Below are 228792 nucleotides of genomic sequence, written 5' to 3'. Positions count from 1 at the left end.
GATCCCGCCGCGAGTGCCGCGGTGAGGGCGATGAGCGAACGTTGACGCACGATCCAGTCCTTTCCCCTGACGGCCGCTCCCTGATGGAAATGGCCGAGTCGAGCGCTGGGCCGACGTGACAATCGGGCTGGCGCGGTGACTGGCGGTGACTCTAAGCGGGTGGGGGGAACGTGGAGGAGGGTCTGGCCAAGGCTGTGACTCTCTTGTTATGACACGACGTATTGCAGAGCGGTACTGACTGGGGGGAACGGCGGAATTCTCGCCGTTTTGCCCTGTCCGGATGGTGAGAAACCGCAGGACCCGGCGCGGTGTGTTCAGGTGTATCGAGGGTTTTGGTAATTACCCGAAGTCGTTGCCGCAGACGCCTTGTGGGGCCCTGGGGGAGGGGTGGTGCGCCCCGTGTCCCGCGGGGTCGGGGCGGGTGGCCGCATTGCGCGCGTATTACACAGAGTTACGTCCGGGAAAGGGGGTCCGGCGTTTCCGGCGCTTTCTCTCATTCCGTCGCGGAGGGGGTGACGGAAAGCCCCGAGTGAGGTAAGGGGGGCGGGAGGGGAATTCCATGTAATGGCCACCTAAAGCTGGGATTCCGCACCGGACCGGACGTTGAATCCGAAGTTCCGGATTGTCCCTCCAAGGGCGTTGGCCTGCGGGTTCATCAACCGCCGGGGGGAATGGGGCTCATTGCCACGGTCCGCCCGTCGGTTTGCCGCCGCGGTACCGGTCGACGCACCCCTCGCGCACCTTACGGTCCATCAACTCACGTGCGGCTTCGGCGCCTTGACGTTTCTCGGTGGCACGGGCGGCGGCCACGGCCGCGCGCAGGATGTCGTACTGTCCGTCGGACAGTCCCATGGACTGGTAGTCGCCGTAGGTGTCGCCTTCGAGGGCCTTGCGGGACCAGTACCCGACGAGCTTCGCGCACAGCTCCTCGTCGGAGGTGGCGCGCGGTGACGGCGGGGCGGAGCCGGTCCGCCTGTCGGACGCGGTGTCCGTCCGCCCGCCGGACGCGTGGCCGGAACCGGACGCGCCGCAGCCGGTCACCACGAGGCCCGCCACGAGCGCCGCCAGGAGATGCGTCCGAGTGGTGCCTCCCCGTCCCATGCCCGCACCGTAGGGCGGCCGCCGCCCCACGGCAACGGGGATGCGGAGCGGACGCCCTCCGCATCCCCGACGGCCGTCAGCCCGCCGCCTGTTCCCCGTCGCCGGGCCGGACGTCCCGCAGCAGGCAGGTCAGCCGCGCGGTGCACACCCGCTTGTCCGCCTCGTCGGTGATGACGATCTCGTACGTCGCCGTGGACCGCCCCCGGTGCACCGGAGTGGCGACCCCGGTGACCAGGCCGGAGCGGACGCCGCGGTGATGCGTGCAGTTGAGGTCGACGCCGACGGCGATCTTGGAGCTGCCGCCGTGCAGCATCGACCCCACCGACCCCAGCGTCTCGGCCAGTACGGCGGAGGCACCGCCGTGCAGCAGCCCGTACGGCTGGGTGTTGCCCTCCACCGGCATCGTCCCGACGACCCGCTCCGCCGACGCCTCCAGGATCTGCACGCCCATGCGCGTGCCCAGGTGACCCGCCGAGAACAGCGCCGGCAGGTCCACACCGAGCGCGGCGTACTCGTCGATGACCTCCTGCGGGAACTTCACCTGCTGCTGCTCTCCCATGGGCCCGGCTCCTTCGTCGTGCGTCGGTACGGCTGTCTGCTGAGCGAACGCTCAGTCGGTCGCCGATTGTTCCAGACGCACCACGACCGACTTGCTGGCCGGGGTGTTGCTGGTGTCCGCGGTGGCGTCCAGCGGCACCAGGACGTTGGTCTCCGGGTAGTACGCCGCCGCACACCCCCGCGCCGTCGGGTAGTGCACGACGCGGAACCCGGGCGCCCTGCGCTCCACGCCGTCCTTCCACTCGCCGACCAGGTCGACGTAATCGCCGTCCACCAGCCGCAGCTCCCGCGCGTCCTCCGGGTTGACCAGCACCACACGGCGGCCGTTCCTGATCCCCCGGTAGCGGTCGTCGAGGCCGTAGATCGTGGTGTTGTACTGGTCGTGCGAGCGCAGCGTCTGCAGCAGCAGCCGGCCCTCGGGCAGCTCGGGGAACTCCACCGGCGCGGCGGTGAAGTTGGCCTTGCCGGTGGCGGTGGGGAAGCGGCGCTCGTCGCGCGGGGCGTGCGGGAGCGCGAAGCCCCCGGGGCGTGCCACGCGCGCGTTGAAGTCCTCGAAGCCGGGGACCACCCGCGCGATGCGGTCGCGGATCGTCGCGTAGTCCTTCTCGAACTCCTCCCACGGCACCGTGTCGTCCTCGCCGAGGACGCGGCGGGCCAGCCGGCACACGATGGCCGGCTCCGACAGGAGCCGGCCGCTCGCCGGTTCCAGGCGCCCGCGCGAGGCGTGCACCATGCCCATGGAGTCCTCGACCGTCACGAACTGCTCGCCGCCGCCCTGGACATCGCGCTCGGTGCGGCCGAGCGTCGGCAGGATCAGGGCACGCGCGCCCGTGACGGTGTGCGAGCGGTTCAGCTTGGTCGACACGTGCACCGTCAGCCGCGCCCGGCGCATCGCGGCCTCGGTGACCTCCGTGTCGGGGGAGGCGGAGACGAAGTTGCCGCCCATGGCGAAGAAGACCTTCGCCTTCCCGTCGCGCAGCGCCCGGATGGCCCGTACGACGTCGAAGCCGTGCTCGCGCGGCGGCGCGAAGCCGAACTCCTTCTCCAGGGCGTCCAGGAACGCCGGCGCGGGCCGCTCGAAGATGCCCATGGTGCGGTCGCCCTGCACGTTGGAGTGACCGCGCACCGGGCACACGCCCGCACCGGGGCGGCCGATGTTGCCGCGCAGCAGGAGGAAGTTGACGACCTCGCGGATGATCGGCACCGAGTGCTTGTGCTGGGTGAGCCCCATCGCCCAGCACACGATGACGCGCTTCGATTCGAGGACCATCCGCAGACACCGCTCGATGTCCCCGCGCGTGAGACCGGTCGCGGTGAGCGTTTCGTCCCAGTCGGCGGCGCGCGCGGCCTCGGCGAACTCCTCGTAGCCGTGCGTGTGTTCGCGCACGAACTCCTCGTCGACCGCGCCGGGCGTGTCCAGGATCAGCTTGTTGAGGAGACGGAACAGGGCCTGGTCGCCGCCGATGCGGATCTGCAGGAACAGGTCGGTCAGGGCGGCGCCGGTGGTGAGCCCCTTGGGGGTCTGCGGGTTCTTGAAGCGCTCCAGGCCCGCCTCGGGCAGCGGATTGACGCTGACGATCCGCGCGCCGTTCGCCTTGGCCTTCTCCAGGGCGGACAGCATGCGCGGATGGTTGGTGCCGGGGTTCTGGCCGGCGACGATGATCAGGTCGGCCTTGTGGAGGTCCTCCAGCAGGACGCTGCCCTTGCCGACGCCGATCGTCTCCGACAGGGCCGAGCCGGACGACTCGTGGCACATGTTGGAGCAGTCCGGCAGGTTGTTGGTGCCGAGCCGGCGGGCGAAGAGCTGGTAGAGGAAGGCGGCCTCGTTGCTGGTGCGCCCGGAGGTGTAGAAGACGGCCTCGTCCGGGGAGGAGAGGGCGGAGATCTCCTCGGCGACGATGTCGAAGGCCCGCTCCCAGGTGACCGGCTCGTAGTGCTCACCGCCCTCGGGCAGGTACATGGGGTGCGTCAGCCGCCCCTGCTGCCCCAGCCAGTAACCGCTGCGGCCGGCCAGGTCGGCGACGGGGTGCGCGGCGAAGAACTCCGGGGTGACCCGGCGCAGGGTGGCCTCCTCGGCCACCGCCTTCGCCCCGTTCTCACAGAACTCCGCCTTGTGCCGGTGCTCCGGCTCCGGCCAGGCGCACCCCGGGCAGTCGAAGCCGTCCTTCTGATTCACGCTGAGCAACGTCAGCGCCGTCCGCTTCACACCCATCTGCCGCTGGGCCATCCGCAGGGTGTGCCCGATCGCCGGCAGCCCCGCGGCAGCATGCTTCGGCCCGTCGACCTGCGGCGCGTCCTGAACCGGATCCCCCTTGGGCGGCTTCGCTGCCATCGCGCACTCCTGTTCCACATACACGTATGAGGTGGACCTCCGATCCTGCCACGCCTTTCCGGCCCGTCCGGCGTCTGAGGACGAGGCCCGTTCAGGGCCGAAGGGGGTCTGGGGGCGCGGCCCCCGGGGACGATGGGGGCACCTCCCGATCGAGCGAGGTCGAGAGTGGGGGAGGGAAGGGGCGGAGGAGGCGAATCGACCCCACGGCACACGGCCCGCCCCCCACTGTCAGTGCCACGTGGCAGGATCGGACACGTGGCAGACACAGCATCGAAGAAGACCGACCAGCCCCCCACCGGCCCCCGCCCCCGCCTGATGCTCATGGACGGGCACTCCCTCGCGTACCGCGCGTACTTCGCGCTGCCCGCGGAAAACTTCACCACCGCGACGGGCCAGCCGACCAACGCGATCTACGGCTTCGCGTCGATGCTGGCCAACACCCTCCGTGACGAGTCCCCCACCCATTTCGCCGTGGCCTTCGACGTCTCCCGCAAGACCTGGCGCTCGGAGGAGTTCACCGAGTACAAGGCGAACCGCTCCAAGACCCCGGACGAGTTCAAGGGCCAGGTCGAACTCATCGGCGAGCTCCTCGACGCGATGCACGCCGACCGCTTCGCCGTCGAGGGCTTCGAGGCGGACGACATCATCGCCACCCTCGCCACCCAGGCCGAGGCCGAGGGCTTCGAGGTGCTGATCGTCACCGGTGACCGTGACTCCTTCCAGCTCGTCTCCGAGCACACCACGGTGCTGTACCCGACGAAGGGCGTCTCCGAGCTGACCCGGTTCACCCCGGAGAAGGTCGTCGAGAAGTACGGCCTGACCCCCGCCCAGTACCCCGACTTCGCGGCGCTGCGCGGCGACCCGTCGGACAACCTGCCCGGCATCCCCGGCGTCGGCGAGAAGACGGCCGCGAAGTGGATCAACCAGTTCGGTTCCTTCGCCGAGCTGGTCGAGCGCGCCGAGGAGGTCAAGGGCAAGGCCGGGCAGAACCTGCGCGACCACCTGGAGGCGGTCAAGCTCAACCGCCGCCTCACCGAGCTGGAGCGCGCCGTCGAGCTGCCCAAGGGCGTCCTCGACCTGGCGCGGACCGCTTATGACCGCAAGGCCGTGGCGATGATCCTGGACACCCTGGAGATCAGGAACCCGTCGCTGCGCGAGCGGCTGTTCGCCGTCGACCCGGGCGCGGAGGAGGCCGAGGCCACCCCGGTCGTCGCGGAGGGCGTGGAGCTGGACGGCACGGTGCTGGGCACCGGCGAGCTGACCGCCTGGCTCACCGAGCACGGCACCGGCCCGCTCGGTGTCGCCACGGTCGACACCTGGGCCCTCGGCACCGGCTCGGTCGCCGAGGTCGCGCTGGCCACGGCCGCCGGACCGGCCGCCTGGTTCGACCCGTCCGAGCTGGACGAGGCCGACGAGCGGGCCCTCGCGGCCTGGCTCGCCGACCCGGCCCGCCCCAAGGTGTTCCACAACGCCAAGGGCGCGATGCGGGTCTTCGCCGAGCACGGCTGGACCATCGAGGGCGTCACCATGGACACCGCGCTCGCCGCGTACCTGGTGAAGCCGGGCCGCCGCTCCTTCGACCTGGACGCGCTGTCCCTGGAGTACCTGCACCGCGAGCTGGCGCCCGCCGCCGCGCCCGACGGCCAGCTCGCCTTCGGCGCGGACGACGGAGCGGAGGCCGAGGCGCTGATGGTGCAGGCCCGCGCCATCCTCGACCTGGGCGGGGCCTTCGAGGGCCGCCTCGAGGAAGTGGGCGCGGCGGACCTGCTCCGCGACATGGAGCTGCCCACGTCCGCGCTGCTCGCCCGCATGGAGCGGCACGGCATCGCGGCCGACCGGGACCACCTCCAGGCGATGGAGCAGATGTTCGCGGGCGCCGTGCAGCAGGCGGTGAAGGAGGCGCACGCGGCGGCGGGGCACGAGTTCAACCTGGGCTCGCCCAAGCAGCTCCAGGAGGTCCTCTTCGGCGAGCTGGCCCTGCCGAAGACGAAGAAGACGAAGACCGGCTACACCACGGACGCCGACGCCCTGGCCTGGCTCGCCACGCAGACCGACAACGAACTGCCGGTGATCATGCTCCGCCACCGTGAGCAGGCGAAGCTGCGCGTCACCGTCGAGGGCCTGATCAAGACGATCGCCGCGGACGGCCGCATCCACACCACGTTCAACCAGACGGTCGCCGCGACGGGCCGGCTGTCCTCGACGGACCCCAACCTCCAGAACATCCCGGTCCGCACGGACGAGGGCCGAGCGATCCGCCGCGGCTTCGTCGTCGGCGAGGGCTTCGAGTCGCTCCTCACCGCCGACTACAGCCAGATCGAGCTGCGCGTGATGGCCCACCTCTCCGAGGACGCCGGCCTGATCGAGGCGTTCACCTCGGGCGAGGACCTGCACACCACGGCGGCGGCCCAGGTGTTCTCGGTCGAGCGGTCCGCGGTGGACGCGGAGATGCGCCGCAAGATCAAGGCGATGTCGTACGGGCTGGCGTACGGACTGTCGGCCTTCGGCCTCTCCCAGCAGCTCAACATCGAGGCGGCGGAGGCACGCGCCCTGATGGACGCGTACTTCGAGCGCTTCGGCGGCGTACGGGACTATCTGCGCCGGGTCGTCGACGAGGCGAGGGCGACCGGCTACACGGCGACGCTCTTCGGCCGCCGCCGCTACCTGCCCGACCTCAACAGCGACAACCGCCAGCGCCGCGAGGCCGCGGAGCGCATGGCGCTGAACGCGCCGATCCAGGGCACGGCGGCGGACATCGTCAAGATCGCCATGCTGAACGTGGACCGCGCCCTGCGCGAGGCGGACCTGCGCTCCCGCATGCTCCTCCAGGTCCACGACGAGATCGTCCTGGAACTGGCCCCCGGCGAGCGCGCCGCGGTGGAGGACCTGGTCCGCCGCGAAATGGCCTCCGCGGTCGAGCTCCGGGTCCCCCTGGGCGTCTCGGTGGGCGCGGGCCCGGACTGGGAGTCGGCGGCGCACTGACCCTTCCGGGGGCACCGCCCCCGTACCCCCGTTCCTCGAACACCGGGCGGGCTGCTCCCAGCCCGCCCGGGGGCACCCCCTCCGGGGGTGTTCGAGGACGAGGCTTGTGCTTCCGGCCCGTCCGGCGTTCGAGGACGAGGCCCGTTCAGGGCCGAACTCTCAGCCCGTCCGGCGACCGAGGACAAGGCCCGTCCAGAGCCGGAGGGGGCTCGGGGGCGCAGCCCCAGGTCCAGGGAAACCTTCACCCGCGTGGCCCCTGCGGGAAAGCCCCCGCCCGCAGGGGCGGACACCATGCCATGCATGGGTATACGCATGCTTCACCGCACAGCGGCAGGCAACGCACCCCCGCGCCCCGGCGGACACACACTGTCTCCGCCGGTCCCGGTCTTCGCGGCCTCCGCAAGTACCGCCCGCACCCCCGCCACCCTCGCGACCGCGCTGCGCAGCGCCACGGCGGACCTCGGCCGCCGTATCGCCGACGGCCGCCGGCGGACCGCCCGCACCCCCACCGCCGGGGCCCCCGTGGGCGAGCAGCCGCCGTGGCGGCTGTGGGCCGAGCTGGCCCGCGCCTACCTCACCCTCGTGCTCACCCTGCTGCCCCGGCCCCGCCCGGTCCGCACCGTCACCGTGTTCGTCGCGGCGAGCGACACCCTCAGCGTGCGCCCGTACGGTCCGGCCGCCGCGTACCGGCGCTCGCAGGGACCCCCGTGGCCGGACGCCACACCCTGACGGCCACCGCGTACAGCGGCAGTGCGAGGACCAGCCCCGCGCCCACCCCGAAGCACACCGTCGGAATCAGTTCCCAGGGCTTCGCGGTCGAGCCCCAGTAGGCCCACCACCGCGAGGCCCGCTGCACCGCGGCCACCACCGCGCACCCGCCGAGCAGCGCGACGGCCCACCACCGGTCCCCGGCGGACAGCACGGGCACCCCCACCGCCTCGCTCCCCGGGGACGTCCGCCGCAGCGCCCGCGCCACGAACAGCGCGATGACGACCGCGGCCACCGCCGAACCGCCGTACTGCAGGTACCAGTACAGCGGCGACCCCGCCACCTTCTCGCCCAGCACGGGAAACACCCGCGTTCCCCACCGGTCGAGGTGCGTGAACGCGTCCCAGACCACATGCGTCGACGCCCCCACCACGGCCGAGACGTACCAGCGCGCCACCAGCGACGGCCGTGTCCGCGCACGCGGCGCCCCGCAGCGCAGCAGCGCCGCCGCCCGCCCCTGCCGGGCCCGTGGCAACAGCGCCACCAGCGGTTCGCGCACCAGCAGCCACAGCCCCACCAGCGCCCAGGCGATGAGCACGTCGACCGTGAACACACCCCAGAACGCATGGGTGACGTCACCGAACTCCATCGCCCCGGACAGGACACTCGCCGCGTAATAGGTCATGTCGGGCGCGAAGCTGCCCGCGACCAGTACGGCGGGAACCAGGGGGCCCCGCCCGCTCCCGTCCGTGCGCACGGCGGGCAGCACCGCCGCCGCATGGCTCAGCGTGAACGGCAACGCGGCTCCTCGTGGCAGTGGTTGACCGGGCCCGCGGACCCACATGATCGGCAGGCCCCAGTATGCGGGACGCCCCGCACCGGCCTCCGCCCACGGGAACGTGGTGAACCGGTGAATATCGGGCATGAACAGGTGTCCGGGCAAAGGAAGTTGTCGTAGGGTCGCGAGGGCCGTCGTGCCGGATGCCCACAGGAGGGCAACCAGCGGGGCGGTTGGATCGTCACAACAGGGCGAACACAACACAGGCTGACGGACGTCACGGCGTTCACGGGAGGGGCTCACTCTATGGCGGCGCAATTCGGCAGGAGGCTGCGCAAGGGAGTGACGACCACCGCCGTCGCCGCGGCGGCGGTGGCGGCCCTGGCCGCGTCCCAGGCCCCCGGCGCGACGACCGACGGCCAGGGAGGGCAGACCACCTCGGACGCCATGCCCTCGCCCGAGGAGGCCGCCGACGCCGGCGCGACCGGCAACTCGCCGTACTACACGGACCTGCCGCCGCTCAACAGCCCCAACCCCGCCCCGTCCGCGAGCACCGGAACGGACACGTCCGGCGTGACCGAGGCCGGCATACCGGCGACGGTCCTCGACGCCTACAAGCGGGCCGAGGCGACCCTGCGCGAGAAGAAGCCCGGCTGCAACCTGCCCTGGCAACTCCTCGCCGCCATCGGCAAGGTGGAGTCCGGTCAGGCCCGCGGCGGACGCGTCGACGCCGACGGCACCACCCTCTCGCCCATCCTCGGCCCCCAGCTCGACGGCAACGGCTTCGCCCTCATCAAGGACACCGACGACGGTGCCTACGACGGCAACAGCTCCTACGACCAGGCCGTCGGCCCCATGCAGTTCATCCCCTCCACCTGGGAGTGGGCGGGCCGCGACGGCAACGGCGACGGCCGTGAGGACCCCAACAACATCTACGACGCCGCCCTCGCCGCCGGCCACTACCTGTGCCGCTTCGGCTGGGACCTGTCCGACCAGCGGGACCTCGACCGGGCGATCCTCAGCTACAACCAGTCGACGGAGTACCTGAACACCGTCATGTCGTGGCTGGAGTACTACCGCAGGGGCACGCACGAGATCCCCGACGGCACCGGCACGCTGCCCAGGGACCGCAGCGACAGCACCGGCACGGTGCGTCCCTCCCCGACGGCGCCGAGCACGCCGCCGAGCGCGTCGCCGTCGCCGAAGCCCAGCCCGAAGCCGGAGAAGCCGGCCGACTCCGGCACCCCGAACACGCCGCCGCCCACCACCACCCCGCCGCCCACCACCCCGCCCACCCCCACCGACACGGTGGACCACCTGGAGAACGCCGGTACCGCGCAGTTCACCGCGATGGCGGGCGACGCGTTCACCGAGCGGATGAGCGCCCGCGCGGAGACGGACGCCGGCAAGGCCGTGGCCAAGGTGCGGATCCGCTTCACCGTCATCAGCGACACCGACACCACCTTCACCGGCGGCGAGAGCGTGGCCACCGTCCTCACCGACAGCTCGGGCGTCGCCGTGGCCCCCGCGCTCCGGGCGGGCGAGAAGACCGGTTCCGTCATCGTCCAGGCCACCGTGGTCGGCCGGACGGTCAAGGGCGTCACCTACCGGGCGACGGTCACCGAGCGCGCAGCCGACACCCTCGTCCGCACCGGTACGAAGGAGCTGACCTGCACGCCGGGCGGCGAGTTCGCGGACGCGGTCGAGCTGAAGGCCACGTACGAGGGTGCCGTCGCCGACAAGGTCGCCGCCACCGCGACGATCGTCAAGTCGGCCGAGGACCCGACCGAGAACGACAAGGGCCCCTACTTCAAGGACGCCGACGGCAAGGCCGTACGCACCCTGAGCGGTCTGACGACGGACGCGGACGGCCTGCTGAAGCTGCCTCAGCTCTACGCGGACGGCACCGAGGGCACGTTCCTGCTCCGCGTCACCACCGCGGGCGGGGCGACCGTCACGATCGAGCTGACCGTGGCGGCGGCGCCGGCCGAGACGGAGCCTCCGGCCGAGACGGAGACTCCGGACCCGTCGGGCAGCCCGTCGGCGAGCCCCACCGCCTGACGGAACCGGAACGGAACGAACGGATCACCGCCTGAGCCGCGCGTTGGTGTGCCGGGTCGGCTCGGCGGTGGCCGGATCCTCCGGCCAGGGGTGCTTGGGGTAGCGCCCGCGCAGTTCGGCCCGTACGCCCCTGTAGCCGTCCCGCCAGAACGAGGCGAGGTCGGCGGTCACGGCGGCGGGCCGCCCGGCCGGGGACAGCAGATGCACCAGCAGCGGCACCCCGGCCACCCGCGGCGACTCCTGGAGCCCGAACATCTCCTGCAGCTTCACGGCGAGCACCGGCCGCTCCGGGTCGGAGTAGTCGATCCGGATTCCGGACCCACTGGGCACGGTGATCCGTTCGGGGGCGAGCTCGTCGAGCCGTACGGCCTCGCCGGAGGCCCAGGGCAGCAGCCGCGCGAGCGCCTGCCCGGCGTCGATCCGCGCGAGATCGGCCCGTCGCCGGGCCCGGCCCAGTTCCGGTTCCAGCCACTCCGTCACGCGCGCGTGCAGCGCCTCGTCGGAGACATCGGGCCACGGCGCGCCGAGCCGGCCGTGCAGGAACGCCAGCCGCTGCCGCAGCACGACGGCCCCGGCCGGCCACCGCAGCAGCCCGAACCCCTCCCGCCGCAGCCCGTCCAGCAGCGCGTCCCGTACGAGCGAGGGGTCGGCGTCGGCATACGCCCGCACGGCCACCTCCACGGCCCCGAGCCGCTCGACCCGCCGCGCGACGACGTCCCCGTCGCCCCAGCCCACTTCCTCCCGGTGCTCCAGCAACGCCCCGGCCGCGACCCGCGCGACCGCTTCGTCGACGACACCCCCGAGCTGCACGCGCGCGTGCCCGCGCCCCACGGGCCGATCGGCCACGGCGACGGCGAGCCACTCGGCCCCCCGCAACCGCGACCCGGCCCCCACCTCGGCCCGCGTCCCACCCACCATCAGATACGAACCGCCCTCCGCGCGGGCCACCCGCTCGGGAAAGGCCAGCGCGACAACGAGTCCGACCCGCCCGTCCTCCCCGCCCCCGGCCACGGGCCGGAAGCCGGCTCCGTCCCCCCGCGAGGGCCGAGGGCCCTCAGCCGTCCGCGACACCGCCGTCCCACCGCCCGACCCCCGCGGAGCGTCCGGGACGGGCGTGCCCGCGCCGCCGTTCCCGTCGGCCGCCGGCCGTGGGGAACCCGGTGCGGGCGTGTCCGGTGCGCCGATGGCCCGAGTGTCGTCCCTGTCGGCCGTCTGCGCGGTGGGCGGTGCGCCGCCCCCTGCCGCCCGCCCCGGGGGCCGGACGGCGACGGCACGGGTGCCGGACCGGTCCGCCGGTGCCGGCGGGGAGGGCCGCGTGGGCTCGGACACGAGCCCGCGGAGGCGGCCGACCTCCTTGCGCCACCGCGCGGCGTACGCGTCGCCCCCGTGCTGGGCGGTCCGCAGCGCGGCGGTGAGGTCGTCGCCGTACTCGCGCGGCGGTTCCTCGCTGATCAGGGCGACCACCTCGGCCGCGAGGTCCGGGCCCACCACCGGTGCCGCGTCCAGCAGGGCGCGGCCCAGACGCGGGTGCAGGCCCAGGCGGGCCAGCCGTGCCCCGCGCTCGCCGGCCCGCCCGTCGGGGCCCACCGCGCCGATCGCCGTCAGGACGGAGCGGGCCGCCGCCATCGCCCCGCCCGGCGGGGGATCCAGCAGCGCCAGCCCCGAGGCGTCCGGATCGCCCCAGCAGGCCGCCTGGAGCGCGAACGCCGTCAGGTCGGCCACCTTGATCTCGGGGGAGGGGAACCGCGGCAGCCGCGCGTCCTCCGCCTCCGCCCAGCACCGGTACACCGCCCCCGGCGCCTCACGCCCGGCCCGCCCCGCCCGCTGGAGCCCCGCCGCGCGGGAGGCCCGTACCGTCGTCAGCGCGCTGAGCCCCCGCGCGTGGTCCACGCGCGGTTCGCGCGCCAGCCCGGAGTCCACCACCACCCGCACCCCGGGAACCGTCAGCGACGACTCCGCGACCGAGGTCGCCAGCACCACCCGGCGCCGCTCCCCGGCGGACAGCACCGCGTCCTGCACGGCGGCCGGCGCCCGCCCGTGCACCTGGAGCACGTCGACGTCCCCGAGGCCCCCGAGCTGCCCGGCCACCCGGGCGATCTCGCCGACCCCCGGCAGGAACACCAGCACGTCCCCGTCCCGCTCCGCCAGCGCCCGCCGCACCACCGACGCCACGTGCCTCAGCAGCGCCGGATCGACCCGCGTCCCGTGCGGCGGCCGTACCGCACGCGCGGGCGGCGCCCACACCACGTCCACCGGGAACGCGGCACCGCGCGCCTGGACCACCGGCGCGTCCCCCAGCAGCCGCGCCCAGCCCTCCGCGTCCGTCGTCGCCGACGCGGCCACCAGGCGCAGCTCCGGGCGCAGCGTCTCGCGCACGTCCCACAGGAACGCCGCCGCCGTGTCCGCGTCCAGATGCCGCTCGTGGCACTCGTCGAGCACCACCACGTCCACCCCGGACAGCTCCTGGTCGCGCTGGAGGCGCTGGAGGAGCACACCGGTCGTGACGACCTCCACGCGCGTGTGCCGCCCCACCGCCCGCTCCCCGCGCACGGTGAAACCGACCGATCCGCCGACCCGCTCACCCAGCAGCCACGCCATCCGCCGGGCCGCCGCGCGGGCCGCGATCCGCCGCGGCTCGGCGACCACCACCCGCCGCGCGGGCCCGTCCCCGAGCAGCCCCGCCAGCGCCGGCGGCACCAGCGTCGTCTTACCGGTGCCGGGCGGCGCCACCAGCACGGCGGTGCCGTGCGCGTCGAGCGCGTCGGTCAGCCCCGGCAGGGCCTCGCGTACGGGAAGGGCGTCCAGGGCGTCGTAACGGATCACGCGCTCAGTCCCGTACGCACACGAAGATCGCCGTCCCCGGGATCAGGTTCCCGCGCAGCGGCGACCAGCCGCCCCACTCCGAGGTGTTCCAGGCCGGCCACTCCGGCTCCACCAGGTCCACCAGCCGGAACCCCGAGGCGACGACGTCACGGACGCGGTCCCCGAGCGTCCTGTGGTGCTCCACGTACACCGCGCGGCCCCGCTCGTCCTGCTCGACGTAGGGCGTGCGGTCGAAGTACGACGCGGACACGCTCAGCCCCTCCGGTCCCGGCTCGTCCGGGAACGCCCAGCGGATCGGGTGCGTGACCGAGAAGACCAGCCGGCCGCCGGGCCGCAGCACCCGCCGCACCTCGCGCAGCACCAGCCGCGGATCGGCCACGAAGGGCAGTGCCCCGTACGCCGAGCAGGCCAGGTCGAAGGAGCCGTCCGCGAACGGCAGCGCCCCCGCGTCGGCGCACACCAGCGGGACCGGCCCGCCGATCCGCAGCGCGTGCTGCAACTGCCGGTGCGAGATGTCCAGCGCCACCGGCCGCGCCCCCTGCGCGGCCAGCCAGCGCGAGCACTGCGCCGCGCCGGCGCCCAGCTCCAGGACGTCCCGCCCCTTCAGCTCCTCCGGCGGGCCGAGCAGCTCCGCCTCCACCTCGTCCAGACCCTCGGGCCCCCACACGAAGCGGTCGTCGCCGAGGAACGTGCCGTGCTCGATCTGGTACTCGTCCGCGTTGCGGTCCCACCATCCCCGGTTGGCGCGGGAGCTCTCCGTGACACCGGCCTGCCGCCGGGTCGCCTCCGGTTCGGGCGCTTCGGGCTCTTGGATGATCGGCTCCCTCGTCGTACTCTTCCGTCCAACCAGCCGGTCCCCGGCGTGTCGCAGAAGGGGTCTCATCACCCCTGCGTGGCCTCGGGAGACCGTAATTGTGCCGGTTATGCGGCGATCCGCCCCGGGTGGGCGGCTTCGCGCATTGACCATGCCCGGCAGCCCCCGTATGCTACAAGTTGCGCTGCGAGCCTGCGCACCTCAGACGTAGCAGGCTGCGCTCGCATCTGTTGTATGTCCCCTCGGTTCTCGAGGTGTCATCACCGGTGGACGGTGATGCGCTTCCTTGGCTGTCCGGCTTCTGCAGAGCGAAACGGGCTCCGGCGTAGCAGTACCTACGACTTCAATGTCCGTACCGGAGCCCTTTCCCACATGACGAGCAGCACCGAGACCACCGCCACCACCCCGCAGGTTGCGGTCAACGACATCGGTAACGAGGAAGCGTTCCTCGCCGCGATCGACGAGACGATCAAGTACTTCAACGACGGCGACATCGTCGACGGCGTCATCGTGAAGGTCGACCGGGACGAGGTCCTGCTCGACATCGGTTACAAGACCGAAGGTGTCATCCCGAGCCGCGAGCTCTCGATCAAGCACGACGTCGACCCCAACGAGGTCGTCGCCGTCGGTGACGAGATCGAGGCCCTCGTCCTCCAGAAGGAGGACAAGGAAGGCCGCCTGATCCTCTCGAAGAAGCGCGCCCAGTACGAGCGTGCCTGGGGCACCATCGAGAAGATCAAGGAAGAGGACGGCATCGTCACCGGTACCGTCATCGAGGTCGTCAAGGGTGGTCTCATCCTCGACATCGGCCTCCGCGGCTTCCTCCCGGCCTCCCTGGTCGAGATGCGCCGCGTCCGCGACCTCCAGCCCTACGTGGGCAAGGAGCTCGAGGCGAAGATCATCGAGCTGGACAAGAACCGCAACAACGTGGTCCTGTCCCGCCGTGCCTGGCTGGAGCAGACCCAGTCCGAGGTCCGCCAGACGTTCCTCACCACCCTCCAGAAGGGTCAGGTCCGTTCCGGCGTCGTCTCCTCGATCGTCAACTTCGGTGCCTTCGTGGACCTGGGTGGCGTCGACGGTCTGGTCCACGTCTCCGAGCTGTCCTGGAAGCACATCGACCACCCCTCCGAGGTCGTCGAGGTCGGCCAGGAGGTCACGGTCGAGGTCCTCGACGTCGACATGGACCGCGAGCGCGTCTCCCTGTCGCTGAAGGCGACCCAGGAAGACCCGTGGCAGCAGTTCGCCCGCACCCACCAGATCGGCCAGGTCGTGCCCGGCAAGGTCACGAAGCTGGTTCCGTTCGGTGCGTTCGTCCGCGTGGACGAGGGCATCGAGGGTCTGGTCCACATCTCCGAGCTGGCCGAGCGCCACGTGGAGATCCCGGAGCAGGTCGTCCAGGTCAACGACGAGATCTTCGTCAAGGTCATCGACATCGACCTCGAGCGCCGTCGCATCAGCCTCTCGCTGAAGCAGGCCAACGAGGCCTTCGGTGCCGACCCGTCGGCGGTCGAGTTCGACCCGACCCTGTACGGCATGGCCGCGTCCTACGACGACCAGGGCAACTACATCTACCCCGAGGGCTTCGACCCCGAGACCAACGACTGGCTCGAGGGCTACGAGACCCAGCGCGAGGCGTGGGAGACCCAGTACGCCGAGGCGCAGCAGCGCTTCGAGCAGCACCAGGCGCAGGTCATCAAGTCCCGCGAGGCGGACGAGAAGGCCGCTGCCGAGGGTGGCGAGGCCGCCGCTCCGGTCGCGTCCGGTGGCGGTTCGTACTCCTCCGAGGGCGGCGACCAGTCCGGTGCGCTGGCTTCGGACGAGGCGCTTGCCGCGCTGCGGGAGAAGCTGGCGGGTGGGCAGAGCTGACGCTCTCTGCTGACGCTTAGCCGTTGACTGAGGGGCCGTACCTTTTGGGGTACGGCCCCTCAGTGCTGTGTTCCGGGCCGCGCCCCGTGGGGGTTCGCGCCCACGCGGCGGAGCCGCATGTCGGTACAGCCCCGCGCCCCTCGGGGAGTCGCCCGCGGTCTCGACGGGAAGATCCCCGCGTTTCTCGGGGAGTTGTTCTTGCCGGGGAATGTCAGTGGTGCGTGCCATGTTGTGGTGTACGGACATGAGGAGGAGCGGTCACTGTGCTTGATCCGCAGGGTTTGTACGCGTGGGAGCCGAAGGGGCTCGGTGTCGTCGACATGGCGCTGGCCCAGGAGTCGGCCGGACTTGTCATGCTCTACCACTTCGACGGATACATCGACGCGGGGGAGACCGGGGACCAGATCGTCGACCGGCTGCTCGACTCGCTGCCCCACCAGGTCGTCGCCCGGTTCGACCACGACCGGCTCGTCGACTACCGCGCCCGCCGCCCGCTGCTGACCTTCACCCGCGACCGGTGGAGCGACTACGAGGTGCCCGCCATCGAGGTGCGCCTCGTCCAGGACGCCACGGGAGCACCCTTCCTGCTGCTCTCCGGTCCGGAGCCGGACGTGGAGTGGGAGCGCTTCGCCGCCGCCGTCCAGCAGATCGTGGAGCGGCTCGGCGTGCGCCTGTCGGTGAACTTCCACGGCATCCCCATGGGCGTCCCGCACACCCGGCCCGTCGGCCTCACCCCGCACGGCAACCGCGCCGACCTCGTCCCGGTGGCCGGCAGCGTCTTCGACGAGGCACAGGTGCCGGGCAGCGCCGAGGCGCTCGTCGAGTACCGGCTCATGCAGGCCGGGCACGACGTCCTGGGCGTCGCCGCGCACGTGCCGCACTACATCGCCCGTTCCCCGTACCCGGACGCGGCACTGACCGCCCTGGAGGCGATCACGGCCGCGACGGGACTGGTCCTGCCGGGCGTCGCGCACGCGCTGCGCACCGACGCCCACCGCACCCAGACGGAGATCGAACGCCAGATCCGGGAGGGCGACGACGAGCTCACCGCCCTCGTCCAGGGCCTCGAGCACCAGTACGACGCGGCGGCGGGCGCGGAGAGCCGGGGCAACATGCTCGCCGAGCCGGTGGAGATCCCGTCGGCGGACGAGATCGGCCGCGAGTTCGAACGCTTCCTGGCGGAGCGCGAGGGCGACGGCTGACGCGCTCCCGGCACCCCCTAGGCTGCTCCCCATGCTGAAAGTGGGCCTGACCGGCGGGATCGGTGCCGGTAAGAGCGAGGTGTCGCGGCTGCTCGTCGAGTGCGGGGCCGTGCTGATCGACGCGGACCGGATCGCGCGCGAGGTCGTCGAACCGGGGACGCCCGGCCTCGCGGCGGTCGTGGACGCCTTCGGTACGGAGGTCCTCACCGAGGACGGCAGGCTCGACCGGCCCAAGCTGGGCTCTGTCGTCTTCGCCGACCCGGAGAGGCTGGCCGTCCTCAACTCGATCGTCCATCCCCTGGTGGGCGCCCGCTCCCGTGAGCTGGAGGAGGCCGCCGCCGAGGACGCCGTCGTGGTCCACGACGTCCCCCTCCTCACGGAGAACGGCCTGGCCCCCCTCTACGATCTCGTGATCGTCGTCGACGCGAGCCCGGAGACCCAGCTCGACCGGCTCGTCGGCCGGCGCGGCATGACGGCCGAGGACGCGCGCGCGCGGATGGCCGCCCAGGCGACCCGCGAGCAGCGCAGGGAGATCGCCGACATCGTCATCGACAACGACGTCCCCCTCGACGAACTGCACCGGCGCGTCAAGGACGTGTGGGCCGGCCTCGTCCGCCGGGCGCGGACCTCCCAGCCGGAATAGCGGGTGCCGGGCGGGGCGTTGAACCCGTTCAGCGAGGGAAGGATTCCGCCGTGCCCGAGACCAGCGGTTCGACCGGACGTACGCCGGAAACGCATGTCATCGACTTCCGTGCCGCCGAGCACCTGCTCGCCTCCCGGGACCCGAGGGGCGCGGTGAAGCTGCTCGACGGCGTCATAGACGTCCATCCGGAGAACACCGCCGCGCGGCTGCTGCGCGCCCGCGCCTTCTTCGCGGCGGCCCAGCTCCGCCCCGCCGAGCTGGAGTTCTCCCTCGTGCTGGAGCGCGAGCCGGACAACGCCTTCGCCCACTTCGCGCTCGCCCGCACCTATCAGCGGCAGGGCCGCCCGCACCCGGCCAAGCGCCACTTCCGGCTGGCGGCCGCGCTGGACCCGAACCCGGAGTACCTGAAGGCGGCCCGCTTCGACGAGTGAGCGACGGCCGGCGCTACGGGCGGCCCCTCGGCGGCTGGTACGGGGGCACGTCGCGCCCCGGCTGGTAATGCGGGCCCTGGCGGATGTGCCGCAGGACGACGACCAGGTCGACCGTGACGAGCAGCCACAGCAGCCCGCAGGCGAGCGCCCAGCCCGGATGCCCCGCGAGCGCGAACGCCACGGTCCCGGACACCGTCCAGACCACGCCCCACACGCTCAGCCAGAACCGCATCCGCAGAGCACTGCGGGCGGTCACCGGCTCACTGCCCGTACGCATCCCGATCACCACCCCGTCCGCCCCGTCCGTGCCGCTCCCGCGTGTTCCGGGTTCCCCGAACCGCCTCCCGGACCACGTGTCACTCGGTCGGGTGAACCGGCGAGGAGGGGGAACGGGCGTGCGGACGCCGGCCGTTTCACGGGCATGGAACTGAGAATGCGTGAGGGCCATGAGGGGACGGGTCCCGGGGCGATCACCCCGGACGGCTGCGCGGTGGAGCTGTACGCGCGGCTGCCCGTCGGGGACGAGCCGGACATCATCGCCGCCGCGGTGCCGGCGGGGGCACGGATCCTGGAGCTGGGCAGCGGCGTAGGGCGGATGACCCACGCGCTGCTGGAGCGCGGCTTCGAGGTCACGGCGGTGGACGAGTCCGCGGAGATGCTGGAGCGGGTGCGTGGGGCGCGGACGATATGCGGCCCCATAGAGCGGGTCGACCTCGGTGAGACGTTCGACGTGGTGCTGCTCGCGTCGTTCCTGGTGCACGCGGGGGACGTGGAGGTGCGGCGGGGCCTGCTGCGCACCTGTGCGCGGCATCTGGCGAAGGGCGGGTGCGTGCTGATCCAGCGGGAGGGCGAGGACTACCACACCAATGTGCCGCGCGAGCGGGTCGACCCGGCCGGCTTCACCGTGCGGATCGTGTCGGCGGAGCCGGTGGGCGACGGCGTCGACTCGGTCCACGCGGAGTACGTGTTCCCGGACGCGACCTGGACCCAGACATTCCGCGCCCGCCCCCTGACGAGGGAGCAGTTCGAGGAGGCACTGGCGGAGACGGGCCTGAAGGTGGACCGGTATCTGACGGAGGACAGGATCTGGGTGAGGGCGGTACCGATGACCGACACCTGATCACGCGTCCCGCGTTCACGGTCGTGCCGCGCCCCCGGCCCCTCTGCCACGGGTCTTGCGTCCACCGGCCGTCTCGCGTCCGGCGGATCCACCACGCCGCCTGTCGGTTCCGCCGGACGCCGCGCCCGGGTCACCGCTGTTGCCCGGTCCGCCCGGTCCCGCGTATCCGCCGAACGGGGCGGGGCCGCCCAGGCCGCGCAGTCGTTCCATCTCTCGGCGGTCGCGTTTGGTGGGACGGCCCGTGCCGCGGTCGCGGATGCCGGCGGGGGCGACGGCCTCGCGGGGCGGGGGCGGCGGGGAGTTGTCGACATAGCACTGGACGGCCACCGGGGCGCCGACCCGCTTGCGGATCAGCCGCTTGACGACGACGATCCGCTCCCGGGTCTCGGCCCGCAGCCGTACCTCGTCACCGACACGGAGGGAGTGGGAGGGCTTCACGCGTTCGCCGTTCACCCGGACGTGCCCGCCCTTGCAGGCGGCGGCGCCGAGGGACCGCGTCTTGACCAGCCGCACCGACCAGATCCAGCTGTCGATCCGTACGGACTCACCACTCGGCGGGCCGGCCGCCTCGGCGGCGGCCACGGCGGCGGCGACCTTGGGGTCCTCGGCACTCTCAGAAGCCATGGTCCCGACCTTAACCCGTGGTCCCGGCCGACGGTGCGGGGTTTTCGCCCGCCCCGAACACCTACGGTGGAGCCATGGACTCCCGTGGCCTCGACCGGCTCGACCAGCGCATCGCCGGCTGCCGTGCCTGCCCACGGCTGGTCGGCTGGCGGGAGGAGGTCGCCCGGACCAAGCGGGCCGCGTTCGCGGACTGGACGTACTGGGGGAGGCCGGTGCCCGGATTCGGGCCGGCGGACGCCCGGCTGCTGATCGTCGGCCTGGCGCCCGCCGCGCACGGCGGCAACCGCACCGGGCGGATGTTCACCGGGGACCGTTCCGGGGACGTGCTGTACCGGGCGCTGTACGACGTGGGGCTCGCCTCGCAGCCGGACTCCACCCACGCCGGGGACGGCCTGGAGCTGTACGGCGTGCGTGTCACCTCGCCCGTGCACTGCGCCCCGCCCGCCAACAAGCCCACCCCCGAGGAGCGGGACACCTGCCGGCCCTGGCTGGTGCGGGAGCTGCGCCTGCTGCGGCCGACGGTACGGGCCGCGCTCGTGCTGGGGGCCTTCGGCTGGCAGGCCGCGCTGCCCGCGTTCGCAGAGGCCGGCTGGACCGTGCCCCGGCCCCGGCCCGCCTTCGCGCACGGCGCCCACGTCACCCTGGACGCCCCCGGCGGCCCCGGCCTCCACCTCTTCGGCTGCTTCCACGTCAGCCAGCGCAACACCTTCACCGGCCGCCTCACCCCCGAGATGCTCCGCGACGTACTGCGCACGGCGGCCGGGGCGGCGGGACTGAGCGAGGGGGGAAGGGGATGAACGGTCCCGGCCGACGCCGGTACGGTGCCCCGACGAGCCGGTACCCGGAGACCGGCCCCGTACGACCACGGTCGACTACGACGAGCTGACTACGACGAGCCGGCGACGCCGCGCCGACCACGACGCGCCGGTGGCGGCGACGTACCGGTACGCCCGGTCCCGGGCCTGACGCCGCAGGGCCGTCACACGTACCGCGCGTCCGGCTTCCGCTCCTCGTTCCCGGAGCCGTCCGCTCCACGGCCGTGAAGCCGTGCCGCTCGTGGAAGCGGTGCGCGGGCGTGTGGACCCGGAAGGTCCACAGCGCGAGCCCTCCGGGGCCGCGCTCCCCGGCCGGGGTGACGGACCGGTCGTCGACTCCCGTGCCCGCGCCACTCGGGGGCGGGGAGCCGGTCCGGCTCCCCGCCCTCCGGCACCGGCACGCCGACCGCCTTCCGGCCCGCCGCCCGTACCGCCCCCGTGTCCGCATCGCTCCCGCGGCGCCGGGGCTACGGGCGCAGCACCACCTTCGTGTAGCCCTCGATGCGCTTGTCGAACTTGTCGTAGGCCGACGGCGCCTGGTCCAGGGGCAGTTCGTGGGAGACGACGAAGCTGGGCTTCGCCCTGCCCTCGATGATCATGTCGCGCAGTTGCCGGTTGTAGCGCTTCACGTTGCACTGCCCCGTGCCCAGCCGCAGGCCCTTCTCGAAGAGCTTGCCGACCGCGACGAGGAGCATGCCCTGCTTGGACTGCTCGTCCGGGGCTCCGGGGTCGGACGGGACGTAGAGCCCGGGAACGCCGAGCATTCCGGTGGCGCGCACCGTGCGGATGAGCGAGTTCAGGACGGTCGCCGGTTCCTCGCGGTCCGTGCCGCCCGCCGTGGCCTGGTAGCCGACCGCGTCGACGCCCTTGTCGGTGCCCACGCCCCCGGTCTGCTCGTGGATCTGCTCCACCGGGTCGCCCTCGGCGAAGTTGATCGGGACCGCGCCGATCTCCTCGGCCTTCTGCAGCCGCTCGGGGACCCGGTCCACGACGAAGACCTTCTTCGCGCCGCGCAGCAGTGCCGAGTAGGCGGCCATGAGACCGACCGGTCCGGCGCCGTACACGGTGACGCTCTCGCCGGGGCGGACCTGGGCGAGTTCACAGCCGTGGTAGCCGGTGGGGAAGATGTCGGCGAGCAGCACGAAGTCGTTCTCGTGCTCCTTTCCCGGCGGCAGTTTCAGGCAGTTGAAGTCGGCGTAGGGAACGCGCAGGTATTCCGCCTGGCCGCCCTTCCACGGTCCCATCGCGACATAGCCGTAAGCGCCGCCGGGAAACCCGGGGTTGACGGTCAGGCAGTATCCGGTGAACCCCTCGGCGCAGTTCCGGCAGAATCCGCAGGCGACGTTGAAGGGCATGACCACACGGTCGCCCTCCTTGAGCGAGGTGACCCCCGGGCCGACCTCCGTGATGATGCCCATGTTCTCGTGACCGAAGGTGATGCCGGGCTCGGCGGCGGTACGACCCTCGTACATGTGCAGGTCGGAACCGCAGATCGCGGTCGAGGTGACCTTGACGATCACGTCGTTCGGATGCTGGACGGCGGGGTCGTCGACTTCTTCGACGGCGACCTCGAAGGGTCCCTTGTACACGACGGCCTTCATGGCTACGACCTCCACTCGGTGGCGTACGGGTCCGGTGGCGCGCCTCTCCCGATGGTTCCGCGTGACCGATTTCTCATGGTTCTCCGGTCTGGCCGACGGGGCAAGCCGGTAATATCCGGACGCATATCGTCCGACGATCCGCGGACGACGCATGCCGTAACCGAGAACGGAAAGAGGCCGCCATGGCAGCGCAGCGGCTGGGGACCCTGCTCGTCGCGGTGCCCGGGCTGTCCGGCACCACCTACCCCCCGGGCACGACGGTGACGGTCCGTGGCCGTGGCGCCACGGTCGACGGGTTCGTGAACGGCGACTGGCTTCCGCTGTCGTGGTGGGAGTTCTCCGACGGCCTCCGCGAGGACATCGCCGACCGCTGACCGCGGCACCCGTCACCCACCGGCCGGTACGTCACTCACCGGCCGTTACGGCGCCCGGCCGGTGTCAGTCGTCGCTGACCTTGACCCAGTCCAGGGTCCGCTCCACCGCCCGCTTCCAGTCCTGGTAGCCCTCCTGGCGCCGTTCCTCGCTCCACTGCGGGGTCCAGCGCTTCGACTCCTGCCAGTGGGTGCGCAGCTCGTCGGTGTCGCGCCAGAAGCCCACGGCGAGCCCGGCGGCGTAGGCGGCGCCCAGCGCGGTGGTCTCGGCCACCACGGGACGGCTGACCGGCACGCCCAGCACATCGGCCTGGATCTGCATGCACAGGTCGTTCGCGGTGACGCCGCCGTCGACCTTGAGCACGTCCAAGCGCACACCGGAGTCCCGCTCCATGGCCTCGACCACGTCGCGGCTCTGGTAGCAGATGGCCTCCAGTGTGGCCCGGGCGATGTGGCCGCCGGTGTTGTACCGGGCCAGCCCCACCATGGCGCCGCGTGCGTCGGAACGCCAGTAGGGGGCGAACAGACCGGAGAAGGCGGGGACGAAGTACATCCCGCCGTTGTCCTCCACCGTACGCGCCAGCTGCTCGCTGTCCGGGGCACTCCCGATGATCTTCAACTGGTCGCGCAGCCACTGCACGGCCGCGCCGGTGACGGCGATGGAGCCCTCCAGGGCGTAGACCGCGGGGCTTCCCGCGAACCGGTACGCCACCGTCGTCAGCAGCCCGCTGTGCGAGCGCACCAGCTCCGTACCCGTGTTGAGCACGAGGAAGTTGCCGGTGCCGTAGGTGTTCTTGGCCTCGCCGGGGGAGAAGCAGACCTGGCCCACGGTCGCCGCGTGCTGGTCGCCGAGCACACCGGTGATCGGGACGGCGGCGCCCAGCGGCCGGGAGGTGCGGGCCTGGCCGAACGCCTCGGGGTCGGACGAGGAGTGGATGTCCGGCAGCATCGGGCGCGGAACGCCGAAGACGTCCAGCAGCTCGTCGTCCCAGTCCAGGGTCTCGAGGTTCATCAGCATGGTGCGGCTGGCGTTGGTCACGTCCGTGGCGTGCACACCGCCGTTGGGTCCGCCGGTGAGGTTCCACAGCACCCAGGCGTCGGTGTTCCCGAACAGGGCGTGGCCCGCCTCGGCGGCCTCGCGCAGCCCGTCCACGTTCTCCAGCAGCCACTTGATCTTGCCGCCGGAGAAGTAGGTGGCCGGCGGCAGACCGGCCTTGTGGCGGATGGTGTCGCCGTGACCGTCACGCTCGAGAGCGGCGGCGATGCGGTCGGTGCGGGTGTCCTGCCAGACGATGGCGTTGTAGTACGGGCGGCCGGTGCGCGGGTCCCAGACCACCGTCGTCTCGCGCTGGTTGGTGATGCCGACGGCCCGCAGGTCGGCGGCGGTCAGGCCGCCGTCGCGCAGGGCGTTCTGGATCACCGTGTTGGTGCGTTCCCAGATCTCCACCGGGTCGTGCTCGACCCAGCCGGACCGGGGCAGGATCTGCTGGTGTTCGAGCTGGTGCCTGGCCACCTCGTTCCCCGCGTGGTCGAAGATCATGAAGCGGGTGCTGGTGGTCCCCTGGTCCACCGCGCCGACGAATTCGGGCATCGCTGACACCTCCTGGTTGACGACGGGGTCCTGACGGCAGGGTCCGGGGACCTACGGTTCCTCGGTGGCCGGGCCTTTCTCCTGCTCCTCCAGCGCCCTCGTCCTGGCGGTGATCACCGGTTTGATGAGCAGGTCGTACACGCCGACACCGACGATCCCGCCGATCAGCGGGCCGACGATGGGGATCCACCAGTAGCCGCTGAACCATCCGAACGTGCCGGGCAGGGCGATGTCTCCCCAGCCCGCGAAGAAGGTGAACAGCCGGGGTCCGAAATCACGCGCGGGATTGATCGCGTACCCGGCGTTGGTGCCGAAGGTCAGGCCGATCACGACGACCACCAGGCCGATGATGAACGGGTGGAGATTCGCCGCCGGAGCCGTATTGCGGGTGTCGATGACGGCGCAGATCAGCAGCAGCAGAATCCCCGTTCCCACGATCTGGTCGAGCAGCGGGCCCCACCAGGAATCACCGAAGTATTCGGCGGGGAACGTCGCGAAGATGGAGTAGGTCGCCAGCGACTCGTCCCGCGGGATTCCGGCCTTGGCGTCGGCCGCGTCGATGGCCCACCGGTAGCACGCGTAGACGAGCGCGGCGGCGGCGAAGGCGCCCACCACCTGCGCCAGCCAGTACGGCAGGACCTTCCGCCAGGGGAGGCTCCCGCGCACGGCGAAGGCCAGCGTCACCGCGGGGTTGATGTGGGCGCCGCTGACACCGCCGGCCACGTAGACACCGAACACCACGGCGAGGCCCCAGCCCCACGCGATGATGAGCCAGTTGGCCGGGCCGAATTCCACGAATTGCCGTCCCGAGCCGGGCAGACCGACGACGGCGACGGCCACCGCCCCGGCGCCCAGCAGGAGCAGGACGAACGTCCCCAGGAATTCGGCGAGCATCTCGCCGCCGAGACCTTCTCTGTAACCTCGACGACGTGGGCTGCTCTCAGCCTTGACGCGTTCAGCCATCGGCTCTCCTCGGCAGGAATGGCACAGGCCTTCCCCTCCCTTTACCGGCAGCGTATGCGCATCGCCGTGAGAGGGCGCCCTGAGCAGGGCGTTTCCTTCCAATGGAGCAACACCCCGGGCGCCAGCCGTCGAGCACCGGCACCAGGAACGACTCGGTCTTCCCGGACCCGGTCCGCCCGGTCGGGAACGAGAGCGGTCCCCTCCGCCCCGAGGAGGGAAGGGGACCCCAAGAGGAGTCCCGACGGCCCTACACTGCCTTCTTCTCCGGGTTGACCGCGTCGAAGACGATCGACTTCCGCTTGAAGTCGGCGTAGAACGTGGCGGAGTAGCGTCCTTGCGTAACGGCGGTCACGAAGTCCTCACTCGTCTGCCACTGGACGCTTGCCGGTACACGTGGGCGGACGGTGCCGAGCACCACCGGCGTACCGGGCTCGTCCTGCCAGGCGTAGCCCTTGCTCAGCCTCGCCACGTCGGCGTCCGCGAGCCGGACGACCCCGGACACCCGGAAGTCCGAGGGACCGGGTACCGATGACCTGCCCTTGCCGAGGACTTCCCCCGCCCACTCCACGGCATCGAAGTCACCCAGCTCGGGGAAGTACTTCCGCACCAGGTCCTCGTCCTGCCGGATGCCGGGCTCACCGATCCCCCCGGACCGGGATTCCGGGGCCCCGGCGGCGTCCGCCGACCCGGTCCGATGACCGCACCCCGCCAGTACGAGCACGGCCACGGCCGCTGCTGCGAGGCGGGAAGCCCGGCGGATCCGCAGCCGTCCTTCGTCGTCCGCCGCACCCGCGTCGAAGCCGTACCGGTCCAGTGCGTGAAGCGTGGCGTTCATGCTCATCCCGTCGCCGTTCCGTTTGATCGTGGCGCTGCCCCGGATCGTGGTGCCTGCTCGTCGTCCCACAGCACCGGAGACCGCAGTTCAGCCGTTGTCGGCACCCTTCCGGGAATGGTCGAGAACGCCGCACGTCACGACACCCGTGACCAGGAAGGCGCCCATGGCCGACAGCAAGGCGACTTCCGCGTACGACGGTGGGGTGAGCCGGAGGGCCACGGTGGCGCCGGCGGTTCCCGCGAGGACCGCGCAGCCGGCGCGGGCCGTCAGGCCGGCCACCGCACGGGGCCGCCGGCCGGCACCGGCCGACGCCTCGCGGGCCGCGCGTACGCAGGCCACCGCGGCTGTCACGACGCCTGCCGCCAGGGCCGGTCGGGGTGTGCCGAACAGCAGGCCGTAGCGGATCGCCAGGGCCGGTACGAAGAACAGCAGCAGCCAGTGGCGCAGCGCGTGCACCACGAAGGACAGCGTCGGGCCGGACCGGTCGGACACCCGGGAAGCGGCCGCGCGCAGCACCACCAGGGCGGCCGACGCGGTCAGGGCGAGCGGCAGACGGTCGTCCAGGCGGCCCAGGCTGTACAGCAGCGCCGTGTCGTAGACGACCAGTACCAGAGCGCCCAGCGCCCCCAGCGAACCGATGAACACCAGCAGCCCCGGTACCGAGGCCGGCATCCGGGTCGTCGCCGTGTCGCGCGCGGCCGTCCGCGCGAGGAACAGGGGGGTCACGACAGCCGACACCGCGCGGATCAGCACGTCGTCGACCGTGTACGGGTTGCGCAGGTCCCACTCGACCAGGCAGAACACGGCCGTGTACGACACCGAGGCCGACGGCAGCAGGGCCGAGCGCGCGATCCGGCGGTACAGGTCGGCGTCCAGCCACCGCACCACCGTGGCGAAGGCCAGCAGGACGAAGGGAAGTTCCAGGAAGGCCTGCGCTCTCAGCAGGCTCGGTGCGAGGAGGCCCGGCGCCGGGAAGTGCTCGGCCATGGTGCGCAGGGCGGGGTTCGACGACGCCAGGTCGAACCAGCCGGCCGGGAGATACCGCGCGATGAACGACGGATCACCGTCGTGCACGCGCAGCACGTAGACCGTGAACAGCACCTGGTTGACGTAGACCAGACCGGTCACCAGCACCAGCCAGACGGCCGGCGAGAGGACGCGGCGGCCCGCCGCCCCGACCGGGGCGGGGCGGCGGGCCAGGACACGCGGGGTGATCGCGAGGGCCGAGACGACCGAGGCGACCACCACCGCATCCACGAGTGTCCGCACGCCGGTCATGTGTGCGGACACACCGTGCGTTCCGTGCCGGTCCGGTGGGCGACGACCCCCGCGTGGTCCCGGTCCCGCGGGTACCGCGGGTCCGCTTCGTCGCCGGCCCACCCGTGGTCCTCGTCGGAGACCTCGACACCGACGACGCCCCCCTCGACGGAGGAGGCCGGACGCGGCCCGCTGCCGGAGACGGAGTCCGGCACCTGGAGGCCGTGGTCACGGAACGCCCGGTCCGCGCTCACATCGGTGTGCGTGCCCGGAAAGGCGCCCGGGAAGTGCTTCTCCGGTTCCTCACCGCACGCGGCGACCGCCAGCAGTGGCAGCAGGCCCGGGAGCAGGCCCGCGGCCGTGCGCCGGATGGCACGGGTGCTCATCTCACCCTCTTCGGTCGAGTACGAGTAGGAGCCCCGGACGTCGAAGTCCTGGGCACAGCCGTCGGTGTGCAACCGTGCCGGATCGTTCCGGTGGCCGCTCATGGGCCGGAGACAGCCAGGGCGTGCCCCCCGAGCGCGGCGGCGACGATCAGGCAGGCGACGGTGACGCCGGCGGTGGCGCGCCGTCCCGGAAGAAACCGGCGCGGCAGGCAGAGCACCAGCACCGCACCCGTCCACGCGGCGGACACCAACCAGGGGAGCCATGTCTCCGCCCGGTCGTTGACCAGGTAACAGTGCTCGGCCCGCGGTCCGGTGTCACCGAAGTAGAAGAGGCAGTCGTTCCCGAAGTTCTCGGACAGCAGCGCGGTGAGTCCCCAGCACATGGTGGTGAGGACGGCCGCGGTCACCGCGACACCGAAGACCGAGCAGCCTTCAGGGCCACGCGGCGTGGCTGTGTTCACGCTCTGATCTCCCCGACGAGAACTGTTCCGCCGAGGGTGTCCCGGCGGAATTCGACACCTTCGGCACATGCCGACACGGGCCGGCGGTCAGTGGACCTCGCAGCCGCGGGCCCGGCTGTCAGCGGTAGTACTCGCGCCGTAGATCTGCCTCGAACCGCATACGGGGGCCCGCGTAGCTCGCGAACCGCTCCCAGAGCTCGGGAAATCCCAGCAGTTGATCCGTGACGCGGATGCTGACGAGTTCGATGACCTGGGGACGTCCAGACCCCAGGAGTGCCTCTATCAGGCGGGCGGAACGGACGAGGGTCTCCCTCGCCGATTCCTCCAGCGCGGGTCGGAACACCGGGTGCACGAATCCATAACTCAGCATGGAATACATGCCGGGATCTGAGCACTCGCCGTTCGTGGTTTCCCATTCCTCCTCTTCGATCTCAGTCACGAAGGGACGGGCCTCCGGGACGTGTTCCCAGATGCTGTGCCGCACGAACTCGCTGTCCGAAGTGTTCATCTCATTCATCCGCGATTGGTCGTTGATGGGGCGAAGGGGCGAGCCCAGGGGGTCTGAGCGGATCACGACCCCCTGGGCTCTGGACGTCACTCGGGTGCGGTTTCCTGCACCGAGGTCATGCGACGCTCGGTTGGTACTGGGGATCGGAGACCCCGAAGGGGTCCACTATGTCCTTGAACATCTCCCAGGCACCACGACCCCACCCGTACGTTCGGACATACGACGGAGCCTGGCCAACGGTGAGAACTCCCCCTGCCACGCCCAGGATACGCGGCATCTTCGGCTTGTTCGTCAGCCGGGGGGCCTTGAACCCGCGGGGGTCCTCATAGAACTGCCCACCTGTCACCGATGCCATGGACGCGGACTCGGCGGTGCGCTTCAGCGCTGACTGCACCGCCCTGCCGATTTCCGGGTTGTCGTTCATCAACTGCGCGATCTTGCCGGTCGAGTCAGGCGTGTCGAACGCGTCCCAGATTTCCTTGGCTTCGTTCAGGGCGATCTTCCGGTCGCTGTCGCTCAGCAGTTTGTTCTTGCTCTTACGGTCCTCTTCGAGCAGCTTCTGAAGCTGCCGGAGCGAACCGGCGGCGTCGGCCAGATGCCACAGGTTCTTGGTCGGCTGACCTGTCTTGAGCTCGTTGACGACGGCCTCGCTCACCTTTCCGGTTCCGACGGCGGGAACGCTGCCGGCCTTTATGTAGATTTCCGAGGTGAGCACCTTTTGCAGATCGGGGTTCTGCACCGTGGGAGCGACGGCTGCTACCGGGCACGGTCCGATGAAGCCCGGCGTCCCGCATCCACCGGTGGGGGGCGGAGTGCTGCTGCCACCGCCGTCGATCGGCGCGGGCATGTGGCCGTCGAGTTCCACGTAGCTGACCGGGTTGCCGCCGGTGAAGGCGTAGCGGTTGCCGGTGTACGGGTCGGTGCCGAGGCTCATGTCGGCGAGGGCGCCGTTGTACATGTCCCGGGTGGTGAAGCGGTTGAGGCCCGGGTCGTAGTCGCGGAAGCCCATGTCGTAGGTGCCGGACCGGGCGTCCCACCGCTTCGCGTTGTAGCGGTAGGGGTTGTAGGCCTCCTTGGTGGGATCGGTCGTGTCGGGCTTGTCGATGCCGGTGAACTCGGACTCGTCGTCGGAGCCGTAGGCCGTGTAGCCGTACGTCGCCTTCGTGTCGCCGGTGTCGTCCGTGAGCGTCTCGACGTCGGTGTGGCCGTTGTAGCCGTAGTAGCCGTCCTCGGTCGTGCCGTCCGCGTTGTGCTTGACCTGCGACAGGCGTTCGCCCCAGGGGCTGTACTGGTACGACTTGGTCAGCTCGCCGGCGACCTCCTCGTTCAGCACCTCACCGGACAGGCCGAGGTAGGTGAAGTCGGTGGTCTTGCCGTCCGCCGTCTTCGACGTGGTGCGGTCCAGCGGGTCGAAGGTGTACGTGGTGGACTTCATCGCGCCGGTGTCGTCCATCTTCTGGGACTCCACGACGTGGTCGAAGCCGTCGTACACGCTCCGGGAGATGACCTTGCCCTGGGCCGTCACCGATTCCTGGCGGCCGAACGGATCGTAGTTGTAGTCGGCCGTGACACCGGAGGTCGTCGCGGTCAGGAGGCGGTTGCGGTCGTAGCGGTAGGTGGTGCTGGTGCCCTTGACCGTCTGGCTGACGACGTTGGCGTTGTCGTCGTGGACGTAGGTCTCCGTGCCGGCGCCGTTGCCCGTCTTGACCGACTTGATGAGCCGGTTGGCCGGGTCGTAGGAGTAGTCGGTCGTGGAGTCGAGGTACGCCGCGTGGTTGTCGGCGTTCATCTTCTTCGCGACGTCCTGCGCCTTGTTGCCGTTGGCGTCGTAGGCGTAGGTGTGGGAGGCGACCAGCGTGGTGCCGTCCGCCTTCTTCTCGACCGTCGACTTCAGGGCACCGTCGAGGTAGTAGGTGTGGTCGACGGTGTTGTCGTTGGCCTTGGTCTCCCTCAGCTTCTGGCCCCGGTCGGTGTACGTGTACGACGTCACCTTCGGGTCGGTGTCCGTCGCCGTCCTGCCGACCGACACCGTCTTGACCAGCTCGCGCAGGTCGTAGGTGTACTTGGAGTACTGGCTGGGGTGGGTGACCGTCTCCGGCTGTCCGTTGGCGTCGTAGGTGTACGACGTCGCCTTCTTCTCCGCGCCGGACAGCGACTCCGTGACCTTCTGGACCTGGTTGAGGCCCGTGTACGCGACGGTGTACGCGTCGATCCGCGCCCCGGAGGAGGTGTCGTCGATCGACGTCAGGTTGCCGTTGACGTCGTAGGCGTAGGTGAAGGTCTTCTTCTCGTCGTCGGTGTCGGCCGAGTTGTCACGGACGAGCTTGACCGCGTCCGCGACCACGATGCCCGTGCCACTCTGCTCCAGCTTCAGCTCGGTGTCCTCGCCCCGCTTGAGGGCGTAGTCGCCGAGGCCGACCCAGGAGCCGGGGCCGGCCGTCTGGTCCTTGGTGACCGACGGTTCGGTGGTTGTGCCGTGGGTGAGCGTGTACGTGGCGGCCGTGGCGGCGCCGGTCACCTCCGGGTACTTCACGTACGCGGTGTACGTACCGTCCTCGGGGATGTTCAGCGTCCACGTGAAGGCGTCCGTGCCCGTGCCGGCGGCGTGGGTGCGGTGGTCGTAGCCCTGCTGGCCGGCGGTGTCTCCCTTCGTCCAGGTGCCGGTGGAGGTGGTGTGCTGGGTGTCGGAGTTGTCCACCAGGACCACCGACCTGCCCACCGGCACACCGTCGTCCGACTTGGACCTCAGCTTGCCGTCGGGGAAGTAGGACCACGTCATGGTGCGGTTGGAGGAACCGCCCGCCGACGTCAGGGTCCTGGCCGTCTGCTGGCCCAGGTCGTTGTAGTCGTACGTGGTGGCGATGGACCACGGGTCCGTGGACGACCGCACCCAGCCGTTGTCGAAGTACTCGTACGCCGTGTCGTTGCGGACCGTCTGTCCCTCGGAAGGCGGCAGCGAGGTCTTCGCCACCCGGCCGACCTCGTCGTACACGGTCTCCGTGTACACGTTCGGGTCGTTGTGGCGGGTGTCCGCCGGGTCGTAGGGCTGGTACTGCCTGACCGGCCGGTTCAGCGCGTCGTACTCGGTGCGGGCGGTGAACGCCGTGGTCGTGCCGGCCTCGACGGCCCGCGGGGTGATCACCTTGGTGGTGTTGCCGACCTCGTCGTACTCGTACCGGGTCGTGCGGTAGGTGATCGTCGTGGTGCCGCTGTGCGGGACCTTGACCTCGGTGGTCCTGCCGCGCTCGTCGTGGTCGATGAGCGTGGTGTTGTTCTCCGCGTCCGTGGTCGACGTGACCAGCGAGTCCTTGTCGTAGGTCCGCTCGGTGGTGTTGCCCGCGGCGTCCGTGACCGCGGTGATGCGGTGGTTCAGGTCGTAGACGGTCTTGGTGGTGTAGTCGGCCGTGTCGGCCGTCGCGTTCTTCTTCGGGTCGATGACCTGGGTGGCGTTGCCGACGTCGTCGTACTCGTAACTGATCCTGTCGCCGTCCGCGTTGACCACGGAGGTGAGCTGGTAGATCTCGTCGTAGTGGTTCGTCGTGACGTAGTCCGTCGCGTCCGACGTGGTCAGCGCGCCCTTCGGCTCGGTCGTCGCCCTGAGGTTGCCGACCTTGTCGTAGGCGTAGGTGCTCCTGCGCTCGTCCGACGTATCGGTGTCCTTCGGCGCGGTCGCCGAGGTGATCTGGTCCGCGTCGTCGTACACCGCCGTCGACACCGCCCCGTTGGGAGCCGTGGACACGACGATGTTGTCGTTGGCGTCGTACTCCGGAGCGGGCGTGGTGATCAGATCACCCTTGTCCTGCTCCTTGGGCACCGTGCCGACCAGCGGGCGGCCGAACGTGTCGTACGTCTGCGTGGTCACCTTCTCCTCGGCGTCGACGACCTTGGTCACCTGGCCGCGCTCGTCGTAGACGAACTTCGTGGAGTGGGCCAGCGCATTGGTGATCGTCGCCGGGTAGCCGGTCGGGCCGAACCCGCCGTACATCGTCGGGTTGCCGTTGGCGTCGGTCGTCCTGGTCGTCTGACCGTGGGAGTCGTACTCGTACGACGTCGTGTAGTCGTCCGCCGTCGCCGTCGCGACGCCCTTGGGGTCGGTGACCGTCTTCAGGTTGCCGAAGGCGTCATAGCCGAACTGCCACGTGCGGCCCTCCGGGGAGGTCTTGGTGGACAGGTCGGCCGCGTAGCCGTCGGCGCGGGTCTGGTAGCTGTACCGCTGTGAGTCGGCCGGGTAGGTGCCCGGAGCGCATTCCGAGGCGTCCGGGACACCGGACTTGTTGTTCTCGGCGTCGCGCGACCAGAGCGGGTAGCCGGTCTTCTGGTCGTAGCAGTAGGCCGTCTTGGCGCCGTTGGCTTCTTCCAGGTAGGTGACGTTGTTGTCCGCGTCCCACGCCATCTTCGTGGTCTGGGACTTGGCGTTCGTCGTCTGCACCGGGCGGCCGAAGTCGTCCGCCACGTAGGAGGTGGTGTGCGACTCCGCGTCCGTCACCTTGGCGTCGGTGAACTTCGGGTTCGACGCGTTCGCCGCGTACGTGAACCCGGTCGCCCCGTCCAGGCGGTCGGTGATGGTCTTCGTCCACCAGTGGTACTTCGGGTCGTCCCCGGCCGACGGCTCGTTGTACGCCAGCTTCGTGCCGTTGCCCCGCGGGTCATCGGCCTGGACCAGTTTGACGTTCTTGTTGCCCTGCGTGGCGTCGTAGGTGAAGGCGAACACCTTCGGCTGGGCCGAGCCCGCGCCGTCGGTCATCTTGGTCAGCAGGCCCTTGTCCGAGTACTCGAACGTGAGCTTGCGGCCCGAGATGTCGGTGACCGACTGGATGTGGTCCTCGATCTTCGGTGAGGTCGCCTCGGCCTTGTCGTAGTAGTCGACGGTGAGCGACTGCCGGCCGGCCGGGTCGGTGATGTACCGGAGGAACTTGGTCGGCTTGTTGTTGGACTTGCGCTCCTCGTACGTGAACGTCTGCGTGTTGCCGTTCTTGTCGACCGCGGACGTCAGGTAGCCGTCGCAGCCGAAGAGGAAGCGGGTGCCGTCGGGGCGGGTGAGCGTCCAGGCGTCCGGGACCGGGTCCTTGGCCGGGGTGCAGTCCAGGCCCGGCTTCATCGACACCTGGTAGTGGACGCCCGCCGGGGCCTTCCACGTGCCGTCGTCCTGCTTGCGGAAGACGTGCGTGGTGCCGTCGCCGTCCGGGAGGCGGATCTCGGTGGGGTGCGGGTTGGGGTGGAAGTCCAGTGGCGCGCCCAGCCGGACCGGGCCCGACGCCTGGAACGACCAGCCGTGTCCGGACACCGTGTCCGAGGTGTCCAGCGAGTTGTACGCCACCCGGAAGAACGTGCTCAGACCCCGGCCGGGGTTGGTGAACGCGTTGTACGACCACACGCTGTTCCCGGCCGCCAGGTTGTTCATCACCGTGGAGCCGGCGCCGGTGTTCTTGCCGGTGTAGGAGTAGAACTTCTCCAGGCCGAGCTGGTTGGAGGTCGGGTCCTCCACGGCCACGTGCTGGGTGAGGCCGGCGACCTCCGCCGCCGTACCGGCCGTGTCCTGGACCTCCCAGGTCAGCGTGTACTCGGTGCGCTTGTTGCCGGAGTCGGAGTTGATCGGCGTCTTGACCTGCGCGGGGACGGTGACGGAGGCACCGGGGGCGAGGTCGTGCGGCAGCGCGGTGCGGACCTGGTTGCCGCCGGTCGTGGCGTCCGTGCCGTCCGGCAGGGACCACCGGTAGGTCAGCTCGTGACCGGCCACCGTCCACTGCTGGTCGGTGGTGTTGGTGAGGGTGACGTCGACGGTGTAGGTGGAGTTGGGCGTCATCCGGGCCGGCGTGCCCGGCGCGTAGTACGTCGACTCCGGGGTCTCGTCCACGTAGGTGACGACGAGCTTGGGCCGCAGCCGCTGCTCGGGCGCCTCCGAGGACAGGAAGACCGAGCGCTCCTGCGCGGCGGTCTCGTCGGCCGTCCGGATGGCGACCCCGTGCCCGCCGGCCGGGTCGGTCACCCAGCCCTGGGCCAGGGAGGTGACGTCCCAGTCGTGGCGGGCCGGGTCGTTGCTCATCGCGCCGACGTCGGAGACCGCCGCGCCGACGTCACCGCCGGGCGTGGTCCAGGCGGTGGCGGAGGTGGCCTTGTTCCAGGTCGCGCTCTCGTCGAAGTCCCGGGTGAGCGGGCGCAGTTCGTAGACCGCTCCCTCGGCGCTCCGCGTCGACTGGGTGCCCCAGAGGCGGACCGTGGCCTGAAGGACGCGCGAGGACGCGGGGACACCGAGGTCGCCGAAGTCCAGCAGGGTACGGGTGTCGCCGTAGGTGGTGGAGTTGTTGCCGACCGTCAGCCACGGCTGCGGCCCGTACTCGTCGAACGAGTCGTGGGCGGCCGTCGGCTGCGCGGAGGACAGGGTGGTGTCCTGGCCGGCCGTGATCACCTTCGTGGTGCGGCCCGCCTTCGGCAGCCGCACGAGCTGGGTGGGCGAGCCGATGACCTGCCCGTCCTTCGTCTTCACCGCGACCATGTAGTAGTAGGCGCGGCCGAACGGGTCGGCGTTGTCCGCCGGGGTGGGCACCGCCGTGGTGTCGGTGAAGGTGTTCGCCGACCCGTCCACGGGGGCCACCAGCGTCGCCGCCGACGGCGTGAACGACTGGTAGACCGAGCGGTGGACCTGGTACTCGGCCAGGTCGTCGCCGGTGGAGCCGGCGTCCGGGTCCTGGTAGTCGGGCCAGTGCAGCTCCGCGCCCGTCGCGTGGATCACGGACGGGGAGTCGAGGGCCACGCCCTGCCGCCCGAAGGTCAGCACCAGGCGCGGGTAGTTGGCCGCCTCGCCGCCGTAGCCGAACTCGCTGCCCTCGTAGCGGGGGCCGCCCTTGGGGGCGTCGGCGCTCTCGTCCCCGGCCTTGACCACGAAGCCGTGGTTGTCGTGGGTGCCGTCGATCCACTGCTGGACGGTCTTCGTCACCGGGAACGAGTGCCAGGTGCTCACCTCGCCCGGCTTCTTGGTGACGGTCCCGCCCTTGGTGAAGCGCACGGCGTCCGCGACGACCGCGGTCGACGTCGAGGCCGGGGCGTCCCCCAGGACGACCTTGCCGACCGTGCCCGCCTTGAACGGGTGCGAGCCCAGCGACTTCCACACACCGCCGGTACCGGCGCTCTGGTCGACGGTGTACTGTTTCGACCCGCCCGAGTACGTCACCGTGTACGGCGCGTCGGTCGCCCGGTCGACGGCGGGCACGCTGTGCACGTCGACCTGGTAGGTGCCGTCCTCCGGCAGGCTCGGCTGCCAGGTGTACGTGTCACCCGCCACCGAGTCCTTGTTGTACAGGTAGTCCTGGTCGACCGCGTGCTGCGTGTACGTGGTGTTCCCCGAGGGAGGCCACGAACCCACCGCCGCGGTGCGGCCCGTCTCCCCGTCGTCGACGACGACGGACGTGCCGGACAGCTCACCGGTGATGCCCTGGGCGCTGTTCCAGGTGGCCGTCGCCTCGCTCCACTCCTGGGTGGCCCGGTGCGCCTCAAGACGCACCTCGTCACCGGAGGTGGTGTGCGTCTGGTCGTAGTACAGCTTCAGGTCCGCCGAGTCCACGCGCGTCCCGGCCGGTATCCCGGACAGCGGGAACCGCAGCAGGGCGCGTGAGGAGCCGGAGGTGGTGTTGCCGACCGACAGCCGCCAGTTGTCGTCGTAGTTCGACGCCGGACCGTCCGAGGAGATCATCACGTCCTGCGCCGTCGTCGGCGTCGGCGCGATCTCGATCGTCGGGTCGACCGTGACGGGGTACCGGCGTTCCTTCGCGGCCAGCCACTTCGCGTCCGGCGTGACGGTCAGCGTCCAGCCGTCCCCGGCCTTGGCGAGCCGCTGCTCCACCTCGGTGCTGTACGCGGTGCCGTACGGCGACGAGGCGTCCTTCTTCGAGTCCGTCATGAACCCGGCCGGGATCACCAGCACGGGGTCCGCGGACTCGCCGAAGAAGCGGATCGAACCGTCCTCGCCCTGCTTCGGCGTCAGCCCGTCCACGTCCAGCGTGAACGTGAACTTCACCGGCCCGGAGGGCCGTTCGTCCAGGACGATGTTCTCCTTGACGCGCCCGGCACCCACCTCGTAGGCGAGGTCCGCGCCGTCGACCGCGTCCTCGTACGTGACCGTGCTGCCCTCGGCCGTCGGCTTCAGCGCGTCCGCGCCGGCCAGGCCCATCGTCACCGACCGGCCCTCACCGGCCTCCACCCGCAGCAGCTTCCCGGCGTCCGAACCGAACCGGCTGTGCAGCGTGTTCGTCGTGTTCGCGAAGTCGAAGCCCTTCGTCCCCGACGCCTCGACCGACGTGTCGATCGGCTTCCACTCGGCCTTCCCGCCCGTACCGTCCCGGTAGGACGTCGGCACCGCCGACAGTTCCACCTCGGTACGGCCGTCGGACATCCGCCAGTACCGGGCGTTCGCCGTCCGCCGCCCGGTCAGCTCCTTGACCCGCTTCGCCTTCGGCGCGTTCTTTCCCTTGGGCAGTTTCTGCCGGTCCGCGATTCCACGCTCACCGTACGACGGGGGTTCGGGGTTCTTCTCGCCATCGTCCCCGAACCAGTCGGTGACGGTGTCGAAGAACCCCTTTTCATCGCCCTTTCCGGGCTCCGACGGCGAGGCCGCGTACGCGACCTGCGGCAAGAGCGTTCCCGCTATCGCCGCCGCCACCAGACAGGAGAGATATCTCCTGTACGGCACCTTCACGTCATGACCTTTCGACAACGGCGGCCCTTGTCCCGCCGTACGCGAAAAGGGCGCGCCGAACGAGCCGTCACGGAGAATTCCGAACGGCGGCCGGATTATTGACCAGTTGGCTGACGGCATGTCAAGCGATCGGACATTTGGGGTCATTGAAGCCCCTGGACGCGGTTGCTTCGCCCCCGTTTGTCTTCTCGGTGGCGCCGCATATTCCGCATGGTGTATAACCGCCCGGTTCCGTACCGGAAGCACGCGCGGAAATTGCGCCCGACGAAAGCCGGACCCATGTCGACGACCGAAAGCACGGCGGAAACAACGGAAAAGGACGCCCCGGCCGGAGAATCGACCGACAAGCGCCGGGGCGGCGACCGGGCGGGCTTCGTCGCCGCCGGCGCGATCCTCGTCGTCTGCCTGGGCTTCGTCCTGTACGGCGTCCTCGGCACCGGGAGCGACTCCCGCCCGGAGCGGCCGAGGACACCGACGGCCGCCGTGACGTACCGGATCACCGGCGAGGGCGACGTCGACGTCAGCTACCTCGCCCGCAGCGAGGAGGGCAAGGCGACCGTCGAGAAGGACATCGAACTGCCCTGGGAGAAGACCGTCCAGGTGCCGCTGGGCCAGCCGCCCACCATCAGCATCGTCCTCGACGGCGAGGGCGGACGGGCGCGCTGCGCCCTCGCCGTCCGCGGCGCCCACGTCCAGAGCGCCACCGCGTCGGGCACCTACGGCCGCGCCACCTGCGCGGGCGAACGGCTCGCGGCGCCGAAGGGGTCCTAGGCGGCCTGCGGCTTCGGGGTCCGGGTTCTCCGGACGGCCGTCACGGGGCGCACTGCGCCCATACGGTCTTGCCGGGGCCCGTGGGGCGGGGCAGTACGCCCCAGTCGTCGGCGAGGGCGTCCACCAGGAGCAGGCCCCGGCCCGACTCGCCGTCCGGGGCCGGCGTTCCGGGGGCCGGTCCTCGCTCCGTGCGGGTGTCCGACACCTCGATGCGCAGCGTGCCGTCCTCGGCCTCGGTGAGGCCGACGTGGAAGTCGCGGCCCGGTACGTGTCCGTGCCGGACCGCGTTCGCGGTGAGTTCGGCGGCGATCAGGGTGAGTGTCTCGTTCGCCGGTGAGGTGTAGACGTGGCCCCAGGCGTGCAGGCGGTGCGAGACCAGCCGGCGGGCCAGGCGGGCGCCTCGCGGGGTCGAGGTGAACTGCATCGCGAACGTGCGGGTCGCCTGGGGCGTACGCCTTTGCGGGGGAGTCGCTGACTTCATGGGGTAACGGTGGCGAACCGTGCGTAACGTTGAACAGGCGTGACGCACTGACCGGCGGTCGCTGTACGCCGATGTCGTGGGCCTTGTACACGGGGTGGACCGTGACGGGGCTTCACAGGGCGGGTTGGTTGCGTGCGCGACGACTGAGCGGGGTGTTCGGCGAGTACGTACGGGAGGTGCCGGGCGTGGAGGAACAGCGGCAGCAGGTGGACGGGCAGGAGCAGGAGGCCGGCGCGGGCATTCTGCACGTCTTCGGACGGCAGTTGAAGCTGTGCAGGGAGCGGGCGGGGCTGGATCGGGCGACCCTGGGGAGCAGGGTGGGGTACTCCGCGTCGACGATCGCGAGCTTCGAGCAGGGGAGGCGGATCCCGCCGCCCAAGTTCATCGACAACGCGGATGAACTGCTGGACGCGGGTGGGTTGCTGAAGGCGGGGAAGGAGGAGGTGGCGCGGGCTCAGTATCCGGCGTTCTTTCGGGATGCGGCCAGGTTGGAGGGTGAGGCGGTTGAAATCCACCTGTACGACACCCACCTGGTCAACGGCCTGCTTCAGACGGAGGAGTACGCCCGAGCGGTGTTCGCCATGTGGCAGCCGCTCTTGGACGAGGCGATCATCGAGGAGCGTGTTGCGGCGCGGCTGGCGCGGCAGGAGATCTTCACCAAGCGCCCCACTCCGCACCTCGGCTTCGTGATCGAGGAGAGTGTCCTGCTCCGCCCGATCGGCGGCAAGGCGGCCTGGCGGGGGCAGTTGGAGCACCTCATGCTGATCGCGGAGAAGCGCAACGTGGTGATTCAGGTGATGCCGCTCTCTCGCCAGGAACACGCGGGACTGGCTGGCCCGTTCACCTTGATGGAGACCAGGGATGAGCGGAGGATCGCCTACACGGAGGTCCAAGGTGACAGCCGTGTCCACACGGAGCGTCAGAAGGTACGAGGTCTTGAGCGCACGTACGGGATCCTTCGCGCGCAGGCCCTCACTCCGACAGACTCGCTTGCGTTGATCGAGAAGTTGCTGGGAGAGAGATGAGCGGGGACAAGGCCAGGCCCCACGTCGATGACTTGGCGTGGTTCAAGAGCAGTTACAGCGCTGGCGATGGTGGCCAGTGCGTTGAGGTGGCTACGGGAAGCGGCGCCCTGTACGTGCGCGACTCGAAGCACGAGGCCGGCCCCATGGTCGGCCTTACGCCGGAGGCGTGGGCGGAGTTCATCGGGTTCGCCGCCCGGCACACCGCGTAGGGCGAAGAGCGCCGCAGTGCCCCGTGGCCGCTGAACCGGGTCACGGGGCACTGGCGTGATCGCCCGGAAATGGTAGCCATGTACATAGTAGCCATGTACTGTATCTGCCATGAGCAAGGGTTCCCCGGGCCCCACCCCCGGCTTCCTGGTATGGCGCCTCGCCAACAAATGGCGCGTCGCGGTCGACCGCGCGGTCGCCCCCCTGGGCCTCACCCACGCCCAGTACTCCCTGGTCGCGTCGCTGTACGGCATGCACCGCACCGGCGACCGCCCCAGCCAGCGCCAACTGGCCGACCACACCGGCATGGAAGCGCTGTACGTCTCGAAGCTGGCCCGCACCCTGGAGGCGGCCGGCCTGATCGACCGTGCCCGCGACCCCCGCGACCCGCGCGCCGTACAGCTCGCCCTCACCGAACAGGGACAGGCCGTCACGCGACAGGCCATCGAGGTGGTCCAGAACCTGCTCCGGCAACTGCTGGAGCCCCTCGGCGGCCTGGACGCCCCACGGACCCGCGCGTTCACCGACGAACTGACGGCCCTGCTCGACGTACCTCTCGCACCATCCTCCGCACCGACCGACGAGAGAACCAAGGGGACACCACCATGACCACCACCGCACCCGTCGCCGACGCCCGCGCCCTCGGCCGGGCCCACTACGCCGCCCGCGGCGTCCTGGAGCACTTCCTCGCCCTGCACGGCCTCACGTTCCAGCAGCAGCTCACCCTGCGTGCCGCCCTCACCGCCGACGTCCCGCGGACCCCTGACGACCTGGTCGGCCAGGTCCGTGGCGACGTCAAGGCCGACCCTGCCGACATCCGCGCCGCCATCGACGTACTGCTGGACAGGCGACTGCTCGTCGCGGACGGCGCGCACCTGCGCCCCACGGAGGCGGGGCGCGAGCTGACCGCCGCCGTCGGCGCGCAGACCGCCCCCGTCACCGCCCGCATCTGGGGCGGGATACCCGCCGAGGACCTGGCTGCCGCGGGCCGCGTCCTCGCCCTGGTCACCGAGCGCGCCGACGCGGAACTGGCGGCACTGACCGAGTGACGGCCGCCTACGGCCGCCACACGTACCGCACGTCCGGCTCCCGCTCCTCGTTCCCGGAGCCGTCCGTCCACCGCACGGCCGCGAAGCCGTGCCGCTCGTAGAAGCGGTGCGCGGGCGCGTTGACCTGGAAGGTCCACAGCGCGAGCCCTCCGGGGCTGCGTTCCTTGGCCAGCGCGACGAACCGGTCACCGATCCCGTGCCCACGCCACTCGGGGGCGAGGTAGAGCTGGTCCAGTTCCTCGCCCTCCAGCACCATCACACCGACCACGTCCTCGCCCGCCGCCTCCGCCACCCACGTCTCCCGCACGGGTATGAGCACGTGCCGGAAGTAATCCCGCACCTCGTCGTCGGACCGGGGCCGGACCACGCCCGGCAGCGCGGCGGCGAAGGACCGCAGCCAGACACCGGCCGCGGCCTCGGCGTCGGAGGGCAGGGCCCGGCGCAGACGTACCGTCCGGTCGCTGTTCTTCACGAGCCGGCGCCGGTGTCCGGCACGACCGCCGTCGCTGTGATCTCCACGAGCTGCCCGGCATACCCGAGACAGGCCACACCGATCAGGGTCGACGAGTGGGGCCCCGCGCTCAGTCCGGACGCCTCCACCACGTCCCACACGGCGGAGAGCACCGCGGGCTCGCCGCTCACGACGTACACGTCCGTCGCGACGACGTGACCCAGGCCGGAGCCCACGGCCCGCAACTGCTCCTCGAGGTTGGCGATCACCTGCCGGGCCTGCCCCACCGGATCACCCTCACCGACCAGCTTCCCCTCGGCGTCCAGCGGAACCGACCCGGCGAGGAACGCCAGCCTGGTCCCCGCCTCGACGACGGAGGCGTGGGAGTAGGCGGGCGGCGGGAAGAGGGTGGGGACGGTGACGCGGCTGATCACGCGGACTCCATGTATCCAAGGAGGGACGGACGACCCTCGATCCTGCTCGACACGGCGAGCCACCGCATCCGTATTTCGTTCGCCCCCTCGGCCGTCGCCACGTACCCTGCCCGACGCCCCGCCCGCACACCGATCCCCACCAGGAGCCCCCGTGCCGTCCGCCCTCCCGGACCAAGCCTTCCTCGACCGCACGGCCGACCGCCTCGCGGGCCTCCCCGGCGTCCGGGCCGTCACCCTCGGCGGCTCACGCGCCCAGGGCACCGACCGGCCCGAGAGCGACTGGGACATGGCGCTCTACTACCGGGGCTCCTTCGACCCGGACGACCTGCGCGCGGTCGGCTGGGAGGGCGAGGTCTGCGGCATCGGCGACTGGGGCGGCGTCTTCAACGGCGGCGCCTGGCTGACCATCGACGGGCGCCGGGTCGACGTCCACTACCGCGACCTGGACAGCGCCGAACACGAACTGGCGGAGGCGCAAGCGGGCCGCTTCCGCGTCGAGCCGCTGATGTTCCACCTGGTCGGCATCCCGACGTACCTGATCGTCGCCGAACTCGCCATCAACCGGGTACTCCGGGGAGAAGTGCCCCGCCCGGACACCTACCCGCCGGCGCTCCGCGACAGCGCCCCGCCCCACTGGTCCGGCGTGGCCACCGCCACCCTGGCCTACGCGAAGGCCGGCCACGCTCCCAAGGGCGCCCTCACCCAGGTCGCGGGCGCCATCGCGGTGGCCGCGACCTGCACCGCACACGCGGTGACGGCGGCGCGCGGGGAGTGGGTCACCAACGAGAAGGGACTGCTCCACCGCGCGGGTCTCCGGCACGTGGACGACATCATCGCCGGGATGCGAGCCACCCCGGAGTCGCTCACCGCGGCCGTCACCGACACCGAGGCGCTGTGCGAAGCGGTACTGCGTTGACTCCCGTGTGAACAGCGGCACGTCCCGGCCGGGTGCCGTCAGTGCCGGGCGAACTGGACGCGCGTCGGCTGCACGGCGTCCGGGCGTACGGGGATGCCGTCGACGGTCAGCTCTTGGCCGTAGATGTCGGTGAGCCTCAGCTTGCCGCCGCAGCCGGTGCCGTCGGGGGAGAGGAAGTAGTTGTACTCGGTCCGGGTCAGCCGCTGCCATCCGGATCCGGTGGCGACCTCGAGGCGGGCCAGCGGATTGCGGTGGCCGATCGCCTGGATGCCGCACCAGTGGCTGCTGGAGCCGGTCTTGTAGCGGACCGAGACGGTGTCGGACGTGCCGGGGCTGAGGAGGCTCCAGGTGACCGGGATCTTCCCGGCGGACAGCCCGGCCAGCTCGGCGAAGGCCTCCCTGCTCAGGTCGAGCTGTCCCGGAGCGCAGGGCGCGGGGCACTCGTTGGTGATCCGGACCGTCACGGAGGCGCCACCGGCCGTGCGGACCAGAACGTACGCACCGCACGCCTTGGACGTCTCGTAGTCGGTGGTGTTCATCGCCGCGGTCATGCGGTCGGGGCTCGGACCGTACAGGCAGGCACCGTCGCCGTCCCCGGCGTCGTAGTGGGTGGCGACTCCGCTGTAGGCGGTCCCGGGCACGATCCGTCCCGCCAGGGGTGCCCCGCCGGAGGCCGGGCGCGGGGCGGTCGTGGGGGTGGCGCCGCGCGAGGGCCGGGCCGACGGGGTCGTCGGGGAGGGCTCAGGGGTCGGGGACACGGTGGACGGCTTCGTCTCCGGTGTCCCCTCGGCCGCCGTGGGCGAGGCGCTCGGCCGGGTGCCGGCGCCGGCACCGGTGGCGGACGTGCCCGTGGACCGTACGGTGTCGGACCCGCCGTCCCGGGCGAAGGCGACGACCAGCGATACGAGGAGCCCGACGACGGCCACGGCCACGGCCGGGACCAGGAGACCGCGCCGCTTGCCGCGCGGACGGCGGTGGGAGGGGGATGCCACGGAGGAGTCCTTTACGAGGTGCGGGGAGAACACACGTTTCCGACCCGGTGGTCGTCACAGCGGCCCGAAAGGTTGCCGGGCTTTCGGACACGGCCGGTCACGGTGTGCCCGGCACCCGTCCAGACCTGGGCGGAAGTCCGTCCGGCCGACGGCCCAGGGTCCGGAACCTCTTCCGGGACCTTTTCGGAGGCCGGTCCGGACACGGCAGCGGCGGGTCCGGGCGGCCGGAGGGGCGGTCGGCCGGCCGGTTCCGGCGGTGGACGGAGCCCCGCCCGTGACCGCCGACCGAGGCCACGGGGCGCCGGACCGCTCCCACCCGCATCGTCACATCACGGAAACACGGCCGTTCGCTCCCCTTCCACCACACCGATTACCGTGGAAGGCACGTCTCCTCCTGCCCGGTCACCGTCGCCCGCGAGCATGCCCCGCCCCCGACGCGACGACTGGAGCCCCGTGACCCGTGCCGTACCCCCGTGGCTGGCCCACGCCCTGCGCGCCCAGCGCGGACCGGTCCCGTGGAGCGCGGTCGCGCGGGGCGCGCTGGGCGGCGGCCCGCTGCTGCTCGCGGCCGTCCTCGCCGGACGGCCCACGCTCGGCGTCGTCGCCGCCATCGGCGCCATGTTCGCCGGGATCAACGACCGGCCGGGGAGCCGACGGGCCTCGGTCGGACGGATCGGCGGGCCCGCGCTCGCGGGAGCGGCCGGGCTGGTCGTCGGGACGTACGCGGGGGACCACGTCCCCGCCGTCCTGCTCACCCTGCTGCTGACCGGCCTCGGTCTCGTCGCCGGCGGGATCAGCGCCCTCGGGCCCGTCGGCTCCTCCGTCGGCACGCAACTCCTGGTCGGCGCCGCCGTCGGCGCCGGGATGCCGCTGCCCGAACCGGGCTGGCAGCGGGCCCTCGCCTTCCTCGCCGGCGCGGCCTGGCTGCTCCTGCTGCGGCTCGCGCTGCCCACACCGGGCTCGCTCGCCAAAGACTCCCGGTCCGGTTTCCGGTCCGACTCCCGGCTCAGCTCCCGGCTCGCCTTCCGGTTCGACGGGGAACGGGACGCCGTCGCCGGGGTGTACGACGCCGTCGCCGCGCTGCTCGACGCCGCCGGAACGGAGTCGGCCCTCGCCCGGCGCGCCGCCCTCACCGCCGCCCTCGACCACGCACAGGACGCGCTCGCCGGACCCCGGCTGCGGCGCTACGCCTCCTCCGCCGCCGAACGCCGGCTGCACGCCCAGTACGCCGCCGCCCTCCCGCTCGCCGAGGCCGCCACCGCGCTCGCCTGGGCCGGGGACCCCGTACCGGCCCGCGCCGCCGAAGGACCCCGGCGCCTCGCCACCGCCGTACGCGGCGACACCCCCACCGGCCAGTTGCCCGCCCCCTCCCGGACCGTCCCCGCCCTGCGCGCCCTCGACGACGCCCTCCTGCGCGCCGCCGAGGCCTTCGACCGGGGCGACGGCGACGACCTGCACAGCCGCGTCCGCTCCCGGACCGCCGCACTGCGGACCGTCCTCGGCGCCCGCGGCCGGGAGTACGGAACGCGGGTCGCCCTCTGCTTCGGGGTGAGCGCCGCCCTCGCCCAGGCCCTGCACCACACCCGCTGGTACGGGCAGCACGAACACTGGTACTGGCTGCCCGCCACCGCCGTCTTCCTCGTCAAACCCGACCTCGGACCCCTCGCCTCCCGCGTCCTGTCCCGGGCCGCCGGAACCGTCCTCGGGGCGCTCCTGTTCGCCGGGTTCGCCGCCGTGCTGCCCCGCCCGGAAGGACTCGTCGCGCTGGTCGCGGTCAGCGGCGCGCTGATCCCCGTCGCCGCCCGGCACTTCGCCGCGCAGACCGCCGTCGTCACCGTGCTCGTCCTCGCCCTGGTGATGGCCGGCGGCGAACCCCAGGCCTCCGTCGGCCGCATCGGCGAAACCCTGCTGGCCTGCGCCGTCGTGCTCGTCGCAGGCCACCTCCCGCTGCCGGGACAGCGCGGCGGCGCCGCCATCCGCGCCCGGCTCGCGGAGGCGGCCGGTGCCGCCCAGGCCTACCTCGACCACGTACTCGGCGCCCCCGACGACCGCGCCACCCGCTGGGCCCTGCGCCGCGAGGCCTACCGCACCCTCGCCGAAGCCCGTACGGCCATCGCCCTCGCCTCCGCCGAACTCCCCCCGCTCGCCCGCCACGCGCACGGCACCGACGAGACCGCCGCCACCCTCGAACTCCTCGTCGACACCATCACCGCCTGCGCCGTCCACCTCGACGACACCGGCCACCTCGACCCCCACCACATCCGGCATCTGACCGAACTCACGGCCCGCGTACGGGCGCGAGGGGACGCCGTGGTCCGGCTCACGCCGGGCCACGCCCGCGCCGTGCGGTGACGGGTGAGAGACGACCGACCGCGTGGTTCCGGAGCTCGGGTCCGGAAGGAGTCCGGCGGGCCGGTGCCGGACGGAGCCGAAAACCGCGGGCCCCGCGCGCGTGGCCCGGTCATGATGGCCCGGTGGACCATGTGCTGCGCGGGCTCGCCGCGAACCCGAACCTGCCGCCCGGCCTCGTCGACCGGCTGATCGAGATCGCGGACGACGACCTCGCCGCGGAACTCGCCGCACGCGCCGACCTCAGCAGGACGCAGACGACCGCGCTGGTGGCGCGCGGTGACGAGATCGCCGCGCGACTCGCGTACGAGGGGCGGCTGACGGCCTGCGACGTCGATCCCCTCGTACAGCCGCGCGCCGCGCTCGCCCTCCTCGACCAGGGCGCCGGCAGGCCCGAGTGGGCGCGTCTGCTCGCGTCGGACCCGGACCCGGAACGCCGGGAGAAGCTGGCCGCCTGTCCGGACCTGCCGCCGGACGTGGTGGCGACGCTCGGCGCCGATCCGGAGATACGGGTCGTGGCGGAGCTCGCCCTGTGGACGACGGCGCCGGACACGGCCGCCCGGTTCGCGGAGCATCCGCACGCCGAGGTCCGATGCGCGGTGGCCGCCAACGAGAAGACCCCACCGGCCGTGCTGGCCGTGCTGGCCGGGCCGGCCGACGGCACGGGACCGCCCCCGGCGCGCCGGTGCCTGGTCTGCGACCGGGAGCGGACGCCGTTCGTCCACGATCCGTCCTGCCCGCGGACCGACTGCGACCTGCCTCCGGGCGCCTCCTGCGACGGCTCCCACGAGTCCACCGTGCGGGACATGCGGCAGCGGGCGGTGTGCAATCCGGCCACACCGGTCGACGCGGTCCTCCGCTTCGCCGAGCACCCCTCGATGGTGGTGCGCGGCGCGCTGGCCGCCCGTCCCGACCTGCCGGCGCACGTCCTCCGGCGTCTCGCCGAGGACCCCGTCCCCGGTGTCCGGGCCGCCCTCGCCGAGAATCCGGCGATCGACGAGACACTGATGCGCGTGCTGGCCACCGACAACGGTCACGACGTGCGGCGCCGGCTGGCGCACAACCCGGACGTCCCGCTCGACGTGCTCACGCACCTGGCCGGTGCCACGAGGATCGGCCCGGTCCTGCTGCCCCGGATCGCCGGCGCCTCACCGGCGGAGATCGCGAGCCTGGCGGCGTCGCCGGTTCCCGGGGCGCGGATGCTCGTGGCGGCGCGACGCGATCTGCCGCCCGGGATCCGCGACGCGCTGGCCGCCGACCCCGACGCGAAGGTGGTCGCCTCCGTCGCGCCCCACCCGGGCCTGTCCGAAGCGTGCCTGCGCGCCATGGCCGACCGGCACGGCGGCCGGGTCGTCGTCGGCGTGGCGGCCAATCCGGACGCCCCGTCCGCGCTGCTGGAGGACCTGGCCCGCCCGCAACGAGCGGTACGGAGGGCCTTGCGTGACATCGCCCGGCACCGGAACGCGACGGCTCGGGCCCTGCTGCCCTGTCTCGCGGACGCACGGGCCAGGCGCGTGGCCGCCGGCCATCCCGCTCTGCCGGAGCGGACGATCGTCGAGCTGCTGGACGACGACTGGCAGGTCGCGGGGGCGGCGGCCGCCAACCCCTCGCTGCCGGGTGCGGTGATGTCCCGACTGGTGCTCCGGGCGACGGCCGGAGCCTCGTGAGGGAACGCCGGGTTCGGTCCTGCCGGTTCTGCCGGTTCTGCCGGTCCTGCCGGGGAGCCGCCGCCGTCGTCACGCGGGAGTGGGGGTGAGCTGCTCCTTCATTCCCTCGAAGTCCCAGTTGAACCAGGACTCCGCGATCTTCCCGTCGCGGAAGCGGAGGGTGGTGTGGCCGGTGGATTCGAAGGTCCGGCCGGTCGGGGGGATGCCCTGGAACTCGCCGGTGTGCCGTCCCCGTACCGTGAACCTGATGCCCACCAGGTCTCCCTCGGCCACCATGCTCTCCACCGAGTGCCGGAGCCCGAACGCCTCGGCCACCGCCCGGTACGTCTCCCGGGCCCCGGCCAGGTCCACCGTCTCGCGGGGCATCGCCGGATCGTGCTCGACGTAGTCCGGGGTGCACAGTTCGCCGTACTCGGCGACGCGGTCCCCCTGCCGGTCCTCCTCGATGAAGCGGCGGGCCGCTTCCTTGTGGCCGGTGAGCCGGTCGGACGTCATGTCGCCTCCCGGGTGCGGTGGGGCGTGTGTTGTCGGACAGTGCCAGGCTAGTCAGCCCTTCGGGGTGTGTCCTGCGCACCCGGTTCGTCGTACGTTGACGGGATGACGCCCGCTGCCACGGAGAGCCCGGCCGACCTCGTCGTCACCGGCTGCGCCGTCCTCACCCACGACGACCGGGAACGGATCGGGTTCGCGCAGGACGCGGCGATCGTCGTACGGGGCGGGGCGGTGGAGGAGGTGACCAGTGCCGGGGCGGTCGCGGGGCGGGCGGCCCGCGAGTGGATCGACGCCCGGGGGCAGGTCGCGCTGCCCGGTCTGATCAACTGCCACACGCACGCCCCGATGGTCGCCCTGCGCGGCCTCGCCGAGGACCTGCCGACCGAGGAGTGGTTCAACGACGTCGTCTGGCCGGTCGAGTCCAACCTCACCGCGCGGGACGTCGAACTGGGCGCGCTGCTCGCCTGCGCCGAGATGATCAGGGGCGGGGTCACCTGCTTCGCCGACCACTACTTCGCCATGGACGCGGTCGCCGCCGTCGTCGACGGGTGCGGGATGCGGGCGCTGCTGGGGGAGGCGTTCTTCTCCTCGCAGGGGGCCGAGGGGCGGGAGCGGTCGCTGGCGTTCGCGCTGCGGCACCGGGGCGCCGCCGACGGCCGTATCACCACCGCCCTCGCCCCGCACGCCCCCTACACCGTCGACGACACCGACCTCGCCGCCACCGCGCGGCTGGCGCACGAGCACGGGCTGCCCGTGCATCTGCACGCCGCCGAGAACCGCGACCAGACCGAGGCCAGCCTCGCCCGGCACGGCGTCACCCCCGTCGAGGTCCTGCACCGCACCGGCATCCTCGACACCGACGTGCTCATCGCCCACGGCACCGGCGTCGTCGAGAGCGACCTGCCGCTGCTGGAGCGGGCAAGCGGCCGCACGGCCGTGGCCACCGCGCCCCGCGGCTACCTCAAGTTCGCCTGGCCCCACACCACACCCGTACGGGCCCTGCGCGACATCGGCGTCCCGGTCGGACTCGCCACCGACGGGGCCGCCTCCAACAACTCCCTCGACGTGTGGGAGTCGATGGCGCTCACCTCCCTGATCCAGAAGTCCACCGAGGGCGACCCCCGCTGGCTGACCTCCCGGCAGGCCCTGCACCACGCCACCCTGCAGAGCGCCCGCGCGGTCGGCCTCGGCGGCGGTGCCGGCGGTATCGGGAGTATCGCGCCGGGCCGCCGCGCCGACCTCGTCCTCGTCGACCTCACCGGGCCGCACACCCAGCCCGTGCACGACCTCGCCGCGACCCTGGTGCACAGCGCCCGCGCCGCCGACGTCCGTACGACGATCGTGGACGGCCGGATCCTCATGCGGGACCGGGAACTGCTCACGATCGACGTGCCCGAGGTGGTGCGGGAGCTGGGGGAGCGGCTGCCCGCGCTGGTCGACCGGAGCCATGGGCGGCGGATCCAGGAGTACGGCACCTGACGGCACGATCGGTGCGGCGGCCGGTACGGAGGGTGACCTTTTGGTGCGATCGGCCGAGAGTCCGATCACACTTGGCGGTGAACGGGTGTCAACTACGTCTCAGTACCGTCACTGAGCGAGGCGTTCACCCCATGGTTGGCGTTTAACTCTACGAGTACAACGCAGCATGGAGGTGGCAGGGTGAACGGGCGAACGGTGCTCGAACGCTTTCCCGCAGGTGGACCGCGTGGCTCATGGCCGGCGGAGGAGTTCGCCCACGCGCGCCGCCTGGAGGGTCTGCCCGCCGAGGTTGTCATGGACCTCGCGACCGACATGTTCCTGGTGATCGTCCGGGGGGACGGCGGGGGTGGCGACGCCACGGCGTGACCGGGCTGGGGTGCCCGGTTACGCGGTGACGGGGCGTGACCAGGCGGGGGGCGTTCCCGTCAGACGGCACAGGGCGAGATAGAGCGGAATCGGCGGCGTATAGGGGAGCGTGCCGTCGGGGCGGTGGATCAGGCCGGGGAGGTCCGGGGCGCCGGAGGCGTCCGAGGTGCCGGGGAGGACCGCGCCGGCGGCGTAGTGGGCGGGGGCCGGCCACTCCATGGCGTAGTCGGAATCGGACGGGACCAGCCACCACCAGTACGCGTCATCGGCGTACACGCAGCCCACGCGGGGCAGCCGGGGCATCACCAGCGGGCCGAAGCGGGCGGGTACCGCCACCGCGTCGCAGCCCATGGGCGCGGTCATGCCGTCGGGGACGGGGAGCCGCCGGGGGGTGCGGGCGTCGGGGGCGTCGGGAGCTTGCCGTTCGCGCCGGATCCGCACCAGTGAGTCCAGGCTCAGCACGCGGGTGCCGGGTGCGCCGCCCGTCACGCCCGGCCCCGGGAGTGGGGGGTGCGCTGGTGCGGAGGGAGTGACGGGGGGTGGGCCGGCTCGTTGGCGGTGTCGTCGTCCGGGGTGCCGGGCGGGCCCGGCTTCGGGCGGGCGCCCCAACCCAGGTCGTCGGTGGGCTCCACGGGACCGTGCCCGGTGTCACCGCTGTCCGCCGTACGGGGGAGGTCGGCCCAGACCAGCAGGCCGGGACCGTTCTCGTGCGCGCCCCACGAATGACACAGGGCGTCGACGAGGAGCAGTCCCCTCCCGTGCTCGTCCTCCGGCTGCTGCCGGGTGTTCGCCCGCGGCTGGCCCGGCGCGCACCCCTCGTCGCGCACGGCTATGCGCACCAGCTCGCCACCGTCGTGCAGCTCGCAGACTATGTGGCTGCTCGCCGTGTGCACGATGGCGTTGGTGACCAGTTCGGAGACGACGAGAGCCGCTGTGTCACAGGTGTCCTCGCACACCGACCAGCCGGTCAGCCGTGCCCTCGTCAGGCGTCTGGCCTGAGCCGGGGAACCCGGATGAGCGGCCAGTTCGAAACGGAACCGGCGCTCGGCGACGGACCCCGAGGGGTCGGACACCGAGGCGGCGCCGAGGCCGATGGACCCTGCGGCGGCGTCTGTTCCTAAGGGCGCGGACGGAATCACGCTTGCCACTATCGCCCCGCCGTGAACACTTGGCAAGTGTCACTCTGAAAAATGCAGAGTGCGGTGTGACGTTCTGGACGGGCGTGGCACACTGCTCGCAACAGCACCTCGCGCGGCGCCAGTTGGGATCGCCGAAGATTCGTTCGAATGTGAGTTCGGACGAGATGGATCTTCGAGCGGATCTCCGAGTGGCGCCGCCGAGCTGTCGGCTTTTGTTCGAGGGAGGTGGAGTGTGAGCGAACCCCGGTCCGCGCCGACGGTGGGACAGGTCGTCCTCGGCCGGCGCCTGCTGGACCTGCGGGAACGCGCGGGACTCAAGCGTGAGGAAGCGGCCCGCATCCTCCGTGTCGCACCCGCCACCGTCCGCCGCATGGAGATGGCCGAGGTCGCGCTCAAGATCCCGTACCTCCAGATGCTGCTGAAGGAGTACGGCGTCTCCGACGAGGAGGCCGACGCCTTCGTGCAACTGGCGGAGGACGCCAACCGGCCCGGTTGGTGGCAGCGCTTCCACGACATCCTGCCCGGCTGGTTCTCGATGTACGTCAGCCTGGAGGGTGCGGCCTCCCTCATGCGCAGCTACGAACCCCACTTCGTCCCCGGACTGCTCCAGACCGAGGACTACGCACGCGGCGTGCTGCGCTCCGGGGCCGTCGGGCAGACCCAGCCCGAGGACATAGAGCGCCACGTCGACCTGCGCATGCGACGGCAGGAACTGCTCACTCGTAAGGACGCGCCCCGGATGTGGGCCGTGATGGACGAGACCGTGCTCCGCCGCCAGGTCGGCGGCCCGGAGGTGATGCGTGCGCAGATCGACAAGTTGCTCGAGGCCACGAAGCTGCCCAACGTGACGCTGCAGATCGCCCCGTTCGCCGGCGGGCCCCATCCCGGCACGTACGGGCCGTTCGTGCTGTTCCGATTCGCCATGCCCGAACTGCCGGACATGGTCTACAGCGAGTACCTGACCGGCGCCGTCTACCTGGACGCGCGTGAAGAGGTGGCGACCCACCTCGAGGTCATGGACCGCATGGCGGCGCAGGCCGCTACGGCACATCGCACGAAGGAGATCCTCCGGGATCTCCGCAAGGAGCTGTGAATGGAACTCATGAAGCCCCTGAGCCCCCTGGACCCTCTGAAGTCCCCGCCCCGCCCGCGGGCGCGCACCGGAAGGATCTACAACGGCATGCCCGCGCGGGAGCTGGGCAGCGAGGGCTGGCACAAGCCGTGGAGCGGCGGCAACGGAGGGAACTGCCTGGAGGCGATGAAGCTCGAGGACGGCCGGATCGCCGTACGCCAGTCCACCGACCCGGACGGGCCGGCACTCATCTACACCTCCGCGGAGATGACGGCCTTCATCGAGGGAGCGAAGGCGGGAGAGGCGGATTTCCTGCTGTCCTGAACCTTGTTGCCCGCACTACCTTTGCTCCCCTCTTCCGGCCCTTCCGGCCCTTCCGGCCCTTCCGGCCCTTCCGGCCCTTCCGGCTTGGCACTGACTTGATCACTAATAGTTGCAATTGCAGGCGCAGAGACTTATGGAGTCCTTCATGACCGGGCAGCACCCCGTGGAGATCGACACGAGCAGGCCGCACCCCGCGCGGATGTACGACTGGTACCTCGGAGGCAAGGACAACTACCCGGTCGACGAGGCCATGGGGAAGCAGATGCTCGCCCTCGACCCGCGGGTGCCGGTGATGGCGCGGGTGAACCGCGCGTTCATGCAGCGGGCCACGCGCTGGCTGGCCGGGCAGGGCGTACGGCAGTTCCTCGACGTCGGCACCGGCATCCCCACCGAGCCCAACCTGCACCAGGTGGCACAGGGCATCACGCCCGACGCCCGCATCGTGTACTGCGACAACGACCCCATCGTGCTGGCCCACGCGGCGGCCCTGCTGCGCGGTACGGACGAGGGGGTGACCGAGTACCTCCAGGCCGATGTGCGCGATCCGGACGTCATCCTGGAGGGCGCGCGGAAGATCCTCGACTTCGACGAGCCGATCGCGCTGTCGCTCATCGCGCTGCTGCACTTCGTCTCCGACGAGGACGGGGCGCACGAGCTGGTCGGGCGGCTGCTGGACGCGCTGCCCTCGGGCAGCTACCTGGTCGTCACCCACGCGACGTCCGACTTCACCCCGGAGGAGTCGAAGGCGGCCACGGAGAAGCTCAAGGCGGCGGGCGTCACCCTGGCGCTCCGCTCCCGCGAGGAGTTCACCCGCTTCTTCGACGGCCTGACCCTCGTGGAACCGGGCGTCCAGGTCCCCCACCACTGGCACCCCGAACTGGGTGACCCGATCCCGGGCCAGGACGACGACGTCATCCCCGGCTACGGCGCGGTGGCCCACAAGCCGTAACCCCGGAGACGACTGCCCGCGTTCCCGCGGGCAGTCGTGCCTCCCCCAGTGCCTCAAAGGCCTGGGAGGTACCCCCAGGGCGGCACGGGTGGGCGGTGGGGGCACCTCCCGCTCATGGGGGTCCCTCCCGCTCGAGCGAAGCCGAGAGTGGGGGAGGCACCCCGCGGGCGCCGGGCCGCGTGAACACCCCCCGGCCCGCACCGACGCCGGCTCACACCGCCATCGGACGGTCATAGGGACCGATCGGCGCCGGCAGCCGGCTCACCGCACCCGTCAGACGGCGATCGACCGCCGCAGCCACCGCCCGCCCCTCGGCGATCGCCCACACGATCAGCGACTGCCCCCGCGCCGCGTCCCCCGCCGCGAAAACCCCCGGCACATTCGTACCGAACCCCGCATCCCGCGCGACCGTGCCACGAGGCGACAGCTCCACCCCCAGCTGGGCGAGGAGCCCGTCCCCCCGCTCCGGCCCGGAGAACCCCAGCGCGAGCAGCACAAGATCCACCGGCAGCACCCGCTCGCTCCCCGGCACGGGCCGACGCCCGGCGTCCACCCCCACCAGGTGCAGCGCACACACCCGCCCGTCCCCGTCCCCGGCGAAGCGCAGCGTGGACGCCGCGAACAGCCGCGCGTCCGCGTCCACCACCGGCGCCGTCCGCAACACCCCGGCCTCCTCATGCGCCGCGGACAACCGGTACAGCCTCGGATACGTCGGCCACGGCTCTGCCTCCTCATCGCGCTCGTCCCCCGGCCGGCCGTAGATGTCGAGCTGGGTGACCGACGCGGCCCCCTCCCGCACCGCCGTACCCAGACAGTCCGCCCCCGTGTCACCACCACCGACGATGACGACACGCCGGCCCGCGGCCGACAGCGGCGACGACTCCAGATCCCCCTCGCACACCCGGTTCGCGAGCGGCAGGTACTCCATCGCCTGGTGAATCCCCGCCAGTTCACGCCCCGGCACGGCAAGTTCCCGCCACGCCGTCGCCCCCGTCGCGATCACCACCGCGTCATACCGCGCCCGCAACTCCGCCGCGTCCACATCCCGCCCGACCGTCGTGGACGTACGGAACTTCGTCCCCTCGGCCCGCATCTGCTCCACCCGCCGTTCCAGATGCCGCTTCTCCATCTTGAACTCGGGGATGCCGTACCGCATCAGCCCGCCGACCCGGTCGTCCCGCTCGTACACGGCGACCGTGTGCCCCGCCCGGGTGAGCTGCTGGGCCGCGGCCAGCCCGGTCGGGCCCGAACCGATGACCGCGACCGTCCGGCCGGAGAGCCGCTCCGGCGGCGCCGGCGGGGCGAAACCCTCCTCCCAGGCCCGGTCGGCGATGGCACACTCGACGTTCTTGATGGTGACCGCCGGCTGGTTGATGGCGAGCACACACCCCGCCTCGCAGGGCGCCGGACACAACCGGCCGGTGAACTCCGGGAAGTTGTTGGTGGCGTGCAACCGCTCCGCCGCCGCCCGCCAGTCCTCCCGCGAGACCAGCTCGTTCCACTCGGGGACGAGGTTGCCGAGCGGACAGGCCTGATGGCAGAACGGCACACCGCAGTCCATGCAACGGTCGGCCTGCGCACTGACGAGGGGCAGCAGCGCCCCCGGCACGTACACCTCGTTCCAGTCGCGGACCCGTTCCTCGACGGGCCGGCGCGGCCACTCCTCGCGGGGCGTGGTCAGGAAACCCTTGGGATCGGCCATGGCCGTGTTCCTTGCGTGCGCGGGTGACAGGCCGTGCGTCGTCGGGCGGCACTCCTTGGGCCACGATACGTCCGCTCACCCGCCCCCGCAGAGCGCCGGGACAGCGCTTTCCCGGGGGCCCGCCGCCGGGTCCCTCAGACGAGGGCCAGGAGGTACGCCACCGCCGCCCCGGCCGAGGCGAGCGCGCGGACGTGGTTCCACATCGTCCACTCGCGCACATGGACCGGCCAGTACGCGGCCGCCTCCGGGCCGCCCGGTTCGAGCCGGGCCAGCGCCTCGTTGCGCGGTATGTTCGCGACCACGGTCAGCCCGAACGAGCCGACCAGGTACAGGACACCGCCCACCAGCAGCTCGACCGTCCCCGCGTCCGGCCACAGCACGAACGTCACCACCGTGACCACCGCGCACAGCATCGCCGTACCGAGGAACAGCAGCATGAAGGCCGGACGCACCGCCGCCACGTTGACCGCCTGCATCGCGGCCACCCCCTGAGCCGGCGGCAGCGCCGCGAGCCCTCTCATCACGAACGTCGAGAAGGCGCAGAAGACCCCGGCCGTCAGCCCGGTCCCGAGCACACTCAGCACCGTCAGCACGAAGTACGGCCCGTCGATCATGTCGTCACCCCCGTTCCCGGCCGGGACCCTTCCCGGCCACCACCGTCACCACCGTCATCACCAGTGAAAGCGACCCTTGGCACCCCCGGCCATGGCCCAGGAGCGCGGGCGCATGCGCGAACGTCCAGGGACGTCGAACACCCCGGGCGTCACCCGCCCCCTCCGGGCACCGGACACCGGGCGTCGAACCCCTACCGCCGGGAGACCTCTACCGCCGGGAGACCCCTACCGCTGGGAGACCCCTACGGCCGGGAGACCCGTGCCACCGGGAGATCCGCACGGCCGGACGGGCCGCAGGCGCATGATGGCCGTGTGCGACTTGAAGCGATCACCTGGGACCGGCTCGGCGACCTCCTCGCCGAGCGCCTGCTGGAGCTGAAGACGGCCGACGGCGGACCCTGGCCGCGGGTCGCCCTCGACGGCGCCCCCGCCGCACGTCCGGGAGACCTCGCCGAGCGGGTCGCCGAGGCGCTGCGGATACGTGGTCGGCCCTCCCTGGTCGTCGGCACCGAGGGCTTCCTGCGACCCGCATCCGTCCGGCTCGAATACGGCCACCGGGACCTGGAGTCCTACTACGGAGGCTGGTACGACACCGGCGCCCTCTGGCGCGAGGTGTTCGGCCCCCTCGAACCCGGCGGGAGCGGACGCGTCCTGCCCGACCTGTGGGACCCCGTCACCGACCGCGCCACCCGCAGCCCTTATGTCCGGCTCCCTCCCGGCGGCGTGCTGTTGCTGCACGGCCCCCTCCTCCTGCGCCACTGGTTCCCCTTCGACCTGAGCGTCCACGTCCTCCTCTCCCCGGGCGCCCTGCGCCGCCGTACCGCCGAGGCCGAGCACTGGACCCTCCCCGCCTTCGAGCGCTACGAGCAGGAGACCGACCCCGCCGGCACGGCCGACGTACTGGTACGGGCCGACGACCCCCGCCATCCGGCCTGGCGCGGCTGACCCCTCCTTCCTTCCCGCCCGGCGGTGGAGAGCAGCGGGCCTCAGAGCCAGCGGCTGCGCCGGAACGCCCGGTACAGCAGCAGACACGCCACGGATATCACCCCGATGACCATGCCGTAGCCGTACCGCCAGTGCAGCTCCGGCATGTGGTCGAAGTTCATGCCGTACATCCCGCAGACCATCGTCGGCACCGCCACGATCGCCGCCCAAGCGGTGATCTTGCGCATGTCCTCGTTCTGCGCGACCGTGACCTGCGCCAGATGCGCCTGGAGAATGGAGTTCAGCAGCTCGTCGAAGGCCGCTATCTGCTCCTTCGCCCGCAGCAGATGGTCGGAGACGTCACGGAAGTACGCCTGTATCTCCGGGGCGACCACCCGGATCGGCCGGGTGGCGAGTTCCTCCAGCGGCCGGCTCAGCGGCACCACCGCCCGCTTCAGTTCCAGGAGTTCGCGCTTGAGCTGGTAGATGCGGCCCGGATCGACCCGCGCGCCGTGCTCCGCGAACACATCCGTCTCGACCTGGTCGATGTCCTCCTGGACCGAGTCGATGACGGTCAGATAGTCGTCGACCACATGGTCCGCGATCGCGTGCAGCACCGTGGACGGGCCCTGGGCGAGCTGCCCGGGATCGGCCTCCAGCCCCTCGCGCAGCGGTCCCAGCGAACCGTGCCGGCCGTGCCGCACCGTGACCACGAAGTCCTTGCCGAGGAACACCATGATCTCGCCGGTGTCCACCACCTCGCTGTTCGCGGTGAGTTCCTCGTGCTCGACGTAGCAGACCGTCTTGAAGACGGCGAACAGCGTCTCCCCGTACCGCTCCAGCTTGGGCCGCTGGTGGGCCTCGACCGCGTCCTCCACCGCCAGCGGGTGCAGGTCGAACAGCTCCGCGATGCCGGCGAACTCCCGGGTGGTCGGCTCGTGCAGTCCCAGCCAGACGAAACCCTCGCCGCTCTTGCGCACCTGCCTCACCGCGTCCACCAGGTCCCCGCGCGCGCCGGTGCGGTGACCGTCCCGGTACGTCACGCAGTTGACCACCGAGGAGCCCAGCGGGGAGCGGGCCGGATGGCTCAGGTCCACACGGGGCCGCCGCCGCGCCAGCCGCGCCACCCGGCGCAGCCCGCCGACCCTGCCGAGGTTCGTGACCTTCCGCAGATTCCCTGCCATGGACATCCGGTTCTCCTTGCGTGGTTCCCCCGCGCCGTCCTGCTTCCCGCGCTCCGGATCGTCAGTCTGCCAGTGCCGGACGAGTCGTGTGCGAGCCTGTGGGAAGAGAGGGTTCCGCTTTGTTCCCGCCTGTGGACAAAGGGAGTTCGCCCGTCGCGGCGCCCGTTCGTCAGGCGGGTGCCGGAGGTCGGCCCCCTATGTGTTCCACCGCCTGCGCGCCCGCCCGGCAGCCCTCCCGCGCCGCCTGCTCCGGGTCGGCTCCCGCGAGCAGGGCCGCGAGGAACGCGCCCGTGAACGCGTCACCGGCACCCGTGGTGTCCCGGGGCACCGCGGGTACGGCCGGGACGCGGGCGTACACCTTCCCGGACCGTGCGAGCAGCGCGCCCTCGGCACCCTGCTTGGCCACCACCAGCGGAACGTGCCGGCTCAGCCGCGCCGCGGCGTCCGCGGCCTCGGACGCCCCCGCGAGCAGGCACGCCTCGTCACGGCTGGGCAGCAGGACGTCCACGCCCTCGACCAGCGACAGGAACCGGTCGGCGCCCAGCCGCACGAGGAACCCCGCCGACGCCGGATCCAGACTCACCGGCACCCCGCGGGCCCGCGCCGCCTTCGACGCCACCGCGACGAACGCACGGCTCGGTTCGGCGAACAGCAGATAGCCCGACAGGTGCAGCCGCGCCACCCCGTCCAGCAACGCGTCCGACCAGTCGCCGGGGTCCAGCCGCAGCGACGCGCCACTGTCGGTGAGGAACGTCCGCTCGGCCCCCGCGCCCTCGTCGACCAGGCAGATCACCGTCCCCGTCGGCGCCCGTCCGTCCACGACCAGCAGCGGACGGACCCCGCAGGCGGCCAGCTCCCGCTCGTGCCAGGCCGCCGCGTCCTCGCCCACCCGCCCGAGGAGCCGCACCTCCGTACCGTCCCGACGCGCCGCCCAGCAGGCCACGTTGGCGCCCGCGCCGCCCGGCACCGTCCGGATCGCCGCCGCCGTGTCCGTACCCGGCGCGAGCGGCCCCCGGTGCCGGACGACCACATCCGTGATCACATCGCCGACGACCAGCAGCGCCCCGCCCCGCACGGCGCCCGTCACTCCCCGGCGGCCCAGGACGCCGCGACCCGCGCGGCCAGCCGTACGTTGCCCCGGACCGCCGCCAGGTTCGCGGCGAGGGAGGCGCCGTCGGTGTGCCGGACCAGGTGGTCGAGCAGGAACGGCGTGACGGCCTGGCCGGTGACACCCTCCGCCTCGCACGCGCGCAGTGCCTCGTCGAGCACCCGCGCGTGCAGCCCGGGATCCAACTGCTCCTCCTCGGGGACCGGGTTGGCCACGATCAGCGCCGACTCGGGTCCGCCCAGCGCGTCCTGCGCCCGCATGACCTTTGCGACCTGCGCCGGAGAGTCCAGCCGCCAGTCCACGGGGTGCCCGGAGTCGGACAGGTAGAAGCCGGGGAATCGGTCCGTGCCGTATCCGGCGACCGCCACCCCCAGCGTCTCCAGCCGCTGCAGGGTCGCGGGCACGTCCAGGATCGACTTCACGCCCGCGCACACCACGGTGATCCGGGTCCGCGCCAGCAGGCCGAGGTCGGCCGACTCGTCCTGGGTCACCGTCCACTGCCGGTGCACGCCACCGAGCCCTCCGGTGGCGAACACCCGTATGCCCGCGAGCGCCGCCAGCAGGGCCGTGGCCGACACCGTGGTCGCCCCGCTCGCCCCGGCGGCCACCGCGAGCGGGAGGTCACGATGGCCCAGCTTGCGGATGCCGTCCTCGCCCGCGACCCGCTCCAACTGGCCCTTGTCCAGGCCGACCCGGGGCCGCCCGTCCAGCACGGCGATCGTCGCCGGTACCGCGCCCTCCCGCCGTACGGCCGCCTCCAGCTCCAGCGCCACCTGGAGATTGCGCGGCCGGGGCAGTCCGTGGGCGATGATCGTGGACTCCAGGGCCACCACCGGGCGGGCCGCGGCGATCGCCTCCCGTACCTCTTCGGACACCATGAGCACCACGTCTCTGTCTCCTGTCTGCCGGTTCTCCCTCATCTCTGGCGGGCCGGGCGCCGGGCCAAACCCCCTTGCGCGCGGTCATGGGTGTCGCGGAGGCTTGGAGCCATGACGGACAACACGACTCGCCTCGACCACATCGTCCTGTGGGTGAGCGATCCCATCGCCGCCGCCGGTTTCTACGAGAAGGCCGTGGGCCTGGAGCCCGTCAGGCTCACCGACTACTCCGTCGGTGAGGCGCCGTTTCCCTCGGTGCGGGTCAATGAGGAGACGATCCTCGATCTCATGCCGCGGGCCAAGGCGGAACGTATGCGGATGCTGCCCGGTGCCGCGGAGAGTTCGGGGCATCCCGTGAACCATGTCTGCCTGTCGCTGACGGCCTCGGACTTCGACGCTTTGCGCAGTCGGCTGGAGGAGGGGTCCGTGCCGGTGTCGGATGTCTCGCGTGACTCCTTCGGGGCGCGGGGGCTGGCGCGGCGCAGCTTCTACTTCCGTGATCCGGACGGCAACGTGTTCGAGGCGCGGCACTACGACTGACCGCGGGCGGTTGCGCGGCCCGGCGCTTGCGGGGTGCCTCCCCCACTCTCGGCTTCTCCCCCACTCTCGGCTTCGCTCGAGCGGGAGGGACCCCCATGAGCGGGAGGTGCCCCCACCGCCCACCCGTGCCGCCCTGCGGCACGATTGCCCGCGGAGGGCGGGGGAAGGTCGCGCCCACCCGTGCTGCCCCGGCGGCACGGCTGTCCGTGGGAACGCGGCGTGTGGCTGCCCGCGGTCGCGCGGGGCGGCGGCGTGTGGCTGCCCGCGGAGGGACGGGTCAGAACAGGGGTTCGGGGAGGATGCCTTCCAAGGCCAGGAGGCGGCGTTTTGTTTTCAGGCCGCCGCCGAAGCCGCCTATGCCGCCGCCGCTCTCCACGACCCGGTGGCACGGTACGACCACCGGCAGCGGGTTCGCGCCCATCGCCGTGCCCACGGCCTGGGCCGCGCCGGGCCGGCCGACCCGGCGGGCCAGATCGCCGTACCCGACGACCGAGCCGAACGGCACCCCGGCGGCCAGCTCCCGCAGCACCTCGCGGTTGAAGCCCGAGATCAGCGACCAGTCCAGCGGCAGCTCGAAGTCCCGCCGCTCGCCCGCGAAGTACGCCTCGACCTGCCGTATCGCCTCGGCCAGCAACGGGGAACCGGGCTCCTCGACGGGCTCGGTGCCGAGCCGCGACGCCAGCCGCTCCAGCGCACCGCCGCGCACCTCGTCGGTGGCGTGGAACACGACGTTGACCAGACCCTCACGGGTCGCGGCCAGCAGCAGCGGGCCGATGCCGGTGCCGACGACGGCCCACACCACCCGCTGCTCGTACCGCCCATGGCTGTCCATGCGCACCACCGTACGGCCCGCCACTGACAACGCCCCGGGCGGACGTCTCAGCCGCGCACCGCGTCCCGCACCACGTCGGGCGTGTTGGTGATGATCCCGTCGACCCCGAACCCGGCGACCCGCCGGGCGGCGGCCGCGTCGTTCACGGTCCAGGTGCACACCTCCAGCGGCTTGCCGCGCGCCCCCTTGAAGGAGTGCACGGCGGCTACGTAAGCGGCGGAGAGGGAACCGTGCGAGGGATTGATCTGGTCGGTGAAGGCCGCGTACGCGGGCAGGTCCGACACGGGCGGCGTCCCGAGGAAGCCCGTCTTCACCGCGGGCCGCAGATCGTGGACCGTCCGTACGCTGTCCGCGCTGAAGCTCTGCACGATCAGCCGGTTCCGCACATGCCGGCGGTCCAGCCAGCCCTCGTTGCCCAGCACCTTGACGATCTGCCGCTCTATGCCGGGATACAGCTGAGGGTTCTTGATCTCCAGCAGCAGCTTCTGCCGGTGCCGCTCGACGCGGTGCACGAACTGCTCCAGCGTCGGCACGCGCGCGCCCGCGTACGCGGAGCCGAACCAGCTTCCCGCGTCCAGCCGGGCGATCTCCGCGGCGGTGAAGTCCTTCACCTTCCACGGAGCCCGGTCGGGGAAGACCTCCTCGACGTCGGTGGTGCGCCGCAGGCTGTCGTCGTGCAGGACGACGAGTTCACCGTCCCTGGTGCGCTGGACGTCGTTCTCCACCCAGTCGACGCCGAGCGCGGCGGCCTTGTCGACGGCCTCCAGGGTGTTCTCGGGCGCGTACGCGGACGCGCCCCGGTGGGCTATCACCAGGGGCCGCGCGGAGCTCTCCGCGGCCCGCGCGGGGGAGAGCGGGAGCAGGAGGGCGGCGGTACCCAGGAGCGCGGTGGTCGAGGCGGCGACAGCGCGTGCGTGCATGCGTACTCCTCGCGTCGGACGGTCACGGTCAGCTCAACTCTGACAGCAGAGGGTCGACGCGAGACGAGTACGGGGTGGCCACGGATTGAACGGTGTTGTCCAGACTCCGCACACTGGTGCCACACACCTGGGGCAAGGACGTGTTTCTTTGCCGGAAAGTCGTTCGACCATTCCGGTGGGGTCATACTCTCTGCGTCATCCCTGGCCGCCGTCACGGCGCCAGGAGGGGGGTATATCAGGACGTTGCGGGCCATACGGGTCGGGAGGGCAGCCGCGCATGCAAGGCACGGTCGACGGATTCAGCTACGGCCTGGTCACACCGGTGGTGGCCTTCCTCATGGCCTGTCTCGGCGGCGCCCTGGGCCTGCGCTGCACCGCCAGGGCCATCAGGATGTCCCGCTCCTGGCGCCCCGGCTGGCTCGCCCTGGGGGCCGCGACCATCGGCTCCGGCATATGGACGATGCACTTCGTCGCGATGACGGGCTTCACCGTCGAGGGCACGCCGATCCACTACGACGGGCTGATCACGTTCGCGAGTCTGGCCGTCGCCGTCGTCATGGTGGGCATCGGGATCTTCATCGTCGGCTACAAGGGAGCCACCGGAACGGCCCTGTTCACCGGGGGCACCGTCACCGGCCTCGGCATCGCCTCGATGCACTACCTCGGCATGGCCGGGATGAGCCTCGACGGAAACCTGAAGTACGACGTCCTCATGGTCGCCGCGTCCGTGGTCATCGCCATGGCAGCCGCCAGCGCCGCCCTGTGGGCGGCCGGACAGGTGCGGGGCCCCCTGTGGAGCGTGGGCGCCAGCGTCGTCATGGGGCTCGCGGTCACCGGGATGCACTACACCGGCATGGCCGCGCTCGAGGTGCACGTCCACGGCACGGCCGAGCCCGCCGCGGGGGAGCCGGCGGCCGCCCTGCTCGGGCCGATGATGGTCGGCCCGCTCGCCTTCCTCGTCCTCGCGGGCGTCGTGGTGATCTTCGACCCGCTGATGGTCGCCGGCGGACCCGCCGCGCCCCCCGCCGAGCGCAAGCCCGGCGTCCCCGCCCACTCCCCGGCCCACCACTCCCCGGCACGCCCGCGGCTGCGGGCCCGCGGCCCCGTGGAACACCGCTCCCGGACCCCGCAGCGCCGCTGATCCGGACCCGTTGTCAGTGGGGGGCCGTACGGTGGATGACATGCGGCCCGTTTCCCAGATCGAACGCACGGTGGCGCCCTTCGAGGTCGTCAGCCCCTACCAGCCGAGCGGCGACCAGCCGACGGCCATCGCCGACCTCGCCCGGCGCATCGAAGCAGGCGAGAAGGACGTCGTCCTGCTCGGCGCGACCGGCACCGGCAAGTCCGCCACCACCGCGTGGATGATCGAGAAGCTCCAGCGCCCCACCCTGGTCATGGCGCCGAACAAGACCCTGGCCGCCCAGCTGGCCAACGAGTTCCGCGAGCTGCTGCCGAACAACGCGGTCGAGTACTTCGTCTCGTACTACGACTACTACCAGCCCGAGGCGTACGTCCCGCAGTCGGACACCTACATCGAGAAGGACTCCTCGATCAACGAGGAGGTCGAGCGGCTGCGCCACTCCGCGACCAACTCGCTGCTCACCCGCCGCGACGTCGTCGTGGTCGCCTCCGTCTCCTGCATCTACGGCCTGGGCACCCCGCAGGAGTACGTGGACCGCATGGTCCCCCTCCGCGTCGGCGACGAGTTCGACCGGGACGAGCTGCTGCGCCGCTTCGTGGACATCCAGTACACGCGCAACGACATGGCCTTCACCCGCGGCACCTTCCGCGTCCGCGGCGACACCATCGAGATCTTCCCGGTCTACGAGGAGCTCGCCGTCCGCATCGAGATGTTCGGCGACGAGATCGAGGCGCTGTCCACGCTCCACCCGCTCACCGGCGAGATCATCAGTGACGACCAGCAGCTCTACGTCTTCCCGGCCTCCCACTACGTCGCGGGCCCCGAGCGGCTGGAGCGCGCGGTGGGCGACATCGAGAAGGAGCTCGGCGAGCGCCTGGCCGAGCTGGAGAAACAGGGCAAGCTCCTGGAGGCCCAGCGCCTGCGCATGCGCACCACGTACGACATCGAGATGCTCCGCCAGATCGGCTCCTGCTCCGGCGTGGAGAACTACTCGATGCACTTCGACGGCCGCTCGCCCGGCTCCCCGCCGAACACCCTGCTGGACTACTTCCCGGACGACTTCCTCCTCGTCATCGACGAGTCGCACGTCACCGTCCCGCAGATCGGCGCCATGTACGAGGGCGACGCCTCCCGCAAGCGCACCCTCGTCGACCACGGCTTCCGGCTCCCCTCCGCCCTGGACAACCGGCCGCTGAAGTGGGAGGAGTTCCAGGAGCGCATCGGGCAGGCCGTCTACCTGTCGGCCACCCCCGGCCAGTACGAGCTCTCCCGCGCGGACGGCACCGTCGAGCAGATCATCCGCCCCACCGGCCTCGTCGACCCCGAGGTCGTGGTCAAGCCCACCGAGGGCCAGATCGACGACCTGGTGCACGAGATCCGCACCCGCGTGGAGAAGGACGAACGCGTCCTGGTCACCACGCTCACCAAGAAGATGGCCGAGGACCTCACCGACTACTTCCTGGAACTCGGCATCCAGGTGCGCTACCTCCACAGCGACGTCGACACCCTGCGCCGGGTCGAGCTGCTGCGGGAGCTGCGCAGCGGCGAGTACGACGTCCTCGTCGGCATCAACCTGCTGCGCGAGGGCCTCGACCTGCCCGAGGTGTCCCTGGTCGCCATCCTCGACGCCGACAAGGAGGGCTTCCTGCGCTCGGGCACCTCCCTGATCCAGACCATCGGCCGCGCGGCGCGCAACGTCTCCGGCCAGGTCCACATGTACGCCGACAAGATCACCCCGGCGATGGAGAAGGCCATCGACGAGACCAACCGCCGCCGGGAGAAGCAGGTCGCGTACAACAAGGCGAACGGCATCGATCCCCAGCCGCTCCGCAAGAAGATCAACGACATCGTCGCGCAGATCGCCCGCGAGGACATCGACACCGAGGAGCTGCTCGGTTCGGGCTACCGCCAGGCCAAGAAGGAGGGCGGCGGCACCAAGGCACCCGTGCCCTCCCTGGGCACCAAGGCGGCCAAGGGCGCGAAGAGCGCCAAGGGCGCCAGGGGCAAGGCCGCCGAGACCGTACCGACCGACCGCCCCGCCGCCGAACTCGCCGAGCAGATCGAGGAGCTCACCACGCGGATGCGGGCCGCCGCGGCCGACCTGCAGTTCGAGATCGCGGCCCGGCTGCGCGACGAGGTCTCCGAGATGAAGAAGGAGTTGCGGCAGATGCAGGAGGCCGGCCTGTCCTGACGGCCTCGTACGCGATGTGTTGCAAGAACGACACAAAGTGCGGTCCCGGGTACGTCACTGTCAGTGCCCCTGCGTAGGGTTCTGGTCAACCGTGATTGCGCGGTAACAGGGGAAGTTCGAGAGGGGAATCAGCGCGTGACCGTCAACATGACCAAGGGTCAGGCCATCAGTCTGCAGAAGAACGACGGTGGCAGCCTGACCGCGGTGCGCATGGGTCTCGGCTGGCAGGCGGCTCCCCGTCGCGGCCTGTTCGGCTCGCGCACCCGGGAGATCGACCTGGACGCCTCGGCCGTCCTGTTCGCGGACAAGCAGCCGGTCGACGTCGTCTTCTTCCGCCACCTGGTGAGCGACGACGGCTCCGTGCGCCACACCGGTGACAACCTCGTCGGCGGTGTCGGCCAGGGCGGCGACGACGAGGCCATCCTCGTCGACCTCTCGCGCGTCCCGGTCCACATCGACCAGATCGTCTTCACCGTGAACTCCTTCACGGGCCAGACCTTCCAGGAGGTGCAGAACGCGTTCTGCCGCCTCGTCGACGAGACCAACGGCCAGGAGCTCGCCCGCTACACGCTGGCCGGTGGCGGCGCCTACACGGCCCAGCTCATGGCGAAGGTGCACCGCACGGGCGCGGGCTGGACGATGACGGCCCTCGGCAACCCGGCCAACGGCCGCACCTTCCAGGACCTGATGCCGGCGATCCTGCCGGTCCTCTAGGCACCACGGGCGATACGAGCAGCCACCACCGCGACACAGGGGGACGAAGGCGATGACGGCCGAGCTGGTGCGGGGACAGAACCACCCGCTCTCCCAGTCCCGTCTGGAGATCAGGGTCTCGGCCGGCACCCCGGTCGTGGCCGCGGCCGCGCTCGGCGACGAGAACGGCCGGATCCACGGAGTGGAGTGGGTGGCCCACCCGGGCGCACCCACCCAGCCCGGTCTGGAGGTGTCGCGTCAGGCGGCCGCCGACCACCGTCTCGCGGTGGACCTGGACGCCATGACGGACGCGGTGCACCGCGTCAGTGTGCTGCTCGCCCTGCCCGCCCCGGGCGGCGGACCGGGACCCGCCCGGTTCGGCGCCGTGGCGGCCCCCTTCGTAGCCGTCACCGGCCTGGACGGCGGCGAGATCGCCAGCTACACCATCACCGGCCTGGAGGCCGAGTCGGCCGTCGTCGCGCTGGAGCTCTACCGGCGGCAGGGCGCCTGGAAGGTGCGCGCCGTCGGCCAGGGCTACGCGGGCGGCCTGGCCGACCTCCTCACCGACCAGGGCCTGCCCGAGGCCGTACCGCTCGCGGGCACCATCGACGAGGCGGTCGCCCGGGGCCTCGCCCGCTCCGTGCAGGCGCCCCCGCCCCGCCCGGCCGACGGCGACCGCTCCCGTCAGCCGGCCGCCCCCGCCCTCGGCCCCGACCAGGGCGGCACCGCACCACAGGGCGCTCCCGGCCCCGTACCGCCGTCGTACGGCGGGCAGCCGGCCGGCGGGCCGGGACAGACCGGACCGCAGCCGGCGTACGGCGGAGCCGGCGCCGCGGACCCGTCCGCCACCACCGGTGGCCCGATCGACTACAGCCACCCCGGCCGGCGGAACTCCGCCCCGCCGCCGCCCCCGCCCACCGCACCGCCGGCGCAGCCCGGACAGCCCGCGCAGCCCGTCGCGGGGGACGCCACCGGCTGGTCCATGGAGGAGCGGCTCTACAACCAGGTCTGGGGCATGTTCGAGGACCTGGCCCGCACCACCGCCGCCTACCGCAGCGCCGTCGACTTCGCCGAGTCCCGCATGGACAAGGAGCTGGAGCAGACCCTCTCCGACCCGCGCAGCCGGATCGGCGGTCAGGGCGACGCCGCCCGTGAGGCCGCCCGGGCCCGGTACACACACCTCGTCGACCAGGCGCGGGAGGTCCTCGACCGGGACCTCGTCCAGCTCGTCGCCGAGGCCGACGTCGTCGAACCCGCGCTGCCGCCCGCCTTCGCCCGCTGGGACAACCCCGCCTGGCACGCCTACCGGGTGCCGATGGAGATACCCATGGCGCTGCGCCTGGGTGACCTGCGGCTGCCCGAGGCCGACCGGATCCGCATCCCGATGCTGCTCCGGCTGCCACTGGAGCGCGGCCTGTGGATCGACAGCGGACGGGCCGACTCGGTCGACGGGTCGTTCACCGACTCCCACGACATGCGGCGCCTCGCCATGGAGACTGCGGTGGCGCACGCGGCCCGGCTGCTCGCCGTCTACCCGGCGGGCGAGTTCACCGTGCACGTCATCGACCCGGCCGGATCCGGGGCGCAGCCGCTGGCGCCGCTGACGCAGACCGGTGTGCTGGCGGCCCCGCCCGCCCAGGGCGCCGCGGGGGTGACGGACGTGCTGGGCCGGCTCACGCAGCGGGTCGACCTGGTGCAGATGGCGCTGCGCGGAGGTGCCCCGGACGCGCTGCCGCCCGGCTTCGACGCCTCCCAGCAACTGCTGATCGTCAACGACTTCCCGCACGGCTTCGACGACCGGGCCGTGAACCAGTTGCGCTATCTCGCCGACGAGGGCCCGGCCGTCGGGGTCCATCTGATGATGGTCGCCGACCGCGAGGAGTCCGCGGGCTACGGTCCGCTCCTCGACCCGCTGTGGCGTTCGCTGCTGCGACTGACTCCCGTGCCCGAGGACCACCTGGCCGACCCGTGGGTCGGACACGCCTGGACGTACGAGCCGCCGCTCGTGCCGCCGGGCAGCCAGGTCCTCCACCAGGTGCTCACCCAGGTCGCGGCGGCCCGCCGCTCATGGAACAGGTGACGTCCCCGGACCTTTGACCAAGCTCGCGTAAAGCCCCGCCACCTGGGGCTTTGCCTCTTTCTTTACCCATCCCTTTACCAATCCTTGGTGATTGGGTACTCTTGACCGCACGGAGGGGAGTACTCCCTGTCTGTGCGGCGACCCCGTCAATACGGATCAGGCCAGATCCCGGGGCGTCGGCCCGAAGGACCGTCCGGACGCAGCCAAGCGCCGGAGGCCCGGGTGGAAGAGACCTCCGGCAGCGACGACGCTGACATTTGCCGTGTGACGTATCTGCCGGAGGCGCAGTGGATGTTTCCGTGACCCTGTGGGTCCTGACGATCGTGGGTCTCAGTGCCCTCATCGCGGTCGACTTCTTCATCGGCCGCAAACCGCATGACGTATCCATCAAGGAAGCCGGAATCTGGACCGTCGTCTGGATCGTCCTGGCCGCGCTCTTCGGGCTCGGCCTGCTGATCTGGGGCGGAGGACAGGCCGGAGGCGAGTTCTTCGCCGGCTTCATCACCGAGAAGTCGCTGAGCGTCGACAACCTCTTCGTCTTCGTCCTGATCATGGCGAAGTTCGCGGTGCCGTCGCAGTACCAGCAGCGGGTGCTTCTCGTCGGCGTCCTCATAGCCCTGGTGCTGCGCGCGATCTTCATCGCCGCGGGCGCCGCGATCCTCGCCAGCTTCTCGTGGGTGTTCTACCTCTTCGGCGCCTTCCTGATCTGGACGGCCTGGAAGCTCATCCAGGAGGCCCGGGCCGACGAGGAGGACGAGGAGTACGAGGAGAACAAGCTCCTCAAGGCCGCCGAGCGCCGCTTCGGTGTGGCCGACCGGTACCACGGCACCAAGCTGTGGATCGAGCAGAACGGCAAGCGGGTCATGACCCCGATGCTCGTCGTCATGCTCGCCATCGGCACCACGGACGTCCTGTTCGCGCTCGACTCCATCCCCGCGATCTTCGGCCTGACCCAGGACCCGTACATCGTGTTCACGGCGAACGCGTTCGCGCTGATGGGCCTGAGGCAGCTGTACTTCCTCATCGGCGGTCTGCTGAAGAAGCTGGTCCACCTGTCCTACGGCCTGTCGATCATCCTCGGCTTCATCGGCGTGAAGCTGGTGCTGCACGCACTGCACGAGTCCGGGGTGCACGTCCCCGAGATCAGCATCCCGGTCTCGCTGGGCGTCATCTGCGCGGTCCTGGTCGTCACCACGATCACCAGCCTGCGGGCCTCCCGCAAGCAGGCGGAGGCCGAGGCCGTGGCAGGCCGGGGCGAGGACCCCGTGAAGAACAACATCGACGTCTGACCCTTGTCGGACACCGGAACGCCGGTGCCGGGAGCGGAGGTCAGCACATCGCCGACCACCGCTCCCGGTTCCGTTCGTTCCCACTTCGCGCCGCCCGCCGGCGCCGACCGGACACGACTCGTACGAGGAGGCCATGCGTGACCATGATGACCCCGAGACGATCAGGATCGAGGAGCGGAGGGGCACGCCGTGCGGCGGTGACACCCCCCGCGCCCCCCACGGTCGGCCGGTGGTCGGAGGGCTGCGGTGAGGTGCGCCGCCCGTTCACGTCTGCGACGATCACCCCATGACCGCTCGGCTCAGGTCACTCGCGGCACAGTGGACGACCCTGGTGCCGGTGTTCGCCGTGATTCTGCTGGTCCTGACCTGGGGACGCGAACTGCCCGGCTGGATCGTCGTCCTGGTGACCGCGGTCCTCGCGGGATCCGTGCTGGCGGCCGTGCACCACGCCGAGGTGGTCGCGCACCGGGTCGGTGAGCCCTTCGGCTCCCTGGTCCTCGCGGTCGCCGTCACCGTCATCGAGGTGGCGCTGATCGTCACGCTGATGCTCGACGGCGGGGACAAGAGCGCGACGCTCGCCAGAGACACCGTGTTCGCGGCCGTGATGATCACCGTCAACGGCATTCTCGGACTGAGCCTGCTGGTGGGTTCACTGCGCCACGGCACGGCGGTGTTCAATTCGGAAGGCACCGGCGCGGCCCTCGCCACGGTCGCGACGCTGGCGACCCTCAGCCTCGTGCTGCCGACCTTCACCACGAGCAAGCCCGGCCCGGAGTTCTCCACCGTGCAGCTCACGTTCGCGGCGCTCTCCTCACTGACCCTCTACGCCCTGTTCGTGGCGACCCAGACCGTCAGACACCGCGACTACTTCCTGCCGATCGTCAAGCAGGGCGAATCGGCCGCCTCCGAGCAGGAGCACGCCGAGGCGCCCTCCACGCGCACCGCCCTGATCAGTCTCGGGCTGCTGGGCCTAGCGCTGGTCGGAGTGGTCGGGCTGGCCAAAGGGGTCTCGCCCACGATCGAGTCCGGAGTGGATGCCGCCGGCCTGCCCCACTCCGTCGTCGGTGTGATCATCGCCCTGCTGGTCCTCCTCCCGGAGACCATCGCCGCGGTGCGCGCCTCGCGCCGCAACCAGGTGCAGACCAGCATGAACCTCGCGCTCGGCTCGGCGATGGCCAGCATCGGCCTGACCATCCCCGCCGTCGCGCTGGCCTCCCTCTGGCTCCCCGGCCCGCTCGTCCTCGGCCTCGGCAACACCCATATGGTGCTGCTCGCCCTGACCATGGTGGTGGGCGCGCTGACCGTGGTCCCCGGGCGGGCCACACCGCTCCAGGGCGGCGTGCACCTGGTGCTGCTCGCGGCCTATCTGGAACTGGCCCTCAACCCCTAGCGGGAGCACGTCGCCCAGTGGCACAGGCCACGGCTCCCCGGCGCTCGTGGGCCGCCCGGAGACCTGATTCCCCGGGCGGACCACGAGCAGTGTCAAGAAGTGCCCGCGTCGCGGCCACGCGGCCACGCGGTCGCCCGGCGCGGGCCGGGGCAGGGCTCAACGGCCGTGCGGCGCAGCGTGATAAACCGGGTCCGAGCAGCGGTTCCGGCGAGGACCGCCCCACCCCGACGGACCGGAGGAACCGTGCCCCGCAATCTGGCCAGCGCCCCCATCATGATCCTCAACGGCCCCAACCTGAACCTGCTGGGACAGCGCCAGCCGGAGATCTACGGCTCCGACACGCTCGCCGACGTGGAGGCGATGTGCGCCAAGGCGGCGGCGGCACGGGGCGGCACGGTGGATCTGCGCCAGTCCAACCACGAGGGTCAACTGGTGGACTGGATCCACGAGGCACGGTCGAACCACTGCGGGATCGTCATCAACCCCGGTGCCTACTCCCACACCTCCGTCGCCATCCTGGACGCCCTCAACGTCTGCGACGGCCTGCCCGTGATGGAGGTCCACATCTCCAACATCCACCGGCGCGAGTCCTTCCGGCACCACTCCTACGTCTCGCTGCGCGCCGACGGGGTCATCGCGGGATGCGGGGTGCAGGGGTACGTGTTCGCGGTGGAGCGGATCGCCGCGCTGGCCGGCCCCGGAGTGGCCGAGGCGTAGAGGCCCCGTCTCACCAGCCCCGCGCGCGCCACTCCGGCAGGTGCGGGCGTTCCGCGCCCAGGGTGGTGTCGTCGCCGTGTCCGGGATAGACCCAGGTCTCGTCCGGCAGAACCTCGAAGATCTTGGTCTCGACGTCATGGATCAGACTGGCGAACGCCTTCGGGTCCTTGTGGGTGTTGCCCACACCGCCCGGGAACAGGCAGTCCCCGGTGAACACATGCGGATGCCCGTGGGGATCGTCGTAGACCAGGGCGATCGAGCCGGGGGTGTGCCCGACCAGATGGCGGGCGGTGAGTTCCACCCGGCCCACGCGGATGACGTCGCCGTCGTCGAGCGGCACGTCGGTCGGCACGGGGATGCCCTCGGCGTCCTCCCGGCCGGCGTGGGTGCGGGCGCCGGTGGCGGCGACGACCTCGGCGAGCGCCTGCCAGTGGTCGCCGTGCCGGTGGGTGGTGACGACGGACGCGATGCCGTCGTCACCGATCGTCCCCAGCAGGGTCCCCGCGTCGTTGGCCGCGTCGATCAGCAACTGTTCGTCGGTGGCCCGGCAGCGCAGCAGATAGGCGTTGTTGTCCATGGGGCCGACCGCGACCTTGGTGATCATCAGGTCCTTGAGTTCGTGCACGTCGGCTGGGCCGCCGACCGTCACCCGACCGCTGTACGTCATGACCGCCAGCCTATAGCGGGAACCCGCGCGGTACAGGTGTTACAGCGGGGGAAGAGACGGGAGGTCCCCGCCCTTGACCGTCAGGGCGGCGCCGTCCCGCCGTCCGGCCAGCCAGCCGAGCAGGTCGGCGGCCGTCCCCTCGACCGCGACCGGTCCGCCGTCCGCCCCGCCGCCGGTCGTCCAGGTCCTGCCGTCCACGGTGGCCAGGGCGGTCGACGGCACGTCCCGGTGGCCGGCGAACCGCGCCGCGAGGAAGTCGATCTCCCGCTCCGTGAAGTCCGCCGGCAGGTCCTCCAGCTCGTAGCCGATCCCGAGGTCCACGTGGTGCAGCTCCACCTCGATCCACCGCCGGAACGGCACCCGCTCCGCCCGGTCCGTGACCCCGTTGCGCAGCTCCACCGTGCGCGACGGGTCCGCCGGGGCCGCGCCCGCCGCGCGGAAGCGCTCCCCGCTCTCCCGCAGGTCGGCGAGGTGCGCGTCGAGGGGGCGCGGCGCGTCCCGCTCGATGTCGGCGTCCCGGGCCTCACCGGAGACGTACATGGGACGGCCCTCGAGGACGTTCACCAGGGCGTCCGCGTTGCGGGCCAGGTGGGCCAGCACATGGCCGCGGGTCCAGCCGGGCAGCCGTGACGACTGGGTCACAGCCGCGTTGTCCAGTGCGGCGACCGCGGTGAGCAGCCGCTCGGTCGCTGCTTGTACAGACGCCAGGTCATCAGCGTGATCAATCATGGTGCTGACCCTAGCCCCGTCACACCATCGGGTGAAGGTGATGGAGCCGCGCCCTAAATCGAATGCACGTGCTATATGGTCGTGTTCGGCGTCGGGCATGCTGGAGAGCCGGGGTTTGTTGACAACCCGTGAATCCGAACCGGCGTTGTCAGTGGCTCCCCCTAGTCTGAGAAAGACGGGGGCCCCGCCCCTGTCACTTCTCTCAAGAAAGGTGCGGACCGGCGTGGCCGACCGTCTCATCGTCCGTGGAGCGCGCGAGCACAACCTCAAGAACGTCTCGCTCGATCTCCCGCGCGACTCGCTCATCGTCTTCACGGGCCTGTCGGGGTCGGGCAAGTCCTCGCTGGCCTTCGACACGATCTTCGCCGAGGGACAGCGGCGCTACGTGGAGTCCCTCTCCTCGTACGCCCGGCAGTTCCTCGGCCAGATGGACAAGCCGGACGTCGACTTCATCGAGGGCCTGTCCCCGGCGGTCTCCATCGACCAGAAGTCGACCTCCCGCAACCCGCGCTCCACGGTCGGCACCATCACCGAGGTCTACGACTACCTGCGCCTGCTCTTCGCCCGCATCGGCAAGCCGCACTGCCCCGAGTGCGGCCGCCCGATCGCACGCCAGTCGCCGCAGGCCATCGTCGACAAGGTCCTGGAACTGCCGGAGGGCAGCCGCTTCCAGGTGCTCTCCCCGCTGGTGCGCGAGCGCAAGGGCGAGTTCGTCGACCTGTTCGCCGACCTCCAGACCAAGGGCTACTCCCGCGCGCGGGTGGACGGCGAGACCGTCCAGCTCTCCAACCCGCCCACGCTGAAGAAGCAGGAGAAGCACACCATCGAGGTGGTCGTCGACCGCCTCACCGTCAAGGACAGCGCCAAGCGCCGCCTCACCGACTCCGTCGAGACCGCCCTCGGCCTGTCCGGCGGCATGGTCGTGCTCGACTTCGTCGACCTCCCCGAGGACGACCCCGAGCGCGAGCGCATGTACTCCGAGCACCTGTACTGCGCGTACGACGACCTGTCCTTCGAGGAGCTGGAGCCCCGCTCCTTCTCCTTCAACTCGCCCTTCGGCGCCTGTCCCGAGTGCACCGGCATCGGCACGCGCATGGAGGTCGACCCCGAGCTGATCGTCCCCGACCCGGACAAGAGCCTCGACGAGGGCGCCATCCACCCGTGGTCGCACGGCCACACCAAGGACTACTTCGGCCGCCTGATCGGCGCCCTCGCGGAGGCGCTGGGCTTCCGCACCGACATCCCCTTCGCCGGCCTGCCGCAGCGCGCCAAGAAGGCCCTGCTGCACGGCCACAAGACCCAGGTCGAGGTCCGCTACCGCAACCGCTACGGCCGCGAGCGCCGGTACACCACGGCCTTCGAGGGCGCCGTCCCCTTCGTCAAGCGCCGGCACAGCGAGGCCGAGAGCGACGCCAGCCGCGAGCGCTTCGAGGGCTACATGCGCGAGGTGCCCTGCCCCGCCTGCGAGGGCACCCGGCTCAAGCCGGTCGTCCTCGCCGTCACGGTCATGGGCAAGTCCATCGCCGAGGTCTCCGGGATGTCCATCAGCGACTGCGCGGACTTCCTGGGCGAGCTGAAGCTCACCGCCCGCGACAAGAAGATCGCCGAGCGCGTCCTCAAGGAGGTCAACGAGCGGCTGCGGTTCCTGGTCGACGTCGGCCTGGACTACCTCTCGCTCAACCGCGCGGCGGGCACGCTCTCCGGCGGTGAGGCCCAGCGCATCCGCCTGGCCACCCAGATCGGCTCCGGACTCGTCGGCGTGCTCTACGTCCTCGACGAGCCCTCCATCGGCCTGCACCAGCGGGACAACCACCGGCTGATCGAGACCCTGGTCCGGCTGCGCGACATGGGCAACACGCTCATCGTCGTGGAGCACGACGAGGACACCATCAAGGTCGCCGACTGGATCGTCGACATCGGCCCCGGCGCCGGCGAGCACGGCGGCAAGGTCGTGCACAGCGGCTCCCTCAAGGAGCTGCTCGCCAACGCCGAGTCGCAGACCGGCCAGTACCTGTCCGGCAAGAAGGCCATCCCGCTGCCCGACATCCGCCGCCCGCACGACCCGTCGCGCCGGCTCACGGTGCACGGCGCCCGCGAGAACAACCTGCAAGACATCGACGTGTCCTTCCCGCTGGGCGTCTTCACCGCGGTCACCGGTGTGTCCGGCTCCGGCAAGTCCACGCTGGTCAACGACATCCTGTACACCCACCTCGCCCGCGAGCTGAACGGCGCGCGCAGCGTCCCCGGCCGGCACACGCGGGTGGACGGCGACGACCTCGTCGACAAGGTCGTCCACGTCGACCAGTCGCCCATCGGCCGCACCCCGCGCTCCAACCCGGCGACGTACACGGGTGTCTTCGACCACGTCCGCAAGCTGTTCGCCGAGACCACCGAGGCGAAGGTCCGCGGCTACATGCCGGGCCGCTTCTCCTTCAACGTCAAGGGCGGCCGCTGCGAGAACTGCGCGGGCGACGGCACCATCAAGATCGAGATGAACTTCCTCCCGGACGTGTACGTCCCGTGCGAGGTCTGCCACGGCGCCCGCTACAACCGGGAGACCCTGGAGGTCCACTACAAGGGCAAGTCCATCGCCGACGTCCTGAACATGCCGATCGAAGAGGCCATGAACTTCTTCGAGGCCGTCCCGGCCATCGCCCGCCACCTGCGGACGCTCAACGACGTCGGTCTCGGCTACGTCCGGCTCGGCCAGTCCGCGACCACCCTGTCCGGCGGCGAGGCACAGCGCGTGAAGCTCGCCAGCGAGCTGCAGAAGCGCTCCACCGGCCGCACGGTCTACGTCCTGGACGAGCCGACCACCGGTCTGCACTTCGAGGACATCAGCAAGCTGCTGAAGGTCCTGTCCGGCCTGGTCGAGAAGGGCAACACGGTCATCGTCATCGAGCACAACCTCGACGTGATCAAGACCGCCGACTGGGTCGTCGACATGGGCCCCGAGGGCGGTTCCGGCGGCGGCCTGGTCGTCGCGGAGGGCACCCCGGAGCAGGTCGCCGGCGTCCCGGCCAGCCACACGGGCAAGTTCCTGCGGGAAATCCTGGAGCCGGGGAAGATCAGCGATGCCGCACGTTCTGTGGAGGCGCCGGTGAAGAAGACTGCCGGCCGACGGAAGGCGGCAACCAAGCGATAGAAGCAGGCGGCTGGAACCTGGCGCACCCCGCGACGGCGGGGACAACATACGCTCGGATCCAAGGATCTCCCGAAGGAACGGACCACCCCCGCGTCGGCGGGGAAACCCAGCACGCCTGCCGCTGGGTCAACGACTGATACCGGGCGAAGTCACGGCACCCCCACGCGCCGTGCCGCACGGAACCCCCGTGCGGTACGGCGCGTGCGTGCGTCAGACGGCCTCCGGCTCCAGTTCGTGGGCGTACGGCGGTTCCGCGCCCGCGCGTGAGCAGGTGACCGCCGCCGCACGCGCCGCGAAGCCGAGCAGGCCCGCCCAGCCCTCGCCGCCCAGCGCGGCCACCCCCGCGTCACTGAGCGCGTCCCGCACCGCCAGTCCGTGCAGCAGCGCCGCGTTCACCGTGTCACCGGCGCCGATCGTGTCCACCACCTCGACCCGCTCACCCGGCACGGCGTACTCGCCGCCGTCGCGGGTGAACACGGACAGCCCGTCCCCGCCCCGGGTGACCACGACCGCCGCCGGACCGGCCGCCAGCCACTCCTTCGGGGACCCACCGAGCCACTCGGCGTCCTCCGCGGACAGCTTCAGCAGCGACACCGACGGCAGCCAGCTCCAGAACCGGGCCCGGTAGGCGTCGGCGTCGGGGATGAGACCCGCCCGGATGTTGGGGTCCAGCGCGGTGAAGACGCCTCGCGCGGAGGCGGTGCGCATCAGCTCCTCGTACGCGCTCGCGCCCGGTTCCAGCACGAGGGAGCAGGTCCCGAAGGACACCGCGCGGGTGCCGGCCGGCAGCGTGCCGGGGGCCGTGAACAGGCGGTCCGCGGTCCCCTCCACGTAGAAGGAGTACGCCGCCGAGCCGTCCGTGCCGACCGTGGCGACGGCCAGCGTCGTCGGCTCGTCGCCGCGCTGCACCGACGACACGTCCACGCCGGTCTCCCGCAGCCGGTCCAGCAGCGCCGTACCGAAGGCGTCGCGCGACACCCGGGAACAGAACGCGGTGGGGGAGCCGAGGCGGCCCAGCGCCACCGCCGTGTTGAACGGGCCGCCGCCGAGCGCCGGCGTCAGCGCCGCGAGCGCGCCCGCGCCGCGCGGTACCAGGTCGATCAGTGCCTCACCGGCCACGACGATCACGAAGGGTTCCCTTCCCCGAAGGTCTCCGAAGGTCTCCGAAGGGCCGGGCTCCACGACCCGCCGACTCCGCACAGCCGTGCACCACGCGCCGCCTCTCGGGTGGGGACCGTATCCCATCCGCCGGACGTGCGTAAACGCTTGCGAACGCCTGCCCGGCCCCCCCCACGACAGCCCCCGCCCACAGCCGGAACGATCACTCCCGGTATCGTCCCCGATGTCCACCCGCGCACCGCCGTCCCACCCGTGGAGCCCTCATGCCCGCCCGCCGACCCGCCGCGACCCGCCGTACCGTCCTGCGGGGCGCGGCCCTGACCCCCGTGGCCGGCCTGGGCCTCGCCGCGTGCGGAAGCACCGAGGAGGGCGCCGCCCCGCTGACCGGCCCCGTCGAGCTGGGTCCCGAGAGCGAGGTCGCCGAGGACGGCGCGAAGCTGTACCGGGACCACAACGTCGTGGTCAGCCGGAGCGGGGACGGCACCCTCAAGGCGTACAACACCGTCTGCACCCACGCGGGATGCCCCATCAACAAGCTCGAGGGCACGAAGCTGATCTGCCCCTGCCACGGCAGCGAGTTCGACGCCGCCACCGGCAAGGTGCTGCGCGAGCCGGCCGTGGCCCCCCTGAAGACGCTGGCCGTCGAGGTGAAGAACGGCACGCTGGTCGTCAGGCCGCAGACCTGACCGGGGTCACTCCCAGTCCCAGGCGATCCCCACGTAACCCGAGCGCACGCGCGGTTCCACCAGGTGCACCGAGCGGTGCCGCCCGCTGAGCACCAGCTCCTGACGGCCGCCGCGCGGTGCCGCCGCCGAGTGCTGGGTGAACCGGTGGCAGCGCGCCGGGAGCGTCCCGGAGTCGAAGCACACCTGGAGCGCGTACTGTCCGCCGGGGGACTCCGCCCCGCGCACGTACTCGCGCGAGACGCCCGCCGTGCCGTCCTCGACGGCGTAGCGGAAGAGGAAGGTGTCACCGGCCCGCAGCCGGGTGTCGAAGAGCAGCTCGGCCGCGAGCACCCCGGTCTCGTGGTGCCGGAGCACGCGCCCGGTACGGCAGTTCTCCAGCGCCCGCACGGTCATCCGCGCCGGCACGGCACCGGGGTCGCCGTGGTGGACGGCCACATAGCGGTCGACGCCGTCCAGGTGGGCGCGCACGATGTGGTGCGACTCGCGCTCCGCCAGTTCGCGGCGCGCCCCGATCCGTATCCGCTCGTGGTGCCCCAGGGTGTGCAGCCCGCCGTCGCGCGGGGCGCCGGATTCGGCCAGCAGCCGTTCCCGTACGCCCGAGGCCTCGACCAGGGAGCGGTAGGACCGCCCGGGGGAGTGGCGGTCCGCCGTGTGCTCGTCCGGCTCGGCGAGCAGCCGGATCAGCGACTCCTCCGGCAGTTGCAGGATCTCCTCCAACGCTCGTACGGCGCGCAGCGACTCCGGGCGCTGCGGGCGGCGGGCGCCCTGCTGCCAGTAGCTCAGACTGGTGACGCCGACCTTCACGCCGTGGCGCGACAGATGGTGCTGCACCCGCTGCAACGGCAGCCCCCGCGCGGCGATCGCCGCGCGCAGGGCGACGTGGAAGGGGCCGCCTTGCAGGGCCGAGTCCAGTTCCGCGGTGACGAGGTCCGCGTGCGGTGTGGCGTGCGGCATGCAGGGGCCTTTCTGTGAAGTCCGCGACGGCTGGTCGGGCCGTCGCGCGGGCACCCCGGAGCCGCCCCCGCCGGCGGGGCGGAGTCTTCACATCCGTACGCCGTCGTTCAGGGCCCGGAGTTCCCCCGCATTGAAGCGTGTTGACCAAGTCCCGACAACACCTGACGCCCAACGGCGGCCCACGACGGCGGCACGCGCCCTCCCTACGGCGCGCCGGCCCCGTCCCCGCCCGCCGGCCGCGCCCGCAGGCGCTTCGCGCGCACGATGTCGGGATCGCGCGGGTCGAGGGAGTCGGCGACGCCGGACGTCTCGTCCGCGTACCGGCGGGTCCGGGCCGGCCGTCGTGGTTTCTCGATCCGCGTCCGTCGCATCCGACCAGCCCTCCGACTCGTGACCGCCCTCGTGGCCGTCCGCCGATCATCCGAGGGACGGAACCCCCACCTTCCCGCTTCCCGCACGCCGTAACCCATCCGGACCCGGCCGAGCCCCGCCGTCCACAGGCCCGCCGCGGTGTCGGTCCCCGCCAGTAGGGTGTGAGACATGGCCGACCCCTCCAGCTACCGCCCCAAACCGGGTGAGATCCCCGACTCGCCGGGGGTCTACCGGTTCCGCGACGAGCACCGCCGGGTGATCTACGTCGGAAAGGCGAAGAGCCTGCGCCAACGCCTGGCGAACTACTTCCAGGACCTGGCCGGGCTGCACCCGCGCACCCGCTCCATGGTCACCACGGCCGCGTCCGTGGAGTGGACGGTGGTGTCCACGGAGGTCGAGGCGCTCCAGCTGGAGTACTCCTGGATCAAGGAGTACGACCCCCGGTTCAACGTCAAGTACCGCGACGACAAGAGCTACCCGTACCTCGCGGTGACGATGAACGAGGAGTTCCCGCGCGTCCAGGTGATGCGCGGTCACAAGAAGAAGGGCGTGCGGTACTTCGGTCCGTACACGCACGCGTGGGCGATCCGGGACACCGTGGACCTGCTGCTGCGCGTCTTCCCGGTGCGCACCTGCTCGGCCGGGGTCTTCAAGAACGCCGCCCGCACCGGCCGCCCCTGTCTGCTCGGCTACATCGACAAGTGCTCGGCGCCGTGCGTGGACCGCATCTCCGCCGAGGACCACCGCGCGCTGGCCGAGGAGTTCTCCGACTTCATGGCCGGCCGCACGGGCACCTACCTGCGCCGCCTGGAGCGGCGGATGACGGAGGCGGCCGAGGAGATGGAGTACGAGCGGGCCGCGCGCCTGCGCGACGACATCGGGGCGCTGAAGAAGGCCATGGAGAAGAGCGCGGTCGTGCTCGCCGACGCGACCGACGCCGACCTGATCGCGGTCGCCGAGGACGAGCTGGAGGCGGCCGTCCAGATCTTCCACGTGCGCGGCGGACGCGTGCGCGGCCAGCGCGGCTGGGTCACCGACAAGGTCGAGGAGATCACCACCGGCGCCCTCGTCGAGCACGCGCTGCAGCAGCTCTACGGCGAGGAGACCGGTGACGCGGTCCCCCGGGAGGTCCTGGTCCCCGCCCTGCCCGACCCGGTGGAGCCGGTCCAGCAGTGGCTGACGGAGCGGCGCGGCTCCGGCGTGTCCCTGCGCATCCCGCAGCGCGGCGACAAGAGGGCCCTGATGGAGACCGTGGAGCGCAACGCCCAGCAGGCGCTCGTGCTGCACAAGACCAAGCGCGCCTCCGACCTGACCACGCGCTCGCGCGCGCTGGAGGAGATCACCGACGCCCTGGAGCTGGACAGCGCCCCGCTCAGGATCGAGTGCTACGACATCTCGCACCTCCAGGGCGACGACGTGGTGGCGTCCATGGTCGTCTTCGAGGACGGACTGGCCCGCAAGAGCGAGTACCGCCGCTTCCAGATAAAAGGCTTCGCGGGACAGGACGACGTCCGTTCCATGCACGAGGTGATCACCCGCCGCTTCCGGCGCTACCTCGCGGAGAAGGAGCGCACGGGGGAGTGGACCGACGGCGAGGACCCCGGAGCCGAAGGGCCTTCCGGAGGCCTCGCCGAACCGCCCGGGAACACCCTCACGGAGGACGACGGCCGCCCCAGACGCTTCGCCTACCCGCCGCAGCTCGTCGTCGTCGACGGCGGCGCGCCGCAGGTCGCGGCGGCCCGGCGGGCGCTGGACGAGCTGGGCATCGACGACATCGCCGTGTGCGGCCTCGCCAAGAGGCTGGAGGAGGTCTGGCTGCCGGGCGAGACCGACCCGGTGGTGCTGCCGCGCACCAGCGAGGGCCTCTACCTGCTCCAGCGGGTCCGCGACGAGGCCCACCGGTTCGCGATCACCTACCAGCGCGCCAAGCGCGCCAAGCGCTTCCGCGCCGGCCCGCTGGACGACGTGCCCGGCCTCGGCGAGACCCGCAAGCAGGCGCTGATCAAGCACTTCGGTTCGGTGAAGAGGCTGCGGTCGGCGACAATCGACCAGATCCGCGAGGTTCCGGGCATAGGCCGCAAGACGGCCGAGACGATCGTCGCGGCCCTCGAGCGGGCGGCACCCGCCGCCCCCGCCGTGAACACGGCGACGGGCGAGATCCTGGACGACACGGACGAGATCATGGATGACACGGAGGAACCCGGGCAGGCGACGGGTTCTCCCGGGGAGCCCGTCACCACGGGCGCCCCGGACGAACGACGGGGGCAGGAGCGATGACCGAGCACGAGACGGGACCCGCGCCGGAGCGGGACCGGACACAGCAGGAGGCGGGCGGGGACGGCACCGACCGGACCGCCGACCACCAGGACGACGGAGCACAGGTGAGTACGGGCAAGGAAAAGGCCGGGGTGCCCGAGGCGGCCATCCCCGAGCTGGTGATCATCTCCGGCATGTCCGGGGCCGGCCGTTCGACGGCCGCGAAGTGTCTGGAGGACCTCGGCTGGTTCGTCGTGGACAACCTGCCGCCCGCGCTGATCACCACCATGGTGGAGCTCGGCGCGCGCTCCCAGGGCAACGTGGCGCGCATCGCGGTCGTCGTCGACGTCCGCGGCCGGCGCTTCTTCGACAACCTCCGCGAGTCCCTCGCCGACCTCGACACGCGGGGCGTCACCCGGCGGACCGTCTTCCTGGAGTCCTCCGACGACGCCCTGGTGCGCCGCTTCGAGTCGGTGCGCCGCCCGCACCCCCTGCAGGGCGACGGCCGCATCGTCGACGGCATCGACGCCGAGCGGGAGCTGCTGCGCGAGCTGCGCGGCGACGCCGACCTGGTGATCGACACCTCCAGCCTCAACGTGCACGAGCTGCGCGCCAAGATGGACGCCCAGTTCGCCGGCGAGGAGGAGCCCGAGCTGCGGGCCACCGTCATGTCCTTCGGCTTCAAGTACGGCCTCCCGGTCGACGCCGACCTGGTCGTGGACATGCGGTTCCTGCCCAACCCGCACTGGGTCCCCGAGCTGCGCCCCTACACCGGTCTCAACGAGGAGGTGGCGTCGTACGTCTTCAACCAGCCCGGCGCCAAGGAGTTCCTCGACCGGTACGCGGAGATGCTGCGGCTGGTCGCCGCGGGCTACCGCCGTGAGGGCAAGCGCTACGTGACCATCGCCGTCGGCTGCACCGGCGGCAAGCACCGGTCGGTCGCCATGTCGGAGAAGCTCGCCGCCCGGCTCGTCGCCGAGGGCGTGGAGACGGTGGTGGTCCACCGGGACATGGGACGGGAATGACACCACGTACTCCGCGGCTGAGCCGGCTGCGCCGAGCGGTCCCCGAGGGGCGCGCGAGCCGGCCGGCCGAGACCCGTGGCGCGAGACCGCGCCGCCGGGGCGCCCAGCCCAAGGTCGTCGCCCTCGGCGGCGGCATGGGCCTGTCCGCCTCGCTCGCCGCGCTGCGCCGGATCACCGGCGACCTCACCGCCGTCGTCACCGTGGCCGACGACGGCGGCTCCAGCGGGCGCCTGCGCGACGAACTGGGCGTGCTGCCGCCCGGTGACCTGCGCAAGGCCCTGGCCGCGCTGTGCGGCGACGACGACTGGGGCCAGACCTGGGCCCGCGTCATCCAGCACCGCTTCCAGTCCCAGGGCGACCTGCACGAGCACGCGGTCGGCAATCTGCTGATCGTCGCCCTGTGGGAGCAGCTCGGCGACCACGTCCAGGCCCTCGACCTGGTGGGCCGGCTGCTCGGCGCGCACGGCCGCGTGCTGCCCATGTCCGCCGTGCCGCTGGAGCTCCAGGCCCGGGTCCTGGGCCACGACCCCGAGCGGCCCGACGAGATCGGCACCGTCCGCGGCCAGGCCACCGTCGCCCTCACCCCGGGAGAGGTGCAGTCCGTGCACCTCGTGCCGAACGACCCGCCCGCCGTCCCCGAGGCGGTCGCCGCGGTCCTCGACGCCGACTGGGTGGTGCTCGGCCCCGGCTCCTGGTTCTCCTCGGTCATCCCGCACCTGCTCGTGCCGGAACTGCTGGACGCCCTCATCGAGACCAAGGCGCGCCGGGTACTCTCCCTTAACCTCGCGCCGCAGCCAGGAGAAACCGAGGGCTTCTCCCCGCAGCGTCATTTGGAGGTTTTGGGACGACACGCCCCTAAACTCGCCCTGGACGTGGTGCTGGCCGACGAGGCCGCCGTGCCCGACCGCGACTCCCTGACCGATGCCGCCGAGCGGTTCGGCGCCGCGGTCGAGCTGGCCCCGGTGGCCAGGCCCGACGGAAGCCCCCGGCACGACCCGGAGCTGTTGGCCGCCGCGTACGACCGTATTTTTCGGATGCATGGAAGGATCGGCCCATGGCGATGACGGCAGCGGTGAAGGACGAGATCTCCCGGCTCCCCGTCACCCGTACCTGCTGCAGGAAGGCGGAGGTCTCCGCCATCCTGCGGTTCGCCGGCGGCCTCCACCTGGTGAGCGGGCGCATCGTGATCGAGGCGGAGCTGGACACCGCGATGGCGGCCCGCCGCCTCAAGCGGGACATCCTGGAGATCTTCGGACACAGCTCCGAACTGATCGTGATGGCCCCGGGCGGACTGCGCCGCGGCTCGCGCTACGTCGTCCGGGTGGTCGCGGGCGGCGACCAGCTCGCCCGCCAGACCGGCCTGGTGGACGGCCGCGGCCGGCCGATCCGCGGCCTGCCCCCGCAGGTGGTCTCCGGGGCCACCTGTGACGCCGAGGCGGCCTGGCGCGGCGCCTTCCTGGCCCACGGCTCCCTCACCGAGCCCGGCCGGTCCTCCTCCCTGGAGGTGACCTGCCCCGGCCCCGAGGCCGCGCTCGCCCTGGTCGGCGCCGCCCGCAGGCTGTCGATCGCCGCCAAGGCGCGCGAGGTGCGCGGCGTGGACCGGGTCGTGGTCCGCGACGGCGACGCGATCGGCGCGCTGCTCACCCGGCTCGGCGCGCACGAGTCGGTGCTGGCCTGGGAGGAGCGCCGGATGCGCCGCGAGGTGCGCGCCACGGCGAACCGGCTGGCCAACTTCGACGACGCCAACCTCCGCCGCTCCGCCCGCGCGGCCGTCGCCGCCGGCGCCCGCGTCCAGCGCGCCCTGGAGATCCTCGCCGACGACGTCCCCGAGCACCTCGCCGCGGCCGGCCGGCTGCGCATGGAGCACAAGCAGGCCTCCCTGGAGGAGCTGGGCGCGCTCGCCGACCCGCCGCTCACCAAGGACGCCGTGGCCGGCCGTATCCGCCGGCTGCTGGCGATGGCCGACAAGCGCGCCTCCGACCTGGGCATCCCGGGCACGGAGGCCAACCTGGGCGAGGAGCTGGACGACAAGCTCATGGTCTGACGGCTGGTCAGGGGACCGGCGTCGGCGCCCACTCGGGTGACCGGCGCCGGTTTTCGCGTGTCGTGGCGGCACCCTTGACTCGATCATGTTGTGTCATGAGCCTGGCATCTGTTCGCTGCTGTGGCGGACCACTCTCTGGGGGGCTCATGAGACACAGAGCGAGATCGATCCTCGCTGTCGGCACGCTCCTGATCGGCGGAGCGAGCTTCGCACCCATCGCCCAGGCACAACCCGGAAACCCCGCGGCCTCCGACACCGACGAGGTCAAGGTCTTCCGCGCCGACGTCACCGAGCAGCAGGTGTCCCTGCTGCTCGCGGCGGGGCAGGACGGCCACGAACTCGGTGAGCGGGTGCCCGACAAGGGCACGGCCACCGTGGAGGTCTACCTCACCGAGGGGCAGGCCGAGAAGCTGGAGGAACAGGGCGTCGACCTCACCGAGCACACGCTCTCCGCCCGCGCGGAGACCCGCGTCGAGGACGCCGCCGAGGGCGTGTTCCGCCCGTACAGCGGAGCGGGCGGCCTGCGGGAGGAGATCCTGCGCACCGCGCGGGAGAACCCCGACCTCACCAAGGTCGTCTCCATCGGCAAGACGGTCAGGGGCCAGGACATCCTCGCCCTGAAGCTCACCAAGAAGGCCAGGAAGACCAAGGACGGCTCCAAGCCCTCGGTCCTCTACATGTCCAACCAGCACGCGCGCGAGTGGATCACGCCGGAGATGACCCGGCGGCTGATGCACCACTACCTGGACTCGTACCGCACGGACAAGCGGATCAAGAAGATCGTGGACACCACGGAACTGTGGTTCGTCCTCTCCGCCAACCCCGACGGCTACGACTACACCTTCGCCGACGACGACAACCGCCTGTGGCGCAAGAACCTGCGGGACGTCAACGGCGACGGCGTCATCAGCACCGGCGACGGCGTCGACCTCAACCGGAACTTCCCCTACAAGTGGGGCTACGACGACGAGGGCTCGTCCCCCAACCCCACCAGCCAGACCTACCGCGGCGCGTCGCCGGGCTCCGAGCCCGAGACCAAGGCCATCGACGCCTTCGAGAAGCGCATCGGCTTCACCTACGGCATCAACTACCACTCCGCGGCCGAACTCCTCCTCTACGGGGTCGGCTGGCAGGTGGCCACGCCGACCCCCGACGACGTCCTCTACGAGGCCCTCGCCGGCACGCCCGACAACTCCGCGATCCCCGGCTACCACCCGCAGCTCTCCTCCGAGCTGTACACCACCAACGGTGAGGCCGACGGCCACGCGGCCAACGTCAACGGCATGGCGATGTTCACCCCCGAGATGTCGACCTGCCAGACCGTGTCCGAAGCCGACCCCGACGACGAGTGGAACGCGAGCGACTGCCGGTCGGGCTTCAACTTCCCCGACGACGAGAGGCTGATCCAGCAGGAGTTCGCGAAGAACATCCCGTTCGCGCTCTCCGTCGCGGAGTCCGCCGCCCACCCCGACCGGCCGTCCTCCTCGGTCGGCCTGGAGGCCGCGGACTTCACCCCGGCGGCCTTCGACACGTCGTACGCGCGCGGCGGCGACCAGGAGGTCTCCGTCGTCGTCCGCAAGGCCGTACGCGACAAGGAGCTCAAGTACCGCGTCAACGGCGGCCGTACGCACGACGCGGACCTCAGGCGCTGGAAGGGCGGCGAGCGGTACGGCGGCGAGGACAACCTCCACTTCGACGAGTACCGGGCCGAGGTGAGGCACGCGGACCCGGGCGACAAGGTCGAGGTGTGGTTCACCGGTGAGGCCCGCAGGGGCCGGGACGTCTCCAGCGAGCACTTCACCTACACCGTCGCCGAACGGCCCCGCGCGGACGTCCTCGTCGTCTCCGAGGAGGGCGCGAAGGCCACCCAGACCCAGAAGTACGTCGACGCGCTGAAGGCCAACGGCCACCGCGCGGCGGTCTGGGACGTCGCCGAGCGGGGCGCCCCGGACGCGCTCGGCGTGCTGAGCCACTTCCACACGGTCGTCCACCACACCGGCGCCGCCACCCCGGGCATCGCCACCCAGCTCCAGCTGCGGGCCTTCCTCAACGAGGGCGGCCGGCTGATCGAGGCGGGCGAGCAGGCCGGCGGCAGCGTCGACCTCGGCGGCGGCACGCTGTCCGACGACTTCGGCCAGTACTACCTGGGCGCCTACTCCCGCACCTCCACCCCGGGGGCCACGGCGTTCACCGGTTCCGGAGGCCTGGGCGGCTTCACCGGCCCGCTCGGCGACGCGCCCGGCAACCCGCTGGACAAGGCCGGCACCTACGGCGTCACCTCCGGCGAACTGCCCGCCGACACGTACCCGCAGTTCGCGAGCGCCGGCGCCGGACAGTTCCCCGGCACGGTCAACCCGTACGGGCCCTACGCCGGCTCCTCCATGGCCGCCGCCGTGCACACCGACGACGGCTACAAGCGCCTCACCCGCACCATCGACCTCACCGGCACCGCCGCGGCCGACCGGCCCACCCTGCGCACCCAGCTCCTGTGGGACACCGAGCCGGGCTACGACAACGTCATCGTCGAGGCGCACACCACCGGCGCCGACGACTGGACGACCCTGCCCGAGGCCGGCGGCGCGACCCGCACCACCGTGCCGGCCGAGTGCGCGGCCGGGTTCTACATGGGCGAGCACCCCTGGCTGGAGCACTACCTGACGCTGGGTGACGGCAGCTGCGCCGCGACCGGCACCACCGGCTCCTGGAACAGCCTCACCGGCTCCTCCAGCGGCTGGCAGCAGGTGGAGTTCGACCTGAGCGCCTACGCAGGGAAGACGGTCGAGGTCTCCCTCGCCTACGTCACCGACCCGGGCAGCGGCGGCCACGGCGTCCTCGCCGACGAGGCCTCGCTCGTGGTCGGCGGCGCCGCGGCCGACACCGAGGGCTTCGAGAGCTCGCTCGGCGCCTGGACGGTCTCCGGACCGCCCGCGGGCAGCCCGGCCGTCCTGAAGGACTGGACGCGCACCGGAGAGCTGTTCCGGACCTACGGGGCGGTCACCACCGGCGACACCGTGCTGCTGGGCTTCGGCCTGGAGCACCTCACCTCCGCGGCCGACCGGACCGCGCTGCTGAGGAAGGCGCTGGCCGCCCTGGACGGGTGACACCTCGCGTCAACGCACGCTGACGTTCCGTGACGAGATCGAGTGACGGCGGAGCGTGAGACGGGGCGGTCCGCACCCTACTGACGGGTACGGGCCGCCCTGCCGGGTATGGGGCAACTCGATGTCACGGCCGGGGCCCCGGAGAGGTAGGGTCGACAGTGGTCGGGGACATCCCAAATACAGCTCGCCGGCACATCGGGCCGGCGTACCAACGAGGAGATCGGTTCGTGACGATCCGCGTAGGCATCAACGGCTTTGGCCGCATCGGTCGTAACTACTTCCGCGCGCTGCTGGAGCAGGGTGCGGACATCGAGATCGTGGCTGTCAACGACCTGGGTGACACCGCGACCACCGCCCACCTGCTGAAGTACGACACCATCCTCGGCCGCCTCAAGGCGGAGGTCTCGCACACCGAGGACACCATCACCGTCGACGGCAAGACCATCAAGGTCCTGTCCGAGCGCAACCCGGCCGACATCCCGTGGGGCGAGCTGGGCGTCGACATCGTGATCGAGTCGACCGGCATCTTCACGAAGAAGGCGGACGCGGAGAAGCACATCGCCGGTGGCGCGAAGAAGGTCCTCATCTCGGCCCCGGCCAAGGACGAGGACATCACCATCGTGATGGGCGTCAACCAGGACAAGTACGACCCGGCGAACCACCACGTCATCTCCAACGCCTCCTGCACCACCAACTGTGTGGCGCCGATGGCGAAGGTGCTCGACGAGAACTTCGGCATCGTCAAGGGTCTGATGACCACGGTGCACGCGTACACGAACGACCAGCGCATCCTGGACTTCCCGCACAAGGACCTGCGCCGCGCCCGCGCCGCCGCGGAGAACATCATCCCGACCACCACGGGTGCCGCCAAGGCCACCGCGCTGGTCCTGCCGCAGCTCAAGGGCAAGCTCGACGGCATCGCGATGCGCGTCCCGGTCCCGACCGGCTCGGCCACCGACCTGGTCGTGGAGCTCCAGCGCGAGGTCACCAAGGACGAGGTCAACGCCGCGTTCAAGAAGGCCGCCGACGACGGCGACCTCAAGGGCATCCTGTTCTACACCGAGGACGCGATCGTCTCCTCGGACATCGTCGGCGACCCGGCCTCCTGCACCTTCGACTCCTCCCTGACCATGGTCCAGGAGGGCAAGTCGGTGAAGATCCTCGGCTGGTACGACAACGAGTGGGGCTACAGCAACCGCCTCGTCGACCTCACGGTCTTCGTGGGCAACCAGCTCTGATCGGTCAGCGGGCAGCCTGATATGAGTGCAGGGCTCGGCCGGTGCGGCAACGCGCTGTCCGAGCCCTGACGCACGTATCGGAACGGTCGCCCTCTTTCGATCACGAGCGATCACGAGCGAACACGTCGCTGAACACGCTGCTCCAGCCAGCCCTAGCCAGGAAGCCTCTATGAAGACGATCGACGAACTCCTCTCCGAAGGCGTCGCGGGCAAGCGGGTCTTCGTCCGCGCCGACCTCAACGTGCCGCTGGACGGCACCACCATCACCGACGACGGCCGTATCCGCGCCGTGCTGCCCACCGTCAAGGCCCTCGCCGACGCGGGCGCCCGCGTGGTCGTCGCCTCCCACCTGGGCCGTCCCAAGGGCGCCCCGGACCCCGCCTTCTCGCTCGCCCCGGCCGCCGCGCGCCTCGGTGAACTCCTCGGCGTCGACGTCGCGTTCGCGACCGACACCGTCGGCGAGTCCGCGACCGCCACCGTCGCGGGACTGGCCGACGGACAGGTCGCGGTCGTCGAGAACCTGCGCTTCAACGCCGGTGAGACGTCCAAGGACGACGCCGAGCGCGGCGCCTTCGCCGATCAGCTCGCCGCCCTCGCCGACGCGTACGTGGGCGACGGCTTCGGCGCGGTGCACCGCAAGCACGCCTCGGTCTTCGACCTCCCCGCGCGGCTGCCGCACTACGCCGGCCACCTCATCGCCACCGAGGTCGGCGTGCTGAAGAGGCTCACCGACGACGTCAAGCGGCCCTACGTCGTCGCCCTCGGCGGCGCCAAGGTCTCCGACAAGCTCGCCGTCATCGACGAGCTGCTCGGCAAGGCCGACCGCATCCTCATCGGCGGCGGCATGGCGTACACCTTCCTCAAGGCCCAGGGCCACGAGATCGGCACCTCCCTGTTGCAGGAGGACCAGATCCCGGCCGTCCTGGAGTACCTGGAGCGCGCCGAGAAGAACGGCGTCGAGCTGGTGCTGCCGGTCGACACGCTGGTCGCCGCGGAGTTCCCCGACATGAAGACCAAGGCGCCGTCCCACCCCACCAACGTCGCCGCGGACGCCATCCCGGCCGGCCACATGGGCCTGGACATCGGTCCGGAGACCCGCAAGCTGTACGCCTCGAAGCTCGCCGACGCCGCCACCGTCTTCTGGAACGGCCCCATGGGCGTCTTCGAGCACCCCGATTACGCCGAGGGCACCAAGGCGGTCGCCCAGGCCCTCATCGACTCCCCGGGCTTCACCGTGGTCGGCGGCGGCGACTCCGCCGCGGCCGTCCGCATCCTGGGCTTCGACGAGCAGGCATTCGGCCACATCTCGACCGGTGGCGGCGCCTCCCTCGAATACCTCGAGGGCAAGACGCTCCCCGGCCTCGCCGCACTGGAGGACTGACCCCGATGACCACCCGCACGCCGCTGATGGCGGGCAACTGGAAGATGAACCTCAACCACCTCGAGGCCATCGCCCACGTCCAGAAGCTCGCCTTCGCCCTCGCCGACAAGGACTACGAGGCCGTCGACGTCGCCGTCCTGCCGCCCTTCACCGACCTGCGCTCCGTGCAGACCCTGGTCGACGGCGACAAGCTGAAGATCACGTACGGCGCCCAGGACATCTCGGCGCACGACGGCGGCGCCTACACCGGCGAGATCTCCGGCCCGATGCTGGCCAAGCTGAAGTGCACCTACGTCGCCGTCGGGCACTCCGAGCGCCGGCAGTACCACGCCGAGACCGACGAGATCGTGAACGCCAAGGTGAAGGCCGCCTACAAGCACGGCATCACCCCCATCCTCTGCGTCGGCGAGGAGCTGGAGGTCCGCGAGGCGGGCAACCACGTCTCCCACACCCTCGCCCAGGTCGAGGGCGGTCTGAAGGACCTCCCGGCCGAGCAGGCCGAGACGGTCGTGATCGCCTACGAGCCGGTGTGGGCCATCGGCACCGGCAAGGTCTGCGGCGCCGAGGACGCCCAGGAGGTCTGCGCGGCCATCCGGGGCAAGCTCGCCGAGCTGTACGGCCAGGAGCTGGCCGACAAGGTCCGCATCCAGTACGGCGGCTCCGTCAAGTCCGGCAACGTCGCCGAGATCATGGCGCAGGCCGACATCGACGGCGCCCTGGTCGGCGGCGCCTCGCTGGACGCCGACGAGTTCGTCAAGATCGTTCGTTTCCGCGACCAGTGAGCCGCACGGTCGACGGCTCGACACCGACCGGGAGCGCCCCGGAGGCGAACCGACGGGCCGGGAGTAGGCCATAGGGCCGATCCGTCGTACCCTTGCGGGGTCCAGCACTGCGCTGGGCCCCGCGTCGTCCATCCGAATCCGAGGAAGTTGGTCCAGCCGTGGTTATGGGGTTCTCCATCGCCCTGATCGTCTTCAGCCTGCTGCTGATGCTGCTGGTGCTGATGCACAAGGGGAAGGGCGGCGGCCTCTCCGACATGTTCGGTGGTGGCATGCAGTCCTCCGTCGGCGGCTCCTCGGTCGCCGAGCGCAACCTCGACCGGATCACCCTCGTGGTCGGTCTGCTCTGGTTCGCGTGCATCGTCGTGCTCGGCATCATGATGAAGGTGAACAACTGACCCGAGGGCGCGTCACGCACCCATTCCCCAAGCATTCCGCACGTAAGGCCCCATGTTCGGTACGCGCAGCAGAGCGCGGCCTATCATGGGGCCTGCGTCTGGATACGGGGGCGGTAACTCCGCACACTGGACGTGCGTTGGGCCTTACGTAGACTGAGGCGCTCGCAGCGAAGCGGCACGCCGACTCGCTTCGCGGCACCATCACGCAGGGAGTTACGACCGTGGCAAGTGGCAACGCGATCCGGGGAAGCCGGGTCGGGGCGGGCCCGATGGGCGAGGCCGAGCGCGGCGAGTCCGCGCCCCGGCTGCGCATCTCCTTCTGGTGCTCCAACGGGCACGAGACACAGCCGAGCTTCGCGAGCGACGCGCAGGTGCCCGATACCTGGGACTGCCCCCGCTGCGGATTCCCGGCCGGGCAGGACCGCGACAACCCGCCGGACCCGCCGCGCACCGAGCCCTACAAGACGCACCTCGCCTATGTGCGGGAGCGGCGCAGCGACGCGGACGGCGAGGCCATTCTCGCCGAGGCGCTCGCCAAGCTGCGGGGCGAGATCTAGGAACCGCGGGGCGCGATCTGGACCGGTCCGCTTCGGTTTCCTTCCGTCTTCTTCTTCCGTTCCGTTCACCGCTGATCAATTAGGTTGGACACAGCGGGGCCACCCAAGGAAGAAGGCTGAAGTCCGAGATGAACGCAGACGGTCGTACCAGGCTCAACCAGATGCCCGAGTGGACCGCACTGGCCAAGCACCGTGAGGAGCTCGGCGAGGTGCGGCTGCGCGAGCTGTTCGCCGCCGACCCCGGCCGCGGCACCGGTTACACGCTCCGGGTCGGTGACCTGTACGTCGACCACTCCAAGCACCTGGTCACCGACGACACCCTGCGGCTGCTGCGCGAGCTGGCCGTCGCCACCGACGTGTTCGGGCTGCGCGACGCCATGTTCCGCGGCGAGAAGATCAACACCACCGAGGACCGGGCCGTGCTGCACACCGCGCTCCGGGCCGCCCGGGACGCGGTGATCGAGGTCGACGGGGAGAACGTCGTCCCGGCCGTGCACGCCGTCCTCGACAGGATGGCCGACTTCGCCGGCCGCGTCCGCTCCGGCGAGTGGACCGGCCACACCGGCAAGCGCATCCGCAACGTCGTCAACGTCGGCATCGGCGGCTCCGACCTGGGCCCCGCGATGGCGTACGAGGCGCTGCGCGCCTTCACCGACCGCTCGCTGACCTTCCGGTTCGTGTCCAACGTGGACGGCGCCGACCTGCACGAGGCGACCCGCGACCTCGACCCGGCGGAGACGCTGTTCATCATCGCGTCCAAGACCTTCACCACGATCGAGACGGTCACCAACGCCACCTCCGCGCGGACCTGGCTGCTGAACGCCCTCAAGGACGAGGCCGCCGTCGCCAAGCACTTCGTCGCCCTGTCGACCAACGCGGAGAAGGTCGCCGACTTCGGCATCGACACGGCGAACATGTTCGAGTTCTGGGACTGGGTCGGCGGACGCTACTCCTACGACTCGGCGATCGGCCTGTCGCTGATGATCGCCATCGGCCCGGACCGCTTCCGGGAGATGCTCGACGGGTTCCGGATCGTCGACGAGCACTTCCGCACCGCCCCGGCCGAGTCCAACGTGCCGCTGCTGCTGGGCCTGCTGGGCGTCTGGTACAACAACTTCCACGACGCGCAGTCGCACGCGGTACTGCCCTACTCGCACTACCTGTCGAAGTTCACCGCCTACCTCCAGCAGCTCGACATGGAGTCCAACGGCAAGTACGTCGGCCGGGACGGACGCGAGGTCGACTGGCAGACGGGACCGGTGGTGTGGGGCACGCCCGGCACCAACGGGCAGCACGCCTACTACCAGTTGATCCACCAGGGTACGAAGCTCATCCCGGCGGACTTCATCGGCTTCGCCGAGCCCGTCGCCGAGCTGGGCGACGAACTCAAGGCCCAGCACGACCTGCTGATGGCCAACTTCTTCGCCCAGACCCAGGCGCTCGCCTTCGGCAAGACCCCCGACGAGGTGCGCGGCGAAGGGGTGCCGGAGGAACTGGTCCCGCACAAGACGTTCAAGGGGAACCACCCCACGACCACGATCCTCGCGCGCGAGCTCACGCCGTCCGTGCTCGGCCAGCTCGTCGCGCTCTACGAGCACAAGGTGTTCGTGCAGGGCGCCGTCTGGAACATCGACTCCTTCGACCAGTGGGGCGTCGAACTCGGCAAGGTCCTCGCCAAGCGCGTCGAACCCGCCCTCACCGAAGGCGCCGACGTCCCCGGCCTGGACGCCTCCACCAAGGCCCTCGTCGCCACCTACCGGGAGCTGCGCGGACGGCAGTGAGCAGGGCACGGGAAGCGGGCGGCAGGGTGCCGTCCGCTTCCCGTAGAATCCCCAGCGATCATGGCGGCAATCGCTCGGGGGAGCGCAACATGGCGAGAGCGCACGGGAGTTGGATCGGCGGCAGACTGACGGCCCGGTCCTTCCTCAAGCCCAAGGACGTGGCGTGGACGGTGTTCCACCCGGCCTGGATCCCGGAGTCGGTCGACCCGTCCGTGGAGCGGCTCAAACGTCTCAGGGTCATCGCCGGGGCGATCGCCTCCTTCGGGATCTACACCTTCGTCGAGGGCGGGTTCGCCTTCGACGAGCTGATGGAGAACGCGCTCACCGCCTCCGTCGTACTGCTGTTCATCACCCCGCTCACCGTCGGGGTGATGCTGTTCGTCTGGCGGCGCGGCGGAACCGTGCGGCAGTTGCGGGGGCAGCTCCTCAACTGCCTGAAGCTGCTGCTGCTGTTCATCGGTTCGGTCGTCGCCACGGTCACGCTGCTCCAGTTCTCGACCGCCCTGAGCGGGCCGGCGTTCCTGCCCCTGGCACTCGTGACGCTGTGGTTGTTCGTCTTCGTGGTCGCCGGGGCGATCCGGGTCTCCGGCAACTTCTTCGGCACGGCCGCCGTGCACCGCTCGCTGCCGGCCCTGCTCGCCACGGTGACGACCTGGCTGATGGCCGTTCCCGACCTCGTCACCGGCGATCTGCACGGGCTCGGCCTCACCATGGGCATCGTCTTCATCCTGGGCGCGCCCGTCACCGTCACGGCGATCGCGCTGCTGGAGACGGGGCGGCTGAAGCGGCGCTACGGCGTTCGGCTGGCCACGCATCCGGCGGGCCTTCCGCCGATGCCTCCGCCCGGGCCGCCGGCGGGGCTGCCCCACGTACCGCCCCAGGGGAACCCCTACGTCCGTGGTGGGGGCGGCTGACACCGGGAGTCCGCCCCCGCCGCCTCTTCCCTTCCCTTCCCGACCTGGGGCTCCGCCCCAGACCCCGCTCCTCAAACGCCGGAGGGGCTGGAAGTCAGCCCCTCCGGCGTTTGAGGAGCGGGGGTCCGGGGGCAGCGCCCCCGGGATGGGACGGGTAAGGGCGGCGGGGGCGAAAAACGTCAGGCCACCGCGCTCAGCGTGTCCGCGAGGCGGCGTCGGGCCGCTCGCGCGGCCGGAAGGGCGGCGAGGCCCGCGGCCCCCAGCACCGCCGCCGCGCCGAGCGGCACGAGCAGCGCGGGGGAGGGCAGCTGGGCGATCCCCGCGCCGATGCCGCTCGACCTCCCCTGGGCGTCGATCAGCCAGCGCGCCAGCGGCAGCCCCAGGGCCGTGGCGAGGAGCACGGCCGCCAGAGCCGTACCGGCCGTGGCGGTGACCGTGACGGCGGTGATCTGCCGGGGGGTCAGGCCGATGGCCTTGAGCGCCAGCAGATCGCGTTCGCCCTCGCGGACCGTGCCGCCGATCGCCGTCAGCAGCTCGATCAGCCCGATCAGCGCGAGGACCACGATCAGCCCGAGGACCACCGCGCGCAGCGGGGACAGCCCGTCGGCCGGGTTGGCCACGGCGTGCACGTCCAGATGGCCGCGGCCCGCCGCCGTCAGCCGCTCGGCGACCGCGGCCGGGTCCGCGCCGGAGTCCAGCCGGAGCTGGTGGAGGGCGGGACGCAGGTCCGGGTCGTTGGCGCGGAGGGTGTCCAGCGAGGTGGAGATGGTCCGTCCGGCGTTCTCCGGTTCGATGCTGCGGCCGACGATGTGCAGGATCTGCGGCTGGTCGCCGACGGTCATCCGCACCCAGTCGCCCACCCGCACGTGCAGCAGGTCGAGCAGCCCCTGCCCGGCCACCGCCTCGTCCGGCCCGCGCGCGGGACGCCCCTCGGCCAGCGTGAACGGGTACGGCTCCTCGCGCGTGCCGAGACCGCGCAGGGCGATGGTGGCGGTCTGGCCGGGAACCAGCGCGGCCACCTCCACACCCGGATAGACGGCGGCGACCTCCGGGTCGCGCTCCAGCAGCGCGCGGATCTCCCGGTCGCCCAGCGAGGCGTCCGCGCGGACACTGAGCGCCGTGGGCAGCCCCATCCGCTCCGGACTGCTGTGGAACCGGTCGATGGTGGTCCACGCGCTCAGCGCCACCACGATCAGCAGCAGCGGCAGCGCCAGCCTGCCCACCGCGCCCAGCGAACGCGGCCGGCGGGTGAACGCCTTGTGCCAGCCCAGGACCAGCGCCGGCGGCACCCGCGCCCCCAGCGCCCGCCGCGCCACACCGGTCAGCCGCCCGGCCGGGGGCGCCGCCGGGCGCGGCACCGGCACCGGCGGCACCCGTCCCGCCCGCCAGGCGGCCAGCCCGGTGGTCGCGCCGATGAACAGCACCGCCCCGGCCGGTACGGCGAACAGCGCCGCGGTGTGTCCGGGCAGCCCCTGCCACACGTCGACCGCGTCCCCGAGCCGCCCCGGCACCGCGCCGCCCAGCGCCTCGGTGAGCACGGCGGCGGCCACGGCACCGAGCAGGGCGTAGCCGAGGTGCTGGAGCAGGAAGACGCGGACGACCTGGCCGGGCGTGAAGCCGATCGCCTTGAGGACCGAGATGTCCCGCAGGTGCCCCCGGATCCGGGTGGTGATCGCCCCGTGCACGGCGAACCCGGCGGCGGCCAGCGCGCCCAGACCGAACAGGCCGAGCACCTGCCCGAGCAGCCGGTTGTCGCCCTGCGCCTCGGCGCGCGCCTGCTGCCAGGTGGCCACCTCGCCGATCGCCCCGGCACCCAGTTCGGTCACCGCCCGCTGCACGGCGTACCCGGTGTCGCCCGGGTCGGCCAGCCGCAGCCCGACCACCTGGCCGCCGGGGTCCGCCACCGCCGACGGCAGCGCCCACACCAGGCCCGCCCGCTCACCCGGCCGGTAGCGCGGCTCGGCGCTGTCGGCGACGCCCACCACGGTCAGTTCCCGCGCGGTGCCGGGCACCGTGAGCGTGTCTCCGGGAGCGGTCAGCAGCGCACGCGCGAGCCGGCTCTCCAGGACCACCCCGTCGGGGGTGGCCGGGTCCAGCCAGTGCCCGGAGGTGATCAGCGGGCGGCCCACCTCGGGCTCGGCGGGGGTGCCACGCAGTTCCACGGAGGCCCGGCCGCCCCCCGAGGCGAGGGTGAGCGCGGCCGTCGGGTAGGGGCCGGCGACGGACTCCACGCCGTCCAGCCCGGCCAGCGCCCCCGCGTCGGCGGAGGCGGTGGTGTGCAGCGTGACGTGCGCGCCGCGCGCCTGGGCGAAGACCCGCTGCCAGGGGTTGGTGGCGTACCCGAACAGGGCCGTGGCCAGCAGCAGGGAGGCGACGATGCCCGCGGTGGCGAGGACCAGGAACAGCGCCTCGCCGCGGTGCGTGCGCAGATCGGAGTGCGCCCAGCGCAGAGTGGCTCGCACGGGCGGCTCAGCCCCTCGGCGCGGGGCGGTCGTGGAAGCGCATGTCAGTCCTTGAGCTCCAGCACACCGGACGTCCCGGTCCGGCGCGGCGGGGTGCCGCCGTCGAGTGCGGCGTCGTCGGCGATCCGGCCGTCGAAGAAGCTGATCACCCGGTCCGCCGCGCTCGCCAGCCGCGCGTCGTGCGTGACCAGCAGGATCGTCTGCCCGCGCGCGTGGAAGCGGGACAGCAGCCGCATCACCTCGCGGGTGCCCTTGCTGTCCAGGCTGCCCGCGGGCTCGTCGGCCAGCAGCAGCGGCGGATGGTTGACCAGTGCGCGGGCCAGGGCGACCCGCTGCTGCTCACCGCCGGACAGCTCGCCCGGCATGCTCCGCTCCTTGCCCGCGAGACCCAGCTCGGCCAGCAGCTCCTCCCGCCCGGCGCGGGCCTTCTTCGGCGGCACCCCGGCGAGCAGCGCGGGCAGCTCCACGTTGTCGGCGACCGACAGGTCGGAGACGAGGTTGAAGAACTGGAAGACGATCCCGATCCGCTTGCGGCGCTCCACCGCCCAGCGGGCCTCGCCGTAGCCGTCCGTGCACACGCCGTCCAGCCAGATGCTGCCCGCGTCGGGCCGCTGGAGCCCGCCGAGCAGGTGCAGCAGCGTCGACTTGCCCGCACCGGACGGGCCGGTGACCGCCACGAACTCGCCGCGCGCCACCCGCAGGTCGACCCCGCGCACGGCGTGCGCCGGGGCGCCCTCGCCGTGGTGCGTCTTGACCAGGCCCTCGGCGCGCAGCACTTCAGCGGTGCGCTCGCTCACGGAAGCCCCTCCAGCTCCTCCTGGCACCGCTCCAGCCAGTCGAGGTCGGCCTGCAGATGCAGCATGGCGCCCTCGATCAGCAGTTGGGAGATGCGGTTGTCCCGGTCCTCGGCGGCGGCCAGCTTCGACAACTGCCGCATGGTGTTCAGGTACTGGCGCCGCTGTCGGTTGATCAGCGCGATCTGGTCGGCGAGACCGGTCTGCGGGGCCAGGGCCAGCTTCATGAAGAACTCGTCCCGCACCCGCGGCTCGTCCGCCGTCTCCTCGTACCAGGCGCGCAGCGCCTCCCGCCCGGCGTCGGTGAGGTGGTAGACCTTCTTGTTGGGCCGGCTCGACTGCTCGACGTCCTCGCCCTCGATCAGTCCCGATTTCTCGAGGCGGCCGAGGGTGACGTAGATCTGGCCGACGTTCGGCTGAGGGTACGCGGAGCCCAGCAGTTGCTCAAGGTCCTGCTTGAGCTCATAGCCGTGGGCCGGGCCACGGGCGAGCAGCGCCAGGAGGGGCAGCCGCACTCGTGCTCTCCTCCTCGCGTCCTGTGGGCAATGTGCCGCAGGGCCTAGTATCGCGCATACCTAACAGGTATACATGGCCTCTGACCCCCGGACGATGGTGCCCGGGTGCCGGTGTACAGGGAGGAACCTATGCGGTGGATCCATGCCGCGGGTAGGGGCCTCCTCGTCCTGATCGTCGTCCTGACCGGTTACGTCGCCTCCGGCGCGCGGGCCGACGAGGCCGGCGGGGGCGGTCGCGGACCGCTCACCCTGGCCACCGCCGGCGACCTCACCGGCTATCTGGGCTCCGTGCTGGAGGGCTGGAACCGCACCCACCCCGGCGAGGAGGTCACCCTCGTCGAGCTGCCCGACTCCGCCGACGAGACCCGCGCGCAGATGATCACCGACCTGCGCGGCGGCGAGCACGGCCGGTTCGACGTGCTCAACATCGACGTGAGCTGGACCTCGGAGTTCGCCGCCGCCGGCTGGATCCGCCCGCTGCCCCGCGACCGCTTCCCGCTCGGCACCTTCCTGCCCCGGGTCGTGGACACGGCGACCTACGACGGACGCCTGTACGCCGTCCCGTACGTCACCAACGCCGGACTACTCCTCTACCGCGAGGACGTCCTCGCCGCCGAGGGCGTCCCGCCGCCGCGCACCTGGGCCGATCTCGAACGGGCCGCGAAGACCCTCGCCCCGGAGCACGGCCTCGACGGCTACGCCGGCCAGTTCCTGCCCTACGAGGGCCTGACCGTCAACGCGGCCGAGGCCGTCTACTCGGCCGGCGGCACCGTCCTCGGCGACGAGGGCGAACGCGTCACCGTGAACTCGCGGGCGGCCAGGGACGGCATCGGCTTCCTCGCGCGCGGAGTCCGCGAGGGCTGGATCCCCCGCGAGGCGCTGACGTACAAGGAGGAGGAGTCCAAACAGGCCTTCCAGGACGGCCGGCTGCTCTTCCTGCGCAACTGGCCCTACGCCTACGTCGCCGCCTCCGCACCGGGCTCGAAGGTCGCCGGCAAGGTCGGTGCCGTACCGCTGCCGGGACCGGACGGTCCGGGCACCAGCGTCCTCGGCGGCTCCAACCTGGCCGTCGCCGGCCACGCCCGGCACCCCGACTCCGCCGCGCGCCTGATCGCGTACCTGACCAGCGAGCGCGTGCAGCGCCAGGTCCTCACGCGCGGCGCCCTGCCGCCCGTACGGGCCGACCTGTACGACGATCCGGAACTGGTCCGGCGGTTCCCCTACCTGCCGACCCTGCGCGAGAGCGTGCTCGCCGCCGCCCCGCGCCCCAAGAGCCCGCGCTACGACCAGGTGAGCCTGGTGGTGCAGGCGGTGGTGCACGACGCGATGACCGGGCGGCAGACGCCCGGGGCCGCGGTGCGTCGGCTGGCGGCCGAGCTGGCCGCCGTCTCCTCGCGATAGGACCCTCCCTAGTTACATGTTAGGTAACGCGGACGTCTCAAATGCGCCCGTTATGCCCGCTTAAGTACCTGTCTGTGCCACCCAACTCCACGGTAGCTTGCGTACGTTCATTGACACCCATGCGACGCCGCTACCTAACATGCATGCATAACGAGCACTCCTCACAGACAGGTCAACGGGGTGAACAGGCACCACTGGTGGCGTGACGCGGTGATCTACCAGGTCTACGTCCGCAGCTTTCTGGACAGCACCGGCGACGGCATCGGCGATCTCGCCGGCGTCAGGGCCGGGCTGCCGTATCTGAAGAAGCTCGGCGTGGACGGGATCTGGCTGAGCCCCTTCTACCCCTCGCCGCAGCACGACCACGGCTACGACGTGGCCGACCACACCGACGTCGACCCGGTCTTCGGCGACCTCGCCGAGTTCGACCTGCTGGTCGACGCCGCCCGGCGGCTCGGCGTCAAGGTGCTGCTGGACGTCGTCCCCAACCACTGCTCCAGCGAGCACCCCTGGTTCCGCGCCGCCCTCGCCGCGGCCCCGGGCAGCCCCGAGCGCGCCCGCTTCCACTTCGCCGACGGCCGGGGCCCCGACGGCGCCGAGCCGCCCAACAACTGGCACGCCATGTTCGGCGGCCCCGCCTGGACCCGGATCACCGAGCCCGACGGCCGCCCCGGCCAGTGGTACCTGCACATGTTCACGCCCGAACAGCCCGACTGGAACTGGCGCGAGCCCGAGGTCGCCGCCGAGTTCGACCGCATACTCCGCTTCTGGCTGGACCGGGGCGCCGACGGCTTCCGCATCGACGTCGCCGCCGGCCTCTTCAAGCACCCGGAGCTGCCCGACTCCCCGGACCCGGAGGCCGACGCCCGCACCCGTGACTCGGTCAACCCGCTCGCCTGGAACCGGCCCGAGGTGCACGAGGTGTGGCGGCACTGGCGCGCGGTGTGCGAGGAGTACACCGCCCGCGACGGCCGCGAACGCCTCCTGGTCGGCGAGGTCTCCGTCCCCACCGCCCGCGAACACGCCCGCTACGTCCGCCCGGACGAACTCCACCAGGCCTTCTTCTTCGACCTCCTCGGCGCCCCCTGGGACGCCGACGCCTTCCGCAAGGTCGTCTCCGAGGCCATGCAGGACATCGCCGGCACCGGCTCCACCGTCACCTGGGTCCTCAACAACCACGACCAGGTCCGCACCGTCACCCGCTACGGCGAACCCACCCCGGAAGGCAGCGGACTCGGCCCGGCCCGCGCCCGCGCCGCCGCGCTGCTGATGCTGGCGCTGCCCGGCGCCGCCTACATCTACCAGGGCGAGGAACTGGGCCTGCCCGAGGTCGTCGACCTGCCCGACGACGTGCTCACCGACCCGATCTTCCGCCGCACCGGCAGCCGCGCCCGGATCCGCGACGGCTGCCGGGTGCCGCTGCCCTGGTCCGGACAGGCCTCACCGTTCGGCTTCACCTCCGGCGCCGAGGGCGTACGGCCCTGGCTGCCGCAGCCCGAGTGGTTCGCCGAGCACGCCACCGACCGGGCGCTCGCCGACACCCGCTCCTCCTGGCACCTGTACCGCGACGGACTCCAACTGCGCTCCGCGCTCACCCAGTTGGGCGAGGGAACGCTCCGCTGGCTGGACACCCAGCCCGGCGTCCTCGCCTTCACCCGCGGCGACGACCTGGTCTGTGCCGTCAATTTCGGCACCGCCCCCGTACCCGCCCCGGTCGCCGGCCCCCCGCTGCTCGCCAGCGGTCCCTGCCCACCCGGGACGCTCCCCGGCTCCACCGCCGCCTGGTGGATCGACGGCTCCTGAAACCCCGTACCCACGAAGGGACATCGACGATGATGCGACGACGTACCACCCTGCTCACCGGATGCACCGCCCTCGTCCTCGCGCTCGGCGCGACCGCCTGCGGCAGCGGAGAGCCCGTCACGGCCGGCGGCGGCGACAAGTCGCTCGACGGACAGACCGTCACCGTGGCCGGCGTCTGGTCCGGCAGCGAGCAGAAGAACTTCCAGAAGGTGCTCGACGCCTTCACCGAGAAGACCGGCGCCGAGACGGCCTTCGTCTCCACCGGCGACAACGTCTCCACCGTCGTCGGCAGCAAGATCGAGGGCGGAAACGCCCCCGACGTCGTCATGGTCCCGCAGGTCGGCGTGCTCAAGCAGTTCGCCGAGCAGGGCTGGCTCAAGCCGCTCGACGAGAAGGTGAAGTCCACCGTCGACGGCAACTTCGCCGAGGTGTGGCAGGACTACGGCAGCGTCGACGGCACCCTGTACGGCCTCTACTTCAAGGCCGCCCACAAGTCGACCGTCTGGTACAGCCCCGAGGCACTCGAACAGGCCGGCGTCACCCCGCCGAAGACGTACGACGCCATGCTGGAGAACGGACGGACCGTCTCCGACTCCGGCCTCGCCGCCTTCTCGGTGGCCGGCCAGGACGGCTGGACCCTCACCGACTGGTTCGAGAACGTCTACCTCTCCCAGGCGGGACCCGAGAAGTACGACGCCCTCGCCGCGCACGAGATCAAGTGGACCGACCCGACCGTCGTCGAGGCGCTCACCACCCTCGGCGAGCTCTTCAAGGACGAGCAGCTCGTCGCGGGCGGCCGGAAGCAGGCCCTGGGCACCGACTTCCCCGGCTCCGTGGAGAAGGTCTTCGGGCCCAAGGCGGAGGCCGCCATGGTCTACGAGGGCGACTTCGTCGCCGGTGTCGCCAAGGACCAGTTCGGCAGGACCATCGGCACCGACGCGAACTTCTTCCCCTTCCCGCCGGTCGGCGACGGCAAGGCGCCCGTGGTCAGCGGCGGCGACGCGGCCGTCGTCCTCAAGGACGGCAAGAACAGCGAGGCCGGCATGGCACTCCTGGAGTACCTCGCCACCCCGGAGGCCGCCGCCGTATGGGCCGAGGCGGGCGGCTTCCTCTCCCCGAACAAGAAGCTCGACCTCTCCTCCTACGGCGACGACGTCACCCGCGCCACCGCCAAGTCCCTGATCGAAGCGGGCGACTCGGTCCGCTTCGACATGTCCGACCAGGCCCCCGCGGCCTTCGGCGGCACCAAGGGCACCGGCGAGTGGAAGATCCTCCAGGACTTCCTGCGCGACCCGGCCGACCCGGCGAAGACCGCCGCCGAGCTCGAGGACGCCGCGGCCAAGGCCTACGGGAACTGACGGCCATGACCGCCACACTGGTGAAAGAGGCGAGCCCCCCGGCGCCGGCGCGCCCCGACGGCGCACGCGGCAGGCGCCTGCGCCGGCGGGGGCGCGTCATCGCCCTGCTGTTCGTGTTCCCCGCGCTGCTCCTGCTGGGCGCGCTGGTCGTGTACCCGGTGCTGTTCTCCGTCGGCCGCAGCCTCTTCGACGCCTCCGGCAGCGAGTTCGTCGGCGGCGAGAACTACGCCGAGATGTTCCGCGACCCGACCACCCTCAAGGCCATCCGGAACACCGCGATCTGGGTCGTCGTGGCGCCGACGCTGCTGACCGGGCTCGGACTGATCCTGGCCGTCCTGGTGGAGAAGGTCCGCTGGGCCACCGCCTTCAAGCTGCTGCTGTTCATGCCGATGGCCGTCTCCTTCCTCGCCGCCGGCATCATCTTCCGGCTCGCCTACGACGACGACCCGGACAAGGGGGTGCTCAACGCGGCCGTCGTCTCCGTGCACGACGCCTTCAAGGGCACGTCGTCGTACCCGACCGCCCGTGCGCGGGACGGTGAGGGGCTGACCGAGCGGGCGGACGGGTCGTACGTCACCGGGGCGGAGGTGTCGCCCGGGGGGACGGCGGCGGTGCTGGGGCTGGTCGGGGTGGCTCCCAAGGATCTGCCGGGGGGTGCCGAGCCCGCCGCCGCGGCAGGGGAGAAGGCCGGTCCCGACGAGGTGCGCGGTGTGGTGTACCTCGACTTCACGCCCGGTGGGGGAGGGGAGCCGGGGATGGTCGACCGGGAGGAGAGCGGACTGCCCGGGGTCACGGTCGAAGCGGTGCGCGGCGGGGAGACGGTCGCCCGTACGACCACCGCGGCCGACGGGTCGTTCCGGTTCGCGGGGCTCGGCGACGGCTCGTACGCCCTGAAGCTGCCTTCGTCGAACTTCGCCGCGCCCTACGACGGCATCTCCTGGCTCGGCCCGGCGCTCGTCACCCCGGCGATCATCGGGGCCTACCTGTGGATCTGGACCGGATTCGCGATGGTGCTGATCGGGGCGGGGCTGTCCACCCTGCCGCGGGACGCGCTGGAGGCGGCGCGGATGGACGGGGCCAACGAGTGGCAGATCTTCCGGCGGATCACCGTTCCGTTGCTCGCGCCCGTTCTCACCGTGGTGTTCGTGACGCTGGTGATCAACGTGATGAAGGTCTTCGACCTCGTCTACATCATCGCGCCCGGTCCCGTGCAGGAGGACGCGACCGTGCTCGCGACGCAGATGTGGCTGGTGTCGTTCGGCGGCGGCAACAACCAGGGGCTGGGCAGTGCGCTGGGTGTGCTGCTGCTGCTCCTGGTCATTCCGGCCATGGTGTTCAACGTCCGTCGTTTTCGGAGGAGTCAGCGGTGAGCGCGGTGCGGCGTGTCCTGGGTAACGCGGTGGTGCAGGCGTTCCTGGTGGTGATCGGGCTGGTGTGGATGACTCCGCTGGCCGGGTTGTTCCTGTCCTCGCTGCGGTCGGCCGAGGAGACGGCGGAGGGGGGCTGGTGGACCGCGTTCACCAGCCCGGGGGAGCTGTCCTTCGAGAACTACTCGGCGCTGCTGGGGAATTCGGGGATCACGCAGGCGTTCTGGAACACCGTGCTGATCTCGGTGCCGACGACGGTGCTGGTCGTGGTGGTCGCCGCGCTGGCCGGATATGCCTTCGCGTGGCTGGACTTCCCCGGGCGGGAACCGGTTTTCCTCGTCGTGGTCGCGCTGCTGGTGGTGCCCGTGCAGATCGGGCTGCTGCCGGTCGCCAAGCTCTTCGGGCAGCTCGGGTTGTTCGGGACGATTCCCGGCGTTGTGCTGTTCCATGTGGCGTACGGACTGCCGTTCGCGGTGTTCCTGTTGCGGAACTACTTCGCGGAGATGCCGAAGGAGATGCTGGAGGCCGCCCGGATGGACGGGGGGAGCGAGTGGCGGATCTTCACCCGGCTGGTGCTGCCGGTGGGGCGGCCGGCGATCGCCAGCCTTGCGATCTTCCAGTTCCTCTGGGTGTGGAACGACATGCTGGTCGCGCTGCTCTTCGCGGACAGTTCCTCGCAGCCGTTGACCGTGCAGCTCCAGTCGCAGATCCGGCAGTTCGGCAGCAACATCGATGTGCTGGCGCCGGGGGCTTTTCTGTCGCTGGTGGTGCCGGTCGCCGTGTTCTTCGCGTTTCAGCGGCACTTCGTGCAGGGGGTCATGGCGGGGTCCGTGAAGTAGGGGGTGGGGCGGGAGGGGTTTTCGCCCCCGCCGCCCCTTCCCGTCCCGTCTTCGGGGGCGCTGCCCCCGGAACCCCCGCTCCTCAAACGCCGGAGGGCTGATTCAAGCCGACGCCGCTGGATACAGCTCTCTCGGCAGCTGTGAAGCCGCCGCCCTGTCCAGGAGCCACAGGGTGCGGGCGCGGCCGTACGCTCCCGCCGCCGGGGACTGGATCTCCCCCGCGCCCGAGAGGGCTATCTCCGCTGCCTCCGCCTTGTCCTCGCCGGCCGCCAGGAGCCAGACCTCCCGGGCCGCCCGGATCGCGGGGAGGGTCAGGGTGACCCTCGTCGGTGGGGGTTTCGGGGCGCCGTGGACGCCCACCACCGTGCGTTCCGTCTCGCGGACCGCCGGGAGTTCCGGGAAGAGGGACGCCACGTGCGTGTCCGGGCCGACGCCCAGCATCAGGACGTCGAAGGTCGGGACCGGGCCGTGGTTGGTCGGGTCCGCCGCCGCGGCCAGTTCCTCGGCGTAGGCCGCGGCCGCCGCGTCCACGTCCGTGCCGTGCGGGCCGTCCGACGCGGGCATGGCGTGCACGCGCTTCGGGTCCAGCGGCACCGCGTCCAGCAGTGCCTCACGGGCCTGGGTGACATTGCGGTCCGGGTCGCCCTCCGGGAGGAAGCGTTCGTCGCCCCACCACAGGTCCAGCCGGGTCCAGTCGATCGCGTCCCGTGCCGGGGCCGCCGCCAGCGCGGCCAGCAGGCCGTTGCCGTTGCGGCCGCCGGTCAGGACCACGGACGCCGAACCCCGCGAGGCCTGGGCGTCCACGATCTTCGTGATCAGCCGGGCCGCCGCGGCCTGCGCCATCAGCTCCTTGTCCCGGTGCACGACAAGCTGCGGTGCCGTACTCACTTCGCCGCCGCCTTCTTCACCGGGGCCTGCGCCGTCGCCTGGGCCGCGGGAGCTTTCGCAGCCGACTCGACGGGAGTGGGGACCGCTTCCCGTTCTCCTTTGGCCGGTGCGCCGGCCCTCTCCGACTCCGACGACTTCAGGCGCTCCACGCCGTAGCGCAGGGCCGAGGCGTAGGTGTCGTCCGGGTCGAGCCGGCGCAGCTCCTCCGCGATCAGCTCCGCCGTGTCGCGGCGCTTGAGCGCCACCGCACGCTTCGGCTGACCCTGGATGGACAGCGTCGCCAGCGAACCGTCGGCGCGGTCCAGCACGATCGGGCCGCAGTCGGTGTCCATGCGGACCGCCGTGAGCCCCGGGCCGCCGGAGCGGGAGCGCTTGACGGGGACGTCCAGCCGGTCCGCGAGCCACATCGCCAGCAGCTCGCAGCTCGGGTTGAACTCCTCGCCCTCCACCTCGACGCCCTGCACCTCGCAGGCGACCTGGTCCAGCGCCGCGGCCAGCATCGAACGCCAGGGCGTGATGCGGGTCCACGACAGGTCCGTGTCGCCGGGGGTGTAGGCGTCGGCGCGGGCGGCGAGCTCCTCCACCGGCTTCTCGCAGGCGTAGGTGTCGGTCACCCTGCGCTGGGCCAGCGCGCCCAGCGGGTCCTTCGCCGGGTCCAGCGGGGCGTTGACCGGCCACCACACCACCACCGGGGCGTCCGGCAGCAGCAGCGGCAGCACCACCGACTGGGCGTGGTCGACGACCTCGCCGTACAGGCGCAGGACGACGGTCTCGCCGGTGCCGGCGTCCGCGCCCACCCGGACCTCGGCGTCGAGGCGGGACTGGGTGCGGTCACGGGGGGAGCGGGAGACGCGCTTGATGACGACCAGCGTGCGCGAGGGGTGCTCGCGCGAGGCGTCGCCGGCCGCCTTCAGCGCGTCGTAGGCGTTCTCCTCGTCCGTGACGATGACCAGCGTGAGCACCATGCCGACGGCCGGAGTGCCGATGGCCCGGCGGGCCTTCACCAGCGCCTTGTTGATCTTGCTGGCCGTGGTGTCCGTGAGGTCTGTCTTCATGGCCGGCGCCAGCTCCGTCCGTCTCGCTCGAGCATTTCGTCCGCTTCGACGGGTCCCCACGTTCCGGCCGGGTACTGGGCCGGCCTGCCGTTCTTGTCCCAGTACTCCTCGATCGGGTCGAGGATCTTCCAGGACAGCTCGACCTCCTCCGTGCGCGGGAAGAGGTTGGAGTCGCCGAGCAGGACGTCCAGGATGAGCCGCTCGTACGCCTCCGGGCTGGACTCGGTGAACGACTCGCCGTAGGCGAAGTCCATCGACACGTCCCGGATCTCCATCGACGTGCCCGGCACCTTGGAGCCGAACCGGACCGTGACGCCCTCGTCCGGCTGGACGCGGATGACGATCGCGTTGGAGCCCAGCTCCTCGGTGGCCGTCGTGTCGAAGGGGGAGTGCGGCGCCCGCTGGAAGACCACCGCGATCTCGGTGACCCGGCGGCCGAGCCGCTTGCCGGTGCGCAGGTAGAAGGGGACGCCCGCCCAGCGGCGGTTGTCGATGCCCAGCCGGATCGCGGCGTAGGTGTCGGTCTTCGAGGAGGCGTCGATGCCGTCCTCCTCCAGATACCCGACCGCCTTCGCGCCGCCCTGCCAGCCGGCCGAGTACTGCCCGCGCACGGTGTCCCGGCCCAGGTCCTTCGGCAGCCGCACGGCACCGAGGACCTTGGTCTTCTCCGCCGCCAGCGCGTCCGCGTCGAAGGAGGCCGGCTCCTCCATCGCGGTCAGCGCGAGCAGCTGCAGGAGGTGGTTCTGGATGACGTCACGGGCGGCGCCGATACCGTCGTAGTAACCGGCCCGGCCGCCGATGCCGATGTCCTCGGCCATGGTGATCTGCACGTGGTCGACGAACGACCGGTTCCATATCGGCTCGAACATCGTGTTGGCGAAGCGCAGCGCCAGGATGTTCTGGACCGTCTCCTTGCCCAGGTAGTGGTCGATGCGGAAGACCTGGTCCGGGGCGAAGACCTCGTGGACGATCGCGTTCAGTTCCTCGGCCGACCTCAGGTCGTGCCCGAACGGCTTCTCGATCACCGCGCGGCGCCAGGAACCGTCCGTCTGGTCGGCCAGCCCGTGCTTCTTGAGCTGCTGGATGACCACCGGGAAGGAACGCGGCGGCACCGACAGGTAGAAGGCGAAGTTGCCGCCCGTGCCCTGCGCCTTGTCCAGCTCCTCGATCGTGTCGCGCAGCCGCTCGAACGACTCGTCGTCGTCGAAGGTGCCCTGCACGAAGCGCATGCCCTGGATGAGCTGCTGCCAGACCTCCTCGCGGAAGGGGGTGCGGGCGTGCTCCTTGACCGCGTCGTGGACCTCCTGGGCGAAGTCCTCGTTCGCCCACTCCCGGCGGGCGAACCCCACCAGCGAGAAGCCCGGGGGCAGCAGCCCCCGGTTGGCGAGGTCGTACACGGCCGGCATCAGCTTCTTGCGGGACAGGTCGCCCGTCACGCCGAAGATGACCAGGCCCGACGGCCCCGCGATGCGCGGGAGCCGTCGGTCGGCGGGGTCACGCAGCGGATTGCTGCTCGACAAGGTCTCAGCCCTCCGAAGGGGCGAGGCGCTGGAGCTCCGCCTCGGTCGACTTCAGCAGGTCGTTCCAGGAGCCCTCGAACTTGTCGACGCCCTCGTCCTCCAGAAGCTGCACCACCTCGTCGTACGAGATGCCGAGCGCCTCGACCGCGTCCAGGTCGGCGCGGGCCTGCTCGTAGGTGCCGGCGACGGCGTTGCCCCGGATCTCGCCCTTCTCCTCGGTGGCGTACAGCGTCGCCTCCGGCATGGTGTTCACCGTGTTCGGCGCCACCAGCTCGTCGACGTACATCGTGGCCTTGTACGCCTTGTCCTTCACCCCGGTCGACGCCCACAGCGGACGCTGCTTGTTGGCGCCCTCGCGCTCCAGCGCGCTCCAGCGGTCCGTGGAGAAGACCTCCTCGTACGCCTGGTAGGCCAGACGCGCGTTGGCGATGGCGGCCTTGCCGCGCAGCGCCTTGGCCTCGTCGGTGCCGAGCGCGTCGATCCGCTTGTCGATCTCGGTGTCCACGCGGGACACGAAGAAGGACGCCACGGAGTGGATCTTCGACAGGTCCAGGCCGCGCTCCTTGGCCTTCTCCAGGCCGGTCTGGAACGCGTCCATGACCTTGCGGTAGCGCTCCAGGGAGAAGATCAGCGTGACGTTGACGCTGATGCCCAGACCGATGGTCTCGGCGATCGCCGGGATGCCGGCCTCGGTCGCCGGGATCTTGATCAGCGTGTTCGGCCGGTCCACCAGCCACGCGAGCTGCTTGGCCTCGGCGACCGTCGCGCGGGTGTCGTGCGCCAGCCGCGGGTCGACCTCGATCGAGACCCGGCCGTCCCGGCCGTCGGTGGCGTCGAAGACCGGGCGCAGGATGTCGGCGGCGTCCCGGACGTCCGCCGTGGTGATCATGCGGATGGCCTCTTCGACCGTGACCTTGCGGGCGGCGAGGTCGGTGAGCTGCGTGTCGTAGCCGTCGCCCTCGGAGATCGCCTTCTGGAAGATCGTCGGGTTGGTGGTGACGCCCACGACGTGCTGCTGGTCCATCAGCTCGGCGAGGTTGCCGGATGTGATCCGCTTGCGCGACAGGTCGTCCAGCCAGATCGCGACGCCTTCGTCGGAAAGGCGCTTCAGTGCGTCCGTCATGGAAATTCCATCTCCTACTACGTGTCGTATATGGGCGTCAGCGCTGGGCCGCGGCGATCGATTCCCGCGCCTTGGCGGCCACGTTCTCGGCGGTGAAGCCGAACTCCTCGAACAGCACCTTGCCGTCGGCGGAGGCACCGAAGTGCTCCAGGGAGACGATCCGGCCGGCGTCCCCGACGTACTTGTGCCACGTGAGGCCGATACCCGCCTCGACGGCCACGCGCGCCTTGACGGCCGGCGGCAGGACGCTGTCCCGGTACCCCTGGTCCTGCTCCTCGAACCACTCCACGGACGGCATGGACACCACGCGCGTGGGCACACCGTCGGCCTGGAGCCGCTCGCGCGCCTCGACGGCGACGTGCACCTCGGAGCCGGTCGCGATGAGGACGACCTGGGCGTCGCCGCCCTCCGCCTCGAACAGCACGTAGCCGCCCTTGGCCGCGTCCTCGTTCGGCTCGTACGTCGGCACGCCCTGACGGGTCAGCGCCAGACCGTGCGGGGTGCCCTTGCCGAACTCCTTCGTCCAGCGGGTGAGGATCTCCCGCCAGGCGATCGCGGTCTCGTTGGCGTCCGCCGGGCGGACCACGTTCAGACCCGGGATGGCGCGCAGCGAGGCCAGGTGCTCGACCGGCTGGTGCGTCGGGCCGTCCTCGCCCAGACCGATGGAGTCGTGCGTCCACACGTACGTCACCGGCAGGTGCATCAGCGCCGACAGGCGCACCGCGTTGCGCATGTAGTCGGAGAACACCAGGAAGGTGCCGCCGTAGATACGCGTGTTGCCGTGCAGCGCGATGCCGTTCATCTCCGCGGCCATGGCGTGCTCACGGATGCCGAAGTGGATCGTGCGGCCGTACGGGTCCGCCTCGGGCAGCGGGTTGCCGACCGGGAGGAACGACGACGTCTTGTCGATCGTGGTGTTGTTGGAGCCCGCCAGGTCGGCCGAGCCGCCCCACAGCTCCGGGACCACCGCGCCGAGCGCCTGCAGCACCTTGCCGGACGCGGCACGGGTGGCCACGCCCTTGCCCGGCTCGAACACCGGGATGGTGTCCTGCCAGCCCTTGGGCAGCTCACCGGCGGCGATCCGGTCGTACTCGGCGGCGCGCTCGGGGTTGTTGTCCCGCCACTGCTGGAAGGACTTCTCCCACACCGCGCGGGCCGCCTGGCCCCGCTCCAGCGCCTTGCGGGTGTGACCGATGACCTCGTCGGTCACCTCGAACGTCTGCTCGGGGTCGAAGCCCAGCACACGCTTGGTGGCCGCGACCTCGTCGTCGCCCAGCGCCGAGCCGTGCGCGGCCTCGGTGTTCTGCGCGTTCGGCGCGGGCCAGGCGATGATCGACCGCATGGCGATGAAGGACGGCTTGTCCGTGACCTTCTTCGCCTCCTGGACCGCGTCGTAGATCGCGTTCGGGTCCAGGTCGCCGTCCGGCTTCGGGGCCACGCGCTGCACGTGCCAGCCGTACGCCTCGTACCGCTTGACGACGTCCTCGGAGACGGCCGTCTCGGTGTCGCCCTCGATGGAGATGTGGTTGTCGTCCCACAGCAGCACCAGGTTGCCCAGCTTCTGGTGCCCGGCCAGCGAGGACGCCTCGGCGGAGATGCCCTCCTGGAGGCAGCCGTCACCGGCGATGCAGTAGACGAAGTGGTCGAACGGCGACTCGCCCTCGGCGGCCTCCGGGTCGAACAGGCCGCGCTCGTAGCGGGCGGCCATCGCCATGCCCACCGCGTTGGCGACACCCTGGCCCAGCGGGCCGGTCGTGGTCTCCACGCCCGTGGTGTGCCCGTACTCCGGGTGGCCCGGGGTCTTCGAACCCCAGGTGCGGAAGGCCTTCAGGTCGTCCAGCTCCAGGCCGAAACCGGCCAGGTAGAGCTGGGTGTAGAGGGTCAGGGACGAATGGCCGGCGGACAGCACGAAACGGTCGCGCCCGACCCAGTCGGCGTCCGCCGGGTCGTGCCGCATCACCTTCTGGAAGAGGGTGTAGGCGGCGGGCGCCAAACTCATCGCCGTACCCGGATGGCCGTTACCGACCTTCTGTACGGCATCGGCGGCCAGGACGCGGGCGGTGTCGACGGCCCGCTGATCCAACTCGGTCCACTCGAGGTCTGTGGTGGTCGGCTTGTTGCTCACCCTGAGTCAGGGCTCCTCTCCACATGGATTCGGACGGCCGGTGACTGCCCACCGGCGTGGTCGAGCCTACCCCCGTAGGACGTGCCTTTTTCCGAGTCATTCCAGAGTGCGGGCACTCTGCTGGATCCGCCTCCTGACCGGTTCGTTTTCCCATTCGGCAGATGAATACGGAGCCGCTCATCCGGGTGCTCAATCGAGCTTCGGGGTGCACCTCGGAGGACGCCGGCCAACACGAACGGACCCCCGCGAATGTCCGGGTCTGGGCAACGTCTACAGTGGCGTGGTACGCGCGAGCCTTTACCGCCACTTCACCTGGGGAGGCTTGCTGGGATGTCTCTGTAGGGGTGTGCGTGACGGCCGTTGAATCCCGTCCAGCGGGGGTACTGGGGGCGAGTCAGAGCCCTGCTCATCGGCCGTTCGGGGCCCGTGTGATGGCATTCGTGGCTCTCACCAAGCCGCGGATCATCGAACTGCTGCTCATCACCACCGTCCCGGTGATGTTCCTGGCGCAGCAGGGCGTGCCCGACCTGAAGCTGGTGCTGCTGACCTGCGTCGGCGGCTACCTGTCCGCGGGCGGCGCGAACGCGCTCAACATGTACATCGACCGCGACATCGACGCGCTGATGGACCGCACCTCGCAGCGTCCGCTGGTGACCGGCATGGTCAGCCCGCGCGAGTGCCTGGCCTTCGGCATCACCCTCGCGGTCGTCTCGACCCTGATGTTCGGGCTCGCCGTCAACTGGCTGTCCGCGTGGCTCTCCCTCGGCGCGCTCCTCTTCTACGTCGTCGTCTACACGATGATCCTCAAGCGGCGCACGTCGCAGAACATCGTGTGGGGCGGCATCGCCGGCTGCATGCCGGTGCTGATCGGCTGGTCCGCGGTCACCAACTCGCTGTCGTGGGCACCGGTCATCCTCTTCCTCGTCATCTTCTTCTGGACGCCGCCGCACTACTGGCCGCTGTCCATGAAGGTGAAGGACGACTACGCGCGCGTCGGCGTGCCGATGCTGCCGGTCATCGCCTCCAACAAGGTGGTCGCCAAGCAGATCGTGCTCTACAGCTGGGTCATGGTCGCGGTGTCGCTGCTGCTCACCCCGCTCGGCTACACCGGCTGGTTCTACACGGCGGTCGCCCTCGCGGCGGGCGGCTGGTGGCTGTGGGAGGCGCACGCGCTGCTGAACCGCGCGAAGGCCGAGGTGACGGGCGCCAAGCTGAAGGAGATGCGGCTGTTCCACTGGTCCATCACCTATGTGTCGCTGCTCTTCGTGGCCATCGCGGTGGACCCGTTCCTGCGGTGACCGCTCCTTGTCCGCCGACCGGGCGGGGTACGTGGTCAAGGCCACGGACCCCGCCCGTCGCCGTTCGATCTACCCGTCGGTAGCATCCTGGTCATGGCAGACACGCAGCAGGTGGACCCGAAGGCCGAGCAGAAGGCGACCCGGCTCGCCAAGCAGATCAGCGGCTTCGCCACGGCACACGGCGGCGCCGAGGGACAGATCGCGTACCTCGGACAGCGCGGCGCCCGCATCGTCCTCGTCGGCGAGGACGGCGACTGGGGCGACGTCTTCGCCCCGTCCATGGAGATCGCCGAGAAGGCCGTCGAGAAGGCGGGCATCACGAGGCACGAGAACTTCGACGGCGAGTTCGCGGCGAAGGTGAAGACAGGGCCGTACGAGTGGAACAGGATGGCCGGAATCCAGGTAGGGGGCTGAGCAGCAGCATCCCAGGGGCGCGGGGAACTGCGCGACCAGCCCCCACCGGCGCGCACCCGTCGAACGACCGGCAGATCGCAGCCGCTGCCGCGCCACCTCACCGGGGTTCACCCGTTAGGACCTGTGACGCACACGGTCCACGACGGGGAGCCCCGGATGATCGAAACGCCCTCACTCGTGGACCAGTACTGCCACGGAGTGCTCCGCACAGAGCTGGGCCTGGGCACCTTCGAGGCCCAGCTCGCCCCCACCGAGGGCCCGCCCGCCCCCGGCACCACCCTCTTCGACACCCAGACCGGCTTCGCCGTACGCCGCTGGTGTCCACCCCTGCTCGGCCTGGAACCGCACTGCCCGCCCGCCCGCTACCTCGCCCGGCGCCGTGAACTCGGCGTGATCGAGGCCGGGCGGCGGCTGCTGCGGGGCAGCGGGATCACCGCCTACCTCGTCGACACCGGACTGCCCGGCGACCTCACAGGACCCGCCGAGCTGGGCACGGCCGGGGACGCCGAGGCGCACGAGATCGTCCGCCTGGAACAGCTCGCCGAACAGGTCGCCGACACCTCCGGCACCGTCGAGTCCTTCCTCGCCAACCTCGCCGAGTCGGTGCACGCGGCCGCCGCGCACGCCGTCGCCTTCACCTCCGTCGCCGGCGTGCGCCACGGCCTGGCGCTCGCCCCCGAGCCGCCCGGACCGGGGGAGGTGCGCGGCGCGGCGGGGCGCTGGCTGGCCGCCCGCCGGGCCGGGGACGAACTGAGCGACCCCGTGCTGCTACGGCATCTGCTGTGGATCGCCGTCGCCTCGGGCCGGCCCCTCCAGCTCCACGCCGGTCTCGCCGCACCGGGCGCCCGCGTCGACCGCACCGACCCGGTCCTGCTGACCGACTTCGTCCGGGCCACCGCCGGTCTCGGCACCGACCTGGTGCTGCTGCACGGCTACCCGTACCACCGCCACGCCGCCCACCTCGCCGGTGTCTTCCCGCACGTCTACGCAGACTGCGGCGCCGCCCTGGTCCGCACCGGCGCCCGCGCGGCGACCGTCCTCGCGGAGATCCTGGAACTCGCCCCCTTCGGCAAGATCCTCTTCTCCAGCGGCGCCCGCGGCCTGCCCGAGCTGCACGTGGTCGGCGCGCATCTGTTCCGCGAGGCCCTCGGTCGGGTGCTCGGCACCTGGGTCGCCGAGGGCGCGTGGTCGCTGGACGACGCGCAGCGGGTAGCCGGTCTGATCGCCTCGGGGAACGCGGGCAGGGTGTACAGCCTCGGTTGAGGGCCGGGCCGCTCATCCTTCGGGCGTCGGGCCGCCTGGTTCGCCCCCGCCGCCCCTTCCCGTTCCCGTCCCCCGGGGGCGCTGCCCCCGGACCCCCGCTCCTCAAACGCCGGAGGGGCTAAGTCTCAGCCTCTCCGGCGTTTGAGGAGCGGGGTCTGGGGCGGAGCCCCAGGTCGGGACGGGAAGGGGCGGCGGGGGCGAACCTCGTACACCCGCCCCCCGACCTGCACGTTCGTCCCCGCTCCGCACGGTGCCGTCTCACCTGAGCGCACCAGCGGCTATGCAAACGCTCTGTCACCCTCGCCCCCCCGGAGGGAGCTGCACACCGTCGGCCGGGTTCTGTGCGGGGCGCCGTCCGTGGACGCGTTGCCGCCGGAGATGGACCGGGCCGCCAACTGGACGCGGGACGTGTGGGCCGACCTGGACCTGCTGACCTTCGCCCGCGCCACCGTGACCCTGCGCGAGGGCCGGGGTGACCACAAGGCCGACGGCTCGTTGAGCAGGGGGCGTGCGCCGCCTGCGGGGGTGGTCCGTACTGGACGTACCCGATCCCGCCTTGCGCGAGCTCGTTCCCCGCCCCGTGCGGCGCACGCCACCGTCAGCCGGCAGCAGGCTCAAGTCGTCCGGTCGAGCCGGTAGCCAGGGGAGACATCTCTCCGGAAGGGCGCTCGCGCAGCGACAGCAGCACCCGGACCACCCAGATCCACATCACGCACGAGCCGAACATATGAAGGCCGACCAGCACTTCGGGAAGATCGGTGAAGTACTGGATGTAACCCAGCGCCCCCTGTCCGAGCAGGATCAGGAACAGCTCGCGGGTGCGGGCCAGCGGGCCGGCGGGGGCGTCGACCGCCTTCAGGACGAACCACAGGGCGAACGTCAGCGTCACCACGATCCACGCCAGTACGGCGTGCAGCTTGCTGACCGTCTCCCAGTCGAGCGGCATCCGCGGGACATCGCTGGAGTCGCCCGCGTGCGGGCCCGCGCCGGTGACCACCGTGCCGACCGCGATCAGCAGCGCGGAGGCGGCCACCATGGACCACACCAGCTGCTGCACGGCCTTGCCGACCAGCGGCCGGGGCTCCGCGTCGCCCTCCCGGGTGCGCTGCCACATCACCGTGGCGACCGCGATCAGCGCGGTGGAGAGCAGGAAGTGCGCCGCGACCGTGTACGGGTTCAGGCCGACGAGGACCACGATGCCACCGAGGATCGCGTTGCCCATGACGACCCAGAACTGCGCCCACCCCAGCCGGGTCAGGCCGCGCCGGTACGGCTTCTCCGAGCGGGCGGCGATGATCGCCCAGCCGACGGCGGCGCACAGCACGTACGTCAGCAGGCGGTTGCCGAACTCGATGACGCCGTGCAGACCCATCTCGCTGGTCGTGGTGAGCGAGTCGTCGGTGCACTTGGGCCAGGTCGGGCAGCCCAGGCCGGAGCCGGTCAGCCGCACGGCACCGCCGGTGACCACGATGACGACCGCCATGACGAGCGCGGTGAGGGCCGCCCGCCGGACGGTCCGGGGATCCGGGGTCCAGCGTGCGGCGATGAAGGCGAGCGGGTTGCGCAGGGCCGCCTGGGCGTCGGCGCGGGTCACGTTTGGCACGCGTCCCATCGTAGGACGCCGCTTGTGCATGGTTTCACGAGGGTCCGTCCTGGCCGGGGGAGGCTGCGCAGCCCGGCGTTTGCGGGGTGCCTCCCCATCACTCTCGGCTCCGCTCGCGCGGGAGGGATCCCCATGAGCGGGAGGTACCCCCACCGCCCACCCGTGCCGCCCTGGGGGGGGACCTCCCAGGTCCTTGAGGCACTGGGGTAGGCGCGACTGCCGCGGGCACGCGGATACGGCTACTCCCAGCGGAAGAATCTCCCGGCCGCTGCGAGACCTGCGACCGCCCACACAGTGAGGATGCCGAGGTCGGTCCACGGCATTCCGGCTCCGTGCTGGAGTACGTCCCGCAGGCCCTCCGAGAGCGCGGAGATCGGCAGCAGGCCCAGGACGTCCTGGGCCGGGGCCGGGAACCTGTCCAGTGGTACGACCACCCCGCCGCCGACGAGCAGCAGCAGGAACACCAGGTTGGCGGCGGCGAGCGTCGCCTCGGCCTTCAGGGTGCCCGCCATCAGCAGGCCGAGCCCGGAGAAGGCGGCGGTGCCGAGGACCAGCAGCAGGAACACCGCGAGGGGGCTGCCCTGCGGGGACCAGCCGAGCGCGAGCGCGATCACCGTGACGAGGATCACCTGGAGGACCTCGGTGACCAGCACCGACAGCGTCTTCGCGGTCATCAGGCCCCAGCGCGGCAGCGGGGAGGAGGCCAGCCGTTTCAGGACGCCGTACCGGCGCTCGAAGCCGGTCGCGATGGCCTGCCCGGTGAACGCCGTCGACATCACCGCGAGCGCGAGGATGCCAGGGGCGAGGAAATCCACCGCCTCGCCCTCACCGGTGTCCACCACGTCCACGGTGCTGAAGAGCACCAGCAGCAGGGTGGGGATGATCACCGTCAGCAGCAGCTGCTCGCCGTTGCGCAGCAGCATCTTCGTCTCGAGCGCGGCCTGCGCGGCGATCATGCGGGCCAGGGGTGCCGCGCCCGGCTTCGGTGAGTAGGTGCCGGTGGCCGTCACGAGCGCAGCTCCTTGCCGGTGAGCTCCAGAAAGACATCTTCGAGGGTGTGCCGTTCCACCGAGATCCGGTCCGGCATCACCCCGTGCTGCGCGCACCAGGACGTCACCGTGGCGAGCAGTTGCGGGTCGACCTTGCCGACGACCCGGTACGAGCCCGGGGCCACCTCGGCGCCCGAGGAGCCGGGAGGGAGGGCCTTCAGCAGGGACGCCATGTCCAGGCCCGGCCGTCCGGAGAAGCGGAGCGTGTTCTCGGCGCCGCCCCTGCACAGCTCCTCGGGGGAGCCCTGGGCGATGACCCGGCCGGCGTCGATGACCGCCACGTCGTCGGCGAGCTGCTCGGCCTCGTCCATGTGGTGGGTGGTGAGGATGACGGAGACGCCGTCCGCGCGCAGATCCCGGACCAGGTCCCAGGTGGCGCGGCGGGCCTGCGGGTCTAGGCCGGCGGTCGGCTCGTCCAGGAACACCAGCTCCGGGCGCCCCACCACGGCCATGGCGAGGGCGAGCCGCTGCTGCTGGCCGCCGGAGAGCCGCCGGTACGACGTACGGCCGCAGGAGCCGAGCCCGAGGCGCTCGATCAGCGCGTCCACGTCCAGCGGATGCGCGTGCAGCTTCGCCACGTGCCGGAGCATCTCGTCCGCCCGCGCACTCGAGTAGACGCCGCCGGACTGGAGCATCACCCCGACGCGGGGCCGCAGCGCCGCGGACTGCTTCACCGGGTCGAGGCCCAGGACGCGTATCGTGCCGGAATCCGGCCGCCGGTACCCCTCGCAGGTCTCGACCGTGGTCGTCTTGCCCGCCCCGTTGGGGCCGAGCACGGCGGTCACGCCCTGCCGGGCCACCAGGTCGAGGCCGTCCACCGCGGTCTTCGTGCCGTACCGCTTCACCAGGGCCTGCACCTGGACCACGGGCTCACTTCGCATGGGTCACGAGTCTAGGGAGGCGGCCGGGGGCTCAGACCGCCGGGTGCCGGCACTCCTCCTCGCGGGGGCGGTGCGTCGCCAGCCAGCGCTCGGCGTAGGCCACCGCGTCCGCCAGGGGGAACAGCCGCGCCTCGGCCGCCCCGGCCCGGCCGCGTACGACGGGACGGTCCCGTTCGAAGTCGTGTCCCAGCTCGTCGAAGCGCTCGGAGGTGATCGACACCTCGGTCACCGTCTCCCAGCCGTGCGGGCCGGGGCGGCCCACCGTCACGCGCGGGGACGGGACGCGGTACTCGGCGAGGTGGAAGCCGGTGCAGGTGTCGTACCCGGTGCCGAGCAGCAGCACCCGCGCGCCGAGCCGCTCCAGCGCGGCCAGCGGGCTGCGCTCGCCGAGCCGGCAGTCGGGCGCGTGCCCCGCGACGATCTCCGCCGCGCGGGCGCCCACCGCCGCGAACGACGTCTGGGGGTGCGCGCTGCGCGCCGCGCCCGGCCAGGTCCGTACGGTCTCCGGGATCACGCCGACCCCGCGCGAGGGCGTGGTCAGCGGGTCGTAGGCGGGCATGGTCGCCCGGATGGTCTCCCACCACTCCTCGGGCACCGGCGGTGCCTGCCACAGCGCGGGGTCGGAGAGGTCCGCGGACTGGGTGGGCACCACCAGCGTGCCGTCCGGGCCCAGCGCGTCCAGCAGCGCCCGGACGACCGTGACCGGACCGCCGTTGACCCAGCCGAGGGAGCTGAGCGAGGTGTGCGCGAGGAGGGTCTCGCCGGGCCGCACGCCCAGCTCGCGAAGCTGCGCGGTGAGGGTGTCGCGGGTGACAAGAGGGCCGGTCGGAGGGGGTGTGGGCATGGTCCCGGAGTCTCCCGGAAGGTGCTGCGGGACGCCACCGATTTGATCGATCAAAGATCGTTTCCGCAGGTCACATTAGGTATACCTAAGTGATGCAGCGCACCTTCGGACCGTCCGGGCGCGGCTTGCCCGGCTCAGATGAATTACGCAACAATGGCGTTGTGAAAAACGTCGGCGAGGCTTCCCACGAGGAACTGGCAACCGGTGAGCGGTCCACCCGCAACCGCGTCGCCCGCTCCGTCCTGGACCACGGCCCGTCGACCGTCGCCGAGCTCGCCGAGCGGCTCGGCCTCACCCAGGCGGCCGTACGCCGGCACCTGGACGCGCTGGCCGCGGACAACGTCGTGGAAGCCCGCGAGCGGCGCGTCTACGGCGCGCGCACGCGCGGGCGCCCGGCCAAGGTCTTCGCCCTCACCGACTGCGGGCGGGACGCCTTCGACCAGTCGTACGACAAACTGGCCCTGGACGCCCTGCGGTGGATCGGTGAGCGGGAGGGCGGCGGCGAGGCGATCGCCGCGTTCGCCCGTGCCCGGATCGCCGCCCAGGCGGACACCTACCGCAAGGCGGTCGAGGCCGCGGCTCCCGAGGAGCGGACGGAAGCGCTGGCCAAGGCCCTGAGCGTGGACGGGTACGCTGCGACTGCGCGCAGCGCGCCGGTCGGTGAGCAGCTCTGCCAGCACCACTGCCCGGTCGCCCACGCCGCCGAGAAGTTTCCGCAGCTCTGCGAGGCCGAGACGGAATTTTTCGCCGAGATTCTCGGTACGCATGTGCAGCGACTGGCCACCATCGCGCACGGCGACGGCGTCTGCACGACGTTCATCCCCAAGATTTCCCACCACGCATCTGAAAGCACGTCCGGGAGGAACCCCGCATGACTCTCCCCACGGAGACTGCCCACCCCGAGCTGGAGGGTCTGGGCAACTACGAATACGGCTGGGCCGACCGTGACGAGGCTGGTGCGTCGGCGCGCCGCGGCCTGAACGAGGACGTCGTCCGGGACATCTCCGCGAAGAAGGACGAGCCGGAGTGGATGACCAAGCTCCGCCTCAAGGGCCTGCGCCTGTTCGAGAAGAAGCCCATGCCGAACTGGGGCTCCGACCTCTCCGGCATCGACTTCGACAACATCAAGTACTTCGTGCGCTCCACGGAGAAGCAGGCGGAGTCCTGGGAGGACCTGCCCGAGGACATCAAGAACACCTACGACAAGCTGGGCATCCCGGAGGCCGAGAAGAAGCGCCTCGTCGCCGGTGTCGCCGCCCAGTACGAGTCGGAGGTCGTCTACCACCAGATCCGTGAGGACCTGGAGGAGCAGGGCGTCATCTTCCTCGACACCGACACCGCGCTGAAGGAGCACCCGGAGCTCTTCAAGGAGTACTTCGGCACGGTCATCCCGGTCGGCGACAACAAGTTCGCGTCGCTGAACTCCGCCGTGTGGTCGGGCGGCTCCTTCATCTACGTCCCGCCGGGCGTGCACGTCGAGATCCCGCTCCAGGCCTACTTCCGGATCAACACCGAGAACATGGGCCAGTTCGAGCGGACCCTGATCATCGTCGACGAGGGTGCCTACGTGCACTACGTCGAGGGCTGCACCGCCCCGATCTACAAGTCGGACTCGCTGCACAGCGCCGTCGTCGAGATCATCGTCAAGAAGAACGCCCGCTGCCGCTACACGACCATCCAGAACTGGTCGAACAACGTCTACAACCTGGTCACCAAGCGCGCCGTGGCCTACGAGGGCGCGACCATGGAGTGGGTCGACGGCAACATCGGCTCCAAGGTGACGATGAAGTACCCGGCCGTCTACCTCATGGGCGAGCACGCCAAGGGTGAGACGCTGTCCATCGCCTTCGCCGGCGAGGGCCAGCACCAGGACGCGGGCGCCAAGATGGTCCACATGGCCCCGAACACCTCGTCCAACATCGTCTCCAAGTCGGTGGCCCGCGGCGGTGGCCGTACGTCGTACCGCGGTCTGATCGAGATCGGCGAGGGCGCCCCGGGCTCCAAGTCCAACGTGCTCTGCGACGCGCTGCTCGTCGACACCATCTCCCGCTCGGACACCTACCCCTACGTGGACGTCCGCGAGGACGACGTGTCCATGGGCCACGAGGCGACCGTCTCCAAGGTCTCCGAGGACCAGCTCTTCTACCTGATGAGCCGCGGTCTGAGCGAGTTCGAGGCGATGGCGATGATCGTGCGCGGCTTCGTCGAGCCGATCGCCAAGGAACTGCCCATGGAGTACGCGCTCGAGCTCAACCGGCTGATCGAGCTGCAGATGGAAGGCGCGGTCGGCTAAGCACCAGCGCCGTTCCGTCAAGCCCCTTACGCAAAGGAAAGCGAGCACTACGACAGCCATGGCTGAGGCTCAGAACATCCCCGTGGGTTCCACCACCGCGGGCTCGATCGCGGTCGCCGCGGAGTCGACCGTCGCGACCCGCATGAGCGCGCCCCCGTCCTTCGACGTGGCGGACTTCCCCGTCCCCCACGGCCGCGAGGAGGAGTGGCGGTTCACCCCGCTGGAGCGGCTGCGCGGTCTGCACGACGGCACCGCCACCGCCACCGACGGGGGCCTCAAGGTCACCGTCGAGGCGCCCGAGGGCGTCGTCGTCGAGACCGTCGGCCGCGACGACGCGCGGCTCGGCCGCGCCGGCACCCCGGTGGACCGCGTCGCCGCCCAGGCGTACTCCGCCTTCGAGCGGGCCTCGGTCGTGACCGTGCCCAAGGAGACCGTCCTCACCGAGCCGATCCGCATCGCGGTGCACGGCGAGGGCGGCACCGCCTACGCCCACCAGGTGGTCGAGCTCGGCGCCTTCGCCGAGGCCCTCGTGGTCATCGACCACACCGGTGACGCGGTGCTCGCCGCCAACGTCGAGTACGTGCTCGGCGACGGCGCCAAGCTCACCGTCGTCTCCGTCCAGGACTGGGACGACAAGGCGGTGCACGCCGCCCAGCACGACGCCCTCCTCGGCCGCGACGCCTCCTTCAAGTCGGTGGTCGTCACCTTCGGCGGCGACCTCGTACGCCTCCACCCGCGCGTGACCTACGCCGGCCCCGGCGGCGAGGCCGAGCTGTACGGCCTGTACTTCACCGACGCCGGCCAGCACCAGGAGCACCGCCTCCTGGTCGACCACAACGTCCCGCACTGCAAGTCCAACGTCGCCTACAAGGGCGCGCTCCAGGGCGACGACGCGCACGCCGTGTGGATCGGTGACGTGCTCATCGAGGCCAAGGCCGAGGGCACCGACACCTACGAGATGAACCGCAACCTGGTCCTCACCGACGGCGCCCGCGTCGACTCCGTGCCCAACCTGGAGATCGAGACCGGCGAGATCGTCGGAGCGGGGCACGCGAGTGCCACCGGCCGCTTCGACGACGAGCAGCTCTTCTACCTGATGGCCCGCGGCATCCCCGAGCAGGACGCCCGCCGTCTGGTGGTCCGCGGCTTCTTCGCCGAACTCGTCCAGCAGATCGGCGTCCCGGACATCGAGGAGCGCCTGATCGCCAAGATCGAGGAGGAGCTGGAGGCGGCGGTCGCATGACGTACCGACGCGCCTGCGGGCTGAGCGAGCTGGAGGAGGACACCCCGAAGCGGGTGGAACTCGACGGCACGCCGGTCTCCATCGTGCGGACCGAGGGGGAGGTGTTCGCCATCCACGACATCTGCTCGCACGCGAACGTCTCCCTCGCGGAGGGCGAGGTGGACGACTGCCACATCGAGTGCTGGCTGCACGGCTCGCGTTTCGACCTCCGTTCCGGCAAGCCCGACGCCCTCCCGGCGACGCGCCCCGTCCCCGTATACCCCGTAAAGATCGAAGGGGACGACGTGCTCGTCTCCCTCACCCAGGAGTCCTGAGGCACCCATGGCAACGCTTGAAATCCGAGACCTGCACGTCACCGTCGAGGCCGACAACGCCACGAAGGAGATCCTCAAGGGCGTCGACCTCACCGTGAAGCAGGGCGAGACGCACGCCATCATGGGCCCCAACGGCTCCGGCAAGTCGACCCTCGCCTACGCGCTCGCCGGTCACCCCAAGTACACGATCTCCGGCGGCACCGTCACCCTCGACGGTGAGGACGTCCTGGAGATGTCCGTCGACGAGCGCGCCCGCGCCGGCGTGTTCCTCGCCATGCAGTACCCGGTCGAGGTCCCCGGCGTCTCGGTCTCCAACTTCCTGCGCACCTCCGCCACCGCCGTCCGCGGCGAGGCCCCCAAGCTGCGCACCTGGGTGAAGGAGGTCAAGGAGGCCATGGAGCGCCTCAACATGGACCCCGCCTTCGCCGAGCGCAACGTCAACGAGGGCTTCTCCGGCGGTGAGAAGAAGCGCCACGAGATCCTCCAGCTCGAGCTGCTCAAGCCGAGGATCGCGATCCTCGACGAGACCGACTCCGGCCTGGACGTCGACGCCCTGCGCATCGTCTCCGAGGGCGTCAACCGCGTCCGCGAGTCCGGCGAGGTCGGCACCCTGCTGATCACGCACTACACGCGCATCCTGCGCTACATCAAGCCCGACCACGTCCACGTGTTCGCCGGCGGCCGCATCGTCGAGTCCGGCGGTCCCGAGCTCGCCGACAAGCTGGAGAACGAGGGCTACGAGGCATACACGAAGGGTGGCGCATCCGAGTGACACAGCTGCCGGGCCTCCTCGACACCGAGGCGATCCGCAAGGACTTCCCCGTCCTGGACCGGCAGGTCCACGACGGCCGGAAGCTCGTGTACCTGGACAACGCGGCGACCAGCCAGAAGCCGCGCCAGGTGCTGGACGCCCTGAGCGAGTACTACGAGCGCTACAACGCCAACGTCCACCGCGGTGTGCATGTGCTCGCCGAGGAGGCCACGGCGCTGTACGAGGGCGCGCGCGACAAGGTCGCGGAGTTCGTCAACGCGCCCTCGCGCGACGAGGTGATCTTCACCAAGAACGCCTCCGAGTCGCTCAACCTCGTGGCCAACATGCTCGGCTGGGCCGACGAGCCCTACCGGGTCGACCACGAGACCGAGATCGTCATCACGGAGATGGAGCACCACTCCAACATCGTGCCGTGGCAGCTCCTCGCGCAGCGCACCGGCGCGAAGCTGAAGTGGTTCGGGCTGACCGACGACGGCCGGCTCGACCTCTCCAACATCGACGAGGTCATCACCGAGAAGACGAAGATCGTCTCCTTCGTGCTGGTCTCCAACATCCTGGGCACGGTCAACCCGGTCGAGGCGATCGTGCGCCGCGCCCAGGAGGTCGGCGCGCTCGTCTGCATCGACGCCTCCCAGGCCGCGCCGCACATGCCGCTGGACGTCCAGGCCCTCCAGGCCGACTTCGTGGCCTTCACCGGCCACAAGATGTGCGGCCCGACCGGCATAGGCGTGCTCTGGGGCCGCCAGGAACTGCTGGAGGACCTGCCTCCGTTCCTCGGCGGCGGCGAGATGATCGAGACCGTCTCGATGAGCTCGTCGACCTACGCGCCGGCCCCGCACAAGTTCGAGGCGGGCACCCCGCCGATCGCCCAGGCGGTCGGTCTCGGCGCGGCGATCGACTACCTGTCGGCCATCGGCATGGACAAGATCCTCGCCCATGAGCACGCCATCACCGAGTACGCGGTCAAGCGCCTGGCCGAGGTCCCGGACCTGCGCATCATCGGCCCCACGACGGCCGAGGACCGGGGCGCGGCGATCTCGTTCACGCTCGGCGACATCCACCCGCACGACGTGGGTCAGGTCCTCGACGAACAGGGCATCGCGGTACGCGTGGGTCACCACTGCGCCCGCCCTGTCTGCCTGCGGTACGGAATTCCTGCGACCACGCGGGCGTCGTTCTATCTGTACTCCACGCCGGCCGAGATCGACGCACTGGTCGACGGCCTGGAGCACGTACGGAACTTCTTCGGATGAGGAGCTGAGGCGTGAAGCTGGACTCCATGTACCAGGACGTCATCCTGGACCACTACAAGAACCCGCACGGGCGTGGTCTCAGGGACGGCGACGCCGAGGTGCACCACGTCAACCCGACGTGCGGTGACGAGATCACGCTCCGCGTGAAGTACGACGGCACGAAGATCAGCGACGTCAGCTACGAGGGGCAGGGCTGTTCCATCAGCCAGGCATCCGCCTCCGTGCTGAACGACCTGCTGGTCGGCAAGGACCTCGCCGAGGCGCAGCGGATCCAGGGGACCTTCCTGGAGCTGATGCAGTCCAAGGGGAAGATCGAGCCCGACGACGCGATGGAGGAGATCCTGGAGGACGCGGTCGCGTTCGCCGGGGTGTCCAAGTACCCGGCCCGGGTGAAGTGCGCCCTCCTCAGCTGGATGGCGTGGAAGGACGCGACGGCCCAGGCGCTGGGCGCCGACGCCGAAAGGACAACGGCATGAGCGAGACCCTGGAGATGAAGCCGGCCTCGGAGGAGGAGCTCCGCGAGGCCCTGATGGACGTCGTCGACCCCGAACTGGGCATCGACGTCGTCAACCTCGGCCTCATCTACGGCATCCACGTCGACGACTCCAATGTGGCGACCGTCGACATGACCCTGACCTCCGCGGCCTGCCCGCTGACGGACGTCATCGAGGACCAGGCCAAGTCCGCCACGGACGGCCTGGTCAGCGAACTGCGCATCAACTGGGTCTGGATGCCGCCGTGGGGCCCCGACAAGATCACGGACGACGGCCGTGAGCAGCTCCGGGCGCTGGGCTTCAACGTCTGAGCGAGCGGTTCGGTCACGTGGCCCCCGGCACTGTGCCGGGGGCCACGTGCGTGTGGTCGTCCCTGGCTACGATCGCCGTCATGGGGTACGCACTGCTCGCCGGAGCCATCGCAGCGGAAGTGGTCGGGACGACCGCCATGAAGTACAGCGAGGGATTCACCCGGCTGTGGCCCTCGGTCGTCACCGTCGCCGGGTACCTGGTGGCGTTCGCCCTGCTCGCGCAGACCCTGAAGACCCTGTCGGTCGGGACGGCGTACGCCATCTGGTCCGGGGTCGGGACGGCCGCCATCGCGGTGATCGGCACGATGTTCATGGGCGAGGGGCTCACCGCGGCCAAGGCCGGTGGCATCGCGCTGATCATCGCCGGGGTGGTGGTGCTCAATATGGGCGGGGCGCACTGATCGGTGGGCGTCGCCCTGGGCGGACCGTTCTGCGGCGGTGCGTGTCGCCCCTGGGGCGGGGCTGTTCCGTGGCGGTGTGCCGCCCGGGACGGGGCTTCTCGTGGCCGTGTGCGCCACACCGCGGGGACCGCCGTTCGTGCGGACCGCACGCTGAGACGTGGTCCGTACCGGTTCGCGTCCGTGGGCGCCGGTTGGTTAGGTTGCCCTCATGACCGACACGACTGCTCACAGCACCTCCGGCGCGGTGGCCGCCGGCCTCGCCACCGTCGCCGCCGACGGCACCGTTCTCGACACCTGGTTCCCCGCCCCCGTACTGGCCGACGAGCCCGGCCCGTCCGGCACCGAGCGGCTCTCCGCCGAGCAGGCCGCGGAACTCCTGGGCGGCGGCGCCACCGCGGCGGTCGGTCCGGACGCCCGCCGGGGCGTCGAGGTGGTCGCGGTCCGCACGGTCATCTCCTCGCTCGCGGAGAAGCCCGTCGACGCCCACGACGTCTACCTGCGCCTCCACCTGCTCTCCCACCGTCTGGTCCGGCCGCACGGCCAGAACCTGGACGGCGTCTTCGCCCACCTCGCCAACGTCGCCTGGACCTCCCTCGGCCCGGTCGCCGTGGACGACCTGGAGAAGGTGCGGCTCAACGCCCGCGCCGAGGGCCTGCACCTGGCCGTCACCTCCGTCGACAAGTTCCCCCGCATGACGGACTACGTCGCCCCCAAGGGCGTCCGCATCGCCGACGCCGACCGCGTACGGCTCGGCGCGCACCTCGCCGAGGGCACCACCGTCATGCACGAGGGCTTCGTCAACTTCAACGCCGGCACGCTCGGCACGTCGATGGTCGAGGGCCGTATCTCGGCCGGTGTCGTCGTCGGCGACGGCTCCGACATCGGCGGCGGCGCCTCCACCATGGGCACCCTCTCCGGCGGCGGCAACGTGCGCATCGTCATCGGCGAGCGCTGCCTGGTCGGCGCCGAGGCGGGCGTCGGCATCGCCCTCGGTGACGAGTGCGTGGTCGAGGCCGGCCTGTACGTCACCGCGGGTACCCGCGTCACCATGCCCGACGGCGAGGTCGTCAAGGCACGTGAGCTGTCCGGCGCCTCCAACATCCTCTACCGCCGCAACTCCGTCACCGGCACGGTCGAGGCCCGCCCGAACAACGCGGTCTGGGGCGGCCTGAACGAGGTCCTGCACAGCCACAACTGATCACGGGCGGCCTTGACCTGTGGCCGCCTCATCGATCAACGTTCTGACCTGCTGCTGAGCTGTCAGTAGCTGTCGACGTTGGTCAACGTTGAGCGCCCTTCCACGGCCCGAAGACGGCCCGGGAGGGCGCTCGTGCGTTGTTGACTGCAAAATGCCTACGGACGGGAGGAAAATCTGGCACGATTGACGCAGCCCGACTTGAATGAGGAGACATGGAGAATTTGAACCCGCCGCCATTTGCGGAGCTCAAAGAAGGTGTTACCGCGAAAGGCCTTCGTGAAGTAATCTCCAAGTCTGGTTATCCATTTCAAGCCGTAGTCGCGGACATGATTGCAGCGTCACCGCTAGGAGTGACACACAAGGCTAGCCTCCAAGAAGAGTGGACATATATAGATCGCGAATCAGGCCAGGTGCGCTCTATTGATATTCTTGCAGATCTCGCATTTCAGCATGGATATCAAGAGCCGGAATCCGACCTAAGGTCTCGCCTCAGCTTGCTTGTCGAATGTAAGCAGAGCGACTTTCCGTACGTTTTCTTCCTGCGGCAGACGCCCCCTAGTGAAAGTAGCGAATTTCCTGACATTGCGGGCCTGGATGTGCAGCAGCTTAGAGTTTTCATTGAGCCCGCCTCCGATGATGACGACTCTGACGCCAGTGGGGAAGATGGTCCCCATGACGCAAGTGATGTTACCGACGAAGAGGAGGGCGACCCGTCCTCCTTCTTGATTAATATTCGGGATGCGCTAAATCTGCAAGAAATTCCGTTCTTTGGGGCGCCTGCACCTTTTGCGATTTCACTGGCTAAGGTATTCAGGAAAAATTCAAAGCTCGAAATAACAGGCGAGGAGACGTACAGGTCTCTCACTCTTCCCTTGCTGAAGGCGGCTGACCATCTCCGACTTCTCAGCACGCCCGAACCCGGCCATCCACTCCTGTTTCCGAGGATCATCATCAATGTGGCGGTCATTCGAGCTCCTATGATCTCCGCTGTACTTCATGAGGGGCAGCAGGGACTTCTCTCCCTTCCATGGGTGCGTGTTAGTCACCTAGAGCCAATGAATTCGCCTGACGCTAGGCATCTCACTGGAGCTGTCCGTTACTTTGATGTCGTACATGAATCCTTCTTCCCTCGGTATCTGGAGGTTTTGTCCAGGGATGCCGAGGAGATGGCGCTGCGAATGCATCAGCATTCCAAGGAAATCTCATCGGGTGCTGGACTCTTCAGGTTTGAAGGCGATCGGGAGTATCTGGTGCCGCTACCGCAAGAATATGCACATTTCCTCGAAGAGCCTTGCACGATGCACCTGAGTAAAGCCGCTCATGCATTGGGGTTTAAGATGAACGAAGTTGAAGAAGGGGTGGAGAAGTCTCAAGATTCCGATGTGATTGGCTGGATAGATGCCTATGATTGGGTTGAGGCCACGGAAACGGGCGACTGACACCCTGTTAGGTCGGTGGAGCGGCTTTGGGCTGGAGCTGCTTTGGGGCGAGTGATCATGGCCCCGTAAGCTTCCGGCGCGTCGGGCAGTCTGTGGACCTGCCCGTTGAAGCACGACGTTGGGGCCATGATCTTAGAGGCTCGCCCCAAAGTGGCTGCCTAAAGCCGTGGAGCCGACCGCCCCAGCCACAGAGGGTGTTTCCCCACTTCATACCCGCAGCCGCCGAGCGCGCCGCCGGGCGCGGCCAGCCGGGGCGGAGACAGGAGGCAGGCCGCGCCGCAGAGGCGGCGCGCGCCCGCGCCGTGCGCGGGCCTTGATGAAGTAGGGAAAGTTTTACCGCGCTCTGGTCGGCAACCGCTCGATCGTGGCCTGTCGGCTCACTGCTCGGCTCGGCTACCGTTCCATCCATGCCTTCTGCACTGGACACGCCCCAGGGAGCGGCCGAACTCGCCGAGTCCTTGCTTCCTCCTCTCGGGAACCGCTGGCTGCACACTCAGGCCGTGGCTGCTCGGGCTCGCGAGGCTTCCGCGGCTGTGTCCGAGGCAGACCGGGATCTCCTCGTCGCTGCCGCATGGCTGCATGACATCGGCTACGCGCCCGAGCTGCGTGACACCGGGTTCCATCCCCTCGACGGTGCCCGGCACCTCGAATCGCTGGGTGCGCCGGCGCGTCTGGTGCGGCTGGTCGCTCATCACTCCGGGGCCGTGTACGAGGCGGAGCAGCGCGGGCTCTCGGCAGAGCTGGCCGTCTATGAGCGGGAAGATTCTCCGGTCCTGGACGCCCTGATCTTCGCTGACATGACGACCGGCCCCGCCGGGCAGTCCTTCGACTTCGACATCCGGATTGACGAGATCCTGGTCCGCTATGAGCCGGGCAGCGAGGTGCACAACGCGATCAGCAAGGCGCGGCCGTACCTCCGGGGCGCTGTCGAGCGGACTCGCGACCGCATGGCGCATCAGCCGATGTAGGGCTCCGCCCGGTCGGCCAGGCCGTGCTCGATCCGCATGCGCATCGACGGGTGGATGTTCAGCTCGTCCAGCTTGCTCGGGTCGACGAAGGCCACTTCCTTGCTCTCGCTGCTCGTCCGCAGCTGGCCGCCGGTGATGCGGGCGTGGAAGCAGATGGAGAACTGTTGACGGACCTCACCGTCGTTGTACGCCATGACGTGCCCGGGGTTGGTGTAGATGCCGACGAGGCCGGTCACCTCCACGTCGAAGCCGGTCTCTTCCTTCGTCTCGCGTACGGCTGCGTCGGGCGCTGACTCGCCCAGGTCGATGCCGCCTCCGGGCAGGGCCCAAAGATCGTTGTCGGTCTTGTGGATCAGCAGGACTTCCCCGGCCTCGTTGCGGGCCACGGCGGTAACGGAGGGAACGAGGCTGTTCGCCTTCGGGGCGTTGGGATCGTTGAAGTAGTCGACACGGGCCATGTGTTCAGCGTTGCACGTCCGGGGCCTGCTATGACGCCCGGCCCTGCTCCCATGCGTAGTCGAAGCTCCGCATGTAGTGCCGGAAGGTCCGCGCGCCGGGGAGGTACCGGAAGTGCATCACCGGGTTCTGGCCGGCGGGAGCTCCGAGGACGTGCGGGTTCACGAGAACGTCCTCGTCGAACCGGTAGATCGAGTTGTAGAGGATCGTGTCGTGCAGCCGGACTTCGACTCCGGGCGTCGACATGGCGGGCTCGAGGTAGCGCCGGGTGATGCGGGCACGTGCGGCCAGGTCGCCGCCGATGCCTTCCTCTTCGCCACGCTGACGGACCGCTTCGGAGTCGGGATCGCCGAGCAGGATGCGGACCTGGGCGCCGGCCTTCGCCTTCTCGGCCAGCTGGTCGGGCAGGTCCGGATTGCTGTCGAAGAGGAACAGTCCGGCGTACACGAGGATGTCGACCTGGTCCGTCGCCTTCTCGATCAGGGATGACCAGAGCGGGGCGGGCACCGCGCCACGGTGCGGGTAGTACGTGATCAGCTCGGACGTGCTGGCCTTCTCCGCCTGCTTCTCCACGGACGGCCAGATGTAGACCTCGTCGACTTCGAGGAGGCTCGCCGCCTTCCAGCGGTGCCCGCGGTGCGGAGTGCGGCCGGTGGTGATCCACCGCTCGACGCTCTTGGGATCCACTCCGACGTGTTCGGCAACGGACTGGATCGTCTCGCCCTTCGCTGAAATTGCCGCGCGCAGACGCTCGTTCGCCATGACGTGCCCTTCATTGGGACCGCTAGGGACGTTTTGACGGTAGCTCAGACGTCCCTAAACGTCCATACGGACGGTGATGCGTCCACCCTCCCTCACGGTCTCCTGATCTCACCGACGGGATGTCGGTCAACACCTCGCCCCAACAGGAGACAAGACGATGCGTCAGATTCCCGTGGACACCGCGAACGCCACCGTGATGGTCGCCAAGGCGCCGCAGCCCAAGGTGAAGGACCGCCGTACCGGTGAGATAGCCCTCGACAGGGACGGTGCCACCCTGATGGTCGTGGAGGTCATGTTCTCCACGCCCGACGAGGTGGAGATCCTCAAGCTCACCGTTCCGCAGTCCGGCGTCTCCGAGGACCTGGCCATGGGCACCCCGGTGGTCCTGACCGGCCTGGTCGCCTCGCCCTGGGAGAACGAGTTCAACGGCCAGAAGCGGCACGGGATCGCCTTCCGCGCGGTCGCGGTCACCTCGCTGGCCGCTGCGGGTTCGGCCTCGAAGGCGGCCTGAGCCATGACGTGGCTGATCGTCGCCCTGGTGCTGGTCGTCGCCGCTGCGGGTCTCCTGCGGTGGCGGCGTCCCGCCTGGTACTGGCTGACCTTCGGGGTCACCCTCGCCGCGCTGCGGGTCCTGGTCCGCTACGGCTCGGTCATGGATGCCTGCGGCCTCACCGTCCCTGCCCCGCGTTGGCGTCTGGCGCTGGCCCGGATGACCAACCGGCCCGTTCCCGGCCCGCGGGCCCCGCGCATCCTGCGGGTGCGGGTGACCCGTACCGGCCTGGTGCTGCGGCTGAAGCTCCGGCCCGGTCAGGACGCCTTCGACGTGGCCGCCTCGTGTGACCGGCTGCGGCACTCGTTCGCCATGTACGGGGTCACCTCCCGTGAACTGCGTTCGGGCGTCGTCGAGGTGCGCATGACCGGCTATGACGTGCTCAAGCGGGTGCAGATGCCTGCCCTGGTCGACACCCGGCCGATGCGGGTCCCGGTCGCCCTGCGCGAGGACGGTGCCGTGCACTACCGCGACTACCGGGCCGTGCCGCACGCGCTCACCCTCGGGGCCACGGAGTCCGGCAAGTCGGTCTATCAGCGCAACCTCGTGGCCGCGCTCGCGCCGCAACGGGTCGCCCTGGTGGGCATCGACTGCAAGCAAGGCGTCGAGCTGTTCCCGCTGGCGCGCCGGTTCTCCGCGCTCGCCGACAACCCCGACACCGCCGCCGAACTCCTCGACGCCCTCGTGTCCCACATGCAGGACGTCTATCAGCTCATCCGGGCCGAACAGCGGATCACCGCCGACGTGCCCGATGCGGAGATCGCCGCCGACATCTGGGACCTGCCCGAAGACCTGCGGCCGGTGCCGATCGTGGTCCTGGTCGACGAGGTCGCCGAACTCGCCCTCTTCGCGACCAAGGAGGAGGAGAAGCGGCGGGACCGGATCATCACCGCCCTGGCCCGGCTCGCCCAGCTCGGCCGCGCGGCCGGCATCTATCTGGAGATCTGCGGGCAGCGCTTCGGCTCCGAACTCGGCAAGGGCATCACCATGCTCCGCGCCCAGCTCACCGGCCGCACCGCCCACCGGGTCAACGACGAAACCTCGGCGAACATGGCCCTCGGCGACATCGCCCCGGACGCCGTGCTGGCCGCGATCCAGATCCCCACCGACACCCCCGGCGTCGCCATCACCGGCGACTCGACCGGTGGCTGGGCCCGCATCCGCGCCCCGCACACGTCACTGCGCCAGGCCGTGAACACCTGCAACCGGCACGCCGACCTGGTCCCGGACCTGCCCGTCCTCGCGCCGTTCCGGCCCGCCCTCGGCGTCCTCGCCCCGGTCCCGGCCCCGGCCGTCGAGTCCGCCCCGGCCGCCGCCTGACCTTCCCGGAGGTTGATCATGCCCCGCTCGTCGCTGCGCGTGGATGCCGTCCTGGTGCAAGCCGTCATCGCCGGTGCCCTGTCCTTCGCCCACCTCCACGACCTCGCCGCCGCCGCTGGACAGGACGGCTGGAAGGCCTGGGCCTATCCGGTCTCCGTAGACCTGCTCCTCGTCGCCGCCTGGCGTCGGCTGCGCACCGACGGGCCGTCCCGGCTGGCCTGGTGCTGGTTCCTCATCGCCCTGGTCGCCTCGCTCGGCGCGAACGTCGCCACCGCCGGGCTCCTCGACCTCGGCGACGTCCCGGCCTGGCTGCGCATCCTGGTCGCCGCCTGGCCTGCCCTGGCCTTCATGGGCGGCACCCTCCTCGCCCACTCACCCGCGGGCCACGCCCCGGACCCGGACCCCGCGCCCGAGGCGGAGCCCGAACCGGTCGCCGCCGCTGACCCGGACCCGGACCCGGCCCCGGAACCGGTGCCGGTGGCGGTCGTCGACGACGCCCCCGCCCTTCCGGCCGCCGACCCGGTCCCGGCAGCGCCGGCCGTTCCGGTCCCGGCCGCGCTGGTGGACCACGCGCGCAAGGTCGCCGCCGACCACCAGGAGCGGACCGGTGCCCGGATCGACACCGACACCCTGCGCGCCCGCCTCGGCGTCCCGCCGCACCTGGCCGACGCCATCGCCGCCCAGCTCGCCTGACACCGAAAGGAGACACGTCGTGCTTGGTGACCCGGCCGACCTGACCGCCGCCGACCACCTCGACGGCGCCCGCGAGATGGCCGCCGCGAACCGGCCCTTCCTGGCCTACCTGCTTGCCGAGGAGGCCGCCCGCCGCACCGCCGACCCGGCCACCGCCGCCGGGATCCGCGCCGCCTTCCCCGACCCGACCCTGACCCGAACGGAGACCGACTGACATGCCCGCCCGCGACTTCTTCCACTCCGTGATGCGCATCGGCCCGGTGCAGATCGGCACCCACCGCGACCGCCACGGCACCACCAAGCACGCCGCCGTGTGCAGCTCGGACGGCTGCGGCTGGTCCGCCGACTACACCAGCCAGTCCGCCGCCCAGCTCGCCGCCCGTACCCACCGCTGCCGCGTCCGCTAGGAGGCCACCGCCATGGATGTCCCGCTCTGGTTCGCCCTGCTGTGCGTCGGAGTCCTCGGCGTCAAGCTCATCCGTCCGCCGCTCTGGCTGGTCGCCGTGCTCCTGCTGGGCGGCTACCTCCTCGCCGACAGCCTCCTGGCCCCGGTCATCGACACCGCCGTCAAGTAACCCGAAAGGAGATCTGCTCATGTTCCGGCCCAAGCTCCCGACCATGCCCCAGCCCACCGGCCGCCTCACCCCGCCCGCGGTCGTCGTCGAGCCGACCACCATCACCCCCGGCACTCCGGCCCCGCCGCCGACCCCCATTGCCCCGGCCTCGGTGCCGTCCCGGCCCACGGTCCAGCTCACCCTCGGCACTGCCCTCGCCCTGGTCGGCGGCGGCACCGCCGTGGTCCTGGTCGTCGGCGCCGTCCTGGTCTCCATGCTCCTCGCGGTCGCCGTCACCGCCGCCTCGGTCGCCGTCTGCGCCGTCGTCCTGCGCTCGCTGCTCGCCTCCGACGCCAAACGTCGCTGACCGCTCCCGGAGGCGACGCACAAGCCGCCAGCACGCCGCCGCCTTCCGGGACCGCCTTCTACCAACCGCCACTGAAGGGGAACGTCATGGACCTGCAGATAGCCGCCGTCCTGGTGCCGTTACTGGGCTGGGCCGTGCACGGGAGCGTCCTCGCCCACCGACTCGCCTCCGCCCGCCGCGACCCGCTCACCGGGCTGCACACCCGCGCCGGATGGACCGCCCGCGCCGAACACTGCATCCGCCGGCACCCGCGTGCGGCCGTGCTCCTGGTCGACCTCGACCACTTCAAGACCCTCAACGACACCCACGGTCACGCCGCCGGAGACGCCGCCCTCGCCGCCACCGCCGACCGGCTCCGCACCTGGTGCGGACGCCACGGCACCGCCGGACGCCTGGGCGGGGACGAGTTCGTCGCCGTCTTTCAGGACCTCGCCGCCGTCGACCTCGACGCGCTGATCATCGACCTGCACCGGCCGCTGGACTACAACGGCGTATCGCTGCCGCTGGCCGCGTCGGTCGGGGTCTGCCGTCTCGCCGAGCTGCCGGTGCCGCTGCTGACCGATGCGCTCGCCGCCGCCGATGCGGCCATGTACGCGGCCAAGGGCCGTGGCCGCCGGGGCTCGCGTCTCTCTCACTGACCGGCCACCGGGTGGCGCACAAGCCGCCAAGCACGCCGCCACCCGGGGCCGTTCCTTCCAACCGCAATCGAAAGGAACCACCATCATGGCCCAGCACACCCCGCCCGCGCCGAGGATCTGCCCGGACTGCGACGGCTTCGCCACCGTCGCCGTCACCCTCGGCGGCCGCGACAGCCGCGGCCACCTGCGCACCATCACCGCGCACTGCCCGGCCTGCCACGGCACCGGCACCACTCCCGCCCGCCGCATCCGGGAGGGCGCCGGTGCCTGAGACGCTGCTCGACCCGGCCACCCTCGGCGACCTGCTGAGGGTGGCTTCGGCCGTCGACTACCACCGCTGGGAAGAACAGATCCGCCGCACCGGCGGCTGCGCCGACCCCATCCACCTCACCGGCTGGACCCTGACCAAGGACAAAACCACCGGCGCCACCCTGCACCACTACTCCACCGAGAGCGAGCCGGGCGGACGCCTGCGGGTGGCCTGCGGCAACCGCCGCGCCTCGCGCTGCCCGTCCTGCGCCTGGACCTACGCGGGCGACACCTACCACCTCATCCGCGCCGGGCTGGCCGGTGACGACCGCCGCGCCATCCCCGCCACCGTCCGCGATCACCCACGCGTCTTCGCCACCCTCACCGCCCCCTCGTTCGGCCGCGTGCACAACCGGCCCGACCACGGCGCCTGCCGCTGCGGGGTACGGCACGCCCCGGACGCCCCGGAACTGGGCACCGCCCTGGACCCGGACACGTACGACTACGCGGGCGCGGTGTTGTTCAACAACCACGCCGGGCAGCTCTGGCAGCGCTTCACCAACCGGCTCCGCCGTGAGATCGCCGCCCGCGGCGGCCTCACCCAACGCGAGCTGAAAGAACGCGCCCGCCTCTCGTACGGCAAGGTCGCCGAGTTCCAGAAACGCGGCGCCCTGCACTTCCATGCCGTGATCCGCCTCGACGGACCCGACGGCCCGAACACCGCGCCGCCGTCCTGGGCCACCGTGCAGCTGCTCGCCGACGCGATTCGCGCCGCTGCCGCGCACTCCTACACCTCGGTCTCCGTCCCGGCCGCCGAGGGCCAACCGGCCCGGACCTTCCGCTGGGGAACCCAGCTCGACGTCCGCCCCGTCAAGGCGTTCGGGGACGGCTCGGAGATCACCGAACAGGCCGTCGCCTCCTACGTCGCCAAGTACGCCACCAAAGCCGCCGAGAACACCGGCACCCTCGACCGCCGCATCGGGGAGCTCGCCGAGCTCGACCGCCACGGCGTGCCCGACCACACCCGCCGCCTCATCACCGCATGCCGCGACCTCGACCCGCTGTATCCGGACCGGCGGCTGTGGGCCTGGGCGCACATGCTCGGCTTCCGCGGCCACTTCTCCTCCAAGTCCCGCCGCTACTCCACCACCCTCGGCGCACTCCGCCAGGCACGCGCCGACTACCGCGCCGCCCAGGAACACGCCGCCCTCGGCCTCGAGGACGCCGAGCCGGACACCGTCCTGGTCCTGGCCGACTGGCAGTACGCCGGACACGGCCACACCCCCGGCGAATCCGTCCTCGCCGCCACCATCGCCCGAAACCTCCAGCTCAACCGCCAAACCGCCCGCGAAGAACTCGCCGTGCTGCCAGACGAGAAGGAATGGTGACCATGCCGACCCGGCTGCCCGACCGTTACCTCACACCCGAGGACCTGGTCCGGCTCTTCGAGCTGCCCAGTGTCGAGACCGTCTACCAGTGGCGGAGGAAGCGCATAGGTCCCCGCGGCTTCCGAGTGGGCCGGCACCTCCGGTACGACCCCGCAGAGGTGCAGGCATGGGTCAGGTCCCGCACGGAAAGGGCCGCCGCCTGATGGCCGGACACGTTCAGGACCGCTGGTACAAGACCGTCCCCGGGCCGGACGGCAAGACCGTCAGGGTCAAGACCGACCGTCACGGCGTCGGTCACCGCTACCGCGCCCGGTACATCGCGCCGGACGGCACCGAGAAGTCCAAGAGCTTCCCGGACAAGCAGAAGCGCAAGGCCGAGGCATGGCTGTCCAACATCGAGGCGGACATGTCCCAGGGTCGGTACATCGACCCGGCCGCAGGCTCGGTGACCTTCGCGCAGTACGCCAAGGAGTGGATGGCGGCGCTCACCATCGACCCGGTGACCCGTGAGAGCGTCGAGATCCGCCTGCGGGTCCACGCCCTTCCGTACCTCGGGGACCGGCCCATGGCGTCCTTCCGGCCCTCGCACCTGCGCGCGTGGATGCGCCAGCTGGAGGCGACCGGGCGCGCGGCGTCCTACCGGCGCTCGATCTTCGCCAACGTGTCGGCCGTGTTCACGGCGGCCGTGGAGGACCGGATCATCGCCGACAACCCCTGCCGCGCTCGCTCCGTCCGGGCGCCCTCCCTCGACGGCCGGAAGGTCAAGCCCTGGTCCGTCGAGCGCGTCATGGCCATGCACGAAGCCATGCCGGACGCCTACCGGGAGATGGTCTCCCTGGGGGCGGGCTGCGGCCTCCGGCAAGGCGAGATCTTCGGTTTGGCGCTCGAAGACGTCGACTTCCTCGGCGGCACGGTCCACGTCGTCCGGCAGGTCAAGCTCCTGCGAGGCACACAGGCGGTCTTCGGTCCGCCCAAGGGTGGCAAGGAACGGCACGTGCCCTTGCCCGAGACGGTCGCCTTCGCACTGGCCGATCACATCACGAGGCACGAGCCGGTAGAAGTCACGCTGCCCTGGAAGACCTTGGACGGTCCGCCCGTGACGGCTTCGCTGCTGTTCGTCAACGTCCGGAACAAGGCTCTGGCCCTGCACCGGAATCGCTTCAACCACTACGTGTGGCGACCGGCTCTTGCCTCCGCCGGCGTCCCCCTCGGACGTGAGAACGGTATACACGCCCTCCGTCACTTCTACGCATCCGTGCTCCTGGACGCGGGGGAGAGCATCAAGGCCCTGAGCGAGTACCTGGGCCACCACGATCCGAGCTTCACCCTGCGCACGTACACGCACCTGATGCCGAACAGTGAGGCGCGCACCCGGGCCGCCGTGGACCGCGTCTTCCGGGCCCCGGGCAGCACCGAGGACGGCCCCGAGACGGCCCCCGGGACAGGCTGACCCACTGACCTGCATCATGATCAGAACAGCCACAACTGAGCCCGCCGTCACGCCCGTACGCTCTCGTACGGGTTACTCCCCGTGACCTCGGGGTCGTTTTGGCAGATGAACGGGTGGACACAGAGTCCGATCAGAAGCCGGGACGACTGACATACAGGAATGGGGACGAACGGGCGATGACGAACGAGTGGGTGTGGGGCGTGCTCCGCTGTGCGGTCGGAGTGATGGGAGTGGTGTCCGTGCTGATGCTGTGCGGCACACTGGCCGGTTCCGCATACGCGGACGAGACCAACACGGCCTCCCACAACGGTCACCGCGTCGGACTGATCAACGCCAACGTCGGCCAGATCGACGACCCCGCCGAGGACGTACTGGAACACACCCTGCTGTTCGGGGACGGGTACACCTGGGACTGAGGGACCGCTTCGGCGGGCCGGACCGCAGCGCGTGGAAACGCGACGCGGTCCGGCCCGCTTTTTTTGTGAAGTCACCGAGCGGTGGCATAGCGGGAGCCGCCCGCGCGCGTCCATAGGGGCGCGGGGAGCGGACACAGGGCCCGCTCCCGGGTGAAGAGAAGGTGACGATGGATGCCGAGGCGCAGGAGAGTTTCCGGGAGTTCGTGGCGAACCGGTCGCCCGCGCTGCTGAAGACCGCCGTCCTGCTGAGCGGCGGCGACCGGCACGCGGGCGAGGACCTGCTGCAGAACGCGCTGATCAAGGCGGCGGGCCGCTGGCACCGCATCGACGAACCCGAGGCGTACGTACGGCAGATCCTCTACCGGCAGCAGATCAGCCGCTGGCGGCTGAAACGGCGCGGGCGCGAACTCAGCGTGGCCGAACCGCCGGAACCCGGTGCGGACGGGGACGCCGCCTCGGCCGACGCGGAGCTGCGGCTGGTGATGCGGGGTGCGCTGGCCCGGCTGACCGCCCGCCAGCGGACCATGCTGGTGCTGCGCTACTTCGAGGACCTGCCCGAGGCCGAGGTGGCCCGCATCCTGGGCTGCTCGGTGGGCACCGTACGGTCCACCACCCACCGTTCCCTGGCCCGGCTGCGCGCCCTCGCGCCCGAACTGCGCTCCCTCGGCCGGTCCGAGACCGAGGCCGGGCGGCAGCCGTCCGGTGACTACTCGCCCGTGGAGGTGCGGTCGTGAACGTCGACGAACTCGTGCGTGACGCGTTGCGCGAACAGGCGGCCGAACTGACCGCGCCCGGACCGGGGTTCGCCGACCGGGTGCTGGCGGTACGGCGGCGGCGCCGGGTCCGCGGGCTGGTCTCCGGCGCCGCCGCCGTGGCGGCCGTCGTCGCGGTCGCCGTCGGCGTGCCGCTGCTGGACACCGGGAAGGAGGTCGTCCGTCCCGCGTCCGTCCTGGACGGGAGCGGTGTCTCCGCGCACCCCGACCAGTCGCCGCCGCGCGACGCGATCGCGGCCGGGCGGTCCGTGCTGGCCGCCTACTACGCGGCGGAACCCGTGGCCCGGTCGGGCGACCGAGGGGTGCTGACCCGCACCTACTGGCTGCTCGACCCGGAGACCGGGACGTACAGGAAGGACGACCGGTGGTCGTTCGTCGCCGTGGCACCCGGTGCGCGTACCGCGGCCGTACTGGAGCGGACGCTGCCCGCCCGGAGGATCGGCGTCCTCGACCTGGCCTCGGGACGCGTCGACCGGTGGATCACCGTCGACCGCGGAGTCGGCGGCCTCGCCTACTCGCGCGACGGGAGCAGGCTCGTCGCCACGACCTACGGTGAACACCCCGATCTGATCACGCGGGTGAAGGGTTCTTCCGGGGACGTGGCCTGGGTGTCGCCGTTCGGCGAATCGTCCCGGAGCGGCTTCTACGTCCTGGACGTGGCCGACGGACGGGGCGACTGGAGCCCGGTCGCGGACCGCCAAGACATCAACGGACGGCAGGACTTCGCGTTCTCCCGGGACGGCCGGCTCGTGTACTCGCAGGTCGTCGGGGGCAAGGACGGACTGCAGCAGTTCCACGACCTCGACGGGAACACGGCTCCCGCGCCCGCGAACGAACGGCATCTGCGGTCCGACGTCTCCGCGCGGCTGTCCCCCGACGGCAAGCTGGCCGCGCTCGGTCTGACGGCCGAGGCCAAGGACACGTCCTGGTCCGAGATCCGTGATCCGTACACGGGCGAGGAGGTCGCCCGGGTGCGCGGGGCGCAGCTGCTCGCCTGGGTGGACGACCGGCGGCTCATCGCCTGGGAGCGGGCCCCCGGGTCGGAGGAGTACCGGCCGCGGCTGGTACTGGTCACCATCGGCAGCGAGAAGGTCGTACCGCTCAGCGGGGTGCGTGAGCCGGACGAGGCGTTCGAGACGGTGGAGTGGGAGCCGGTCTTCGTCGAGCGCCGCCCCTAGCCGAGTTCCGTCAGGAGCGCGTGTGCCGCTTCGAGCCCGTCGGTCGTCTCCCGGTCGGCGGGCCTCAGCGGTGGGCGGAGGGGGCCCGCGGGGAGGTTCAGGGTGGTGAGGAGGGCCTTCGCGGTGACCGTGCCGGGGAGGCCGTTCGACATCATCGCCTCGATCAGGGGGGTCGCCTGTCGCTGGAGGTGTGCCGCTCTTGCCGTGTCGCCCGCGTCGAAGGCGTCCAGTACGGCGCGGATGTGGGCCGGGGCCACGTTGGCGACCGTGCTGACGCAGCCGGCGGCGCCCACCGCGTAGAGGGCCAGGTTGTGTTCGTCGCAGCCCGCGTAGTACGCGAGGTCGGTGCGGGACATGACCTTCTGGGCGGCCAGGAAGTCGTACGAGCAGTCCTTGACCGCCTTGACACGGGGGTGTTCCGCCAGGCGGAGGAGGGTGTCCGGTTCGATGCGGACTCCGGTGCGGGACGGGATGTCGTACAGGACGAGGGGGAGTTCCGTGGACTCCGCGACGGTGAGGAAGTGGGCCTCGATCGCGTCCTGCGGGGGTCTGCTGTAGTACGGGGCCACCACCAGGAGGGCGTCCGCGCCGGCCTTCTCCGCCTCGCGGGCCAGTCGTGCGGTGTGGGCCGTGTCGGGGGTGCCGACGCCCGCGACGATCGTCGCCCGGGTGCCGACGGCTCGGCGTACCGCCTTGATGAGGGACGACTTCTCCGCGTCGGTGGTGGTGGGGGACTCGCCGGTGGTTCCCGAGAGGACCAGGCCGTCGCAGCCGTGGGTGACCAGGTGGTCGGCCAGGTGCTGGGCGCCGTCCAGGTCGAGCGCGCCGGCGGGGGTGAACGGGGTGATCATCGCGCACAGGGTGCGGCCCAGGGGTGGGGTCATGGGGGTAGTGTCCGGTGGCAGGCGGTGAAGGTCTACTTAAATGTTGTGGTGATTACCGGTAAGCATTGCTTTATGGATATCGCCGGTGCGGTGGGGGTACTCGGGGTTCCCGACCCGAGAGGAGGCGCATCGTGACCGGAACCATCGAGCGACGGCCGGTTCGCGACGAGCACAGCGTGGGTGAGCTCGTCGGGCAGGCCACCGAACAGATCTCCCGGCTCGCACGGCAGGAAGTGGCGCTCGCCAAGGAGGAGCTGGCGGAGAAGGGGCGCCGCGCGGGGCGCGGCGGCGGGATGCTGGGTGCGGCGGGGGCGTTCGGTTACGCGGGACTGCTCGCGCTGGCCGCCACGGGTGTCGTTGCGCTGGATCTGGTGCTGCCGCTGTGGGCGGCGGCGCTCATCGTCACGGGGCTGCTGTTCGCCATCGCCGGTGTGCTCGCTCTTGCCGGTCGTGGGCAGTTGCGCCGGGCCACGCCGCCCAAACCCGAGCGGACCATGGGCAGCGTGAAGGCCGATGTCGAGGAGATCAAGGGAAGGGCGCACCGATGACGCACGACGTGAGGCGCGCGGGGTCCCGGTCGGGGGCCCATGTGGACGCGGGCGCGGAGGCCGCGGCTGCGGGGCGGGGGGCCAAGGGGCCGGACGAGCTGCGGCGGGAGATCGAGCGGACGCGGCACGAACTCGGCGACACCGTGGAGGAGTTGGCCGGGAAAATGGATGTGAAGGGGCGGGCGCGGGCGCGGGCCGACGACCTTCGGGACCGGGCCGGGGCGATGACCGTGCAGATGCGGAGCAGCGCGGGGGAGGTCGGGGCGCGGTACCGGAAGCCGGTGATGATCGTCGGCGGTGCGGTGGTGGTGCTCGCCGCGGGTGTGGTGATGCTGCGGCGCCGTCGTTGCTGAGCGCCTCCGCCTGCGGTGCGCCTCTCGGTTCGGTGAGGGCGTGCGCAGCGCCCAGGGGGCGCTGCGGGGGCGGGGGCGCCCGTTCTCGGACCGGCGCGGGACCGGGCGCTCGCATGTGCCCGAGTCGACGCGCCGGCCGCTGCGGCCGGGTGTCCCCGCCCCCTCACCGCCGTGGGCGGCTGCTCTTCCCTACGGCCGGAAGCGGAGCACCTGCGGGTCGTGGTCGCTGATCTGGTCGTGGAACTCCGCGTTGATGTGCACGCTGTCGTACGTGAAGGCGCCGCGGCGGATGGACGGGCTGACCAGGATCTGGTCCAGGGTCTGGCTGTTGCCCTGGTAGACGTAGGAGTAGCGCTCGGACCGGGGGAGGGACTTGATCGCCGACCAGAGGACGCCCTTGCCTTCGAGGAGTTCCGTCGTTTCGGAGAACTCGAAGTCGTTGATGTCGCCCAGGACCACCACGTCGGCGTTCTTCTGGGTCTCGAGGACCTTCGCCGTGAAGTCGTGAACGGCCTTGGCCTGGAGGTGGCGCTGGGTCTCCGAGCCGCGGGTCGGGGGCTGGTACTGGGAGGTCAGGCCCTGGTCGCCGCCCTTCGAGGCGAAGTGGTTGGCGATGACGATGACCGTACGGCCCCGGAAGGTGAACTCGCCGGCGAGCGGCTTGCGGCTGTCGTCGAAGGCCTCGGACGTCGGGTCGACGCGGCCGGGGGAGAGGGTCAGGGCCGCCTTGCCGCGGATCTTCGTGACGTCGGTGGCGGTCGTGGCGTCACCGCCGGCTCGGTCCGTGAAGGAGACCCTCGCGGGGTTGAAGAGGAAGGCCTGGCGGATGTTGCCGCCCGGCTGGCCGCCGTCCTGCTTGTCGGCGGGGTCGACGGAGCGCCAGTCGTAGCGGGGGCCGCCCGCCGCCTCGATGGCGTCGATCAGCTTGGCCATCGTCAGGTCGGCGGCGACCGTGCCGTCGTCGACGGCGCCGTTGTTGTCCTGGATCTCCTCCAGGGACACGATGTCGGGGGACTTGAGGTTGTTCACGATCGCGGCGGCGTGGGCGGCGAAGGTGTCGTCGGAGGGGTCGAGGTTCTCGACGTTGTAGGTGGCGACGGCCAGTTCGGCGGTGCGCTGTGCGCGGGTCGTCTCGCGTTCGAGACCTGCGGATTCGAGGGCACCCAGCTCGTTTGCCACGAGGGTGTAGCCGCCGTACTGGTTGTAGTCCAGGGGGCCCGCGGTGGTGCCGACGAGGGTGTCGCCGACGTTCGCGTCGGGGAAGTCGGACGCCTTGCCCAGCGACTGGATCTGGAGGCGGCCGGTGTTCTGGGCGTCGTAGGAGCCGTAGACCGTGCCGCCCCGGCGGTTGCGGTGCTCGTACGGCTTCACCGTGACCCAGAGTTCGGTGTACGGGTCGGTGGCGCCCACCACGCGCGCGTCGGAGACCTGGACGTTCATGCCCTCCAACGACTCGTAGAGGTCCAGGGCGTACTCGGCGGGGCGCAGGGGGAGCGCGTTGACCGAGCCGTTCGGCTCCGGGGTGTAGGCGGCGGGGACGGAACGCGCGTCGAGGGTGGTGGCGGCCGGCAGCGGGTTTCCGCTGGAGACGACCGTGAAGGTCGGGCGGGTGATCTCCGTCAGGGACTGGTTGCCGGAGGACGTGCCGCCGGGGACGTACTCCGAGACCGTGCCGGAGACCGTGACGGCGTCGCCCACGGCGACACCCTTGGGGGTGGAGCCCGTGAAGACGAAGACGCCCTCGCTGGTGGCCGGGTCGGCGTCCGGGGCGGGATCCTGGATCCAGAAGCCGCGGGACGAGCCGTAGGTGCGGACGCCGGTGACGATTCCGGTCACGTCGGTGACCTGCTGACCGGCCAGCGGTGAGGTGCGGGTGTCGCCCTGGACGTCATGGACGCGCACCGTGTCGGCGTGCGCGGGCGACGTGAGGACGACGGTGGACGCCGCGGAACATACGGCGGCGACGGTGAGCGCGGCGAGACGCGCGGACTTTCTCGGCAACGGATTCCCTCCGGGGACGTGTGACCCACCCTCTTCTACGCGCGTCAATCTCCTGTCAGGCCCCGCCACTTGTCAAGGTTTCGGCCATGTACGCCCGCTGAAGAGGAGATGAAGCGGGCGGCATGGGTGGAAATCCGTCTAGGCTGAGTGGCTGAGTCGTGAGAGGCCTAGGAGAAACAGCCGATGTCAGACAGCTCCATCCTGCCGCCTGCGCGGCTGCACCCCGAAGCGGAGCTGGCGCGCGACGCCCTGTCCACCCCGGTGCTCTCCCGCGCCGCCCGGCTCGCCCGCTGGGCCGGACCGGACACCAGGGTCGACGCCGGCGGTGGGCTCGTCGACGAGCAGTTGCCGGCGGCCGCCGCGGAGCTGGGGCTGACCGGGGAGGACGCCGCGGCCGACGCCAGTGAGGCCTGGCGCGTCGCCGTGGACTCCGGGCTCGTCGAGGTGGTCGACGAGGAGGAGGGGACCGTCGCCGCGGGGGACGAGCTGAGGGTGCTCACCGGGGGGTCGCCGCAGGACGTGCTCGGGGTGTGGCTCGCCGCCCTGGAGACGGTGATCGGTGACGCGAGCGTTCCGGACCTGGACGGGCTGGTCGACGCCGTCGCCGAGGGGGAGGGGCCCGGCGAGATCGATTTCGACGCGCTGGACTGGGACCCGGAGGCCGAGGCGGAGTTCCTGGACGGCGTGCTCGGGAACCTCTACCTGCTGACCGTGGGCGGGGAGGACGCCGACATGGTGCCGTTGCCCGCGCTGGCCGCGTCGGTGATCGTGCCCGATGACATGGCCGAACCCACCAACGACGTCCTGGAGCAGGTCTCCGACGCGATGATGCGGCTGGACGACCAGTTCCGGATGCTGGAGCCGGTCGGGCTCGTGGAGTACCGGCCGGTGGACGAGGCGCTGATGGCCGACGCCGACGAGGAGCCCGCCGCACCGGTCGACGACACCGACGTCGCCCGCTACGGCATGGTGCGGCTGACCCCGCTCGGTCTGTACGGACTGCGCGCCCGGCTGCTGGAGGCCGGGTTCGAGGCACCGGCCGTCGGTGACCTCGTGGACAAGGGCGCGGACGCGCTGCTCGACGGCACCGCCGTCTTCCCGCCGGCCGCCGCCCACGCGGAGACCGAGCAGTGGCTGGACCGGCGTGATCCGCTCCAGGCCGCACGCGAGTTGCTGGCGGCGGCACGCGGGGCGGACCAGGGCGCGCCGCTGCGGCGGCTGCGGTGCCAGCAGGCGCTGTCGCTGGTCGGCGTGGCGGCGGAGCCCGCGCTGCGGGAGGTGCTGGACGATCCCGAACTCGGCGGACTGGCCCGGGTGTGGCTGGCCGAGCACGGGGCGGCCGACGTGCCGCCGCCGTCCGAGGCCCTGATCTTCTGGCTGACCATCGACACGGTCGCCGCCCAGCTCGCCGCCGAGGGCAACTCCGAGGAACTGCGCTCCCTGGTGGAGGGGCTGGCGCGGCAGCACAGCGGCTTCTTCGACACGGCGTGGCGGGTGGAACACCCCGCCACCGCGGACGTGCTGGAGGCCATGGGGCGGCTGCACCCCGACAAGCGGATCGCGAAGGAAGCGCGGAAGGCGGCGTTCAAGGCGCGGTCGCAGCACGGGAGCTGAGGGCCCTCCCTCTCGCACTCGCGTGAGCCGAGGCCGGGCGGTGGGGTGTGCGCGGGGCCGTGCCGTGTGGGCGCGGAGGGGCCGCCCCGAGGGGCCGGCCTCCAGGGACGGGAGAGGACCGGCGGGGGGCGGGAGTCCCACGCACCGCGACAGCGGCGTGCGCCCGGTGCCGCGCGGGACGCCTGACGCGGAACGGGCCCGGTGGACGGTGCCGTGCGGGACGCGGGTGGTTGACGGAAGGGAGAACCACCGTGACCCCCGGTGTTCAACCGGCGTTCAGGCATGGGCGGGAGGGTGGCGGGCGCACGGCGTTCGCCACCCTCCACGGTCCAGCCACGTCACAGGAGACAGCATGTCGCTCACCCGCAGGGACTTCACCAGGACGTCCGCGATCGCCGGTGTCACACTGGCGGGCAGTGTGGCCGCCCTCGCCTCCGCGCCCAACGCCCTCGCGGCCGCCGACACCGAGAGCGCGGACGAAGGGGCCGGGGAAGCGGCCGGGCGGCACGTCGGGGTCGGGTACGGGCCGCTCGTCGCGGACCCGGCCGGACTCCTCGCCCTGCCCGCCGGGTTCACCTACCGCGTCCTCACCCACACCGGCAAGACCCGGCTGGAGTCGGGCGAGTTCACGCCCGCCGAGCACGACGGCACGGCCGCCTTCCCCGGTCCGCGCGGCAGCACCCTCCTGGTCAACAACCACGAGATGGACGGCCCGCGCGACGAGGCCGAGTTCCCGGTCCCGCTCACCGAGGGCCTGGTCTACGACCCGGCCGCGCCCGGCGGTTGCACGGTCGTCGAGGTGCGCCGGGACGGCAGCGTCGCCGAATGGGTCGGCATCGCCGGCACCGCCAACAACTGCGCGGGCGGCAGCACCCCCTGGGGCACCTGGCTCACCTGCGAGGAGAACTCCGACCGGGCCGGCGAGAACGGCATGACCAAGGACCACGGCTACGTCTTCGAGGTCGACCCCGCCGACCGGCGCGCCAACCGCGACCCCAAGCCGCTGAAGTTCTTCGGGCGTTACGACCACGAGGCCGTCGTCATCGACTCCAAGCGCGGCCACGCCTACCTCACCGAGGACGCCGACGAGCCCAACGGCCTGTTCTACCGCTGGACCCCGCCGGAGGGCTTCCGCTACGGCCCCGGCACCCTCCGCACCCTCGCCGACGACGCCGGCGTCCTCCAGGCGCCCAAGTGCTACGACTCCGGCGGCCGGTACGTCGACGACCTCTCCCGCGCCACGAGGACCGGCACGGTGTACGGCGTCGACTGGGTGGACGTGCCCGACCGCGACGCGCGGACCGTCGACGTGCGCGAGCAGTTCGGGGAGGGCGAGGTCACCCGCGCACGCAAGCTGGAGGGCATGTGGTGGGGCGACGGCGGGGCGTACATCGTCTCCTCGTACGCCCGCGAGGAGAGCCCCGTGCAGCACGACGGCCAGGTCTGGTTCTACGACCCCCGGCGCCGCACGCTGACCCTGAAGGTGCTGCTCGGCGTCAACCGGGACCCGTCGAAGGACGGCGCCTTCGACGGCCCGGACAACATCACCGTCTCGCCGTACGGCGGCCTGATCATCGCCGAGGACGGCGAGGGCGTGCAGCACCTGTTCGGCGCCACCGACAGCGGACGCACCTACCCCATCGCCCGCAACGAACTGAACATCGGCACCGAGGACGAGCCGGAGTTCAGCGAATTCACCGGAGTCACCTTCTCCCCCGACGGCAAGACCCTGTACGCCAACATCCAGGAACCCGGCATCATGCTCGCCATCACCGGCCCCTGGAAGCGGCAGAAGCGCCGGTGATTAATTCGCTCGCCCGGCCGAGGGTCGCCCTCCTAGAGTGATGCACGTCCAGGTGCGAAGGCAGGACCTACTTCCACTCATAATGGGGCGGTCACGGGTTCGAGTCCCGTCGCCGGCACAACGCGCCGGTGTAGCTCAGGGGTTAGAGCACCACGTCGGTTCCGCCGGCCTTGATCTCTGGACACCACAACTTCATGCACCTCCCGGTGCGCGGGCGACGGCTCCTTCGTTGTGATCGAATCCAGGCCGCCGCCGACTTGATCTCGGGAGGTGCGGCATTTGGTGGGTGCCCGGTGCGCAGGCAGCGGGTACTTCTCGGATCGGGTTCATGCGGGTTCGAATCCCGTCATCGACTTCGGGTCGGTGTGGCGCAATGGGATGACGCGCCCGACTTGTCCCGCGGCCGACTCGTTTCTCGGGCACCCTCCTTTGTCGCGCCTCCTTCCGACAGCGGAACGAATTCGGGGGAATTCACCATGGCGCGATTCAACACCCGGGCCGCCAAGGCGCAGCCGGCGTCGCGCGTGACGTCGACCGGCCGTGTGCTGCGTACGCACGAGGGCGGCCGAGGCCGCGAGCGGGAGCCGCGCTCCGAACTCTTCCTGCTCGCCGTCTCCAACTTCGTGACGCAGCAGACCTTCTACGAGACCGGCGACGACCGCGACGACCGGTTCGCGAAGCTCGTGCGCGAGCTCGCCGTGAGCGACCCGTCCTGGACGGCCGGACTGCTCGGCTGGCTGCGCGGCGAGGGCAACCTGCGGACCGCGTCGATCGTGGGCGCCGCCGAGTACGTCAAGGCCCGCCTGGACGCCGGCGCGACCGACGGCCCGTCGAACCGGCAGGTCGTGGACTCCGTACTGCGGCGCCCCGACGAGCCCGGCGAACTGCTCGCGTACTGGACCGCCCGGTACGGCCGCAACATCCCCAAGCCCGTCAAGCGCGGTGTCGCCGACGCCGTACGACGGCTCTACGGGGGCAAGGCCCTGCTGAAGTACGACACCGCCTCCAAGGGCTACCGCTTCGGCGACATCCTCAACCTGGTGCACGCGGCCCCCGACCCGGACAAGCCGTGGCAGGGCGAACTGTTCCGGTACGCCCTCGACCGCCGGCACAACCCGGACACCGCGGTGCCGCCCGCCTCGAACCACGTCCTCACCGCGCACCGCGAACTGATGGCGCTGCCCGTCGAGGAGCGGCGCGCGGTCGTCACGGCACCCGACGGGGCCGAGCGGCTCGCCGCCGCGGGCATCACCTGGGAGGCGCTGGCGGGCTGGCTCCAGGGGCCGATGGACAAGGCGGCCTGGGAGGCCGTGATCCCGTCCATGGGAACGATGGCCCTCGTGAGGAACCTGAGGAACTTCGACGAGGCCGGGGTCTCGGACGAGGCGGCGGCGCGGGTCGCCGCCCGGATCGCCGACCCGGCGGAGGTCGCGCGGTCGCGGCAGTTCCCCTTCCGGTACCTCGCCGCTTACCGGCACGCGCCGTCGCTGCGCTGGTCGTACCCGCTGGAGCAGGCGCTCGGCCACTCGCTGGCCAACGTGCCCGCGCTGCCCGGCCGCACCCTGGTGCTCGTCGACCGCTCCGGCTCGATGTTCTACTCGCGGATGTCGGACCGCTCCGAACTCACCCGCGCGGACGCGGCGGCGGTCTTCGGCACGGCGCTCGCGCTGCGGGCCCGGAAGGCGGACCTCGTCGAGTTCGGCTCGACGAGCAACCCGGTGCCGTTCCGCCGGGGCGAGTCGGTGCTGAAGATCCTCGGCCGGTTCGGCGACCTCGGCGGCACCGACACCACCGGGGCGGTGCGCCGGCACTACGGGCGGCACGACCGCGTGCTGATCGTCACCGACGAGCAGTACGCCTACAGCCACCACGGCGACCCGACCGAGCAGGTCCCGGCCGAGGTGCCGGTCTACACCTGGAACCTCGCCGGATACCGCGCGGGCCACGGCCCGTCGGGCACCGCGAACCGGCACACCTTCGGGGGTCTGTCCGACGCGGCCTTCCGGATGGTTCCGCTGCTGGAGGCCGGCCGGGACGCCGACTGGCCGTGGGCCGCGTGAGGGACCGCTCAGGACCGGGACCCTCCCCGTCCCCCGCTCGATAGGGTTGGGGGAGGGTTCCCGGCGGTGAGGAGTGGCTGATGGCGCAGGCCAGGTCCATGCGCGCGGACGCCCGCCGCAATCGTGAACTGCTGCTTGAGGCCGCGGTGGAGGCGTTCGCCGCGCACGGCGAGGGCGCCTCGCTCGACGACATCGCCAAGCGGGCGGGCGTCGGGTCCGGCACGCTCTACCGGCATTTCCCGACCCGTCAGGCACTGCTGGAGGCCGCGTACGTCGACCGCATCGAGTCGATCGCGGAGCGGGCCGGTGAACTGGCCGAGCGGCTGCCGCCGGGCGAGGCGCTGGTGGAGTGGCTGAACGAACTCGGCGCCGGGATGCTCCGGATCCGGGGGCTGCGGGCGCTGCTGGGTGCCGCCGTCGGGGACGGCGGCACGGAGTGCTGCGATCCGCTGAAGAGCGCGGTGTCCCGGCTGGTCGGGGCGGCACGGGAGGCGGGCGTGCTGCGGCGCGACGTCGAGCCCGTCGACGTGCTGCGGCTGGCCCACGGCGTGGCGACGGCCTCGGAGCTGGCGGGCGGGGAGGGCACGCAGATCCGCCGGTACCTGGAGCTGCTGATGACCGGGCTGCGGGCCCGGGGCGCCCCCTGAACGGGGGCGCCCGGCGGTTCGCGGGAGTGGCTACAGTGCCTGGGCGGCCGGCTTCACCATCCCCCGTACGGTGCGGGACTTCACGAAGTCGCCCATCGCGGTCATCTCCCACTCGCCGGAGAACTGGCGGATCAGCTTCGCCATCATCACGCCCGTCTGCGGTTCGGCGCCGGTGAGGTCGAAGCGGACCAGCTCCTCGCCCGTGGTGGCGTCCAGCAGGCGGCAGTACGCCTTGGCGACCTCGGTGAACTTCTGGCCGGAGAAGGAGTTGACCGTGAAGACCAGGCCGGTGACGTCCATGGGGAGCCGGCCGAGGTCGACGGTGATCACCTCGTCGTCCCCGCCGCCCTCGCCGGTGAGGTTGTCGCCGGAGTGGCGGATCGCGCCGTTCACGATCTGGAGCTTGCCGAAGTAGCAGCTGTCGATGTGGTTGCGCTGCGGGCCGTAGGCGATGACCGAGGCGTCGAGGTCGATGTCCTTGCCGCGGTAGGCCGGCTCCCAGCCGAGGCCCATCTTGACCTGGGACAGCAGCGGCTGGCCGCCCTTGATCAGGGAGACGGTCTGGTTCTTCTGGAGGCTGACCCGGCCCTTGTCGAGGTTGATCTTCCCGGTGCCGGGGGCGGGGGCGGGCGGGGCCGGGGGAGCGGCGGGTGCGGCGGGTGCGGCGGTCGGCATGGGGGGTGCCTGCGGGGCGGCCGCCGGCTGGGGCGGGGCGGCGGCGGCCGGTTCCTCGACCGTGACGCCGAAGTCGGTGGCGATGCCGGCCAGGCCGTTGGCGTAGCCCTGGCCGACGGCGCGGGCCTTCCAGGCGCCGTTGCGCAGGTAGATCTCGACGACCACCAGGGCCGTTTCGGTACCGAGGGCCGGGGGCGTGAAGGTGGCCAGGACCGCGTTGTCGTCCGCGTTGCGGAGGGTGGCGGTGGGCTCGATGCCCTGGAAGGTCTGGCCGGCGGCGTCGGGGCTGGCGGTGACGACGATCTTCTCGATGCCGGGGGGTACGGCCGTGGTGTCGACCGTGATGGCGTCGGGGGCGGTGCCGCCGCCGGAGCGGTAGGTCACGCCCGGGCCGGCGGGCTGGTTGTAGAAGATGAAGTCGTCGTCGGAGCGCACCTTGCCGTCGGCGGTGAGCAGGAGGCCCGATACGTCGAGGCGCACGGGGGCGGCGACGTCCACCGTCACGCGGGCGGTGGGGAGGGGGATGTTCGAGCCAGGGGTCATTGCGGTCATGCCGGGTGAACGAGCGGGGGCGTTTTACCGTTCCCTTACCTCGGCCCGATCGGCCCAGTGGATTTTCCCCGCCCCCGCCGCCCCTTCCCGTCCCGAACCTGGGGCTCCGCCCCAGACCCCGCTCCTCAAACGCCGGAGGGGCTGGAAGTCAGCCCCTCCGGCGTTTGAGGAGCGGGGGTCCGGGGGCAGCGCCCCCGGGATGGGACGGGTAAGGGCGGCGGGGGCGAAAACCCCTACGGCACCACCACGATCTTCCGCCCCACGCCCGCCGCGAACTGCTCCAGCGCCTGCGGGTACCGCTCCAGCGGAAGGCGGTCGCTGATGAAGACGTCCGGGTCCAGGACACCCCCGGCGAACAGCTCCGCCGCCCGCTCGTAGCTGTGCAGCACGGCCATGGACCCCGTGATCGTGATCTCCTGGTTGTAGATCCGGTACGGATCGATCGTCACCCGCGTCGCGTAGTCCGCCACCCCGAACTGCAGGAACGTACCCGCCTTCGCCACCCGCCCCAGCCCGTCCTGGATCGCCGCCGCGTTCCCCGTCGCGTCGATGACGAGATCCCACCCCTGGGGCCGGTCCAGCTCGTCCGGCGAGGCCGCCGACGCGGAGACACCCAGCCCCCGCGCCGTCTCCAGCCGCGCCGGATTCAGATCCACCATGTCCACACTCGCCGCACCGGTCCGCTTCGCCAGCTCCAGCATCATCAGGCCCATGGTCCCCGACCCGTAGATCAGGACGTGGGCGCCGAGACGGGACTGGAGCACGTCGTAGCCGCGCACCGCGCACGACAGCGGTTCGATCAGCGCCGCGTCCTGGGTCCGTACGTGCTCCGGCAGCTTCACGCAGTTCGCCACCGGCGCCACCGCGTACTGGGCAGCGCCGCCCGCCGTGGTGACGCCGATCGCCGCCCAGCGCTCGCAGAGGTTGTTGTGGCCGGTACGGCAGTAGCGGCACTCGTAGCAGTACAGGGAGGGGTCCACCGCGACCCGGTCGCCGAGGGACACCTCCGTGACCTGGGCGCCGACGCCGACCACCTCGCCGGCGAACTCGTGCCCCGGCACGATCGGCAGCTTCGGCGCGAACTCGCCCTGGAGGATGTGCAGGTCCGTGCCGCACAGCCCGCACGCGGCGACCTCGACGACGACGTCGCGCGGCCCTGGCGTCGGGTCCGGGACCTCGGCGACGACGGCCTTGCCCACGGACTCGATGACGGCGGCCTTCATTTCACGGCTCCCAACGACAGGCCCTGGACGAGTTTGTCCTGGGCGGCGAACCCCGCGGCGAGCACCGGCAGGGAGATGACGAGCGACGCGGCGCACACCTTGGCCAGGAACAGGCCCTGGCTGGTGATGAAGCCGGTCAGGAAGACGGGGGCGGTCTCGGCGACCACGCCCGTCAGGACCCGGGCGAAGAGCAGTTCGTTCCAGCTGAAGATGAAGCAGATGAGGGAGGTCGCGGCGATGCCGGGGAGGGCGATCGGGGCGACCACCCGTACCAGGACCGTGGGCAGCTTCGCGCCGTCCACCCGGGCCGCCTCGATGATCGCGACCGGGACCTCGGCCAGGAAGGACTGCATCATCCACACCGCGATCGGCAGGTTCATGGAGGTGTAGAGGATGACCAGCAGCCAGATGTTGTCGAGCATCCCGGCGTTCTTGGCGAACAGGTAGACCGGCAGCAGGCCGGCCACCACGGGGAGCATCTTGGTGGAGAGGAAGAAGAACAGGACGTCCGTCCACTTCCTCACCGGGCGGATGGACAGGGCGTACGCGGCGGGCAGCGCCAGGACCAGGACGAACAGGGTCGACACGATCGACGCCACCGCCGAGTTGATCAGCGCGGGCCAGGGGCTGGCGCCGCCGCCCGCGCCGAAGAACTCGCGGTAGCCGTCGAGGGTGAGGGCGGCGGTGAAGGACGGCGGGTTGGTGGCCGCGTCCGTCTCGGAGTGGAAGGACGTCAGCGCCATCCAGGCGATGGGCAGGAAGAACACGATGCCGGCCAGCCAGGCGACCAGGCCGAGACCCGCTCCGCCGCGGAACCGGCCGCGGGTGCGTACGGCGATGCTGCTCATGCGCGGGACACCTCCTCGCGGAACAGGGACGACACCACGCGCAGGGCGAAGGTCGCGATGATGATGGAGCCGATGACGACCAGGACGCCGGCGGCCGAGGCGAGGCCGTTCTCGTGGGCCTGGTAGAAGGTCTGGTAGACGGTGTAGGGCAGGTTGGCGGTGCCGAGGCCGCCGGAGGTGATGGTGAAGACCGCGTCGAAGTTCTGCACGATGTAGATCGAGCCGAGCAGGGCGCCCAGTTCGAGGTAGCGGCGCAGGTGGGGCAGGGTGAGGTGGACGAAGATCTGCCAGTCGCTCGCGCCGTCGACGCGGGCGGCCTCGATCTGCTGCTGGTCCCGGCTCTGCAGTCCGGCGAGCAGGATCAGCATCATGAACGGGGTCCACTGCCACACCAGTGAGGCCTCCACCGCCAGCAGCGGGGTGTTCGAGATCCAGTCCGGCTGCGGGCCGCCGACGTAGTGCAGCAGGCCGTTGAGGAGGCCGTACTCGGGGTTGTAGAGGACGTGTTTCCACAGCAGGGCCGCCGCCACCGGGACCACCAGGAACGGGGCGATGAGCAGGGTGCGCACGATGCCCCGGCCGCGGAACCTCCGGTCCAGCAGGAGGGCGAGGAGCAGCCCGAGGACCAGGCTGGCCAGGACGACCGCCACGGTCAGCAGGATCGTCGTCCAGACGGACTTGCGCAGGGCCGCGTCGGTGAGGACCTCCTGGTAGTTCTCGAAGCCGGCGAAGCTGCGGGCGTCGGGGTAGAGGGAGTTCCAGTCGAAGAAGGAGATCACCAGGGTCGCCACGAAGGGCAGCTGGGTGACCACGATCATGAAGATCAGGGCGGGCAGCAGCGGGGCGCGGGTGGCCCACGCGCGGAGCCGGGCGGAGGGCCGGCGAGGGGCGGAGCGTGTCTCCGGTGCGGCCACGGGGGCCGTTGTCGTGGCGGTCATCGTCCCTCGTACTCCTCGGAGATCTCTTCTGCGAGCTGCTGGGACTTCCTCAGGGCCGACTCGACGGACTGGCGTCCGGCGATGGCCGCGCTGATCTCCTGGGAGACCTTGGTGCCGAGATCGGTGAACTCGGGGATGCCGACGAACTGGATGCCGGGCGCCGGGCGGGGCTGGACGCCGGGGTCGTCGGGCCGGGCCCGCGCGATGGCCTCCTTGGTCATCTCCTGGAAGGCGGCGGCCTCCGCGCGGTAGTCGGGGTTGTCGTAGGTGGAGGCGCGCTTGCCGGCCGGGATGTTGGACCAGCCGATCTCGTCGCCGACGAGCTGCTCGTACTCCTTGCTGGAGGCCCAGGAGACGAACTTCCAGGCGTTGTCGGGGTTGCGGGAGGCGTCCTGGATGCCCCAGGCCCAGGTGTAGAGCCAGCCGGAGGACTCGGTCTTCTCGACGGGGGCGGGGGCGTAGCCGACCTTGCCCCTGACGGGGGAGCCGTCGGCCTCCAGGGAGCCGGCCGCGGAGGTGGCGTCGTACCACATGGCGACCTTGCCCTGGGTCATGTTGTTGAGGCATTCGGCGAAGCCGGCCTGCGGGGCGCCGGACTCGCCGTGCTCGCGGACCAGGTCGACGTAGAACTTCGTCGCCTTCCGCCACTCGGGGGAGTCGAGCCTCGCGTTCCAGTCCTCGTCGAACCAGGTGCCGCCGAAGGTGTTCACCACGGTGGTCAGCGGGGCCATGATCTCGCCCCAGCCGGGCAGTCCGCGCAGACAGATGCCCTTCATGCCCGGTTCGGCCCCGTCGAGTTCGGCGGCGAGGTCGGCGACCTGCTGCCAGGTGGGGTCGGCGGGCATCTCCAGGCCCTCCCTGTCGAAGACGTCCTTGCGGTACATCAGGAAGGACGACTCGCCGTAGAAGGGCTGGCCGTAGAGCTTGCCGTCGTCGCCGGTGAGGGACCGGCGCATCGGTTCGAGGACGTCCTGCTGGTCGTAGCCGGGGTCCTCGGCGACGTAGGAGTCCATCTCCTTCAGCCAGCCGTTGCGGGCGTAGATGGGGATCTCGTAGTTGGACAGGGTGGCCACGTCGTACTGGCCGGCCTGGTTGGCGAAGTCCTGGCTGATCTTGTCGCGGACGTCGTTCTCCGGCAGCACGGTGAAGTTGACCTCGATGCCGGTGTCCTCGGTGAAGTGGTCGGCGGTCAGCTTCTGCAACTCGACCATCTGCGGGTTGTTGACCATCAGGACGTTGATGGAGTCACCGCCGGATCCGGTCCCGCCCGCTCCGACCCAGCAGCCGGAGAGCAGCGGGGCGAGCAGCGTCCCTGCGGCGACCGCGGCGAGTGCGGCTCGCGGCGGCCTCCGTCGGCTCTGGGTTTGCATGGATCACTCCTCGACAAAGCGGGTTGTATGGGGAGACGGCGGGCGTCGCCCGGCATGGCTCGGCCCGGAGGGGACGTGCGACGGTGTGCTGATCCGGTCTTCCTCAGACCCGGATGACCTGCGGCCCCAGCAGGGAGTAGCGATGGGCCTCGGCCGCCGGGAGCAGGGTGCTCGTGACGATCGCCTCCAGCGCGCCGACCTCGGCGAACCGGCAGAAGCTGACCGCCCCGAACTTGGTGTGGACGCCCGCGAACACCACCCGGCGGGAGGCCCGCACCGCCTGCGCCTTGACCTCGCTCACCGCCGGGTCGGGCGTGGTCAGTCCGTGTTCGCGGGAGATCCCGTTGGCGCCGATGAACGCCAGGTCGATGACGAAACCGGAGAGCATCCTCGTCGTCCAGTGGTCGACGGTGGCGAGGGTGCCGGGGCGGACCCGGCCGCCGAGCAGCAGGACGGACGCGGTGCCGGTCTCCGCGAGCGCGCCCGCGACCGGCAGGGAGGCGGTGACCACGGTGAGGGGCCGGTCGGTGGGCAGGGCCTCGGCGATGAGCTGCGGGGTGAAGCCCTCGTCGACGAAGACCGTCTCGGCGTCCCCGATCAGCTCGGCCGCGGCGGCCGCGACCCTGCGCTTCTCGGGGACGTGGCTGGTGGCGCGGAAGGCGAGCGTCGTCTCGAAGCCGGCGCTCTCCACGGGATAGGCGCCGCCGTGGGTGCGGCGCACCAGACCGTGGTCCTCCAGGGCGCGCAGATCCCGTCGGACGGTCTCCTTGGCCACGCCCAGTTCGGCGGCGAGCGCGCTGACGTCGACCGCGCCGGTGGTGCGCGCCACCCGTACGATCTCCCGCTGGCGCTCTTCGGCCGTCCTGTGGCTCATGGCCGGACACCCGCTTCCTGATCTCGCTGCCCGTTCGGGCCCGGTGGGGCCCATGCAGGAAGTTGTACAGCGGGCTTTCGTCGCTGACCAGGTCTGTTGCGGGCCCGTTCCTGCCCGGTTGTGCCCGTTCGGCTCGCGCCGCGCCCGGCCAGGACCTGGGAGGGCGTGGGGGAACGGGTGGGAGCGGGCAGCGCGGATGCCCGCATGCGGCGGCGGGCGGGCCCGTTCGGTGCCCGCCCGCCGTGGGACGCGTCGATTTCCCGCCGGAGCGCTGTCGTCAGTACGGCCAGATGGGCGGGTCGGTGAGGAAGTGGCCGCCCAGGGCGGCGTGCGCCGGGTTGTCCGGGTCCAGCTCGCCCTGTTCGGCGATCAGCTTCTCGGCGTACGGCTCGGAGTCGTCCCGCGGTTCGTAGCCGAGCGCCCGCGCGGAGGTGAGGTCCCACCACAGGCGGGTGTTGGCGGAGGAGCCGTGGACGACGGTGTGGCCGACGTTCTCGGCGGTCAGGGCCGCGTGGAAGAGGCGGGCGCCGTCGGCGGGGCTCATCCACACCGAGAGCATGCGCACGCTGGTCGGCTCGGGGAAGCAGGAGCCGATGCGCACGGAGACGGTCTCGATGCCGTGCTTGTCCCAGTAGAGCTGGGCGAGGTCCTCGCCGAAGCACTTGGACAGGCCGTAGAAGGTGTCGGGGCGGCGCGGGGTGTCGACGGGGATGAGGGGATCGTCGCCCCGCGGGCGCGGGGTGTAGCCGACGGCGTGGTTGGAGGAGGCGAAGACGACGCGCCCGACGCCTTCCTCACGGGCGGCCTCGTACAGGTTGTACGTGCCCTCGATGTTGGCCTTCAGGATCTTCTCGAACGAGGCTTCCAGGGAGATGCCGGCGAGGTGGACGATCGCGTCGACGCCGCGGACCGCCTCGCGCACGGCGTCCTTGTCGGCGAGGTCCGCGACGATCGCGTCCGGTTCGCCGTCGATCGGGCGCAGGTCGAGCAGGCGCAGGTCGTAGCCGTGGTCCGGGAGCAGGCCCCGCATCAGCGTGCCGAGGCCACCGGCGGCGCCGGTGAGCAGAACGGTGCGGGGAGCGGGCATCCTCGGGTCTCCTTGCATCGCCGGCCGTGTCGCCCGTACCCATGAATCCATACATATGGGCGCACGGCATTCATATTCGTGGACACGCTAAGGAGGTGGGGCGCGGCGCGTCAAGTATTCCGCGACTTCCTGTGGAACGGAAGAATCCGCTGGTGTGTGGCGGGGTGCGGTGCTTGACCGGGGTCCTCGGGGCGTCTTAGCGTGAACATGTTCAGGAATATGGACGTGAATCAGGAATATGGACCAGGGAGAGCTTGTGACGCCAGCCCCTCTCGCCGCCCGACTCGGTGTCCCCAGCGGGCCGCTGTTCTTCCCGGTCACCGCCTACGGACCCGACGGCTCCGTCGACCTCGACGCCTACCGCCTCCATGTGCGGCGCGGGGTGGAGGCCGGGGCCGCCGCCGTGTTCGCCTGCTGCGGTACCGGTGAGTTCCACGCGCTGACGCCGGAGGAGTTCGAGCTGTGCGTGACGGCCGCCGTGGAGGCCGCCGAGGGACGCGTCCCGGTCGTCGCGGGCACCGGCTACGGCACCGCGCTCGCGGTCCGCTACGCCCGCCTCGCCGAGCGCGCCGGGGCCGACGGGCTGCTCGCGATGCCGCCGTACCTGGTGCGGGCCGCGCAGGAGGGACTGCTGCGGCACTACCGGCAGGTGGCCGCCGCCACCTCCCTGCCGGTCATCGTCTACCAGCGCGACAACGCCGTCCTCACCCCCGAGAGCGTCGTCGAACTGGCCCGCACGGAAGGGATCGCAGGCTTCAAGGACGGCCTCGGCGACCTCGGCCTGATGCAGCGGATCGTCAGCGCCGTACGCGCCGAAGGCCCCGCCGACTTCCTGTACTTCAACGGGCTGCCGACCGCCGAACTGACCCAGCCCGCCTACGGCGGCATCGGCATCACCCTCTACTCGTCCGCGGCGTTCTGCTTCGTGCCCGAGATCGCCCTCGCCTGCCACACCGCCTTCCGCACCGGCGACACGGCCACCGGGCACCGCCTGATCGACGGCTTCTACCGGCCGTTCGTCGAACTGCGCGACCGGGGCAGCGGCTACGCCGTCTCCCTCGTGAAGGCCGGCGTACGCCTGCGCGGCCTGGACGTGGGGGAGGTCCGGCCGCCGCTGCACGAACCGGCCGGGGACCATGTCAAGCAACTCGCTCGGCTCATCGAGCGGGGACACGCACTGCTGGAGGAGAACCAGTGAAGACGTCGGCGTTCGTCTACCCCTGGGACGTCAACGGGGACCCGGAGGCACCCGCGCGGATCGCCGCGCTCGGCACGGCACAGGTGACACTGGCCTCCGCCTACCACTCCACCCGCGCGCTGACCCCGCGCCACCCGCGCCACCGCGTCGTCACCGCGGAACACGCGGCCGTGCTGTACCCGGCGGGGGAGCACTGGGCGGACCGCACCCCGCGCCCGTACCCGGCCGGCGACTGGGCGCCCGGAGACGCCTTCGGCGAGGCCGCCGCCGCGCTTGCGGACGCGGGCCTGGAGGTGCACACCTGGGTGGTGCTCGCGCACAACTCCCGCCTCGGCGCGGAACATCCGGACACCTCGGTGGTCAACGCCTACGGCGACCGCTACCCCTGGGCGCCGTGCGTCGCCCAGCCCGCCACCCGCGCGTACCTGACCGACCTCGCCGCCGAGGCGGCGGTACGCCCCGGAGCGCGCGGCACCGAGCTGGAGTCCCTCGGCTGGTACGGGCTGGCCCATCTGCACGCCCACGACAAGATCGCCGGGGTCGGCCTCGGGGACGCCGGGCAGTACCTGATGTCCCTGTGCTTCTGCCCGTCCTGCCGCGAGGGCTACGGGGCCCAGGGACTGGACGCCGACGCGCTCGCCGCCGCCGTACGCGCCGCACTGGAACCGGTGTGGCGGGGGGCGCCCTCCGACGGGGGCTGGGCGGGCGTCGAGAAGCTCCTCGGCGGGACACCGGCGAACGCCACGCGCGCGTGGCGCGACGAGACGGCCCGCACGCTCCAGGAGGCCGCGGTCACCGCCGTACGGCAGGCCGCTCCCGAGGATTTCCAGGTCCTCCTGCACGCGGACCCGGTCTCCTACCACTGCGGCGCCAACGCCGGCGTCGACCCGGCCCACGTCCTCTCCGTCGCCGACGGAGTGGTCGTGCCCTGCACGGGGGGCGCCGGTCTGCTGACGCCGTTCGCGGAGGAGGCCCGCGCGGACACCGTCCTGGCCGCCAACTTCACCGTGGTCTCCGGGATGGGCGGCAGCCCCGGCACCCTCGCGGCCGACGCCGCCGAAGCCCGCCGGCTGGGTGCGACGGAGCTGCGCCTGTATCACGCGGGGCTGGCGTCGGACGGGGATCTGGAGGCGGTGCGGGCGGCGCTGGCCGGGCTCTGAGCCGGTGCCGGCGTGGGTGTGGACCGGGGGGTGTTCGCGCGCAGCCCGGCGTCGGCGGGGTGCCTCCCCCACTCTCGGCTCCTCCCCCACTCTCGGCTTCGCTCGAGCGGGAGGGACCCCCATGAGCGGGAGGTACCCCCACCGCCCACCCGTGCCGCCCTGGGGGTACCTCCCAGGCCCTTGAGGCACTGGGGGAGGCACGATTGCCCGCAGCTGCGGCGGCACAGCCGCCCGCTGTCGGGCGGCCGGGTCATGTCGGGGTGGTGTGTGCGCGGTGGGCGAGCAGGGTTGCCGCCGTTGCCGTCAGGGCGCAGCCGGCGGTGGCCAGGAGCAGGCGGTGGTCGAGGAGTTCGACCAGGGCCGCGCCCGCCGCCAGGCCGAGGACGTTCGGCGCGTGGACCAGGGTGTTGGCGGTGGCGGTGACCCGGCCCAGCAGGGGGGCCGGGGTCTCGCGTTGCACGGCGGTCAGCGTGGCGATCAGTACGGCGGGCAGGCCCGCGCCGATCGCCGCGCTGCACGTCCATGCCAGGGGGTCGTCCGGCACCGCGCGCAGTGCCACCGCGACCGCCAGTACGGCGATGCCGTACGCCGCGAAGCGCCGTTCGCCGAGGCGGCGCAGGGCCGGGCCGGAGAGCAGGCCGACCGCCACCGACCCCGCGCCCTGGACGGCGTACAGCACACCGGCGTACGCGGGGGAGTGGCCGAGGGCGTCGACCACGGCGTAGACCAGCGCCCCGCTCAGGCCCGCGCACAGCATCGTGGCGCCGCCCGCCAGCACCAGCGGGCGGAGCACCGGATGCGCCCACAGATGGCGGGCCCCCTCGGCCGTCCGCTTCCGGCGGCTGCCCTTCGGGCGCGCCGGTCGTTCCTCCCGTACCCGCAGGAGCGCGTACACGACCGTGGCGAGCAGGAAGGTGACCGAGTCCAGGACGGCGACGGCCGCCCCGCCGTACGCCGCGTAGAGTCCCGCGCCCGCCAGCGGGGCCAGCAGTTTCATGCCCTCGTTCGCGGTCATCCGCAGGCCGTTGAAGTCGCCGAGCAGGGAGCGGTCCACGGCGGTGGCGATCAGCGCCGACTCGGCCGCGTCGTGGACGACGCCCGCCGCGCCGTACACGAACAGCACCGCGTACAGCAGCCACAGCCCGCGCGGTGAGCCGACGGCGCACAGGGCGAGCAGGAGCACCGCCATGAGCAGGCTCGCGGCGATCAGCAGCGGGCGGCGGCGGAACCGGTCGGCGAGCGTGCCCAGCAGCGGGCCGGCGAGGGTGGGCGCCCACATCGCCAGCGCGCACAGGGCCGCGAGGCCGTCCGAGCCGGTGAGGTCCTTGACCCACACGCCCGAGGCCAGCCACAGCGCGGAGGTGCCGAAGCCGGAGACCACCACCCCGGCGAGACAGAGGCCCGCATTCCGGTCCCGCACCACGCGGGCCGCCGTCCATGTCGTCGTCATGCCTGGTCATCGTGGTTCTAAGGACCGGTCGCGGGGATCGGGCAGGTGCCTTAGAAGCGGGGCGGCCGGGCGATGAGTTCCGCGGCCGGGATCGGTCCACCTTCCAGGAAGACCGTCAGGAGGAGCAGCCCGATGACCGACACCACCCTCGACCTCGGACCGCAGACCCGGATCGTGGCGCGTCTCGCCGGGGGCGTCACGGACGAGCGACTGGCGGACGGGACGCCCTGCCCGCGGTACGCGGTACGGAACATGCTGGGCCACCTTCTCGGGCTGGCCGTCGCCTTCCGGGACGCGGGCCGCAAGGAGCTGGGCGTCACCACCGACACCAGCCCGGAGGCCGCCCTGCCGGACATCGGGCCCGGTTGGCGCGAGGAGCTGCCCAAGGTGCTCGACGAGCTCGCCGAGGCCTGGCGGGACCCGGCCGCCTGGACCGGCATGACCCGCGCCGGCGGCGTGGACCTGCCCGGCGCGGCCGCCGGTGCCGTCGCCCTCGACGAACTGGTGATCCACGGCTGGGACCTGGCCCGCGCGACCGGCCAGTCGTACGCGCCCGACCCGGCCGCACTGGAGGCGTCGTACGACTTCCTCCTGGCCAGTGCCGCGGACTCCGACGGGGGCGGCGGCATCTTCGGCCCCGTCGTCCCCGTCCCGCCCGACGCCCCGCTCCTGGACCGGACGATCGGGCTGAGCGGCCGGGACCCGGGGTGGAGGCGGCCTGCATGACCCGGGCTGGGCGTGGCCGAGGTTAAAGCGCGCGCGAGGGCCGGGGAGCGCCTCGTAGCCTCCCCGCATGACTTCCGATCTCACCCTCACCGTCCTCGGCACCGCCTCCCCGCACCCCGGCCCGGACCGCCCCAGCTCCGGGTACCTCCTGCGCGGCGGGGGCGCCGAGGTGTGGGTGGACGCCGGGTTCGGGACGTTCGCCGAGTTGCGGCGGCACACGGACCCCGCCCGCATCGACGCCGTGTGGATCTCCCACCTGCACGCCGATCACAGTGCCGATCTGCTCGCCGCCGTGTACGGCCTGGCGTACGGCGGGCTCACCCCGCCCGCGCCGATCCCGGTCCACGCGCCGGCCGACTGCGCGCGGCGCCTCGCGGGGTTCTTCGGGCGCCCCGACGCCGGTTTCCTCAGCGGCGTACTCGACTTCCGGCCGCTGGACGACGGGCAGGCCGTCCGCTACGGCGGCCTGTCCCTCACCTCCACCGCCGTCGTCCACGACGTCGAGGCCTACGGGCTGCGCGCCGAGTGCGCGGGGCGCGTCCTCGCCTACTCCGGGGACAGCGGACCGTGTGCCGCCCTCACCGGACTCGCCCGCGACGCCGGCCTGTTCCTCTGCGAGGCGGACATCGACGAGCATCGCGAAAGCGAACGGGTCCACCTGACACCCGAGGACGCCGGTGACACCGCCCGGCGGGCGGGCGTGCGCGAACTCCTCGTCACGCACGTCGGTCCCACGCTCACCCCCGAGGCGGCGACCGTCCGGGCCGCCTCCGCCTTCGGCGGACCCACCGCCACCGCCCGGGAGGGCCGCACGTACACCGTGTGAGGCAACGCCAAGTTCCTTTGTCGGAAGCATTGACGAAACTCCGGGCCGCTCTTACGGTCATCGGCGTCGTACTTCGTACGTCATATATGAGACGCGATACGCGAGATCCGATACGCGAGATCCGACGCGAAATCCGAGAGGCGCGCATGACCTCTGTGCCCACGCCGATCCCCTCCCGCACGCAGTACGTGCTGGAGGAGATCAAACGCCGCATACTCACCGGCCGGTTCACACCGGGCCAGGCCCTGGTCGAGACCGACCTCGCCGCACAGTTCGGGGTGTCCAAGACCCCGGTGCGCGAGGCGCTCAAGACCCTGGCCGGCACCGGTCTGGTCGTGATGAGCCAGTACAAGGGCGTCACGGTGCGCATGGTCGACGCGGACATGGCACGCGAGGTCTACGACGTGCGGCTGCTCCTGGAGCCCGAGGCACTCAAGCGCGCCGTGCGCCGCGGCGCCTCCCTGGACGCCGCGCGCGACGCGCTGACCCGCGCCGACCAGGCCGGCGACACCGCCGAACGGTCGCTCGCCAACCGTGAGTTCCACCGCGCCCTCTACGTGCCCTGCGGCAACCCGCTGCTCGGCCGGATGCTCGACGAGGTCCGCGACCAGGCCGCCCTCGTCTCGGCCGTCGCCTGGGCCGCCGACCCCTCCTGGGAACGGGAGGCGAGCGAGCACCGCGAGATCCTGCGGCTCGCGCTCGACGGGGACGCGGACGGCGCGGCACGCGCCCTGCACTCGCACATCGCGTCGTTCGTGCGACGGGCCTTCCCCGAGGTCGAAGAGGACTTCGAGGCGGCCCCGGAAGCCCAGAAAGAGGACGGTCAGGCATGACAACGACGTTCGAGTCCCAGCGGGCGGCCCTGGCCGACGTGGTGGCGATCCCGGTGACCCCGTTCGCCGAGGACGGCTCCGTCGACCCAGGCACCTACCGGGCCCTGCTGCGTCGTCTCCTCGACGGTGGCATCACGACCCTCACCCCCAACGGCAACACCGGCGAGTTCTACGCGCTGACCCCCGACGAGCGCCGGCTGGTCACCGAGCTGACCGTCGAGGAGGCCGGCGGCCGCTCGGTGATCCTGGTCGGGGTGGGCCACGACGTGCCCACCGCCGTCGACTCCGCGCGGCACGCCCGTGAACTCGGCGCGCAGATGGTGATGGTGCACCAGCCCGTCCACCCCTACGTCTCGCAGAGCGGCTGGGTCGACTACCACCGCGCGATCGCCGAGGCGGTGCCCGAACTGGGCGTCGTCCCCTACATCCGCAACGCCCAGCTCACCGGCGCCCGGCTCGCCGAACTCGCCGACGCCTGCCCCAACGTGATCGGCGTGAAGTACGCCGTGCCGGACGCGTCGAAGTTCGCCGCCTTCGCCCGCGACGCGGGACTCGAACGGTTCGTGTGGGTCGCCGGGCTCGCCGAGCCGTACGCGCCCTCCTACTTCTCGGCCGGCGCCACCGGCTTCACCTCGGGCCTGGTCAACGTCGCCCCGTCCGTCTCGCTGAACATGATCGAGGCGCTGCGCTCCGGCGACTACCCGACCGCCATGAAGGTGTGGGAGCAGATCCGCCGCTTCGAGGAACTGCGCGCCGCCAACGGCTCCGCCAACAACGTCACCGTCGTCAAGGAGGCCCTCGCCTCCCTCGGCCTGTGCCGCCGCGAGGTCCGCCCGCCGAGCAGACCGCTGCCGGAGAGCGAGCGCGCCGAGGTCGCCGCCATCGCCGCGGGGTGGGCCGTATGAAGTCCCCCGAGCAGCTCCGCAGCCACCAGTGGTACGGCACCGACGGCCTGCGCTCCTTCAGCCACCGCGCCCGCACCCGCCAGCTCGGCTACCTCCCCGAGGAGCACCTGGGCAAGCCGGTCATCGCGATCCTCAACACCTGGTCCGACATCAACCCCTGCCACGTCCACCTGCGCGACCGCGCGCAGGCCGTCAAGCGGGGGGTGTGGCAGGCGGGCGGCTTCCCCCTCGAATTCCCGGTCTCCACCCTCAGCGAGACCTTCCAGAAGCCGACCCCCATGCTCTACCGCAACCTCCTCGCCCTGGAGACCGAGGAACTGCTGCGGTCGTACCCGGTCGACGGAGCCGTGCTGATGGGCGGCTGCGACAAGTCCACGCCCGCCCTGCTGATGGGCGCCGCCAGCGTCGACCTGCCCACCGTGTTCGTGCCCGCCGGGCCGATGCTGCCCGGACACTGGCGCAACGAGGTCCTCGGTTCCGGCACCGACATGTGGAAGTACTGGGACGACAAGCGCGCCGGTGTCATCGGCGACTGCGAGATGCTGGAGCTGGAGAGCGGCCTGGCCCGCTCGCCCGGCCACTGCATGACCATGGGTACGGCGTCCACGCTGACCGCCGCCGCCGAGGCCCTCGGCGTCACGGTCCCGGGCGCGTCCAGCATCCCGGCCGTCGACTCCGGGCACGACCGGATGGCCGCCAAGGCGGGCCTGGCCATCGTCGACCTGGTCCACAAGGACCGCAAGCTGAGCGACATCCTCACCGCGGACGCCTTCGAGGACGCGGTCACGACCGTCCTCGGACTCGGCGGCTCCACCAACGCCGTCATCCACCTGATCGCCATGGCCGGCCGCGCGGGCGTCAAGCTCACCCTCGACGACTTCGACCGCATCGCCCGCACCGTCCCGGTGCTGGCCAACGTCCGCCCCGGCGGACAGACGTACCTGATGGAGGACTTCCACTTCGCGGGCGGACTGCCCGGGTTCCTCTCCCGGATCCCGGACCTGCTCCACCTGGACCGTCCCACCGTCTGCCACGACACCCTGCGCGAGCAGATCGCCGGCGCGCAGGTGCACGACGACGACGTCATCCGCACCCGCGACAACCCGGTCGCGGACGAGGGCGGGGTCGCCGTACTGCGCGGCAACCTCTGCCCGGACGGCGCCGTCATCAAGCACATCGCCGCCGAGCGGCACCTGCTGCAGCACACCGGCCGTGCCGTCGTCTTCGACGACTACAAGGAGATGCAGCGGACCATCAACGACCCGGCGCTGGGCATCACCGCCGACAGCGTGCTGGTCCTGCGCAACGCCGGCCCCAAGGGCGGCCCCGGCATGCCCGAGTACGGGATGCTGCCCCTGCCCGACCACCTGCTCAAGCAGGGGGTGCGGGACATGGTGCGGATCTCCGACGCCCGGATGAGCGGGACGAGTTACGGCGCGTGCGTCCTGCACGTCGCCCCCGAGTCGTACGTCGGCGGACCGCTCGCCCTGGTGCGCACCGGGGACTCGATCACCCTCGACGTCGAGAACCGCGTCCTTCGGCTCAATGTCGACGACGAGGAGCTGAAGCGCCGCCGGGAGCGGTGGACGCCGCCGCCCGAGCGCTACGAGCGCGGTTACGGCGCGCTCTACAACGAGCAGATCACGCAGGCCGACACCGGCTGCGACTTCGAGTTCCTCGCCCGACCGGGCACGGTCCAGGACCCGTACGCCGGCTGACCGGCCGCGGGTCCAGGCCCCCGCACACATACGAAGAAAGCGCTTCACACGCACACGCACCACACAGCACGACGTACCGAGAAACGGAGAACAGTCATGGCCCATGCCGCAGCCGTGGCGAAACCGCCCAGGCCACCCCGGCGGCGCCGTGCCTCCGCCACGCCCCGCAGGCTCCCGTACCTGCTGATCGGGCCGGCCGCCCTGCTCATGCTGGGTTTCATCGCGTACCCGGTCATCAGCGTCTTCTACTACAGCCTGCAGAACTACAACCCCACCAAGCCCTGGCGCAACGGCTTCGCGGGCTTCGACAACTTCACCCGCATCTTCACCGACGACCCCCTGTTCTGGGACACCCTCGTCTTCAGCGCCAAGTGGGTCTTCGTCGAGGTCGGACTGCAGCTGCTGTTCGGCCTGGCCCTCGCCCTCATCGTCAACCAGACCTTCGTCGGCCGCGGTCTGGGCCGCGCCCTCGTCTTCTCCCCGTGGGCCGTCTCCGGCGTGCTGACCTCCGCGATCTGGGTGCTGCTCTACAACTCCCAGACCGGCATCACCCGTTACCTCGCGGACATGGGCATCGGCGACTACGGCACCAGCTGGCTGTCGGACACCTCCACCGTCTTCCCGGCGGCGGTCGTCGCCGACCTGTGGCGCGGTGTCCCCTTCTTCGCGATCCTCATCCTCGCCGACCTCCAGTCCGTCTCGAAGGACCTCTACGAGGCCGCCGAGGTCGACGGCGCGAGCCGCTTCAAGCAGTTCTGGCACATCACGCTGCCGCACCTGAAGGACGCCATCATCCTGTCCACGCTGCTGCGCATGGTGTGGGAGTTCAACAACGTCGACCTGCTCTACACGCTGACCGGCGGCGGACCCGCGGGCGAGACCACGACACTGCCGCTGTACATCGCCAACACCTCGGTGGACGCCCACGACTTCGGCTACGCGTCGGCCCTGACCACGGTCGCGTTCCTCATCCTGCTCTTCTGCTCGATGGTCTACCTGCGGCTGAGCAAGTTCGGAGGCGAGAAGTGATCACCGAAGAGGCCACCGTGGCCGCCCCCGCCCCCGCGCGCACCACCCCCGAGCCGCCCCGGCCGAACAAGAAGCGCCGGGCCTGGGACGAGGCACCCCGCTGGCAGATCTACCTGCCGCTGGGCATCTACCTCGTCTTCACCCTCATCCCCTTCTACTGGATCCTGCTGTTCGCGCTCCGCCCGGCCGGCTCCTCCTCGCTCATCCCCTGGCCGATGACGACCGTCCACTTCGAGAAGGTCTGGACGGACCGCAGCTTCGGCACCTTCTTCTACAACAGCGTGCTGGTCGGCGTCGCCACCCTGATCATGACGACGCTGGTCGCCCTGGCCGGCGGCTACGCCCTCGCCCGGTTCGACTTCAAGATCAAGCGGGCCTTCATGCTGGCCCTGCTCTGCTCCCAGTTCGTGCCCGGCGCGCTGCTGCTCGTCCCGCTGTTCGAGATCTTCGCCGAACTGCAGATGATCAACTCCCTCGGCAGCGTCATCATCGCCGAGACGGTCTTCCAGCTGCCGCTGTCGATCATCCTGATCAGCAACTTCATCAAGAACGTGCCGTACTCCCTGGAGGAGGCCGCCTGGGTCGACGGCTGCAACCGGTTCAAGGCCTTCCGGGTGGTCGTCCTGCCGCTGCTGCGGCCCGGTCTGATCGCCGTCGGCTCCTTCGCCTTCGTCCACTCCTGGAACCACTTCCTGTTCGCCCTGATGTTCCTCAACAACCAGGAGAAGCAGACCATCCCGGTCGGCCTCAACACCCTGATGAGCGCGGACAGCGTCGACCTCGGCGCGCTCGCCGCGGGCGGCATCATCGCGGCCGTCCCCGTCGTGATCGTCTTCGCCTTCATCCAGAAGTGGCTGATCACCGGGTTCAGCGCGGGGGCGGTGAAGGGATGAGGCTGCGCCAGGCGGTGACGGCCGCCACCCTGCTGAGCCTGTTCTGCGTGCCGGCGCACGCCGACGACACCCACGACACCGGCCCCGCCACCCACGACACCGGCCGCGACACCCGCGACACCGGACGTGACATCGGCCGCGAGACCCTCGCCCCGAACGACGGCTGGGCCGCGGCGGAAGGCGGCACCACCGGAGGCGCCGCCGCCGACGACGCCCACGTGTACACCGTGACCGACCGGGCCGGACTCGTCCGCGCCCTCGACGGCGGCAGCGACACCCCGAAGATCATCAGGATCGCCGGGACCATCGACGCCAACACCGACGACGACGGCCGCCGCCTGGACTGCGCCGACTACGCCACCGACGGCTACGACCTGAAGAAGTACCTGGCCGCCTACGACCCCCGCACCTGGGGGCAGGCCAAGCCCAGCGGCCCGCAGGAGGAGGCCCGCAAGGCCTCCGCCGCCCGGCAGGCCGAACGGGTCGTGCTGCCCGTCGGATCGAACACCACCCTCGTCGGCACCGGCAGCGGCGCCGTGCTCAAGGGCGCGAGCCTCCAGGTGAAGGACGCGGACAACGTCATCGTCCGCAACCTCGAACTCCGCGACGCCTACGACTGCTTCCCCGTCTGGCAGCCCAACACCGGCGGCCTCGGCGACTGGAAGACGGCGTACGACAACCTCTGGCTGAGGGGCGCCACCCACGTCTGGGTCGACCACGTCACCGCGAGCGACAAGGGCCACCCGGACGAGAAGGAGCCCACCCACTTCGCCCGCAACTACCTGCGCCACGACGGCCTGCTCGACATCACCAACGAGTCCGACCTGATCACCGTCTCCTGGAGCCGGTTCGCCGACCACGACAAGGCGATGCTCATCGGCAACAGCGACTCGGCCACCGGCGACCGCGGCAGGCTCCGGATCACCCTGCACCACAACGAGTTCGAGTCCGTCGCCCAGCGCGCCCCGCGCGTCCGCTACGGCCAGGTGCACCTCTACAACAACCGGTACGTGATCGACGACCGGGACGCCGGACACCGCTACTCCCTCGGCGTCGGGACCGGGTCCGCCCTCTACGCGGAGAACAACGCCTTCACCACACCCGGCCACGTGGAGGTCGCCGACCTGGTCAAGAGCTGGAACGGCAGCGCCCTGCACGACAGCGGCACCCTCTTCAACGGCTACCCGGTCGACCTGCTCGCCATCCACAACGCCTACAACTCGGGCAGCGAACGCGACCTGACCGCCGACGTCGGCTGGACGCCCACCCTGCACGGCGAGGTCGAGGACGCCGCCGCGGCCGACCGGGCGGTGGCGAGGGGCGCGGGCGCGGGGAGGCTGCGATGAGGACACCCCTGCCCGTCGTCCTGGCGGGCGCCCGCGGCCACGGCCGCTGGCACGTCGCCAACATCCGCCGCCTGGAGCGTGCGGGACTGGTCCGGCTGGCCGGCATCTGCGAGCTGACCCCGCTGACCGAGGAGGAGGCCGGCGGTGAACTCCCCGAGCAGTCCGCCGACTTCGGCGCCCTGCTCGACTCCACCGGCGCACGGATCGCCGTGATCTGCACGCCGATCCCCACCCACACCGACCTCGCGCTGACCGCCGCCCGGCGGGGCGTGCACCTGCTCCTGGAGAAGCCCCCGGCACCGTCGTACGCCGAGTTCCGCCGGATGGCCGACGGGGTCGCCGAGGCCGGCGTGGCCTGCCAGGTCGGGTTCCAGTCGCTGGGCTCGCACGCCGTGCCGGCCATCCGCGAGCTGGTCGCCGAGGGCGCGATCGGCGAGCTGATGGGCATCGGCGGGGCCGGCGCCTGGGTGCGCGACGAGGCCTACTTCCGCCGGGCGCCCTGGTCGGGCCGGCGGCGGCTGAACGGCGCCGACGTGATCGACGGCGCGCTGACCAACCCCCTCGCGCACGCCGTCGCCACCGCCCTCGCGCTCGGCGGCAGCGCCCGCGCCGAGGACGTCACCGGCATCGAGACCGAGCTCGCCCACGCCAACGACATCGAGGCCGACGACACCTCCTGCGTACGGATCACCACCGCGCGCGGGCTCCGCGTCACCGTCGCCGCGACCCTGTGCGCCGAGCGGGCCGACGAGCCGTACGTCCTGCTGCACGGCAGCAGCGGCCGCATCACCTTCTGGTACAAACAGGACCGCGTCCTGCTCCAGCGCGGCGGCCACGGTCCCGAGGAGTACCACCACGGCCGCACCGACCTGCTGGAGAACCTGGCCGACCACCTCACCACCGGCGCCGGACTGCTGGTCCCGCCCGACGGGACGGGCGCCTTCATGCGGGTCGTCGAGGCGATCCGCCGGGCCCCCGACCCGGAGCCGCTGCCCGACGCCGCCTGGCACCGCGTCCCCGGCGAGAACCGCCGGGTCGTCCCGGGCATCGACGGACTCGTGGCCGCCGCCGCCGACACCCTCTCCCTCTACTCCGAACTGGGCGCGCCCTGGGCGCCGCGCACCGAGCACCCCCGATACGAGGTGAGCACCCGATGACCGGCAACGACTCCCCGGTACTGCGCGTGGCGGGCCGCCCCGTCGGCCGCTACGTCACCCGCCCCGAACTGCCCGCCCGGCTCTCCCCGCGCCCCTACCTGCACCCCGTCACCACCCTGGCCGGCACGGCCGTGACCGAGTTCAGCCCTGCCGACCACCTCCACCACCTCGGCGTCGGTGTCGCCGTTCCCGACGTCGAGGGGCACAACTTCTGGGGCGGACGCACCTACGTCCGCGACCGGGGGCCGACCGAGCTGGACAACCACGGCGCCCAGCGGCACACCGCCTTCCAGCTCCGCGACCCCGACGGCTTCGTCGAGGAGCTGCGCTGGGTCGCCGCCGGCACCGAGCTGCTGCGCGAGCGCCGCACGGTCGCGGCCACCGAACTCACGGGCTCCGCCTGGGCGCTGGACTTCACCTTCTCCCTCACCAACGTCACCGGCGCGCCGCTCACCATCGGCAGCCCCGCCACCAACGGGCGCCCCGGCGCCGCCTACGGCGGCTTCTTCTGGCGCGCCCGCAAGGAGGACACGGCCCCCGGGGTCTTCACCGCCGACCGCGAGGGCGAGCGGGAGGTCCACGGCACCCGCGCCGACTGGCTCGCCCTGACCGGCGACACCTGGTCGCTGGTGTTCGCCGGGGCGACCGAACGGACCCGGCGGGACCCGTGGTTCGTGCGCACCGAGGAGTACCCGGGCGTCGGCTCGTCCCTCGCGTACGACGAACGGCCCGCGATCGCCCCCGGCGACACCCTCGTCCGCCGGATCGTCACCGTCGTCGCCGACGGCCGCCTCGACGCCGACGGCGCCGCCACCCTCGTACGAAAGGCGGTGGGCCCGTGACCCCCGAGGCCGCGGACACGTACACCAACCCCGTCCTGAACGCCGACTGGTCCGACCCGGACGTCGTCCGCGTCGGCGACGACTTCTACCTGACCGCCTCCAGCTTCGGCCGCGCCCCCGGACTGCCGCTCCTGCACTCCCGCGACCTGGTCAACTGGACGCTGGTCGGCCACGCCCTCGAACGCCTGGAACCCGAAGCCGAGTTCAGGACGCCCCGGCACGACTGCGGGGTCTGGGCCCCGTCCCTGCGCCACCACGACGACCGGTTCTGGATCTTCTGGGGCGACCCCGACCAGGGCATCTTCCAGGTCAACGCCCCCGAGATCCGCGGCCCCTGGACCCGGCCGCTGCTGGTGAAGGCCGGCAAGGGCCTGATCGACCCGTGCCCCCTGTGGGACGACGAGACCGGCGAGGCCTACCTCGTGCACGCCTGGGCCAAGTCCCGCTCCGGCGTCAAGAACCGTCTCACCGGCCACCGGATGCACCCCCACGGCACCGAACTCCTCGACGAGGGCAAGGTGATCGTCGACGCCGACCGCATCCCCGGCTGGTTCACCCTGGAAGGGCCCAAGCTCTACCGGCACGACGGCTGGTTCTGGATCCTCGCCCCCGCCGGGGGAGTGGAGACCGGCTGGCAGGGCGCCTTCCGCTCCCGCGAGTTCTTCGGCCCGTACGAGGAGAAGGTCGTCCTCGAACAGAAGGACACCGACGTCAACGGCCCCCACCAGGGCGGCTGGGTGCGCACGGCAGCGGGCGAGGACTGGTTCCTGCACTTCCAGCAGCGCGGCGCGTATGGCAGGGTGGTCCACCTCCAGCCGATGCGGTGGGCGGAGGACAGCTGGCCGGTACTGGGCGACGACGGCTCCCCGGTCGCCGGGCACGCCCGTCCCGCGCTGCCCCCGCAGTCGCCGGCCGCGCCCGCGACCGACGACGACTTCCCCGGCGGACGGTTCGGCCGCCAGTGGTCGTGGACGGCCAACCCCCGCGACGGCTGGGCCACCCAGCACTCCGGTGACGGGCTGCGGCTCGCCTGTGTCCGCTCGGCCGACGCGCACGACCTGCGCAGACTGCCGAACGTGCTCACCCAGCGGCTGCCCGGCGACCCCTCGGTGATCGAGGTGGAGCTGCGCCTGGACGGCGAGGAGCCGGGCGCGCGGGCCGGACTGGCGGTGCTCGGCGACGCCTACCGCTGGATCGGGCTCCAGCGCGGCGAGGACGGGACGGTCCACCTGGTGCACCGGTTCGCGGAGTCGGTGGCCCAGGCCGAGCGGGACGCCGACCACCCCCGCCCCGCACCCCAGGGACGGGTACGGCTGCGGATCGAGGCCGGCCCCGGGGCGCGCTGCCGCTTCTCCTACGACCTCGGCGACGGACCGCGCCCCACCGGCCAGGTCTTCGCCGCCACCCCGTGGCGCTGGGTCGGCGCCCTGCTCGGCCTGTTCGCGCTCGCGCCCGCCGGCGAGGGACACGCCGGCACCGCCACCTTCACCGGGTTCCGGATCGGAACCCGGTAACCACCGCACTCATCCGTACGCCTGTTGGGAGCCGCAGTGACGCACCGTAGCAAGCGTTTGCCGGGGACCGGCGGGGCGCTGACCGCCGTCCTCGGCCTGGTCGCCGCCCTGGCCCTCGGGACGGCCGGGCAGGCCCAGGCCGCCCCGGACCGGGAGACGGGATCACCCCGCCACACCGACCGGGCGCACGGCTTCGCCTCCCTGGCCGGCGGCACCACCGGCGGCCGGGGAGGCAGGGTCGTCACCGTCACCGACCAGGCCGCGCTGGCGAAGTACGCCGCGGCCGAGGAGCCGTACGTCATCAGGGTGGCGGGCTCGATCGCCGTCGCGCCCTTCGGCTCGGACATCGTGGTCGGCTCCGACAAGACGATCATCGGGGTCGGGGACACCGGCGAGATCGTCCACGGCGAGCTGCACCTGAACCCCGGCACGCACAACGTCGTCATCCGCAACCTGACCATCCGCGACAGCTACGTCGAGGGCGACTGGGACGGCAAGACCACCGACTTCGACGCGATCCAGATGGACTCCGTCCACCACGTCTGGATCGACCACAACCGCCTCACGCACATGGGCGACGGACTGCTCGACATCCGCAAGGACAGCGAGTACGTCACCGTCTCCTACAACCGGTTCGAGAACCACAACAAGGCGCTCGGCATCGGCTGGACGGACAACGTCCGCACCCAGATCACCATCGACCACAACTGGTTCACCGGCACGAAGCAGCGCAACCCCTCCGCGGACAACTGCGCCTACGCGCACCTGTACAACAACTACCTCTCCGCCCAGGTGGCCGACGGCGACCCGCGGTGGACGTACGGGAACTGGGCGCGCGGCGCGACGCGGATGGTCATCGAGAACAGCTACTACGACGGGGTCCAGCACCCCTACCAGGCGGACGCCACCGCGGAACTGGTGCAGCGCGGGTCGATCCTGAAGGACACGACCGGCCGGCACGACGCGTGGGGCGACGCCTTCGAACCGGGCGACTTCTACGACTACCGGCTCGACCCGGCCGCCGCCGTCCCCGCGCTGGTCAAGCGCTTCTCCGGGCCGCAGAAGCAGCTCGGCGCCCACTGAGCCGGCCCACCGGACCCTCCCACCGACCCCTCCCACCGACCCCCCCACGTGTTCAGTCCGTTCACCGCTCCGTCGAATCCAGAAGAAGAGAGCCGACCAATGAAGATCAGCATTCTCAGAAACAGCACAGGCAGGCGCCGGACCTCCACCGCCGTCGCCCTGGGGGCCGTGCTCGCCCTGACCGTCACCGCCTGCGGCGACGACGGCAGCGGCGGCGGAGACGGGGCCGAGGGCAGCGGCAAGGGCAAGATCGTCTTCTGGGACAACAACGGCGGTGTCCGCACCGAGATCTGGAAGGAGATCATCGCCGACTTCGAGAAGGCGAACCCGGACATCGACGTCCAGTACGTCGGCATCGCCTCCACCGAGTACCAGTCCAAGGTCGACACCGCCATCCAGGGCGGCGGCCTGCCGGACGTCGGCGGCGTCGGCGCCTCGATGCTCGCGGGCTTCGCCGCCCAGGGAGCACTCGACACGCTGGACTTCCGGCTGGCCAAGTCCCCGCTGAACGGCAAGCTCAACAAGGACATGGTCGAGTCCATGCGGGCCGCCGGCGGCGGTGACGACAAGCTGTACTCGATCCCGACCTCGGCGAACAACGGCGTGCTGTACTACCGCACCGACCTGTTCGAGAAGGCGGGCCTGGAGGAGCCGACCACCTGGGACCGGTTCTACGAGGCCGCGGAGAAGCTGACGAACAAGGGCAAGAACGAGTTCGGCTACACCATCCGCGGCGGCTCCGGCTCCATCGCCCAGGCCCTGGACGCGATGTACGGGCAGTCCGGCATCACCTCGTTCTGGGACTCCTCCGGCAAGAAGACCACGGTCAACGACCCGAAGAACGCCGAGGCCCTGGAGAAGTACGCGGGCCTGTTCAAGAAGGTCACCCCCGCGGCCGACCTGAACAACGACTTCACCAAGATGACCGCGCAGTGGGACACCGGCACGATCGGCATGCTGAACCACAACCTCGGTTCGTACCAGGACCACGTCAAGGCGCTCACCACCGAGAAGTTCCGGGGCATTCCGCAGCCGACCGGGCCCGGCGGCAAGCGGGTCCAGGTCTCCAACCCGGTCGACGGCATCGGCATGTTCAAGAGCTCCAAGAACAAGGAGGCCGCCTGGAAGTTCATCGAGTTCGCCGCGTCGGCGCAGTCCAACTCGAAGTTCAACGAGTCGGCCGGTCAGGTGCCGGCGAACACGGACGCGGCGAAGGACGAGTGGATCGGCAAGGCGGAGCCCACGAAGCTGGCGGCCGCGGCGTTGAACGACGGTTCCACCAGCATCGTGCAGCTTCCGTACTACCTGCCGGACTGGAACACGATTTCCAAGGCCGACAACGAGCCGAACTTCCAGAAGGTGCTTCTGGGGGACATGAGTGCGCAGGAGTTCCTGGACACGATGGCCGAGCAGTTGAACGAGGCTCAGGCCGAGTGGCAGGAGCAGAAGGGCTGACCCAGGGTCCCTTTTCGCCGGGGGCGGCCCGAGTCGTTTTTCGGGTACGGGCCGTCCCTGGTTTGTCGCGCCCACGCGGCGGAGCCGCAAATCGAAACGGCCCCGCGCCCCCAGGTAGTCGTCCGTCACCCCCGCCGAAAGGGTTACCGGCGTGTCTCTCAGCCGTAGACAGGTTACTTCCGCCGCCGTCGCTTCCATTCCTCTGGCGTTCGCCGCAACCGGTACCGCTCATGCCGGCGGACGCCGTCACCGCACCCTCTATATCGCCGGTGATTCCACCGCCGCGCAGAAGTACGCCGACGCCGCGCCCGAGACCGGGTGGGGAATGGCGTTGCCCTTCTTGCTCCACCGGCATCTCACCGTCGCCAATCACGCCGTGAACGGGCGGAGTTCCAAGAGCTTCGTCGACGAGGGGCGGCTCGAGGCGATCCTCTCCTCGATCCGGCCCGGTGACTTCCTCCTCGTCCAGTTCGCGCACAACGACGAGAAGTCCGCCGATCCCACCCGCTACACCGAGCCCTGGTCGACGTACCAGGAGTATCTGCGGATGTACGTCGAGGGGGCGCGGGCCCGTGGGGCGCGGCCCGTGCTGGCCACCGCCGTGGAGCGGCGGCGGTTCGACGCGGACGGGCGTGCCGTGCCGAGCCACGGGGAGTACCCGGCGGCGATGCGGGCGCTGGCCGCCGAGGAGCGGGTCGCGCTGCTCGACGTCCAGGCCCTGTCGCTGGCGTTGTGGCAGGAGCTCGGGGTCGAGGAGACCAAGGAGTACTTCAACTGGACGGCGACCGAGCAGGACAACACGCACTTCAACCCGCCGGGCGCGATCGCCGTGGCGCGGCTGGTCGCCCGGGAGCTGCTGCGCACCCGGGTGCTCGCGCCGCGCGACGTGCGGCGGCTGGACGGAGAGATCCCTCAGGCGTGGATCACCTGGCCGGAGGCCGTCGCGTAACACCCCCCGGACCGTGAAAGTCGCGTAACACCCCCTGGACCATGAAGAAGGAGAGCCGCACCATGAGCACATCCAGATGGCATGGGCATGCCACAGTGAGAGCCGCGTCGCTGGCCGGCTGCACCGCCCTCGTGCTGGCCCTGACCGGCACCGGCGCCCAGGCCCACTCCCCGTCGCACCACCACCGTGACGCCGCCCGGCAGACGCTGGGCGCGGGCGACGGCTGGGCCTCCCACGGCACCGGCACCACCGGAGGCGCCGACGCCGACCGCGAGCACGTCCACACCGTGCGCACCTGGGCCGAGTTCAAGGCGGCCCTGGCGGACGGCGGAGACGCCCCGAAGATCATCAAGGTGAAGGGGACCATCGACGCGGTCTCCGAGGGCTGCGAGGCGTTCGCCGCGCCCGGCTACGACTTCGACGCCTACCTGGAGGCGTACGCGCCGGAGACCTGGGGCCTGGAGCAGGACCTGAGCGCCGAGCCGGACGACAGCCCGGAGGGCCTGCGCAGGGCCTCCGCCGCAGCCCAGGACACGGCCATCAAGGCGTCCGTCCCGTCCAACACCACGATCATCGGTGTCGGCCGGAACGCCGGCATCAAGGGCGCCAGCCTCCAGATCAAGGGCGTGGACAACGTCATCGTCCGCAACCTCGCCCTCGAGAGCCCGATCGACTGCTTCCCGCAGTGGGACCCGACCGACGGCAGCCAGGGCAACTGGAACTCCGAGTACGACACCGCCGTCGTCCACGGCTCCACCCACGTCTGGCTGGACCACAACACCTTCACCGACGGCGAGCACCCCGACAGCGAGGCCCCGACCTACTTCGGCATGCTGTACCAGCAGCACGACGGCGAGCTGGACATCGTCAAGGGCGCCAACTACGTCACCGCCTCCTGGAACGTCTTCACCGAGCACGACAAGACGATCCTCATCGGCAACAGCGACAGCGAGTCCACCGCCGTCGGCGACCGGGGCAAGCTGAAGGCGACCTTCCACCACAACCTGTTCTCCGGCCTGGTCGAGCGCGCGCCGCGGGTCCGCTTCGGCCAGGTCGACGTGTACAACAACCACTTCGTGGCGGAGGACGGCTACTCCTACAGCTTCGGCATCGGCAAGGAGTCCCAGCTCGTCGCCGAGCACAACGCCTTCACCCTGGCGAAGGGCATCAGCCCGGCGAAGATCCTCAAGAAGTGGAGCGAGGCACCGCTCACCGCCGCCCACAACGTGGTCAACGGCAAGCGCACGGACCTGATCGCCGTGCACAACGCCGAGATCCCGGCCGAGACCCTCCAGTCCGGCGCCGGCTGGACACCCACCCTGCGCACCGCCGTCCACCCGGCCCGGGTCGTCCCGTTCCTGGTCGAGCACGGCGCGGGCGCCGGCCGTATCCGCTGACACCCGCGAGCACGGGCCGGGGCACTCCGCCCCGGCCCGGCACCCGTAGCCGAAGGAGCCCCCGCATGCCCTCGCCCCTGTCCAGAAGGAACTTCCTGCTCACCGGCGCCACGGCCTCCGCCGCGCTCACCCTGGCCGCCGTCCCCGCCCGGGCCGCCCACCGGCCCCGCCGCCCGTTCGGCCGGTACGGCTCACCCTCCGCCCGCCTCACCCCCGGCACCCTGTACGTCCACCCGCGCGGCGCCGGTGACTTCACCGGCGTCCAGGCCGCCGTCACCGCCGCGACCGGCACCGGACGCATCCTCGTCATCGCCCCGGGCACCTACCGCGGGACGGTCTCCGTCGACGCCGACCGCACCGACATGACCTGGCTCGGCGCCTCCGAGGACCCCCGCGACGTGGTGATCGTCCACGACAACGCGGCCGGCACCCCCAAGCCCGACGGCTCCGGCACCTACGGCACCTCCGGCTCCGCCACCACCACCGTGCGCCCCGACGGCTTCACCGCCCGCTGGATCACCTTCGCCAACGACTGGCTGCGTGCCGACCACCCCGGCACCACCGGCACCCAGGCCGTCGCCCTCAAGGTGCAGGGCGACCGCAGCGCCTTCACCCACTGCCGCTTCCTCGGCCACCAGGACACCCTGTACGCCGACACCCGCTCCCTGGACACCTTCGCCCGCCAGTACTTCGCCCACTGCTACGCCGAGGGCGACGTCGACTTCGTCTTCGGCCGGGCCACCGCCGTCTTCGAGCACTGCCACTTCCGCACCCTGGTCCGCCCCGACCTGGCGGCGGCCCCGTACGGCTTCGTCTTCGCGCCCTCCACCGCCGGCGCCAACCCGCGCGGCTACCTGGTCACCCGGAGCAGGATCAGCAGCGAGGCCCCCGACGGCTACTACAAGCTGGCCCGCCCCTGGGTGCCCAGCTCCGACACCACCGCCCGCCCCATGCTCACCGTCCGCGAGACCAGCCTCGGCGCGGGCGTCGACGCCGTCGCGCCCTACGCCAACATGCGGGACGCGTACCCCTGGCAGGACCAGCGGTTCGCCGAGTACCGCAACACCGGTCCCGGCGCGGTCGTCACCGTCCCCGAGAACCGCCCCCAGCTCACCCGCGCGGAGGCCGCCTCGCACACCCGTGAGGCGTACCTCGGCGACTGGCGGCCGTATGCCCGCCACCGGTGACCTGCCCGGATTCCATACGGCGCTCAAGGACGAGCTGACCTTCCCGCTCGCCTGGGGCACCTCGCCGGTCCGGGACTTCGGGGCGTGGCGGCGCACGGCCCGCGCGGTGGTCGAGGAGCACCTCCTCGTCGGCCGGCAGGACGGGACGCCGTACGCCCCGGAGTTCACCGCCCGTTCGGACGGCGACGGGTACACGCGGGAGCTGGTCACCCTCTCCCTCACCCGCCACGGACGGGTCCGCGGTGTCCTGCTCACCCCGCGGGGCGCCGGCCCGTTCCCGGCGGTCCTGCTGCTGCACGACCACGGGTCCCGGTTCGACATCGGCAAGGAGAAGTGCGTCCGGCCCTGGTACGACGACACCCGCCTCGCCTCCGCCGAGGAGTGGGCGGACCGGTGCTTCGGCGGGCGCTTCGTCGGCGACGAACTGGCCCGGCGGGGGTACGTGGTGTTCTGCGCGGACGCCCTCGGCTGGGGCGACCGCGAGCCGCTCGTCTACGAGCGGCAGCAGGCGCTGGCGAGCACCCTCTACCACCTCGGCTCCTCCCTCGCCGGACTGCACGCCCGCGAGGACCAGCGGGCCGCGGCCTTCCTGGCCGGCCTGGACCGGGTGGACGCCCGCCGGATCGCCGCCGTCGGCTTCTCCATGGGCGGCTACCGCGCCTGGCAGGCCGCCGCGCTCAGCGACGACATCGCCGCGGCGGTGAGCGTGTGCTGGATGACCGGCCTCAAGGAGATGATGGTGCCGGGCAACAACACCCTGCGCGGGCAGTCCGCGTTCCACATGCTCCATCCGGGGCTCGCCCGGCACCTCGACATCCCCGACGTGGCGGGCATCGCCGCGCCGAAGCCGATGCTGTTCTTCCACGGCGGGCTCGACGCCCTGTTCACCGCCGACGGGGTGCGCGTCGCGTACGACAGGCTGCGGGCCGTCTGGCGCGCGTGCGGTGCCGAGGAGCTGCTGCGGCTGAAGACGTGGCCGGAGCGCGGCCACGTCTTCGACGCCGTGATGCAGGACGAGGCCTACGCGTGGCTGGGGTCGGTCACCGCCGCCGCACCGGGCTGACCGACTCCAGGGTCGGCACCACCGGCTCGATCGTGCCGTCGGCCGCGAACTCCAGCCGGTCGACGGTGGTCTCGCGGTGCGTGCCGTCCCCGCCGGACGTGCCGGGGCCGTCGAGCGCGAACCGGTGGTAGACGATGTACCAGTCGTCGGTGCCGGGGGTGTTGACCACGGAGTGGTGACCGGTGCCGAGGATGCCGTACTCGGGGCGCTTGGACAGGATCGTGCCGCGCTCGGTCCACGGGCCGAGCGGGGACGGGCCGGTCGCGTAGGCCACGTGGTAGTCCTCGCTGCGGGTGTCGTCCTCGGACCACATGAAGTAGTACGTGCCGTCCCGCTTCACCACGAAGGAGCCCTCGCGGAAGTTGTCCGGGGTGATGTCCTTCACCCGCGCGGTGTCGAAGGACACCATGCCGTCGTCGAGCGGCGCCACATAGCCGTGCCCGTTGCCCCAGTACAGGTACGACTGCCCGTCGTCGTCGGTGAACACGGCCGGGTCGATCATCTGGCCGCTGAACTGCGTCTTTCCGATCAGCGGCTTGCCGAGCGCGTCCTTGAACGGGCCGGCCGGGGAGTCGGCCACCGCGACACCGATCTGCTGCTCGGCACAGAAGTAGAAGTAGTACTTCCCGTCGCGTTCCGCGATCGCGGGCGCCCACGCGTTCTTGTCGGCCCAGGACACGTCGGGACCGAGGTCGAGGATCACGCCGTGGTCCTTCCAGTGGACCAGGTCCCTCGACGAGAACGCCTTGAACCGCGTGCCGCCCCAGCCGGGGAAGCCGTCCGTGGTCGGGTAGATCCAGTACCGGCCGTCCATGTACCGCACGTCCGGGTCCGCGTACAGGCCGGGCAGGACCGGGCTGCGGGTGGGCACCGCCTCGACGGTCCAGGTGCGCCGCGTGCCGTCGGCGGCCGTGACCGTGTACGCCTGTGGCTCGCGGAAGTCACGGCGGGCACCGGGCCTCGGGCTGACCGTCGCGCCCTCGCCCACCCACAGCTTCGGCGCGAGGTGCCGCAGGTCCGCGTCCGGCTCCATCGGCAGCACGACCTTGCCCGTCTCCTCGCTGACGACGGCGTACCCCTTCTGGCCGGGGGCCGTGGCGTCCACGATCGACGTGGGGCTCTCCGGGTACGCGGCCAGCAGCCGGTCGTACTCCGCCCGCGTCACCGGGATCACCGTGCCGTGCCGGGGGCTGGCGGGAAGCCGGTAGTCCGTCGACGGGGTCCACTCGCCCGAGTCGAGGTCGGTGGTCTCGAAGGGGAGGTAGCCCCGGCCGCCGTACTCGTCGATGAACAGGTACCACTTCTCCTCGGTGTTCGACTTGAACACCGTCGGCCCCTCGCCCCGGCTCATCGCGCCGTTGCCGATGCAGTCGGAGACGAAGTCGTACGAGGGGTCGGTCAGCGACGCCGACTTCTCACCGGTGATGAACTTCGAGCAGGGCGAGCCGGAGGACGGGTCGCGCTCGTCCTTGGTGTAGCGGTAGTACGTGCCCTCGTGCTCGACGACGGTCGAGTCGATGACCGAGTAGCCGGGATCGTTCCAGACCTTCGGCTCGCTGAAGGTGCGGAAGTCCTTCGTGGTCGCGTACAGCATCCTGTTGTACGTCGATCCGGTGTGGTCCGGGTCGTCGTCGGCGTACAGCTTGGACGCCCAGAAGACGACGTACGCGTCGAGCTCGTCGTCCCAGTAGGCCTCCGGCGCCCAGGTGTTGCCCGCGTTGTCCGGGGAGACCCTCACCAGGCGCTGGTCGGTCCAGTGGACCAGGTCGGTGGACTCCCACACCATGATCGACTTGCTACCGTGCCGCTGGACCTCGTCCCAGCTTCCGCTGCTGCTCCGGTACATCCGCAGGTCGGTGGCGATCATGTAGAACCGGTCGCCCTCGGGGGAGCGGATCACGAACGGGTCGCGCAGTCCCTTCTCGCCGATCGTGGAGGTCAGCACCGGCTCGCCCGCGTTCAGCTCGCGCCAGTGCAGGGCGTCGTCGCCGCGGCTGAGGGCGTAGCGGATCTGCTCGCCGTCGGCGGTGCCCTCGCCGGTGAAGTAGGCGAAGAGGTAACCGGCGTACGTGGGCTTCTTCACGGGTGGTGCTCCGGGGTGTGCGGTGCCCGGCGGGGCGGCGAGCAGGGTGAGGAGGAGGGCGAGGAACGGGACGAGAAGCGTGCGACGGACGGTGTGGCGGCGCATGACACTTCCTGTCGGAGTCTGGGGGATTCTGTTGTTTCCCGGAGTGTCACCAGTGGAGTGCGGGGCGTCAACCGATGCGGGAGGGACGGGGAACGCCGAAAGTTTTCGGGTGTTTTCGCTGTTCGGGGGCTCGGACGACTTCCCGGCCCCGGGCGGCTTCCCGGCCCCGGACGGACGGCGGACGCCCCGCCGGATGGGATCCGGCGGGGCGTCCTGGTCGGCGGTCCGGATGGGGGTCCGGACCACCAGGGGGTTCCGGCCGCCCGAGGGGGGCTCGGGCGAGGCCGGTCACCGGGCCGTCGGACGTCGGGACGGCGGCCCGGGGTCATGGGCCCGGCGGGATCACTTGTAGGTGATGTCCGAGGACGAGAACTTGCAGTGCTTGCCGTCGGCGCCGGAGCCGAGGTCCTTCGGCTCCTTGCCCGTGTTGTTGCCCTGGAAGCGGGTGCACGTCTTGATCTTCTTCTTGCCGTCGCCCTGGATGCGGATCTTCGACAGCGTGGCGGTGTCACCGTAGTTGGTGTTGATGCCGACGAGCGACTTGCCCGGTGCGACGACGTCGATGTCCTTCAGCACGATCGTGCGCTTGTACTGCGTCCTGCAGTTGCCGCAGGAGCGCACCAGCTTGCCGAAGTCCTCGACCCGGAAGCCGCTCACGGTCAGCGTGCCGGCGCCGTTGAACTGCAGCACCTTGTCGTCGGCCTTCTTCGCGCCGCCGCCGATCACCTTGTACTGGGCCGACGACGACTTGCCCTTGAAGCTGGCGGCGTCCTCGCCGACGTCCAGCCACCACACGTTCTGCAGCGTGCAACTGCCCTTGCAGTGCACGCCGTCGGCGGCCGGGGTGCCGATGATCACGTTCTTCAGCGTGGCGCCGTCGGCCAGCTCGAAGGCCGGGTCCTGGCCCTCGTCCTGGCCGTCGCCGCCGAGGTCGCCGGTGCCGTAGAACTTCTTCATGCCGCCGTCGTACGTCCCGGAGACCGGGACGGTCTTCGACACCGGCTTGCTGCCGGTGTCGGAGGGCCAGGCCGAGGCGGCGCCCGCCGTGGACAGCATCGTCGTGGTGACGATCGCCGCCCCCGTGATGCCGAGCGCGGAGACTCCGGCGATCACGGCCCGCCGCCTGGTGGTCCGGCGGCGGTGGGAGACGGGCTGTTCGGGTCGTGCAGTCATGCGCGATGTCCTTGCAGGGAGAGGGTCTTTGCGCTCACTGGTCGCCGCCGCCCCGGAAAGGGTTGCCGCCCGGACGATCTTTTTTTCACGCGCCCCCGTCGTCCGCCGGATCCTCGTCGTCCGCGTCGTCCTTCTCGTCCTGCGCCGCGAAGTCGCCGCCGACCGCGCGCTCTTCGGAGCCGGTGCCGGCCCGCGCCGTGTAGGTGTCCTCCCCGGCGTCCCGGCCGCCGCGCGCGTGGTCGTACTGCCCGGCGAAGACCCACTCGCCGGGCTCGATCGTACGGCCGTCCTTGAGCGTCCAGACGTAGACGAGGAAGCCGTCCCGCTCGTCCACCGAGAGCTCGAAGTCGTCCTCGGGCAGCGAGCGCCAGGCACCGGTGGAGGTCACCCCGCCGGTCTGCGCGATCCGCAGTTCCACGGTGAGCGCGGTCAGTCGCTCGGTGGTCTTCAGGGTGACGTTGCTCTGCGCCCAGAACTCGTTGCTGTGCGGGTCCACCGAACCGTCCGACCACAGCGGCCCGTCCTCGACCCCGGCCGGCGGCCTCTCGGGGCCGCCGGACGAACTCGGCTTCCCGGCGGGCGGGGTGGCCGTGTTCCGGGGCTGCTCCGAGGTGTCCGGCGCGGGGGGTGCCGACGGCTCGGGCGGCCGGCTCGTCGCCTCCGGGGACGGCGTGGGCGTCGGCGAGACGGCCACCTGCCGCTGCGGCGGCTTCTCGTCCTGCACCGAGGACGCGACCGCGTAACCGCCCACCGCCAGCACCCCGGCCACCGCGGCCGTCGCGCCCGCCACCCGGACCCAGCCGAACAGCGGCGGACGCGCGGCCCGGTGCTCCGGGCGGGCCGGTCCGGCCATGCCGCGCTCCACCCGGGCCAGCATCCGCTCCCGGTCGGGCTCGTGCGCCCCGGCCGCCTCGTGCAGCCGGGCGCGCAGCTCCTCGTGCACGTCCCGCCGCATCGTCATCGGTTCCTTCCCGTGGCCCCGCCGGGACGTTTCCGTACGCTCCCGGCCGTCTTCCCGCCCGCGGTGGCCGCCACCGCCGCGTGCACCTGGCGCGGTACCTCCCGCGTGCCCAGCAGCCGCTGCAGTTCGGTCATCCCCTTCGAGGTCTGGCTCTTCACCGTACCCACCGAGATGCCCAGCGCCAGCGCGGTGTCCTTCTCCGACAGGTCGAAGGCGTGTCGCAGCACCACGCACGCCCGCTTGCGGAACGGCAGCCGGCGCAGCGCCTCCTGCACGTCCACCACCCCCGGCACGTCCGGGTTCTCGATCCGTTCCTCGCGCGGCGACCAGAACAGCGCGATCCGCCGCCGCTCGCGCACCGCGCTGCGGATCCGGGTCCGGGCCAGATTGGCCACCACGCCCCGGGCGTACGCCGCCGGATGGTCGGCGGCGCGCACCCGGTCCCAGCGGTGCCACAGCGCCAGCAGCGCGTCCGCCGCCAGATCGTCGGCGGTGTCCGCCTCACCCGTCAGCAGATGGGCCAGCCGGGACAGTTCGGCGTAGTGGCGTTCGAAGAACGCGTGGAACTCCACGGAGGCGTCGTCGTCGACGACGGTGCCCACGGGCGCCCTCCCCTCACAGCGGCGTCGGGCGCCCGACGGGCACCGATGACGGTGTGTGTCATGTAGATGACACGTGAAAATCCGGAGTGACCGGCGTGAGTTCCGGAGCGTAGCAGTGATCATTCACGGGTCCGTGCGGAGGGTCGAACGGTGTCTGGCCGGTCGGTACCCGAATCCGTACCACGGGCCGCCCCCCGGGGGAAGGGGACGGCCCGTGGTACGGGCGGCCTGTCGGCCGGTGGGATCTCAGTCCCGCAGCGCCGCTTCCATCGCCGCCTTGGCGACCGGGGCCGCCAGACCGTTGCCGCTGACCTCCGAGCGGGCCGCGTCGGACTGCTCCACCACGACCGCCACGGCGACCTCCCGGTCCGAGGAGTCCGACTCGGCGTACGAGGTGAACCAGGCGTACGGGGTCTTGCTGTTGTTCTCGCCGTGCTGCGCGGTGCCCGTCTTGCCGCCCACGGTGGCACCGGACATCCGCGCGTTCGACCCCGTGCCCTCCTCGACGACCGTCTCCATCGCCGACCGGAGCTGCTCGGCGGTCGAGGCGCTGACGATCCGTTCCGTCCCGGCCTCGTCCTCGTAGTCCTTCAGCACGTCCCCGCTGCTGTCGGTGACGCGGCTGACCATGTGCGGCGACACCAGCTCCCCGCCGTTGGCCATCGCCGCCGACACCATCGCCATCTGCAGCGGCGTCGCGGTCACGTCGAACTGGCCGATCCCGGTGAGCGCGGTCTGCGACGGCACCATGTCCGAGGGGTACACGCTGGTGTAGGCGCGCACCGGCACGTCCTGCGTCTCGTCGTTGAAGCCGAACCTCTCGGCCATCGCCCGCACCTTGTCCTGCCCCAGGTCGACGGCCATCTTCGCGAAGACGTTGTTGCAGGAGTACTGCAGCGCGACCCGGATCGAGGCGTCCTCACAGGGCGCGTCCGGGTTCTCGTTGGTGAGGTCCGTGACCGTGCCCGGCAGCGTGTACGGGTCGGGGCTGTCGGTCTCCTCGTCCACCGACCCGTACAGCCCGTCCTCCAGCGCGGCCGCCGCGACGACCAGCTTGAACGTCGAGCCCGGCGGCAGCGGCTGGCGCAGCGCCCGGTTGGTGAGCGGCTTGTCCGGGTCCGCGGTGAGCTCCTTCCACGCCTCGCCCGCGGTGTTGGCGTCGGTCAGCGACGCCGGGTCGTACGACGGGGTCGACACCGCCGCGAGGATCCGGCCGGTCCTCGGGTCGATCGCGACCGCCGCGCCCTTCTTGTCGCCGAGCGCCTCGTACGCCGCCTTCTGCACCGCGGGATCGATGGTCGTCACCACGTTGCCCGGCTCGGCGCGCCGGTCGGTGACGGTGTCCGTCACCGTCTTCAACCGGGGATCCGTGCCGTTGAGCAGGTCCTGGTAGATGCCCTCGAGCTGCGTCGGCGCGTAGGCCTGCGAGGCGTAGCCCGTCACCGCCGCGTACAGCGGGCCGTTCTCGTACGTGCGCTTGTACGCGAGGTCGCCTCCCTTCGTCCGCGCCGAGCCGGTGATCGACTCACCGGCCACGATGATGTTCCCGAGCGGCTCCGCGTACGTCTCGATCGCGTTGCGCCGGTTGTCACTGTCGTCCGCGAGTGCCCGGCCTTCGTAGAACTGCACCCAGGTCGCCCTGATCAGCAGGGCGAACACCAGGAACAGGATGAAGACGGAGGCACGCCTGATCGTCTTGTTCATTCCGTCCGGACAGACGAACGGGAGGCGTCGGATCGTTCCCTTCCGCCCGGTTTCTCATCGGGCGTTCATGAAGCCGGCCCCGCGTCGGGCACGGAGTCATGCGTCGCGCAGGAAGCCCGACTCGTACGCCGCGATGACGGCCTGGGTGCGGTCCCGGGCGCCCGTCTTGGCCAGCACCGAGGCCACGTGCGTCTTCACCGTCGCGGCGCCGACCCCCATCCGCCGGGCGATCTCCGCGTTGGTCAGCCCGGCCGCCATGAGCCGCAGCACCTCGCTCTCCCGCCCGGTCAGCCGCGCCACCCACGCGGGAGGCGCGGGGCACGCGCGCGCGTGCTCGGCGGCGAGCGCGCGGACCGCCGCCGGGAACAGCAGGGTGTCGCTGCGCGCCACCAGCCGCACCGCCCCGACGAGCGCGTCGGCGTCCGAACGCTTCAGGAGGAACCCCGCGGCCCCCACGCGCAGGGCGTCGTACACGTAGGAGTCGTTCTCGAAGGTGGTGACGACGACGATCCGGGGCGGCTCGTCGAGACCGGCGAGGATCTGCTCGGTGGCGCGGATGCCGTCGGTCTCCGGCATCCGTACGTCCATCAGCACGACGTCCGGCCGCTGTTCCCGCACCACGGCCACCGCCTCCGCCCCCGTGGCGGCCTCACCGATCACCTCCAGATCCGGCTCGGCGGACAGGATGGCCCGCAGCGCGGTGCGCACCATGCGTTCGTCGTCGGCGAGGACGACACGGATCGGGGCGGGGCCGGTCATGAGGGCTCCTCAAGAGGGTGGCGCGGTCCGGGAGGACCGGGTGCGGCCGACGGGGGCGTCAGGGGCAGCCGTACGCGCAGACGCCAGGTGCCGTCCGCCGGGCCGGCCCGTGCCGTGCCGCCCAGCAGGCGGGTGCGGGACTCGATGCCGGTCAGTCCGTGGCCGCCGCCGGGGCGGGTCGTGGGAGGGGCCGTGAGGGGGTTCTCGACGGTGATCTCCAGGTGGTCGGCGCGCAGTTCGACGCGTACGGTCACCGTGACCCTCTCACCGGCGTGCTTGAGGGCGTTGGTCAGGCCCTCCTGGACGATGCGGTAGGCCTCGCGGGAGAGCACCGGCGGCAGGGTCTCCAGCGGCGCGCCGATCGTGGCCGCCACCGTCGGCCCGGCGGCCCGGGTGCGGCGCAGCAGGCCGTCCAGGTCGGCGGCGAGCGTGGGCGCCGGAGCCGTACCGGGCGCGTCGCCGTCCCGCAGCACACCGAGCACCGCGTCGAGTTCGCCGACCGTGCGCCGGGTGGTCTCCTCGATCGCCGCGAGGGCCTCCCGGACGAACTCCGGGTCGGTGTCGAGGACCCGGCGGGCCGCGCTCGCCTGCAGGGTCACCGCGCTCAGCGCGTGTCCCACCGAGTCGTGCAACTCGCGCGCCAGCCGGTTGCGTACGGCGAGGTCGGCGGCGCGCGCCTCGGCGGCGGCGAGCCGGTCCTCGGGGGCCGGACCGAGCAGCGCGGGCGCCCAGCGGGCCAGCAGCGCGCCCGCCCCCGCGGCACAGCCCGCCAGCGCGAGGAGCGACGCCACGCCCGCGACGGGCGCGAGCGCCAGTGCCCACGTGTGCTCGAAGACGTCCGGCAGCCCGAGCCGGGTGTCCCGCAGCACCGCGGCGAGCGGCAGCAGGATCAGCACGGCGGCGAACGGCGGCAGCGCCAGCGACATCCCGGCGACGATCCCGCCGGCCCCCAGATGCAGTGTGAACCACAGCGCCGTACGGCCCTTGGCCGCCCGGCCGCGGGCGGGGCCGTCGGCGAGCAGGGCCGCGTCCACCCCGCACAGCCAGCGCACGGCGGCGCTCTCCAGCGGCCGGGTCAGCGGGAAGAGCGAGGTGACGGCGGCGAGCGGCAGACCCACGGCGAACGAGGCGAGCTGGAGGACGACCGACGAGAAGACCTCGGTGGAACCGGCCACGGGACCGACGACGACCGCGCCGACCAGGACGTACGGCATGGCGAGCGCGCCGCCCAGGATCAGATGGATCCAGCGCAGCCGCGCCCGCCGGCCGAACAGTGGCCGCAGAAGGGCCCTCACGTCACCGGGTGCCGCACGGAGCGCGCCGCGAGGAACCGGGCGCCGACGGTGGCGACGAGGAGACCGACGATCATCTGGCCAGCGTAGGTCAGCAGCGTCAGCGCCGTGGGGTGGTCGGCGGGATCTCCGCCGGGGAGCAAGGCGGCCGCCGTCATCCAGCCGCCCCAGCAGGCCACGGCGCCGGACCCGACTCCCGCGAGGACGAGCGGCACCCGCACCGGCAGCGCCGGAACCCGCCGGAAGGCCAGCGCCAGGCCCCCGGCGACCGCCGCCAGGAGGAAGACGACGTACAGGGACTCCAGGACGTGGAAGTCGCTGCCCCGGTCCGCGACGGCGCCCTCGGTCAGCCCGGTCGTGCCGCCGCAGGCCCACACCGCCCGCAGGGTCAGCGGGAACAGCGCCAGCACGGCGGCCGCCACCGCCAGGGCCCGCTGTCCCGTTTCCGGCCGGGCGGGCAGGTCCCACATCCGGCCGCGCCACAGACGGCCCCAGCGGTCCCGGGCGTACAGGACGAACAGCGCGCCCAGCGCCAGGCCCTGGACGATGAACCCGGTGTAGACGACGGCGAACACCCACGCGTGCAGGAAGGGTTCGCCGTCCCCGCCCGAGGTGCCCGCGGCGCTCCCGCCGAACGCGCGCACCAGCATCTGGAGCGGATAGCCGGCCATGACCGGCGCCAGCAGCCCCGTCGCCGCCCACATCGGCACCGCCAGCAGCCAGGCGGGCACCCCGCGGCCCCACGGCCGGGTCAGCAGCAGCGCGAGCACGATCACCGCGCCGTCCATCAGTATCGTGAGGACGTTGGCGACGGCCATCGCGGTGGGGTGCTCCAGCAGCGGGCTGCCCGCCGGAATGCCGGTGTGACTGCCCGCCACCCACGCGGTCTTGAGAGCGACGTACGGCAGGCAGGCCACGACGGCGACGGCGCGCAGCAGCCTGCGCGAGCGGGGAAGCGTGGAGCCGCCGGTGACGACGGCGGAGGCGAGTGTCTGCGACATGCCCTCACGCTCCCGCGCGGTGACCGGCCGGCGCGTCCTGCACGGCGACGATCCGCCTCCGCCGCGCGGGGGAGGACCGGGTCAGCCGTCCAGCGTGAGCACCAGCTCGTCGATCTCCGCACCCCGCGCGGGGGCGTACCCCGTGGTCCGCGCGGACACTTCGAAACCGCACCGCTCCAGCACCCGCCGCGACCCCGCGTTGTCCGCGGCCACGCGCGCGTACAGGGGGCGTTCGGTCACCTCGGCCAGCAGACCGCGCAGCGCGGCGGTGGCGATGCCCTTGCCCCAGTAGGCGCGGTCGACCCAGTACGTCACCTCGCGCTCACCCGGCTCCCCGTAGACCGACGCGTGGCCCACCACGTCACCGTCGGCCAGCACCGTGCGCACCACGATCTCCGGTGAGGTGCGGATGTGCGCCCAGTGGGCGTCGAAGCGGTCCCGGTCGGCCGGGTCCTCGGGGGTGAAGGCCGCCATGTGCAGCGCCTCCGGGTCGTTCGACTGCCGGTAGAAGACCGGCAGATCACTGTCGTGCACCGGCCGCAGGGCGATGTCCACGGGTCAGAGCCTCCGGGTGGCCAGGGTCAGCCGGTCGCGGGCGTCGAACAGGGCGTCCTTGACCATCTGTTCGTGCGCGGGCGTGAGCCGCGCCACCGGCACCGAGCAGCTGATCGCGTCCCGCGCGGGGGTGCGGTACGGGATCGCCACACCGAAGCAGCGCAGCCCCAGCGTGTTCTCCTCGCGGTCCACGGCGAAGCCCTGCTCCCGCACCAGGTGCAGCTCCTCGATGAGCTTCTCCCGGTCCGTGATGGTGTGCTCGGTCAGCGCGGGCAGCGTCTCCGGGAGCATCTTGCGCACCTGCTCGTCCGGGTACGTGCTCAGCAGAGCCTTGCCCAGCGACGTCGAGTGCGCGGGCAGCCGGCGGCCGACCCGGGTGAACGGACGCAGGTAGTGCTGCGACTGGCGGGTGGCGAGGTACACCACGTTGGTGCCGTCGAGCCGGGCGAGGTGGATGGTCTCCGTGGTGTCGTCGGAGAGCCGGTCCAGGGTGGGCCGGGCCGCCGCGACGACCTCGTCGCCGTCGATGTACGACGTGCCCACCAGCAGCGCCCGCACGCCGATGCCGTACCGCGTGCCCGTCGCGTCCGTCTCCACCCAGCCGAGGTCCACGAGGGTGCGCAGCAGCATGTAGAGGCTCGACTTGGGGTAGCCGACGGCCTCCTGGACCGCCGCCAGGGAGTGCATGCCGGGGCGCCCGGCGAAGTATTCGAGCAGTTCAACGGTCCGCACCGCGGACTTGACCTGCGCCCCGCCGCCCGTCTCGCCAGCCGACATCGCCCTTGACCCCTTCGTTCGCCTGGAAATAGTCTCCGAAGCACATTCACCCACAGAGACAGTGTTCAGTATATCGAACAACCCTGTGGGGTGACGTACATACTGCGGCATTGCATGCGGCAATCAAGTGGAGGGACCCGCGGTGGCAGCAGCACCAGTCTGGAGTGTCGACCCCCGAACCGGGAAGCAGCGTGAACAGGTTGCGGTGGAGGCCACAGCCCAGGAGGTCGACGCCGCCGTCCGCGCCGCGCACGACGCGCGCGGCGCGCTGACGGACCGCACCGTCCGCGCGGCCTTCCTGCGCGCGGCCGCCGACGAACTGGAAGCGGCCAGGGACCAGCTCGTCGAGGTCGCCGACGCGGAGACCGCCCTCGGCCCGGTCCGGCTCACCGGCGAACTCGCCCGCACCTGCTACCAGCTGCGCGCCTTCGCCGGCATCGTCGAGGAGGGCGCCTTCCTCGACGTCGTCATCAACCACCCCGACGACACCGCGACCCCGCCCGTCCCGGACCTGCGCCGCTACAAGATCCCGCTGGGCGTCGTCGCCGTCTACTCCGCGTCCAACTTCCCCTTCGCCTTCTCCGTCGCCGGCGGCGACACCGCGAGCGCGCTCGCGGCCGGCTGCCCGGTCGTCGTCAAGGCCCACCCCGACCACCCCGGACTGTCCGAGCTGGTCGCCAAGGTGCTGCGCCGGGCCGCGGCCCGCCACGACCTCCCCGAGGGCGTGCTCGGCCTGGTGCACGGCTTCGAGGCCGGCATCGAGCTGATCAAGCACCCGCTGGTCTCGGCGGCCGGTTTCACCGGTTCCATCCGCGGTGGCCGCGCCCTCTTCGACGCGGCCGCCGCCCGGCCCGTCCCGATCCCCTTCCACGGTGAGCTGGGCTCCCTGAACCCGGTCGTGGTCACCGAGGCCGCCGCCGCCGAGCGCGGCGAGGCGATCGGCGCCGGACTGGCCGGTTCGATGACGCTGGGCGTCGGCCAGTTCTGCGTGAAGCCGGGCCTCGTCCTGGCACCGGCCGGCGCGGCCGGTGACGCGCTGGTCAAGTCGCTGACGGACGCCGTCAGCGACACCGACGCCGGCGTCCTGCTCGACCACCGCATGCGCGACAACTTCGTCGCCGGGGTCGCCGAGCGCGGCCGGCTCCCCGACGTGGAGTCCCCGGTGACCCCGGGCGCGGGCGGCGAGCACACGGTCAGCGCGGGCTTCCTCACCGTCCCGGCGAGCCGGCTGGCCCAGGAGGGCGAGCACGACCTGCTCCTGGAGGAGTGCTTCGGGCCGGTCACCGTCGTGGCCCGCTACGAGGACGACGCCGAGGTGCGGGGGGTGCTGTCGCGGCTGCCGGGCAACCTCACGGCGACCGTGCAGCTGTCCGCCGGAGAGGCGGCCGGGGAGGGCCGCGGGGCGGAGCTGGTGCAGGAACTGACGCCGCTGGCCGGGCGGGTCCTGGTCAACGGCTGGCCGACGGGCGTCGCGGTCGCCCCGGCCCAGCACCACGGGGGGCCGTACCCGGCGACGACCTCCACGTCCACGTCGGTGGGCGGCACGGCCATCGAGCGGTGGCTGCGGCCGGTCGTCTACCAGGGAACGCCCGAGGCGCTGCTGCCCGCGGAGCTGAAGGACGACAACCCGCTGGGGCTGCCCCGGAGGTTCAACGGCCGGCTGGAGCGCTGAGGCTCACCCCGCGCTCGGCTCCAGGCCCGCGTCGCGGGCCAGGAGCGCCGCCTGCACCCTGTTGTCGCAGTCGAGCTTGGTCAGGATGCGGCTGACGTACGTCTTCACCGTCGCCTCGCTCATGTGCAGGCGGGCGCCGGCGTCCGCGTTGGACAGGCCCTCGCCGAGCAGGGCCAGCACCTCGCGTTCGCGTGCCGTCAGCCCGGCCAGGCGGCGGCGCGCCTCCTCGCCGCGCACGGTGGCGGCCGGGGAGGCGAGGGAGTCCACCACGTGCCGGGTGGCGGCCGGGGACAGATAGGCGTTGCCGGCCGCCGCCGCACGGACCGCGTGGATCAGCTCCTGCGGCGCGGAGTCCTTCAGCAGGAAGCCCGCGCTGCCGTGCCCGAGCGCCCGCAGGACGTTGTCGCGTTCCCCGAACGTGGTCAGGATCAGCACGCGCACCCCCGGCGCGACGCGGCCCAGCTCGGCCAGCGCGGTCAGCCCGTCCATCACGGGCATCTGGATGTCCAGCAGGGCCACGTCGACCGCGGTGCCGCGGGCGGTCTCCACCGCCTCCCGGCCGTCTTGGGCCTCGGCGACGACGTCGATGTCGTCGGCCGAGGTGAGGATCATCCTGATGCCGGCCCTGATGAGCGGCTCGTCGTCGGCGACGAGGACCCGGATCACGCGGCCTCCTGCGCGGTGTCGGTAGGACAAGCGGATGGTGAAGCCCGCCCATCATGCCCGATCCGGTCGCGGGCGCGGCCACGGACCGCCGGTCATATCCTGTGCGCGTAGGACTCCTTGGAGGACAGCTTCCCGTCGCGGAAGCAGAACCGGTAGACGATGTCCTCCTCGTCGTCCACGAAGTGCTCGCAGACGGCGTCCTCGGGCAGCGGCGGGCCGTCCTTCTCCACGCCGTCGGTGAGCAGCGAGCCGCCCTCCGGGAACTTCTTCCTGAGGTCCGCCTCGGCGTCGCCGACCCGGGCCGACTCGTACACGCTCGCCGGGATGACGCCCTTCTCCACCTCGTCCAGCAGTTTCCCCACCCCCCAGAACAGGAGGGCGCCGACGCCCACGACGAGGACCACGGCGGTGAGGGCGCATCCCAGGGCGACGTTCTTCTTGCTGCTCATGATGGTGGCGAACTCCTTCTGCGGATCGGTGCGTCCGATGACGTCACCACCGTCGCCCGCGGAGCCCCCGCCGATCTGCCCCCGGAAGTCGTCGCCCACGGCGACGAAGGTCGCGTCGTCCGGACGGGACCGCCGCTCGCCGTCGCCGTACGGCAGTACACCGGCGAGCCGGAAACCCCCGTCGGGGGTGGGGCCGGTGTGCACCATGCCGCCGACCAGCCGGGCCCGCTCCCGCAGACCCGTCAGCCCCTGGCCGCCGCTGATCGCGGGCGGCCCGGCCGGCGCCCCGGCCGGCACCGGCCCGTTGGCCACCTCGACCACCAGGCTGTCCGGTTCGTAGCGCAGCGCCACGGTGATCGGGGCGCCCGGCGCGTGCTTGTGCGCGTTGGTCAGGCCCTCCTGGGCGATGCGGTACACCGCGCGGTCGGCGGCGGGCGCGAGGGGCCGTTCGGTGCCGGACCGGTGCAGCTCCACCGTCGCGCCCGCGGCCCGCGACGACGCGACCAGCTCGTCGACGGAGGCCGCCGCGCGGTCCGCCGAAGGCCCGGCGTCCTCGGGGCCGGGCACGGACGTCTCCACGTCGTCCCGCAGGATGCCCACGGCCTCGCGCAGCTCCCGCATCGCCGACCTGGAGGCCTCCCGGAGGATGCCCACCCCTTCCCGCTGGCGGTCGTTCAGCTCCGGGTCCACCTCCAGCGCCCCGGTGTGCACGGCGATCAGGGCGAGCTGGTGGCCGAGGCTGTCGTGCATGTCCTGGGCGATGCGCTGCCGTTCCAGCAGCCGGGCCTGTCGCGCCACCATCGCCTGCTCGCGCACCAGTTGGGCGTTGTGCCGGCGCAGGGCGTCGAGCAGGGCGTGGCGCTGGGCGCGGTACCGGGAGGCGAGTCCCGGCACGACCGCCATCACCAGGAACGGGCTTCCGCCCAGCACGACCGTCACCAGCGGCGACAGCCCGAGCCCTTCGTCGGCCGCGACGGTGAGGGTGAGGACGAGGTGGAGCGCGAGCCCGGCCGCGTACGCGGCCAGCGCGCGCGCCGGACGCTCGATGCGGCTGCCCGCCGACCAACTGGCGTAGATCAGCAGTGCGAACGTACCGACGATCGTTCCGGCCAGGGCCGACGAGACCATCAGCACCGTCGCCGGCAGGGCGCGGCGGGCCAGGGACAGTACGGCGACGGCCAGGGCCAGGGCGCCGCCCCGCACCACGGACCCGGTCTCCGTCGTGTGGAGGAGGCCCGCGATCCCGGAGAGCGTCACGGTGAGTACGGCCTCCCCGACGATCCGCTTGCGGGGCCAGGGGGAGGCGGCGGCGAGCCGGTCACGGAGCGGCAGGCCGGTGCGGGGTGTTTCGGCTACGTCCACGCGCAGACGATAGAGGCCCGCCCCCGGACGCCCGCATCCTCCCTTCGGCGCGGCCCCGGACGACGAAAGTGGACTCCCGGCCGCCAAGAGGCCCGTCATCTTTGGTCGTTGCGGGTGACGACTTACGGAGACTGCTTCGGGGCTGGGCGCACGGTGACGATGGCTCCGCCGACGCACACGGGCGACGGCGTGGGGACCGACGGCTTCGGGAGCGGAACAGTGGACAGCAAGGGACAGTGGGCCGGCGGACGTTTCACCGTCCGGCAGGAGACCACCCTCAAGACCGGCCGGTACACCGTGAGCGAGTTGCTGCCGGACGGTTCCGACGGCGGGGTCCTGGCCTTCGCCGAGCTGAAGCGGTTCTCGCTCAAGGAGGAGATGACCTTCTACGCCGACGCGTCCAGGACGCGGGTCCTGTTCACCGTGGAGGAACGCGGCCTCCGCGGCGCCGGCGGCGGTCATGACGTGTGGGACGCGGAGGGCGACCTCATCGGCGGGTTCGAGGAGAAGGCCGTCGCCTCCCTGCTGCGCTCGACGTGGGTGCTGGACCAGCCGGGCTCGCCCGCGGCCGTCGGGCGGGAGCGCAACCGGTTCGTGGCCGTGCTCCGCCGCGTCTGGGACTTCCTGCCGCTGGACCTGGTGCCGTTCCTGTGGCCGTACCACTTCGACTTCGAGACGGACGGCGAGCCGGTGATGAGGGTCGACAAGAAGTTCGGGCTGCGCGACCGCTACGTGGTGGACATGGCCGCGCCCGGTCCGGACCCGCGCCTCGCCGTCGCCCAGGCCGTGGCCCTGGACGCGTTCCAGGACCGCTGACCGGGACCGTTGACCGGAACCGCCCCACCCGGGCCCCCGACGCCGGGCCCCGCCTGGAAGAATCCCGGCATGGACCTGAAGATCCCCGAACTGCCCTTCCCCTTGCGCACCTACGGCCCCGACGGGCACTGGTCCCACGAGGACGGGGTCCTCACCGGGTGGGCCGGGCCCCGGCAGGACCGGTTCGTGCCGCCCACCGGTGAGGCGCTGGACCCGGCCTCCGACGCGCCGCGGCTGCTGGGGGCGCCCGAGGGGGACTTCCAGCTGATCGCGCGGGTCACCGTCGGGTTCGCCGGGGCCTTCGACGCCGGGGTGCTGTACGTCCATGTCGGTGAGCGGGCGTGGGCCAAGCTCTGTCTGGAGTACTCGCCGGACGTGCCCACCGTCTGCACGGTGGTGACCCGGGGGCACTCCGACGACGTCAACTCCTTCACCGTCGACGGCAGTTCCGTCTGGCTCCGGGTGAGCCGCACCGGGCGTGCCTTCGCCTTCCACGCCTCCCGTGACGGCGAGCGCTGGACCTTCGTCCGGCTCTTCACCCTCGGCGACGAGAAGGAGACCGGGGCCGCGCTGGTCGGCTTCATGACCCAGTCGCCGATGGGGGAGGGGTGCGTGGTGACGTACGACCACGTCGAGTACCGGCCCCACTGGCCGAGCGACCTGCGGGACGGAAGCTGAGGCAGGGGAATGAAGGCGGCTCGTTGAATGTTCACGTAGTCGCCGGAGGGAGTCTCCGTACCCGCACGACCTGGAGTGCCGATCACGATGCGCGTCGAAATCTGGTCCGATATCGCTTGCCCCTGGTGCTATGTCGGAAAAGCCCGCTTCGAGAAGGCGCTGGCCGCCTTCCCGCACCGTGAGCAGGTCGAGGTCGTGCACCGTTCCTTCGAGCTGGACCCGGGCCGCGCCAAGGACGACATCCAGCCGGTGATCACCATGCTCACCAAGAAGTACGGCATGAGCGAGGCACAGGCCGAGGCGGGCGAGGACAACCTGGGCACCCAGGCCGCCGCCGAGGGCCTGCCCTACCGCACCCGGGGCCGCGACCACGGCAACACCTTCGACATGCACCGCCTGCTGCACTTCGCCCGTGAGCAGGGCCGCCAGACGGAGCTGCTCGACCTGCTGTACAGGGCGAACTTCGCCGAGGAGCGGTCCGTCTTCAACGACGACGAACGGCTCGTCGGGCTCGCCGGTGCCGCCGGTCTCGACGCGGACGCGGTGCGCGCGGTCCTCGCCGACCCGAAGGCGTACGCCGACGAGGTGCGCGCCGACGAGCGGGAGGCGGCGGAGCTCGGCGCGAACGGTGTGCCGTTCTTCGTGCTGGACCGCAAGTACGGCGTCTCCGGCGCCCAGCCCGCCGAGGTGTTCACCCAGGCGCTGACCCGGGCCTGGGGCGAGCGCCCGCCGCTGACCCTGGTCGACGGCGACGCGGAGGCCTGTGGCCCGGACGGGTGCGCGGTGCCGCAGCAGTAGAACGCGCAGGTCAGCGCGTACGCATAAGGCTTCCTTCGCGATATCGCGCAGAATTCGGCAATGGACGGGGAGATCCCGGGGCCGCACAGTGGTCGCATGGACACCTTCGAGAACCTCGTCCGTGCCGAGTTCGCCCCGAAGAACACCTACCTGAACACCGCGAGCAACGCTCTCCTGCCCGCCCGTACCGTGGCCGCGCTCCAGGACGCCGTACGGCTGCGCGCGGAGGGCCGTGCGCTGGATCCGCTCTTCGCCGACGTCGAGGCCTGCCGTGCCGCCTACGCCCGGCTGGCCGGCGTCCCGGTGGAGCGGGTGGCGGCCGGGGCCACGGTCGCGCTGTACACCTCGCTGGTCGCGGCCTCGCTGCCGCCGGGCGCCGAAGTCCTCACCGCGGAGGGCGACTTCAGCTCCGTACTGAATCCCTTCCACGCGCGCGGCGACCTCAAGGTGCGGGCCGTGCCGCTGGAGCGGCTCGCCGAATCCGTCCGGCCCGGCACGGCGCTGGTCGCGGTCAGCGCCGTGCAGTCCGCCGACGGCCGGATCGCCGATCTCGCCGCGCTGCGCGAGGCGGCCCGCGGCCACGGGGCGCGGACCTACGTCGACTTCTCCCAGGCGGCCGGCTGGCTCCCGATGGCGGCCGACGCCTGCGACTACGGTGTCTCCATCGCCTTCAAGTGGCTGCTCGGCCCGCACGGCGCGGCCTTCCTCGTCGTCCCCGAGGACTTCGGCGACCTGACCCCGGTACAGGCGGGCTGGGTCGCGGGGGAGAACCCCTGGGACAGCTGCTACGGCCCCGTCCCCGAACTCGCCCGCTCCGCCCGGCGGTTCGACTCCAGCCCCGCCCTGTTCGACTACGCGGGACTGCGTGCCTCCCTCGAACTCGTCGAGGAGCTGGGCGTGGACGCCGTACGCGTCCACGACCTGGCCCTCGCCGACCGCTTCCGCGCGGGGCTCGGCACTCTGGGCCACACGCCCGTGCCCTCACCCGGTTCACCGATCGTGTCCGTGCCCGGACTCGGCCGCCTCCAGCCGGAGTTGGCCGAGGCGGGGATCGCGGTGTCGAACCGCGCGGGCAATCTGCGGGCGTCCTTCCACCTGTACAACACGGCCGCCGACGTGGACCGGCTGCTGGACGCGCTGTCCGGCTGACCCCTCCGCCGGACACACGGCAGCGGGCCGGCGCCTCCTTGTCCCACACGAGGAGGCCCGGCCCGCAGTCTGTGTCACGCGGCTGCTTCACCGGAGTGAAGTCCCGCGCCCCGATGCTGTGACGTCCGGGGGGCGACCCCCGGACCCCCGGCCGGTTCCGGCTCATCGGACGGGAGTGAAGTCCCGCGCCCCGATGCTGTGACGTCCGGGGGGCGACCCCCGGATCCCCGGCCGGTTCCGGCTCATCGGACGGGAGTGAAGTCCCGCGCCCCGATGAACTCCGGCCGCCGGATCGGTGCCGCGAACGGCTCGACCGCCGCGTTCTCCACGCTGTTGAACACGATGAACACGTTGCTGCGCGGGAACGGCGTGATGTTGTCGCCGGAGCCGTGCATGGCGTTGCAGTCGAACCAGGTCGCCGAGCCGGCCTTGCCGGTGAACAGCTTGATGCCGTACTCCGACGCCATCTTCGTCAGCGCCTCGTCGGACGGCGTCCCCGCGTCCTGCATCTGCAGGGACTTCTTGTAGTTGTCCTTCGGCGTGGCCCCCGCGCATCCGAGGAACGTCTTGTGCGACCCCGGCATGATCATCAGACCGCCGTTGGTGTCGTAGTTCTCGGTGAGCGCGATCGAGACCGAGATGGTGCGCATGTTGGGCAGGCCGTCCTCGGCGTGCCAGGTCTCGAAGTCCGAGTGCCAGTAGAAGCCGCTGGCGCCGAAGCCGGGCTTGACGTTGATCCGCGACTGGTGGACGTAGACGTCCGAGCCGAGGATCTGCCGGGCACGCCCGACCACCCGCTCGTCGCGCACCAGCTTCGCGAAGACCTCGCTGATCTTGTGGACCTCGAAGACGGACCGGATCTCCTTGGACCGCGGCTCCACGATGGAGCGTTCGTCCGCGCGGATCGCCGGGTCGGTGGTGAGCCGCTCCAGCTCGCGCTGGTACTCGCCCACCTCGTCCGGTCCGATGAGCTGGTCGACGGCGAGGAAGCCGTCGCGGTCCAGGGCCTGGAGGTCACCGGCCGAGACGGGACCGGGCGTGTCCGGGGAGCCCCAGACCACCGGGTCCTGCCGGGGAGTCGCCACCTCGGTGGCGCCGCGGGTGGGGTAGAGATCGGTGACGTTCGTGGTCGTGGTCACGGTGACTCACACCTCCTCGGTGAGCAGCGGGTAGACGCCGTTCTCGTCGTGGTCCTCCCGTCCGGTGACGGGCGGGTTGAAGACACAGATGCAGTGGAAGTCCTCCTTGACCTTGAGCGTGTGCCGCTCGTGGCCGTCGAGGAGGTACATGGTGCCGGGCGTGATGGTGTACGTCTGCCCGGTCTCGCGGTCGGTCAGTTCGGCCTCGCCCCTGGTGCAGACGACGGCCTCGATGTGGTTCGCGTACCACATCGACGTCTCCGTACCCGCGTACAGGATCGTCTCGTGCAGGGAGAAGCCGACCTTCTCCTTGGCGAGGACGATGCGCTTGCTCTCCCAGGTGCCGGACGCCGATTTCACGTGCCGGTCGGTGCCTTCGAGCTCCTTGAACGAACGGACGATCACGGTGTTGCGATGCCTCCTCGGCTCGGATGGGTGTTTCAGGCGGTTTCCCGGACGGCGCGGGCGAGGATCCTCAGGCCCTCGTCCAGCTCGTCCGGGGTGATGGTCAGGGACGGCAGCAGCTTGACGACCTCGCTCTCGGGGCCGGACGTCTCGATGAGCAGCCCGAGTTCGAAGGCGCGCCGGGCGATGCGGCCCGCGCGCTCCTTGTCGTGGAACTCCATGCCCCACACCAGGCCGCGGCCGCGGTACTCCTTGACGTCGGCGAGGTTCTCCTCGGTGATGGCGATCAGCGCCTGCTCGGCCTGCTCGCCGCGCGCACGGGTCTGCTTCTCCATCGCGGAGCCGTCGGCCCAGTACGCCTCCAGGGCCGCGGTGGCCGTGACGAAGGCGGGGTTGTTGCCGCGGAAGGTGCCGTTGTGCTCGCCCGGCTCCCAGACGTCCAGTTCGGGCTTGAACAGGGTCAGCGCCATCGGCAGCCCGTAGCCGCTGATCGACTTGGAGACGGTGACGATGTCGGGCGTGATGCCGGCCTCCTCGAAGGAGAAGAAGGCGCCGGTACGGCCGCAGCCCATCTGGATGTCGTCGACGATCAGCAGCATGTCCTGGCGTTCGCACAGGTCGGCCAGGGCGCGCAGCCACTCGGGCCGGGCGACGTTGATGCCGCCCTCGCCCTGCACGGTCTCGACGATCACGGCGGCGGGCTTGTTGAGGCCGGAACCCTGGTCCTCCAGGAGCCGCTCGAACCAGAGGAAGTCCTCGACCTTGCCGTCGAAGTAGTTGTCGAACGGCATCGGCGTGCCGTGCACCAGCGGGATGCCGGCGCCGGCCCGCTTGAAGGCGTTCCCGGTCACCGCGAGCGAGCCCAGCGACATGCCGTGGAAGGCGTTGGTGAACGACACGATCGCCTCGCGCCCCTTCACCTTCCGCGCCAGCTTCAGCGCGGACTCCACGGCGTTGGTGCCCGTCGGGCCCGGGAACATGACCTTGTACGGCAGGTCGCGCGGGCGCAGGATCCAGTTCTGGAAGGACTCCAGGAACGCGCGCTTGGCCGTCGTCGACATGTCGAGGCCGTGCGTGACGCCGTCCCGCTCCAGGTAGTCGATCAGGGCCCGTTTCAGCACGGGGTTGTTGTGCCCGTAGTTGAGTGAGCCGGCTCCGGCGAAGAAGTCGAGGTACTCGTGGCCGTCCTCGTCGTACATGCGGCTGCCGTGCGCACGGTCGAAGACGGCGGGCCAGCCGCGGCAGTAGCTGCGTACCTCGGACTCGAGGGTCTCGAAGACACTGAGGTCGGGCTGGGTGATGGTCACGACGAATCGCTCCTCGGTGGCGTGGGAGGTCAGAGGGAGTCGGAAGAAGTCGGAAGAGGCCAGGAGGCCGGGGCCGGGCCGCGCGGTCAGCGCGTGAGCGGCCCGATGCGGTACAGCACCTCGGGGTCGTGCGGCCCGTCGGGGAACTGGCCGGCGTCGAACAGCACCTCGCGCTCCAGCAGGGCGCCGTGGCGCTCCGCGAACGCGGTGAACAGGCGCTCGGAGGCGGTGTTCCCCGGGGCGATGGTGGTCTCCACGGTGTCCACCGCGTGCTCCTCGGCGGTCCGGGCGGCCAGCCCGTCGAGCATCGCCGCGGCGAGGCCGCGGCCGCGGTACGACGCGTCGACCGCGACCTGCCAGACGAGCAGGGTGCGCGGGCTGTCCGGCCGCAGGTATCCGCTGACGAAGCCGATCGGCTCTCCGCGCTCGTCGCGGGCGACGGCCGAGGTGGCGGCGAAGTCACGGCACCACAGCAGATAGCTGTACGACGAGTTCAGGTCGAGGACCTTCGAGTCCCTTGCTATCCGCCACAGCACGGCTCCGTCCGCCACGGTGGGGCGGTCGATTTGCAGGTCTGCTTGTGCGGCAGTCATGCGAATTGAACTTACCCAGGTAAATTCAAAATTGCATCGTCTGTCGGGGTTACGCGACGGCGTGATCTGTGTTATCGCGCGTGCGGGTGTGGTCGCGCGAGGGACCGGCGATATGCCCTGATTTGAGCGGTGCATACGGCGCGAATCGGGCGTGATGTGGAACCGGTCACAAGTGTGTAACTCCCGTGACGGTGCCCGGAAAGCTCGCGAAATCGTGTCGTTTAGGTCCGAGGAAACCGGGCAGAAGAAGACGGGAAGCTGCTCCGGAAGGTAATCGGGAAATAAGCGAAAGAATGTCTGGGGAGAATCTGTGCGAGGGATTCCGATAATCCCACGGAATTCACGGTCCGGTTACTCCGTCGATACCCTCCCGCAGAAGGCCGGCGTGACCGCCCCCGCCGCCCCTTCCCCGGGGCTCCGCCCCGGACCCCGCTCCTCAGACGCCGGAGGGGCTGGAAATCAGCCCGTCCGGCGCTTGAGGACGAGGCCCGTTCAGGGCCGAAGGGGGGTCTGGGGGCGCAGCCCCCAGGGTCGGGACGGGAAGGGGCGGCGGGGGCGAAGGATCAACGGACGACCCCGGCCCGCGCTCAGCGCCAGGCCGCTTCCGCGGCCCGCAGGGCCCCCTCCGTGTCCACGACCAGCCCCTGCTCGCCGAGCGCCGCCCCCAACGCCGCCAGACTCGCCCGCACCGCCCCCGGCGCCGCCTCGGGACCATAGTGGTTGACCCGGATCATCTCCTTGGCGAGCGCACCCCCACCCGCGGCCAGCGGAAGCGCCGGATCGGCGGCCAGCGCACGGGCCACCAGCTCCGACGCCACCGTGCCGGACGGCGCCCGCAGGGTCGTGGCGACCGGCGCCGCGTCCGCCGCGTCACGCACGTACGGCTCAAGACCCCCGCCCAGCGCGACCGCCCCCGCACGCGTCGCCGCCGCGGCCGACGCGTGCCGCGCCATCACCGCGTCCGGCCCCGCCGCCTCGATCCGCTCCACGCACGCTTCCAGCGCCAGCATCTCCAGCTGCGCCGGAGCGTGCAGCAGCGCCTTGCGCCCGCCGTCGATCCAGCGCTCCTTCCAGTCCAGCAGCGACAGGTGCGACCGGCGCGGCGCCCGGGGGTTGGCCGCCATCCGCGCCCACGCCCGCTCGCTCACCGACACCGCCGACACCCCGGCCGGACCGCCCATCGCCTTCTGCGCCCCGATCACGCACAGGTCCACGCCCCACGCGTCCGGCAGCACCGGCTCCGCCCCGATCGAGGCCACCGCGTCCAGGTAGAACAGCGCCCCGTGCGCCCGCACCACCTCGCCGATCTCCGCGACCGGGTTGGTGTTCCCGGTCGCCGCCTCCGCGTGCACCAGGGACACGAAGTCGATCTCCGGGTGCTCGGCGAACGCGGCCCGCACCTGCTCGGCCGTCACCGCCGTGTGGAAGGGCACCGTCAGGTCGATCACGGTGGCGCCGCAGTCCCGCAGCCAGTCGCCGAAGGTCTGTCCGTAGGGGCCGGTGATGACGTTCAGCGCGGTCGTGCCGGGACCGGCGGTCGCGCGGATCGCGCCCTCCAGCGGCAGCAGCGCCTCGCCCTGCATGATCACGACGTCCTGCCGGGTGTTCAGCAGCCGTGCCACCCGGTCCTCGATCGACGCGAAGTGCGCGGCGCTCAGTGGGGGCAGATCGAGGAGGAGGTGGGTCACGGCGGTGCTCTCTTTGCTCGGCGGCTGCGCGGGTACGTATGACGAGGTCGAGGGTAAACCTTCGCCCGAAGGGGAGCCCGACCGCACGGTTCGCAGGCCGGACGCCCTCGTGACCATCGGTTTGGTTTGAGGCTCTCAAACCCGTCCTTATAATCGGAACTCACAGTTCCCTGACAGGAGGCTCCCGTGAAGACGCTCCCCGGCCGCCGGGCCCGTGTGCTGGCCGCCACCACCGCGACGGCCGGGCTGGTCCTCCTGACCGCCTGCACCTCCAGCGACGACTCGGGCAGCGGCTCCAAGACCGCCGCCGGCGGTGTCGAGCTCGTCAAGGCGGGGCAGCTCACCACCTGCACCCACCTCCCGTACCCGCCCTTCCAGTCGGAGATCGACGGCAAGGTGCAGGGCTTCGACGTCGCGCTGATCGACCTGGTCGCCGAGGACCTGGGCGTGAAGCAGGAGATCCTCGACACGCCGTTCGAGAACTTCAAGACCGGCGCCTTCCTCAACTCCGGCGAGTGCGACCTGGCCGCGGCCGGTATGACCATCACCGAGGAGCGGAAGAAGAACGTCGACTTCTCCGACCCGTACTTCAACGCCACCCAGGCCGTCCTCGTCGACAAGGACAGCGGGGTCGCCTCCCTCGCCGACGTGAAGTCGAAGAACGTCAAGCTCGGCGCTCAGGCGCAGACCACCGGCGAGGACTACGTCAAGGGCCAGGGCTTCGACCCGGTCTCCTTCGAGTCCTCCGACGCCGTCCTCAACGGCCTGCGCACCGGCCAGGTCAAGGCCGTCGTCATCGACTACCCCGTCGTCCAGGGCTGGCTGAAGGACCAGGCCAACGCCGACGCCTTCGAGGTCGCCGAGCAGATCGACACCGGCGAGCAGTACGGCGTCACGGTGAAGAAGGGCAACACGGCGCTGCGCGAGGCCATCGACAAGGCGTTCGCGGACGCCAAGGCCGACGGCACGTACAAGGAGCTGTACGAGAAGTGGATCGGCCCGTACGACGAGTCCGCCGCCTCGCCGGCCGCGTCCTGATCCCATGGCCGACACGGAGAAACTCCCCCTCCAGCCGAAGAAGAAGGGCCTGACCAGGCGCCAGAAGCGGAGCCTGTCGCGCGGCGCCCAGTACGCCGTCTTCGTCGCGGCCGTGATCGCCTTCGCGGTCACGGCCGACTGGGGCAGGCTGCAGAACCAGTTCGCGCAGGCCGACATCGCCGAGCGGATGTTCCCCGACGTCATCACGCTGGCGCTGAAGAACACCGTGCTCTACACGGTCACCGGCTTCGCCGTCGGGCTCGCCCTCGGCATGGTGATCGCGCTGATGCGGCTGTCGTCCGTCGGCCCGTACCGCTGGCTGGCCGGCGTCTACATCGAGATCTTCCGCGGCCTGCCCGCCCTGCTGATCTTCATCTTCATCGGCGTCGCCGTACCGCTCGCCTTCCCCGGTACGGAGATCATCGGCGGTACGTACGGCAAGGTCGCCCTCGCCCTCGGCCTGGTGGCCGCCGCGTACATGGCGGAGACGATCCGCGCCGGCATCCAGGCGGTCCCCAAGGGGCAGATGGAGGCGGCCCGTTCGCTGGGCTTCTCGCCCGCCCGCGCCATGGTCTCCATCATCATTCCGCAGGCCTTCCGCATCATCCTGCCGCCGCTCACCAACGAACTCGTCCTGCTCTTCAAGGACTCCTCGCTGGTGCTGTTCCTCGGCGTCACCCTGGAGGAGCGCGAACTGTCCAAGTACGGCCGCGACCTGGCCAGCCAGACCGCCAACTCCACTCCCATCCTGGTGGCCGGCCTGTGCTACCTGCTGATCACCGTCCCGCTCGGCTTCGTCGTGCGCCGTATGGAGGCCAAGGCCCAGGAGGCCGTGAAATGACCCCGAGCCGACCGGAGATCCGCGTCAGCGGTCTGCGCAAGTCCTTCGGCGACAACCAGGTGCTGCGCGGCATCGACCTGGAGATCGGCCAGGGCGAGGTCGTCTGCGTGATCGGCCCGTCCGGGTCGGGCAAGTCGACCCTGCTGCGGTGCGTGAACCTCCTGGAGGAACCCACCGAGGGCCAGGTCTTCGTCGGCGGTACCGAACTCACCGACCCGGACGTCGACATCGACGCCGTACGCCGCCGCATCGGCATGGTCTTCCAGCAGTTCAACCTCTTCCCGCACCTCACCGTGACCGAGAACCTCACGCTGCCGCAGCGCAGGGTGCTGCGCAGGGGCAAGGCGGAGGCCGCGAAGGTCGCCGCGGAGAACCTGGGGCGGGTGGGCCTCGCCGAGAAGGCGGACGCCTACCCGTCCTCCCTCTCCGGCGGCCAGCAGCAGCGCGTCGCCATCGCCCGCGCGCTGGCCATGGGCCCCGAGGTGATGCTGTTCGACGAGCCGACCTCGGCGCTCGACCCCGAGCTGGTCGGCGACGTCCTCGCCGTCATGCGGATGCTCGCGAACGAGGGCATGACGATGATGGTCGTCACCCACGAGATGACCTTCGCCCGCGAGGTCGCCGACCGGGTCGTCTTCATGGACGGCGGAGTGGTCGTCGAGGACGGCGCCCCCGAGCAGGTCATCGGCCGGCCCCGCCACGAACGCACCCGCCACTTCCTCTCCCGCCTCCTCGACCCCGCCATGGCGGACGTGGAGGAGGAGACCTCGGACCAGGTGGGCAAGTCCGAGTAGCGGCTGACTAGGGTGCGGTACATGAGCGAACGCGCGGTGCTGCACGTGAAGGGGCGGATCCTCGTCGGCCCGGACGAGGTCCGCGACGAGCTGTGGGTCGTCGGCGGCCGGATCTCCTACGACCGTCCCGCCGGCGCCCGCGACATCCGCACCGTCGACGGCTGGGTGCTGCCCGGACTGGTCGACGCCCACTGCCATGTGGGCCTGGACCGGCACGGTGCCGTCCCCGAGGACGTCGCGGAGAAGCAGGCACTCACCGACCGCGACGCCGGCGCCCTGCTGCTGCGCGACGCCGGCTCGCCCTCCGACACCCGCTGGACCGACGACCGCGACGACCTCCCGAAGATCATCCGGGCTGGCCGGCACATCGCCCGCACCCGCCGCTACATCCGCAACTACGCCTGGGAGATCGAGCCCGAGGACCTCGTCGCTTACGTCGCGCAGGAGGCCCGGCGCGGCGACGGCTGGGTGAAGCTGGTGGGCGACTGGATCGACCGCGACCTGGGCGACCTGTCGGCCTGCTGGCCGCGCGGCGCCGTCGAGGCGGCGATCGCCGAGGCGCACCGGCTGGGCGCCCGCGTCACCGCCCACTGCTTCGCCGAGGACTCCCTGCGGGACCTGGTCGAGGCCGGCATCGACTGCGTCGAACACGCCACGGGCCTGACCGACGACACCATCCCGCTCTTCGCCGAACGGGGCGTCGCGATCGTCCCCACCCTCGTCAACATCGCCACCTTCCCCGCACTCGCCGACGGCGGCGAGTCCAAGTTCCCCCGCTGGTCGGCCCATATGCGCCGGCTCCACGAACGCCGTTACGACACCGTGCGCTCCGCCCACGACGCCGGCATCCCCGTCTTCGTCGGCACGGACGCCGGCGGCACCCTCCCGCACGGCCTGGCGGCCGACGAGGTCGCGGAGCTGGCCAAGGCCGGCATTCCACCGGTCGAGGCGCTCGCGGCCGGGACCTGGGCGGCCAGGAAGTGGCTCGGCCGGCCGGGCCTGGAGGAGGGCGCGCCGGCGGACCTGGTGGTCTACGGCTCCGACCCGCGCGCGGACGTCCGCGTACTGACGGATCCGCGCCGGGTGGTGCTGAACGGGCGCGTGGTCGGATAAGGCGGATGCCCTGCGGGGCGCACGAGGGGGACGGCGGGGAACAGCCGTGCCCCGGTAATCGAAAACATTCGCTGACTCGCCACGATGGAGTGAAGAGTCACCGGAACGCTGACGGCCCGCCGTCCGCGCGGACATTCTTTCCGGGTCCCAGTCATGTCTCATGGGGGTCCCACCACCTTGAACAGCACCAACTTCCGTATGCCCGCACGCCGTTGGGCTGCCGTCACCGCGGCCTGCGCGCTCGCCGCCGGTCCCGCGGCGCTGGCCGGAGCGGGCTCCGCGCACGCCACCGGGGGCCACGGCACGGCGAGCGCCGCCGTGCTGCGCACCGGGCTCGACGTGTCCCTGCTCAACAAGACGGTGAACGCCCCGCTCACCGTCTCCCTCAACGAGGTCCGGGCACCGCAGAGCGCGCGGAAGACGGCCCTCACCGCCACCCTCGACGGCGTCGACGGCGGCAAGCCCTTCAGTGTGCTGCGGGCGGAGGTGGCCGACGCGGAGGCGACGGTGAACGGTGACCGGGCCGAGGCGTCCACCACCCTCTCCGGGGCGCGGCTCCACGTGCCCGGTCTGCCGCTGCTGTCGGTCGTCGAGCTCGAGGCGGTGAGCTCCAGGGCGGTCTGCGAGACCGGGAAGACCCCGCACGCCTCGGTGACGCTGCCCGCCTCGGTGAGGGTCCTCGGCAAACGCGTCAGGCTGACGGCCGGGGGGCCCACCCATGTCGAGGTGCCGGGGGTCGGGTCGGTCCGGCTGGACCTGTCGAAGACCCACACCACGTCGACGACGGCCGCAGCGACCGCGCTTCAGCTCAAGGTGTCCGTCAACCCGTTGAAGCTGAACGTCGCCGAGGTCGAGGGCACGCTCACTCTGGCCGAGGCGATGTGTGAGGCTCCGGCCGCTCCGGCCGCTTCTGCGGCTCCTGCGGCTCAGGGGGAGGCCGCCGGTGTTCAGCCGCAGGGGGCGCGTGGGGCGCGGGCGGGGGCCAATCTGGCCGAGACGGGTGGTGACTCGATGACGCCGTATGTCGCGGGGGGTGCGGTTGCCCTGCTGGCGGCGGGGGGTGGAGCGGTGGTGCTGGCTCGGCGGGGGCGCGGGGACTGACGTTTTTCGCCCCCGCCGCCCCTTCCCGTTCCCGTCCCCCGGGGGCGCTGCCCCCGGACCCCCGCTCCTCAAACGCCGGAGGGGCTGAATTTCAGCCGAGGAGCGGGGTCCGGGGCGGAGCCCAGGTCGGAACGGGAAGGGGCGGCGGGGGCGAATCAGACCGTTCTCAGTACCTGCCCCAGCGCGCCCAGGAACCCGTCCACCGTCCCCCGCCCCCGCACCGCCAGCCGCAGCCACTCCTCATCCAGCCCCGGAAACGTGTCCCCGCGCCGCACCGCGTAACCGAGCCCCCGCAACCGTCGCCGTACCGCCACCGCGTCCGGCAGCCGGACCAGGACGAAGGGCCCCTCGGCGGGCTCCACGACCCGCAGACCGCGGTCGGCGAACTCCCGCAGCCCCGCGACCAGGTGATCACGGTCCGCAGCGATGCGCCGCGCCGCGTCGGCCGCCTCCGCGAGGGCCCGGGACCCCACACACGCCTCCGCCGCCGCCAGCGCCGGCGTGGACACCGGCCACAACGGCTGCGCGCGCTCCAGTTCCGCGACGGTCTCCGCGGCCGCCAGGACGTAACCGATCCGCAGCCCCGCGAGCCCCCACGTCTTGGTGAGACTGCGCAGGACGACGAGACCGGGAACGTCCGTACGCCCGGCCAGCGCCTCGCGCTCACCCGGCACCGCGTCCATGAACGCCTCGTCCACCACCAGCGTCCGCCCCGGCCGGGCGAGCCGGGCGACCGACGCCGCCGGGTGCAGCACCGACGTCGGGTTCGTCGGGTTGCCGATCACCACCAGGTCCGCGTCCTCCGGCACCGCCGCCGGGTCCAGCCGGAAGCCGTCCGCCTCCCGCAGCAGCACCCGGTCCACCGTGTGCCCGGCGTCCCGCAGCGCCGCCTCCGGCTCCGTGAACTGCGGATGCACCACCACCGGCCGGCGTACCTTCAGCGCCCGCGCCAGCAGCACGAACGCCTCCGCCGCACCGGCCGTCAGCAGCACCCGCTCCACCGGCAGCCCGTGCCGCGCCGCCACCGCCGCCCGCGCGGCCCGCCCGTCCGGGTAGGCGGCCAGCCCCGACAGCGACCCGGCGATGTGCTCCCGCAGCCACGGTGGCGGCGTGTCCGCGCGGACGTTCACCGCGAGGTCGACCAGCGCGACGCCGTCGTCACGGACCTCGGCGTCCCCGTGGTGCCGCAGATCGTGCCCGCCGGCCGTCGGCTCAGTGCGCATGGGAGTGCGCGTGGCCGTGCCCGTGGTGATGCCCGTGGTGGTGGCCGTCGTCGTCCGGGTGGAAGTGCGGCTGCTGCGGCTGCCCCACCTTGTCCTCGAAGCCCGGCAGCGCGATCCGGTACACGCACGAGTCGCAGTTCATCCGCAGATCACCCTTCACGGCCTCCTCGTACCGCTCCCACACCAGATCCAGCAGCTCCGGCTCCGGACCGATGACGTCCGCCGACCGCACCTCGGTCTCCGGGTGCGCCGCCGCCCACTCCTGCGTCTGCAGCCGCACCCGGTCCGGCAGGATCCCGGTGAACAGGAAGTACGGCAGCACCACGACCCTGCGCGCCCCCAGCCGCGCACAGCGGTCCAGCCCGCCCGGCACGTCCGGCGCCGCCAGCGACACGAACGCCGTCTCCACGCCCGCGTACCCGCGCCCCTCCCACAGCAGCCGCGCCGCCTTGAACACCTCGGCGTTGGCGTCCGGGTCCGTCGACCCGCGCCCCACCAGCAGCACGGTCACCCCGGCCGGGTCCCAGGACGGGTCCACCGCCTCCGCCAGCCGCCGCTCCAGCACGCTCAGCAGCGCGGGGTGCGGGCCGAGCGGACGGCCGTACGTGTACGAGATCCCGGAGTGCCGTTCCTTCTCGCGGGCCAGCGCGGCCGGGATGTCCCCCTTGGCGTGCCCGGCGGACACCAGCATCAGCGGTACGGCGGCGAACCGCCGCGCCCCCCGCTCCACCAGCTCGGCGACGGCCTCGCCCAGCGGCGGCGGGGACAGCTCGATGAACCCGCCCGCGACGGGCAGTTCGGGGTGGCGGCGCCCCAGCTCCCGCACGAAGTCGCGGAACGCCTCCGCTCCGGCGTCGTCCCGGGTGCCGTGGCCGGCGATGAGCAGGGCGGGCGGGGTGGTCACAGGTTCTCCTCGGGTTCAGGTGAAGCGGGGTGGTACAGCAGGGCGTTGAGCGCGGCGGCGGCGACCGCCGATCCGCCCTTCTCGGACACGTTGCTCACGGCGGGCAGCCCGCTCTCCCGCAGCGCGGCCTTGGACTCGGCCGCCCCGACGAAACCGACGGGCAGACCGACGACGAGCGCGGGGGAGGCGTCCAGGGTCAGCAGCTCCTCCAGGGCGGTCGGCGCACAGCCGATCACCCACAGGGCGCCGGGCCCGACCTCCTCGTACGCCAGCCGCACGGCGTGCGCGGAACGCGTCAGACCGGGACCGGCGACGGCGTCCTTCAGCCGGCACACGGTCGGCCGGCGGGTGATCCCGGCCGCGACCATCTCCACGTCCACCACGACCGGCGCCCCGGCGTGCAGCGCGGCATGGGCCTTCGCCAACTCGCCCTCGTCCATGACGAGATCGGACGCGTACTCCAGGTCGGCCGCGGAGTGGATGACCCGCTCCACCACCGCCCGGGTCAGCGGCGGGAAGTGCGAGGTGTCGAGGCGGGCCCGCAGCCGCCGGAAGGACTCCTGCTCGATGGGGTGCACCACGCGGTTCACCGCGCCTCCTCCTGCCAGCGGTAGCCGCGCGGGGTGACCATGCGCCCCGCGATCTCACGGGTCGCCGTGTTGCCCACGGTCACGACCGTCATCATGTCGACCGTCGCCGGATCGAGCGCGGCCAGCGTGGTCAGCCGGCTCGACTCGTCCGCGCGGGACGCGTTGCGCACGATCCCGACCGGTGTGGCCGGCTCCCGGTGCTCCGCGAGGATCGCGAGGGCCTTCGGGAGCTGCCAGTCACGGCCCCGGCTGCGCGGGTTGTAGAACGTCACCACGATGTCCGCCTCGGCCGCCGCCCGCACCCGCCGCTCGATGACCTCCCACGGCGTGTGCAGGTCGGACAGGCTGATCGACACATGGTCGTGGCCCAGCGGCGCCCCCAGGATCGCCCCGGCCGCCAGCGCCGCCGTCACGCCCGGCACCCCGACCACGTCGATGTCGTCGGACGCCTCCGCGAGCGCGGGGGAGGCCATGGCGTACACGCCCGCGTCCCCGCTGCCGATGAGCGCGACCGCCTGCCCGCGCCGGGCCTCGGCGACGGCCGTCCGCGCCCGCTCCTCCTCCGCACCGAGACCTGACTCCAGCACCCGCGTGCCCGGCCGCAGCAGATCGCGGATCTGGTCGACGTACTGGTCGAGCCCCACCAGCACGGAGGCGCGCCGCAGTTCGGCCTCCGCCCGCGGGGTGAGCAGGTCCCGGGCGCCCGGCCCGAGACCGACCACCGCGAGCCGCCCGCGCCCCGGACGCCGTACGACGGCACAGGTCGCCATCGCGGGCAGCGCCGCCGACTTCCGCTTCGGCACGAGGAGTTCGCCCCCGCCCACCAGCGCGGCGGCCTCCGCGACCGACGGCGTGCCGACGGCGGCCAGCGGCGCGTCGGACGGGTTGGGCACCTCGACGCGCGCCAGCTCCCCGGCGGCGTACGTCACCAGGGGCACCCCGAGCCGCCGCGCCGCCTCCACGATGCCGGGCTCGCCGGCCTTGGCGTCCACGGTGGCCAGCTCGGCGACCGACGCCGCCGACAGCCCCGCCTCGCGCAGGGCGTCCCCGACCAGGCCGAGCACCTCGTCCACGGGGGCGCCCTTCGAGGCCCCGACGCCGACGACGAGGGTCGGCGGCCGGAGCACCGCCTCCCGCTCGCCCGGCTCGGCCAGCCGGTCCGTGACCCGGATCGTGTACGACCCCTCGTCCGCGACCGGGAGCGGCGGCAGCGGCCAGCTCACCTCGGCGCGCAACGCCACCGCCTCACCGTCCAGCAGGGCCCGGGACACGGCGGCGACGTCGCCCTCCACCGGCAGACCGAGGGTGTCCAGGCCCGGCAGACCGGCCGCGTCGGTCGCCGTCGTCACCACCGGCTCGGCGCCCAGCACCCCACCGACCGCGCGGGCCAGCTCGTTCGCCCCGCCGCCGTGCCCGCCGACCAGCGACACCGCGAACCGTCCGCCCTCGTCGACACAGACCACCCCCGGATCGCTCGCCTTGTCGTGCAGCAGCGGCGCCACCAGCCGCACCACGGCCCCCGTGGCCAGGAAGCACACGAGCTGCTCGCACTCGGCGAACGCGGCCCGCACGGCATCGGGCACGGGACCCTCGTACACCCGCGTACGGTCCGGCCACACGGCGGCCAGCCGGTCCCGCGCGGCCGCTCCGGCCGCCGTGGCGGCAATGAGACCGATCACCGGGTACCCCCCACCGGTGACCGGTGCGGGCGCGCATCGCTGGGCGAGAACCAAGCCGGCACAGCAGTAACCTCCAACAACTTCATGAACCGGGCTGGTTCCAGCCCGGCTGGTGTCGATCGCGTCGGACTCAGCGGCTCACGCTCGTGAAGGAGAGGACTCAACCGCCGGCTCCTTCCTCGCGTGCCGGGAGCCGGACGCCCCACAGCAGGAAAACGGGATTGGTCGCCGCCAGCCGGGTCACGTCACCCGGCAGCGGCGCGAGGCGCGAGGACTGCAACAGCACCCCGTCGCAGGAGAAACCGGCGTCCGTCAGCGCCGCACGGGCCGCCGGAACCCGGTCGAGCGCGGCCATGGCGACGACGACCGTCCGCCGCGCCCGTCGCGCGCACGCGGTGACGACCGCCGGCAGTCCGCGCCCCCCGCCGCCGACGAACACGGCGTCGGGGTCCTCGTCGAGGCCGGCCAGCACATCCGGCGCCGACCCGTGCACCACGCGCACGTCGACCCCGTGCGCGGCGGCGTTGGCGCGGACCCGCTCCACCCCGTCCGGCGTCTTCTCGACGGCGGTGACGGCGGCACCGAGCCGCGCGCACTCCACAGCCACGGACCCCGACCCCGCGCCGACGTCCCACACCAGCTCACCGGGGCGCGGCCCCAGCCGGGCCAGGGCCAGGGCCCGCACCTCGAACTTGGTGATCATGGAGTCGCGGTGGTCGAACTCCGCCTCGTCCAGCGCCCAGCCGACGGGCCGCCCGGCCCCGCCCGCGACGGTCCGTACAGGCCCGAGGACCCGCGACTCGTCCAGGCACAGCACCACACTCACCGCCGCACCCCAGTCCCGCCCGGCGGCCTCGGCGGGCGTCACCCGCTCCACCCGCTCCTCGGCGGAACCCAGCGCGGAGGCGACGACCAGCACCCGCGCGTCGCCCCGCAGCGCGGCCCCCAGCTCGGCCGGACCGGCCCCGGGGCCCGTCAGCACGGCGACCTTCGGATGGGCCCGGCACAGATTCACCGCCGTACGCGGATCCCGCCCGTGCGCGCTCACCACCACGGCGTCGTCCCACGTCAGCCCGGCCCGCGCGAACGCGGCGGCGACGGAGGGGACACCGGGCCGCACGTCGAGCCGCTCCGGCCCGAACCGCTCGGCCAGCGCCCGCACGATCCCGAAGAACCCGGGGTCCCCGGACGCCAGCACCACGACCGGCCGCTCCTCGGCGACGTACCTCCCGATGGCGTCGAGCGCGGGCGCCAGCGGCCCGAGCACGATCCGCTCGGCCCCCTCCGGCAGCCGTACGGCGTCCAGATGCCGCCGCCCGCCGACCACCAGCTCCGCCCCCGCAGCCACCCGGGCGTCGACCGGCGCACCGGTCCCCGTCCCGACGACGGTGATCACGTGCTCGCACCCCGCGAACGCAACGCCCGGCGGGCCTCCGGGTCGGCCTTGCGGAAACCGTGGAAGTGACCGGGGTGGTACAGGTGCGAGCGGGTGCCGTGCGCGTCGAGGGCAGGGCCGACCAGGAACAGCGTGTGCTTCCACAGCCTGTGCTCCTTGACCGTCTCCTCCAGCGTGCCGATCGTGCACTTCACGACCAGCTCCTCCGGCCAGGTCGCCTGATACGCGACGACGACCGGCGTGGACGTCGGATAGCCGCCCTCCAGCAACTCCCGCACCAGCTGCCCGCTGCGGGCGGCCGACAGGAAGACCGCCATGGTGGTGCCGTGCCGCGCGAACTCGCGGACCTCCTCACCCGGCGGCATCGGCGTCTTGCCGCCGCCGAGCCGGGTCAGCACGACGGACTGCGCCACCTCGGGAATGGTCAGCTCGCGCTGCGCGAGCGCCGCGACGGCCGAGAACGACGACACGCCGGGCACGATCTCGGTCGCGATGCCGAGCTCCGCACACCGGTCGACCTGCTCCTGCGTCCCGCCCCACAGCGCAGGGTCGCCGGAATGGATCCTCGCGACCTTCAGCCCGTCCGCGCGGGCCCGCTCGTAGACGGCCACGACGTCCTCCAGGGACATCGTCGCCGAGTCGAGGATCTCCGCGCCCTCCCGAGCGTGCCGGAGGACCTCCTCCTGCACCAGGCTGGCGGCCCAGATCACGACATCGGCCTCGGCGATGGCGCGTGCGGCACGGAACGTCAGCAGATCGGCGGCGCCGGGGCCGGCCCCGACGAAGGTCACCTTGCCGGTGGGGGCGTCGGCCATGGAAATCGGTCCTCTCTGGCGAATGGTCTGGCGAATGGTCGAAGACGGTGGGCGGTGAGCGGCTGTCACGCGTGCGCGGACGGTCGCCGATCGGATACGAAGAACACATGGCGGTCCTCGTCGCGCTCGGCGCGTTCCTGATGACGCTGGCCGGCGGCTGGTCGGCACACCGCGTGACCGACCGCCGCCACCTGGTGCTGGGCCTGGCCGGCGGCCTGATGCTCGGCGTCGTCGGCCTCGAACTCCTCCCGGAGTCCCTGGAGACGGCCGGCACCGAGGTGTACGGCGTCCCCGCGGCCCTGCTGCTCTTCGTCGCCGGCTTCCTCCTGGCCCACCTGGTGGAACGCCTCCTGGCCCACCGCCAGGCCGCACACGGCGCGGAAGAGACGAACGGCCGCACGCCCGAGGTGGGCCTCACGGCCGCGGCCGCGATGGTCGGCCACAGCGCCATGGACGGCGTGGCGATCGGCGCGGCCTTCCAGGTCGGCGGCGGCATGGGCGCCGCCGTCGCGGTGGCCGTGGTCGCCCACGACTTCGCGGACGGCTTCAACACGTACACCCTCACGCGCGTCTACGGCAACGCCCGCCGCCGCGCGCTGACGATGCTGTTCGCGGACGCGGCGGCACCGGTCGCCGGCGCCGCGTCCACACTGTTCTTCACCATCCCGGAACCGCTGCTCGGCGGCTACCTCGGCCTGTTCGGCGGCGCCCTGCTCTACCTCGCGGCGGCCGAGATCCTGCCCGAGGCCCACCACGAGCACCCGGCCCGCTCCACCCTGCTGTGCACGATCGCGGGCGCGCTGTTCATCTGGCTGGTGGTGGGCGCCGCGCACTGAGGACGACCCGGCCCGGTTCACAACTTGCCGCCCCGCCCGCCGTCACGCCGCGGCGGCGCGATGAGCGTCGACAGATACGGCAGCGGCGCCCCGTCCAGCTCGGCGGCCGGCCGCACCGACTCCTCCGGCAGCCCGAGCGCCGACCCCCACACCGCGTCACCGATCCGCCCGGTCTCCCGCAGCGCCTCGGCGACCTCACCGGCCTGCCGCCCGAACTTGTACGCGACGACGGTCCCGGGCCCGGCCAGGGCGTCCTTGAGCACGGCGGCCCCCGCGGTCACCGGAACCAGCGTGAGCGGCTCGGTCCCCTCGGTCAGCACGGCCCCGGAACGCGCCGCGAGATCCTGCATGGCGGTGATCCCGGGAACGGTCTCGACGACGGCGTCCGGCACGGACTCGGCGACGGTCTGCGCGAGGTACGTGAACGTCGAGTACACATTGGGGTCCCCGATGGTCGCGAAGGCGACGACCCCGTGCTCCCGCAACAACCCCGCGACCCGCTCACCGGCGGCGTCCCAGGCCGCCTCGCGCCGCGCCCGGTCGGTCCGCTCGTTCAGCGCGAACACCACCCGGACGACCTTCTCGCCGGGCACGTAGTGCAGCACGGTCGCCTCGGCCCGCCCCCGCTCACCGCTGTCCATCACCGGTACGACGACGACGTCCGCGGCCCGCAGCGCGTTGACCCCCTTGACGGTCACCAGCTCCGGATCCCCGGGCCCGACCCCGACCCCGACCAGCCTGCTGCTCATGACGTGCGGCACCTCTCCACGAACCGACGGGCGACACCGGGCTCGGACGCCCAGTGCGTGTGCAGATAGCTCGCGTGCACACCGCGCTGTACAAAACCTTCGACACGCCGCTCGGGCGCCCGCATCCCCCAGGCGGGGGCGTCCCCCGACCCCGGTTCGACGACGGTCCGGTGGAACTCGTGCCCCCGCATCCGCGTACCGGCGCCGGCCAGCGCGCTGTCGCTCACGGCCACGGCGTCCCGGTACCCCAGCGTCAACCGCTCCGACATCCGCGCGGAGGCGTCCAGCACCCCGCACATGGGCAGCCCGTCCAGCTCCCGGCACAGATACAGCAGCCCGGCACACTCGGCCGCGACGGGAGCCCCGCTCAGGGCGAGTTCGGCGACGGCCTTCCGTAGCGACTCGTTGGCGGACAGCTCGGAGGCGTACACCTCGGGAAACCCGCCCCCGATGACCAGCCCGGCGGTCCCCTCGGGCAGTTCCTCGTCCCGCAGGGGATCGAAGGCGACGACCTCGGCCCCGGCGGCGGTGAGCAACTCGGCATGCTCGGCGTACGAGAACGTGAACGCGTTCCCGCCCGCGACGGCAACCCTCACAGCCCGGCCGACACCATTCAGCCTGTCCGGCGTTTGAGGACGAGGTCCGCAGGGCCGATGGGGGTCTGGGGGCGCAGCCCCCAGGGACGATGGGGGTCCCCCCGCTCGAGCGAAGCCGAGAGTGGGGGAGGGAAGGGGCGGCGGGGGCGAAGAAACCAAAGCCTCATCCGCATCCCAAGCCGCACAGGGCAACGCCCCCGCACTCCGCGCGAGCGCGACCAACGTCGGCAGATCGCACCCGGCGGCCACCTGCGCGGCCATCGCCGAAACGGCCTCGACGGCCACGGAGCCCCGCTCGGCAACCGGCACCAACCCCAGATGCCGAGACGGCGTCTCCACCTGAGCAGCCCGCCGCAGGACACCGAGCACCGGCACCCCGACCGACTCCAACGCCTCCCGCAACAACCCCTCGTGCCGGTCCGAGGCGACCTTGTTCAGGATCACCCCTCCGACCCGGACCTCCGGATCCCAGCTCACGAACCCGTGCACCAACGCCGCCACCGACCGGGACTGCGACGACGCGTCGACGACCAGCACGACCGGCGCCCGCAACGACTTCGCCACCTGCGCGGTGGACGCCAGCTCCCCTTCCCCCGCGGCCCCGTCGTACAGCCCCATCACGCCCTCGACCACGGCGACGTCACACCCCCGCGCACCGTGCGCGAACAACGGGGCCACCAGCTCCGGCCCGCACAGATACGCGTCGAGGTTCCGCCCCACCCGCCCGGTGGCCAGCGAGTGGTACCCGGGGTCGATGTAGTCGGGCCCCACCTTGTGCGGGGACACGGCGAACCCCCGCGCGGACAGCGCGGCCATCAACCCCGTGGCGACGGTGGTCTTCCCGCTCCCCGACGAGGGCGCGGCAATGACCAGCCGCGGAACAGAGCTCACCACTCGATGCCCCTCTGCCCCTTCTGCCCGGCATCCATGGGGTGCTTCACCTTGGACATGTCGGTCACGAGATCGGCGAACCCCACCAGCTTCTCCGGCGCGTTCCGTCCCGTGATCACGACATGCTGCGTCCCCGGCCGCTCCCGCAGCACGGACACCACCTCGTCGGTGTCCACCCACCCCCAGTGCATCGGGTAGGCGAACTCGTCGAGCACGTACAGCCTGTACGTCTCGGCGGCGAGGTCCCGCTTGACCTGCTCCCAGCCCTCGCGGGCCTTCTCCTCGTTGTCCATCTGCTGATCGCGCTGCACCCACGACCAGCCCTCACCCATCTTGTGCCAGTCGACGGACCCGCCCTCACCGCTCGCACCCAGCACGCGCAGCGCGTTCTCCTCGCCGACCTTCCACTTCGCCGACTTGACGAACTGGAACACCCCGATCGGCCACCCCTGGTTCCAGGCCCGCAACGCCAGCCCGAACGCGGCGGTCGACTTCCCCTTCCCGACGCCCGTGTGCACGACGACCAGCGGCCGGTTACGCCGCTGACGCGTCGTCAGACCGTCATCGGGTACGACACTCGGCTGTCCCTTCGGCATTACGCGGCCCTCCTCTGCACGTCCTTCACCAGCCCGGCGATGCTGTCCGCCCGCAGCTCGTCCAGCGTCACGGCACTGCCGCCCAGCTCACCGGCCAGCCGCCCGGCGAGCCCCAGCCGCACCGGCCCCGACTCGCAGTCCACGACCACGGAGGCGACCCCGTCGGCGGCGAACAGCCGGGCCGCCCGCGAGGCCAGCGCGACCGGCTCCGGACCACCGGTCGCCCGCCCGTCCGTCACCACGACGACCAGCGCCCGTCGCGCCGGGTCCCGCAGCCGTTCCACCCGCAGCACGTCGTGCGCCTTGAGCAGCCCCGCCGCCAGCGGGGTCCGCCCACCGGTCGGCAGCGACTCCAGCCGCGCCGCCGCGGCGTCCACCGACGACGTGGGCGGCAGCGCCACATCGGCCGCCGACCCCCGGAAGGTCACCAGACCCACCTTGTCCCGCCGCTGGTAGGCGTCGAGCAGCAGCGACACCACGGCACCCTTCACGGCGCCCATCCGCTGCCGCGCGGCCATCGACCCGGAGGCGTCGACGACGAACAGCACGAGATTGGACTCGCGCCCCTCGCGCGTGGCCTGCCGCAGATCGTCCCGCCGCACCACCAGCCCCGGCCCGGACCGCCCCCGCGCCCGCTGATGCGGAGCCGCCGCCCGCACGGTCGCCGCCAGGTGCAACTTGGTCAGCGCACCGCCGGGCCGCCGCGCCCCCGTCGTCCGCCCGTGCTCGGTCCGCGCCCGCGACCGCCGCCCGGCGGCACCCTCACCGATACCGGGAACACTCAGCACCTTCGTACGGAACGGCTCGGCGGCACCCACGGGCGACCGCTCACCGGAACCGGCCCCGGCGGGCTGTGGCTCCCCGGACCCCTCGGCCTCGGCCGGCGCCCCCGCGTCACCACCGCCCTCCGGACCCTCCGCGGGCGGCTGCCCGCCACCCCCGCCGGGCCCGTCCGGATCGGTGTCGGGACCGTCGTCGCCCCCGAACTCCTCCAGCGTCTCGTCGAGCTTGTCCTCGTCCAGGCCGGGCGCGTCGAACGGGTTCCGCCTCCGCCGGTGGGGGAGGGCCAGCAGCGCCGCCTGCCGCACGTCCTCGGCCAGCACATCCGTCCGCCCGGCCCAGGCGGCCAGCGCGGTCGCCGTACGCGCCATCACGATGTCGGCCCGCATGCCGTCCACCTCGAACGCCGCACAGGTCGCCGCGATCTGCCGCAGCGCCCCGTCCCCGAGCCGCACCGACGGCAACAGCTCCCGCGCCGCCACGATCCGCGCCCGGACGGCGGCCTCCTCCTCGGCCCACCGCGCGGCGAAGGCGGCGGGGTCGTCGTCGTACGCGAGCCGCCGCCGTACGACCTCCACCCGCTGGTCGGGCTCGCGCGAGGCGGCCACCTCGACGGTCAGTCCGAACCGGTCGAGGAGCTGCGGCCGCAGCTCGCCCTCCTCCGGATTCATGGTCCCGACGAGCAGAAAGCGTGCCGCGTGCCGTACGGAGACACCCTCGCGCTCGACGTACGAGGCACCCATCGCCGCCGCGTCCAGCAGCAGGTCGACCAGGTGGTCGTGGAGAAGATTGACCTCGTCGACGTACAGGATCCCCCGGTGCGCGTCGGCCAGCAGCCCCGGCTCGAAGGCCTTCACGCCCTCCGCCAGCGCCCGCTCGATGTCGAGCGCGCCGACCAGCCGGTCCTCGGAGGCGCCGACGGGCAGTTCGACCATGCGGGCGGGCCGCGCGGCCCCGCCACCGCTCTCGTGCGGCCCGTCCGGGCAGCCGGGGTCCGGGGCCGAGGGGTCACAGGAGAACCGGCAGCCGGGCACCACGGCGACCTCCGGCAGCAGCGCCGAAAGAGCGCGCACCGCGGTCGACTTCGCGGTGCCCTTCTCACCGCGCACCAGCACCCCGCCGACCGCCGGGGAGACGGCGTTCAGCAGCAGCGCGAGCCGCAGGTCGTCCTGACCGACGACGGCCGTGAACGGAAAGGGAGTGGTCACTGGTCGTCGCCCTCCAGATCGCCTTCGAGTTCCAGATAGGTGGCGCGCAGCCGCTCCAGCGTGTCCGCGTCCGGCTCCGCCCACAGTCCGCGGTCGGCGGCCTCCAGCAGCCGCTCGGTGATGCCGCGCAGCGCCCAGGGGTTGGACTTCTTCATGAAGTCCCGGTTCTCCGCGTCGAAGACGTACTCCGCGCTGAGCCTCTCGTACATCCAGTCGTCCACGACCCCGGCCGTGGCGTCGTAGCCGAAGAGGTAGTCGACGGTCGCCGCCATCTCGAAGGCGCCCTTGTAGCCGTGGCGCCGCATCGCGGCCATCCAGCGCGGGTTGACCACCCGCGCCCGGAAGACCCGGTGCGTCTCCTCGCCCAGCGTCCGGGTCCTCACCTGGTCCGGTGTCGCCGAGTCGCCGACGTAAGCCTCGGGGCTGGCCCCCGTGAGGTGCCGCACCATGGCGACCATGCCGCCGTGGTACTGGAAGTAGTCGTCGGCGTCGACCAGATCGTGTTCACGCGTGTCGACGTTCTTCGCCGCCACCGCGATCCGCTTGAACGCCGTCTCCATGTCCCCGCGCGCCGCCCGCCCGTCGAGCCCGCGCCCGTAGGCGTAGCCGCCCCACACCGCGTACACCTCGGCGAGGTCCGCGTCCGACCGCCAGTTCCGCGCGTCGATCAGCGGCAGCAGGCCCGCCCCGTACGCCCCCGGCTTCGAGCCGAAGACACGGGCCGTGGCCCGCCGCCGGTCGCCGTGCTCGGCGGTGTCCTCGTCGGCGTGGGCGCGTACGTAGTTCCGGTCGGCCGGCTCGTCCAGCTCCGCCACCGCCCGCACCGCGTCGTCGATCAGCCCCACGACGTGCGGGAACGCGTCCCGGAAGAACCCGGAGATGCGGACCGTGACGTCGATGCGCGGCCGGCCCAGCTCCTCCAGGCCGACCACCTCGAACCCCGTCACCCGCCGCGACGCGTCGTCCCACACCGGACGGCACCCCAGCAGCGCCAGGATCTCGGCGATGTCGTCGCCCTGGGTGCGCATCGCCGACGTGCCCCACACCGTCAGGCCGACGGACTTCGGATACTCGCCCGTGTCCTGCAGGTACCGCTGCACCAGCGAGTCGGCGAGCGACTGCCCGACCTCCCAGCTCAGCCGCGACGGAATCGCCTTGGGGTCGACGGAGTAGAAGTTGCGTCCGGTCGGGAGCACGTTGACCAGTCCGCGCGTGGGCGAGCCCGAGGGCCCCGCCGGGACGTAACCGCCGTCCAGCGCCCGCAGGATGTGCCCGATCTCGTCCGTCGTACGGGCCAGCCGGGGCACGACCTCCTCGCACGCGAACCGCAACACGGCCACCGCGTCGGGAAGCTCCGTGCCCAGCACCTCGCGCACCAGCGCGGGGACCGCCTCGGCCGCCCAGCCGCGCTCCTCCATCCCCTCCGCGAACCGCCGGCAGAGCTGCTCCAGCAGGTCGATCGCGTCGGCGCCCGTACGCGCGGGGCCGTCCACCAGGTCCGTCAGCTCCACCGGCACCTTCACCGGTGCGCCCGGCTCGGCCAGCAGCTCCTTCTCCACCAGCCCGAAGCGCGCGGCCAGCGCGGCCCGCAGACCCGGCAGGGCGTTCGCCTGCCCGCCCCACACCTGCGAGGCGCGCAACACCGCCAGCACCAGGTTCACGCGCGGCTCGCCGACCGGGCCGCCGCCCAGGACGTGCAGGCCGTCGCGGATCTGCACGTCCTTGATCTCGCACAGATAGCCGTCGATGTGCATGACGAACTCGTCGAAGTCGTCGTCGTCCGGCTGGTCGTCCACGTGCAGGTCGTGGTGGAGTTCGGCGGCCTTCACCAGCGTCCAGATCTGCGCCCGTACCGCCGGTGCCTTCGTCGGGTCCAGGTCGGAGACCAGCGCGTACTCGTCGAGCAGCTGCTCCAGCTTCGCGAGATCGCCGTAGGTGTCGGCCCGCGCCATCGGCGGCACCAGGTGGTCGACCACCGTCGCGTGCCCGCGCCGCTTGGCCTGCGTGCCCTCGCCGGGGTCGTTGACGATGAACGGGTAGATCAGCGGCAGGTCGCCCAGCACCGCGTCCGGCGCGCACCCGGCGCTCAGCCCCAGCCCCTTGCCCGGCAGCCACTCCATCGTGCCGTGCTTGCCCATGTGCACGATCGCGTCGGCGCCGAAACTGTTCTCCAGCCAGCGGTAGGCCGCCATGTAGTGGTGCGACGGCGGCATGTCGGGGTCGTGGTAGATCGCGATCGGGTTCTCCCCGAAGCCGCGCGGCGGCTGGATCATCACCACGACGTTCCCGAACCGCAGCGACGCGAGGACGATGTCGTCCCCGTCGACGTACAGCGACCCCGGCGGCTCGCCCCACGCCTGACGCATCCCGTCCCGCAGCTCCGGGTCCAGCTTCTCGAACCAGGCCCGGTAGTCCGCCAACGGCACCCGCGCGGGCGCGGCGGCCAGCTGCTCCTCGGTCAGCCACTCGACGTCGTGGCCGCCGGCCTCGATCAGCCGGTGGATCAACTCGTCGCCGTCGTCCGGGTATTCGGTCAGGGCGTAGCCCGCCTCCCGCAGCGCGTCCAGCACCCGCACCGCCGAGGCCGGGGTGTCGAGCCCCACCGCGTTGCCGACGCGCGAGTGCTTCGTCGGGTACGCGGTGAAGACCAGCGCCAGCTTCTTCTCGGCGTTCGGCTTGTGCCCCAGCCGGGCGTGCCGTACGGCGATCCCGGCCACCCGCGCGGCCCGCTCGGGGTCGGCGACGTACACCGGGACGTCGTCGGGGCCCTGCTCCTTGAAGGAGAACGGGACCGTGATCAGCCGGCCGTCGAACTCCGGGATGGCGACCTGCATCGCCGCGTCCATGGGGGACAGGGCGGCGTCGGACTCCTCCCACGCGGCGCGCGAGGACGTCAGACACAGCCCTTGCAGCACCGGCACGTTCAGGTCGGCGAGCGCCCCGATGTCCCAGGCCTCCTCGTCACCGCCCGCCGACGCCTGCGAGGCGTGCGTGCCGCCGGCCGCGAGCACGGTGGCGACGAGGGCGTCGGCCTTCGCCAGCAGGGCGTACAGCTCGGGATCCGCCCCGCGCAGCGAACCGCAGTAGACCGGAAGGGCGTTGGCGCCCCGCGCCTCGATCGCGTCGCACAGCGTGTCCACGAAGGCGGTGTTGCCGCTCAGTTCGTGCGCGCGGTAGAAGAGCACGCCGACGGTGGGACGGCCCTCGACCACGGCCCGCTCCCCGTGCGGCCCGTACTCCGGCATCCTGCGCGGCTCCTCGAACCCCTCGCCGGTCAGCAGCACGGTGTCCGACAGGAACCGGGCCAGTTCGGTGAGGTTGTCCGGGCCGCCCTCGACGAGGTACCGCAGTGCCTCCGCGACCACACCGGCCGGCACGGTCGACTCGGCCATGAGTTCCGCGTCCGGCACGGACTCCCCGCCGAGCAGCACCGCCGGGAGCCCGGACGCCTTCAGTGCCGCGAGCCCGTCCTCCCAGGCGCGCTTGCCGCCCAGCAGCCGTACGACGGCGAGGTCCGCCCCGTCCAGCAGCGCGGGCAGCTCGTCCGCCACGTCCACGCGGGTCGGGTTGCCGATCCGGTAGGGGGCGCCGGAGGCACGGGCCGCCAGCAGGTCCGTGTCGGCGGTCGACAACAACAACACAGTGCTCATGCGGGCGCTCCCGGTGGAATGAAAGGCAGTCCTTGCGGCACGCCGGACTCGATGAGCCGCCACAGCGCGTCCGTGTCCGCGTGCTGTTCGATCAGGTCGCCGAGCCGGTCGAGCTGCTCCTCGCGCAGCGCGGCGAACGAGGTGTCGGGGGCCGGTACGAAGCGGCGGCCGGCGGCGGCGGCCACCTCGCGCAGGAAGGCCCGCCGGAAACCGTCCGACTCCAGCGAGCCGTGCCAGTGCGTGCCCCAGGTCTGCCCGACCCGGCAGCCGTCCAGGAAGGGTTCACCCGCTACGACCTCGGCGACCCCGTGATGGATCTCGTACCCCTCGACGGGCTCCCCGAGGGCCTGGCCGACGGGCCGCGTGAGCGTCTTCTCGCGGGCGAACCGCACCCGCACGGGCAGGACGCCCAGCCCGTCCACGTGCCCCGCGCGGCTCTCGACGTCGTCCTCGATGTGCTCCCCGAGGACCTGGAAGCCGCCGCAGATCCCGAGCACGGGCCGCCCCTCGGCCGCCCGTCGCCGCAGCGCGTCCGCCAGCCCGCGCTCCCGCAGCCACTCCAGCGCCCGTACGGTCCCGCGCGTGCCCGGCACCACCACGAGGTCGGCGTCGGCCAGTTCCTCGGGACGGTCCACGAACCGCACCACGACACCCGGTTCGGCGGCGAGCGCGTCCACGTCGGTGAAGTTGGACATCAGCGGCACCGCGCACACGGCGACCCGCAGCACGTCCTCGCCGACCGGCGCGGCGACCACGGACTCCCGCACGGCGCCCCGCAGGGACACCCGCAGTCCGTCCTCCTCGTCGATCCCGAGCCCGTGCCGGAACGGCAGCACGCCGTACGTCCGCCGCCCGGTCAGGCCGTGCAGCATGTCCAGCCCCGGTTCCAGGAGCGACACGTCGCCCCGGAACTTGTTCACCAGGAACCCGGCGACCAGCTCCTGGTCCTCGGGGGAGAGCAGGGCGACGGTGCCGAAGAAGGACGCGAAGACGCCGCCCCGGTCGATGTCGCCGACCAGGAGAACCGGCAGCCGGGCACCCCGGGCGATCCCCATGTTGACGATGTCGGTGCGGCGCAGATTGATCTCGGCCGGGCTGCCGGCCCCCTCACAGATCACCGCGTCATACGTGCCCCGCAACTGCTCCAGACAGTCCAGCACCGTGCCGAGGAGCCGCTGCTGCCGCCCTCCGTGGTACCCGCGGGCGCTCATCTCCCCGACGGACCTGCCCAGCAGCACCACCTGGCTGGACCGCTCGCCGCCCGGCTTGAGCAGCACCGGGTTCATCAGCGCGGTCGGCTCGACGCGGCAGGCCTGGGCCTGCATGGCCTGCGCCCGCCCGATCTCGGCGCCCTCCCGGGTCACGAACGAGTTCAGCGACATGTTCTGCGCCTTGAACGGCGCGACCTTGACGCCCTGCCGCACCAGCCACCGGCAGATCCCGGCGGTCACCACGCTCTTGCCGGCGTCCGAGGTGGTCCCGGCGACCAGCAGCCCCCCACCGCTCACGATGCACGTCCCTTCATGACGCTCCGCGCGGCGGCGGCGACCCCGAGCGCGAGCCAGCCGACCCGCCGGGAGAGCCGTACCGTCCGCTCGATGTCGGCCACGGCGACGGCACGCCCGCCGCCGTTGAGCACGGGCCGGTGCTCGACCCGCCCGCCGTAGGAGAGGGTCCCGCCGAGCCGTACGCCGAGCGCGCCCGCGAAGGACGCCTCGACGGGCCCGGCGTTGGGGCTCGGGTGCTCGGCCGCGTCCGCGCGCCACGCCCGTACGGCCCCGCGCGGGTCCGGTCCCGCGAGCGCGGCGAGTACGGCGGTCAGCCGCGCCCCCGGCCAGCCGGCGACGTCGTCGAGGCGGGCGGAGGCCCAGCCGTAGCGGAGGTGGCGGGGGGACTTGTGGCCGACCATCGCGTCCAGCGTGTTGACGGCCCGGAACCCGAGCAGGCCCGGCACCCCGGCGACGGCGCCCCACACCAGCGCGCCCACCACGGCGTCGGAGGTGTTCTCGGCGACGGACTCGACCACCGCGCGGGCGATCCCGTCGGCGTCCAGGGCCTGCGGGTCCCTCCCGCACAGGTGCGGCAGCCGCGCCCGCGCCGCCTCGACGTCCCCGGCCTCCAGCGCCCGTCCGATGGCGCGGGCCTCCCGGGCCAGCGAGGTCCCGCCGACGACGGCCCAGGTGGCGACACCGGTCAGGGCGGCGGAGGCGGCGGGGGAGGAGCGTACGCAGCGGGAGGCGAGGGCGCCCAGCGCGACGGTCCCGCCGACGCACACGGCGGTGTGCACCGCGCCCCGGCCCCGGTCGTCCCGCCACAGCACCCGTTCCACGGCAGCCGCGGCCCGCCCGAAAGCGGCGACCGGATGCCCTCGGCGGGGATCGCCGAACAGCAGGTCGCCGAGGAGGCCGGCGGCGGCGCCGTACGCGAACACGCGATCGGCACCCACGGGGTCAGCCGGTGACGGATCCGGCGGGAGTGGCCCCGGAACGGGGTGAGGTGTCGCTGTTCGACCTCGGCAGGCAGCCGCGCATGGCGTTATGTCCTCACTCAGGGTGTCCACGCCCTGGTTCGACGAGACCGGCGGTGAGAGTTCCTGGCTCCCGGGGTGTTCACCCCGGTGACAGTGGCGGGACCGCGCCGGAATCGCACCGGCTTCCTCTCCTGCCGCCGTAGTGGCTGAGGCAGTCCACCACGGCCCCGGAAGGGCCGTCAACTTGCCGTTGACCTGCGAGGCTGAAGTGTGCTGAGGCCCACAGAGGGGCTCCGGTGGGTGAACCCGCGAGCGGGGGCGCGGGGGTGCGCACACATGAGCGGGCGGTGGGGGGGGGGGGGGGTCCCCACCCCCCCCCCCCCCCCCCTTTCCCCCCCCCCCCCCCCCCCCCCCACCTCCCCCCCCCCCCCCCCCCCCCCCCCCCCCCCCCCCCCACCCCCCCCC

General features: G+C 71.7%; 207 protein-coding genes, 1 pseudogene and 1 riboswitch (1 of these 209 only partly in view). Of the genes and pseudogenes, 117 read left to right on the top strand and 91 right to left on the bottom strand.

The annotated features are described in order from the left end of the window. The 4 genes from ACZ62B_RS28620 to ACZ62B_RS28605 form a co-directional block, all read right to left on the bottom strand. On the bottom strand, window positions 1-50 hold the start of the coding sequence (locus ACZ62B_RS28620) for a branched-chain amino acid ABC transporter substrate-binding protein (RefSeq protein ID WP_468721280.1). It extends 1183 nt beyond the left edge of the window; the window shows 50 of its 1233 coding nt (coding positions 1-50); its start codon is at window positions 48-50; the stop codon falls past the left edge of the window. A 628-nt stretch (window positions 51-678) separates the two neighbouring features. Then, a complete protein-coding gene (locus ACZ62B_RS28615; protein WP_469692604.1) occupies window positions 679-1101 on the bottom strand; it encodes a hypothetical protein in 423 nt (140 codons plus the stop codon). A gap of 76 nt (window positions 1102-1177) precedes the next feature. Beyond that, entirely contained in the window at window positions 1178-1660 is a 483-nt protein-coding gene (locus tag ACZ62B_RS28610) for a PaaI family thioesterase (protein ID WP_073936500.1), read from the bottom strand. Between the two features lie 51 nt (window positions 1661-1711). Continuing rightward, window positions 1712-3991 (bottom strand): FdhF/YdeP family oxidoreductase, encoded by a 2280-nt coding sequence (locus ACZ62B_RS28605; protein ID WP_344555809.1) that lies wholly within the window; start codon window positions 3989-3991, stop codon window positions 1712-1714. A 255-nt stretch (window positions 3992-4246) separates the two neighbouring features. On the opposite strand from ACZ62B_RS28605, the gene polA reads away from it, so the two are divergent. Next, on the top strand, window positions 4247-6973 hold the full coding sequence (gene polA / locus ACZ62B_RS28600; protein WP_468884216.1) for a DNA polymerase I: 2727 nt from the start codon (window positions 4247-4249) through the stop codon (window positions 6971-6973). Window positions 6974-7273: 300 nt separating this feature from the next. Beyond that, window positions 7274-7702, top strand: coding sequence for a hypothetical protein (locus tag ACZ62B_RS28595; protein ID WP_344555805.1), 429 nt, complete (start codon window positions 7274-7276; stop codon window positions 7700-7702). Here the strand turns inward: ACZ62B_RS28595 and ACZ62B_RS28590 are convergent. Then, window positions 7626-8480: a DUF4184 family protein gene (locus tag ACZ62B_RS28590; protein ID WP_468721290.1), complete on the bottom strand. Its 855-nt coding sequence runs from the start codon at window positions 8478-8480 to the stop codon at window positions 7626-7628. The genes ACZ62B_RS28595 and ACZ62B_RS28590 overlap by 77 nt on opposite strands. 285 nt (window positions 8481-8765) lie before the next feature. Here ACZ62B_RS28590 and ACZ62B_RS28585 point away from each other — a divergent pair, with 285 nt between their 5' ends. Continuing rightward, window positions 8766-10520: a lytic transglycosylase domain-containing protein gene (locus ACZ62B_RS28585; protein ID WP_469692600.1), complete on the top strand. Its 1755-nt coding sequence runs from the start codon at window positions 8766-8768 to the stop codon at window positions 10518-10520. A gap of 24 nt (window positions 10521-10544) precedes the next feature. Here ACZ62B_RS28585 and ACZ62B_RS28580 read toward each other — a convergent pair whose 3' ends face one another. Both ACZ62B_RS28580 and ACZ62B_RS28575 read right to left on the bottom strand, forming a co-directional pair. Then, a complete protein-coding gene (locus tag ACZ62B_RS28580) occupies window positions 10545-13343 on the bottom strand; it encodes an ATP-dependent RNA helicase (RefSeq protein ID WP_469692598.1) in 2799 nt (932 codons plus the stop codon). Between the two features lie 4 nt (window positions 13344-13347). Continuing rightward, entirely contained in the window at window positions 13348-14226 is an 879-nt protein-coding gene (locus ACZ62B_RS28575; protein ID WP_469692596.1) for a class I SAM-dependent methyltransferase, read from the bottom strand. A 303-nt stretch (window positions 14227-14529) separates the two neighbouring features. On the opposite strand from ACZ62B_RS28575, the gene rpsA reads away from it, so the two are divergent. The 4 genes from rpsA (at window position 14530) to ACZ62B_RS28555 (ending at window position 18299) form a co-directional block, all read left to right on the top strand. Beyond that, window positions 14530-16023 carry a 30S ribosomal protein S1 gene (gene rpsA / locus ACZ62B_RS28570; RefSeq protein ID WP_073936493.1) on the top strand — a complete coding sequence of 498 codons (1494 nt, stop codon included), beginning with the start codon at window positions 14530-14532 and terminating at the stop codon, window positions 16021-16023. A gap of 263 nt (window positions 16024-16286) precedes the next feature. Next, window positions 16287-17225, top strand: a complete 939-nt coding sequence (locus ACZ62B_RS28565) for a PAC2 family protein (protein ID WP_344555796.1) — start codon at window positions 16287-16289, stop codon at window positions 17223-17225. 31 nt (window positions 17226-17256) lie between these two features. Next, the gene (gene coaE / locus ACZ62B_RS28560) at window positions 17257-17868 is read left to right on the top strand and encodes a dephospho-CoA kinase (RefSeq protein WP_469692593.1); all 612 of its coding nucleotides are present in this window, start codon (window positions 17257-17259) and stop codon (window positions 17866-17868) included. 50 nt (window positions 17869-17918) lie between these two features. Further along, a complete protein-coding gene (locus ACZ62B_RS28555) occupies window positions 17919-18299 on the top strand; it encodes a tetratricopeptide repeat protein (protein WP_030858785.1) in 381 nt (126 codons plus the stop codon). Window positions 18300-18312: 13 nt separating this feature from the next. Here ACZ62B_RS28555 and ACZ62B_RS28550 read toward each other — a convergent pair whose 3' ends face one another. Beyond that, entirely contained in the window at window positions 18313-18576 is a 264-nt protein-coding gene (locus ACZ62B_RS28550) for a DUF6343 family protein (protein ID WP_344555793.1), read from the bottom strand. A 156-nt stretch (window positions 18577-18732) separates the two neighbouring features. On the opposite strand from ACZ62B_RS28550, the gene ACZ62B_RS28545 reads away from it, so the two are divergent. Beyond that, window positions 18733-19419 (top strand): class I SAM-dependent methyltransferase, encoded by a 687-nt coding sequence (locus ACZ62B_RS28545; protein WP_468721300.1) that lies wholly within the window; start codon window positions 18733-18735, stop codon window positions 19417-19419. Between the two features lie 15 nt (window positions 19420-19434). On the opposite strand, the gene ACZ62B_RS28540 is transcribed toward ACZ62B_RS28545, so the two are convergent. Then, window positions 19435-20043, bottom strand: coding sequence for an RNA-binding S4 domain-containing protein (locus ACZ62B_RS28540; protein ID WP_469692590.1), 609 nt, complete (start codon window positions 20041-20043; stop codon window positions 19435-19437). A gap of 74 nt (window positions 20044-20117) precedes the next feature. Here ACZ62B_RS28540 and ACZ62B_RS28535 point away from each other — a divergent pair, with 74 nt between their 5' ends. Continuing rightward, window positions 20118-20840 carry a uracil-DNA glycosylase gene (locus ACZ62B_RS28535; RefSeq protein WP_469692588.1) on the top strand — a complete coding sequence of 241 codons (723 nt, stop codon included), beginning with the start codon at window positions 20118-20120 and terminating at the stop codon, window positions 20838-20840. Between the two features lie 485 nt (window positions 20841-21325). Here the strand turns inward: ACZ62B_RS28535 and ACZ62B_RS28530 are convergent, their stop codons facing one another. Beyond that, entirely contained in the window at window positions 21326-22459 is a 1134-nt protein-coding gene (locus tag ACZ62B_RS28530; protein WP_344555786.1) for a glutathione-independent formaldehyde dehydrogenase, read from the bottom strand. A 182-nt stretch (window positions 22460-22641) separates the two neighbouring features. On the opposite strand from ACZ62B_RS28530, the gene ACZ62B_RS28525 reads away from it, so the two are divergent. Next, window positions 22642-22833 (top strand): hypothetical protein, encoded by a 192-nt coding sequence (locus ACZ62B_RS28525; protein WP_030858776.1) that lies wholly within the window; start codon window positions 22642-22644, stop codon window positions 22831-22833. 64 nt (window positions 22834-22897) lie between these two features. Here ACZ62B_RS28525 and glpK read toward each other — a convergent pair whose 3' ends face one another. From glpK to ACZ62B_RS28485, 8 genes are all read right to left on the bottom strand, one after another. Further along, window positions 22898-24421 carry a glycerol kinase GlpK gene (gene glpK, locus ACZ62B_RS28520; protein ID WP_469692585.1) on the bottom strand — a complete coding sequence of 508 codons (1524 nt, stop codon included), beginning with the start codon at window positions 24419-24421 and terminating at the stop codon, window positions 22898-22900. A gap of 51 nt (window positions 24422-24472) precedes the next feature. Next, window positions 24473-25315, bottom strand: a complete 843-nt coding sequence (locus tag ACZ62B_RS28515; RefSeq protein WP_469692583.1) for an MIP/aquaporin family protein — start codon at window positions 25313-25315, stop codon at window positions 24473-24475. A 316-nt stretch (window positions 25316-25631) separates the two neighbouring features. Further along, entirely contained in the window at window positions 25632-26219 is a 588-nt protein-coding gene (locus ACZ62B_RS28510) for a hypothetical protein (RefSeq protein ID WP_468721308.1), read from the bottom strand. An 87-nt stretch (window positions 26220-26306) separates the two neighbouring features. Continuing rightward, complete coding sequence (locus tag ACZ62B_RS28505) at window positions 26307-27509, bottom strand: hypothetical protein (RefSeq protein WP_469692581.1); 1203 nt, start codon at window positions 27507-27509, stop codon at window positions 26307-26309. After that, window positions 27494-27964, bottom strand: a complete 471-nt coding sequence (locus tag ACZ62B_RS28500) for a hypothetical protein (RefSeq protein ID WP_469692579.1) — start codon at window positions 27962-27964, stop codon at window positions 27494-27496. Before ACZ62B_RS28500 ends, ACZ62B_RS28505 begins: the two co-directional genes overlap by 16 nt. Continuing rightward, window positions 27961-28323, bottom strand: a complete 363-nt coding sequence (locus ACZ62B_RS28495; protein ID WP_344555771.1) for a hypothetical protein — start codon at window positions 28321-28323, stop codon at window positions 27961-27963. Before ACZ62B_RS28495 ends, ACZ62B_RS28500 begins: the two co-directional genes overlap by 4 nt. Before the next feature lie 118 nt (window positions 28324-28441). Continuing rightward, window positions 28442-28840, bottom strand: coding sequence for a hypothetical protein (locus ACZ62B_RS28490; RefSeq protein WP_468721313.1), 399 nt, complete (start codon window positions 28838-28840; stop codon window positions 28442-28444). 106 nt (window positions 28841-28946) lie between these two features. Next, window positions 28947-37520, bottom strand: coding sequence for a golvesin C-terminal-like domain-containing protein (locus tag ACZ62B_RS28485; RefSeq protein WP_469692577.1), 8574 nt, complete (start codon window positions 37518-37520; stop codon window positions 28947-28949). Window positions 37521-37799: 279 nt separating this feature from the next. Between ACZ62B_RS28485 and ACZ62B_RS28480 the strand changes: the two genes are divergently transcribed. Continuing rightward, a complete protein-coding gene (locus tag ACZ62B_RS28480) occupies window positions 37800-38291 on the top strand; it encodes a hypothetical protein (RefSeq protein WP_469692575.1) in 492 nt (163 codons plus the stop codon). A 40-nt stretch (window positions 38292-38331) separates the two neighbouring features. Here ACZ62B_RS28480 and ACZ62B_RS28475 read toward each other — a convergent pair whose 3' ends face one another. Next, window positions 38332-38772, bottom strand: a complete 441-nt coding sequence (locus ACZ62B_RS28475) for an ATP-binding protein (RefSeq protein ID WP_468884241.1) — start codon at window positions 38770-38772, stop codon at window positions 38332-38334. Window positions 38773-38957: 185 nt separating this feature from the next. On the opposite strand from ACZ62B_RS28475, the gene ACZ62B_RS28470 reads away from it, so the two are divergent. The 4 genes from ACZ62B_RS28470 to ACZ62B_RS28455 all read left to right on the top strand — a co-directional run bounded on the left by ACZ62B_RS28470 (window position 38958) and on the right by ACZ62B_RS28455 (window position 41053). Beyond that, entirely contained in the window at window positions 38958-39797 is an 840-nt protein-coding gene (locus tag ACZ62B_RS28470) for a helix-turn-helix domain-containing protein (protein WP_344555763.1), read from the top strand. Further along, window positions 39794-40006 carry a DUF397 domain-containing protein gene (locus ACZ62B_RS28465; protein ID WP_344555761.1) on the top strand — a complete coding sequence of 71 codons (213 nt, stop codon included), beginning with the start codon at window positions 39794-39796 and terminating at the stop codon, window positions 40004-40006. Before ACZ62B_RS28470 ends, ACZ62B_RS28465 begins: the two co-directional genes overlap by 4 nt. A gap of 109 nt (window positions 40007-40115) precedes the next feature. After that, window positions 40116-40613, top strand: coding sequence for a MarR family winged helix-turn-helix transcriptional regulator (locus ACZ62B_RS28460; protein WP_344555759.1), 498 nt, complete (start codon window positions 40116-40118; stop codon window positions 40611-40613). Further along, window positions 40610-41053 carry a MarR family transcriptional regulator gene (locus tag ACZ62B_RS28455; RefSeq protein ID WP_468884245.1) on the top strand — a complete coding sequence of 148 codons (444 nt, stop codon included), beginning with the start codon at window positions 40610-40612 and terminating at the stop codon, window positions 41051-41053. The genes ACZ62B_RS28460 and ACZ62B_RS28455 overlap by 4 nt, the downstream gene beginning before the upstream one ends. Before the next feature lie 7 nt (window positions 41054-41060). Here the strand turns inward: ACZ62B_RS28455 and ACZ62B_RS28450 are convergent, their stop codons facing one another. Next, on the bottom strand, window positions 41061-41525 hold the full coding sequence (locus ACZ62B_RS28450) for a GNAT family N-acetyltransferase (protein WP_344555755.1): 465 nt from the start codon (window positions 41523-41525) through the stop codon (window positions 41061-41063). After that, window positions 41522-41938, bottom strand: a complete 417-nt coding sequence (locus ACZ62B_RS28445) for a RidA family protein (protein ID WP_468721329.1) — start codon at window positions 41936-41938, stop codon at window positions 41522-41524. Before ACZ62B_RS28445 ends, ACZ62B_RS28450 begins: the two co-directional genes overlap by 4 nt. Window positions 41939-42089: 151 nt before the next feature. Between ACZ62B_RS28445 and ACZ62B_RS28440 the strand changes: the two genes are divergently transcribed. Further along, complete coding sequence (locus ACZ62B_RS28440) at window positions 42090-42854, top strand: nucleotidyltransferase domain-containing protein (RefSeq protein WP_344555751.1); 765 nt, start codon at window positions 42090-42092, stop codon at window positions 42852-42854. 38 nt (window positions 42855-42892) lie between these two features. Here ACZ62B_RS28440 and ACZ62B_RS28435 read toward each other — a convergent pair whose 3' ends face one another. Continuing rightward, window positions 42893-43846, bottom strand: a complete 954-nt coding sequence (locus ACZ62B_RS28435) for an expansin EXLX1 family cellulose-binding protein (RefSeq protein ID WP_344555749.1) — start codon at window positions 43844-43846, stop codon at window positions 42893-42895. Between the two features lie 420 nt (window positions 43847-44266). On the opposite strand from ACZ62B_RS28435, the gene ACZ62B_RS28430 reads away from it, so the two are divergent. Both ACZ62B_RS28430 and ACZ62B_RS28425 read left to right on the top strand, forming a co-directional pair. Further along, window positions 44267-46198: an FUSC family protein gene (locus ACZ62B_RS28430; protein WP_344555747.1), complete on the top strand. Its 1932-nt coding sequence runs from the start codon at window positions 44267-44269 to the stop codon at window positions 46196-46198. A 122-nt stretch (window positions 46199-46320) separates the two neighbouring features. Then, window positions 46321-47862, top strand: a complete 1542-nt coding sequence (locus ACZ62B_RS28425; RefSeq protein ID WP_469692569.1) for a hypothetical protein — start codon at window positions 46321-46323, stop codon at window positions 47860-47862. A 69-nt stretch (window positions 47863-47931) separates the two neighbouring features. Here the strand turns inward: ACZ62B_RS28425 and ACZ62B_RS28420 are convergent, their stop codons facing one another. Continuing rightward, window positions 47932-48357 (bottom strand): ester cyclase, encoded by a 426-nt coding sequence (locus ACZ62B_RS28420; protein WP_344555745.1) that lies wholly within the window; start codon window positions 48355-48357, stop codon window positions 47932-47934. Window positions 48358-48459: 102 nt separating this feature from the next. Here ACZ62B_RS28420 and ACZ62B_RS28415 point away from each other — a divergent pair, with 102 nt between their 5' ends. Beyond that, a complete protein-coding gene (locus ACZ62B_RS28415; RefSeq protein ID WP_344555743.1) occupies window positions 48460-49833 on the top strand; it encodes an amidohydrolase in 1374 nt (457 codons plus the stop codon). A 180-nt stretch (window positions 49834-50013) separates the two neighbouring features. Beyond that, a complete protein-coding gene (locus ACZ62B_RS28410) occupies window positions 50014-50199 on the top strand; it encodes a hypothetical protein (RefSeq protein ID WP_073937149.1) in 186 nt (61 codons plus the stop codon). 18 nt (window positions 50200-50217) lie between these two features. Here the strand turns inward: ACZ62B_RS28410 and ACZ62B_RS28405 are convergent, their stop codons facing one another. Together ACZ62B_RS28405 and ACZ62B_RS28400 are read right to left on the bottom strand one after the other, a co-directional pair. Continuing rightward, on the bottom strand, window positions 50218-50688 hold the full coding sequence (locus ACZ62B_RS28405; RefSeq protein ID WP_468721338.1) for a hypothetical protein: 471 nt from the start codon (window positions 50686-50688) through the stop codon (window positions 50218-50220). Next, window positions 50685-51338 (bottom strand): ATP-binding protein, encoded by a 654-nt coding sequence (locus ACZ62B_RS28400; RefSeq protein WP_382054197.1) that lies wholly within the window; start codon window positions 51336-51338, stop codon window positions 50685-50687. Before ACZ62B_RS28400 ends, ACZ62B_RS28405 begins: the two co-directional genes overlap by 4 nt. Before the next feature lie 232 nt (window positions 51339-51570). Between ACZ62B_RS28400 and ACZ62B_RS28395 the strand changes: the two genes are divergently transcribed. The 3 genes from ACZ62B_RS28395 (at window position 51571) to ACZ62B_RS28385 (ending at window position 53683) form a co-directional block, all read left to right on the top strand. Next, entirely contained in the window at window positions 51571-52431 is an 861-nt protein-coding gene (locus ACZ62B_RS28395) for a helix-turn-helix domain-containing protein (protein ID WP_344555736.1), read from the top strand. A gap of 9 nt (window positions 52432-52440) precedes the next feature. Beyond that, on the top strand, window positions 52441-52734 hold the full coding sequence (locus ACZ62B_RS28390; RefSeq protein WP_382054314.1) for a DUF397 domain-containing protein: 294 nt from the start codon (window positions 52441-52443) through the stop codon (window positions 52732-52734). Between the two features lie 145 nt (window positions 52735-52879). After that, a complete protein-coding gene (locus ACZ62B_RS28385) occupies window positions 52880-53683 on the top strand; it encodes an SAM-dependent methyltransferase (RefSeq protein WP_344555734.1) in 804 nt (267 codons plus the stop codon). 211 nt (window positions 53684-53894) lie between these two features. Here the strand turns inward: ACZ62B_RS28385 and ACZ62B_RS28380 are convergent, their stop codons facing one another. Together ACZ62B_RS28380 and ACZ62B_RS28375 are read right to left on the bottom strand one after the other, a co-directional pair. After that, window positions 53895-55385, bottom strand: coding sequence for a glutamate synthase subunit beta (locus tag ACZ62B_RS28380; RefSeq protein ID WP_344555732.1), 1491 nt, complete (start codon window positions 55383-55385; stop codon window positions 53895-53897). A gap of 134 nt (window positions 55386-55519) precedes the next feature. Then, entirely contained in the window at window positions 55520-55999 is a 480-nt protein-coding gene (locus tag ACZ62B_RS28375; protein ID WP_344555730.1) for an anthrone oxygenase family protein, read from the bottom strand. Window positions 56000-56311: 312 nt separating this feature from the next. Between ACZ62B_RS28375 and ACZ62B_RS28370 the strand changes: the two genes are divergently transcribed. After that, window positions 56312-56944: a nucleoside/nucleotide kinase family protein gene (locus tag ACZ62B_RS28370; protein WP_344555728.1), complete on the top strand. Its 633-nt coding sequence runs from the start codon at window positions 56312-56314 to the stop codon at window positions 56942-56944. 41 nt (window positions 56945-56985) lie between these two features. Here ACZ62B_RS28370 and ACZ62B_RS28365 read toward each other — a convergent pair whose 3' ends face one another. The 3 genes from ACZ62B_RS28365 to ACZ62B_RS28355 form a co-directional block, all read right to left on the bottom strand. Then, window positions 56986-58113 (bottom strand): magnesium and cobalt transport protein CorA, encoded by a 1128-nt coding sequence (locus tag ACZ62B_RS28365; protein ID WP_344555726.1) that lies wholly within the window; start codon window positions 58111-58113, stop codon window positions 56986-56988. A gap of 163 nt (window positions 58114-58276) precedes the next feature. Next, window positions 58277-59209, bottom strand: a complete 933-nt coding sequence (locus tag ACZ62B_RS28360) for a carbohydrate kinase family protein (protein WP_468721480.1) — start codon at window positions 59207-59209, stop codon at window positions 58277-58279. After that, a complete protein-coding gene (locus ACZ62B_RS28355; RefSeq protein ID WP_344555724.1) occupies window positions 59191-60102 on the bottom strand; it encodes a pseudouridine-5'-phosphate glycosidase in 912 nt (303 codons plus the stop codon). The genes ACZ62B_RS28360 and ACZ62B_RS28355 overlap by 19 nt, the downstream gene beginning before the upstream one ends. Before the next feature lie 102 nt (window positions 60103-60204). Between ACZ62B_RS28355 and ACZ62B_RS28350 the strand changes: the two genes are divergently transcribed. Beyond that, window positions 60205-60633: a VOC family protein gene (locus tag ACZ62B_RS28350; protein ID WP_073937138.1), complete on the top strand. Its 429-nt coding sequence runs from the start codon at window positions 60205-60207 to the stop codon at window positions 60631-60633. Between the two features lie 277 nt (window positions 60634-60910). Here ACZ62B_RS28350 and ACZ62B_RS28345 read toward each other — a convergent pair whose 3' ends face one another. Together ACZ62B_RS28345 and ACZ62B_RS28340 are read right to left on the bottom strand one after the other, a co-directional pair. Then, a complete protein-coding gene (locus tag ACZ62B_RS28345; RefSeq protein ID WP_469692563.1) occupies window positions 60911-61465 on the bottom strand; it encodes a methylated-DNA--[protein]-cysteine S-methyltransferase in 555 nt (184 codons plus the stop codon). Window positions 61466-61512: 47 nt separating this feature from the next. Continuing rightward, window positions 61513-62385: a glycerophosphodiester phosphodiesterase gene (locus ACZ62B_RS28340; RefSeq protein WP_344555719.1), complete on the bottom strand. Its 873-nt coding sequence runs from the start codon at window positions 62383-62385 to the stop codon at window positions 61513-61515. A gap of 277 nt (window positions 62386-62662) precedes the next feature. Here ACZ62B_RS28340 and ACZ62B_RS28335 point away from each other — a divergent pair, with 277 nt between their 5' ends. From ACZ62B_RS28335 to aroQ, 7 genes are all read left to right on the top strand, one after another. Continuing rightward, a complete protein-coding gene (locus tag ACZ62B_RS28335) occupies window positions 62663-63526 on the top strand; it encodes an MHYT domain-containing protein (protein WP_468721350.1) in 864 nt (287 codons plus the stop codon). 40 nt (window positions 63527-63566) lie between these two features. After that, window positions 63567-65717 (top strand): excinuclease ABC subunit UvrB, encoded by a 2151-nt coding sequence (gene uvrB, locus ACZ62B_RS28330; RefSeq protein ID WP_468721352.1) that lies wholly within the window; start codon window positions 63567-63569, stop codon window positions 65715-65717. Window positions 65718-65852: 135 nt separating this feature from the next. Further along, a complete protein-coding gene (locus ACZ62B_RS28325) occupies window positions 65853-66431 on the top strand; it encodes a TerD family protein (protein ID WP_073937133.1) in 579 nt (192 codons plus the stop codon). Window positions 66432-66483: 52 nt separating this feature from the next. Continuing rightward, a complete protein-coding gene (locus tag ACZ62B_RS28320; RefSeq protein WP_344555710.1) occupies window positions 66484-68490 on the top strand; it encodes a TerD family protein in 2007 nt (668 codons plus the stop codon). Between the two features lie 287 nt (window positions 68491-68777). Further along, window positions 68778-69779: a TerC/Alx family metal homeostasis membrane protein gene (locus ACZ62B_RS28315; protein WP_344555708.1), complete on the top strand. Its 1002-nt coding sequence runs from the start codon at window positions 68778-68780 to the stop codon at window positions 69777-69779. Between the two features lie 286 nt (window positions 69780-70065). Then, complete coding sequence (locus ACZ62B_RS28310) at window positions 70066-71169, top strand: calcium:cation antiporter (protein ID WP_344555706.1); 1104 nt, start codon at window positions 70066-70068, stop codon at window positions 71167-71169. A gap of 243 nt (window positions 71170-71412) precedes the next feature. Further along, window positions 71413-71886, top strand: a complete 474-nt coding sequence (gene aroQ / locus ACZ62B_RS28305; protein WP_344564130.1) for a type II 3-dehydroquinate dehydratase — start codon at window positions 71413-71415, stop codon at window positions 71884-71886. A gap of 10 nt (window positions 71887-71896) precedes the next feature. On the opposite strand, the gene ACZ62B_RS28300 is transcribed toward aroQ, so the two are convergent. Both ACZ62B_RS28300 and ACZ62B_RS28295 read right to left on the bottom strand, forming a co-directional pair. Beyond that, window positions 71897-72553, bottom strand: coding sequence for an MBL fold metallo-hydrolase (locus ACZ62B_RS28300; protein ID WP_344564128.1), 657 nt, complete (start codon window positions 72551-72553; stop codon window positions 71897-71899). A 39-nt stretch (window positions 72554-72592) separates the two neighbouring features. Continuing rightward, the gene (locus ACZ62B_RS28295; RefSeq protein WP_468721360.1) at window positions 72593-73282 is read right to left on the bottom strand and encodes a maleylpyruvate isomerase family mycothiol-dependent enzyme; all 690 of its coding nucleotides are present in this window, start codon (window positions 73280-73282) and stop codon (window positions 72593-72595) included. A gap of 223 nt (window positions 73283-73505) precedes the next feature. Between ACZ62B_RS28295 and uvrA the strand changes: the two genes are divergently transcribed. Next, the gene (gene uvrA / locus ACZ62B_RS28290; RefSeq protein ID WP_469692558.1) at window positions 73506-76427 is read left to right on the top strand and encodes an excinuclease ABC subunit UvrA; all 2922 of its coding nucleotides are present in this window, start codon (window positions 73506-73508) and stop codon (window positions 76425-76427) included. Between the two features lie 210 nt (window positions 76428-76637). Here the strand turns inward: uvrA and ACZ62B_RS28285 are convergent, their stop codons facing one another. Further along, window positions 76638-77555, bottom strand: coding sequence for a carbohydrate kinase family protein (locus ACZ62B_RS28285; protein WP_344564122.1), 918 nt, complete (start codon window positions 77553-77555; stop codon window positions 76638-76640). 254 nt (window positions 77556-77809) lie between these two features. Here ACZ62B_RS28285 and ACZ62B_RS28280 point away from each other — a divergent pair, with 254 nt between their 5' ends. After that, the gene (locus ACZ62B_RS28280; RefSeq protein ID WP_344564118.1) at window positions 77810-78232 is read left to right on the top strand and encodes a Rieske (2Fe-2S) protein; all 423 of its coding nucleotides are present in this window, start codon (window positions 77810-77812) and stop codon (window positions 78230-78232) included. 6 nt (window positions 78233-78238) lie between these two features. Here ACZ62B_RS28280 and ACZ62B_RS28275 read toward each other — a convergent pair whose 3' ends face one another. Further along, window positions 78239-79186: a hypothetical protein gene (locus ACZ62B_RS28275; protein ID WP_344564116.1), complete on the bottom strand. Its 948-nt coding sequence runs from the start codon at window positions 79184-79186 to the stop codon at window positions 78239-78241. Window positions 79187-79389: 203 nt separating this feature from the next. Beyond that, window positions 79390-79557, bottom strand: a complete 168-nt coding sequence (locus ACZ62B_RS28270) for a hypothetical protein (protein ID WP_344564114.1) — start codon at window positions 79555-79557, stop codon at window positions 79390-79392. A 169-nt stretch (window positions 79558-79726) separates the two neighbouring features. Between ACZ62B_RS28270 and uvrC the strand changes: the two genes are divergently transcribed. The 12 genes from uvrC to ACZ62B_RS28210 all read left to right on the top strand — a co-directional run bounded on the left by uvrC (window position 79727) and on the right by ACZ62B_RS28210 (window position 95032). Continuing rightward, a complete protein-coding gene (gene uvrC / locus ACZ62B_RS28265; protein ID WP_344564112.1) occupies window positions 79727-81835 on the top strand; it encodes an excinuclease ABC subunit UvrC in 2109 nt (702 codons plus the stop codon). Next, window positions 81832-82839, top strand: a complete 1008-nt coding sequence (rapZ, locus tag ACZ62B_RS28260; protein WP_344564110.1) for an RNase adapter RapZ — start codon at window positions 81832-81834, stop codon at window positions 82837-82839. Before uvrC ends, rapZ begins: the two co-directional genes overlap by 4 nt. After that, a complete protein-coding gene (locus tag ACZ62B_RS28255) occupies window positions 82836-83903 on the top strand; it encodes a gluconeogenesis factor YvcK family protein (RefSeq protein ID WP_344564108.1) in 1068 nt (355 codons plus the stop codon). The genes rapZ and ACZ62B_RS28255 overlap by 4 nt, the downstream gene beginning before the upstream one ends. Continuing rightward, on the top strand, window positions 83894-84883 hold the full coding sequence (gene whiA / locus ACZ62B_RS28250; protein WP_073937119.1) for a DNA-binding protein WhiA: 990 nt from the start codon (window positions 83894-83896) through the stop codon (window positions 84881-84883). Before ACZ62B_RS28255 ends, whiA begins: the two co-directional genes overlap by 10 nt. A gap of 146 nt (window positions 84884-85029) precedes the next feature. Further along, window positions 85030-87984 carry a M14 family metallopeptidase gene (locus ACZ62B_RS28245; protein WP_469692554.1) on the top strand — a complete coding sequence of 985 codons (2955 nt, stop codon included), beginning with the start codon at window positions 85030-85032 and terminating at the stop codon, window positions 87982-87984. Between the two features lie 227 nt (window positions 87985-88211). Next, window positions 88212-89222, top strand: coding sequence for a type I glyceraldehyde-3-phosphate dehydrogenase (gene gap, locus ACZ62B_RS28240; RefSeq protein ID WP_087809970.1), 1011 nt, complete (start codon window positions 88212-88214; stop codon window positions 89220-89222). Between the two features lie 169 nt (window positions 89223-89391). Further along, entirely contained in the window at window positions 89392-90603 is a 1212-nt protein-coding gene (locus tag ACZ62B_RS28235; RefSeq protein ID WP_344564104.1) for a phosphoglycerate kinase, read from the top strand. Between the two features lie 5 nt (window positions 90604-90608). Continuing rightward, the gene (gene tpiA, locus ACZ62B_RS28230; protein WP_073937115.1) at window positions 90609-91385 is read left to right on the top strand and encodes a triose-phosphate isomerase; all 777 of its coding nucleotides are present in this window, start codon (window positions 90609-90611) and stop codon (window positions 91383-91385) included. A gap of 164 nt (window positions 91386-91549) precedes the next feature. Continuing rightward, on the top strand, window positions 91550-91780 hold the full coding sequence (secG, locus tag ACZ62B_RS28225) for a preprotein translocase subunit SecG (RefSeq protein ID WP_107017639.1): 231 nt from the start codon (window positions 91550-91552) through the stop codon (window positions 91778-91780). Window positions 91781-92001: 221 nt separating this feature from the next. After that, complete coding sequence (locus tag ACZ62B_RS28220) at window positions 92002-92337, top strand: RNA polymerase-binding protein RbpA (RefSeq protein WP_003957010.1); 336 nt, start codon at window positions 92002-92004, stop codon at window positions 92335-92337. Between the two features lie 128 nt (window positions 92338-92465). Continuing rightward, on the top strand, window positions 92466-94118 hold the full coding sequence (pgi, locus tag ACZ62B_RS28215) for a glucose-6-phosphate isomerase (protein WP_344564102.1): 1653 nt from the start codon (window positions 92466-92468) through the stop codon (window positions 94116-94118). A gap of 89 nt (window positions 94119-94207) precedes the next feature. Then, entirely contained in the window at window positions 94208-95032 is an 825-nt protein-coding gene (locus tag ACZ62B_RS28210; RefSeq protein ID WP_344564100.1) for a hypothetical protein, read from the top strand. A 179-nt stretch (window positions 95033-95211) separates the two neighbouring features. Here ACZ62B_RS28210 and ACZ62B_RS28205 read toward each other — a convergent pair whose 3' ends face one another. From ACZ62B_RS28205 to ACZ62B_RS28195, 3 genes are read right to left on the bottom strand one after another with little or no spacing between them, the layout of a single operon-like run. Continuing rightward, window positions 95212-97494 carry an FtsX-like permease family protein gene (locus tag ACZ62B_RS28205; protein ID WP_344564098.1) on the bottom strand — a complete coding sequence of 761 codons (2283 nt, stop codon included), beginning with the start codon at window positions 97492-97494 and terminating at the stop codon, window positions 95212-95214. 44 nt (window positions 97495-97538) lie between these two features. Continuing rightward, the gene (locus tag ACZ62B_RS28200; RefSeq protein ID WP_344564097.1) at window positions 97539-98291 is read right to left on the bottom strand and encodes an ABC transporter ATP-binding protein; all 753 of its coding nucleotides are present in this window, start codon (window positions 98289-98291) and stop codon (window positions 97539-97541) included. Beyond that, complete coding sequence (locus ACZ62B_RS28195; protein ID WP_344564095.1) at window positions 98288-98803, bottom strand: PadR family transcriptional regulator; 516 nt, start codon at window positions 98801-98803, stop codon at window positions 98288-98290. The genes ACZ62B_RS28200 and ACZ62B_RS28195 overlap by 4 nt, the downstream gene beginning before the upstream one ends. A gap of 129 nt (window positions 98804-98932) precedes the next feature. Between ACZ62B_RS28195 and ACZ62B_RS28190 the strand changes: the two genes are divergently transcribed. The 5 genes from ACZ62B_RS28190 to ACZ62B_RS28170 all read left to right on the top strand — a co-directional run bounded on the left by ACZ62B_RS28190 (window position 98933) and on the right by ACZ62B_RS28170 (window position 105571). Beyond that, window positions 98933-100204 carry an ABC transporter substrate-binding protein gene (locus ACZ62B_RS28190; RefSeq protein ID WP_469692550.1) on the top strand — a complete coding sequence of 424 codons (1272 nt, stop codon included), beginning with the start codon at window positions 98933-98935 and terminating at the stop codon, window positions 100202-100204. A gap of 180 nt (window positions 100205-100384) precedes the next feature. Continuing rightward, a complete protein-coding gene (locus tag ACZ62B_RS28185) occupies window positions 100385-102007 on the top strand; it encodes a glycoside hydrolase family 13 protein (protein WP_344564091.1) in 1623 nt (540 codons plus the stop codon). Between the two features lie 29 nt (window positions 102008-102036). Continuing rightward, window positions 102037-103365, top strand: coding sequence for an ABC transporter substrate-binding protein (locus ACZ62B_RS28180; protein ID WP_344564089.1), 1329 nt, complete (start codon window positions 102037-102039; stop codon window positions 103363-103365). A 5-nt stretch (window positions 103366-103370) separates the two neighbouring features. After that, complete coding sequence (locus ACZ62B_RS28175; RefSeq protein ID WP_469692547.1) at window positions 103371-104735, top strand: ABC transporter permease; 1365 nt, start codon at window positions 103371-103373, stop codon at window positions 104733-104735. After that, the gene (locus ACZ62B_RS28170; protein ID WP_344564085.1) at window positions 104732-105571 is read left to right on the top strand and encodes a carbohydrate ABC transporter permease; all 840 of its coding nucleotides are present in this window, start codon (window positions 104732-104734) and stop codon (window positions 105569-105571) included. Before ACZ62B_RS28175 ends, ACZ62B_RS28170 begins: the two co-directional genes overlap by 4 nt. 102 nt (window positions 105572-105673) lie before the next feature. Here the strand turns inward: ACZ62B_RS28170 and pgl are convergent, their stop codons facing one another. Genes pgl through tkt form a run of 5 tightly spaced genes read right to left on the bottom strand, consistent with a single transcriptional unit; the run spans window position 105674 to window position 112282 of the window. Next, window positions 105674-106459, bottom strand: a complete 786-nt coding sequence (gene pgl / locus ACZ62B_RS28165; RefSeq protein ID WP_344564083.1) for a 6-phosphogluconolactonase — start codon at window positions 106457-106459, stop codon at window positions 105674-105676. Further along, window positions 106456-107514, bottom strand: a complete 1059-nt coding sequence (gene opcA / locus ACZ62B_RS28160) for a glucose-6-phosphate dehydrogenase assembly protein OpcA (protein WP_469692544.1) — start codon at window positions 107512-107514, stop codon at window positions 106456-106458. Before opcA ends, pgl begins: the two co-directional genes overlap by 4 nt. Continuing rightward, entirely contained in the window at window positions 107511-109034 is a 1524-nt protein-coding gene (gene zwf / locus ACZ62B_RS28155) for a glucose-6-phosphate dehydrogenase (RefSeq protein WP_344564078.1), read from the bottom strand. The genes opcA and zwf overlap by 4 nt, the downstream gene beginning before the upstream one ends. Window positions 109035-109038: 4 nt before the next feature. Then, window positions 109039-110157 carry a transaldolase gene (gene tal, locus ACZ62B_RS28150; RefSeq protein ID WP_344564074.1) on the bottom strand — a complete coding sequence of 373 codons (1119 nt, stop codon included), beginning with the start codon at window positions 110155-110157 and terminating at the stop codon, window positions 109039-109041. Between the two features lie 37 nt (window positions 110158-110194). After that, window positions 110195-112282, bottom strand: a complete 2088-nt coding sequence (tkt, locus tag ACZ62B_RS28145; protein WP_344564072.1) for a transketolase — start codon at window positions 112280-112282, stop codon at window positions 110195-110197. 344 nt (window positions 112283-112626) lie between these two features. On the opposite strand from tkt, the gene ACZ62B_RS28140 reads away from it, so the two are divergent. From ACZ62B_RS28140 to ACZ62B_RS28130, 3 genes are all read left to right on the top strand, one after another. Continuing rightward, complete coding sequence (locus ACZ62B_RS28140) at window positions 112627-113580, top strand: heme o synthase (protein ID WP_451833325.1); 954 nt, start codon at window positions 112627-112629, stop codon at window positions 113578-113580. Window positions 113581-113673: 93 nt separating this feature from the next. Continuing rightward, a complete protein-coding gene (locus tag ACZ62B_RS28135; protein WP_344564068.1) occupies window positions 113674-113994 on the top strand; it encodes a hypothetical protein in 321 nt (106 codons plus the stop codon). 156 nt (window positions 113995-114150) lie between these two features. After that, window positions 114151-115257, top strand: a complete 1107-nt coding sequence (locus ACZ62B_RS28130) for an amidohydrolase family protein (protein WP_469692541.1) — start codon at window positions 114151-114153, stop codon at window positions 115255-115257. Between the two features lie 598 nt (window positions 115258-115855). Here ACZ62B_RS28130 and ACZ62B_RS28125 read toward each other — a convergent pair. From ACZ62B_RS28125 to ACZ62B_RS28110, 4 genes are all read right to left on the bottom strand, one after another. Further along, window positions 115856-116890, bottom strand: coding sequence for a COX15/CtaA family protein (locus ACZ62B_RS28125; RefSeq protein ID WP_469692539.1), 1035 nt, complete (start codon window positions 116888-116890; stop codon window positions 115856-115858). A 209-nt stretch (window positions 116891-117099) separates the two neighbouring features. Next, window positions 117100-117870, bottom strand: coding sequence for an ABC transporter permease (locus tag ACZ62B_RS28120; RefSeq protein WP_469692537.1), 771 nt, complete (start codon window positions 117868-117870; stop codon window positions 117100-117102). Next, on the bottom strand, window positions 117867-118790 hold the full coding sequence (locus ACZ62B_RS28115) for an ABC transporter ATP-binding protein (protein ID WP_469692535.1): 924 nt from the start codon (window positions 118788-118790) through the stop codon (window positions 117867-117869). The genes ACZ62B_RS28120 and ACZ62B_RS28115 overlap by 4 nt, the downstream gene beginning before the upstream one ends. A gap of 31 nt (window positions 118791-118821) precedes the next feature. Continuing rightward, window positions 118822-119634, bottom strand: coding sequence for an AAC(3) family N-acetyltransferase (locus tag ACZ62B_RS28110; RefSeq protein WP_469692533.1), 813 nt, complete (start codon window positions 119632-119634; stop codon window positions 118822-118824). A gap of 161 nt (window positions 119635-119795) precedes the next feature. On the opposite strand from ACZ62B_RS28110, the gene ACZ62B_RS28105 reads away from it, so the two are divergent. From ACZ62B_RS28105 to ACZ62B_RS28050, 12 genes are all read left to right on the top strand, one after another. Next, the gene (locus tag ACZ62B_RS28105; protein ID WP_469692531.1) at window positions 119796-120509 is read left to right on the top strand and encodes a helix-turn-helix transcriptional regulator; all 714 of its coding nucleotides are present in this window, start codon (window positions 119796-119798) and stop codon (window positions 120507-120509) included. Then, entirely contained in the window at window positions 120506-121927 is a 1422-nt protein-coding gene (gene sufB / locus ACZ62B_RS28100) for a Fe-S cluster assembly protein SufB (protein ID WP_073937092.1), read from the top strand. Before ACZ62B_RS28105 ends, sufB begins: the two co-directional genes overlap by 4 nt. 58 nt (window positions 121928-121985) lie before the next feature. Continuing rightward, window positions 121986-123170, top strand: a complete 1185-nt coding sequence (gene sufD / locus ACZ62B_RS28095; RefSeq protein WP_469692529.1) for a Fe-S cluster assembly protein SufD — start codon at window positions 121986-121988, stop codon at window positions 123168-123170. Next, window positions 123167-123484 carry a non-heme iron oxygenase ferredoxin subunit gene (locus tag ACZ62B_RS28090; RefSeq protein WP_073937090.1) on the top strand — a complete coding sequence of 106 codons (318 nt, stop codon included), beginning with the start codon at window positions 123167-123169 and terminating at the stop codon, window positions 123482-123484. Before sufD ends, ACZ62B_RS28090 begins: the two co-directional genes overlap by 4 nt. A 7-nt stretch (window positions 123485-123491) precedes the next feature. Further along, the gene (sufC, locus tag ACZ62B_RS28085) at window positions 123492-124256 is read left to right on the top strand and encodes a Fe-S cluster assembly ATPase SufC (RefSeq protein WP_344564052.1); all 765 of its coding nucleotides are present in this window, start codon (window positions 123492-123494) and stop codon (window positions 124254-124256) included. Then, window positions 124253-125509 carry a cysteine desulfurase gene (locus tag ACZ62B_RS28080; RefSeq protein WP_073937088.1) on the top strand — a complete coding sequence of 419 codons (1257 nt, stop codon included), beginning with the start codon at window positions 124253-124255 and terminating at the stop codon, window positions 125507-125509. The genes sufC and ACZ62B_RS28080 overlap by 4 nt, the downstream gene beginning before the upstream one ends. 11 nt (window positions 125510-125520) lie before the next feature. After that, the gene (gene sufU / locus ACZ62B_RS28075) at window positions 125521-125985 is read left to right on the top strand and encodes a Fe-S cluster assembly sulfur transfer protein SufU (RefSeq protein WP_073937087.1); all 465 of its coding nucleotides are present in this window, start codon (window positions 125521-125523) and stop codon (window positions 125983-125985) included. Then, window positions 125982-126314, top strand: coding sequence for a metal-sulfur cluster assembly factor (locus ACZ62B_RS28070; protein WP_030224563.1), 333 nt, complete (start codon window positions 125982-125984; stop codon window positions 126312-126314). Before sufU ends, ACZ62B_RS28070 begins: the two co-directional genes overlap by 4 nt. Before the next feature lie 80 nt (window positions 126315-126394). After that, the gene (locus ACZ62B_RS28065; RefSeq protein ID WP_344564045.1) at window positions 126395-126715 is read left to right on the top strand and encodes a DMT family transporter; all 321 of its coding nucleotides are present in this window, start codon (window positions 126395-126397) and stop codon (window positions 126713-126715) included. A gap of 208 nt (window positions 126716-126923) precedes the next feature. Then, on the top strand, window positions 126924-127913 hold the full coding sequence (gene dapD, locus ACZ62B_RS28060; RefSeq protein ID WP_073937085.1) for a 2,3,4,5-tetrahydropyridine-2,6-dicarboxylate N-succinyltransferase: 990 nt from the start codon (window positions 126924-126926) through the stop codon (window positions 127911-127913). A 212-nt stretch (window positions 127914-128125) separates the two neighbouring features. Continuing rightward, entirely contained in the window at window positions 128126-129352 is a 1227-nt protein-coding gene (locus tag ACZ62B_RS28055; RefSeq protein ID WP_469692524.1) for a hypothetical protein, read from the top strand. 407 nt (window positions 129353-129759) lie between these two features. After that, window positions 129760-130320 carry an HDIG domain-containing metalloprotein gene (locus ACZ62B_RS28050; protein WP_469692522.1) on the top strand — a complete coding sequence of 187 codons (561 nt, stop codon included), beginning with the start codon at window positions 129760-129762 and terminating at the stop codon, window positions 130318-130320. Here ACZ62B_RS28050 and ACZ62B_RS28045 read toward each other — a convergent pair. Continuing rightward, on the bottom strand, window positions 130308-130778 hold the full coding sequence (locus tag ACZ62B_RS28045) for an NUDIX hydrolase (RefSeq protein ID WP_469692520.1): 471 nt from the start codon (window positions 130776-130778) through the stop codon (window positions 130308-130310). The genes ACZ62B_RS28050 and ACZ62B_RS28045 overlap by 13 nt on opposite strands. A gap of 28 nt (window positions 130779-130806) precedes the next feature. Beyond that, the gene (locus tag ACZ62B_RS28040; protein WP_469692518.1) at window positions 130807-131538 is read right to left on the bottom strand and encodes an XRE family transcriptional regulator; all 732 of its coding nucleotides are present in this window, start codon (window positions 131536-131538) and stop codon (window positions 130807-130809) included. A 157-nt stretch (window positions 131539-131695) separates the two neighbouring features. Here ACZ62B_RS28040 and ACZ62B_RS28035 point away from each other — a divergent pair, with 157 nt between their 5' ends. The 15 genes from ACZ62B_RS28035 (at window position 131696) to ACZ62B_RS27965 (ending at window position 141114) form a co-directional block, all read left to right on the top strand. Continuing rightward, entirely contained in the window at window positions 131696-132049 is a 354-nt protein-coding gene (locus tag ACZ62B_RS28035) for an SCO3933 family regulatory protein (RefSeq protein ID WP_469692516.1), read from the top strand. A gap of 3 nt (window positions 132050-132052) precedes the next feature. After that, the gene (locus ACZ62B_RS28030) at window positions 132053-133408 is read left to right on the top strand and encodes an FtsK/SpoIIIE domain-containing protein (protein ID WP_469692514.1); all 1356 of its coding nucleotides are present in this window, start codon (window positions 132053-132055) and stop codon (window positions 133406-133408) included. An 18-nt stretch (window positions 133409-133426) separates the two neighbouring features. Further along, window positions 133427-134101, top strand: a complete 675-nt coding sequence (locus ACZ62B_RS28025) for a DUF2637 domain-containing protein (RefSeq protein ID WP_469692513.1) — start codon at window positions 133427-133429, stop codon at window positions 134099-134101. 19 nt (window positions 134102-134120) lie between these two features. After that, window positions 134121-134315, top strand: coding sequence for a hypothetical protein (locus tag ACZ62B_RS28020; RefSeq protein WP_469692511.1), 195 nt, complete (start codon window positions 134121-134123; stop codon window positions 134313-134315). A gap of 1 nt (window position 134316) precedes the next feature. Continuing rightward, window positions 134317-134508, top strand: coding sequence for a mobile element transfer protein (locus tag ACZ62B_RS28015; RefSeq protein WP_450546880.1), 192 nt, complete (start codon window positions 134317-134319; stop codon window positions 134506-134508). A gap of 12 nt (window positions 134509-134520) precedes the next feature. Further along, window positions 134521-134676, top strand: a complete 156-nt coding sequence (locus ACZ62B_RS28010) for a hypothetical protein (protein ID WP_365425945.1) — start codon at window positions 134521-134523, stop codon at window positions 134674-134676. A 19-nt stretch (window positions 134677-134695) separates the two neighbouring features. Beyond that, window positions 134696-135022, top strand: a complete 327-nt coding sequence (locus ACZ62B_RS28005; RefSeq protein ID WP_469692509.1) for a SpdD-like protein — start codon at window positions 134696-134698, stop codon at window positions 135020-135022. A gap of 86 nt (window positions 135023-135108) precedes the next feature. Continuing rightward, window positions 135109-135660 (top strand): GGDEF domain-containing protein, encoded by a 552-nt coding sequence (locus ACZ62B_RS28000; RefSeq protein ID WP_469692507.1) that lies wholly within the window; start codon window positions 135109-135111, stop codon window positions 135658-135660. An 85-nt stretch (window positions 135661-135745) separates the two neighbouring features. Then, window positions 135746-135931, top strand: a complete 186-nt coding sequence (locus ACZ62B_RS27995; protein ID WP_469692505.1) for a hypothetical protein — start codon at window positions 135746-135748, stop codon at window positions 135929-135931. Continuing rightward, on the top strand, window positions 135924-137297 hold the full coding sequence (gene repSA, locus ACZ62B_RS27990; RefSeq protein ID WP_469692503.1) for a replication initiator protein RepSA: 1374 nt from the start codon (window positions 135924-135926) through the stop codon (window positions 137295-137297). Before ACZ62B_RS27995 ends, repSA begins: the two co-directional genes overlap by 8 nt. Further along, window positions 137291-137500, top strand: a complete 210-nt coding sequence (locus ACZ62B_RS27985; RefSeq protein ID WP_159531486.1) for a helix-turn-helix transcriptional regulator — start codon at window positions 137291-137293, stop codon at window positions 137498-137500. Before repSA ends, ACZ62B_RS27985 begins: the two co-directional genes overlap by 7 nt. After that, window positions 137500-138747 carry a tyrosine-type recombinase/integrase gene (locus ACZ62B_RS27980; protein ID WP_469692608.1) on the top strand — a complete coding sequence of 416 codons (1248 nt, stop codon included), beginning with the start codon at window positions 137500-137502 and terminating at the stop codon, window positions 138745-138747. Before ACZ62B_RS27985 ends, ACZ62B_RS27980 begins: the two co-directional genes overlap by 1 nt. Window positions 138748-138923: 176 nt before the next feature. Continuing rightward, complete coding sequence (locus tag ACZ62B_RS27975) at window positions 138924-139163, top strand: hypothetical protein (protein WP_073937084.1); 240 nt, start codon at window positions 138924-138926, stop codon at window positions 139161-139163. A gap of 167 nt (window positions 139164-139330) precedes the next feature. Further along, the gene (locus ACZ62B_RS27970) at window positions 139331-139897 is read left to right on the top strand and encodes a SigE family RNA polymerase sigma factor (protein WP_468721405.1); all 567 of its coding nucleotides are present in this window, start codon (window positions 139331-139333) and stop codon (window positions 139895-139897) included. Continuing rightward, window positions 139894-141114 carry a WD40 repeat domain-containing protein gene (locus tag ACZ62B_RS27965; protein ID WP_469692500.1) on the top strand — a complete coding sequence of 407 codons (1221 nt, stop codon included), beginning with the start codon at window positions 139894-139896 and terminating at the stop codon, window positions 141112-141114. The genes ACZ62B_RS27970 and ACZ62B_RS27965 overlap by 4 nt, the downstream gene beginning before the upstream one ends. On the opposite strand, the gene dapA is transcribed toward ACZ62B_RS27965, so the two are convergent. After that, window positions 141111-141998, bottom strand: a complete 888-nt coding sequence (gene dapA, locus ACZ62B_RS27960; protein ID WP_469692498.1) for a 4-hydroxy-tetrahydrodipicolinate synthase — start codon at window positions 141996-141998, stop codon at window positions 141111-141113. The genes ACZ62B_RS27965 and dapA overlap by 4 nt on opposite strands. Window positions 141999-142129: 131 nt before the next feature. On the opposite strand from dapA, the gene ACZ62B_RS27955 reads away from it, so the two are divergent. Both ACZ62B_RS27955 and ACZ62B_RS27950 read left to right on the top strand, forming a co-directional pair. After that, the gene (locus ACZ62B_RS27955) at window positions 142130-142546 is read left to right on the top strand and encodes a phage holin family protein (protein WP_073937080.1); all 417 of its coding nucleotides are present in this window, start codon (window positions 142130-142132) and stop codon (window positions 142544-142546) included. Further along, a complete protein-coding gene (locus ACZ62B_RS27950) occupies window positions 142543-142899 on the top strand; it encodes a DUF3618 domain-containing protein (RefSeq protein ID WP_344564033.1) in 357 nt (118 codons plus the stop codon). Before ACZ62B_RS27955 ends, ACZ62B_RS27950 begins: the two co-directional genes overlap by 4 nt. Before the next feature lie 189 nt (window positions 142900-143088). On the opposite strand, the gene ACZ62B_RS27945 is transcribed toward ACZ62B_RS27950, so the two are convergent. Then, the gene (locus ACZ62B_RS27945) at window positions 143089-144900 is read right to left on the bottom strand and encodes an endonuclease/exonuclease/phosphatase family protein (RefSeq protein WP_469692495.1); all 1812 of its coding nucleotides are present in this window, start codon (window positions 144898-144900) and stop codon (window positions 143089-143091) included. Window positions 144901-145083: 183 nt separating this feature from the next. Here ACZ62B_RS27945 and ACZ62B_RS27940 point away from each other — a divergent pair, with 183 nt between their 5' ends. The 4 genes from ACZ62B_RS27940 to ACZ62B_RS27925 all read left to right on the top strand — a co-directional run bounded on the left by ACZ62B_RS27940 (window position 145084) and on the right by ACZ62B_RS27925 (window position 151025). Beyond that, window positions 145084-146514, top strand: coding sequence for a hypothetical protein (locus ACZ62B_RS27940; RefSeq protein WP_344564029.1), 1431 nt, complete (start codon window positions 145084-145086; stop codon window positions 146512-146514). Window positions 146515-146866: 352 nt separating this feature from the next. After that, window positions 146867-148318 (top strand): alkaline phosphatase PhoX, encoded by a 1452-nt coding sequence (locus ACZ62B_RS27935; RefSeq protein ID WP_344564027.1) that lies wholly within the window; start codon window positions 146867-146869, stop codon window positions 148316-148318. Window positions 148319-148794: 476 nt separating this feature from the next. Continuing rightward, window positions 148795-150378 carry a vWA domain-containing protein gene (locus tag ACZ62B_RS27930; protein ID WP_344564025.1) on the top strand — a complete coding sequence of 528 codons (1584 nt, stop codon included), beginning with the start codon at window positions 148795-148797 and terminating at the stop codon, window positions 150376-150378. A gap of 80 nt (window positions 150379-150458) precedes the next feature. Continuing rightward, the gene (locus tag ACZ62B_RS27925; RefSeq protein ID WP_344564023.1) at window positions 150459-151025 is read left to right on the top strand and encodes a TetR/AcrR family transcriptional regulator; all 567 of its coding nucleotides are present in this window, start codon (window positions 150459-150461) and stop codon (window positions 151023-151025) included. 30 nt (window positions 151026-151055) lie between these two features. On the opposite strand, the gene ACZ62B_RS27920 is transcribed toward ACZ62B_RS27925, so the two are convergent. From ACZ62B_RS27920 to ACZ62B_RS27890, 7 genes are all read right to left on the bottom strand, one after another. Beyond that, on the bottom strand, window positions 151056-152243 hold the full coding sequence (locus ACZ62B_RS27920; protein ID WP_468888668.1) for a TerD family protein: 1188 nt from the start codon (window positions 152241-152243) through the stop codon (window positions 151056-151058). A gap of 242 nt (window positions 152244-152485) precedes the next feature. Next, the gene (locus tag ACZ62B_RS27915; RefSeq protein WP_344564019.1) at window positions 152486-153475 is read right to left on the bottom strand and encodes a zinc-dependent alcohol dehydrogenase family protein; all 990 of its coding nucleotides are present in this window, start codon (window positions 153473-153475) and stop codon (window positions 152486-152488) included. Next, window positions 153472-154323 (bottom strand): carbohydrate ABC transporter permease, encoded by an 852-nt coding sequence (locus tag ACZ62B_RS27910; RefSeq protein WP_344564017.1) that lies wholly within the window; start codon window positions 154321-154323, stop codon window positions 153472-153474. Before ACZ62B_RS27910 ends, ACZ62B_RS27915 begins: the two co-directional genes overlap by 4 nt. Next, window positions 154320-155261 (bottom strand): carbohydrate ABC transporter permease, encoded by a 942-nt coding sequence (locus ACZ62B_RS27905; protein ID WP_344564015.1) that lies wholly within the window; start codon window positions 155259-155261, stop codon window positions 154320-154322. Before ACZ62B_RS27905 ends, ACZ62B_RS27910 begins: the two co-directional genes overlap by 4 nt. Beyond that, window positions 155258-156631, bottom strand: coding sequence for an ABC transporter substrate-binding protein (locus tag ACZ62B_RS27900; protein WP_469692490.1), 1374 nt, complete (start codon window positions 156629-156631; stop codon window positions 155258-155260). Before ACZ62B_RS27900 ends, ACZ62B_RS27905 begins: the two co-directional genes overlap by 4 nt. A 103-nt stretch (window positions 156632-156734) precedes the next feature. Next, entirely contained in the window at window positions 156735-157505 is a 771-nt protein-coding gene (locus ACZ62B_RS27895) for a DeoR/GlpR family DNA-binding transcription regulator (RefSeq protein ID WP_344564009.1), read from the bottom strand. 277 nt (window positions 157506-157782) lie between these two features. Beyond that, window positions 157783-158592 carry an NAD-dependent epimerase/dehydratase family protein gene (locus ACZ62B_RS27890; RefSeq protein WP_344564007.1) on the bottom strand — a complete coding sequence of 270 codons (810 nt, stop codon included), beginning with the start codon at window positions 158590-158592 and terminating at the stop codon, window positions 157783-157785. Window positions 158593-158830: 238 nt separating this feature from the next. Here ACZ62B_RS27890 and ACZ62B_RS27885 point away from each other — a divergent pair, with 238 nt between their 5' ends. Both ACZ62B_RS27885 and ACZ62B_RS27880 read left to right on the top strand, forming a co-directional pair. Then, entirely contained in the window at window positions 158831-159790 is a 960-nt protein-coding gene (locus ACZ62B_RS27885) for a 5-dehydro-4-deoxyglucarate dehydratase (RefSeq protein ID WP_469692487.1), read from the top strand. After that, on the top strand, window positions 159787-160950 hold the full coding sequence (locus ACZ62B_RS27880) for a hypothetical protein (protein WP_469692485.1): 1164 nt from the start codon (window positions 159787-159789) through the stop codon (window positions 160948-160950). The genes ACZ62B_RS27885 and ACZ62B_RS27880 overlap by 4 nt, the downstream gene beginning before the upstream one ends. Window positions 160951-161200: 250 nt before the next feature. Here the strand turns inward: ACZ62B_RS27880 and ACZ62B_RS27875 are convergent, their stop codons facing one another. Then, entirely contained in the window at window positions 161201-162400 is a 1200-nt protein-coding gene (locus ACZ62B_RS27875; RefSeq protein WP_468888674.1) for an MFS transporter, read from the bottom strand. 132 nt (window positions 162401-162532) lie between these two features. On the opposite strand from ACZ62B_RS27875, the gene ACZ62B_RS27870 reads away from it, so the two are divergent. From ACZ62B_RS27870 to ACZ62B_RS27790, 17 genes and pseudogenes are all read left to right on the top strand, one after another. Next, window positions 162533-163126, top strand: coding sequence for a TIGR03086 family metal-binding protein (locus tag ACZ62B_RS27870; protein ID WP_344563999.1), 594 nt, complete (start codon window positions 162533-162535; stop codon window positions 163124-163126). Window positions 163127-163193: 67 nt separating this feature from the next. Then, window positions 163194-163952, top strand: coding sequence for an MBL fold metallo-hydrolase (locus tag ACZ62B_RS27865; RefSeq protein WP_468888680.1), 759 nt, complete (start codon window positions 163194-163196; stop codon window positions 163950-163952). Between the two features lie 146 nt (window positions 163953-164098). Beyond that, window positions 164099-164785 carry a GntR family transcriptional regulator gene (locus tag ACZ62B_RS27860; RefSeq protein ID WP_344563995.1) on the top strand — a complete coding sequence of 229 codons (687 nt, stop codon included), beginning with the start codon at window positions 164099-164101 and terminating at the stop codon, window positions 164783-164785. After that, a complete protein-coding gene (locus tag ACZ62B_RS27855; protein ID WP_468721426.1) occupies window positions 164782-165690 on the top strand; it encodes a dihydrodipicolinate synthase family protein in 909 nt (302 codons plus the stop codon). The genes ACZ62B_RS27860 and ACZ62B_RS27855 overlap by 4 nt, the downstream gene beginning before the upstream one ends. After that, a complete protein-coding gene (araD, locus tag ACZ62B_RS27850; RefSeq protein WP_344563991.1) occupies window positions 165687-167408 on the top strand; it encodes an L-arabinonate dehydratase in 1722 nt (573 codons plus the stop codon). The genes ACZ62B_RS27855 and araD overlap by 4 nt, the downstream gene beginning before the upstream one ends. A gap of 96 nt (window positions 167409-167504) precedes the next feature. Beyond that, on the top strand, window positions 167505-168437 hold the full coding sequence (locus ACZ62B_RS27845) for a carbohydrate ABC transporter permease (RefSeq protein WP_344563989.1): 933 nt from the start codon (window positions 167505-167507) through the stop codon (window positions 168435-168437). After that, on the top strand, window positions 168434-169330 hold the full coding sequence (locus ACZ62B_RS27840; protein ID WP_344563987.1) for a carbohydrate ABC transporter permease: 897 nt from the start codon (window positions 168434-168436) through the stop codon (window positions 169328-169330). Before ACZ62B_RS27845 ends, ACZ62B_RS27840 begins: the two co-directional genes overlap by 4 nt. Next, window positions 169327-170676, top strand: coding sequence for a pectate lyase family protein (locus ACZ62B_RS27835; RefSeq protein ID WP_469692480.1), 1350 nt, complete (start codon window positions 169327-169329; stop codon window positions 170674-170676). The genes ACZ62B_RS27840 and ACZ62B_RS27835 overlap by 4 nt, the downstream gene beginning before the upstream one ends. Next, complete coding sequence (locus ACZ62B_RS27830) at window positions 170673-171833, top strand: Gfo/Idh/MocA family protein (protein ID WP_344563983.1); 1161 nt, start codon at window positions 170673-170675, stop codon at window positions 171831-171833. Before ACZ62B_RS27835 ends, ACZ62B_RS27830 begins: the two co-directional genes overlap by 4 nt. Then, entirely contained in the window at window positions 171830-172675 is an 846-nt protein-coding gene (locus tag ACZ62B_RS27825; RefSeq protein WP_344563981.1) for a DUF6807 domain-containing protein, read from the top strand. Before ACZ62B_RS27830 ends, ACZ62B_RS27825 begins: the two co-directional genes overlap by 4 nt. Further along, on the top strand, window positions 172672-174189 hold the full coding sequence (locus tag ACZ62B_RS27820; RefSeq protein ID WP_344563979.1) for a glycoside hydrolase family 43 protein: 1518 nt from the start codon (window positions 172672-172674) through the stop codon (window positions 174187-174189). The genes ACZ62B_RS27825 and ACZ62B_RS27820 overlap by 4 nt, the downstream gene beginning before the upstream one ends. A gap of 36 nt (window positions 174190-174225) precedes the next feature. Further along, window positions 174226-175263: pseudogene (locus ACZ62B_RS27815) on the top strand (pectate lyase family protein); the annotation flags it as partial. Between the two features lie 108 nt (window positions 175264-175371). After that, a complete protein-coding gene (locus ACZ62B_RS27810) occupies window positions 175372-176727 on the top strand; it encodes an ABC transporter substrate-binding protein (RefSeq protein ID WP_344563977.1) in 1356 nt (451 codons plus the stop codon). 151 nt (window positions 176728-176878) lie between these two features. After that, a complete protein-coding gene (locus tag ACZ62B_RS27805; protein ID WP_344563975.1) occupies window positions 176879-177676 on the top strand; it encodes a rhamnogalacturonan acetylesterase in 798 nt (265 codons plus the stop codon). Between the two features lie 62 nt (window positions 177677-177738). Beyond that, a complete protein-coding gene (locus ACZ62B_RS27800) occupies window positions 177739-179073 on the top strand; it encodes a pectate lyase family protein (RefSeq protein ID WP_469692476.1) in 1335 nt (444 codons plus the stop codon). A 65-nt stretch (window positions 179074-179138) separates the two neighbouring features. Then, window positions 179139-180260, top strand: a complete 1122-nt coding sequence (locus ACZ62B_RS27795; RefSeq protein WP_469692474.1) for a pectinesterase family protein — start codon at window positions 179139-179141, stop codon at window positions 180258-180260. Further along, a complete protein-coding gene (locus ACZ62B_RS27790; RefSeq protein ID WP_469692472.1) occupies window positions 180244-181323 on the top strand; it encodes a dienelactone hydrolase family protein in 1080 nt (359 codons plus the stop codon). The genes ACZ62B_RS27795 and ACZ62B_RS27790 overlap by 17 nt, the downstream gene beginning before the upstream one ends. Here the strand turns inward: ACZ62B_RS27790 and ACZ62B_RS27785 are convergent. From ACZ62B_RS27785 to ACZ62B_RS27740, 10 genes are all read right to left on the bottom strand, one after another. Further along, window positions 181301-183511: a glycoside hydrolase family 43 protein gene (locus ACZ62B_RS27785; RefSeq protein WP_469692470.1), complete on the bottom strand. Its 2211-nt coding sequence runs from the start codon at window positions 183509-183511 to the stop codon at window positions 181301-181303. The genes ACZ62B_RS27790 and ACZ62B_RS27785 overlap by 23 nt on opposite strands. A gap of 342 nt (window positions 183512-183853) precedes the next feature. Next, window positions 183854-184684 (bottom strand): pectate lyase, encoded by an 831-nt coding sequence (locus ACZ62B_RS27780; protein ID WP_469692468.1) that lies wholly within the window; start codon window positions 184682-184684, stop codon window positions 183854-183856. An 85-nt stretch (window positions 184685-184769) separates the two neighbouring features. After that, window positions 184770-185645, bottom strand: coding sequence for a hypothetical protein (locus tag ACZ62B_RS27775; protein WP_468721439.1), 876 nt, complete (start codon window positions 185643-185645; stop codon window positions 184770-184772). After that, complete coding sequence (locus tag ACZ62B_RS27770; RefSeq protein WP_344563963.1) at window positions 185642-186247, bottom strand: SigE family RNA polymerase sigma factor; 606 nt, start codon at window positions 186245-186247, stop codon at window positions 185642-185644. Before ACZ62B_RS27770 ends, ACZ62B_RS27775 begins: the two co-directional genes overlap by 4 nt. Window positions 186248-186493: 246 nt before the next feature. Then, window positions 186494-187951, bottom strand: coding sequence for a peptidoglycan D,D-transpeptidase FtsI family protein (locus ACZ62B_RS27765; protein WP_469692466.1), 1458 nt, complete (start codon window positions 187949-187951; stop codon window positions 186494-186496). A gap of 96 nt (window positions 187952-188047) precedes the next feature. Then, on the bottom strand, window positions 188048-188710 hold the full coding sequence (locus ACZ62B_RS27760; RefSeq protein ID WP_344563957.1) for a response regulator transcription factor: 663 nt from the start codon (window positions 188708-188710) through the stop codon (window positions 188048-188050). Then, window positions 188707-190005 carry a sensor histidine kinase gene (locus ACZ62B_RS27755; RefSeq protein WP_344563955.1) on the bottom strand — a complete coding sequence of 433 codons (1299 nt, stop codon included), beginning with the start codon at window positions 190003-190005 and terminating at the stop codon, window positions 188707-188709. Before ACZ62B_RS27755 ends, ACZ62B_RS27760 begins: the two co-directional genes overlap by 4 nt. Next, complete coding sequence (locus ACZ62B_RS27750) at window positions 190002-191003, bottom strand: hypothetical protein (RefSeq protein WP_468721442.1); 1002 nt, start codon at window positions 191001-191003, stop codon at window positions 190002-190004. Before ACZ62B_RS27750 ends, ACZ62B_RS27755 begins: the two co-directional genes overlap by 4 nt. Before the next feature lie 81 nt (window positions 191004-191084). Then, window positions 191085-191558, bottom strand: coding sequence for a GNAT family N-acetyltransferase (locus ACZ62B_RS27745; RefSeq protein ID WP_344563951.1), 474 nt, complete (start codon window positions 191556-191558; stop codon window positions 191085-191087). Between the two features lie 3 nt (window positions 191559-191561). Further along, window positions 191562-192335, bottom strand: coding sequence for an IclR family transcriptional regulator (locus tag ACZ62B_RS27740; RefSeq protein WP_030224445.1), 774 nt, complete (start codon window positions 192333-192335; stop codon window positions 191562-191564). A gap of 142 nt (window positions 192336-192477) precedes the next feature. Between ACZ62B_RS27740 and ACZ62B_RS27735 the strand changes: the two genes are divergently transcribed. Beyond that, window positions 192478-194007 carry an aldehyde dehydrogenase (NADP(+)) gene (locus ACZ62B_RS27735; protein ID WP_344563949.1) on the top strand — a complete coding sequence of 510 codons (1530 nt, stop codon included), beginning with the start codon at window positions 192478-192480 and terminating at the stop codon, window positions 194005-194007. A gap of 3 nt (window positions 194008-194010) precedes the next feature. Here ACZ62B_RS27735 and ACZ62B_RS27730 read toward each other — a convergent pair whose 3' ends face one another. Together ACZ62B_RS27730 and ACZ62B_RS27725 are read right to left on the bottom strand one after the other, a co-directional pair. Beyond that, on the bottom strand, window positions 194011-194673 hold the full coding sequence (locus ACZ62B_RS27730; protein ID WP_344563947.1) for a response regulator transcription factor: 663 nt from the start codon (window positions 194671-194673) through the stop codon (window positions 194011-194013). A 92-nt stretch (window positions 194674-194765) separates the two neighbouring features. Then, complete coding sequence (locus tag ACZ62B_RS27725) at window positions 194766-196484, bottom strand: sensor histidine kinase (protein WP_468721447.1); 1719 nt, start codon at window positions 196482-196484, stop codon at window positions 194766-194768. A gap of 219 nt (window positions 196485-196703) precedes the next feature. Here ACZ62B_RS27725 and ACZ62B_RS27720 point away from each other — a divergent pair, with 219 nt between their 5' ends. The 4 genes from ACZ62B_RS27720 to ACZ62B_RS27705 all read left to right on the top strand — a co-directional run bounded on the left by ACZ62B_RS27720 (window position 196704) and on the right by ACZ62B_RS27705 (window position 199925). Beyond that, window positions 196704-197300, top strand: a complete 597-nt coding sequence (locus ACZ62B_RS27720) for an LURP-one-related family protein (RefSeq protein ID WP_344563943.1) — start codon at window positions 196704-196706, stop codon at window positions 197298-197300. Between the two features lie 69 nt (window positions 197301-197369). After that, window positions 197370-197978 carry a DUF1349 domain-containing protein gene (locus ACZ62B_RS27715; RefSeq protein WP_344563941.1) on the top strand — a complete coding sequence of 203 codons (609 nt, stop codon included), beginning with the start codon at window positions 197370-197372 and terminating at the stop codon, window positions 197976-197978. Window positions 197979-198065: 87 nt separating this feature from the next. Further along, window positions 198066-198776: a DsbA family oxidoreductase gene (locus ACZ62B_RS27710; protein ID WP_468721451.1), complete on the top strand. Its 711-nt coding sequence runs from the start codon at window positions 198066-198068 to the stop codon at window positions 198774-198776. Window positions 198777-198872: 96 nt separating this feature from the next. Next, window positions 198873-199925, top strand: a complete 1053-nt coding sequence (locus ACZ62B_RS27705) for an aminotransferase class V-fold PLP-dependent enzyme (protein WP_469692460.1) — start codon at window positions 198873-198875, stop codon at window positions 199923-199925. Between the two features lie 242 nt (window positions 199926-200167). Here the strand turns inward: ACZ62B_RS27705 and thpD are convergent, their stop codons facing one another. The 5 genes from thpD to ACZ62B_RS27680 all read right to left on the bottom strand — a co-directional run bounded on the left by thpD (window position 200168) and on the right by ACZ62B_RS27680 (window position 205057). Beyond that, on the bottom strand, window positions 200168-201064 hold the full coding sequence (gene thpD, locus ACZ62B_RS27700; protein WP_344563935.1) for an ectoine hydroxylase: 897 nt from the start codon (window positions 201062-201064) through the stop codon (window positions 200168-200170). A 6-nt stretch (window positions 201065-201070) separates the two neighbouring features. Beyond that, window positions 201071-201469 (bottom strand): ectoine synthase, encoded by a 399-nt coding sequence (locus ACZ62B_RS27695; protein ID WP_344563932.1) that lies wholly within the window; start codon window positions 201467-201469, stop codon window positions 201071-201073. Between the two features lie 35 nt (window positions 201470-201504). Beyond that, entirely contained in the window at window positions 201505-202776 is a 1272-nt protein-coding gene (gene ectB, locus ACZ62B_RS27690) for a diaminobutyrate--2-oxoglutarate transaminase (protein WP_344563930.1), read from the bottom strand. An 86-nt stretch (window positions 202777-202862) separates the two neighbouring features. After that, window positions 202863-203369, bottom strand: coding sequence for a diaminobutyrate acetyltransferase (gene ectA, locus ACZ62B_RS27685; protein ID WP_073937519.1), 507 nt, complete (start codon window positions 203367-203369; stop codon window positions 202863-202865). A 587-nt stretch (window positions 203370-203956) separates the two neighbouring features. Further along, window positions 203957-205057, bottom strand: coding sequence for a pyridoxal-phosphate-dependent aminotransferase family protein (locus ACZ62B_RS27680; protein ID WP_469692457.1), 1101 nt, complete (start codon window positions 205055-205057; stop codon window positions 203957-203959). Between the two features lie 186 nt (window positions 205058-205243). Between ACZ62B_RS27680 and ACZ62B_RS27675 the strand changes: the two genes are divergently transcribed. The 5 genes from ACZ62B_RS27675 (at window position 205244) to ACZ62B_RS27655 (ending at window position 209944) form a co-directional block, all read left to right on the top strand. Beyond that, complete coding sequence (locus tag ACZ62B_RS27675; protein ID WP_344563927.1) at window positions 205244-206095, top strand: ABC transporter substrate-binding protein; 852 nt, start codon at window positions 205244-205246, stop codon at window positions 206093-206095. A gap of 4 nt (window positions 206096-206099) precedes the next feature. Beyond that, window positions 206100-206936 (top strand): amino acid ABC transporter permease, encoded by an 837-nt coding sequence (locus ACZ62B_RS27670; RefSeq protein WP_344563925.1) that lies wholly within the window; start codon window positions 206100-206102, stop codon window positions 206934-206936. Next, entirely contained in the window at window positions 206933-207730 is a 798-nt protein-coding gene (locus ACZ62B_RS27665) for an amino acid ABC transporter ATP-binding protein (protein WP_468721458.1), read from the top strand. The genes ACZ62B_RS27670 and ACZ62B_RS27665 overlap by 4 nt, the downstream gene beginning before the upstream one ends. A 21-nt stretch (window positions 207731-207751) precedes the next feature. Further along, on the top strand, window positions 207752-208843 hold the full coding sequence (locus ACZ62B_RS27660; RefSeq protein ID WP_468721460.1) for an amidohydrolase family protein: 1092 nt from the start codon (window positions 207752-207754) through the stop codon (window positions 208841-208843). Window positions 208844-209041: 198 nt separating this feature from the next. Next, window positions 209042-209944 carry an SCO1860 family LAETG-anchored protein gene (locus ACZ62B_RS27655; protein ID WP_469692454.1) on the top strand — a complete coding sequence of 301 codons (903 nt, stop codon included), beginning with the start codon at window positions 209042-209044 and terminating at the stop codon, window positions 209942-209944. Window positions 209945-210099: 155 nt separating this feature from the next. Here ACZ62B_RS27655 and cobC read toward each other — a convergent pair whose 3' ends face one another. The 6 genes from cobC to cobM form a co-directional block, all read right to left on the bottom strand. After that, window positions 210100-211167: an Rv2231c family pyridoxal phosphate-dependent protein CobC gene (gene cobC / locus ACZ62B_RS27650; protein ID WP_469692452.1), complete on the bottom strand. Its 1068-nt coding sequence runs from the start codon at window positions 211165-211167 to the stop codon at window positions 210100-210102. Further along, window positions 211157-212071, bottom strand: coding sequence for a sirohydrochlorin chelatase (locus tag ACZ62B_RS27645; protein WP_344563915.1), 915 nt, complete (start codon window positions 212069-212071; stop codon window positions 211157-211159). The genes cobC and ACZ62B_RS27645 overlap by 11 nt, the downstream gene beginning before the upstream one ends. Then, window positions 212068-212661 (bottom strand): precorrin-8X methylmutase, encoded by a 594-nt coding sequence (locus tag ACZ62B_RS27640; protein WP_344563913.1) that lies wholly within the window; start codon window positions 212659-212661, stop codon window positions 212068-212070. The genes ACZ62B_RS27645 and ACZ62B_RS27640 overlap by 4 nt, the downstream gene beginning before the upstream one ends. Then, window positions 212658-214340: a precorrin-3B C(17)-methyltransferase gene (gene cobJ, locus ACZ62B_RS27635; protein WP_344563911.1), complete on the bottom strand. Its 1683-nt coding sequence runs from the start codon at window positions 214338-214340 to the stop codon at window positions 212658-212660. The genes ACZ62B_RS27640 and cobJ overlap by 4 nt, the downstream gene beginning before the upstream one ends. A gap of 160 nt (window positions 214341-214500) precedes the next feature. Further along, window positions 214501-215736, bottom strand: a complete 1236-nt coding sequence (cbiE, locus tag ACZ62B_RS27630) for a precorrin-6y C5,15-methyltransferase (decarboxylating) subunit CbiE (RefSeq protein WP_469692449.1) — start codon at window positions 215734-215736, stop codon at window positions 214501-214503. Then, window positions 215733-216551, bottom strand: coding sequence for a precorrin-4 C(11)-methyltransferase (gene cobM / locus ACZ62B_RS27625; protein WP_469692447.1), 819 nt, complete (start codon window positions 216549-216551; stop codon window positions 215733-215735). Before cobM ends, cbiE begins: the two co-directional genes overlap by 4 nt. Window positions 216552-216658: 107 nt before the next feature. Between cobM and ACZ62B_RS27620 the strand changes: the two genes are divergently transcribed. Further along, window positions 216659-217387: a ZIP family metal transporter gene (locus ACZ62B_RS27620; RefSeq protein WP_469692445.1), complete on the top strand. Its 729-nt coding sequence runs from the start codon at window positions 216659-216661 to the stop codon at window positions 217385-217387. 17 nt (window positions 217388-217404) lie between these two features. Here the strand turns inward: ACZ62B_RS27620 and cobI are convergent, their stop codons facing one another. From cobI to ACZ62B_RS27585, 7 genes are read right to left on the bottom strand one after another with little or no spacing between them, the layout of a single operon-like run. Then, window positions 217405-218136 carry a precorrin-2 C(20)-methyltransferase gene (cobI, locus tag ACZ62B_RS27615; RefSeq protein WP_469692443.1) on the bottom strand — a complete coding sequence of 244 codons (732 nt, stop codon included), beginning with the start codon at window positions 218134-218136 and terminating at the stop codon, window positions 217405-217407. Further along, window positions 218133-219626, bottom strand: coding sequence for a cobyrinate a,c-diamide synthase (locus ACZ62B_RS27610; protein WP_469692441.1), 1494 nt, complete (start codon window positions 219624-219626; stop codon window positions 218133-218135). The genes cobI and ACZ62B_RS27610 overlap by 4 nt, the downstream gene beginning before the upstream one ends. Next, window positions 219620-220219 carry a cob(I)yrinic acid a,c-diamide adenosyltransferase gene (gene cobO / locus ACZ62B_RS27605; RefSeq protein ID WP_344563899.1) on the bottom strand — a complete coding sequence of 200 codons (600 nt, stop codon included), beginning with the start codon at window positions 220217-220219 and terminating at the stop codon, window positions 219620-219622. The genes ACZ62B_RS27610 and cobO overlap by 7 nt, the downstream gene beginning before the upstream one ends. Next, window positions 220219-222207 (bottom strand): putative cobaltochelatase, encoded by a 1989-nt coding sequence (locus ACZ62B_RS27600; protein WP_344563895.1) that lies wholly within the window; start codon window positions 222205-222207, stop codon window positions 220219-220221. The genes cobO and ACZ62B_RS27600 overlap by 1 nt, the downstream gene beginning before the upstream one ends. Then, window positions 222204-225857, bottom strand: coding sequence for a cobaltochelatase subunit CobN (cobN, locus tag ACZ62B_RS27595; RefSeq protein WP_468888694.1), 3654 nt, complete (start codon window positions 225855-225857; stop codon window positions 222204-222206). The genes ACZ62B_RS27600 and cobN overlap by 4 nt, the downstream gene beginning before the upstream one ends. Further along, a complete protein-coding gene (locus tag ACZ62B_RS27590; protein WP_469692438.1) occupies window positions 225854-227365 on the bottom strand; it encodes a cobyric acid synthase in 1512 nt (503 codons plus the stop codon). The genes cobN and ACZ62B_RS27590 overlap by 4 nt, the downstream gene beginning before the upstream one ends. Then, the gene (locus ACZ62B_RS27585) at window positions 227362-228303 is read right to left on the bottom strand and encodes a cobalamin biosynthesis protein (protein WP_468888700.1); all 942 of its coding nucleotides are present in this window, start codon (window positions 228301-228303) and stop codon (window positions 227362-227364) included. The genes ACZ62B_RS27590 and ACZ62B_RS27585 overlap by 4 nt, the downstream gene beginning before the upstream one ends. 122 nt (window positions 228304-228425) lie before the next feature. After that, a riboswitch (cobalamin riboswitch) is annotated at window positions 228426-228563 on the bottom strand. Window positions 228564-228792 lie beyond the last annotated feature (229 nt).

It is taken from the genome of Streptomyces sp. NPDC053426, from assembly GCF_055585405.1.
The sequence above is the reverse complement of the archived record's forward strand: the minus strand, read 5'-3'. Positions and strand labels throughout refer to the sequence as shown.

What these genes read in the sequence shown, in the direction of transcription:
- ACZ62B_RS27885 (WP_469692487.1), top strand. Translation starts at nt 158,831, where the DNA reads ATGGACCAGGGAGAGCTTGTGACGCCAGCCCCTCTCGCCGCCCGACTC.
- ACZ62B_RS28135 (WP_344564068.1), top strand. Translation starts at nt 113,674, where the DNA reads ATGGCAGACACGCAGCAGGTGGACCCGAAGGCCGAGCAGAAGGCGACC.
- ACZ62B_RS28115 (WP_469692535.1), bottom strand. Translation starts at nt 118,790, where the DNA reads ATGCGAAGTGAGCCCGTGGTCCAGGTGCAGGCCCTGGTGAAGCGGTAC.
- ACZ62B_RS28465 (WP_344555761.1), top strand. Translation starts at nt 39,794, where the DNA reads ATGAGCGGGGACAAGGCCAGGCCCCACGTCGATGACTTGGCGTGGTTC.
- ACZ62B_RS27785 (WP_469692470.1), bottom strand. Translation starts at nt 183,511, where the DNA reads ATGCGCCGCCACACCGTCCGTCGCACGCTTCTCGTCCCGTTCCTCGCC.
- ACZ62B_RS28000 (WP_469692507.1), top strand. Translation starts at nt 135,109, where the DNA reads ATGGACCTGCAGATAGCCGCCGTCCTGGTGCCGTTACTGGGCTGGGCC.
- ACZ62B_RS28510 (WP_468721308.1), bottom strand. Translation starts at nt 26,219, where the DNA reads ATGAACGCCACGCTTCACGCACTGGACCGGTACGGCTTCGACGCGGGT.
- ACZ62B_RS27775 (WP_468721439.1), bottom strand. Translation starts at nt 185,645, where the DNA reads ATGACGATGCGGCGGGACGTGCACGAGGAGCTGCGCGCCCGGCTGCAC.
- ACZ62B_RS28295 (WP_468721360.1), bottom strand. Translation starts at nt 73,282, where the DNA reads ATGATTGATCACGCTGATGACCTGGCGTCTGTACAAGCAGCGACCGAG.
- ACZ62B_RS28320 (WP_344555710.1), top strand. Translation starts at nt 66,484, where the DNA reads ATGACGGCCGAGCTGGTGCGGGGACAGAACCACCCGCTCTCCCAGTCC.
- ACZ62B_RS28515 (WP_469692583.1), bottom strand. Translation starts at nt 25,315, where the DNA reads ATGCTCGCCGAATTCCTGGGGACGTTCGTCCTGCTCCTGCTGGGCGCC.
- ACZ62B_RS28175 (WP_469692547.1), top strand. Translation starts at nt 103,371, where the DNA reads ATGACCGCCACACTGGTGAAAGAGGCGAGCCCCCCGGCGCCGGCGCGC.
- ACZ62B_RS27895 (WP_344564009.1), bottom strand. Translation starts at nt 157,505, where the DNA reads ATGAGCCACAGGACGGCCGAAGAGCGCCAGCGGGAGATCGTACGGGTG.
- ACZ62B_RS27665 (WP_468721458.1), top strand. Translation starts at nt 206,933, where the DNA reads ATGACCCCGAGCCGACCGGAGATCCGCGTCAGCGGTCTGCGCAAGTCC.
- ACZ62B_RS27800 (WP_469692476.1), top strand. Translation starts at nt 177,739, where the DNA reads ATGAGCACATCCAGATGGCATGGGCATGCCACAGTGAGAGCCGCGTCG.
- ectA (WP_073937519.1), bottom strand. Translation starts at nt 203,369, where the DNA reads ATGACTGCCGCACAAGCAGACCTGCAAATCGACCGCCCCACCGTGGCG.
- ACZ62B_RS28180 (WP_344564089.1), top strand. Translation starts at nt 102,037, where the DNA reads ATGATGCGACGACGTACCACCCTGCTCACCGGATGCACCGCCCTCGTC.
- ACZ62B_RS28595 (WP_344555805.1), top strand. Translation starts at nt 7,274, where the DNA reads ATGGGTATACGCATGCTTCACCGCACAGCGGCAGGCAACGCACCCCCG.
- rapZ (WP_344564110.1), top strand. Translation starts at nt 81,832, where the DNA reads ATGACCGAGCACGAGACGGGACCCGCGCCGGAGCGGGACCGGACACAG.
- ACZ62B_RS28310 (WP_344555706.1), top strand. Translation starts at nt 70,066, where the DNA reads ATGACCGCTCGGCTCAGGTCACTCGCGGCACAGTGGACGACCCTGGTG.
- ACZ62B_RS27910 (WP_344564017.1), bottom strand. Translation starts at nt 154,323, where the DNA reads ATGAGCAGCATCGCCGTACGCACCCGCGGCCGGTTCCGCGGCGGAGCG.
- ACZ62B_RS28040 (WP_469692518.1), bottom strand. Translation starts at nt 131,538, where the DNA reads ATGGCGAACGAGCGTCTGCGCGCGGCAATTTCAGCGAAGGGCGAGACG.
- ACZ62B_RS27950 (WP_344564033.1), top strand. Translation starts at nt 142,543, where the DNA reads ATGACGCACGACGTGAGGCGCGCGGGGTCCCGGTCGGGGGCCCATGTG.
- ACZ62B_RS28460 (WP_344555759.1), top strand. Translation starts at nt 40,116, where the DNA reads ATGAGCAAGGGTTCCCCGGGCCCCACCCCCGGCTTCCTGGTATGGCGC.
- araD (WP_344563991.1), top strand. Translation starts at nt 165,687, where the DNA reads ATGAAGTCCCCCGAGCAGCTCCGCAGCCACCAGTGGTACGGCACCGAC.
- ACZ62B_RS27865 (WP_468888680.1), top strand. Translation starts at nt 163,194, where the DNA reads ATGACTTCCGATCTCACCCTCACCGTCCTCGGCACCGCCTCCCCGCAC.
- ACZ62B_RS28090 (WP_073937090.1), top strand. Translation starts at nt 123,167, where the DNA reads ATGACGTACCGACGCGCCTGCGGGCTGAGCGAGCTGGAGGAGGACACC.
- ACZ62B_RS27835 (WP_469692480.1), top strand. Translation starts at nt 169,327, where the DNA reads ATGAGGCTGCGCCAGGCGGTGACGGCCGCCACCCTGCTGAGCCTGTTC.
- ACZ62B_RS27795 (WP_469692474.1), top strand. Translation starts at nt 179,139, where the DNA reads ATGCCCTCGCCCCTGTCCAGAAGGAACTTCCTGCTCACCGGCGCCACG.
- ACZ62B_RS28350 (WP_073937138.1), top strand. Translation starts at nt 60,205, where the DNA reads ATGACGGACAACACGACTCGCCTCGACCACATCGTCCTGTGGGTGAGC.
- ACZ62B_RS28340 (WP_344555719.1), bottom strand. Translation starts at nt 62,385, where the DNA reads ATGCACGCACGCGCTGTCGCCGCCTCGACCACCGCGCTCCTGGGTACC.
- ACZ62B_RS27890 (WP_344564007.1), bottom strand. Translation starts at nt 158,592, where the DNA reads ATGCCCGCTCCCCGCACCGTTCTGCTCACCGGCGCCGCCGGTGGCCTC.
- ACZ62B_RS28300 (WP_344564128.1), bottom strand. Translation starts at nt 72,553, where the DNA reads ATGACGTACAGCGGTCGGGTGACGGTCGGCGGCCCAGCCGACGTGCAC.
- ACZ62B_RS28125 (WP_469692539.1), bottom strand. Translation starts at nt 116,890, where the DNA reads ATGCACAAGCGGCGTCCTACGATGGGACGCGTGCCAAACGTGACCCGC.
- ACZ62B_RS28255 (WP_344564108.1), top strand. Translation starts at nt 82,836, where the DNA reads ATGACACCACGTACTCCGCGGCTGAGCCGGCTGCGCCGAGCGGTCCCC.
- ACZ62B_RS28380 (WP_344555732.1), bottom strand. Translation starts at nt 55,385, where the DNA reads ATGGCCGATCCCAAGGGTTTCCTGACCACGCCCCGCGAGGAGTGGCCG.
- ACZ62B_RS27980 (WP_469692608.1), top strand. Translation starts at nt 137,500, where the DNA reads ATGGCCGGACACGTTCAGGACCGCTGGTACAAGACCGTCCCCGGGCCG.
- ACZ62B_RS28210 (WP_344564100.1), top strand. Translation starts at nt 94,208, where the DNA reads ATGGCGAGAGCGCACGGGAGTTGGATCGGCGGCAGACTGACGGCCCGG.
- ACZ62B_RS28575 (WP_469692596.1), bottom strand. Translation starts at nt 14,226, where the DNA reads ATGAGACCCCTTCTGCGACACGCCGGGGACCGGCTGGTTGGACGGAAG.
- ACZ62B_RS28045 (WP_469692520.1), bottom strand. Translation starts at nt 130,778, where the DNA reads ATGGCCCGTGTCGACTACTTCAACGATCCCAACGCCCCGAAGGCGAAC.
- cobO (WP_344563899.1), bottom strand. Translation starts at nt 220,219, where the DNA reads ATGCCGAAGGGACAGCCGAGTGTCGTACCCGATGACGGTCTGACGACG.
- ACZ62B_RS28365 (WP_344555726.1), bottom strand. Translation starts at nt 58,113, where the DNA reads ATGTCCATGGCAGGGAATCTGCGGAAGGTCACGAACCTCGGCAGGGTC.
- ACZ62B_RS27940 (WP_344564029.1), top strand. Translation starts at nt 145,084, where the DNA reads ATGTCAGACAGCTCCATCCTGCCGCCTGCGCGGCTGCACCCCGAAGCG.
- ACZ62B_RS28070 (WP_030224563.1), top strand. Translation starts at nt 125,982, where the DNA reads ATGAGCGAGACCCTGGAGATGAAGCCGGCCTCGGAGGAGGAGCTCCGC.
- ACZ62B_RS27715 (WP_344563941.1), top strand. Translation starts at nt 197,370, where the DNA reads ATGGACCTGAAGATCCCCGAACTGCCCTTCCCCTTGCGCACCTACGGC.
- ACZ62B_RS27985 (WP_159531486.1), top strand. Translation starts at nt 137,291, where the DNA reads ATGGTGACCATGCCGACCCGGCTGCCCGACCGTTACCTCACACCCGAG.
- ACZ62B_RS28065 (WP_344564045.1), top strand. Translation starts at nt 126,395, where the DNA reads ATGGGGTACGCACTGCTCGCCGGAGCCATCGCAGCGGAAGTGGTCGGG.
- ACZ62B_RS28420 (WP_344555745.1), bottom strand. Translation starts at nt 48,357, where the DNA reads ATGACGTCCGACCGGCTCACCGGCCACAAGGAAGCGGCCCGCCGCTTC.
- ACZ62B_RS27750 (WP_468721442.1), bottom strand. Translation starts at nt 191,003, where the DNA reads ATGTCGCAGACACTCGCCTCCGCCGTCGTCACCGGCGGCTCCACGCTT.
- ACZ62B_RS28190 (WP_469692550.1), top strand. Translation starts at nt 98,933, where the DNA reads ATGCGGTGGATCCATGCCGCGGGTAGGGGCCTCCTCGTCCTGATCGTC.
- whiA (WP_073937119.1), top strand. Translation starts at nt 83,894, where the DNA reads ATGGCGATGACGGCAGCGGTGAAGGACGAGATCTCCCGGCTCCCCGTC.
- ACZ62B_RS28475 (WP_468884241.1), bottom strand. Translation starts at nt 38,772, where the DNA reads ATGAAGTCAGCGACTCCCCCGCAAAGGCGTACGCCCCAGGCGACCCGC.
- ACZ62B_RS27740 (WP_030224445.1), bottom strand. Translation starts at nt 192,335, where the DNA reads ATGTCGGCTGGCGAGACGGGCGGCGGGGCGCAGGTCAAGTCCGCGGTG.
- ACZ62B_RS28605 (WP_344555809.1), bottom strand. Translation starts at nt 3,991, where the DNA reads ATGGCAGCGAAGCCGCCCAAGGGGGATCCGGTTCAGGACGCGCCGCAG.
- ACZ62B_RS28525 (WP_030858776.1), top strand. Translation starts at nt 22,642, where the DNA reads ATGGCAGCGCAGCGGCTGGGGACCCTGCTCGTCGCGGTGCCCGGGCTG.
- ACZ62B_RS27845 (WP_344563989.1), top strand. Translation starts at nt 167,505, where the DNA reads ATGGCCCATGCCGCAGCCGTGGCGAAACCGCCCAGGCCACCCCGGCGG.
- ACZ62B_RS27760 (WP_344563957.1), bottom strand. Translation starts at nt 188,710, where the DNA reads ATGACCGGCCCCGCCCCGATCCGTGTCGTCCTCGCCGACGACGAACGC.
- ACZ62B_RS27915 (WP_344564019.1), bottom strand. Translation starts at nt 153,475, where the DNA reads ATGAAGGCCGCCGTCATCGAGTCCGTGGGCAAGGCCGTCGTCGCCGAG.
- ACZ62B_RS28275 (WP_344564116.1), bottom strand. Translation starts at nt 79,186, where the DNA reads ATGCCGCACGCCACACCGCACGCGGACCTCGTCACCGCGGAACTGGAC.
- ACZ62B_RS28025 (WP_469692513.1), top strand. Translation starts at nt 133,427, where the DNA reads ATGCCCCGCTCGTCGCTGCGCGTGGATGCCGTCCTGGTGCAAGCCGTC.
- ACZ62B_RS27765 (WP_469692466.1), bottom strand. Translation starts at nt 187,951, where the DNA reads ATGAACAAGACGATCAGGCGTGCCTCCGTCTTCATCCTGTTCCTGGTG.
- ACZ62B_RS28375 (WP_344555730.1), bottom strand. Translation starts at nt 55,999, where the DNA reads ATGATCGACGGGCCGTACTTCGTGCTGACGGTGCTGAGTGTGCTCGGG.
- ACZ62B_RS27810 (WP_344563977.1), top strand. Translation starts at nt 175,372, where the DNA reads ATGAAGATCAGCATTCTCAGAAACAGCACAGGCAGGCGCCGGACCTCC.
- sufB (WP_073937092.1), top strand. Translation starts at nt 120,506, where the DNA reads ATGACTCTCCCCACGGAGACTGCCCACCCCGAGCTGGAGGGTCTGGGC.
- ACZ62B_RS28130 (WP_469692541.1), top strand. Translation starts at nt 114,151, where the DNA reads ATGATCGAAACGCCCTCACTCGTGGACCAGTACTGCCACGGAGTGCTC.
- ACZ62B_RS28245 (WP_469692554.1), top strand. Translation starts at nt 85,030, where the DNA reads ATGAGACACAGAGCGAGATCGATCCTCGCTGTCGGCACGCTCCTGATC.
- ACZ62B_RS28490 (WP_468721313.1), bottom strand. Translation starts at nt 28,840, where the DNA reads ATGAATGAGATGAACACTTCGGACAGCGAGTTCGTGCGGCACAGCATC.
- ACZ62B_RS28035 (WP_469692516.1), top strand. Translation starts at nt 131,696, where the DNA reads ATGCGTCAGATTCCCGTGGACACCGCGAACGCCACCGTGATGGTCGCC.
- ACZ62B_RS28530 (WP_344555786.1), bottom strand. Translation starts at nt 22,459, where the DNA reads ATGAAGGCCGTCGTGTACAAGGGACCCTTCGAGGTCGCCGTCGAAGAA.
- ACZ62B_RS28545 (WP_468721300.1), top strand. Translation starts at nt 18,733, where the DNA reads ATGCGTGAGGGCCATGAGGGGACGGGTCCCGGGGCGATCACCCCGGAC.
- ACZ62B_RS28030 (WP_469692514.1), top strand. Translation starts at nt 132,053, where the DNA reads ATGACGTGGCTGATCGTCGCCCTGGTGCTGGTCGTCGCCGCTGCGGGT.
- ACZ62B_RS28610 (WP_073936500.1), bottom strand. Translation starts at nt 1,660, where the DNA reads ATGGGAGAGCAGCAGCAGGTGAAGTTCCCGCAGGAGGTCATCGACGAG.
- ACZ62B_RS28415 (WP_344555743.1), top strand. Translation starts at nt 48,460, where the DNA reads ATGACGCCCGCTGCCACGGAGAGCCCGGCCGACCTCGTCGTCACCGGC.
- dapA (WP_469692498.1), bottom strand. Translation starts at nt 141,998, where the DNA reads ATGACCCCACCCCTGGGCCGCACCCTGTGCGCGATGATCACCCCGTTC.
- ACZ62B_RS28235 (WP_344564104.1), top strand. Translation starts at nt 89,392, where the DNA reads ATGAAGACGATCGACGAACTCCTCTCCGAAGGCGTCGCGGGCAAGCGG.
- secG (WP_107017639.1), top strand. Translation starts at nt 91,550, where the DNA reads ATGGGGTTCTCCATCGCCCTGATCGTCTTCAGCCTGCTGCTGATGCTG.
- ACZ62B_RS28585 (WP_469692600.1), top strand. Translation starts at nt 8,766, where the DNA reads ATGGCGGCGCAATTCGGCAGGAGGCTGCGCAAGGGAGTGACGACCACC.
- cobN (WP_468888694.1), bottom strand. Translation starts at nt 225,857, where the DNA reads ATGAGCACTGTGTTGTTGTTGTCGACCGCCGACACGGACCTGCTGGCG.
- ACZ62B_RS28280 (WP_344564118.1), top strand. Translation starts at nt 77,810, where the DNA reads ATGCCCGCCCGCCGACCCGCCGCGACCCGCCGTACCGTCCTGCGGGGC.
- ACZ62B_RS27790 (WP_469692472.1), top strand. Translation starts at nt 180,244, where the DNA reads ATGCCCGCCACCGGTGACCTGCCCGGATTCCATACGGCGCTCAAGGAC.
- ACZ62B_RS27900 (WP_469692490.1), bottom strand. Translation starts at nt 156,631, where the DNA reads ATGCAAACCCAGAGCCGACGGAGGCCGCCGCGAGCCGCACTCGCCGCG.
- ACZ62B_RS28390 (WP_382054314.1), top strand. Translation starts at nt 52,441, where the DNA reads ATGAAGCCCCTGAGCCCCCTGGACCCTCTGAAGTCCCCGCCCCGCCCG.
- ACZ62B_RS27660 (WP_468721460.1), top strand. Translation starts at nt 207,752, where the DNA reads ATGAGCGAACGCGCGGTGCTGCACGTGAAGGGGCGGATCCTCGTCGGC.
- ACZ62B_RS28005 (WP_469692509.1), top strand. Translation starts at nt 134,696, where the DNA reads ATGTTCCGGCCCAAGCTCCCGACCATGCCCCAGCCCACCGGCCGCCTC.
- ACZ62B_RS27925 (WP_344564023.1), top strand. Translation starts at nt 150,459, where the DNA reads ATGGCGCAGGCCAGGTCCATGCGCGCGGACGCCCGCCGCAATCGTGAA.
- ACZ62B_RS28010 (WP_365425945.1), top strand. Translation starts at nt 134,521, where the DNA reads ATGGATGTCCCGCTCTGGTTCGCCCTGCTGTGCGTCGGAGTCCTCGGC.
- ACZ62B_RS28500 (WP_469692579.1), bottom strand. Translation starts at nt 27,964, where the DNA reads ATGAGCGGCCACCGGAACGATCCGGCACGGTTGCACACCGACGGCTGT.
- ACZ62B_RS28050 (WP_469692522.1), top strand. Translation starts at nt 129,760, where the DNA reads ATGCCTTCTGCACTGGACACGCCCCAGGGAGCGGCCGAACTCGCCGAG.
- ACZ62B_RS27855 (WP_468721426.1), top strand. Translation starts at nt 164,782, where the DNA reads ATGACAACGACGTTCGAGTCCCAGCGGGCGGCCCTGGCCGACGTGGTG.
- glpK (WP_469692585.1), bottom strand. Translation starts at nt 24,421, where the DNA reads ATGCCCGAATTCGTCGGCGCGGTGGACCAGGGGACCACCAGCACCCGC.
- ACZ62B_RS28550 (WP_344555793.1), bottom strand. Translation starts at nt 18,576, where the DNA reads ATGCGTACGGGCAGTGAGCCGGTGACCGCCCGCAGTGCTCTGCGGATG.
- opcA (WP_469692544.1), bottom strand. Translation starts at nt 107,514, where the DNA reads ATGAAGACAGACCTCACGGACACCACGGCCAGCAAGATCAACAAGGCG.
- pgi (WP_344564102.1), top strand. Translation starts at nt 92,466, where the DNA reads ATGAACGCAGACGGTCGTACCAGGCTCAACCAGATGCCCGAGTGGACC.
- ACZ62B_RS28270 (WP_344564114.1), bottom strand. Translation starts at nt 79,557, where the DNA reads ATGCGACGGACGCGGATCGAGAAACCACGACGGCCGGCCCGGACCCGC.
- ACZ62B_RS27710 (WP_468721451.1), top strand. Translation starts at nt 198,066, where the DNA reads ATGCGCGTCGAAATCTGGTCCGATATCGCTTGCCCCTGGTGCTATGTC.
- ACZ62B_RS27870 (WP_344563999.1), top strand. Translation starts at nt 162,533, where the DNA reads ATGACCGACACCACCCTCGACCTCGGACCGCAGACCCGGATCGTGGCG.
- ACZ62B_RS27935 (WP_344564027.1), top strand. Translation starts at nt 146,867, where the DNA reads ATGTCGCTCACCCGCAGGGACTTCACCAGGACGTCCGCGATCGCCGGT.
- ACZ62B_RS28540 (WP_469692590.1), bottom strand. Translation starts at nt 20,043, where the DNA reads ATGGCTTCTGAGAGTGCCGAGGACCCCAAGGTCGCCGCCGCCGTGGCC.
- ACZ62B_RS27875 (WP_468888674.1), bottom strand. Translation starts at nt 162,400, where the DNA reads ATGACGACGACATGGACGGCGGCCCGCGTGGTGCGGGACCGGAATGCG.
- ACZ62B_RS27830 (WP_344563983.1), top strand. Translation starts at nt 170,673, where the DNA reads ATGAGGACACCCCTGCCCGTCGTCCTGGCGGGCGCCCGCGGCCACGGC.
- tal (WP_344564074.1), bottom strand. Translation starts at nt 110,157, where the DNA reads ATGACGGACGCACTGAAGCGCCTTTCCGACGAAGGCGTCGCGATCTGG.
- ACZ62B_RS28615 (WP_469692604.1), bottom strand. Translation starts at nt 1,101, where the DNA reads ATGGGACGGGGAGGCACCACTCGGACGCATCTCCTGGCGGCGCTCGTG.
- ACZ62B_RS27970 (WP_468721405.1), top strand. Translation starts at nt 139,331, where the DNA reads ATGGATGCCGAGGCGCAGGAGAGTTTCCGGGAGTTCGTGGCGAACCGG.
- ACZ62B_RS27860 (WP_344563995.1), top strand. Translation starts at nt 164,099, where the DNA reads ATGACCTCTGTGCCCACGCCGATCCCCTCCCGCACGCAGTACGTGCTG.
- ACZ62B_RS27780 (WP_469692468.1), bottom strand. Translation starts at nt 184,684, where the DNA reads ATGACTGCACGACCCGAACAGCCCGTCTCCCACCGCCGCCGGACCACC.
- ACZ62B_RS27975 (WP_073937084.1), top strand. Translation starts at nt 138,924, where the DNA reads ATGACGAACGAGTGGGTGTGGGGCGTGCTCCGCTGTGCGGTCGGAGTG.
- ACZ62B_RS28335 (WP_468721350.1), top strand. Translation starts at nt 62,663, where the DNA reads ATGCAAGGCACGGTCGACGGATTCAGCTACGGCCTGGTCACACCGGTG.
- sufC (WP_344564052.1), top strand. Translation starts at nt 123,492, where the DNA reads ATGGCAACGCTTGAAATCCGAGACCTGCACGTCACCGTCGAGGCCGAC.
- ACZ62B_RS27930 (WP_344564025.1), top strand. Translation starts at nt 148,795, where the DNA reads ATGGCGCGATTCAACACCCGGGCCGCCAAGGCGCAGCCGGCGTCGCGC.
- ACZ62B_RS28110 (WP_469692533.1), bottom strand. Translation starts at nt 119,634, where the DNA reads ATGCCCACACCCCCTCCGACCGGCCCTCTTGTCACCCGCGACACCCTC.
- ACZ62B_RS28345 (WP_469692563.1), bottom strand. Translation starts at nt 61,465, where the DNA reads ATGGACAGCCATGGGCGGTACGAGCAGCGGGTGGTGTGGGCCGTCGTC.
- rpsA (WP_073936493.1), top strand. Translation starts at nt 14,530, where the DNA reads ATGACGAGCAGCACCGAGACCACCGCCACCACCCCGCAGGTTGCGGTC.
- ACZ62B_RS27655 (WP_469692454.1), top strand. Translation starts at nt 209,042, where the DNA reads ATGCCCGCACGCCGTTGGGCTGCCGTCACCGCGGCCTGCGCGCTCGCC.
- ACZ62B_RS28455 (WP_468884245.1), top strand. Translation starts at nt 40,610, where the DNA reads ATGACCACCACCGCACCCGTCGCCGACGCCCGCGCCCTCGGCCGGGCC.
- sufD (WP_469692529.1), top strand. Translation starts at nt 121,986, where the DNA reads ATGGCTGAGGCTCAGAACATCCCCGTGGGTTCCACCACCGCGGGCTCG.
- dapD (WP_073937085.1), top strand. Translation starts at nt 126,924, where the DNA reads ATGACCGACACGACTGCTCACAGCACCTCCGGCGCGGTGGCCGCCGGC.
- ACZ62B_RS28015 (WP_450546880.1), top strand. Translation starts at nt 134,317, where the DNA reads ATGCCCGCCCGCGACTTCTTCCACTCCGTGATGCGCATCGGCCCGGTG.
- uvrC (WP_344564112.1), top strand. Translation starts at nt 79,727, where the DNA reads ATGGCCGACCCCTCCAGCTACCGCCCCAAACCGGGTGAGATCCCCGAC.
- coaE (WP_469692593.1), top strand. Translation starts at nt 17,257, where the DNA reads ATGCTGAAAGTGGGCCTGACCGGCGGGATCGGTGCCGGTAAGAGCGAG.
- tpiA (WP_073937115.1), top strand. Translation starts at nt 90,609, where the DNA reads ATGACCACCCGCACGCCGCTGATGGCGGGCAACTGGAAGATGAACCTC.
- cobM (WP_469692447.1), bottom strand. Translation starts at nt 216,551, where the DNA reads ATGGCCGACGCCCCCACCGGCAAGGTGACCTTCGTCGGGGCCGGCCCC.
- ACZ62B_RS28055 (WP_469692524.1), top strand. Translation starts at nt 128,126, where the DNA reads ATGGAGAATTTGAACCCGCCGCCATTTGCGGAGCTCAAAGAAGGTGTT.
- ACZ62B_RS27705 (WP_469692460.1), top strand. Translation starts at nt 198,873, where the DNA reads ATGGACACCTTCGAGAACCTCGTCCGTGCCGAGTTCGCCCCGAAGAAC.
- ACZ62B_RS27920 (WP_468888668.1), bottom strand. Translation starts at nt 152,243, where the DNA reads ATGACCCCTGGCTCGAACATCCCCCTCCCCACCGCCCGCGTGACGGTG.
- uvrB (WP_468721352.1), top strand. Translation starts at nt 63,567, where the DNA reads ATGCGGCCCGTTTCCCAGATCGAACGCACGGTGGCGCCCTTCGAGGTC.
- ACZ62B_RS28430 (WP_344555747.1), top strand. Translation starts at nt 44,267, where the DNA reads ATGCCCCGCCCCCGACGCGACGACTGGAGCCCCGTGACCCGTGCCGTA.
- ACZ62B_RS27670 (WP_344563925.1), top strand. Translation starts at nt 206,100, where the DNA reads ATGGCCGACACGGAGAAACTCCCCCTCCAGCCGAAGAAGAAGGGCCTG.
- ACZ62B_RS28480 (WP_469692575.1), top strand. Translation starts at nt 37,800, where the DNA reads ATGTCGACGACCGAAAGCACGGCGGAAACAACGGAAAAGGACGCCCCG.
- cobI (WP_469692443.1), bottom strand. Translation starts at nt 218,136, where the DNA reads ATGAGCAGCAGGCTGGTCGGGGTCGGGGTCGGGCCCGGGGATCCGGAG.
- ACZ62B_RS27825 (WP_344563981.1), top strand. Translation starts at nt 171,830, where the DNA reads ATGACCGGCAACGACTCCCCGGTACTGCGCGTGGCGGGCCGCCCCGTC.
- ACZ62B_RS27995 (WP_469692505.1), top strand. Translation starts at nt 135,746, where the DNA reads ATGGCCCAGCACACCCCGCCCGCGCCGAGGATCTGCCCGGACTGCGAC.
- ACZ62B_RS28385 (WP_344555734.1), top strand. Translation starts at nt 52,880, where the DNA reads ATGACCGGGCAGCACCCCGTGGAGATCGACACGAGCAGGCCGCACCCC.
- ACZ62B_RS28535 (WP_469692588.1), top strand. Translation starts at nt 20,118, where the DNA reads ATGGACTCCCGTGGCCTCGACCGGCTCGACCAGCGCATCGCCGGCTGC.
- ACZ62B_RS27905 (WP_344564015.1), bottom strand. Translation starts at nt 155,261, where the DNA reads ATGACCGCCACGACAACGGCCCCCGTGGCCGCACCGGAGACACGCTCC.
- cobC (WP_469692452.1), bottom strand. Translation starts at nt 211,167, where the DNA reads ATGCGCACTGAGCCGACGGCCGGCGGGCACGATCTGCGGCACCACGGG.
- ACZ62B_RS27620 (WP_469692445.1), top strand. Translation starts at nt 216,659, where the DNA reads ATGGCGGTCCTCGTCGCGCTCGGCGCGTTCCTGATGACGCTGGCCGGC.